We start from the raw sequence: 230686 nt of genomic DNA, 5'->3' as shown, positions 1-230686 counted from the left end.
GAGGTCCATGACCAGCGCCTGGGCCAGGTCACGCATTTTCGGCTCGGCGCTGCGGGCTATCTGCGACAGCAGCGAGTACTGAGTGGCTTTCAGGCCGCAAGGCGTGAAGGCGTCGTCGTAGATCTGGCCCAGACGGCGAGAGGCGCGACGCACAGAGCCATTGGCACAACTGCTGGCCGCGACGGTGTCTGAGCAGGATGTCGCACGTTTCAAAAGCGGGTTACTCGCAATGTTCATAGACAAGCCGTGATTATGCCTGTGTCGACACCGCGGACAAGCCTTTTTCAGGCATCCGGTCGGTGACACGCTGACGCAGGGTCACCGACCGGCCTGCAACATCACGCCCGATTGGAAGCTTCGGCGGCGAACGTGCTGTCGTTGCGGCGGGCGTCGGTGATCGCCCAGTACCACATGCCAAGGCCGCCGACGGTCAGTGCCGCTGCCGCATAGCCGGTGGCCGGCAGGCCGAAGCCGGCAGCGATGACCATGCCGCCGACCCACGGGCCGATGGCGTTGGCGAGGTTGAAGGCGCTTTGCACCAGCGCTCCGGCCAGTGACTGGGCGTGGGGTGCGACGTCCATCAGGCGGGTCTGCAGAATGGCCGCCAGGCCGACGCCGCAGCCGATGAAGAACACCAATGGCACCAGCAGCCAGAGGTTCTCGGTGGCCGATGGATACAGTGCCAGCACCAGCGCCGTGAAACCCAGCGAGATACCGGCGGCGCGCATGGTGGCGCGGTCCGCCGCCCAGCCGCAGATCAGATTGCCCACCGTGGTGCCCAGGCCGAACACCGCCATTACCAGCGGAATGGTGATGCCCGTGGCGTGGGTGACTTCGATCAACGTAGCCGCCAGATAGGTGTAGACGCAAAACACGCCGCCAAAGCCGATCCCGGCGATGCCCAGTGTCAGCCAGACCTGCCGTGAGCGCAGTGCGCCCAGCTCACGCAACGGGCTGGCGTCGGCATGGGCTTGTACAGCGGGCGCCAACGTGCGAATGAGCAGGGCGGTCAGGGCTGCCAGCACGGCAACGATGGCCATGCCCCAGCGCCAGCCGACGGTCTGGCCGATCCAGGTGGCGAACGGCACGCCGATGATGGTGGCGATGGTCAGGCCGAGAAACACCCTCGACACCGCCTGCGCACGCTGGTTTTTCGGCACCAGCGAGGCGGCCAGCAACATGGCGACGCCGAAGTAGGCACCGTGGGGGAAACCGCTGAGAAAGCGGAAAAACACCAGCCACGGCAGTGAGGGTGCGATGGCGCTCAAGGCGTTGGCAATGCCGATGAAGGCGGCCAGCGACACCAGCAGAGCCCGCCGTGGCCATCTGACGCAGAGCACCATGATCACCGGCGAACCGACCACCACACCCAGTGCGTAGGCGCTGATGGCATGGCCGGCCAGTGGCTGGGTGCTGTTGAAATCGCTGGCGATGAAGGGCAGCAGGGTCATGGAGGCGAACTCGGTCGTACCGATGGCGAACGCGCCCATGGCCAGGGCAAAGAGCAGCCAGCCCATGTGGAAGTCGTGTGGGGTGTCGGAATGAGTCATCGAGAACAGGCGCTAGGGCGAAGTGAGGAAACATCCTGTTATACCTGAAACCGGTTTCAGATCAACCCAAAACCGGCATTCGCCCCGGATAAAGTCCAGTAGATGGCTCAAGCGTTGCGGGACAGCTTCTCCAGCAGCATGGCTTTTACCTGTGGCCATTCGTCATCGATGATGCTGAAGCGCACCGAGTTGCGCTTGCGACCGTCAGGCATGATCCGCTCATGGCGAACGATGCCTTCCTGTGTCGCGCCGATACGCAGGATGGCGGCGCGGGACTTCTCGTTGAGCTCGTCGGTGGTGAACTGCACGCGCACGCATTGCAGCTCTTCGAAGGCGTATTGCAACATCAGGTACTTCATTTCGATGTTCAGGCCCGAACGCTGCACAGACTGGCTCAGCCAGGTGTGGCCGATCTCCAGCTTGCGGTTCTTGCGGTCGACCTTCCAGAAGCGCGTGCTGCCGACCACTTGCCCGCTGTCGCGGCGCACGATGGTAAACGGCATCACCGTACCTGACTCGCGCCCGGCCAGCGCCGTGGCGATGTACTGATCGACAGTGGTCGGGCCGGGGATCACCGTGACTTTCATGTTCCACAATTCGCCATCCGCTGCGGCCTGCAGCAGCGCCGGTCCGTGGTCGCCCTGCAATGGCAACAGTTCAACGGTATCGCCGCTCAACACCACCTGTTCGGCGGCCGTCACCTCATGACTCATCTTCTTCATCCCTTGGGTTTGGCGTCAGGGAGCGCGGCGCCCTTGGGCCACAGCATCCAGATCTGTCCTTGTTGCTTCATGTTGCCGGCCAGCTCGCCAGCCGCGTCGCCGGTGCCCCAGAACATGTCTGCACGCACTTCGCCGGCGATGGCGCCGCCGGTGTCTTGAGCTGCCACCGGGCGTACCAGCGGGCTGCCGTCGGGACGGGTCGAGGACAGCCAGAGCAGGCTGCCCAGCGGAATCACTTTGCGGTCGATGGCCACGCTGTAGCCGGCGGTCAGCGGCACGTTGAGCGAGCCGCGCGGGCCTTCGTTGCTGTCCGGGCGCAGGGTGAAGAACACGTAGCTGGGGTTGCTGCCGAGCAGTTCGTGGACGCGGTCCGGGTGGGCGATGGCCCAGTCGCGGATGCGGCCCATGGACACTTCGTCCTTGGTCAGCTGGCCTTGTTCCACCAGCCAACGGCCGACCGGCTTGTACGGATGGCCGTTCTGATCGGCATAGGCGATGCGCAATTGACGACCGTTTTCCAGCTGTACGCGGCCCGAACCCTGAATCTGCAGGAATTGCAGATCGATCGGGTTTTCCAGCCAGGCGAGGGCCGGGGCGTTGACACCTTTTTCGCCGATGGTGGCGGCGTCGTCATAAGGGCGCAGTACGCGGCCATCGAGGCGGCCACGCAGGCGTTTGCCTTTCAGTTCCGGGTAGATGCTGTCCAGATTGACGATGATCAAGTCATCCGGCACCCCGTACACCGCCACCGGATGCTGATCGTTGCGCTGTTCGCTGCCTTTATAGATGGGCTCGTAATAGCCGGTGATCAGGCCGTTGGCGCCATGCTCGGATGAGCGCAGGCTGTAGACCTGCAACTGGTTCTTGAGGAAATCGCGAACCGCCGCAGGGTCCTGTGGCACCTGTGCCGCCAGCGCGCAGGTACTGCCCCAGACCGGATCCTTCGCCAGGCGCTTGCAAGCCGAAAACCAGCTGTTGTAGCCGGCCATCAGGTCGACGTCGTTGACCGCTGGCAGCTTGTCCCACTCGACGCTGACGTAAGTGGTGGCTTCCGATGGCTTGGTTTTGGGCGCGCCACCGTCACAGGCGGCAAGCAGGGCGATCAGCGGAGCGAGGCAGAACAGAAAGCGGCGCCAGTGCAGGCTTGGGGTCATCACGCGGGGTGTTTCCTGAAAAGCAGAGTGAAGGTGGCTAGCTTGGGGAAAGGCACGGGCGACGTCAAATCGGCGAGAGGGCCGGATCGCAATGTCGCGGCGGTGATCGCACTTTTTTGCCATTTGCCGCTCTATGCATTGCCGGACGCCACGATTCACGCGGTGTCCCGATTGTCGAAGCTTGTGATAGATGGTGCCAACCGATTCCTTTTGCCGTGCGCGTCCGCGTCCACGCGCTCTGCTTGCCGTGTGCCTGCTGACGCTCTGCGTCGCCGGCTGTACGCGTCAGGACGGGCGCGATGCCGCCACCCAGTTCAGCGAAGCCAACCCGCGAGAGTTTTTCCAGACCAGCGTTGATCGCATGGCCACCCTGGCGATGCGCGACAACCTGGACAGCCTGTACCTGCTGATGAACAAGCTGTACCTGCGCAACCCCGCCGAATGGCGCAAGTCCGGGTTCGTCGATGCGGCCTCGGCCGAGCGCAACGTGCGCGAGGCGATCGAGCAGCGCAAGCCGCTGGCGCAGTTGGGCAATCGCCGGGATCTGGCGGCCTTGAGTTATGCCTTGAGCCCGGCGTTTCTCGGCGACCGCGTCGGTGCCTTCATTTACGCCATCGGCAGCATGCTGGTCACCGCCCATGGCGGACGGCTGGAGTTTTACATGACCGACCAGATCAACCCTCGGTTTGTCAGCAACGCTGCGCGCAACATCGAAAAGGCCACCTGGCTGTTGAGTCAGCGGCAGAATGCCAATGGTGAGCTGATGCTGTTTTCCAACGAGATTTCCGAGGAGGGCAGCAACCTGAGCTTTGCCACCGAGTTCGGCAAGATCGTCGCGCGCCTGGATCTGCTGACGCAGATGCTCGATGAGCGCTATAGACGGATCGGTCTGAATTATGCGCAGAGCCTGCTGTTTCTGAATTTCCTGCCGGTGCAGTGATGCGACCAGGGGCGGCACCTGTGGGAGCGAATTCATTCGCGATGGGCAGCCCGGTCGACACAGGAGTGTGCCTTTGAAATCCCATCGCGAATAAATTCGCTCCCACCGTCTTATTCGCTGTGGGCCTTGTGTTTAGGGCTCAATAACTCTCCCCGCGAATGTATTCCTGCATCTTGTCGATCAGCCGTTTCTGTTCGGCAATCGCCGCCTTGACCAGGTCGCCGATCGACAGCAGGCCCACCAGCCGGCCTTCCTCGACCACCGGCAGATGGCGCAGGCGATGGTCGGTCATGATGTTCATGCAATGGTCGACGGTCTGGTGCGGGTCCACGGTCCTGACTTCGTGGGTCATGATTTCGCTGATCGGCGTGCCCACCGAGGCGCGTCCGGCCAGTTCCATCTTGCGGGCGTAATCGCGTTCGCTGACGATGCCGACGACGCGGCCCGCGCGGACCACCGGCACGGCGCCGATGTTTTTCTCGGCCATCAGCTTGATCGCGTCGATGACCATCTGCTCCGGTCCGACGGTATGCACTTCACCCTGGTGCCTGTCTTTGAGTTTCAGTAATTCGGCTACGGTCGTCATGCTGGGCCTCTGCGGCGCGTTTTTGTCTGAGAGCGGCCGCTGTCTGCAAGCCGTGCTTACAGAATCGTAGAGAGAAGGCTATCCGGCAAGTTTGAAAGCGCCGTACAGATGGTAAAAAGCGTCATCCCGTGCGGCGCCTCACGCTTCGTTGCGTCCGGCTCAGTCCGGACGCTTGCGCCGTGGCCGCGACACCACCGATTCGATGTTCTTGCGGCCGATCAGCAACGGGCTCTTGGCTTTGCGCGACGCCGGCATGTCGGCCAGCCATTTGTACATCACCAGGCAATCGACCAGTCCATGGCGGGCATGGCGATAGGCGCGGGGCAGGCGGCCGACCGTGTCGAAACCGAGCTTCTGCCACAGGGACACGGCGACGTCGTTGGTCGACACCACCGAATTGAACTGCATGGCGGAAAAACCGCTGTCCAGCGCCAGCTGCTGCGAGTGCTCGCACATCAGGCGAGCCACGCCACGGCCACGGGCGGCGGGGGTGACCATGTAGCCGCAGTTGCTGACATGGCTGCCGGGGCCGGCGGCATTGGCCTTGAGGTAATAGCTGCCGAGCAACACACCGTCTTCTTCGGCGATCAGCGTGTGCAGCGGCAACTCCAGCCACAGGTGCAGAGCCTGCTCGAAAGTCAGGTCGGGGGCATAGGCGTAGGTTTCCTGCGCTTGCACCACGGCCTGGAAAGTGGGCCAGAACGCCTCGAAATCGGCGGCGGTCATGGGGCGGATCTGAATCATGGGGGTTCCTGAACGGAAATATTGGGGACTTACAGGTGTTGCAGAGGCTCCGCTGGTCTATGTGGGAGGGAGCTCTGTTCGCGAAAGCGGTGGGTCAGTCAACGCGCAGGTGTCAGACCAGACGCATTCGCGAGCAGAGCTCCCTCCCACAGGTCACGTGCAGGACCAGGCGGGGCGGTGTTGCATTATCGACATAAGCGGTTTACGACACCACGCGATAGCACGGCACATACGCCGCGCCACCCGGCAGTTTCATCCGGTGCTGCTCAACGAACGCCTGCAGCAGTTTGTCCAGCGGCTGCATGATTTCCGCGTCGCCGTGGATTTCGTATGGGCCGTGTTCCTCGATCAGGCGGATGCCCTTGTCCTTGACGTTGCCGGCAACGATACCGGAGAACGCCCGACGCAGGTTGGCGGCCAGTTCATGGGGCGGCAGCTCACGACGCAGTTGCAGGCTGGCCATGTTGGCGTGGGTCGGATCGAAGGGGCGCTGGAAGCTCTCTTCGATCTTCAGCAGCCAGTTGAAGTGGAAGGCGTCGGCGCGCTCGCGACGGAACTGACGGACCGCCGCCAGGCCTTCGGTCATGTGCCGGGCCACTTCGGCCGGGTCGTCGATGATGATGGTGTAGTGCTTGTGCGCCTCTTCGCCGAGGGTCGCGCTGACGAACGCGTGCAACTGTTGCAGGTACGGCGCGGTGCTCTGTGGCCCGGTCAGTACCACCGGGAACGGCAGGCCCTGGTTGTCCGGATGCATCAGGATGCCCAGCAGATACAGGAACTCCTCGGCGGTACCGGCGCCGCCCGGGAAGATGATGATGCCGTGGCCGACACGGACGAAGGCTTCCAGGCGCTTCTCGATGTCCGGCAGGATCACCAGTTCGTTGACGATCGGGTTCGGCGCTTCGGCGGCGATGATGCCGGGCTCCGTCAGCCCCAGATAACGCCCGCCATGGATGCGTTGCTTGGCGTGGGCGATGGTCGCGCCTTTCATCGGCCCCTTCATCACGCCGGGACCGCAGCCGGTGCAGATGTCCAGCTTGCGCAGGCCCAGTTCGTGGCCGACTTTCTTGGTGTACTTGTATTCTTCGGTGTTGATCGAGTGGCCGCCCCAGCACACCACCATCTTCGGCTCGACGCCGGCGCGCAGGGTGCGGGCGTTGCGCAGCAGGTGGAAGACGTAATCGGTGATGCCCTGGGAGTTGCTCAGGTCGATGCGCTGGCTGTCCAGCTCGCTTTCGGTGTAGACGATGTCGCGCAGGGCGCTGAACAGCATTTCCCGGGTGCTGGCGATCATCTCGCCATCGACGAAGGCATCGGCCGGTGCGTTCAAGAGCTCCAGGCGGACGCCGCGATCCTGTTGATGAATGCGGACTTCGAAGTCCTTGTAGGCTTCGAGAATGGTTTTGGCGTTGTCGACATGGGCGCCGGTGTTGAGGATGGCCAGGGCGCACTGGCGGAAGAGGTTGTAGGTGCTGCCCGAGCCTGCGGCGCTGAGCTGTTGGACTTCGCGTTGTGAAAGCGTCTCCAGGCTACCTTTTGGACTGACCGAAGCGTTGATTACCTGTCTTGTAGCCATTCTGAATTCCTTGAAAGCATTGCCACCCGGTCAGACCGACCTGTGGCATGGGTACAGTGACTGCCGGAATCGGCCCGCCACGCAGCCATTTTTTACATCGCTGGCGACGGAAAGCAAACCTCTGTGATGACATCTGCCCGGCGGCTTTGGATTTTCCCGCCTGCGCCGGTATGCTGCACCCCGACGTCCCGACTCCACCGGCCCCTTCACGCTTATGATGTTCAACTTCGCGGTTTTCCTCTGCACGCTGGTGGCCATGGAAGGTGTCGGCTTTCTCGCGCACAAGTATGTGATGCACGGCTGGGGCTGGTTCCTCCATCGTTCGCACCACGAAGAACAGCTGGGCGCCTTTGAAACCAACGACCTCTACCTGCTGGTGCTCGGCGCGGTCGCCATCGGCCTGATCGTGCTGGGCAACAGCGGCCATGATCCGCTGCAATGGGTCGGCGCCGGGGTGGCGGCGTTCGGGCTGATCTACATGTTCATCCACGACGGCATCGTCCATCGCCACTGGCCGATGCGCCCGCAGCCACGCAATCGCTATCTCAAACGCCTGTACCACGCGCACCTGATGCACCATGGGGTGAAGGGTCGGCGCAACAGCGTGTCGTTCGGTTTCCTCTATGCGCCGCCGGTGGCGACCCTGCAAAAGCAGCTGCGGGACATGCGCGAAGCCGAGCGCAATCGCGTAGTGGATACACCAGAAGGCTCCGATCTGGCCAACAGTTGATCCCTCGACCTGCCACTTGATGCTAAGTTGGGCGCCTGTGTTGTCATCACTGAACCAACAGGAGTCGAACCATGGATCTTGGATTGTCGGGGCGCTGGGCGATCGTGTGTGCGGCCAGCAAAGGCCTGGGGCTGGGTTGCGCGCGAGCGCTGGCCAAAGAGGGCGTCAATCTGGTGATCAATGCCCGCGGTGACGAGGCTCTGCAAGCCGCTGCCGCCGAACTGCGGCAACTGGCGCCGGGTATCGAAGTGCGCACCGTGACCGGCGACATCAGCGAGCCTGCGGTGCGCGAGCAGGTGCTGGCGGCCTGTCCGCAGGCCGACATTCTGGTCAACAACGCAGGCGGCCCACCGCCCGGCGACTTCCGCGACTGGCAGCGCGACGACTGGATCAAGGCGCTGGACGCCAACATGCTGACCCCCATCGAACTGATCAAGGCCTGTGTCGACGGCATGGCCGCGCGCGGTTTTGGCCGGGTGATCAACATCACCTCCGGTGCGGTCAAGGCGCCGATCGACGTGCTGGGCCTGTCCAACGGCGCCCGCAGCGGCCTGACCGGGTTCATCGCCGGCCTTGCCCGTCAGCCGCAACTGGCGGGCAACAACGTCACCATCAACAACCTGCTGCCGGGGCCGTTCGACACCGAACGTCTGCAAAAGAACATCAGCCTGGCGGCGGACAAGAACGGCGTCAGCGTCGATGCCCTGGCCGAACAACGGCGCAATGCGGTGCCGGCCCAGCGTTTCGGTACCGCCGACGAGTTTGGCGCGTTCTGCGCGTTTCTGTGCAGCGAGCATGCCGGCTTCATGACCGGCCAGAACCTGTTGCTGGACGGTGGCGGCTACCCTGGTACGTTCTGAGACGCGGCGCGTCATCGGAACCTGTTCAGGCTGGCCGGCAGCGGTGTTGGCCAGCTTTCACTTTTTCGGATTCGGGAGAACCCTGTGACTCAATCAGCAGCGGGAACAATGATTACCTACAAGCGCCCGGACGGTCAGGATGTCAGCGGCTATCTGGCGACCCCGGCCAAGGCTGAAGGCGCGCCGGCAGTGGTGGTGATCCAGGAATGGTGGGGTCTCAACGATCAGATTCGCGGTGTTGCCGACCGTCTCGCGGCGTCCGGTTACCTGGCGCTGGTGCCGGATCTGTATCGCGGTGAAATGACGGTGGAAGAGGAGGAGGCCCATCACCTGATGAGCAAACTCGACTTCGCCGATGCCGCCACTCAGGACATCCGGGGTGCAGTGCAGTTTCTCAAGGGCAAGACGCAGAATGTCGGCGTCACCGGCTTCTGCATGGGTGGCGCGTTGACCTTGCTGGCGCTGAACTTCATTCCCGAGGTGACCTCGGGCGTGGTGTTCTACGGCATGCCACCGCTGGAGTACCTGGACGCCAAGGCGATCAAGGTGCCGGTGCAGGCGCACTGGGCGACACAGGACGAGTTCTTCCCGGCGGAGAACGTCGACAAGCTGGAAGAGAAACTCAAGGAAGGCGGCGTCGATCTGGAGTTCCACCGCTACCTGGCGCACCACGCCTTCGCCAACGAAACCGCCGTGGGTACCGGGCGCATTCCCGGCACACAATACGATCCGGTGTGGGCGCAACTGGCCTGGGACCGGGCGCTGACGTTCTTCGGCCGGACGTTGTGGGGTTGAGCTGAGTCGCTCTTGGAAATTGTCTTGCGCCGATAAAGGCGCTGTTTCTGTAGGAGCTGGCTTGTCCTGCGAGCGGCTGCGAAGCAGTCGTAAATCCATGCGCATTGATTGTGTCAGGCAAAACGCATGCACAGGTTTTACGACGACTGCGTCGCCGCTCGCAGGACAAGCCAGCTCCTACAGGTCGTGCTATGCCACCCGGGCTATAAGCCTTCAGCGCAACGCCTGTGGCGGAATGGCGTAGGTGCCGACCACGTGGGCGACCGGTTCTTCCAGCCCTTCCGAGTACAACGACACCTCGCCGATGGCCAGGGTCTTGCCGACTTTCAGCAACTGGCATTCGCCGATGATGCGTCGGCCGGCTTCGGGTTTGCGCAGGAAGTTGATGGTCAGGCTGGTGGTCACGGTCAGCGGCACGATGCCGATCACGCCCAGCACTGCCACATACAGCGCGACATCGGCCACTGCCATCAGCGTCGGCCCGGACACCGTGCCGCCTGGGCGCAAATCGGAATGGTCGACCACCTGTGAGATCGTGGCCCGGCGCTCGCCGACCGCTTCGACGACAATGCGGGTCTGCGGAAACTCACGGGCGATGAATGCGGCAATCTCTTCCTTGCTGGCCATCGTATTTTCCTTGTTATGGGCGATGGGCAAGACTTGATGAGCCGACGGCGCTTGTCAATCTGCGAGGCTCGATCTGCAGCGCACCCCGCAAACCTGTTGGAGGGAGCTCTGCTCGCGATGGCGGTGTGTCAGACAACGTCGATGCGACTGAACGTACGCTATCGCGAGCAAGCTCACTCCTACATGGCGTCAGTTCAGACACAGCAGCGTTGCCTGACACGACACCATCGCAAGCAGAGCTCCCACCCACACGTCCTGTGCATGACGCAAAATCCAGACATGGCAGCAGACCTTTCGTACCATCCTCGGCTAGTCTTGGCGCTTCCATGGCAGGAGCAGGGCACGCATGCGCAAACTTGTGATCGGTATCGACCTGAGCACCACCACCTGCAAGGCCATCGCCTGGGATGCCCGAGGGGAACTGGTGGCGCAAGCGCGGGCGCCGCTGGGGTTGTCGCGGCCGGCGGCCAATGCCTATGAGCAGGACCCGCAGGACTGGTGGCGAGCCACGCAGCAGGCGCTCAAGGCCTTGCTGGCGCTGCTCGACGGCGCGGCCATTGCCGCGGTGTCAGTGGTCAATCAACGGGAAACCGTGGCGGTCACCGATGCCCAGGACCGCTTGCTGCGCCCGGCGATGCTCTGGCTCGACGAGCGCCGCAAGGATGAAGTCGCCGCGCTGACCGCCCGGGTCGGTGACGAACGCCTGCACGCCATCACCGGCAAACCTCATGACTGGGCGCCGGCCATTTACAGCCTGGCGTGGATGGCCGACGCCGAGCCGGAACTGTTCAAACGCATCCGCCACGTCTACGAACCCCACGCTTGGCTGGTGCGCCAGCTGACCGGTGCATTCGCCACCAGTTGGGCCAGCGCCGATCCGTTCGGGGCGTTCGATATTCACCGCCATGACTGGGCGGATGAGGTGCTGCAGGCGCTGCCGATCCCGCTGCGCGCCGACTGTTTTCCTGTTGCCTCGGCACCCGGCTCGGTGCTGGGCACCGTCACCGCCGCCGCCGAAGCTCTGACCGGTTTGCCCGCCGGCACCCCGGTTGTCGCCGGTGGCGGCGACGGTCAGGCTGGAGGGCTGGGCATCGGCGTGGTCAGCACCGGCACGGCGTATTTGAATCTGGGCACGGCCATCGTTTCCGGGGTGTACGCCGACACGCCGATGATCGATCAGGCCTTTCGCACCCTGTGCGCGGTCGACCGTCAGGGTTACGTGCTGGAGACGTCGCTGCGTTCCGGCACGCTGCTGATCAATAGCCTGCTGCGGCAGTTTTTCGATATCGACGTGGTGGCCCAGCCCGACAGCCTGCTGCGCCTGGAAATCGAGGCGTCGCGGGTGGCGCCGGGCAGTGACGGGTTGATTCTGTTGCCGTACTGGAACGGCGTGATGAACCCGTATTGGGACCAGGATGCGCGGGGCTGTCTGCTCGGCCTCTCGCCGGACCATGGCCGGGCGCAGATCTATCGTGCCGTGCTGGAAGGCATCGCGCTGGAACAGGCGGTCGCTACCGAGCGCATGGTCGAGGCCACCGGTGAGCCGGTGAACACCTTTGTCGCCATCGGTGGCGGCGCGGCCAGTCGCCTGTGGTGCCAGATCATCGCCGACATCACCGAGCGCCCGGTGATCCGCGCCTCGACCCAGGAAGCTTCAAGTCTGGGCGCCGGTATTGCGGCCGCAGTGGGGGCGGGCTGGTACGCAAGCTTTGCCGAGGCCGCGCAGGTGATGACCCAGGACGGCGAAACCTTCTTGCCCAATCCGGCCTTGCGCGAGTTTCATCAGGAGCTGCTGGCGCTGTACCGCGAGCTGTACCCGCGTCTGCGCGATCTCTATCCGCGGCTGGCGCGGCTCAACCGGCGCTGAAGCCGCCGTCCACGGTCAGCGTGGTGCCGTTGATCATGCCGGCGTCATCGCTGAGCAGAAAGGCGATGGTCGCGGCGATTTCGCCGGGTTGCACAAAGCGGCCGAGGGGAATGCGCGACAACATCGCCCCGGCCTTGACCGGATCACTCCAGGCCTTGTCGGCCATCGGCGTCAGGGTCACCACCGGGTTGACGCTGTTGACCCGGATGCCATGAGGCCCCAGCTCCACGGCCATGACCCGGGTCATCGCATCCAGCGCCGCCTTCGACGCGCAATAGGCCAGGTGATCACGGGTGCCGACCGCTGCCGCCAGGCTCGACACGTTGACGATGGCCCCCGGCACGCCACGGGTGATCAGGTCGCGAGCCACCACCTGAGCAACCAGCATCGGCGCGCGGGTGTTGACCGCCATCAGGTGATCGAAAGTTTCCACGGTGGTCTCCAGCACCGATTGCAGTTCGACCACCCCGGCGCAGTTGACCAGCAGATCGATGGGCAGCATCGATGCCACGGCGGCCTGGGTCGCCTCGGCGTCGGCCAGGTCCACCACCAGCGTCTGTTCGCAGTAGGCAAGGTCGGCGGCGTTGCGACCCAGGGCGATGACGTCGGCGCCGCACTCGCTCAGCCACTGCACGGTTTCCCGGCCGATGCCCTTGCCAGCGCCGGTGACCAGAATGCGTTTGCCGATGAAGTCGTAGCGGGCCATGACGGGGTTCCTTGCAGAAAGGGTTTCAGTTGTCCTGTTCAAGCAATTGCGTGGCGGCGTCTTCGTCGATCACCAGTTCGTGGACGACGTTGCGCAGCAGCACCGCACGGATGATCTCGGCCTTGTACGGGCCACCGGAGACCAGCACGACTTTCTTGATCCGCCGCAGGTCTTCCGGGTCCAGCGAGATGGCCCGGCGGTTCAGCGGATGGTTGACCTCGATACCGTCGCGGTCCAGCCAGCGCCCGAGCAGGTCGCCCACCGCACCGGCAGCCCGCAGCGAACGGGCGTCTTCCGGGCTGACCAACCCCAGTTCCAGCATCAGCGAACGCTCACTCAGGTCGCCGACGGTCAGCAGCGCCAGATCAGCCTGCCGGGCCTTGCCCAGCACATCCTGCACCGAGGCTTCGGCCAGGATCATGTCGCGGTACGGCTCGGACGGCGCGAACACCGGCGCCGCCAGGTAGTAATAGGAGCCGCCGAACAGCCCGGCGAGGCTGGAGGCGATTTCCACGGTGTTGTTGGCTGAGCCGTAATGCAGACCGCCGAGCAGCGACAGTACGGTCATGTCCGGAATGGATCGCCCTTGCAGCTCGCGCACCGCCTGGCGCAGGGTACGGCCCCAGCCGACGGCGACGATGCAACCGTCGACCAGATACTCCTGAATGCTCGGCGCCACGCCGACGCCGAGCACGCGGAAGATCGTCGCCGGATCGTCGGGCGAAGGCACCACAGTGACTCGCTCCAGACCGAAACGCTCCTGCAGTCGGTGTTCCAGTTCGATGCAGGAGGCCAGCGGTGAGTTGATGCGGATTTGCACCACGCCGGTCTCCCGGCAGGTCGCCAGCGCCTTGTTGACCCGCACGCGGGTGATGCCGAAACGGTCGGCGATCTGCTGCTGGGTCATGTTGCTGACGTAGTAGTGCCAGGCGATCCGGATGTTCAGCTGATCGTCGGCGTTCACCGGGTCGGCGTCGGGGATGAATTCGGGATAACGGTTCTGCACGGCATAGTCCTTGGCGCGAAAAGCGGGGCGCCTACTTCACGGCGCCCATGGTCAGCCCTTGTACCAGATGCTTGGAGACCATCAACGCGAAAATGATCACTGGAAACACAATCAGCGTGCCGGTGGCCATGATCTCCCCCCAGGGCAGGTCGTATCCGCTCATGAAGCTGGTGGCGGTGACCGGCGCCGTGCGGGCGGCGTTGCGGGTCAGCACCAGCGCATAGAGCAGCTCGTTCCAGGAAAAAATGAACGAGAAGATCGCCGACACCGCCACCCCTGGCATCGCCAGCGGCAGGGCGATGCGCCAGAAGATGGTGAAACGCGAGGCGCCCGACAGCCGCGCCGCTTCGTCCAGATCCTTGGGCACGCCACGGAACTGGTCGGTGCAGATCCACACCACGATCGGCAGGTTGAAGGTCAGGTAGATCAGGATCAGCACCAGATGGGTGTCGATCAGGCCCATGTTGCGCGCCATCAGGAAAATCGGCAACGCCACCACGATCGGGCTGAGCATGCGGTTGGTGATGAACCAGAACCACAGGTCTTCCTTGCCCTTGAACTCGAAACGCGCCAGCGCATAGGCGGCCGGCGTGCCGAGGCCGACTGCCAGCACCGTGGTGCAGACGGCGACGATCAGCGAGTTGCCGAGGCTGTGCAGCACGTCGCGCTCGAACAGCACCTTGATGTAGTTGTCCAGGTGCGGGGTGAAGGCCCACACCGGCGGCGAAGCGAGCGCTTCGGCCTGGGTCTTGAGGCTGGTGGCGACCATCCAGTAGAAGGGGAACACGGCGAACAGAAAGATCGCCAGCAGCCCGACCAGGTGCCAGGGGCTGACCTTGATGCCGGGGCGCGGAATGCTTGGGGTGGCAACGGTCTTGCCGGCAGAAACGGTGGCCATGTCAGATCTCCCGGTAAACGAATTTGATGTACAGACGGGCCAGCACGATGGTCAGGATCAGCAGCAGAATCGCCTGCGCCGACGCCACGCCCTGATCGAACACGCGAAAGCCGATGCGCTGGATATAGACGCTGACCAGTTCGGTGGCCGCGCCCGGGCCGCCGCGGGTCATGGTGAACACGGTGTCGAACATCTTGAGGATGTCGGCGGTGCGCAGGATCAGGATCACCGTGGCGCTGGGCAGCAGAAACGGCAGTTGCACGTAACGCACGATCTGCCAGCGGCTGCGGGTTTCCAGGCGCGCGGCTTCTTCGATCTCGTGGGGCACCATGGTCAGCCCGGCCAGCAACACCAGCGCGCAGAACGGCGTCCATTGCCAGATGTCCATCAGCGCCACGGCGATGAAGGCGTTGGTGGTGTCGCCCAGCCATTCCACGGGGCCGGCATTGACCATCGCCAGCAGGGCGTTGGCGACGCCGAAATCGCGGTTGAAGATCAACCGGCCGATCAGGCCCGCCACGGCGGGTGCGGTGGCCAGCGGAATCACCAGACTCATCCGCGCCAGCAGCTTGAAGCCGGACAGACCGGGCTTGTGCAGCAGCAGGGCGATGATCAGGCCCAGCGCCAGCTGGATCGGCACCACGGTGATCAGAAACAGCCCGGAGCGCCCCAGCGCCGCCCAGAACGAGGCGTCGTTGAGCACGCTCAGGTAGTTGTCGAAACCGATGAAAGGGGTCGCATCCTTGGGACGCGCCAGGTTGTACTGGCGAAACGAATTGACCAGTGCAAACACGGTCGGAAAAATGCCGATCAGCGCCAGGGCCACAGTGGCCGGCGCAAGAAAGGCGAAAGCGGCCCGGGTGTTGTTCCACAGGGTCGGGAACACCGGTTTTTTGTTGTTGGACATGGTCGTGATTCTCGAGTGATACGGACATCTTGCGGTGTTGCGCTGATTACCCTGTAGGAGCCGGCTTGCTGGCGAATGCGGTGGGTCATTCACCGTTGAAGCGTCTGATCTGCCCCATTCGCCAGCAAGCCGGCTCCCACAGTTTTCGTACGCGTATTACTTCAGCAACTTGACCTTGCCGTCGTAATAACCGGCCTTGTTCAGGATGTCCTCCATCTTGCTGCCGATGGCCTTGGCGCCGGCTTCGACGCTGGACTTGCCGAGCATGATCGCGGTGCCGTTTTCACCGACCACTTCGGAGATTTCCGGCCACTGCGGGAAGCGTGGACGGTAGTCCGGCACGCCGCCTTCCCACGAGGTCACCATCGGCTGCACGAACGGGTATTTCTTCTGCACGTCGGCGTCCTTGTACACCGACATCCGCCCGCTGACACCACCGGCTTCCAGGTACGGCTTGGCCATGGCTTCGGAGGTGACCCACTGAATGAACAGCCAGGCCGCCGCTTTCTGCTTGTCACCCGAGTTGGCGTTGACCCCCAGCGAGAAACCACCCAGCGCAGGCTTCAGACCCGCCGGGCCTTTCGGTTCGGTGGCCACGGCCAGGCAATCGGTGATCTTCGATTTCGCCGGGTCGGCGAGGGTGCTGTAGAACGCCGACCACTCGGTGATCATCGCCACTTTGCCTTGGGCCAGGGCGTTGACCGCTTCGTTGTGGTCGTAGTCGACGATGCCCGGCGGCATGAACTTCATCAGGTCCTGACGGAACTGCAGGCCCTTCTGAGAGGCTTCGGAATTGAGGTTGGACTTGAAGTTGGCGTCCAGCAGCGAGCCGCCGAATGGCCAGAGGAAACGCATGAAACTGTCCGCCGACTGGGTTTCGCCGCGACGCGATTGCAGGGCGTAGGCGTAGCGGTCCTTGCTCTTGTCGGTCAGCTTCGGCGCATAGGTGTGCAGCAGTTCGTCCCAGGTCGCTGGCGGCTTGTCGAAACCGGCGTCCTTGAGCATGCACTTGTTGTAGAACAGCAGGCCCGAATAGTTATCGAACGGCAGGCCGTAGGTCTGCTTGTCCCAGCCACCGAACGACTCCAGCAGGATCGGGAAGAAACCGTCCAGCTTCAGCTCAGGGTCGGCCAGCTTGGGATCGTTGGTGAACGTGGTGATCGGCTCCAGCCAGCCGTTGCCGGCAAATTCGCCGATCCACACCACGTCGGTCAGCACCACATCCAGCGGTTCGGTGCTGCTGAAGCGCAGGACTTCCTGCTCGCGGGTGTTCTCGTAGGGGATGGTTTCGTAGCTGACCTTGATCCCGGTCTTTTTCTCGAATTCCGGCAGCAGCTTGATGGCGGCGGCATAGCCCGGACGGTCGAGGAAAATCGCCTTGATCTCGGTGCCCTTGTAAGGCGCGGCGGCCTCTTCAAGCGTCCAGGCGTGAGCGCCCGCCGAACCGAGGGCGACCGACAGGGCCAGGGCGTTCCATACCAGCTTCTTCATTACGTGACCTCTTTGTTCTTGTTGGTGAGGGTGACGTGGTGTCTGCGCCTGCGCGCGTTTTTGATCTACAGCGGTTAAGTCAATCCGGGTGGGGCAGGATGACGGTCTTCAGGGCGCCGTCGAGAAACTCCGAAGGGTAGCTGAACGCCTGGCTGGCCTGAGCCAGGTCGAAGCGGTGGGTGACCAGACAGTCGACATCCACCGCGCCCTGGGCCACCAGTTGAATGGCCCGGTCGTAGACATGGCCCATGCGCCGCGACAGGCGGACGTCGAGGCCCTTGCGCCGCAGCAGCGAGGCACTGAGCGGGGCGTACTGATCGCCGTCGGGAATGCCGACCAGCACCACCCGGCCACCGATGCGCGCCGATTGCGCGGCGATCTGGAAACCTTCCGGCGAGTTGGTCGCCTCCAGCACCAGATCGACGCCGCGGCCCTGGGTCCATTCGGCGATGGCAGCGTGGTCGGCAGCGACCTCGTCGGCGCCCAGTTGCCGGGCCTTTTCCGTGCGGTAGTGGATCGGGTCGATGGCGTAGACGGCTTTCTTGCAGAGCATTTTCGCCAGTTGCAGCAGGCACAGGCCGATGGGGCCACAGCCGATGATGGCGACGGTTTCAAAGAGTTTTTTGCTGCCGGCAAGATCCATGGCATGGATCGCCACGCCCAGCGGTTCAAGCATCACTGCCTGCACCGGGGTGAAGTGGTCGGGCACGGCATAGATCTGGCTGGGGGCGACGACGATGTATTCGGTCATCGCGCCGTGGGTGTGGGGCGGCGAGCCGAGGAACTGCACATGGGGGCAGAGGTTCACATGACCACGGCCGCACCATTCGCACTGGCCGCAAGGTTTCGCCGGATCGACCGCCACCAGTTGCCCGGCTTTCAGGCCCAGTTCGGGCCGGTCGTCGGTCAGGCGGGCGGCGAACTCATGGCCGGCGATGAAAGGCTGGGTGATGCGGGCATGGCCGATGGCGCCTTCCTTGTAGTAATGCAGGTCGCTGCCACAGACGCCGACCGCGCTGACCCGCAGCAGCACCTCGTCGCCGACCGGTGTCGGCACGGGCTTGTCGCCGATGCGGATGTCGCGAATGCCATGGATGTATGCAGCCCGCATTCAGTGCGCTCCTTGACATTTGTATTTTTAGAATTACAAATGATCGTAGAGCGAAACTTTTTGCTGTCAAGCCCATGATGAAGTTTGTCTTTGTAGGAGTGAGCTTGCTCGCGATCGCTGTTTGTCTTTGACGCCATCGTTGGCTGATCCAATCGCGAGCAAGCTCACTCCTACAAGGAATCTGCGCGGCAGCACCCACACAACAATAATTCAGGGGACACGATTTTGACTGAGCTCAGTCTGACGGGCGTCGAGAAAGCCTATGGCGACATCAAGGTGTTGCATGACATCCACCTGAGCATCGAAAGCCGCGAATTCGTGGTGTTCGTCGGGCCGTCCGGGTGTGGCAAGTCCACCTTGCTGCGCTGCATTGCCGGGCTGGAAAGCATCACCCAGGGGCAGATCCGCATCGGCAGCCGCGACGTGACCTACCTGGAACCGGCCGACCGAGGCGTGGCCATGGTGTTTCAGTCCTACGCGCTGTACCCGCACATGTCGGTCTACGACAACATCGCCTTCGGCCTGAAGATGCAGAAAACGCCCAAGGGCCAGATCGAAGCCAAGGTGCGCAACGCCGCGCGCATTCTGCAACTGGAGCCGTTGCTGGAGCGCAAGCCCAAGGCGCTGTCCGGCGGTCAGCGTCAGCGCGTCGCCATCGGTCGCGCCATCGTCCATGAGCCGGAAGTGTTTCTGTTCGACGAACCACTGTCCAACCTCGACGCCTCGCTACGGGTGCAGATGCGCATCGAGATCGCCAAGCTGCACGCCGATCTGCAGGCAACCATGATCTACGTGACCCACGACCAGGTGGAAGCCATGACCCTGGCCGACAAGATCGTGGTGCTCAACAAGGGCTGCATCGAGCAGGTCGGCTCGCCGCTGGAGCTGTATCACCACCCGCGCAACCGTTTCGTCGCCGGTTTCATCGGTTCGCCGCAGATGAGTTTTCTGCCGGTGCAGACCGTGGCCGTCAGTGGCGAAGGCGTGCAGGTCAGCCTGCCCGGCGGTGGTCGGCTGTGGGTGCCGGTCAAGGGCGACAACCTGCGCGCTGGTGATGCGCTGACATTGGGATTGCGTCCGGAGCATTTGTCCGAGCGCGGCGAAGGCGATGCACAGATCAGTGTGACGGCGCGGGTGGTCGAGCATCTGGGCGGGGAGACCTTCACCCATGCCGAAACCACCGAGGGCGACCCCTTGATGATCAAGGGCGACGGGCTGTCGGCGGTCAAGGCCGGCCAGACCCTGGCGGTCGGCGTGTCCGGGGTGAATTGCCACCTGTTCAACGAACACGGACAAGCGTTCGTGCACCGCGTGCATTACAGCGAACGGATGCCCGACGAAATCCGGCATCGGCCCGGTTCTGCGGCGGTGGTGGGGTAACTCATCCCAGGGTAGGGCCACCGCACATTCCTGTGGGAGGGAGCTCTGCTCGCGATGGCGTCAGCTCAGACATTGCAGTGTTGATTGACCCACCGCCATCGCGAGCAGAGCTCCCTCCCACAGTAGTTATGCGGAATTCACTCACTTTTTCAACGCCACATCGTCGTAGGAGCGCGCTTGCCCGCGATGGGCATATCAGTTGCCATCGTGGTACCTGACCCGACGCCTCGCGGGCAAGCGCGCTCCTACAGAGGGTCTCAGAGCAATTCACTCGTGCTCCGACGCCTCCAGATGATCGATATGCTTGAAACGCTCCACCAGAAAATCGATCAGGCTGCGCACCCGTGCTGACAGGTGCAATTGTTGCGGGTACACCGCGTAGACGTCGGCGCGGGTCGGGGTCTGGTCTTCGAGCACCAGGCGCAAACGCCCGCTGCGTACGTACCGGGCGATGTCCCATTCGGCGCGCAGCAGGATGCCGAAACCCTCCAGCGCCCAATTCAGCGCCACTTCACCATCGTTGCAGCCCAGCGCGCCACGGACCTTGACGTTCTGCGTCTTGCCGCCATTGGTGAAGCTCCACACGCCATACGGCGTCTCGTTCTGGCGCAGGAAAATGCAGTTGTGCTCCTGCAAGTCAGCCAGCCGCGTCGGCACGCCGTGCTTCTCCAGATACAACGGCGAGGCGCACAGCAAGCGACGGTTGGACGCGATCTTGCGCGCATGAAACGCCGCGTCCGGCAGGGTGCCGAAACGGATCCCCAGATCGAAACCGTGGGTCGCCAGATCCAGCGGGTGGTCGCTGATTTCCAGCTGGATCTCGACCTCCGGGTAACGGGCGAAGAACGCCGCCAGCGCCGGGCCGATATAGCGCCGACCAAAGCCCAGCGAGGCGTTGACGCGGATCAGGCCCTTGGGCGTGGCGCGGCTGCTGCTGACCAGCTGTTCCACCTCGTCGATCTGCGTGAGGATCCGCGCCGCGTGGGAAAAATACAGCTCGCCTTCGGCGGTCAGGCTCATCGAGCGAGTGGTGCGGTTGACCAGGCGGATCCCCAGCCGCGCCTCCAGCGCACTCAGGCGTTTACTGACAGCAGGCGGCGTCACGCCCAGTTCGCGGGCGGTGGCAGCAAGGCTGCCTTGCTTGGCCAGCAGGTGGAAAAACTGCAAATCCAGGGTCTGGTTCATTCGTAACTCAAAGTTATTGATGTAGTGATTTTGAGGAACTCACTGCTTTGGGTTCACTACATATACTCCGCTCACACCCCGCTTGAACAGCCCGGTTCAAGGGGCACAACAAGAACATCAAGAGAGTGGAATCGATCATGAGTGCATACAAGATTGCGGCAGTCCCAGGTGATGGCATCGGCGTCGAAGTGATCGCCGCCGGCGTGGAAGTGCTGCAGGCGCTGTCGAAAAAATCCGGCTTCAGCCTCGACTTCAAGCATTTCGACTGGAACTCCGACAACTACCTGAAAAACGGCCACTACATTCCGGAAGGCGGCCTGGCCGAACTGAAGACTTTCGACGCGATCTTCTTCGGCGCCGTGGGTGCCCTCAATGTGCCGGACCACATCTCGCTGTGGGGCCTGCGTCTGCCGATCTGCCAGGGCTTCGACCAGTACGCCAACGTGCGTCCGGCCCGTGTGCTGCCCGGGGTGAAAAGCCCGCTGCACAACGGCGAGCTGATCGACTGGGTGGTGGTGCGCGAAAACTCCGAAGGCGAATACTCCGGCAACGGCGGTCGCGTCCACCGTGGTCTGCCGGAGGAGGTAGCGACCGAGGTGTCGGTGTTCACCCGTGCCGGCGTCGAGCGTATTCACCGCTTCGCCTTCGAGCTGGCCCGCAGCCGTCCGCGCAAGCACCTGACCATGGTCACCAAGTCCAATGCCCAGCGTCACGGCATGGTGCTGTGGGACGAGATTTTCTACGAAGTGGCCAAGGACTTCCCGGACGTGAAGATCGACAAGGAACTGGTCGATGCCGTGACCACGCGCATGGTCCTCAAGCCGGGCACCCTGGACGTGATCGTCGCCACCAACCTGCACGCCGACATTCTTTCCGACCTCGCTGCCGCGCTGTCGGGCAGCCTGGGCATCGCGCCGACCGCCAACCTCAATCCGTCGCGCAACTTCCCGTCGATGTTCGAACCGATCCACGGCTCGGCCTTCGACATCACCGGCAAAGGCGTGGCGAACCCGATCGCGACCTTCTGGACCGCCGCGATGATGCTCGAACACCTGGGTGAAGCGGCGGCGGCCAAGCAGCTGATGTCGGCCATCGAAGCGGTCACCGAAAGTGGCCTGCACACCCCGGATCTGGGCGGCACAGCCACCACGCGCCAGGTCACCGACGCGGTGCTGGCGCTGATCAATCGCTGAGGCGCGGCGACCGGCTCTGCACCCTGTGGGAGTGAATTCATTGGCGATGCGATGGTCCAGGCGACGACCTGCTGCGCCTGGGCTGGCCTCTGGCGAATGAATTCGCTCCCGCAAAAAAGCCCGTCGCTCGGTGCGACGACATACTGCGGCACATCGCCAGGGGCGGGCTTTGGTCCGACCCTCTGGTATTTCCTGACAACAATAAAAAATCAGGGCCCTGTCATGAAAAGAATTCTCTCCAAGCTCTACGTGCAAGTGCTGATCGCGGTGATTCTTGGCGCCATCGTCGGCGTGCTGGTTCCGGACACGGCGGCATCGCTCAAGCCGCTCGGTGACGCGTTCATCAAACTGATCAAAATGCTCCTCGCGCCAGTGATTTTCCTCACCGTGGTGTCCGGCATCGCGCGCATGGAAAGCATGAAAGAACTGGGCCGCGTCGGTTTTCGCGCGCTGCTGTATTTCGAGGTGGTGTCGACCCTGGCGCTGGTGGTGGGTCTGATCGTGGTCGACGTGTTCAAGCCCGGTGCCGGCATGAACATCAACCCGGCCACCCTCGACACCTCAAGCCTTGCGACCTACACCGCAGCGGTCAAACATGACTCGTTCATGGACTTCGTCATGAACATCATCCCCGACACCATCGTCGACGCCTTCGCCAAGGGCAACGTCCTGCAGATCCTGCTGTTCTCGATCCTGCTCGGCGTGGCGCTGGCTCAGGTCGGGCCACGCGGCAAGGTCTTCGTCGACGCGCTGGACAGCCTGATGCAGGGCATGTTTCGCATCGTCAACATGGTCATGCGCCTGGCGCCCATCGGTGCCTTCGGCGCCATCGCCTTCACCATAGGCAAATACGGTTTCGGCTCGCTGTTCTCGCTGGGCAAGCTGATGGCCTGCGTGTACCTGACCTGCGCGCTGTTCGTGATCTTCGTGCTCGGGCCGATCTGCCGTTACAGCGGCTTCAGCCTATGGAAGTTCCTGCGCTTCATCAAGGAAGAGCTGTTCACCGTGCTCGGCACCAGCTCTTCGGAGTCGGTGCTGCCGCAGATGATTTCCAAGATGGAAAAGGCCGGGGTATCCAAGCCGGTGGCCGGGATGATCATTCCATCAGGATTGACCTTCAACCCGGACGGGCAGGCGATCTACTACACCATCGCCGCGATCTTCATTGCCCAGGCCACCAACACGCCGCTGACCCTGACCGATCAACTGATCGTGCTGGCGGTGCTGATGTTCACCTCCAAAGGCTCGGCGGGCGTCACCGGTTCCGGATTCATCATCCTCGCCGCGACCCTCGCGTCGCTGGGCACCATTCCGGTGGCGGGCATGGTGCTGCTGCTCGGCGTCGACCGCTTCATGTCCGAGGCGCGGGCCATCACCAACACCATCGGCAACGGCGTCGGCACCATGGCCATCGCCAAGTGGGTGGGGGCGCTGGACACGGCGAAAATGAACCGCGCGCTCAATGGCGAGGCCGAGCCGGAAAAGGCCGAAGCGCAGGCAGTCGAGAAAGCGCCGCGCGGCGACACGATCCTGCCGGCACTGGGCCGCGTGTCTCAGGGCTGACGGGTGGTGGCGGCCGACGGGCAGTGGAGGAAGGTCGAAGTTTTCAGCCACTGCGCGTCGGGGTAATACACGAACAGCAATTGGCCCTGCTTGAGGGTGTCGATCAGCGGCTGCGCAACCGCGGTCGGCACCGCAGGACAACCATGGCTGCGACCGAGTCGCCCGTTTGCGCGGGCGAAGTCGTCACTGACGTACGCAGCGCCATGGATCACCACATCGCGGGCGAACGCCTGATCGTTGATCCCCGGTTCCAGCCCGTCCATGCGCAACGAATAACCGTTCTTGCCGGTGTATGCCTCGCGGGTGCTGAACAGGCCCAGGCTCGACGCCAGGCTGTCCGGGGTGTTGGAGAACGAGGTCGCGAGGTTGTCGCCGCTGCTGCGGCCATGGGCGACCAGTTCGCGGAACAACAGCGTGCGCCGAGGCAGATCGAACACCCACAACCGCCGCTCGGTGGACGGCCGCGAATAGTCGATCACCGCCAGCCGCTCGGCCTGCACCTCGCTTTGCGCCATGCGGCACTGCGCGGCCTGCACGGCCAGGGCAATCACCTCGGGGTTGGCATCCGGCGCCGCCTGGGCCAGAGCCTGCGGCAGCGATTGACTGGCGGCCAGCGCCGGAGCGCCGCTGAGCAGGGCAAACGGCAGCAGACACGGCATGATAGCGGATCGAAAAAAAGAGCGGCGCATCGCTGTCCTGTCTGCTTCGGGTAGTGGCCTCGCAGCTTATCCCGCGGGCTGCTGGATGAACACCGTCTGCGCCGGCATCGGGGCAGGAAAACCGGCTTCGCTCAGCGCGTCCTTGATCACCCGGTTGGTGTCGAAATACACCTGCCCGTAATGCGCGTTGTGGCAATAGGGTCGCACTGCCAGCACCGGGCCGACCAGATTGAAATCCAGAATCTCCACGTCTACCGGCGGCTCCGCGAGCACGTTGGGCAGGCTTGCGATCTGCTGCTTGAGCAGGGCCGCTGCGGCCTTCCAGTCTGCCGAACCCGACAACTGCGCCTTGAGGTCGACACGCCGGAACGGGTTATGGGTGAAGTTCTGGATGTTGTCGCTGAAGATCTTGTTATTGCCCACCAGCGTCAGCACGTTATCCGCGGTATTGATCGCCGTGGCGAACAGACCGATTTCGCTGACCGTGCCGGCGACCCCGCCGGCACAGATGGCATCGCCGACCTTGAACGGCCTCAGCACGATGATGAACGCGCCGGCCGCCAAATTCGCCAGCAGCCCCGACCAGGCCATGCCGATCGCCAGACCGACAGCGGCGAGCAGGGCGGCGAAGGTCGTGGTCTGCATCCCCAGGTAACCGAGGATGGCAATGACTAGGATGATGTTCAGGGTGACCGTGATGGCCGAGCCGACGTAGCGCAGCAGGGTGGGATCGACTTTCTGTCGGGCCAGTGCCCGCTGGACCATGCTGACGGCAAATCCGATCAGCCAACGGCCGACGATCCAGAAGGCGATGGCGCAAATGATTTTTACCGCAAAGGCAGCACCGAACTCCTGCACGACAACTAACAGTGCATCAAACTTCTCGGTCATCAAGTTAACGATTGATTCGTCCATGGCAACAACTCGCAAACAAGAGAGACACCTGAAAAACGCTAGCACAGCCAGCCCGGACCGCAGTCAGCTTTCTGACGCCGTTCGTCAGACGCGGCATGCCTCTGAGTGTGCTGCATAAATTTAAAATGCCACTACGCTGCCAGCCGCAGCTATTCTTCATTCGCTGCCGTGTTTAGGCGTCTCCTGCAAAGCCTCCCCATAACCTGTCGACGACAGCTTGCGATGTTCCGGTTCGTTTCGCGGGTGCCTGTTCCAGGCGCACCGATGTGACTCCGGTGCAGGACCGATCGGCCTCAAAAAGAAGGTTCGACGATGCGTCATTTTGTCTTTTTCATCTGCCTGCTGACGATGTTCGGCGTTGGCCGCGCCGTTGCCGCCGACGCCACGCCGGATCCGCAGGCCGTGGTCAGCAAGGCTCAGGTGCTGGAAGAAAAAGCCGCTGAAAAGGACGGGCCTGCGCCCGCCGTGCCCACGAGCGAAAAGATCACCAAATCCGAAGCCCAGGCGGTTGACCCGGCCGGCGCGCAACCGGTGGACGACGCGATGGTCTGCCTGTCGCGCACCATCTACTGGGAAGCCAAGGGCGGCACCGACGCCGACATGGAGGGCGTTGCCAGCGTGGTGCTCAACCGGCTCGGCCATGAAGGCTACCCGGACACCATCTGCGGCGTGGTCAAACAGGGCGTCGAGAAGAAGGCTTGCCAGTTTTCCTGGTGGTGCGACGGCCGCTCTGATCAGGTCAAGGAAGATGACCGATATGCCGCTTCCAAGGAAATCGCCCGCAAAGCGCTCAACCAGCAACTGACCGACCGTACCCAGGGTGCCATGTACTTCCACGACCGCAACGTCAAGCCGGACTGGGCCGCGGAGTACATCAAGACCACCGAAACCGAGAAGTTCCTGTTCTACAAGCCGAAGGGCGGCAAGGCGAAATAGCGGGTTGTGTGAGGCACATGTGGGAGCGAATTCATTCGCGATGGTCCGATTCGGACGACACAGATGCGTCGCCTGGAGTGCCGCCTCGCGAATGAATTCGCTCCCACAATGTTTACTGCTGCACCCCGCACATCGCCTGTTGTCCTGGCCAATGTAGCCCGACTGTCGTTCCAGTTTGACGGCGAAGTTGTAGCCAGTTTTTATCGTGCGTGACATTAGATTGCTACACGACGAGATATGTAGGCTGAATAAAGAAATAGGATAAAACAGGATGTTAAGTAAGAGGCGAAATATGCCTCTAAGAGTAATGTCGTCGAAAGTTTTTCAGGTGAGTATAGAAAGGCTGTGCCTCCATATGAAAAAAGTAGCGAAAAATTTATGATTGTTTGAGTTTTTGTGGATACTCCAAAGTTTCTAAGTTGGGCGTTAATGAGCATTAAGAAGGCCGAAACCCCTATTGCAAGAGTCAGTATTTCAGGCAGGAGAGGAGCAGAGAGCAGAACGGCATCGGACATGCCGTAAAACTTCAAAACATCGGTGCCAAAAAAAAATATCAGAAGTAGAATGGGAGTGTAAGTTAGCAGAAGAAAGGCTGTGCCAACGTGAAAGCCTTTACGCCTACCAACGGTCGATGCCGAGATGCTATGAATTTGGGCAAGAGCAGCAGCCGGCAACAATAATAAGGAAGAGATGTTGGTGAATACTGTGAAGATAACAACATAGCTCTTGTCTAAAAACAGCATGTGAGCATTTACTGAGTAGAAAATCATGCGTTGGAAAGTTAGCCCAATACCGATGGGAGCTCCAAGGGTGAGAATTTTGCGGATTTGATATTCTATTCTTGAATGTTCAAAGTCCGCCAAAAAATAGGGCGTTTTTGATTTCAAACTATCTACGGTCAAAAAATTTCCAGATCATTATTCTAAGCGAGCTTTCCAGCGGGGAAGGTTCATGCAGCTTACTTACTGAGCTTGGTCGGCAGGGGTACACAGTTTACTGGAGTCGTCCTGCTGCACGGTGCTACTCGGTTGCTGTTGCGGTTAGATGGGTAAGACATAGGCATATGAACTGGGTTGAACATGAAGGTGATGGCCGTTATCAAGTTTTGCGATTTGTGTTGGGTGAGCAAGAATTTGTTTTGTTGGGCGCTTATTTTCCTGCTCTAAATAAAAAAAATCTAAGCTCGCGCCGTGAGCATGCGGCGCTAATTGAAGCATTTATCCGTCATACGGGGAGTAACGAGAATCGCTGCGTATTGTTCGGCGGTGACATAAATGAAATTCCTCCTTGGCATGTGCCTCGAATATTTGATTACACAGTGGAGGGTTTCCCTATTCATGGTGTAGTTACTAGATCTGATTTGTCAGATCTGGCGCGTGATTTTTTACCGGAGAATTCTTATTCGTGGTTCGATCGCCACGGGAATGGGCAGTTGTTGGATGGGATGTTCATCTCGGCTAGATACAAGTCGTATGTAGATAAATACTATTTATTGCGGGAGACCCTTGACCTTAATTTGTCAGACCATTCGGGACTGGTTGTGCGTCTGAGCTACAGCATATCTGATAGCTAAATATTAGCCAAAATCAGCTTAGGCCATCGTATCGTATTAAATTTATCTCGCGCTCTATTGGAGAAATCATTAAAGCTTGCTCTTTTTGAATTCCATCGCACCTTGAAATTAAATAAGTCGTCCAGTCCATAGGGTGCAAGTATGGATAGATGGTCGTTGGAGTCTAGGTGGACTGCTACGGCTGTACAATATTCAGGCCATGTTGAAATTCCCTCCAGGATGCTGTTTAGCGGAGGGAATTCTTGGCCTAGGTCATTACAGTACCAGAGGTGGACTGTCGCTTGATTCGTGACGTCCCATTTTATGTTTGGGGATAGGCGGGAGATTTTTTCGGCTAATTCAGCTTGCCTGTCTTTTGTTTTATTCAGCGATTCAAAATAGATCAGGTCAATGTCGTCAGGGGGCTGAAAAGAGTTTCCTTGAAGCGTATCCCATACCAGGTTTCTGATCAGGCCTGCCCCAATGCACCATTCATTCAAATTCAACTGCTGAGCGTCGCGTAGCCAGCCCATGACCTGGGGGTTGCTGGCAACAATGGCCTTCAGCTGATCTTCATAAGCGTATTCAGTGTGCATGTGTTGTTTGATCCGTGGATGGGTATGACCAAATGGATTTCAGAATACATTCAGCGATTGCGACATAAAAGTGAGTAAAGCATGCGGCATGCATTCTTGGCGGCATACGGATTGAGCGGTGTAGGTCGATTGAACGGTATACACCGCGTTACCCGGGGGGCCATGTACTTCCACGACCGCAACGTCAAACCGGACTGGGCCGCGGAATACATCAAGACCGCGGAAACCGAGAAGTTTCTGTTCTACAAGCCCAAGGGCGGCAAGGCGAAGTAGCGGGTCGTGTGAAGCACATGTGGGAGCGAATTCATTCGCGATGGGCCGGTTCGGACGACACAGATGCGTCGCCTGGAATACCGCCTCGCGAATGAATTCGCTCCCACAGTGTTTACGATGTACCGCCTTCTTCGCGGGCGAGCCCGCTCCCACAGTGTTTGTGATGTGCAGGGCTTACTGCTGCACTCCGAACATTGCTGTCCAGTAGATCCCCGCGTCGCTTTTCGGGTCGACTGCGTAGGCGGCGCCGAGGTCGTGGAAGGCCGGGTTCATCAGGTTGGCGCAATGGCCGGGGCTGGCCAGCCAGCCTTCGACCACCTTGCGCGCGCTGTCCTGGCCGGCGGCGATGTTTTCGCCGATCTGCTGGCCGATGTAACCCGCCAGCTCGGCACGGTCGCCGGGGGTGCCGCCGTTGCGGCCCTTGTGGTCGAAATAGTTGTTGTTGGCCATCGACCGGGTATGGCTCTCGGCCGCCGTGGCAAGGGTGTCGTTCCAGCTCAATGGCGAGGCTGCGGCATACGGCTGACCGCCACATTGATGCGGCACCGAGCGCGCGGCGTTGATCAGGCCGAGGATTTTCTGCCCTTCGGCCTGGGAATTGCCCAGCCCGCCGGCCAGCAGCGGCCGGGCCAGCACGATGCGCCAGTCGCGGTCGGCACGGCTGACACCGATGTCGACAAACTGCGGATTGAGCACTACCTGACAGAAACTTTCCTGGATCGCCGTCATCGCCGACTGTGCATCACGCGGGCCCGACAGGGTGATCGCCTGCACGGTGACCATCGGGTACGACGCCTTCGCCAGCATCGGCTGCAGGTCCACCGTGCCGCTGGCCGGCAGGTTCAGGCGTGCGTCGGCCGTCAGCGGCGGCAGCTCCTGAGAGGCCAGGTTGGCGCACGGCTGGGCCTGGCTGCGATAGCTGTTGATCGACTGGATCAGTTGCGTTTCTTCGCTGGCCATTGCATTGCCCGCCAGCAGCAGAGCCCATGACAGCGCGGCGATGCGCGTCGCTGAAGATGTGAAACGCATGGATATCTCCCTTGTACTGAATGCCGCCATGATGCGCGATTTTGCCCGTTTCGAAATAGTCTGAGCAGAACATTCCGAGGAGGTTGCACTTCGATATCAGTTTTTTTGCGGTTTCGGGACAAAAAAATGCCGGAAATCCCACGCCCCGCAGCATCGACGCCTGGTCAGAGCATGGAGGAGCAAGCGCTGAATGCAAGGGCATTCCCGCAAGGAATGGCTGTTATCACCCCGGCCTGTCTTCTGACGGGGTGGGGGGATTGAGAGGATGGGCTCACCGAAACATCCATCCCACCGCACAAGGAATACCGTCATGACGCTGCAAGCAAAACTCGATGCCTTCAAAGCCGACTTCGTTGCCGGTAAACCACCCTACAACGCACCGGCACCGGTTCACGCGATCATGAAACGCGCCACCGACGAGCTGATTGCCTCCGGCCAGGCCGAACGCACCCTGAAAGTCGGTGACAAGGCCCCGGTGTTCACCCTCAACGACCCGGACGGCAATCCCGTTTCGTCTGCCGAGCTGCTGGCCAAGGGGCCGCTGGTGATCAGCTTTTACCGTGGCGTCTGGTGCCCGTACTGCAACATGGAGCTGCAAGCCCTGGAAGAAACCCTGCCGCAGTACCGCGAGCTGGGTGCCAGCCTGGTGGCGATCTCGCCGCAGACCCGAGTCAACAGCCGCAAATCGGTGCGCCAGAACGGCCTGAGCTTCCCGATCCTCAGCGACAGCAAAAGCCAGGTTGCCGAAGCGTTCGGTCTGCGCTTCAAGCTGCCGGACTACCTGATCGACCTGTACAAGGGCTTCGGCAACGACCTGCCGGTGTTCAACGATGACGACGCCTGGGTGCTGCCGATGCCGGGCCGCTTCGTGATCGGTCAGGACGGCCTGATCAAGTACGCCGAGGTCAACCCGGATTACACCCTGCGTCCTGAGCCGACCGATCTGTTGCCAGCGTTGCGCGGCTAAGCCCGTCGAGCACATACGTTCACCCTGTGGGAGCGAATTCATTCGCGATACGGTATTGCGGACGACACATCCGCATCGTCCGCAATGGCGCTTCGCGAATGAATTCGCTCCCACAGGGTGTTCGTATCGACAGGGATCTTTGCGTCACACCCACAATCAGCGATGCTGCGCCATGCCCGATCACCGACCGAGGAACCCTGATGGACCGTCTGGCTGCGATGGAAACCTTTGTCTGTGCTGTGGAAACCGGCTCGTTTTCGGCGGCGGCCAAGCGGCTGGGTGTCGGTCAGCCAGCGGTGTCGAAAACCATCGCCGCCCTGGAAGACAGCCTCGGCACCCGGCTGCTGTTGCGTACCACCCGTGGCCTGACCCCGACCGAAGCCGGGCAGACCTATTACGAAGCGGCCCGCCGCGCCATCGATCAGGCCGATGAAGCCGACGCCGCCGTGCGTGGTATCGGCGCCGGTTTCAGCGGGCGGCTGCGGGTCAGCGCCGCCGTGACCTTTGCCAGCCTGCACGTGGTGCCGTACTTGGGGCCGCTGCTCAAGCAACACCCGCAACTGAACATCGAGGTGATCCTCGACGACCGCAGTGTCGATCTGGTGGAAGAGGGCATCGATATCTCGCTGCGCATGGGCGTGCTGGAGGATTCATCAATGACGGCGCGCAAGATCGCCCAGGGTCGTCGACGCATCATCGCCACCCCGGCGTATTTCCAGTGCCACGGCGTGCCGCAACATCCCCGCGATCTGCAGCAGCACGAGGCGGTGATCTATAACCGCAACGGTGGCGGCGACACCTGGCAACTGCGCCAGGGCGACGAGGTGTTCACAGCGGCCACCACGGGACGTTTGAAGGTCTCGGCTGCCGAAGGCATGCGCGCGGCGGTGAAAGCCAATCTCGGCCTGGCGATGGCCTCGGAGTGGATGTTCGCCCCTGAGCTTGCCAGCGGCGAAGTGATCACGGTGCTGGACGACTGGCAGTTGCCGCCCATCGACCTGTGGGCGGTGTTTCCGGCCGGGCGCATGGTCAGCAGCAAGGCGCGGATGTTTGTCGATTATGTGGCGGCCCTGCTCAACGCCGGCCAGCACCCTGCGGATCAGTCGTCGAAGCCGTAAAGCTGCGCCGGGTTGTCGACCAGAATCGCCTGCCGCGCGGCGTCGCTGCCGGTCCAGTCCAGCAACAGGTCGAGCAGGTCGGCGGCGTCGGGCTTGTGGGTTTCGGTGACGTGGGGCCAGTCGCTGCCCCAGACCATCCGCTGCGGGGCGAGGGTGGCGAAGTCCCGGGCCAGGGTGCGCACATCGTTGAAGCGCGGGCCGCCTTCGACGGTGTTCAGGTAGGGGCCGCTGAGCTTGACCCAGGCCCTGTCGGCGTCGATCAGCCGGGCGATGAAACGGAACGCCGGGTGACTGGCGTTGGCCCCGGCCGGCAGCCGGCCCATGTGGTCGAACACCACCGGTACCGGAAGGTTCGCCAGCAGCGTCTGCTGTTCGAGAATCTGCTCGGCGCCCATGTGGATCTGCAGGTGCCAGCCGAATTCGGCGATGCGCGCCGCCAATGGCGCGATCATGTCGGCGCTGACCACCTGATTGCCGGCATTCCACAGACTGAAGCGCAAGCCGCGAATGCCGCCTTCGTGCAGCGCGATCAACTCACGTTCACTGACCGTGTCGTCGACCACCGCGATGCCCCGCGCTTGGCCTTGCATCTGCGCGATGGCGTCGAGGGTGCAGCGATTGTCGGTGGCGTAGTACTTGGCCTGAACGATGACCGCCCGGCGCAGGCCCAGGTGCTCGCGAACCTTGCGGTACTCGGCCATGGACTGACCGGCCGCGACCGCAGTCGCCGGGTCCGCCGGCGCGAAGCGCGGGTCGATGATGTGGATATGCGCGTCGCAGCTGTTGGCGGGGAGTTGCAGGTGGGGGTGTTTCATGGCTTACCCTTCATTCATTGCACGAGCCCCTTGTAGGAGCTGGCTTGCCCTGCGACCTGGCGCGAAGCGGCAGTAAAACCGATAAATGTGGTGTATCAGACAGACCGCATTCGCAGTTTTTACGACGACTTCTTCGCCGGTCGCGGGACAAGCCACGCTCCTACAAGGGATCGCGAACAGACCTCCCGTCTGCGGGATCGGTCCACATGTCTTTTATACCAACAGCAACAACGCCGCACCGTACGCCACTGCCGCGACCAGAAAGGTCACGAAGGTGAAGCCCAGCACGCGCTGTACGCCGACGCCGGCCATGGCTACCACGGGCGCGGCCCAGAACGGTTGCATCATGTTAGACACCTGCTCGCCCATGGCCACCGCCATGGTGGTCGCCGACAGTGATGCATGCAGCTCCACCGCCGCCGGGATCGCGAACGGTCCTTGCACCGCCCAGTGACCGCCGCCGCTGGGGATCAGAAAGGTCACCAGCAGCGAACACACGTAGCTCCAGAACGGCAGGGTGTGGGTGGTGGAAATCGCCACGAACACCTTGGCGATCACCCCCGGCAGGCCGGTGGCTTCCATCATGCCCATGATCCCGCCGTACAGCGGGTATTGCAGCATCATCGAGCCGCTCTGCTTGGCCGCATTCTTCACGGCGTTGGCGTACGCCAGCGGGTAGCCGTGCAAGAGGATACCGGTGGTGAACATGATCACGATCACGCCGTTGACCCCGGACAATTGCAGGTTACCGACAAAGGAATACGCCACCACCGCGATGCCCAGGCCGCCCATGATCAGGCTGCCCAGCGGCGAGTATTCAAGAAACTGCGCAAAGCTGCGCGGGCCCTGGGGGCGTCTGGCCGGTTCCGGATCGGGGTGTTTGCCGATGTCCAGGCACACCGCGTCTTCATCCTTGGGCCGCAGCAACGCCAGCACGAACGGCATGATCACCAGCAGCGCCAGGGTCGGCACCATGTTGTAGGGCACGAAGACCATGTCGCCGAGGCTGAGCACCTGACCGGTGAGTTTCTGCACCACGTTCATCGGGTTGCCCGGTGTGGTCTGGGCCAGCACGATGGAGCTGGACAGACCGCCGGCCCAGACCACCCAGCCGGAGAAACCGGCAGCGACGATCCAGGCGAAATCGACGCGCATGCGCTTGGCGATTTCGCGGGCGAGCAGGGCGCTGAGCACAAGGCCAAAGCCCCAGTTGAAGAACGAGGTGACCGCCACGCAGAGGAAAATCATCGCCCCGGCCTGGGCCGGCGTACGTGCCAGCGCCACCAGGCGGGTGAAGAAACGCTGCACCACCGGCGCATGGGCCAGGGCGTGGCCGAGCACCAGCACCAGGGTGATTTGCAGGGCGAAGGTGAAGATGTTGCAGAAGCCTTTGTACCAGCCACTGAGCAGCGCATCGACCGAGGCATTCGGCGCCACCAGCCAGGCAGCCGCAGCGACCACCACGGTGATGAAGATCGCCAGCACGAACGGGTCGGGAATGGTCCGCTCGAACAGGCTGATGGTGCTGTCGGTGAAGCGGGTACGCAGAGTTCTGGGGACGGCTACGGACGTGTTCATGCGCCGAACCCTCCCAGGTCGTGGAGTGTGTTGTGCATCGGGTGATCCCTTTTATTGTGTTTGTGGGAAGTCGGTCTTGTTGGTGGATGCTGTGCTACGGCTGGCATCTTGTGGGAGCGGGCTTGCCCGCGAAGGGGGCGTATCAGACCCTGAGAGGGTTTCTGACTTGCCGTATTCGCGGGCAAGCCCGCTCCCACACGTTGTTTTGTGTTTCAGCGCCCACAGGGTGTTTTGTGTTTCAGCTCAGAGCAGCGCACCACTGGCACGCAGCTCGGCGATCTGTTGTTCGCTGAAGCCATGTTCGGCCATCACCCGGTCCGAGTCGGCGCCGAACACCGGCGCGGCGAAGGGCTCTGGGCCTGGTGTGCGGCCGAAGGCGATGGCGCGGGTGAAGCCCTGATAGCGACCGACCACCGGGTGGTCGAACTCGGCGATCAGCGCCTCGGCCTCGCACTGCGGGTGATCGAACATGTCTTCGACCCGGCGTGCGGCGGCGCAGGGCACTGCCTCGCCGAAGATGGCTTCCCACTCCAGCGCGCTGTGCTGCTGCAGGGCTTCGTGCAGTTGCGGCACGATGATTTCGTGGTGCTGTGCGCGCTTGCGCACCGTGTCGAAACGCTCGTCGGCGACCAGATGGGCCAGGCCGGTTTTTTCGCACAGCGCCTGCCAGAAATGCGGGGTGTTGGCCGACAGATAAAGATGGCCTTCGCGGGTCGGGTGAATGCCGGTGATGCCGCCGGAACGCATGTCGCGATCCAGCGCGCGGGGCTCGCTGTCGGCCCATACCAGCCGCGCTGACTGCATCGCCAGGGCGCTGCGCAACAGCGACACGCCGACTTCCTGGCCTTCACCTGTGCGCTCGCGCTCGAACAGCGCCGACGCCACGCCACCGGCCACCAGCGAGGCGGCGTAATAGTCGACCACCGAGCCGTAAAGCACTTCCGGCGGGCCATCGGCCTTGCTCTGGGCGGCGCACATGCCGGTCATGGTTTGCAGCACCTGGTCGTAGCCGGCCTTGGCTTTCAGCGGGCCTTGCTCACCGTAGCCAGTCACCGCGCAATAGATCAGCCGCGGATTGACCTCGCGCAATTGTGCATAACTGATGCCCAGCCGCGCCGGCACTCCCGGACGAAAGTTGTGCACCAGCACGTCGGCCTCGCGCACCAGCGTCAGCAGCGCCTCCAGGCCGCCGGGGGATTTGAGGTCCAGGGCCACGCCGGACTTGCTGCGGTTGACGCCGAGAAAGGCACGGCTCTCCGACGCCAGGGTCGAGGGGTACTTGCGCAGGTTGTCGCCGGTCGGCGGCTCGATCTTGATCACCCTGGCGCCCTGATCGGCCAGCAGCGAGCAGCCGTAGGGGCCGGCGATGTAGGCGCTCAGATCGAGAACGGTGATACCGGACAGCGGGCCGCGCAGGGTGGCCGTTGCCGGTGAGGCGGAATGGGGCATGGACTGTTTCTCCGATCTTGTTATTGCAGACCGGCATCGCCTGAAGCGGGTGCCGGTCCTGTGCATGGCCCCATTCTGGTCAGCAGGATCGAGAAATAAAATGCGTTTTCGCTAGGTTTAGAATCCAAAAAAAATGGATTCAGTGTGGCTGCAATTGCGCGAACAGCACCTTGCAGAACACCTCGATCAAACGCTCCTTGGCCGAGTTGCGTTTCCATAACAGACCGATCGGTCTATGCAGGCCGGCGCCCGGCAATGGGATCTGTGCCAATTCGCCGAGCTGGGCATGCATGGGCCGCCATTGCGGCACCAGCGACACGCCGAGGTTGCCCTTGACCATGGCGGCGATGGCATCCAGCGCGTCCATTTCGAAACGCTCCTGAGGCTGAATGCCGACCTGCAACAGGTAGCGGTCGGCGAGCACACCGCCCCAGGAACGCCGGTGATAGCGAATGAACGGCTGGCTGCGCAGCACTTCGTGGGGATGCTCGTCGGCCAGATGCCGTGGCGCCAGCACCACGAACGGCTCGTCCCGCACCGGGCGCCAGATGAACTCCTTGGGCAGCTCGAATTGCGGGGCAACCATCATCGCGATGTCGGTCTCGCCGGACAGCACCTTGCGGTACAGATCGGTGGAAAACGCCGGCTCGACATGGGGGCGCAGGTGCTCGTAATTGTTGATCAGCGCTGCCAGCACGTCGGGCACCAGATAGGCCAGAGCGGTGGTGATGCAGCCGATGCGCAACTCGCCGGCCACCGCATCCAGCGCGGCGATGGCGCGCAGTTCGCGGGTGCGCACCAGCAGCTCGCTGGCCGGGCCGAGCAGGGCGGAACCGGCGGCCGTCAGCTGCATGTTGCGCCCGGCGCGACTGAGCAGCGGCTGGCCGATTTCGTGTTCCAGCGCCTTGATCCGCTGCGCCACGGCGGTGGGGGTCAGGTTGAGTTTGCGTGCGGCGGCAGCGGTGGAACCGAGCTGGGCGACCTGCAGAAAGCTGTCGAGATAGCGTGTGTCCATAGTCTAAAAATTCTGGATTCTAAACGTAGAAATACGCACTTTAGTTAGCTTCTGCGCTTTTGCAATATGGGCCTGGCTTTCAACACCGATGCCGGGCCACGCCCCCGGCCTTCCAACAACAATGCCGGGTATGGGGCCTGACCCTGTCGTCCGGTGCGACGCCGCAGCGATTTTCGTGCCGGCGTCTTCAGCGAGTGAGTCGCCCATGCGCAGCAAACTGTTCGTCCCCGGATCCCGCCCCGAACTCTTCGAAAAAGCCCTGGCGTCCCGCGCCGATGGTTTGAGTTTCGACCTTGAAGACGCCGTGGCCGAAAGTGCCAAGGCGGCTGCGCGCAGTGCGCTGGCCAAATTTCTGGGCGGCCTTGGTGGTCTGGCTGCGACCGACAAGACCCTGGTGGTGCGCATCAACGCCCAGGATTCGCTGCATTACCACGCCGATCTGCAAGCGCTGGTCGGCACCCGGCTGGACATCATCAACCTGCCCAAGGTCGAAGGCCCCGAACAGGTCCTGCAGTTGGTCACCGACCTGGAGCGCCTGGAACGCCAGCAACCGTCTGCGGCGAATATCCGCATCCTCGCCAACATCGAATCGCCCCGTGGCCTGCGTCGCGCTGCCGAAATCGCCTGCGCTCACCCACGGGTGATGGGCCTGCAGCTGGGCTTCGCCGATCTGCTCGAACCGCTGGGCATCAATCGCCGCGAAACCGCCGTGATCCGCCAGTTGCAACTGAGCGTTCGCATGGCTGCGGGGGAGGCGGGGATTGCCGCCTACGACGCCGCGTTCGCCGCGATCAAGGACGCCGACGCCTATGCCGAAGAGGCGCGCTATGCCCGCAGCCTGGGCTTCACCGGCAAATCGTGCATCCACCCGAGTCAGATCGACATGGCCAACCAGGCCTTCCTGCCGGCAGCGGAAGAAATCGATCGCGCGCAACGGGTGATCGCTGCTGCCGTGGAGGCCGAAGCCAATGGTGTCGGCGTCTATCAAGTGGACGGGCAGATGGTCGATGCGCCGTTCGTGCATCGCGCTCGCGTCGTTCTGGAACAGGCCCGTCAGGCCGGCTTGCTGGCGCTCTGAGCGCAGGCAATCAGCATTCGTTTCACAACCCGATCTACAAAAACAACACAGACGAGGTTCCCATGCCCAACGCCGAAACGTTGACCCGGCCCATTGCGGCTGCGCCACAGGTGCAGCACGACAGGCTGTTCTGGCGCCTGATGGACATCCGCATCAGCTTTATCCCAGTGCCCGTGTACCTGCTGTTGCTGGCGCTGGTCGCCGGGCTGTTGCTGTGCAAGGAGCTCAAGGCCGACCTGCCGACCATGGTCGCGATCATCGGCCTGGGCGGCGCCACCTGCGCGGAAATCGGCAAGCGTCTGCCGTTCTTCGGCAAGATCGGTGGCGCGGCGATTGTCTCGGCGTTGCTGCCGTCGTATCTGGTCAGCCTGGGCTGGGTGCCGCAGGAAATCATTGCGCCGGTGACCACGTTCACCAAGTCGAGCAACTTCATTTATCTGTTCGTGTCATCGGTGGTGGTCGGCAGCATTTTCACCATGGACCGCAACCTGATCATCAAGGGCTTCGCCAAGATTTTCGTGCCGTTGCTGGTGGGTTCGCTGCTGGCGTTATTGGCCGGAGTGACGGTGGGCATGCTCTGCGGGCTGGAGCTGCGTCAGGTGCTGTTCTTCGTCATCGTGCCGGTGATGGGCGGGGGTCTGGGCGAGGGCGCGATTCCGCTGTCGGTGGGCTACGGCGAAATCCTCGGCATGGACTCAGGCAAGATCCTCGCCCAATTGCTGCCGATCATTCTGCTGGGCAACCTGTGCGCGATTCTCGCCTGTGGTGCGCTGGACCTGCTGGGCAAGCGCTTTCCGCAACTGACCGGCAATGGCCGCCTGCAAATGCTGGAGTTGCCGCAGGACGAGAGCAAGGCAGGGCTGGAGGCGGAAACCCGTTTCGATGCGCAGACGGTCAATCAGGCGATTGCCGCCGGCATGTGTGCGATCACTTTGTATCTCGCCGGGGTGCTGCTGCACGCGCTGTTCGGTCTGCCGGGGCCGGTGTGCATGCTGTTTCTCGCGGTGCTGCTGAAGCTGTGCAACGCAGTGCCGGAGCGGCTGGAAAACGGTGCGCGGGTGCTGTTCAAGTTCTTCACCACCTGCGTGACCTATCCGCTGCTGTTCGCCAATTCCATCGCGGTGACCCACTGGAGCGAACTGACGGCGGCCTTCCATATCGGCAATGTGCTGACCATCGTCACCACCGTGCTGACCCTGGTGCTGACCGGCCTGGTGATAGCTCGGCGCATGGGCATGTACCCGATCGAAACCGCTATCGTCAACGGCTGCCACAGCGGCCTGGGCGGCACCGGCGACATCGCCATCCTCACCGCCGCCAACCGCATGCAACTGCTGCCGTTCGCCCAGATTTCCACCCGCATCGGCGGCGCGATCACGGTGATGGGCGCGTTGTTGATCCTGGCGAATCTGCCGCCGGCTTAGCGTCGAAAGTTCACATTGTGGGAGCGTGGCTTGCCCGCGAAAGCGCCATATCAGACGCCGCGGGAGTGACTGTTGCACCGCCTTCGCGGGCAAGCCCGCTCCCACAGGTGACGCATTGACTGCATACCCAGCGGGTATTACAGCGTCGCCTTGACCTGCAGACCAAGGATCAGGGTGTTGTCGATGTTCTCACCATAAAATGCACCCGGTTCGATGATGTACTGCACCGACGGGCGAATGGTCAGCCATGGCGCGACCTGGGCGCCGTAGGTCATTTCCACCAGGCCCTCGCCGCTGGCCAGATCCGGGAAGTCATCACCACGGGCCAGGGCTGCGGCTTCCTGCACATCGCGGCTACGCGAGTTGAACACCGCGCGGCCGTAACCGATGGCGATGGTGTCGTTCGGGCGCGACACGAACGGCTTCTTCAGCGCCATGCCCACCGAATACCAGCGACGGAACGGCGACGCGGCGGCGCTGGCGTTGGAGAACTGGCCGAACACGTGGACGTTGCGGCCGCTGACTTCACTGGAGTTCCAAACGTCCTGGTCCATCAGGAAATACGAGCCTTCGCGGCCGGCGACTTCCTTGCGGGTGCCGATGCGTGGCGCGTCGGAGGTGTCGTAGTAATAGCCGACGCGGTATTCGCCGGGCATGTCGCCGAGCACGTTGTAGATCGCTTCGATCGGCAGGATGTTGCCAGTGCTGTCCTTCGGCGTGACGTGCCAGGCGCGGCTGGAATTGCCGTTGCTGGCGGCGTCGACCTTGAACGCCGCGACCTGGACGGCGAAGTTCGGGTTGAAGCGGTATTTGGCCATGCCGCCCAGGTGCGCATTGGGGTAGTTGCTCCAGCCGCTGCCGCCGGACATCGCCAGCGGGTGGCCGCAGAAACCGGCGTTCATGAAGTTGCACAGAATGCCGCTGCTCAGGCCGCCGAGGTCGTTGCCCATGGCCATGTAGCCGAGTTTGACGTTGAGCGCCGGGGTGAACAGGGTGTTCTCGTAGCTCAGCTCGGTCAGGCGGGTGTACAGGCCACCGTAGTTTTCCTGCACCGGCAGGCGGTTGCCGACCAGATCGCCGGAGCCGTCGTTGCCACGGCGGTCGTTGATGGTCAGTTGCACCTTGCCGCCGCTTTCCAGGTCCAGCAGCTTGCCCAGGTCGAACTGCGCGCCGAGTTTGACGTTCTGCGAATAACGCGTGCCGCGCTGCTTGCCGCCGTGGGCGTTGTAGACGGTTTCGCCGCTGTAGTCGCCGGTGATCTTCACCCCTTGATCCGCCAGCCGGCTGCGGGTGCCATTCCAGTCACCGGTCATGGTCGAGCGGTCGAGGAAATCATCGGCCATCGACGGCGTGCAGACGCCGATTGCCAGAACCGAACCGACCACCAGGGCCGTGGAGAAGCCGCGGCGCGAGCCGGAATCAGCGGGGAATTGCGAAGAATTGCTCATCAAAAAACCTGAAATGCGAAAGACCGTCCCCACGGGCGAGGGCGGCAGGAGGAGGCGGGCGCGCAGGCGCGCTCAAAAGCGGGCGACATGAAAACATATTTATGTACTGACTGGTTAATTCATTTTGACGATTGCGACTATTGTCGTACGTGTGTGGACGCTGTTGGCGCGGGACGACCCGTAGGAGCGCGACTGGTCATGTAGGAGCTGGCTTGCCCTGCGAGCGGCGGGGAACCCGTCGTAAAACCAGACGACTATGCAGTCCTGAAACACCGTGTTTATCGGTTTTACGACTGTTTCGCAGCCGCTCGCAGGGCAAGCCAGCTCCTACATGGACGGCATAGACCCGACCAGCCCCTTGAACGCCGGCAACGCCGGATTGTCGTTGTCCTGTCGCGAGACCATGTACAACTCCGCGTGCAGCGTGGCGTCACGCAAGGGCCGGAACAGCAGACCGTCGCTGTGCAACTGTTGCGCCGACGCCGGCACGATGGCCACGCCCAGCCCGGCGCGGACCATGCTCACCACGCTGTGGGTCTGGCCCAAGTGATAGACGTAATGCGGCGTGACGCCGGTCATGGCGAACAGCCCGGCGATGCAGTCGTAGAAGTAGCGACCCTCGTCGGCGGCGTACATGACGAACGCCAGCCGGTCGAGATCGCGCACGGCGATGCTGTCGTGGCACGCCAGCGGGTGGGCATGGGGCAGGGCAACGAGCAACGGCTCCCGGCTGATCAGTTGCGCGTCCAGCGTGTCGCGGTCATTCACCTGTCGGACGAAACCGACGTCGATGCGCTGGGCGGCGAGGGCGTCCAGTTGCGCACTGGAGACCATCTCCTTGAGGGTGAACTGCAAACCCGGCAACTCGACGGCGGCCCGCGCCAGCAGTTGCGGAATCATCTGATAGGCGCTGACCGCGGTGAAACCCAGGGTCAGGCTGCCGGCTTCACCGCGCGCCAGACGCCGTGCGGCATCGGCGGCCTGATCGGAAAACGCCAGGATATGCCGCGCATCACGCAGAAAACCCTGGCCGGCGGCCGTGAGTTTCACCGAGCGGTTGGTGCGCTCCAGCAACTGGATGCCGAGGCCGCGTTCGAGCAACTGCACCTGTCGGCTCAGCGGCGGTTGGGTCATGTACATCCGCGTGGCGGCGCGGCCGAAATGCAGTTCTTCGGCGACGGCCACGAAACAGCGCAACTGGTGCAATTCCACGATTCAATATCCGCATCAATCAATCCAGTCTCTATGTTAGACGTATATCGTTGTGCGCTCCTATGATCGCGGTGAGGTTGTCTGACAACTTAACAAAAACAACAGGCCCGCCCACGAGCGCGGGCGGGAGACACACCATGCTCACCAAGTCCCTCCCCGCGGACTACGCCGACGCGCAAGCGAAGGTTGGCCGCCACCGCTTTCTGATTCTCTCGATGATCTTCATCGTCACCGTGATCAACTACGCCGACCGCGCGACCATGTCCATCGCCGGCACCGGGGTGGTCAAGGATCTCGGCCTCGATCCGATGATGCTCGGCATGATCTTCTCCGCCTTCGCCTGGGCCTACGCGCTGGGGCAGATTCCCGGCGGCTGGCTGCTTGACCGGTTCGGCGCCCGTCGGGTGTACGGCGCAAGTCTGGTGTTGTGGTCGGTATTCACCATGGCTCAGGGCACGGTCGGCTGGTTCGGCCTGATGGGCGCTTCGGCGGCGATGAGCCTGTTCGCCATGCGCTTCATGCTCGGGCTAGTGGAATCGCCGGCGTTCCCGGCGAACAACCGCATCGTGTCCTGCTGGTTCCCGACGGCGGAACGCGGCACCGCCTCGGCGCTGTTCAACTCGGCGCAATACATGGCGGTGGTGCTGTTCACCCCGTTGATGGCCTGGCTGACCCACGCGCTGGGCTGGGAGCATGTATTCCTGTGGATGGGCGGTCTGGGGCTGGTGCTCAGCGTGTTCTGGTTCGCCCTGTACCGCGAGCCTCACAGCGACAAGCGCCTGAGCCAGAAGGAGCTGGATTACATGCGCGAGGGTGGGGCGCTGGTGGACCTGGAGCTCAACCGTACACAACAGAAGACCAAGACCAACTGGGCCGAAGTCCGTCAGCTGTTCACCAGCCGCACGCTGTGGGCGGTGTACATGGGCCAGTACTGCATCACCGCGCTGACCTACTTCTTTATTACCTGGTTCCCGATCTACCTGATCAAGGGCCGTGGCATGACCATCATGGAAGCCGGCTGGGTCGCGGCGCTGCCGGCGATCTGCGGGTTCTCCGGCGGTGTGCTGGGCGGCATGCTGTCGGACCTGTTGATCCGTCGCAACGTGCACCCGTCGATTGCGCGCAAGACGCCGTTCCTGATAGGCATGTTGATGTCCACCGTGCTGGTGCTGGCCAACTTCACCGACGCCAACTGGATCGTCATCGCCCTGATGGCCATCGCCTTCTTCGGCAAGGGGCTGGCGGCGGTGGGCTGGGCGGTGTTGTCCGACACTGCGCCGAAAAACATGGTCGGTCTGAGCGGCGGCGTGTTCAACGGCATCGGCAACATCGCCGGGATCGTCACACCGCTGGTGATCGGCTACATCGTCGCCACCACTGGCTCGTTCAACACCGCCCTGTGGTTCGTGGCGGCCCATGGTTTGTTGGGCGTGTTCGCCTACGGCGTACTGGCCGGGCGATTCGAACGGGTGGTGCTGCGCTGAGGCTTGCTGCGCATGCACCCCTGTAGGAGCGCGCTTGCCCGCGATGGCGTCAAGTCAGACCCTGCGAAGGCGACTGATCCGGCGCCATCGCGAATGAATTCGCTCCCACAGGAAGCTCAACAAGGTTGGACTTATCGCAAATCCCCGTGGGAGGGAGCCCTGCTCGCGAATGCGGTGGGTCAGGCAGTACAGCATTGTCAGTACTGACGTATTCGCGAGCAGAGCTCCCTCCCACGGCCTTCGGCCAGAAGCCGGGCGGCAATCATTGCAGGATGTATCAAAACGCGCTGTTTCTCTGCCGTCTGGCGATGTAAATGAAGGGTGATTTGATCGACACGCCCCAGCCCTGAACCGCAGCAGCATCCTCGCTATCCGCACAACACTCTCCCGCCTGAAACCCTTTGATTTCAGGCCCTCCAGCACCTCTCTTCTCATTTCCCCGCCACGCCAAAACCACGCCCTCTGGCGACCATTTTTACGCCGTGGCACTCACATATCGCCCCTCTACCCGCCGATTGATGAATCCCGCTCATGAGGCTATGTGATTTTCGCTACGTAGTCACAAACCCGGTGCCTCGTTAAGTTCGCCTTCAGCAAGTCGACCGCCCTTGAACCCGCGGATTGGCGCAAGGAAGGAGGGAGTTCGTATGCAGATCGATGCCATCAACACGCTGGAAATCAGGTTCGTCGAAGCGCCGGACGTGTTCTTCGAGCGCCGTTTGCGGGTCTATCGCGCCAGGTTCGAAGCGGAGCAGGGCTGCGTGAGTTTTGTCGTCAGCCGGGCCAGCGGCGCAGAGCATGTGTGGATCCTCAGCGGCCACTGGACGGACAACACGCACATGACCGCGCATTTCGCCGGGGCCAACATGGCCGAACTGGTGAATTTCCTGATCGGCCTGCGTGCGCATCTGAGCTTTGCCAGTTTCGGCAAGGTGCAGCCGGGGACGTCGGCGGATGTGCGTTGACGAACGGGTGTTCAGCGACATCGACCTCAACAGCCTGCTGACGCTGTTGGTGGTCTATCGCGAACGCTGCGTGACCCGCGCCGCCGTGTGTCTGCAAGTCAAGCAGCCGGCCGTGAGCAATACCCTGGCCAAGCTGCGCAGCCAGTTCGGCGATCCGCTGTTCATCCGCCATTGCCGGGGTGTGACGCCAACGCCCAAGGCGGTGGAGATTGTCGAGCGCCTGGGCCCGGCGTTCGGCCAGATCGAAAGCATCCTCTCGGCGGCAGTGCCGTAACCGAACGTCGCCGAGGGCCTGTGTTCTACCAGAAACAACCGTCACACCCCGATCCGAGAACGCTGCAAGGCGCAGCCCATTGCTCGCAGTCGAAGCGACCCCAAGGTGATCCTGATGAACGACCCCAAGACACTGCAACAGACAGTGCAAGAACCCGACGCAACGCCGTCGCTGACCCAGCCGTCACGGCGCAATTTCCTCAAGTTCGGTGCCTCCGGCATCGCTGCGGCGACGGTCTCCACGTGGATTCCGGCGGCGCTGGCGCAGGCCGAAATCGCCGCGCCGGTGCCGGTCGATGATCCGGACGCGCCGGCTGCCGGCGAGCAGCGCATTCGGCTGGAGGTCAACGGCCAGGTGCATCAACTCAACGTGCCGACCAACGCGGTGCTGCTGGACGTGCTGCGTGACCGCCTGCAACTGACCGGTACCAAAAAGGGCTGCGACCACGGCCAGTGCGGCGCCTGCACATTGCTGGTCAACGGCGTGGCGATCAATGCCTGCCTGTCGATTGCCGTGCAGCATGACGGCGACCGCATCACCACCATCGAAGGCCTGGCCGAAAACGGCAAGCTGCACCCGGTGCAGGAAGCCTTCTGGGAACACGACGCCTATCAATGCGGTTACTGCACCTCGGGGCAGATCATGAGCGCGGTGGCGATCCTCAACGACCCGAACATCGCCAGCGACGACCACAGCGTGCGCGAAGCCATGAGCGGCAATATCTGCCGTTGCGGTGCGTACAAGAACATCCTCGCGGCGGTGCAGTCCGCCCGGACGAAAATGGGAGGAACGGTCTGATGCGTACCTTCGACTATGCCCGTGCCGACTCCGCCGCCCACGCGGTGAATGCCGCCAGCGGTGACGGCCAGCGTTTCTATCTGGCCGGCGGCACCACGCTGCTGGATCTGGTCAAGCTGGACGTCATGCAGCCCGAACGGCTGGTGGACATCAATCGTCTGGCGCTCAAGCAGATCGAGCCGCTGGCCGACGGGCGCCTGCGCATCGGCGCCTTGGTCAGCAACACCGAACTGGCCAACCATGCGCAGGTGCGCGAGCACTATGCGCTGCTGTCCCAGGCGATTCTGGCCGGCGCCTCGACCCAGTTGCGCAACAAGGCGACCACCGCCGGCAACCTCATGCAGCGGGTGCGTTGCAATTACTTCCGCGACGGTGTGTCGGCCTGCAACAAGCGCCAGCCGGGTTCGGGCTGCGCCGCCATTGGCGGGCTCAATCGCAGTGTGCATGCGGTACTGGGCACCAGCGAGCACTGTATTGCCACCCATCCGTCTGACATGTGTGTGGCGATGGCGGCGATCGGCGCCACCGTCACCGTGCAGGGCGCAGGCGGCAGCCGCGAGATCGACTTTGCCGACTTCCATCTGTTGCCCGGCGACACGCCGTGGCGCGAGCACGCCTTGCAGCCCCACGAGCTGATCACCCACGTCACCCTCGATGCGCCACTGGCGGGCAGCCGCTCGGCGTACTTGAAGCTGCGCGACCGCACTTCCTACCAGTTCGCCTTGGCGTCCAGCGCGGTGATCGTGGTGCTCAAGGGCGAGCGCATCAGCGATGCGCGGATCGCCCTCGGCGGTGTTGCCAGCAAACCGTGGCGGGCGCTCGAAGCCGAGCGTGCGCTGATCGGCCAGCGCGCCAGCCTGGAGACGTTCAGCCGGGTCGCCGAGCTGGCGATGAAGGACGCCCGGCCGTTCGAGCACAACGCGTTCAAGATTCCCCTCGGTCAGCAGGTGATCGTCCGCAACCTGCGTGACCTCACGGCGCAGGAGGCCCGCGCATGAATTCGCCCATCATCGGTACCTCGCAACGGCGCATCGATGGCCGTCAGAAAGTCACCGGCGGCGCCCGCTATGCCGCCGATCATCATCTGCCGAACATGCTCTACGCCTATGGCGTCTACAGCACCATCGCCAAGGGTCGTGTCCGCGCCCTCCATGTCGAGCAGGCGCAGCGCATGCCGGGGGTGGTGACCATTCTTCATCACGGTAATTTCCCGGTGCTGCACCGCACGCCGAGCCTGTTCAACTTCGGCGCGATTCTCAGCTCCAACCGGGTCGATGAAAAACGCCTGCCGTTCGAGGATGCGCAGGTGCATTACCCCGGCCAGTTCGTCGCCCTGGTGCTTGCGGACAGTTTCGAGCAGGCCCGCGCTGCGGCGCTGGCGGTCACGGTCGATTACGACGAGCAGACGGCGGTCAAAAGCCTGGCCGACGCCTTGCGTAGCCACGGTGCCCGCGACGGTGGGCGCGGGCACACACGGGGCGATCCGGACGCGGCGTATCAGTCCGCCGCACGGCGCATCGACGCCACCTACACCACGCCGGTGGAAACCCACAGCCCGATGGAAATGCACGCCAGCACCGCCTGGTGGCAGGACGGCAAGCTGTACGTCTATGAAAGCACTCAAGGGGTGATCAACCACCGCAACGTGCTGGCCGAGGTGTTCGACCTGTCGCCGGACCGCGTCGAAGTGCGCGCACCGTTCATTGGCTCGGGATTCGGCAGCAAGCTGTTCCCCTGGCCGCATTCGATTGCCGCCTGCGCCGCCGCGAAAGTCAGCGGTCGCCCGGTGCAACTGGTGGTGCCCCGCGCGCAGATGTTCACCACCACCGGCCACCGCCCGGAAACCCTGCAACGCCTGCGCCTGGCCACCGACGCTGTCGGCAAGCTGGTGTCGATCCGTCACGAGTCGTACAACAGCACCTCGACCACCGACGCCTATACCGAGTCCTGCGGTGGTGTGACCCGCAGTCTGTATGGCTGCGCCAACGTGCTGGTCAGCCACAAGAACAGCCCGGTCAATCGCGGCACGCCGACCTCGATGCGTGCGCCCGGGGCGGCGCCGGGGCTGTTTGCGCTGGAGTCGGCCATCGATGAAATGGCTCTGGTCAACGGCATGGACCCGCTGGATTTTCGCCAGCTCAATCTCGCCACGCTGGACGAAAGCGTGGGCCTGCCGTGGTCGAGCAATCACCTGCCGGAAGCCATCGAAATCGCCGCCCAGCGCATCGGCTGGCGCCAGCGCAATCCGCAGATCGGCTCGATGCGTGATGGTGACGAAGTCATCGGCTACGGCATGGGCGCCTGTAACTGGGAGGCCTACCGGGTGGCGACCGATGCGCGGGTGGTCCTGCGTGCCGACGGCACGGCGCTGGTGCAGTGCGGCCTGCAGGACATCGGCACCGGCACCTACACCATCGTCGCGCAGACAGTGAGCGAGCTGACCGGCTTGCCGCTGGAGCGCATCGAGGTCGAACTCGGCAGCTCGGCGTTTCCGCCGGGGGCGTTGTCGGGCGGCTCGTGGGTCACCGCCAGCGTGATGCCGGCCGTGGCCGGTGCCACGCGCAAGGCACTGGAGGTGCTGCGCGGCTACGCGGTCATGGATGGCGGTGCGTTCTCCGGCACGGCGGCCGATGCACTGACGGTCAAGGACGGCGCGCTGATCAGCGGCGAACAGCGCATCGGTTTTGCCGACGTGCTCGGCCGTCAGCGCCTGTCCCGCGCCGAGGGGCATTTTCAGAGCGGTGGCACAGAAGACAAGCAGCATTCTTTCCGCTCCTTCGGCGCGCATTTCGTCGAGGTGCGTTGGGATCCGGGCATCTCGCGGCTGCGCGTGGCGCGGGTGGTCAGCGCCATCGACGTCGGCAAGGTGGTCAACCCGCTGGCCGCACGCAATCAGGTGGAAGGGGCGATCGTGATGGGCATCGGCATGGCCCTGTTCGAGGCGTCGGAAAACGATCCACGGGATGGCCTGCCGGCCAACAACAACTTCGCCGAATACGTGGTGCCGGTGCATGCCGATCAGCCGGACATCGACATCACCCTGCTGGATTACCCGGACTACAAACTCAGCGAGTTCGGCGCCCGGGGCATCGGCGAAATCGGCGTGACCGGGCTGGCGGCGGCCGTCGCCAACGCGGTGTACCACGCCACCGGCAAGCGCATCCGCAGCCTGCCGATCACCAAGGAAAAACTGATGCAGGCGTGAGCCGCTTCAGGATCGCAGATTGGCGTCGCACCCCCTCGGGTGCGGCGCTCCTTCGTTGTCTTGCAGGTACGCCTTTCGATGAAACAACTGGATCTACAAGTCATTCAGAAAGCCCGTGAATGGCTGGCGGCCGGCAAACCGGTGTGGCTGTGTACGGTGCTCTCGACATTCGGTTCGGCACCGCGTGGGCCGGGGGCCATGCTGGTGGCGCAGGCGAGCGGCGAACATCGCGGTTCGTTGTCTGGCGGTTGCGTCGAGGACGATTTTCTCCAGCGTCTGGCAGACGATGCCTTCGCCCGTTGCAATCAGGTGGTGCGCTACGGCGAGGGCGGCCTGGCGCCCAGCGTGAAACTGCCCTGCGGCGGGGTGCTTGATGTGCTGCTGGAGTATGTCGAACCGGGGGTTGAGGCCGACGCGCACCTGGCGGCAGTTCAGCAGGCGCTGACCGGTGGCGAACTGGTCAGGCGTGACATCGTGCTGGGTTCGAACGAGCGCCGGCATCATCCGGCGAGCATGGACGATCCCCGAGTGCTGCGTGACGGCGAGCGGGTTTCCCTGCGCGTCGGCGCGGCGCAACGCCTGCTGCTGGCGGGTTTGTCGCCGGTGGCCGAGTACTGCGCCAGCTTTGCCTTGTCCCTGGGTTATGAAGTGATTCTTTGCGACCCGCGCGAGGAGGTGACCGCCGGGTTCGCCATGCCCGGTGTCGAACTGGTGCCGGTGCTGCCGGCGGTGTTCATTTCCGCCGGTGGCTGCCATGGTTCGACCGCCGTGGTGGCGCTGACCCATGACCCTCGGCTGGACGATCTGACCTTGCTGGAAGCGGTCCGCACCCGCGCGTTCTACATCGGTGCCATGGGCTCGCAGCGCACCAGCGCCAGTCGCCGGGAGCGGCTGGCGCGGATCGGTGGGCTGAAGGAGGCGGCACTCGCGAGAATCCACGCGCCCATCGGCTTGCAGCTGGGCAGCAAGACCCCGGCGGAAATCGCCGTTGCGGTGATGGCCGATATCATCCGCGTGGCCAGCGGGGTGGACCGTCGGGCGCTGTGAGCGCCCGCGGCGTGTCAGCCTGCCGTGCGTGAATCGAACACCGCCTTGAGCACTGGCACTGCCGACATCGCTTTCGGCCAGCCGACATAGAACGCCAGGTGGGTGACCACTTCTGCCGCCTGTTCGCGGGTCAGGCCGTTGTCCATGGCGCGGTTGAGGTGGAAGGTCAGTTGCGCCGACTGATTCTGGCTGATCAGCGCTGCCACCGTGACCAGGCTGCGGTCCCTCGGGCTCAGGTCGGTCTGGCGCCAGAGATCGCCGAACAACACATCGTTGGTATAGCGCGCCAGCTCCGGCGCCGTGGCGCCCACCGAGGCTTGAACCGATTCCCGACGTTTGGCTTCGCTTTGCGGATCGAGGGTCAGCGGCTCGCCGGGTGGTGGGGCGATCTGCTCGGGCGACAGCCCGCGATCGCTGAACACCTGCCGCGCCACGGCCACCGCCGACATCGCATTGGGCCAGCCGCTGTAGAACGCCAGATGAGTGATCAGCGCGGTGATTTCCTGCGGCTTGACGCCGTTGTCCAGGGCCAGCTTGATGTGCCCGGTCATCTGCGCGGTCTGACCGCTGGCGAGCAGCGCGGCGAGGGTGATCAGACTGCGGTCGCGGGGTGGCAGGTCAGGGCGCTTCCACACCTCGCCGAACAGCAGTTCGGTGGTGTAGGCATACAACTGCGGCGTGACCTCCAGCACCTCCGGCGACGGCTTCGGATCAGGGCGCGGCCTGCCTTCCTCGGCACCGACCAACGCCGAAAAAAACACCGTGGCCAGGGTTGTGGTGATGCGATTCATGAGGGTTCCTTGAAAACGAATGGTTGGGGGGAGCACAGCAGGTGAACCTGTAGGAGCCGGCTTGCTGGCGAAGGGGGCAGACCAGGCGCTCTCTGGTTGACAGACCTGTCGCATTCGCCAGCAAGCCGGCTCCCACGGCCTGCGGCCAGAATCAAAAACATTGCTGCATGTGCATCTGTAGCCGTCTGGCTTGCCGGCGGCAGCGATCTCCCTCCCACAGCACGCGCGCCGCACCCGAAAACCTGTACCGATGATAAGCAACACCACCCCGGCGATTAAGCTACTCAGGCGGGATGTAGTCATGAATGACACTCACAAATACCCGCCGCACGCCCCTTACTGCGGCGCGAGGTCGCCGTACCAGTAGGCCGCTGTCACGCCGCCGTCCATGAGGAAATCGCTGCCGGTAATGAAGGTGCCTTCCGGGCCCATCAACAGGGCGGCGACGGCGGCGACTTCATCGGCTGTACCGCCGCGTCCGGCCGCACTCGCGTCGATCATGCGCCGATAGCCTTCGCCCCTTGGACCGCTCAATTCATCCCGGGCCAGCGGGGTGAAAATGATCCCCGGACTGATGGTGTTGACCCGGGCGCCGCGCTTGCCCCAGCGCACGGCTTCGGCCATGACCCGCAGCGAATTGCCGCGTTTGGAAATCTGGTAGGCATTCAACGGATCGGTGACGCGCTCGGGCTGCAACATTGGCAAAGCCAGCAATTGCTCAACCGGGGTGGTCGCCAGGGCCTTGTTCTGGTCGGTGCTCAGCGCTGGCAGACGATGGCCGGACTGCGACGCGATGACGATTCCCGAGCCACCTTCGGCGATGACCTCGCCAAACGCTTCCAGCACCAGTGCGGTGCCGTAGAGGTCGACCCGCAGAATGGTCGCGGGCGGCGCCTGGGACGGTGATACCCCGGCGGCGTGGATCACCCCGGTGATCTCACCGAGGGCCGTGGCCGTGCGCACCAGCGCCTGCACCGATTCGCGGGACGACACGTCGACCACCGTGGTGCTGACGCTGAAGCCGGCGTCCAGCAGCACATTCGCTGCTGCATCGGCATTCTCCTGGCGCAGGTCGGCGAGCAGCACATGCTTGCCGGCACTGACCCGCCGGGCAATCGCCAGGCCGATGGCGCCGGCACCGATGACCACGGTAACTCTGGAAGGGGTGTTCATGGGCATTCCTCGGATGAAAACGGGTGGGGAGTCAGATGTCCTGGCGGGTCGGACGGAACAGGATTTCGTTGATGTCCATGTCCTCCGGCTGGCTGATGGCGAATGCCACGGCGCGGGCGAAGGCGTCGGCGGGCAGGGCGATTTCGTAGAACTGCCGGACGCTGGCGGCGATGTCCTGCTCGGTGATGCTGTCGGGCAGTTCGCTGCTCACGGCACCCGGCGAAATCACCGTGGTGCGGATGTTGTACGGCTTGACCTCCTGACGCAGCCCTTCGGACAGCGCCAGCACCGCGTGTTTGGTGGCGGCGTACACCGCGCTGCCCGGACGCACCTTGTGCCCGGCCACGGAGGAGACGTTGATGAACTGCCCGGATTTCTGCGCCTGCATGAACGGCAGCGCGGCGGCGATCCCGTACAGCACGCCCTTGAGGTTGACGTCGATCATGCGGTCCCAGTCGTCGATCTTCAGCCGTTCCAGCGGCGAGTGCGGCATCAGCCCGGCGTTGTTGATCATCACGTCGATGCGACCGAACGCCTGAACGGCGGCCTCCACCAGCGCGCGGACCTGTTCGGCACGGGTGACGTCGGTTTGCACGGCGAGGGTTTGGACACCCTTGGCACTCAGCTCGGCGGCCAGCGCTTCGATGCGTTCCACGCGGCGTGCCGCCAGCACCACCCTGGCGCCCTGTTGGCCGAGCAGCCGTGCGGCGGCTTCACCCAGCCCGCTGCTGGCGCCGGTGATGACGATGACCTTGCCTTGAATGTTGTCGTTCATGGTGTCTCCAAAAGTGTGCGGATATACGTGTGAAAGGTGTTCAAACCGTGGTGGCCGAGGGCAGGGGCGAGGCGTGCGCCGGCACCAGCCATTTCGCGCACAGCAGGCTGGCGATGCCGAACAACAGGATCACCGCCGCCATGGGCCGGGGTGTGCCGTCGGCGAATGCCCCGACCAGCCCCGACCCGAGAATGCCGGTGCCGTACTGCAACGAGCCGACCAACGCGGATGTGGCGCCGGCGATTTCGGGAAAGGCACCCATGGCGCCGACGATGGAGTTGGCGACGATAAAACCGGTCGCGGCGACAAACAGGAACAGCGGAATCACCAGCCCGGCGAGCCCGGCCCAGTCGGTCCAGGCGTCGACGCTCAGCCATGCGGCGGACAGCGCCGCAGCGAGGGTGCCGAAGCGCATCAGCCGGTCGCTGCCCAGCCGTGCCACCCAGCGCGAGTTGAGTTGGTTGGTCAGCATGATGCCGACGATACCGAGAGCGAACAGCACGCCGTATTGCTGCGGCGAAGCGTGGTGATAGCTGATGTAGGCGAACGGCGTGCCGGCGATGTAGGCGTACATTGCGCCGTAGAAAAAACCGCCGGCGCCGATGTAACCGAGGATGCGCCGGTCGCCAAGCAATTGCAGATAGCGCCTGAACGCATGGCTCAGGGGCACATGCTGACGGCGGCTGGCCGGCAGGGTTTCCGGCAACACGTAGAGCATCGCCAACGTACCGACACCGACCAGCACCAGTGCCCAGAAGATCGCCCGCCACGACGCCAGATGGAGGATCACGCCACCCAGGCTGGGACCGATCAACGGGGCGATAGCCATGACCGTCATCAAGGTCGAGAGCATCTGCGCGGCGCGATGACCGCTGTACAGGTCGCGCACCATCGCTCGCGCCAACACCACGCTGGCACAAGCACCGACGGCCTGCACCGCACGCCAGGCGATCATCACCGCCGCACTGTCGGACAGTGCGCAGCCGGCGGAGCCGATGATGAACAGCACCAGGCCCAGGGCGATGGGCAGGCGCCGACCGTAACGGTCGCCCACCGGGCCCCAGAGCAATTGCCCGAGGCTGAAGCCGATCAGGTAGCCGGAAATGGTCAGTTCGACCTGACCGGCGTTGGCGTGCAAGGCCCCGGCCATGGCGGGCAGGGCAGGTAGATACAGGTCGGTGGAAATCGAGGCAAAGGCCATCAAAGTACTGAGAATCGCCAGGGTCCACAGACTCTGGCGGTCGGAAGGCGGGGCGTCGGCGACAGGCCGGTCGTGCATGTTGGGTCTCCTGCATGAGCGCCAGAGCCACCTTATATTGCTGTACTATCCTCAACAATCCGTCCACTGGTTAATGGGTAGTTGAGGGTTTTTCACTAATGATCCGTGCCGACCTGCCAGAGCTGACCGCGTTCATCGCCATCGCCGAGCACCAGAGCTTCAGCGGCGCCGCCCGTGTGTTGGGCGTTTCACCTTCGGCCCTGAGCCATTCCATGCGCAATCTGGAAGCGCGTCTGGAAATGCGCCTGTTCAACCGCACCACCCGCTCGGTGGCGTTGACCGAAGCGGGTGAGCAGTTGCTGCACGGTGTGCGGCCGCTGCTCAATGACCTGACCAACGTGGTCAACGAAGTCACCTCGGCGCGCAATTCGCCGTCGGGCTCGATCCGCATCAGCGCCTCGGAGTCGTCGTTCCGCCAGTTGATCCAGCATGTGGTGCCGGGCTTCCTCGCCAAATACCCGCAGATCCATCTGGAGTTCATCGCCGACAGCAAACTGCTGGACATCGTCGGCGACGGCTTCGATGCCGGCATCCGGATTTTCGACGACGTGCCGCGCGACATGATCGCCGTGCGTTTCGGCCCGGACATTCGCTTCGCCGCGGTCGCGTCGCCCGCTTATCTGCAGGACCATCCGCCGCCGCAGACGCCCCACGACCTCAAGTCCCATCGCTGCATCCGCTTCCGCTTCGCCAGCGGCGCGCTGTTCCGCTGGGACCTGCAATACCTCGAACAGAGCGCCAGCGTCGACGTCGAGGGGCCGATGACCATGGACAACATCAACCTGATGATCGAGGCCGCGCTGGCCGGGATCGGCATCGGCTGGGTGCCGCTGGCGCAGGTCGAGGAGCATCTGCGCGAAGGGCGTCTGGTGCATCTGCTGCCGGAGTGGAGCCCGGTGTATCCGGGGGTGTGCCTGTATTACCCGGCCAACCGCCATCCGCCGACGGCCCTGCGCCTGTTCGCCGAAGCGGTGCGCGAATGGGCGCAGAGCCGGGAGAATCTGTAGCCGCTACGGCGGATTGATGAGCCGTACTCATAACGGCATCCTCGTTCAGGCCCTTAATCGTCGGTGGCCCCGTCGCTAGGATGGTGCGCAGTGGCCGGTCAGCGTTGACCGGCCTGTGTTTCTATCGAACGGGAAAACCTGCATGGATTACCGCTACCTGGGCCGCAGTGCCCTGAAAGTCTCGCCGCTGTGTCTGGGCGCCATGATGTTTGGCGGCGAGGCCGACGAAGCGACGGCCACACGCATCATCGACAAAGCCTTCGAGCAGGGCGTCAACTTCATCGACAGCGCCGACGTCTACCACGGCGGGCGCTCCGAGCAGGTGGTGGGACGCGCCATTGCCGCCCGGCGTGATCACTGGGTGCTGGCGACCAAGTTCGGCTATCCGGGCGGTCAGGGGCCGAACGAGCAGGGCCAGTCCCGCAAATGGATCATGCAGACCGTGGAAGCCAGTCTGCGGCGGCTGGGCACCGATTACATCGACGTGCTGTATTTCCACCGTGCGCTGGCCGATGCGCCGCTGGAAGAGGCGGTGCGAACCGTCGGCGACCTGATTTGTCAGGGCAAGGTGCGTTACTACGGGGTGTCGAATTTCCGTGGCTGGCGTATCGCCGAAATGGTGCGGATTGCCGATCAACTGGGTATCGAGCGGCCGGTGGTCAGCCAGCCGCTGTACAACATCGTCGACCGCAGTGCCGAGGTGGAGCAACTGCCGTCCGCCGACCATTACGGTCTGGGTGTGGTGCCTTACAGCCCCCTGGCCCGTGGCGTGCTCAGCGGCAAATATGCGGTCGGCGCAGCGCCTGCGCCGGACACCCGGGCCGGGCGTGGCGACAAGCGCATTCAGCAGACGGAATGGCGTGCGGAGTCGTTGCAGATCGCCCAGACCATCGCCGCCCATGCGGCCGAACGCGGCACCACCTCGGTCGCGTTTGCCCTGGCCTGGGTGTTGAAAAACCGCCTGATCAGCTCGGCCATCGCCGGCCCCAGAACCGAAGCGCAGTGGGACAGTTACCAGGCGGCGTTGAGCCTTGAACTGGGGCCGGACGATGAACGACTGGTCGACAGCCTGGTCGTCCCCGGCCACACCTCGACCCCCGGATACACCGACCCCGGCTACCCGGTGGAAGGACGCCGGACTGCTACGGCGGGAACGCTGAGGTTTGCTTTTGTGGGAGGGAGCTCTGCTCGCGATAGCGATAGATCAGTTGATGCAGCGTTGTCTGGGCGGACGCTATCGCGAGCAGAGCTCCCTCCCACGGATGTGTGTTGTTTGCCGGATTTCGGCAGAGCAGCACAGCCAGCACAATCGCCGCAAACCCTGTGGGAGGGATCCGAGTTTGCGAGGGTCGCGAAAGCGGCTTACCTGACACACCGCATTCGTCAGCATTCGCCAGCAAGCCGGCTCCTACGGCCTGCGGCCAGAGGCAAAAGCAGCGGTGTTCACAGATCTGTAGCAGTCCGGCTTGCCGGCGGTGGGGTCCTTGAGATCACCACCGCCGGCAAGCCGGACTGCTACGGCGGGAACGCTGAGGTTTGCTTTTGTGGGAGGGAGCTCTGCTCGCGATAGCGATAGATCAGTTGATGCAGCGTTGTCTGGGCGGACGCTATCGCGAGCAGAGCTCCCTCCCACGGATGTGTGTTGTTTGCCGGATTTCGGCAGAGCAGCACAGCCAGCACAATCGCCGCAAACCCTGTGGGAGGGATCCGAGTTTGCGAGGGTCGCGAAAGCGATCTGTCTGACACACCGCATCCGTCAGCATTCGCCAGCAAGCCGGCTCCCACGAGAAGCAAATGCACCTGCGGGGACTGCGTGAATCAACGCCGCAGGTAGTTCTGTTCCATCACGTAGCGCAACGACGCCGGCAGGGTTTCGCCGTGGCTCATGCCGTCGAAGCTGTGGTATTCGAGCTTCAGCCCTTGCACCTGTTTCAACTGCTCGACCATCCGCTTCGCCAGCCGGTCCGGTTCGGCTACGGGCGGACCTTGCGGGGTGGCGGGTTCGGCGCTGCCGCGCATCAGCAGCAGGCTGGCGTGGGGCGAGTGCAACTGCCGGCTTTCTTCGAACACGCGCTGTTCATCCCACCACAACGACGGACTCGCCGCCGCGTAATGGTTGAACAACTGCGGGCGGGTGAACAGGGTGTGCAGCACCAGCAGCCCGCCGTAGGAGTGGCCCCACAGCGTCTGCTCGGCCGGGTCCAGCGGCACTTGCGCGGCGACTTGCGGACGGATGCGATCACGCAACAGATCAAGAAACGCATCGGCGCCGCCACTGGGCACGTTGGTCAACGGGTCGTGCTGTACGTCGCCTGCGGAACGCCTGGGGGTGTAATCCAGCGTGCGCGCATTGCGCTCGATGCGCAGCGGCGTCTGGTAACCGATGGCGACCAACAGCGGCGCACGGCCCTCGGCCAGGCGCTTGAGCAGCTCGACATCGAGCACCCCGACGGCGGCATTGCCGTCGAGCATCCACAGCGACGGATAGCCTTGCGCCGGAGCGCTCTGCCGTGGCCGGGCGATCCAGATGCGGTAATGGCGCTGGCCGTCAGCCGAATCCAGATCCAGGGTGTTGAAGGCGTAGGGCAAGTCCTGACGTTGCAGGATCTGCGTGTCCATCGGCTGGTCCGGGGCCGGTCGCGCCAGGGTGGTCAGCCCCGGCGCGAGCAGCAGGGTGACCAGCGCCAGCGGTCTAATAACGGTTCTCATCAGGCGGTCTCGTCAGGCTCAGAACGATGCGGTCAGGCTGGTGTACAGCGTGCGGCCCGGTTCGTTGTAGGTCGCAGCGCCGGCCCCCTCGATATTCGCCACGCCCTGAGCGTTGCCCTCACGGAACAGGCGCTTGTCGAACAGGTTGTCGATGCCGGTGGTCAGGCTCAGGTTGCGGGTGATGGCGTAGGTGCCGCTGACGCCGACGATGGCGTAAGGCGACAGTTGGTTGTTGCCGCTGCCGGTCACGCGGTCGCCGTGGTAGTCGTACTTTTTCGGCTTCTGCTTGCCGTACCAGGCCACGCTGGCCTGCAGCGACAGATCCTGGGTCGCCTGCCAGTCGAGCATCGAGTTGAGGGTGTACTTCGGCGTGACCGACAGCACGTCGCCGGTTTCCTTGTTTTTCGATTGCAGCATGTAGGTGAAGTTGTTGTTCCAGGTCAGCGCATCGGCCAGCGGAATGGTCAGGGTGCCTTCCAGACCTTCGACCAGCGCCTTGGGCACGTTTTCCCACTGGTACACCGCCGCGTTGGCGTAGGTACCCGTGCCGCCGGTGGCGCTGCCGATCGGCGACAGGCCGGACTCGATCTTGTTCTTGTAGTCGTTGCGGAAATACGTCAACCCGGCGACCCAGCCGTTGGCCTTGTACTCGATGCCCAGCTCCTTGTTGATACTGGTCTCGGCCTTGAGGCTGTCGTTGCCTTGCAGATAGCAACTGGTGGTCTGCCCGTAGCAACCCTGACCACGGCTGTAGAGCAGATAGTTGGGGTTGAGCTGATACAGGTTCGGCGCCTTGTAGGCACGGGCGATACCGGCTTTCAGGGTCAGGCTGTCGGTCAGCGCGTGGGACAGGTTCAGTGACGGGCTCCAGTTGTCGCCGACGATGTCGTGATGGTCGAAACGCAGGCCCGGCGTGAGCATGGTGCCGGGGAACAGCTCGATGTTGTCTTCGGCGAACAGCGAGAAGATGTGCGCTTCGGAACTGGTATCGCGGCCACTGCTGGCCAGGCCGCTGACCGCACCGCCTTCGCTGGTGGTCTGGGTGTTGGCGCTCGGGTCGTCGAGTTTCTGTTCGACCCACTCGGTGCCCAGGGTCAGGGTCTGGTCGAAACCGGCGTGCAGCGGCAGGTTGACCTCGCCGTGGGCGGTCAGGTCGCGCAGGGTCGCGGTGTAGAAATCGCTGTTGCTGAAGATGCCTTCGGTGCCGCCGGCCAGGCCTTCGTTGATCCGCCGGTTGCGGGTCTTTTCGTATTGCAGGTAGGCCAGAGTGCTGCCGAAATCCCAGTCGCCGCGATGGGTCACCGAATACGTCTCACGGTAGCTGCGGTTGGTTTCATGGCCCAGCAGGCTTTTCACCGTGGCGTTGCTGTTGGTGTTCTGGGTGTCGCCGGTGTAGATGTTGCCCTGGCGGCTGAAGCCGGTTTCGAATTCCAGGCTTTGCTCCGGGGTCAGTTGCCAACTGATCTGGGCGTTGACGTCCTTGTTGCGCACGCCTTCGCGGCCGGCGGGCAGGGTGCCGATCTGGTTGCCGGTGCGCAGCGATTCGTGGCCCTCGTTGATGTCCGCGTCGTCGGCGTCGGTCTTGGCGACGTTGCCATAGACGCGGTAGCTGAGGGTGTCTGTCAGCGGGCCGCTGAGGCCGAAGTCCATGCGCTTGGTCGCGCCCTCGTCGCCGTGGGTCGGGAACGAGCTGTACACCGTGGCATGGCCGTGGGTTTCTGCACCGGCCTTCTTGGTGATGATGTTGATCACGCCACCGGCTGCACCGTTGCCGTACCGGGCTGCGGCCGGGCCACGAATGACTTCGATGCGCTCGACCATGTCGGCCGGTACCCAGTTGCTGTCGCCCCGGGTGTCACGCTCGCCGCGCCAGCCATAACGCACCGAGTTGCGGCTGCCGACCGGCTTGCCGTCGATCAGGATCAGGGTGTTTTCCGGGCCCATGCCTCGGATGTCGATCTGCCGGTTGTTGCCGCGCTGGCCGCTGCTGGAGTTACCGGTCAGGTTGACGCCGGGCATGGTGCGGATGATCTGCGACAGGTCGTTGGCCGGCGGACGCTTCTTGATGTCTTCGGCGGTGATTACCGATACGCCCGGTGCCTGCTTGATTTCTTCCTCGGCGGTGGCGACCACGTTCTGTTCGGGCAGTTGCAGGGCGGCCGGGTTGTCCGGCTGGGTCGCGGCGTGGACAGCGGTCGCCAGCAGGCAGCTGGACAGCAGCACGAACGGGGTGAGGGTGGGCAGGGGACGAAACGACATCGATGATCTCCGAGGGCACGACATGACGCGAGAAGATCACGGATGATAATGACTGCTAATTGCGAGTAAAGAACATTAACTTTCTAAACACTTTGATCAACACCGCCCCCTGTAGGAGCTGGTTTGTCCTGCGAGCGGCTGCGAAGCAGTCGTAAATCCAGCAAATGCGGTGTTTCAGACAAACCGCATTTACTGGTTTTACTGCCGCTTCGCGCCAGGTCGCAGGGCAAGCCAGCTCCTACAGAGGGAAGCGCGTCAATCCGAAAGTGCAGGTCCAACTGGCAGGGTCATGTGCATGATCAGCCCCGGCTGGCCGTTGCTGGCCCAAAGCCGCCCGCCTTGCAACTCGATGGCGCTGCGGGCGATGGCCAGGCCGAGGCCGAAGCCTTCGTCGGTGGCGCCCAAGCGTTGATAGGGCAGGAAAATCCGTTCCAGATCCGCTTCGGCGACACCCGGTCCGTCGTCTTGCAGGCACAGGTGCCATTGCCTGTCCTCGCGCCAGCCGGTGAGGGTGATCTTGCCGTTGGGCGGGGAAAAGCGAATGGCGTTGCGCAGCAGGTTTTCCAACGCCTGCGCGACGCTGTCCAGGTGCACCTGCACGCAACAATCGGTGCCCAGCAAACAGATCAGCCGCTGCGGCGACCAGCCACTTTCAAAGCAGGCGTCATCACGCAGCGCTTCCCAGACCGACAGCATCAGCACCGGTTCGGTCGGCAATTGCGGACGCTCGGTGTCCATCCACGCAAGGTCCAGCGTGTCCTCCAGCAGCCGCTGCATGTCGCCGATCTCGCGGTCCAGCCGTTGGCGCAGTTGCTCCGGTGGCAACGGGCTGTCGTGGGCGATGCGCAAGCGGGCCAGCGGCGTGCGCAATTCATGGGACAGGGTGCGCAGCAACAAGCGCTGCTGGTTGAGGCTCTGGCGCAAACGTTCGGCCATGTGCTCGAAGGCGCCGGCCAGTTCGCCCAGTTCGTCGCGGCGATTCATCAAGGGCAGGCCGGGGCCGTCGCTGTCTAGATTATCGGCGCGCAGGCTGTCGGCGCGGTCGCGCAGGCGATTGAGCGGCACCACCAGGTGGCGATAGATCAACAGACCCAGCGAGGCCGCCAGCAGGGTCGGCATCACCCCGTGGCTGAGCACGTGGGTCCATGGCGTCAGGCCACCGGGCAACAGGCGTTCCGGCAACTGCATGACCAGCCGGCCCTGTTCCGGCTGGTCGGGAAACTCGATGCTGACGAAAGGCAATTCATCCTGCAGACGCCGGCTCATCGGCCAGTCGAGCTTGCGCATGAAGGTCAGGTGACTGGATTCCAGCGCACTCAACGGCGTGCTGCCAAGGCTTTGCAAATGCGCGCCGATGATCGCCACCCAGGTGTCTTCTTCGTGGGACAGCCGCTGGCGGAATCGCTCGACCCCGGCGCTGCCTTCGCTGCGCCAGATCAGTTCGGCCTGTTGCGCATAGCGGGCCAGGTACGCGCGGTCGGCGGGGTCGAGGAAATAGGTGCTGCGCTCGGCCGACAGGCCCCAGGTCCAGATCACCCAGGTCAGTAGCAGGCAGAAGGAGATCTGCAGAAGCGCCAGCTTCCACAGCAACGGATGACGGCGCATCAGGACGGGTTCGCTTCCAGCAGGATATAGCCCTGACCACGCACGGCCTGGATCTGTAGATGCTGCACGCCGATGGCCGCCAGTTTGCGCCGCAGGTTGCACACATGGACGTCCAGCCCGCGATCCAGCCGGGTGTAGATGCGGTGCAGCACGTGCTGGTACAGAAACGGCTTGCTCAGGGCTTCGCCGGGCTGTTCGCGCAGGGTCAGCAGCAGGCGGTATTCGGAAACGGTGAGGCCGGCGCGCTGTTGCTGGTGGATGACGTCCTGCAATTCGTCGTCGAAGCGCAGCGTGCCGTCGTCGTTGGCCGGCGCGGAAGGTTGCGTCTGCATCCGTGCGACCCGACGTAGCAGGGCGTTGGCGCGGGCATCGAGTTCGGCGAGGCTGAACGGCTTGGGCAGGTAATCGTCGGCGCCACGGGTGAAACCGGTGATGCGGTCCTGTTCGGCGCCGAGCGCCGACATCAGCATCACCGGTGTATCGCGGCCTTCACGCAGGGCTTCGAGCAGGGCCAGGCCATCTATGCCGGGCAGCATGATGTCCAGCAGCACCAGATCGAAATGCCCGGCACGGACGGCGGCCAGGCCCTGGGTGCCGCAAGGGCAGGCGGTGACGGCAAAGCCACGGTTTTGAAAATGCAGATCGAGGTCGCGGCGCAGGCGCGCGTCGTCCTCGACCAGCAGCAGAGTAGGGGTCATGGGGTAGATGCTTTGTGAGAATCGTTCGCGATTGCGAATATCTCATTGTTGAGCGACTGGCGCAAATGCCCGGTGATGTCGAATGGCTTGTATTTGCAGAATCGATGATACGTCGAGGCGTGTCGCGATCCTTGTAGGAGCTGGCTTGCCCTGCGACCGGCTGCGCAGCAGTCGTAAATCCAGCAAATGCGGTGTTTCAGACAAACCGCATTTACTGGTTTTACTGCCGCTTCGCGCCAGGTCGCAGGGCAAGCCAGCTCCTACAGATAGGGCGGGGCGACACCTCAAGCCGGCTGACCCGCATCACACGGATGATTGCGCTGGCCGCGTTGCAAGGCCACCAGTGCCACTACCGCCAGGCTGGCGATCAGGCAGGCCAGGACACTGATCGCGACATGGATGCCGAACAGGTCGATCAGGTAACCGGTCGCCACCGGCAGGATACCCGCCGGCACATAGCCGCCCATGTTGAAGATTGCGTTGGCCTCGGCCCGGCGCTGCGGGGCGACGTTACGGGCGATCAGGGTCAGGCCGCCCAGTTGGCCAAGGCCTTGCCCGGCACCGGCAAGCAGCGCGGCGACGATCAGCAGCACTGGCGAGCCCAATTGCAACGCCGCCCACAGGCTTGCCATCGACAGGATCGACGCCACGCCGCTGAGCACGAACACCTGATGCATGCTGCGTTTCTTGGCCGCGAACTGCACGCCGACAGCGGTCAGGAACATGACGAACGCCATGGAGCCGGCGATCAGCGGGCTGTTGGCGTGGAGCAGGGTCGCCAGCAGTTTCGGGCCCAGCGCCAGCACGAAGCAGGTCGAGGTCAGGCCGGGGCCGAAGAAGGAAATGCCACGGGCGACGACGCCGACGTGCTCGCGGGCCACCGACGGCAGTTTCGGCCGGAAGCGACCGTTGCCCAGTTTGCGGTTCGGCTGACGCAGCACCACCAGCAACGCCAGCGCCAGCAGGGCGATTTCGACGTTGAACACCAGGTCGATCGGTTCTGCGACGTATTGAGCGATGATCCCGGCCAGCAGAGGGCCGGTGCCCGCGCCCAGCACCATCGACACCGAGGCGATCAGCGAGGCGAAGGATTTGCGCTGTTCGCTGGCATGTTCGACCACGTTGGCCATGCCGGCGGAGACCACGATGCCCACCGAAATACCGCTGAGCAGCCGCGCCAGCATCAGCATCGCCACGCTGTCGGCGTGCTCGAACAACAGCGCGGAAAGGATCGCGATGCTCACCCCCGGCACCAGCAGCGCCTTGCGTCCGTAGTGGTCGGCCAGTTGCCCGGCGACGGTCAGGGTCAGCAGCAGGCCGAGGATGTAGCCGGCGAAAATCAGCGTCAGCGTGCCGGAGGTGAAGCCCAGCGCCTGTTGCCAGTGGGGGTACAGCGGCGTGGCGGCGTTGGACAGGATGAAGATCGCGGTGACGATCCATGCCGCTCGGAAGATGGGCAGCGTGCCTTGGGGTTGCGCAGGGGTGTTCATGGGCAGAAGCCTCTCGTGAATGTCTCTATTGCCGCCGAGGATAGAGAGCCGGACGAAAGGGGAGAATTGGCCGGACGCGCATACGCCATGTGAAAAAATTCACAGTTCGTCGGGCGACTCCAGGCACTCGATCAGAAAATCCAGGACCACGCGGATCTTGCCGGCGCTGCGCAAGTCTTCATGGTAGGCCAGCCACACTGGCAGGCTCAGCGCGGTGTCGATGCCCGGCGCACGCTTGAGCCGGTACTCCCGGGCCAGAAACGCCGGCAGCAAGACCAGCCCGCCATCACCGGCCGCAGCTTGGGCCTGCACGCGCAGGTCGTTGCTGGAAATCGCCAGCGGGCGCCCGGCCAGGTGCTCGCGCAGCCATTGCTGTTGCTCGGAGTGCTCCATGCTCTGGTCGTAGCCGATGAAGGCGTAGGCGTCGGGCTGATGATCGGCCAGATAGCGTTCGCTGGCGTAGAGCGCGAAGGGCAGGTCGGCCAGGTGCTTTGCCACCACCTGCGCTTCCTCCGGGCGGGCGTAGAGGATCGCCACGTCGGTTTCCTTGCGTGCCAGTGAAGCGATGGATTTCGAGCCGACCATGCGCACCTGCAAGCCCGGGTAGCGCTCGCGCAGCTTGCCGATGTTGGGGGCGATCAGGGTCGCCAGAAAGGCTGGCGGCGAGGCGATCACCACTTCACCTTCGATGCGGTCATGTTCGCCGCCGGCAAAGCGTTGCAGGGCGAACGAGGCGCTGGACATCTGTTCGGCGAACTCGCTGACCCGCAGGCCGTCGGTGGTCAGTTCGTAGACCCGGCCGCGCCGGTCGACCAGCTTGAGGGCCAGCGCCGCTTCCAGCGAGGCGATGCGTCGCGCCACGGTGGCGTGCTCGACGCCGAGGCTGCGCGCGGCAGCGGCCAGGCTGCCTTCGCGGGCAAAGGTGGCGAAAAAGCGCAGATCGTCCCAGTCGAACATGCTTGGGGTCCGGTGTCCTGAAAGTCGGGCGGGCGCGGCGTGTGCAGGCCCGGCGTGGATGGCGGCGAATACCTTAGCCTAAAACGGCCGCCGGGAACGGAGTATGATGCGCGGCTTCGGTCATTGCCGTGCAGCCTTCACCCGTCATCAGGATCGCCATGTTCACCGTTACCCGCCTCGAAAATACCCCGCCGGAATCGATCGCCAGCCAGATCATGCAGATGGTCATCGACTACGTGACCGACATCAGCATGGTCGGCATCGTGCCGAGCAACCCGCTGTATCAGCTGTATCAGTACGGCGTCGGGCATGAGGTGCATCAGTACCTGCAGGCGATGGACGGCTCGCGGGGCCTGCCGGTGGAACTGATCGTCGCACTCGATGCGGACGATCCGTCCATCGTCGTGGGTTTTGTGCTGTACCTGCCGGTGCAGGACGACCCCGAAGCCTGTGCCGTGGCCTACATGGCGGTGCAGGCGGGTCGGCGTCGGCAGGGCATCGCCCGGGCCATGTTGCAGCGGATGATCGAGCGCTACCCCCATGCCGAGCTGGCCTGTTTTGTCGGCAAGGTCGCGTATTTCGAGGCCATGGGCTTTCAGGTGCTCGGCTCGCGCGGCCCGCAGGTGCTGATGAACACCCGCGACCACCAGACCGATGGCTTGCTGGCCGTGCTCGACATCGCCCCGATTTACGCCTCGGTGGAAGTGCGGCAGATCCACGCCTACCTGCTCAACCAGAACGGCAAACGGGCGATGGTCGACGCGGAAAAACAGCGCGATTACCAGCTCGACCAGATGACCCGCCAGGCCCGTTTGTTCGTGCTGGAACGGCTCGGCGTCAACGCCGACCAGACCGTCAACGTGCCACGTCCCATATAAGCCGCACCGCTAAACCCTGTAGGAGCTGGCTTGCCCTGCGAGCGGCGACGAAGTCGTCGTAAAACCGCTGCATGCGGTCTTTCTGTCTCACCCGACAACCGCTGCCGCCGGCAAGCCGGACTGCTACGGGTGGGCGCGCTGCTCTCCTGTAGGAGCTGGCTTGTCCTGCGACCGGCTGCGAAGCAGTCGTAAATCCTGCACACGCGATCTGTCTGACACTACCAATGTGTATGGATTTACGACGACTTCGGTCGAGCGCGACCCCGGTCCGCTCGCAGGACAAGCCAGCTCCTACAGGAAATACAATCGAGCCTGAGCTGTTGTTGGAAATGATTTGACTTATTTGATTTGTGATCACATATTTCAACCATAACAACGACAACACAGGCTGTGCTCCCCATGACAGATCGTCCCGTCCCCTTGCCGACCATGCGCCAGGTGTCCCGCGACACCCTGCAGGACCAGGTCTACCGGCAGATCCGCGAAGCGCTGATGAGCGGCCGTTTCCAGCCCGGACAGAAACTCACCATCCGCGGTCTGGCCGATGCGCTGGGCTCCAGCCCCATGCCGGTGCGCGAAGCGCTGCATCGGCTGAGCGCCGAAAACGCCTTTGAAGTGACTGAAACCGCACGTCTGCGGGTGCGCCTCATGACCCCCGAACGGTTGCGCGAGATTCGCGATGCCCGGGTGGCGCTGGAAGGGTTGCTGGCCGAAAAGGCCGTGGCACGTCTGACCGACGCCGATCTCGCCGACATCAGCGAACTGTGCCGACAGATGCAGGAAGCCGCCGACACCATCGACGTGTCGCGCTACCTGTGGACCAACTTCGCCTTTCACCGGCGCATCTACGCCGTGGCCCAGGCCGAGCTGACCGTGGCTGCCGTCGAGAACTTCTGGCTGCACATGGGCCCGTGTTTCGCCCTGGTCGCGCCGGACAAGGCGCACCTGCAGCGCTCGATGGAAGCCCACGACCGCATCGTCGAAGCCCTGGCCGCGCGGGATGGCGCGGCGGCGCGGGCGGCGGTCACCGACGACATCATGCAGGCCGCCGATTCGCTGGCGCGTCTGCTCGTCAACAACGACCGCGCGCGGTCGTCCTCGCAAGGAGTGAAGCAAGCATGAGTATTCTTGACCGGTTGCTGCCGTACCGTGGCCTGCGTGTGCTGATTTCCGGCGGTGCCGCCGGGATCGGTGAAGTGCTGGCGGCGGCCTATATCGAAGCGGGCGCCAGAGTGCATGTCTGCGATGTCAGCGAATCGGCGCTGGCGGCGTTTCGCGACCGTTTTCCCGACGCCGTGGTGACCCGCGCCGACGTCGGCGATGCGGCGCAGATCGAAGCGGTGTTCAAGGTCCAGCGCGAACAGTTCGGTGGCCTCGACGTGCTGGTCAACAACGCCGGTATCGCAGGGCCCACCGCCGGCATCGATGCGATCACCGATGAAGACTGGCAACGCACCATCGACATCAACCTCACCGCGCAATACCGCTTCGCCCACCACGCGGTGCCGCTGCTCAAACAGTCGCCCAACGCGCACCTGCTGCACATCGCTTCGGTGGCCGGTCGCTTGGGTTACGCCTGGCGCACGCCGTATGCGGCGACCAAATGGGCCATCGTCGGCCTGATGAAATCCCTGGCCTCGGAGCTGGGCGAAAGCGACATCCGCGTCAACGCGCTGCTGCCGGGCATCGTCGAAGGGCCGCGCATGGACGGGGTGATTCGTGCCCGCGCCGAGCAGCTCAACGTCCCGGAAGCCGAGATGCGTCAGGAGTACCTGAAGAAGATCTCGCTCAAACGCATGGTCACCGCCGAGGACGTCGCCGCGATGGCGCTGTTCCTCTGCTCGCCGGCCGCCCGCAACGTGACGGGGCAGGCCATCAGCGTCGATGGCAACGTCGAATACCTCTGACGGCCACAACGCTGCAGCAACGGCTCGCCTCATGCCTTGAGCCGGATTCAACCGAACAAATTCTCGCCAAGAACAAGAATGGAGAACACGCATGTCAAAAAAACGCCCGGTCATCATCACCTGCGCCGTCACCGGGGCCATCCATACGCCGTCGATGTCGCCGCACCTGCCGATCACCCCGCAGGAAATCGCCGATGCCGCCATCGGTGCCGCCGAAGCCGGCGCCGCCATCGTCCACCTGCATGCCCGTGATCCGTATGACGGCCGGCCCAGCCAGGACGTCGACCTGTTCCGCCAGTTCCTGCCGCAGATCAAGGCGCAGAGCGACGTGGTGATCAACATCACCACCGGTGGCGCGCCGACCATGGGCGTGGAAGAGCGCCTGCAACCGGTGGCGCAACTCAAGCCGGAACTGGCCTCGCTGAACATGGGTTCGATGAACTTCGGCCTGTACGAAATGCTCGACCGTTTCACCGAGTTCAAACACGACTGGGAGCGGCCGTACCTGGAAGAAAGCGACGACCGCATCTTCCGCAACACTTTCCGCGACATTGCCCACATCCTCAGCGCCTGCGCCGAGAACCGCACCCGCTTCGAGATCGAGTGCTACGACATCGGCCATCTGTACACCGCCGCGCACTTCCTGCAGCGCGGGCTGCTCAAGGCGCCGATCTTCATCCAGTCGGTGTTCGGCCTGCGTGGCGGCATCGGCGGCCACCCGGAAGACCTCGCGCACATGCGCCGCACTGCCGACCGCCTGTTCGGCGACGCCTACGAATGGTCGATCCTTGGCGCCGGCCGCAACCAGATCCCGCTGGGCACCATGGGCCTGGCGATGGGCAGTAACGTGCGCGTCGGCCTGGAGGATTCGCTGTGGGACGGTCCGGGCAAGCTGGCAGCCTCCAACGCCGATCAGGTCAAGCGCATCCGCACCGTGATCGAGGCACTGGGCGGACGCGTGGCGACGCCGGATGAGGCGCGGGAAATGCTCAGCCTCAAGGGCAAGCACGAGGTGGATTTCTGATTCCCGCCCGGAACTGACAAGGTGCGCGCCTGCCGGCGAGGGCGCACCTTCCACTATCGCCGTCTGACTGACGAGGTTCGTGCAATGACAATGACAAAAACGCTCGAAACGCCTTCTTCACCCCGTGATGCCGCGACCCTGAACAAGCTGCTGTTCATCAAGCTGATGCCGCTGCTGATCGCCGCCTACGTGTTGAGCTTTCTCGACCGTACCAACATCGCCCTGGCCAAACATCATCTGGATGTTGACCTGGGTATCTCCGCGGCGGCCTATGGGCTGGGCGCGGGGCTGTTTTTTCTGACGTACGCGCTGTCGGAAGTGCCGAGCAACCTGATCATGCACAAGGTCGGCGCGCGTTTCTGGATCGCCCGGATCATGGTGACCTGGGGCCTGATCTCCGCTGCCATGGCCTTTGTTCAGGGCGAGACGTCGTTCTATGTGTTGCGTCTGCTGCTGGGTATCGCCGAGGCGGGTCTTTTTCCCGGGGTGATGCTGTACCTGACCTATTGGTTCGGCCGTGAGCAGCGGGCTCGGGCCACCGGTTATTTCCTGTTGGGCGTGTGCCTGGCCAACATCATCGGCGGGCCGCTGGGTGCCGCATTGATGCAGCTCGACGGCCTGTTCGGTTGGCGTGGCTGGCAGTGGATGTTCATGCTCGAAGGCCTGCCGGCGGTGTTCTTCGCCATCGTGGTGTGGAAAAAACTGCCGGACCGTCCGAGTCAGGCACCGTGGCTGAGCAGCGCCGAAGCGCAGCAGATCGAGCGTCAACTGGCCAGCGAAGCCGAGGAGGGCGCGGGGCACGGCGGGCACTCGCTCAAGCAATGCCTGACCCCGCAGATCCTGCTGGCGATCTTTGTCTACTTCTGCCATCAGATCACCATCTACACGGTGATCTTCTTCCTGCCCGGCATCATCGGCAAATACGGCGACCTGAGCGCCTTGCAGGTCGGCTTCCTGACCTCGTTGCCGTGGCTGGCGGCAGCGGTGGGGGCGATCACGTTGCCGAAACTGGCCAACACCCCGCAGCGCTCGCGGCGCATGTTGGTAACCGGGTTGCTGATCATGGCCGCAGGGCTGGGCATCGCCTCGCTGGCCGGGCCGGTGATCAGCCTGCTGGGCTTCTGTATTTCGGCGCTGATGTTCTTCGTCGTGCAGTCGATCATCTTCCTGTATCCGGCCTCGCGGCTTAAGGGCGCGGCACTGGCCGGCGGCCTGGGCTTCGTCAACTGCTGTGGGCTGCTGGGCGGATTTGTCGGGCCGTCGGTGATGGGCTTGATCGAACAGAGCACCGGCAACGCGATGAACGGCATGAAAGTCATTGCCGTGGTGCTCGTGGTGGCGGCCATCGCCGCACTGCGCCTGCGCCAGGGCCATGAGCGCGAAGCGCGGGAAGAAGCGGTCAAGGGCGTCAGGCAGTCGGTTTGAAGGAAGGCCCGAATCATCGGCCAGACGCGTATTCCTGTGGGAGGGAGCCCTGCTCGCGATGGCGTCAGGTCAGCTGATGGTGTTGGCTGAACCACCGCTTTCGCGAGCAGGACTCTCTCCCACAGATTTTGAGGTGCCCGGTCTATTTGCCCCTGCGCGGTTTTGTCGCACCCGGCAGTCCGGCGTCTGTCCGTGCTGGCGGGTGCGACGTTGTAGAATGCCGCCCCATGAAATTCGTCCGAATCCACCAACCGCTCATCGCCTGGTTGCTCTACGGCGCCGTCCTGTTTACCGGGCTGGTGTGCAGTCTCAGCCACGGGCAGATGTTGCGGGCATTCAATCAGGCCGGCGACAGCGAGGTCTGTGGTGTGATGCAGAACGCCGCTAGCCAGATGGACATGGCGGCAATGGGCGATCACGCCTTGCTGATGAAGTGGTCCATGACCGATTGCGCCTTTGCCGGCAGCCTGGCGCTGTCGCTGGTGTTTTTCATCGGCCTGGGCTGGCTGGCGCGCACGGCCCGCAAGCGGGTGCCGCGTTCCGACTACCTGCTGCGCAAACCACCCCGACATCTCTCCCCCGGACTGGCACCGCAGGCGCCCTGAACGCCGCCGCGATGACCCGCCTGCTGTCTAGCGTCGCTCCCACAGATCCCGCACGGGGTGTGGGGCGGAAAAAGGCCTGCATCATTGCTGGCCGCTGCTTCAGAGAGTTCGTCACATGAATGATTTACTGACCCGCCGCCAGGTGGTCACCGGACTGGGCCTGCTGGGCCTTGGCCTGCTCGCCGGTTGCGACGGTTCGACCACCGCGCTGGATTTCAAATACGGCAAGGACCTCAGCAACGAGATCCGTGGCCGTACCTTCAAGCTCACCGATACCGACGGCGAGGTGAAAACCCTGTCGAGCTACCGCGGCCTGATGCCGATGGTGTTCTTCGGCTTCACCCAGTGCCCGGCGGTGTGCCCGACCGCGTTGGCCCGTGCCGCCCAGATCAAGAAGATCATGGGCGAAGACGGCAAGACCCTGCAGGTGATCTTCATCACCGTCGACCCCGAGCGCGATACACTGCAGATCCTCGACGCCTACGTCAAACAGTTCGACCCGAGCTTTGTCGCCCTGCGCGGTACGCTGGAACAGACGAAGCTGGTGGCCAAGGAGTTCGGCGTGTTCTACGAGAAAGTCCCGATCGGCGACACGTACACCATGTCCCACACCGCCACCAGTTTCGTCTTCGACTCGCGCGGCAACCTGCGTCTGGGTCTGTCGCCATCGCTGTCCGCCAAGCAATGCGCGGAAGATCTGCTCACTGTCATGGAGGTCTGCTGATGACCGTTCTGTTTTCTCGCGCCGTTACCCGTCTGCTGACCGCCTCCGTGCTGGCGGCTGCCAGTTTCTCCGCCATGGCGCAGACCACCGTTGAAGGCGCCTGGGTGCGCACGACGGTGCCCGGCCAGCCTTCGTCCGGCGCCTTCATGCGCATCACTGCCGACAGTGACAGCAAGTTGCTCGGCGTCAGCTCGCCGGTGGCAAGGGATGTACAGGTTCACCAAATGACCATGACCAACGATGTCATGCACATGGGCCCGGTGGATTCGGTGGCGCTGCCGGCCGGCAAGACCGTGTCGCTGGACCCGGACGGCTATCACGTGATGCTCATGGGCCTGAACGGGCAGATCAAGGAAGGCGACCAGGTGCCGCTGACCTTGACGGTGGAAAACGCCAAGGGCGTGCGTGAAAGCATCACCGTCAGCGCGCCGGCCAAAGCGTCGATGGACGACATGGACATGGGGCACGATCACGGGATGAAGCATTAAACCTCACCCGTAGGCACGCACCCCTGTTCCCCGCGGGGCGCAGGACTTGTAGGAGCTGGCTTGTCCTGCGACCTGCCGGGAACCGGCAGTAAATCCCGACGACCATGCGGTCCTGACACACCGCGTTTATCGGATTTACGACGGGTTCCCGGCAGGTCGCGGGACAAGCCACGCTCCTACAGGTGATCGATAAGCCTCAGTCGCTCACCATTCCCAGCAGCAACACCATGTTCAGCCCAATGATCAACAGCGCAATCGCCCAGGCCAGCAGGGTCAGGGCGCGGCCGGTGACGAAAGCGCCCATCAGCTGACGGTCAGAGACGAAACGCACCAGCGGCACGATGGCGAACGGCAGTTGCATCGACAGGATCACCTGGCTGAGCACCAGCAATCTCGCCGTGCCTTCGGCGCCATACAGGCTGGTCACCACGATCACCGGAATGATCGCCAGCCCGCGGGTCAGCAGGCGGCGGATCCAGCCCGGCAGTCTCAACCGCAGAAACCCCTCCATGACGATCTGCCCGGCCAGGGTCGCGGTCACCGTCGAATTGATCCCCGAGGCCAGCAACGCCACCGCAAACAATAAAGACGCGATGCCGACACCGAGCATCGGCGACAGCAGGTGATAAGCCTGCTCGATTTCCACCACGTCGGTCTTGCCGGCCTTGTGAAACACCGTGGCGGCAGTGATCAGGATCGCCGCGTTGACAAACAGCGCCAGAGTCAGCGCGATGCTGCTGTCGGTCACTGCCCAGCGCAGGCCGATGCGCCGGCCTTCTTCGGTGCGCGGGTAGGCGCGGGTCTGCACGATGGACGAGTGCAGATAAAGGTTATGCGGCATCACCGTGGCGCCGATGATGCCGATGGCCAGATACAGCGCGGCCGGGTTGGTGACGACTTCGGCTTTTGGGATGAAGCCGGCGAGCAGCTCGGCCATGTCCGGGCGAGCCAGGACCATCTGGATCGCGAAGCAGGCAAAGATGATCAGCAGAAGGGCGATGACGAAGGCTTCCAGCGCCCGAAAGCCCTTGCCCATCAGCAACAGGATCAGAAACACGTCGATGGCTGAAATCACCGCGCCCCACACCAGCGGAATGCCGAACAGCAGATTGAGGGCGATCGCGGTGCCGATCACCTCAGCCAGGTCGCAGGCGATGATGGCGATTTCGCAGGCCAGCCACAGGGCGATGCACACCGGGCGGCTGTAACGTTCACGACACGCCCGCGCCAGATCCCAACCGGTGACGATGCCCAGCCGCGCCGACAGCGCCTGCAGGACGATGGCCATCAGGTTCGACAGCAGGATCACCGACAGCAGCAGGTAGCCGAACTGCGAACCGCCGGCCAGGTCCGTCGCCCAGTTGCCGGGGTCCATGTAACCCACGGCGACCATGTAGCCGGGGCCGGTGAAGGCAAGCAGGCGCTTGAGCCAGTGGCCGGTGTTGGGCAAGGCGACGCTGGCGCCGGGTATGCCGCCGCCGAGGGTGTCGTCACCCGGGCTGGCGCGGTTTTTTAACGGTTGCATCGCGGAGTGTCCGGCTGGTGAAAAGAGCGCGAGCGAAGGCGTCGCATGGGTAGGGGGAGGTCAATTCACTATAGCGGGATCGGCGAATGTGCTCGGCGATCGAGATGCCGCTGAAACAGGAACGTTTGAAGAGGCTTGAGAATTAGTCTTCAGAGGGGCGGGATGATGCAGCGTTGCGCCGCATCATCCGCCAGGCCTGCGCCAGACGGGCAGGTTGCAGGCTTACAGGCAGTCGCGTGCGGCCTTTTCCAGGCTGCTCGGGCCGAAGGCCGACGACAGCGGGGCACGTTGATAAAGGAAGACGCGGGTGTTGGGGTTGCCCTTGAACACTTCGAGAATCGAGTCCTGTGACACCTTGCCGGAAACCAGCAGCTTGTAGTGACCCTTGGTTTCGCTCAGGGTCGCTTCCGGCTTGATGGCCTGCCATTTGGGGAATACGCACTCTGCGTACTCGGAGGCCGATTTCGGGGTTTCCAGCTTCAGGGACGGGTTGTTCGGCGTGGACGCGCAGCCGGCCAGGGCCAGTGCCAGCACGCTTGTCAGCAGTGGAAGACGCATGGGTTCATCCTGAAAACAAATTTTGATTGGCACTTTGAGGCGTGCCACACGGTTTTAGTATTAATACGACATCATTGCCAGGTTTTTTAGGAAGTTCGGCAAAGTGTCTGTTTTATCACGATTTAAATCGCGTGAAGATGGGAAGCAAAATCATTTAGCTTGATAGTGCCAGCCCCTTTTATTGTTGGACGCGTATGTTGAACAGCAAACGCCTAAATGAAAAGAGCGGCGCCGGGTTTTGTTTGCTGACGAAGGGACAAAAGAAAAAACGAATTTAATTCGCGGCGCGCGTGTTCACCTCATGAATACCGTCGACACGGGATGATCCTGACGTCGGGTCTCGCTGTACATGTGTGCACAAGCCCTCGCGGGGACTGCGCTGTTTTCTGTGCTCAAGGGAGATGTGCTGAAGTTTTGAGGGCGGTTTCCAAACTGGCCTTCGATTTGCACCGGCTCTGTTTGCGGTTTGATAACCAGAACAAGAAGGTGGAGGTAATTATGCGATTCCAACAGGCATTACTGGCACTGGCCATCGGGGGGGTGCTCTCGGCATCCACAGTCCTGATTCCTGATTACATCTCCCACAGCGGCAGCGCGTACGCCAAGGACGGTGGCGGCGGCGGGGGAGGTGGCGGCGGTGGCGGAGGCGGTGGCGGCGGTGGTGGTAATGGCGGTGGTGGAGGCGGTAACGGTGGTGGCGGCAACGGAGGCGGCGGTGGCGGCCATGGTGGCAACGGAGGCGGCGGCTCGGGCGGTTCGGGCGGCGGTGGATCCGGAGGCGGCGGCAACGGCGGCGGTGGTAGCGGTGGTAGTGGTGGCGGTAGCGGTGGTGGCCACGGCGGCGGTTCCAGCGGCGGCTCTGGTGGCGGTTCAGGTGGTTCTGGAAGCGGCTCCGGTGGCGGCAACAGTGGCGGCCACGCAGGTAACGACGGTGGCAACCATGATCGCGGCGATGACCACGGCAACGACGCCGGCAACCATGATCGTGGTGACGATCACGGCAACCACGCACAAGCCGGTGACGACCACGGCGTTCACAATGGCGGCCAGGCCCAAGCGGGCGATGACCACGGCGTACATCGTGCTGGCGAGATCGGTGATGACCACGGCGTACACCGCGCCGGTGAAGTAGGCGACGATCATGGCGTACATCGCGCCGGTGAAGTGGGCGACGATCATGGCGTACATCGCGCCGGTGAAGTGGGCGACGACCACGGCGTACATCGCGCCGGTGAGGTAGGCGACGACCACGGCGTACACAGGGGCGATCAGGCTCGCGCCGGTGACGACCATGGCAGGGATCGCGGCAACCACGATCGCGGCGACGATCATGGCGGCCGTCGTGGCGGGCATGCACAACCTGGCGACGATCACGGTGCCCAGGCCCGTGCTGGCGATGACCATGGCCGGGATCGTGGCAATCATGATCGCGGTGATGATCATGGCGGCCGTCGTGGCGGGCATGCACAGCCTGGCGACGATCACGGTGCCCAGGCCCGTGCTGGCGATGACCATGGCCGGGATCGTGGCAATCATGATCGCGGTGATGATCATGGCGGCCGTCGTGGCGGGCATGCACAGCCTGGCGACGATCACGGTGCCCAGGCTCGCGCCGGAGATGACCATGGCCGGGATCGTGGCAATCATGACCGTGGCGATGACCACGGTGGCCGTCGCGGCGCCCATGCCGAGGCGGGCGACGACAGTCGCGCCTGATGAGCAAAAGTGGACCGGGTCAAGCCGCGTGAAGCGGCTTCCCGGACCCACCGCAAACCCCACTCAACCCCCAATATCTCGTAAATTTCCCCAATGTCTGCGGGGCCTGGTCCCCGCAGATATCACGAGTCGTGCCATCTCCCCAAATTAAATTGTTACTCAATCTTTCGCTGAAAGCCCCGGCCTGTCTGCGTCGGCTGGCCACTGTTTTAATGTCATGGATCCATTTCTCAACTCTGGCAAGGGAATTGCCACTCTCCTCATACCTGCAAGCGAAAGGCGCAAGACGGCTGACTACACAGGCCTCATGGCGATGGACGCTTTATCAGGGCAGTTGGATGAAAACATGTGTCCCTGTGCACGAGTTGAAGGTGAACCACCATGAAACAACCTGCGCGATTAAAGTTTCCCCTCATCAACAGGCTTCAGCTTTTGCGCGGTTCTTCCGCCGTATTGATTGCTCTGAGCATGGGGTTTGCGGCGGTCCATGCCGGACCGATCGACAACGAAGATCAACCGCCCCCCACCGACCCATCGGCCTACAGCGATCCACCGGCCGATCCGGCCGCGGCGCTGAATAACCTGCTGACCCTGCCTGAAGCCAACGAAGGCGCTCTGGACCTGCCCAACGGCGTGGAAGGCACCCGTGCCAGCACCCGGGTAGAGAACGTCCTGCCACCGTCGGCACAGACCAGTTTCAATTACCCCACCAACGGCAACCCCAGCCCGTTGTTCGGGGCGCAGCCCTTTACCCAGCCGGTGCTGCTGTTTGAGGAATTCGGGCCAACCAGACTCGATCCGTCCCAGACCTCCAGCGTGCCGTTTCCACCGCCGACCCTCGGCCCAGGGCCCGCTCAGGACCCGAACAACGTCGCTCGCAGTGGTCCGTCCCCCGACGCCCTGGCGGCTTTCCTGGCCGCACCCGGCCTGACACCGTTTCCGACCCAGTATGCCAACTCGCTGGACCGCAACCCCTGGCAGTCCCAGATCGAAGCGTTCCTCAACCGTCGCGTCGACGCGCCGGCCGAAGGTCGTCCGCCAGGAAAGGGCTGGTCACACCAGCGCTGGAACGAGTTTTACCCGCAGATCGCCTACAAGACCGTGCAGACCGGCGCGCACAGCAACAGCGGTATCCGCGACCATCTGCAACTGCATGATTACAAGGGCGGCGAGTGGGGGCCGGGCGGGCTCAATTACTACCCTGACGGCAGCACCAACCATGGTGGTACCACCAGCGGTATCGGTGTGCGTCTTCACCCGCTGATGCCGGTACAGGAGCACAACTCGATCTGGACCTTCGACGGCACGCTCCCGCCGAAACTGCTGATGGTGCGCTACGGCCAGCCGGTGTTGATGCGTCACTACAATGGCCTGCCGATCGACCCGTCCGCCAACAAGGGCTTCGGTCTGCACACCATTTCGACCCACGAACACAACGGTCACAACCCGGCCGAAAGCGACGGCTACGCCAACGCATTCTTCTTCCCGGGTCAGTACTACGACTATCGCTGGCCGATGCAACTGGCCGGCTACGACACCATCAACACCAGTGCCAAGGATCCGCGTGCGGCATTCCCTTGTGCGCCGGGTGAAACCCTGTGGGTCAACGACGACTCGCCGGGCCTGAAAACCTGCGACCACGGCACCATCAAGATTCGTGGCGACTGGCGCGAAACCATGAGTACCCACTGGTTCCACGACCACATGATGGATTTCACCGCCCAGAACGTCTACAAGGGCAACGCGGCGATGATGAACTACTACAGCGCCCTGGACCGCGGCAACGAAGCCATCGACGATGGCGTAAACCTGCGCTTCCCCAGCGGCTCGTACCTGGCCTGGGGCAACCGCGACTACGACGTCAACCTGACCGTCGCCGACAAGGCCTGGGATCAGAACGGCCAGCTGTGGTTCAACCCGTTCAACACCGACGGCTTCCTCGGTGACGAGATGGTGGTGAACTGGGGCTACAAACCCTACCTGGATGTGCGGGCACGCAGCTATCGCTTCCGCATCCTCAACGGTTCGGTGTCGCGTTACGTGAAAATCGCCATGGTCCGTGAAATCGCCGGCAACGGCGGTGAGTTCCCTGGCCCGCAAGGCTCCGGCGTGTCCTATGCACGCGTGCCGTTCCACATGATCGCCAACGACGGCAACATCATGGAACACGCCGTACCGTTCGACGGCACCATGGACCTGGACGGCGACGGCGACCTGAAAAACAACTTCGGCATCCTGCCGACCCAAGGCATCGCCGAACGCTACGACATCATCGTCAACTTCGGCAAAAACGGGATCAAGGCCGGCGACAAGATCTACATGGTCAACGTCCTGGAACATGAAACCGGCAAAGGGCCGAAAGGCGAAGTACCGCTGGCCGACGTGTTGTCCGGCAAGTACCAGGCGGTGATCAAGCAGGGCAGCAAGGGGCCGCAGTGGGACAAGGGCGACCCGGTCGTCGGCAAGTTCATGCAGATCAACGTCAAGCCTTACACCGGTCAAGACCTGGCCATGGACCCGACTCAGTACGAACCGGCGAAACCCGGCAAGGCTGAAGGCAAGGTGATGATCCCGCTGACCATTCACCGCGACAACGCAGCCGACATCGCCATGCTCAACCAGGCCCGTCACCGCACGTTCATCTTCGGACGCTCGGACGGCACCGACAGCACCCCATGGACGATCAAGACCGACGGTGGTCTGGGCTTCAACATGGACCCACGGCGTCTGTCTGCGGCGACTCATCTGAGTACGGGCCCAACCTCGGCCGGTTATCAAGGTACGGGGACACTGGAAATCTGGAAGATCCAGAACGGCGGCAACGGCTGGACCCACCCGGTGCATGTGCACTTCGAGGAAGGGATCATCCTCAGCCGTGGCGGCAAGGCACCGCCTGAGTGGGAAAAATGGGCGCGTAAAGACGTCTATCGCATCGGTACCGACAGTGGCGACAACGTAGAAATGGCGATCCATTTCCGCGAATTCGCCGGGACCTACATGGAGCACTGCCACAACACCCAGCATGAGGACAACTCCATGCTGCTGCGGTGGGACATCGAGCACCCTGGGCAATTCCAGCTGATGCCGAACCCGATGCCGACCTGGGATGGCGTGGGCTACATGAACTCGGCAGCACTGCCTACCTATGCCACCGGCGACACCACCGGTCCAACCGTGAAGCTGACCGCAGCGTCTTCGAGCAGCAGTTCCGGTTCGGGTTCTTCGGGTGGTTCCGGCTCGTCAGGCGGTTCAGGTTCATCGGGTGGCTCGGGTTCGTCCGGCTCCGGTAAAGGCAAATAGCGATCCGCAGAGATCGGGGAGGGTACAGTGATGTACAGCATGCTTCGCAGCGCGGCCATTGCAGTGACCGTATGGGTGATGACCGCCATCGGGAGCAGCCTCCCCAGCGTGGCCGGCGATACGCCGTCCACGCCCTGGGGGCAGGACTTCTTCCCCAATACCGTGCTGATCAACCAGGACGAGAAACCCGTGCATTTCTTCGACGACATGATCAAGGGCAAGGTGGTGGTGATCAATTTCATCTTCACCTCTTGCTCTGACTCCTGCCCGCTGGAGACCGCACGCTTGCGTCAGGTGCAGAAGCTACTGGGTGATCGCGTCGGCAAGGACGTGTTCTTCTACTCGGTCAGCATCGATCCGGAAACCGACACCCCGGCGGTACTCAAGCAGTACATGGAAAAGTTCAAGGTGGCGCCGGGCTGGCAGTTCCTGACGGGCAACAAGGACGACATCATCGAACTGCGGCGCAAGCTCGGGCTGTTCATCGAGGGCGTCGACAACGGGCGCACCACCGATCACAACCTCAGCCTGATCGTCGGCAACCAGGCGACAGGGCGCTGGATGAAGGCCTCGCCGTTCGAGAACCCGTACGTCCTCGCCGACCAGTTGGGTAACAGCCTGCAGAACTGGAAAAACGCCGACCCCAACCAGGACAGCTACGCCAACGCACCGCAAGTGCGGCCACCGAGCCTGGGCGAGCAGATCTTCCGCACCCGCTGCAGTGCCTGTCACACGCTGGGTAATGAAGGCGAGGCCACCACCGGCATCCGCGGTGTCGGCCCCGACCTGATAGGCGTCACGCGCAACCGTGACGGCATGTGGCTGGGTCGCTGGCTCAAGGAACCGGACGTCATGCTGGCGGAAAAGGACCCGATCGCCATGAGCCTGTTCGAGACCTACAACAAAGTGGCAATGCCCAACCTGCGCATGGAAGACAACGACATCGCGCAAGTCATCGCCTACCTGCAGGAAGAAACCGACCGGCAGAAACCGGAAGTCCACATGCACATGGCCGGCGACGATCCCCACGCCGGGCACGACATGCATGCCGGGCATGAAGGGCATCACATGGAGTAGCGCCTGGATTTTGGGGTGTTGCACAGCAACGGCTGCCAGCGATGGCAGCCGTTTTTTTGCGCGCGCGTGATGTCGGCATGGCCGGCGTAAATCCTGTGGGTGGGAGTCCTGCTCGCGAAATACGAGGAGCACGCTGACGCTTTGTTTTTGTGGGAGGGAGCCCTGCTCGCGACAGCGGTGTGTCAGTCGGCACGGCATTGTCTGGATGGACGCCTTCGCGAGCAGAGCTCCCTCCCACGGCCTGCGGCCAGAAGCAAAGGCGGCGGTGTTCATGGATCCGTAGCAGTCCGGCTTGCCGGCGGCAGTGATTTCAAGGGCATCACAGCCGACAAGCCATGCAGCTACGGGGGGCCTGCTTGTCTGCCAAATGGGTGACATACGCAGAACCTGTGGGAGCGGGCTTGCCCGCGATGGCGTTGTATCAGGCGATCTTGCAGCGTCTGAATAAACGCATTCGCGGGCAAGCCACGCTCCCACAGAAGTGCGCACTGAATCCTTATGTTTTTGTGGGAGGGAGCCCTGCTCGCGACAGCGGTGTGTCAGTCGGTACGGCATGGTCTGAATGGACGCCTTCGCGAGCAGAGCTCCCTCCCACGGCCTGCGGCCAGAAGCAAAGGCGGCGGTGTTCATAGATCCGTAGCCGTCCGGCTTGCCGGCGGCAGTGATTTCAAGGGCATCACCGCCGACAAGCCATGCTCCCACAGAGGCGCACACTGAATCCTTATGTTTTTGTGGGAGGGGGCTCTGCTCGCGAAAGCGGTGTGTCAGTCGGTACGGCATGGTCTGGATGGATGCTTTCGCGAGCAGAGCTCCCTCCCACGGCCTGCGGCCAGAAGCAAAAGCGGCGGTGTTCATAGATCCGTAGCCGTCCGGCTGCCGGCGGCAGTGATTTCAAGGGCATCACCGCCGGTAAGCCACGCTCCCACAGAGGCGCACACTGAATCCTTATGTTTTTGTGGGAGGGAGCCCTGCTCGCGATAGCGGTGTGTCAGTCGGTACGGCATGGTCTGAATGGACGCCTTCGCGAGCAGAGCTCCCTCCCACGGCCTGCGGCCAGAAGCAAAAGCGGCGGTGTTCATAGATCCGTAGCCGTCCGGCTTGCCGGCGGTAGCGATTTCAAGGGCATCATCGCCAGCAAGCCATGCAGCTACGGGGGGCCTGCTTGTCTGCCAAATGGGTGACATACGCAGAACCTGTGGGAGCGGGCTTGCCCGCGAAAGCGGTGAGTCAGGCGATCTTGCGGCGTCTGAATAAACGCATTCGCGGGCAAGCCACGCTTCCACAGAGGCGCGCACTGAATTCTTATGTTTTTTGTGGGAGGGAGCTCTGCTCGCGATTGCGTCAATTCAGTCAATGCTGTGCCGTCTGACCCGCCCCCTTTGTCCGGATGCTGCTTCAACCCGCCTGGTACTCCGGCAATACCAGGTGAAACGTGGCCCCCAGCCCGGTTTCGCTGGTGGCCCAGATTTCGCCGCCGTGGTGTTCGACGATGGAGCGGCAGATGGACAGGCCCATGCCGATGCCTTCGGATTTGGTGGTGAAGAAGGGTTCGAACAGGTTGGGCAGGACGTCGGGGGCGATGCCGGGGCCGGAGTCGGTGATGGTCAGTTTCAGGCGGTGGAGTTCCACGCGGGTCAGTGTCAGCAGGATGTGGCCCTGTCTGGCTCGGGTCTGGGTGATGGCCTGCATCGCGTTCATCACCAGATTGATCACCACTTGCTGCAACTGAACGCGGTCGCCGTTGAGCGCCAGGGGGGCGTCGTTGACGGCGGCGCTGAGGGTGATGCGGTTGCGGGTGACTTCGCGCTGGATCAGTGCCAGCGATTCTTCGACCACCTCCCACAGGTCCAGCGGCGTGTGCTCCAGGGTGGCCTTTTTCGACAGGGCGCGGATGCGCTGGATCACTTCGCTGGCGCGGCAGGTGGCACTCAATGTGCGCTGGATGCCGTTGCGCACTTCCAGATGGTCCGGCTCGTCACGGTCGAGCCAGCGCAGGCTTGCTTCGGCGCTGGTGCGGATCGCCGACAGCGGTTGGTTGACCTCGTGGGCGATGGAGGCGGCCAGTTCGTTCAGGGTGACCATCCGGGTGATGTGCGCCAGTTCGGCCTGGGAACGCAGCAGCGCTTCTTCAGCGCATTTCTTGGCCGACACGTCCATCAGCGCGCCGACGTATTCGCAGTTGCCATGCTGGTCCCGAATGGCGTGGGCCAGCAGATGCACGTACTTGATGCGGCCGTCCGGCATCCGCAAACGGTGCTCGATGGTGAGGTTGTCCTGCTGCGCCACGGCATCGCGGAAAAAACTGCGTACCGCCGACAGGTCGTCGGGATGGGCGCGCTGGATGATCCGCTCGAAAGAAGGCGGCTCGCCGGCATCGAGTTCGAAGATCCGTCGCGCCTCGTCGGACAGGTAAATGGTCGTGCCCGAAGGCGTGAAGCCGATGCTGCTGGTATGACTGATGCGTTGTGCGCCGGCCAGGTAGGCTTCGCTGCGGCGCAGCTCGTCGTTCTTGGTCTTGGCGTCGAAGGCGAACAGGCTGGCGGTGACCAGGCAGATGAAATCGGCCAGCGCCCGCAGCGCAGAAACGGCATGGGGGGCCTTGAGGTTGGAGACGACCAGGCCGATCAGGGTCAGGCTGAAGCACAGCCATGACATCAGCACGATGCCGGTGCTGCCGTAGACCCGCGCGCTGAGCAGGATGACCGGGATGTAGAATACCGGCATCGACAGGCTTTCACACAGCAGCAGATCGCCGATGAAAATGGCGCCGATCAGCAGCAGACAAGTCGCTTTGGTCATGACCTCGCGCAGGATGGCGCGGCGGTTGCGCAGGCCGGCAACAGCAAACGGCTGACCCGATGCGGCGTTCTGCATGCTTTTCTCCGGTGATCGTCGTTCAACACGAGGGGTGTCCTTGCCCGCAGGGTGTCTGGGCCGGCAGCAGCATACGAAGGGGGCAAAGGGGTCGAAACTATACTTAGGTGTACTTTCGAGGGGGCCGGTTCAGGCGCCGTGATGGCGTTGCCATCCGCGCGGTGCAAAGCGGCAGATCATGAATTTGTGGAATGATCCGGCGCCTTAATTTCGCTTGTTCAACGCCGCCCGGGGTCGCTTAGATACGCGCTCATTTCATTGTGCGCAGGACGACACGCCATGGCTTACACCGCTGTCAGCAATTCCATCAACGTGGTCCATCCGGTCAGCCTCAGCCACGGCAAGAACGCCGAAGTCTGGGACGTGCAGGGCAAGCGCTACATCGACTTCGTCGGCGGCATCGGCGTGCTCAATCTCGGGCATTGCCACCCGGCCATCGTCGCGGCGATCAGCGAGCAGGCTCAGCGTCTGACTCACTATGCTTTCAACGCGGCGCCGCACCAGCCGTACCAGCAGTTCATCGCGCGGCTGGCCGAGTTTGTGCCGGTCGGATATCCGCTCAGCGGCATGCTCACCAACAGCGGCGCGGAGGCTGCGGAAAACGCCCTGAAAGCGGTGCGCGCCCACACCGGCAAATCGGCGGTGATCGCCTTTGACGGCGCCTTCCACGGCCGCACCCTGGCGACCCTGAACCTCAACGGCAAGGTCGCACCGTACAAACAGAAAGTCGGCGTGCTGCCGGGGCCGGTGTATCACCTGCCGTATCCGAGTGCCGACAACGGCGTCAGCTGTGCCGAGGCGTTGAAGGCCATGGACCGTCTGTTCAGCGTCGAAATCGACATCGACGAAGTGGCCTGTTTCATCATCGAACCGGTGCAGGGCGAGGGCGGCTTCCTGGCGCTGGACGTCGAGTTTGCCAAGGCCCTGCGCACCCTGTGCGACGACAAGGGCATCGTCTTGATCGTCGATGAAATCCAGTCCGGCTTCGGTCGTACCGGGCAGCGCTTCGCCTTCAGTCGGCTGGGGATCGAACCGGACCTGTTGTTGCTCGGCAAGAGCATCGCCGGCGGTGTGCCGCTGGGTGCGGTGATGGGCCGCGCGGCGATCATGGACAGTCTGCCCAAGGGCGGCTTGGGTGGTACCTATTCCGGCAACCCGATTGCCTGCGCTGCCGGGCTGGCGACGCTGACCGAAATGAGCGACGTCAATCTCGCGCAGTGGGGCGAATATCAGGCGCAGACCCTGCTGACCCGCCACCAGCGCTGGCAGGCTCAAGGGCTCACGCCGTTTCTGGGCCGCCTCACCGGGGTCGGCGCCATGCGCGGCATCGAGTTGCTGACCCCCGAGGGCAAGCCGGCCACCGCGCAGATGGCGCAACTGCTGGAGCTGGCGAGGGATCGCGGCCTGTTGCTGATGCCCAGCGGCAAGGCCCGGCACATCGTGCGCCTGCTGGCGCCGCTGACGATTGAACCTGCGGTGCTGGACGAGGGTCTGGATATTCTCGAAGCGTGCCTGGCGCAGCTACGCTGACACAGGCTTGGAAAATGACCGGGAACGCGAAAGAATGCGCCATTCTTTCGCGCACTCTCACCACGCTGTAACCGTTCAGCGGAGGACAGGTATTTTGAATCAGCTAAAACGCCTTCAGAGCGGCATTGAAGGGCTGGATGAGCTGTTGAAGGGCGGTTTTGTCGCCGGGTCCTCTTACATCATTCAGGGGCGTCCGGGGTCGGGCAAGACCATCCTCGCCAACCAGATCGGCTTCAACCATGCCCGCCATGGCGGGCGGGTGCTGTTCGCGACCCTGCTGGCCGAGCCCCACGAGCGGCTGTTCCAGTTTCTCTCGACCTTGAGCTTTTTCGACCGCAGCAAGATCGGCGACCAAGTGCAGTTCGTCAGCGCCTTCGACACCATGGAAAACGACGGCCTCGATGAGGTGGTGAAGCTGCTGCGGCGCGAGATCGTGCGGCAGAAGTCCACGGTGATGATCCTCGACGGTCTGCTCAATGCCCGCTCGAAGGCCGACTCGCCGCTCAACACCAAACGCTTCATTTCCGAGTTGCAGGGCCACGCCGCATTCGCCGGTTGCACGGTGTTTTTCCTCACCAGCTCGCAACTGGACGACGGCAGCCCCGAGCACACCATGGTCGACGGTGTGCTGGAACTGGGCGAGGAGCGGGTCGGCAACCGTTCGGTGCGGCGCATCAAGATGCGCAAGACCCGCGGCAGCGGTGCCATTTCCGGCGCCCATGAATGTGAGATCACTGAAAACGGCCTGGTGGTCTATCCGCGTCTGGAAAGCATCGTCACCGATTGGGCGATGCGTGACAGCGATCATTTTTCCGTGGTGCCGAGCGGTCTTCCCAGCCTCGATCCGTTGATTGGCGGCGGGCTGGTCGAGTCCTCGGTGACGCTGGTGCTGGGCCCGTCGGGCTCGGGCAAGACCTCGCTGGGCCTGAGTTTTCTGGGACAGTGCAGCGCCGAGGCGCCGGGACTGCTGCTCGGTTTTTACGAGTCGCCGCAACGAGTGAGGCTGAAAGCGGCCGCGCTGGGCCTGGACTTCCCCGCCATGGAGCAGGCCGGTGCGCTGCACCTGATGTGGAAGTCGATCACCACGGAAATGATCGACCGGCTGGCCATCGACCTGCTGCGCACCGTCGAAGAAAAATCGATCAAACGCCTGTTCATCGACAGCCTGGTCGGCATGGCACGCACGGCGGCGGACAAACAGCGCGTGCTTGATCTCTTCACCGCGCTGATGGGCGAGTTGCGTGCGCGTAACGTGACGGTCTTCGCGTCGTGGGAAGTGACGACGTTGCTCGGTGGCGAGATCGATGCGCCGGCGCCCGATCTGTCGGGCATCGTCGACAATCTGCTGCTGCTCCGGTTTGTCCAGGAACCGGCTGAACTAAAGCGGCAGTTGTCCATTCTTAAAGTCAGGGATAACCCGTACGACCCGGCGCTGCTGGAGGTCTCCATTGGTGACCGGGGTCTAGACGTGAAAAAGGTCCGTTTCCATGCCTCTGGCGATGCAAGCAATCCGTAGCTGTCGCGCTCGCCATGATGCCCGCTGCCGGGCACACAGGCGGGAAGCGTCATGACCACCATCCTGATCGTCGACGATGAATACCTGATCGCCGACATCCTCAGCTTCGCCCTTGAGGACGAGGGTTACCTGACCGTGACCGCCGGCAGCGGTCGCAGAGCGCTGGACATCCTGAAACGGGAAACCCCGCAACTGATCATCACCGACTACATGATGCCGGGCATGAACGGTATCGAACTGGCCGAGGCGATCCGTGGGCAGAACGCCCTGGCGCAGGTGCCGATCCTGCTCATGAGCGGCGCCCAGGCGCACTTGGGGCTGGCGCGGCCCGATCTGTTCGTCGAAGTCTTCGACAAGCCGTTCGACATTCAGGCGGTGCTGACGAGCGTCAAAAGCCTTCTGGCGGATCATTGATTCGCCAAGGTTCAGCGCGCTGAGTCTTCGCTGCGGTTGACGCTGAATCGCCGCCGGTATTCACCCGGGGTCAGCCCGGTGATGCGGCTGAAGATCTTGCGAAAGGCACTGGCGTCGCCATACCCCACCTGCCAGGCAATCGCGTCGGCGGTCAGCGTGCTGAATTGCAGCATTTCGCAGGCCTTGCCGACCCGCAGGCGCTGGCAGTAATCGACAGCGGTCAGGCCAGTGGCCTTGCGAAAACGGCGCAGGAACGTGCGCTCCTCCAGACCGGCCATGGCCGCGAGCGTCGCCAGATTCACATCTTTCGCCCCGCTGGCCTGCAAGCCGTGCTGCACCTTGAGCACAGCGGCGTCGCCGTGGCTCAGGTTCGGCGAAAAGGTGCTGTAGTAGCGCTGCTCGCGGCCCGGCGGATCGACCAGCATGTAATGCGCGGTTTCGGCCATCACCGTCGGCCCGAGAAAACGGTCGACCAGCTTCAGGCCCAGATCGACCCAGGCCATCAGGCCGCCGGCGCTGAGGATGTCGCCGTCGTCGATGAGCAAGCGGTCGATATCCAGGCGGACCTGAGGGAAGCGCTGCCGAAAGATCTCGGCATGGTCCCAGTGGGTGGTCATGCAGCGGCCGTCGACCAGCCCGGTTTCCGCCAGCAGAAATGCGCCGCCACAGGCCGAGGCGATGACCGTGCCGGCCTGATGGCAGGCCTTCAGCCAGCTCACGAACGGTTCGCTATCTGCCGCAGGCATCGGCCCGCCCAGACGCGGTGGCAGGATCAGCACGTCCGGTCGAGCATCGCTGTGAATGGCCTGACCGGCCACATCGCTGATGCCCGTCGGCAGTTGCTGGCTGACCCGTAAAAACGCCGATGAGCCGCCGTCGTGGCGGATGGCAAAACCGTCGGCAATCCTGAACAGATCGATCAGCCCGAAGATGGCGGCCAGTTGTGCGCCGGGAAACGGCACGATGCCGATGTTGAATGTCTTGTGTGCCGTCATGGTGTCGATATTGACCTGTTAAATGTCGATCCAGCCACTGCCGATCCTCCCGCGTTCTGCCCATGATGTCCAGCTCAACCCCCGACCTTGAAGTCGGACCTTCAAAGGAGCAGGCAATGACTGAAACGGCAGCGCAACCACAAAGCATCCCACCGTGGCACATCGCCGGAGATTGGCTGGACGTGTGTTCCTGCAACTCGCCGTGCCCGTGTACCTACGCTCAGCCGCCGACCGGCAACCATTGTGAAGTGCTGTGGGCTTACCGGATCAACGAAGGCCATTACGGCGACACACCGATGGCCGGGCTCAAGGTGGTGCTGCTGGCCAACTTCACCGGCAACCTGTGGGACGGCGCCTGGCTCGATTGCGGGTTCTTCTTCGATTCGGCTGCCGACGACGCCCAGCGCGCCGCCATGGTGGCGATCTTCACCGGGCAGGTCGGCGGCTGGATGAGCCAGTTCGTGCCGACCCATGTGCGTGAGGTCAGGGGCGTGGAGTTCGCGCAGATCAGCGTGGACATCGAACACACCCTGGAGCACTGGCGGGTGACGGTGGAAGACAAGGTCGAGGCCAGCGGCAAGGCCATGAGCGGCCCGACCTCCGACCCGAGTCGCCGCCTGCAGAGCTTCAACCCGCCGGGCAGTGAAGTCGGCCCGACCAGTGCGGCGGTGACCTGGGGCAAAAGCGTGGCCGGGCGCTGGAAGGCTTTCGGCTTCGAGCAGAACATTCCTGCCGGCCAGGCCAGCAAGCACATTCCGTTCGATTGGCAGGGACCGGACGCCCCATGAAAACCGCCTCGACCGTTTCACCGCCCGCTGCCGGGCGCAGGCTTTCGGTGTCCGGCTGGACGCTGATCGTGGTGGTCCTGAGCATTGCCGCCTGGCTCGCCACGCTGGTGTGGATGGGCGGCATGGATCAGGGGCCGGGCACGCCGCTGCATCATTTGCCGGTGTTTCTCGGCGGTTGGGTGCTGATGCTCACCGCGATGATGCTGCCGTCGGAACTCAACTACATCGCCGCGTTCGCCGGCATGTTGCGCGGGCGCGCCGTGCCAGGTCCAGTACGCGCCCGGCGGGTGCTGAGTTTCATCGGCGGTTATGCCATCGCCTGGCTGGCCTACGGGCTTCTGGCGTTCGCGCTGGATGCACTGGTGCGCGGCCTCAGCCCGGCGTTTCTGGCCTGGAATCGCGGCGGTCCGGCGCTGGCCGGTGCGGTGCTGATTCTGGCTGGGCTGTTTCAGTTGTCGTCGCTCAAGCATGTCTGTCTCAAGGGCTGCCGCTCGCCGTTTTCCTTCTTTCAGCAGTACTGGAAACAGGACAATGGCGGTGCCGTGGTCATGGGCTTTCGCCACGGGCTGGTCTGCGTCGGCTGTTGCTGGGCGCTGATGGCGGTGATGTTTGCCGTGGGCGCGATGAGCCTGACCTGGATGGCCTTGCTGACGCTGTTCATGTTCGCCGAGAAAATGCTGCCTGGCGGCCATCGACTGGCGACGCCGATTGCCGGTTTTCTGTGGCTCATGGGGTTATGGATCGCGCTGTCGCCGGAGACCGCGCCACTGCTCCAGGACCCCATGATGTTCGACGGCTATTGCCACAGCCTGTGAAGCGTCAGCTGTCGAACGGCGCGTTGTCGATCAGGTCACAGACGTTCGGGCAGTCGAAGCCGTGGATGTGTCGGCGGGCGACGTCACCCAGGCCGGTGCCGATGGCGGTGTGCGGTTTCTTGCGCGCCACTTCGGCCACCGCCTGGGTGAACGCCGCCTTCATGCCCAGGCGCGGATACAGCGCCAGGGTGTCGTCGATCAACGAGGGGGTGATTTCCTCGATGAACAGGCCCATGACGTCGACGTGGGCGCCCATGAAAATCAGCGCGATTTCCGGCTGCTTGCGTTCGGCAATGCCGGCGCTGGAGTGCAGGGCAATGCCGTCCCAGACCAGTTGCGCCTGGGCATCGGAAGCGCCGTTGTCGAGCAACAGGCGGCTGGCCGCGTCGGCGCCGTCGACCTCGAAACGGTTGTCGCCGGCGAACTCCTCGGTCAGCCCCAGGTCGTGGAGCAGCGAGGCCAGATACACCGTTTCGCGGTCGTACTTGAGGCCGCGGGTCCTGCCGAGAAACTCGGCGAACCACCAGGTGCGGTGGACGTGATTGAGCAACGCCTGATTGTGGACGCGTTGTACGAGCGCATTGGCCTTGCGGGTCAGGATCGAATCGGGGGCGATGATGCCGCCGACGGTGACAGGAGTGTTCATGAGGGGCTTCCTGAAGTGGATGTTGTCCTGTCTCAAGGTAAGGATCTGGCGCTGGCCCATTTGACTAATTTCAGTCGATTCGTGCCAACATGCGCGTTAGCCCGTCACAGGAAACCACCATGAAATCAGCGGCCAGCAAGCGTCATTCACTCAGCGGTGCCCGCTCCAGACGCATCGTGATCCTCGGCCTGCCCCCGGTGGATGCGCTGGACGTGACCGGCCCGGCCGAGGTGTTCGCCTTCGCCAATCTGTTGTACGGCGGCGATGTACCGCCCTATGTGCTGGAGCTGGTGTCGCCGGGCGCTGACCTGCATCTGCAAAGCAGCGCGGGCATCGGCCTCACCGCCCATCATTCGCTGGAACAGGAGCGTCAGGCCGGCAAGCCGATCGACACGCTGATCGTGGCGTCGGGCTGGAAGGCGACCGGGCAACTGGACGAGGGCGCCATCGCCTGGATCAACGAGCGTTCCTCCCGCGTGCGGCGCTTGTGTTCGATCTGTGTTGCCGCATTCGCCCTGGCACGGGCCGGCGTGCTGGAAGGGCGGCGGGCGGCGACGCACTGGCGCATGGCGCGGGAGCTGGCGGACCGTTACCCGGCGGTGCAGGTCGATCCCAACCCGATCTGGATCAAGGACGGCCATGTCTACACCTCGGCGGGGATTTCCGCCGGCATCGACCTGGCGCTCGCGCTGGTCAGCGAAGACCTCGGTGACGAGATCGCCATGGACATCGCGAAAAACATGGTGCTGTTCCTGCGTCGCCCCGGCGGGCAGGCGCAGTTCAGCGTCACGTTGCAATCGCAGCGTGTGTCCGGCTCCAGCCTCGACGAACTGTGCGTATGGATCAGCGAGCACCTGCATACCGACCTGACGGTCGAAATTCTGGCCGACCAGTTGTCGACCAGTGTCAGGACGCTGATCCGCACCTTCCAGCGCGACCTGAAAATCACCCCGGCGCGGTATGTCGAGGACGTGCGGCTGGAGGCGGCCTGTCGGGCGTTCGAGATGGGCACGCGATCGGCCGAAGAAATCGCCCGGCGCTGTGGCTATCGCAGCGTCGACGTGCTGCGCAAGGCCTTCGTCCGCCGCCTGGGCGTCACCCCGAAGGAATACGCCCAGCGCTTCGCACCGCAGCGGATGGCGGTGGTGTAAGCAGAGAATGACCCCTTGTAGGAGCCGGCTTGCTGGCGAACGCGGTGGGTCATTCGACTTTCATGGGACTGACCCGACGCTTTCGCGAGCAGGGCTCCCTCCCACGGATGTGTGGTGTTTGGCAGATTTCGGCATGGCAACACCATCTGTGAAACCACCACAAAAACCTGTGGGAGTGGGCTTGCCCGCGAGGGCGGAATGTCAGCCAACCTTGTAGCGTCTGATCCAACGCCTTCGCGGGCAAGCCGTGCTCCCACGGATCGTGCATGGCTGCTACGGGTTGCGGGCTCGAACCGAAGACCCATGAACACCACAAAAACCTGTGGGAGCGGGCTTGCCCGCGAAGGCGGAATGCCAGCCAACTTTGTAGCGTCTGATCCAACGCCTTCGCGGGCAAGCTGCGCTCCCACGGATGGTGCATGGGTGCTACAGGTTGCGGGCTTGAACTGAAGATCCATGGACACCACAAAACCTGTGGGAGGGAGCCCTGCTCGCGAAAGCGGTGGGTCAGGCGATAGCGGACCAGCAGGGCCGGCAAGCCGGACTGCTACGGATTCAGTGTCGCCTGCTGCATTTCTGGCACAAATCATCCGTAAACCGTCAATTTGCGCCATGGTCCGGACCATAGACTCCGTCGCAACCACGCCGAAACCCCAAGCCTTGAAGCGTGGACCCCTTATGCCTTACCTGCGACAGGAGCCCGACCATGGCCAGATTCGATGAATACGCCTTCAGCGCCCAACCCGGTTTCGACGAACCCACCATGCGCGAGGCCTTTGCCAAAGCCGTGCCGCTGAAAACCGTGCTGATCTACTGCTACGACCCGCGGGTGCGCAACATCCCCGAGGCCGTGGCCAGGCACTTTGGCGAGGTCTATCCCGGTGAAGTGCTGAAAGACGCGCAAGGTCACAGCGTCGGTTCCACCACCACCCTGGCGACGGTGTCGGTCGCAGCAGGCCGTGCGGTCGATGGTCTGCGTTCGATCACCGTGGCCGAGTACCTGTTCGGCATCCAGAACATCGTCATCGTCCACCATTCCAACTGTGGCGCGACCTCGTTCTCCAAAGACGGCTTCGTCAACAACTTCGGCCATGAGCACGGCACCGATATCTCGACGTGCTACGACCAGGGCAGCGTGTGCATCACCGACTACGAGAAGTCGCTGCAATACGACGTGGACCTGGTGCGTGCCAGCGTCGGCGTGCCAAAGCATGTCGATGTGTTCGGCCTGTTCTACGACACCGACACCGGTGCGCTGACCGAAGTCGTTCGCGATCTGCATCAGCCAGCCTGATTGCCTGCCGGTCGTTCCATCGACGCCGCCCCCGGCTTTCGGGCGCGGCGTTTTTCCGTTTTTTCGTGTGATCGCTCAGCAAGGATTACCCATGATTTCCGTCTGGCTCTCGGCTGTACTGGCCCGTCGTAACGTCCACTACGGTTGGGCGATGATTGCCGTCACCTTTCTTACCGCGCTGATCAGCGCCGCCTCGGTGGGCGCACCCAGCGTGTTTATCGTGCCGATGCAACTGGAATTCGGCTGGAACATCGCCGAGATTTCCTCTGCGCTGTCACTGCGCTTCGTCCTGTTCGGCCTGATGGCGCCGTTCGCCGCCGCGCTGATGAACCGTTACGGCCTGCGCAACGTGACCCTGACCGCCTTGTCGACGGTGCTGGTCAGCCTGGTGCTGTCGTTGAACATGACCGAAGTCTGGCAGTTGATGCTGCTGTGGGGCGTTGCGGTGGGCATCGGTGCCGGCATGACCGCGCTGACGTTGAGCGCGACGGTGGCTTCGCGCTGGTTCAGCGCCCGTCGCGGTCTGGTGGTGGGCATCCTGACCGCCAGCACCGCCACCGGCCAACTGGTGTTCATGCCGATCCTCGCCAGCATCACCGAGCATGCCGGCTGGCGCTGGGCGCTGGCATTGATGTGCCTGATGCTGCTGATCGCGGCGCTGGCGGTGTTGCTGATCATGCGCGACCGGCCCGAGGATCTGGGCCTGCGTCCCTTTGGCGATAACGGCACGGCGCCCATCGCCAAGCCGCCACAGGCCGGCGCCTCGATCATCGCGGCGTCCCTGGGTGCGTTGCGCGAAGCCGCCGGAACACGAGTGTTCTGGATTCTGTTCGGCACGTTTTTCATCTGTGGCGCGACCACCAACGGTCTGGTGCAGGTTCACCTGATCCCCCTGTGCGGCGATTTCGGCATCTCCCAGGTCAAGGCGGCGGGGCTGCTCGCGGCCATGGGCGTGTTCGATCTGATCGGCACGATCGCCTCGGGCTGGTTGTCGGACCGATTCGACAACCGTCATTTGCTGTTCTGGTATTACGGGCTGCGTGGCCTGGCGCTGATTGCGTTGCCGTTTTCCGATTTTTCGATCTACGGGCTGTCACTGTTTGCGGTGTTCTACGGCCTGGACTGGATCGCCACCGTACCGCCGACCGTGCGCCTGGCCGCCTCGCGTTTCGGGCCTGAACGGGCAGGGCTGGTGTTTGGCTGGATCTTCGCCGGTCACCAGATCGGCGCGGCCGCCGCAGCGTTCGGTGCCGGCTGGTCACGCCTGGCGCTGCAAAGCTACCTGCCGGCGTTCTCCACCGGCGGCGTGCTGTGCCTGATCGCCGCCATCGCAATCCTGTGGGGCAAGAGCCGGCCAAAGGCAGCAACTAATCTATAAGCGCCGGAAAGCATCTGTAGCCGTCCGGCTTGCCGGCGATGGGGCCCTTGGGATCGCTGACGCTGGGAAGCCAGGCTGCTACAGGTTTAGTGGCATTCGTGGGATGGACGGTAAATGCAAATCCTGTGGAAGCGGGCTTGCCCGCGAATGCGTCCGCTCAGCAAATACCGCGTCGCCTGACACTCCGCCATCGCGAGCAGAGCTCCCTCCCACGGCCTTCGGCCAGAAGCAAAAGCAGCCAGTTCTCGCAGACCCGTAGCAGTCCGGCTTGCCGGCGGCGCCCTTGGGGTCGCTAGCGCTGGCAAGCCAGGCTGCTACAGGACTGGGGGGAGAACCGAAAACCCATGGACACCACAAAACCTGTGGGAGGGAGCTCTGCTCGCGATGGCGGCGTGTCAGGCAATGATGCATTGGCAGGATGGACGCATTCGCGGGCAAGCGCACTCCTACGGGCGATTGGCGTCAACTGCCCTGTGACAACCCTGTGTTAGCATCCACACCTGCCCGCGGCGGCCACGCCTGGGCTTTTTGCTGGAGCCTGCCCCATGACGCCACTGATCGATATCCGCACCTATCACGGTGAGTGCGCCGCGCACGATCACGGTTTCGCTCAGATCGTGCTACCGGCCCAGGGCTGCATGGACATCGAGGTGGAGGGGCAGGGCGCTCGGCTGGATCTGTTCACCGCCGCGCTGGTCAACCCCGGCGCCCGGCACGCGCAATCTGCGCAAGCGGCCAGCCGCTTTCTGGTGTTGGACTGCCCGGTCGAATGGTTCGAGCAGGCCGGGCTCGGTCAGCGCAGTTATGTGCCGATCTCGGCCAGCACGCGTAAGTTGATCGAGTACGCCGACCTGCTCGGCAAGCCGGCGCTGGCGACCAGCACCGCGCAATTGACGCCCTTGCTGCTGGGCGGCCTGGCCCGGGATCTGGGCCAGCGGCTGGTAGGCATGGATGTTTTGCTGGCGCAGGTCGCAGCCAACCCCGGCGGCCACTGGAGCAACGACACCATGGCCCGCATCGCCGGCATGAGCCTGAGCCGTTTCAACATACGCTTCGCCGAGCGTTTCCAGCAGACCCCGCAAGCCTGGCTGACCGACCTGCGCATGCAGCAGGCGCGCCAGTGGCTGGCCCACAGCAACCTGCCGCTGGCGGACATCGCCCTGAAGGTGGGTTTTTCCGATCAGGCCGCGCTGACCCGCGCCATGAGCCGCCTGTGCAACACCACGCCAGTGGCATACCGCCGTCACACGCGAGCGTCCCGGTAAAGAAAACAGGCTTCCGGGACAATACGCCGCTTCCCCCTCGCGCCACACTGCTGCTCATTTTTCAGAGGCGCGGCGGGATGACAGGCAATCGGCAATTGATCAAAGGGGCGATTTGCGGCGTGGCGGCAGGCAGCTGCTGGGGCGTGATCTTTCTCGGCCCGGTGCTTGCACCCGGCGTGTCCGGCACCGGTTTCGCGGTGCTGCGCTTTCTTTGCTACGGCCTGTTTTCCCTGATTCTGCTGCTGCCGCGCGGGCGCAAGGTCTGGGCGCAATTGAACCGTACCGACTGGGTGGCGCTGTTCTGGCTGAGCCTGATCGGCAACCTGCTGTATTACTCGCTGGTGGGCATCGGCGTGCAGCAGGTTGGCGTCGGCACCACCTCGTTGATCGTCGGCCTGATCCCGGTACTGGTGACGCTGGCTGGACGCCGCGACGCCAACGCCGTGGCGCTGTCACGGCTGTTGCCGTCACTGTGCTGCGCCAGCGCCGGGGTGGTGCTGATCAGCCTGCATGCCATGACCGGCGACCCTGCCGGCGGTGACAGCCGCGTCGGGCTGCTCTGTGCGTTCGGCGCGTTGATCAGTTGGAGCTGGTACGCGGTGCGCAATGCCCGGCATCTGGCGTTGACGCAGGTGTCGTCCCATGACTGGGCGCTGTTGAGCGGAGTCATGACCGGCGCGCAATCGCTGCTGCTGGTGCTGCCGGTGTTTGGTACGCAACTGAACAGCGAAGGCCTGCGACTGCTGCTCGATCCCTTGTTGGTAGCAGCAGGCGTGGCCGCGCTGGCGTCGGTGATCGGTGGCGCCTTGTGGAATCAGGCCAGCCGCTTGCTACCGCTGGCCCTGAGCGGGCAGGTGCTGGTAATCGAGACGTTGATGGCGCTGCTCCTCGGGTTTCTCTGGGAGCAGCGTTTGCCGACATTGCAGGAGTCGGTCGCCATCGGCCTGCTGCTGGTCGGCGTGATGTGGTGTCTGCGCTGTCATCAGCCTGCCCGGACGGGCGCGGTTCACGAGCACGCCTGAGCGGCTGTCCTGTCAGAGGGTCATGATCATTTCATGCCAGGCCATGCCGCCGTGGTCCGATGGCGAAGGCTGCACGTAGGTGTAGCCCATGCGGCGGTACAGCTCGACATGGCGCTCCTTGCACATCAGGTGAATGGTCGCCTTGCCCGCCGCGCGCATGCGCTGGACGAACTCGCGCATCAGCAGGCTGGCGTGGCCGCGGCCTTGATGCGCCGGGTCGAGCACCACCGACATGATCACCACGTTGGGCGCGGCTGCGTCGTGACCCACCAGTTCCTTGAACGCCTCGTCGGACATCACCACTTCATGGGCGCAGCCGCTGTTGATGAAACCGATGATCTGCCCGGCGTCCTCCAGGATCAGAAAACCTTCGGGGTACTGCGCGATGCGCGTGGCGATCTTTTCCAGGGTGGCGGCTTCATCGCCTTCATAGGCGGACGATTCGATGTCGAAGCAGCGGGCGGCGTCCGAAGACACGGGGTTGCGGAAGGCGAGGGTGGACATGGTGATTCCTGACGGGGTGGTTCTTGGGTGGCTCCTGGGTCGCTCGGCAGATTCGGGCAAAGCCGACTGGCAAGCGCAGGCAGGATGTCAGATCCGCGCCCCGGTGCAAACCCGCAGCGCCGCCGGATCGGCGACAGGTACGGAGCGCTCTTTAGAGCAATGTCGAATAACGCCAACTAACGCTTGTTTCTGAATCGGCAATAGTCCATTACTGGAAGTGATGTAATGCCCGGCAATATCAACGCCCGTGATGAATGTTATTGGCTGGAAACATTTATCAGCGGCGATGTTTTTAGGAAGAATGAACTCCAGAAGCAAACAACAAGACAGTTTGCTCAGATACCCCATCGAACTTTCTGGAGATACAAACATGAAATACTTAGCCTTCGCCGCCCTCTCGTTCGCCAGCATCTATGCCACCGCCAGCCAGGCCGCCGACGTTGATGCAGCCGCCAAGCCACTGTCGCACGTCGAGCAGTACAACCAGCACAAAGGCCTGGACATCGCCAAGGTCATCAGCGTGAAAAGCGCCCAGGACCCAGAGAAAACCGACGGTCCAGTGCGCAACACCATGGTCTACGTCGATGGTTCGGGCGTGACCCACAGCCTCGAATACACCACCCAGGGCTACGGTCGTCAAAATGGTTGATGGCGGCTGTTACAACAGTCTTCCATTGTCCCGCCTTGAATGAAAACGCTGCAGTTTCTGCAGCGTTTTCGTTTGTCCGGCCAATTAAACTTTCGTTTATTTAATCGGCCTATCGACGCTATTTAATTATTTGGCTTGTTCCAGTGGCGGTGTTCTCGGCGGCACACGGCGTTTATTGCCGAGCGCTTCAAAACCGGCAGCAAAGCTCAACAACGCGGAGTCGTCATAGGCTTTACCGGCAAAGGTCAGACCGACCGGCATGCCGATATCGGCCATCACACCCATCGGCACGGTCACCGTAGGCACACCCAGGTGACGGATCGCGAGGTTGCCGTTGGCGACCCACACGCCGTTGCTCCAGGCGATGTCCGCCGACGCCGGGTCAACATCGGCATTGGCCGGACCGACATCGGCCACGGTCGGAAACAGCACCGCGTCGAGTCCCAGACGGTCCATCCACTCTTCCAGGTCGATGCGGCGGGTCTGCTCAAGCCCCTTGAGGCCGGCTTCCAGCGTGGCGATCTCGTTCCACGGCGTGATGCCGTTTTTGGCCATTTCCACGTATTTGTCCATGCCCGCGGCCAGATCGTCTTCGCGGTTGGGCAGGGTGCCGGGGTCGTGGGGGAAAATCTTCGGCCCATCGACGTCGGCCAGCCGGTTCAGCGCCGGGTCGCCGTTGGCCCTGAGGAAATCGTCGAAGCCCCAGGCGCTCAGCGCCCACAGTTCGTCGTGGAGAAATGCCTTCGACACCAGACCGCGATTGAACACGGTTGGCGCGCCGGGGCGATCGCCTTCGCAGTTCGACACCAGCGGGAAATCCACCTCGATCACTTCGGCACCGGCCGCTTCCAGCGCCTGACGCGCCGCCTGCCACAGGTCGATCACCGAATCACGGGTGACGATGCGCTGGCCGGTCGGCCCGCCGATGCCCGGTGCTTCGGACGTACCGGCTTCGGCGTCGGCGTTGATGTACATGCGCGGCACGCCGAAACGCTTGCCGGCCAGCGCAGCAGAACCTGCGGCCAGTGCCTGATAGGCGGCCGGGCGCACCGACGCCACCGACGGAATCGGCACCCACGGCTGCAACCGCCACAGGTCGCCACGGGTGTCGGTGTCTTCCGCCACCACCACGTCGAGCACTTCCAGCAGGTCGGCCATGGTCCGCGCGTAGGGCACGACCACGTCCATGGTCGGCGTCAGCGGCCAGTTGCCGCGCACGGAAATCACTCCGCGCGATGGCGTGTAGGCGCACAGGCCATTATTCGATGCCGGCCCGCGACCGCTGGACCAGGTTTCCTCGGCCACGCCGAACGCCGCGAAGCTGGCCGCCGTGGCGGTGCCGGCACCGTTGGACGAGCCCGAGGCGAAGGGCGCTGTCAGGTAGTCGGCGTTGTACGGGCTTTCGGCGCGACCGTAGACGCCACGCTGCATGCCGCCGTTGGCCATGGGCGGCATGTTGGTCTTGCCCAGGCAGATTGCACCGGCGGCGCGCAACCGCTCGATGGTGAACGCATCGCGGCAGGCAAGCAGGTTGGCGAACGCCGGGCTGCCGGAGGCGGCCGTCAGGCCCTTGACCAGATAGCTGTCCTTGGCCGTGTAGGGAATGCCGTCCAGCGGGCCGAGGGTCTGGCCCTTGGCGCGGCGAGCGTCGGACGCTTCGGCTTCTTGCAGGGCTTCAGGGTTGCGCACCACCACGGCATTGAGCGCGGTCGGCGTGTCGGCGCCGTCGTAGGCGTCGATACGGGCCAGGTAGGCCTTGACCAGTTCGACGGCGGTGGTGCGGCCGGATTCGAGTGCGGCGCGCAACTCGGCGATGGAAACTTCGGTGACTTCGATCATGGGCTTACCGTGGGCTGCCAGGAAGAGAAGGGGCGATGGCGCTGGCCATCGAAACGAAAGGGTGCATAAGGGCGTCAGGCTCTTGGGCGGGGTGTCGCGGCAGGCTGCTCGGGTGCGCTGGATGCTCAGGGCAAGTACGCGGATGGCAGCGGGGCACGCACCCCGTCATTTTTATGAAAGCCGGGATTGCACCTCAATCGGCCAGCGGCGTCAATTGCCGCGCTCACTCATAACCTGCATTAAAGTCGTGATGCCTATTCATAAAAGTCGGGTTACTCCAATTGAGGTATATCGATGATTAAACATCGTACAACTTCAATTGGATCCCGGCATTGCGTGGCGATGCACTCCGTGTATATGATGGCAAACAGATATCAAGTCTTTTATTGTTGGTCACAACTGCGTATTCCCGTGAATACCGCAGCGCTGGCTGACGTGCCCTGTTTTGTTCTTGAGAACATATATGTCGAATCGCTCTTTGCACTTCAAACTGTTCTGGACCGCATTGACCGGTGCCGTGGCAATCATGCTGCTGTTATTGGCCGCTATTGCTTACATTGCCTATGGCTCGGCGGTAAAAGAAAACGCGACACTGGTTGAAACCGTCGTCAAGGGCAATGCCAAGGCGGTCGAAGTCGAACTGGGCGTGGGTTATTCGGTAGCCGAGTCGCTGGCCAGCGTGGCCGCTGCCTTGCAGCGTCAGCATGTCGAGCGCAAGACCGCCGATGCAACGACGCGCCAGTTGCTCGAAGCCAATCCGCAGTTGCTGGGGCTCGGCCAATACTGGGAAGCCAACGCCTTCGATGGCCGCGACAGCGAATTCGCCAACCAGCCCAATCACGACGCCAGCGGCCGTTACCTGACCTACTGGAACCGGGCCGACGGCTCGATCAAGTCCGAAGCACTGAGCGGCTACGCCCCGGAAACCGCCGACAACCAGTATTACTACCGACCGTTGCACACAGGTCGGGCCTGGGCATCGGAGCCGTACATCTACCGCACGGCCAGCGGTCAACAGTTGATGCTGGCCTCGATCATGGTGCCGCTGATGCAGAACGGCCGGGCCTTGGGCGTGGCCGGCGTGGACATCCCGCTGCAAGGGATCAGCGCGCAACTGGCGAAGATCGATGTGTTCAAGGGCTACGCCGCGCTGATTTCCAGCGACGGCCTGTACGCCAGTCACCCCAATGCCGCCCGCCTGAGCCAGCCCGCTGATGACTTGCCCGCCGCCGCGCGCGAGGCAATCAAGGCCGGCAAGTCCGCGAGCTTCGAGAACGACGGCTGGAACTACGTTCTGCAGCCGGTGCAGATCGGCAAGGCGCCGAATCAGTGGGCGCTGATGATCGCCTATCCGCAGGCCGAGGCGATGGCCGGCATCAACCGCTTTCTCTACACCGCCGTGGGCGTCGGCCTGGCCGGCCTGTTGGTGCTGGCGATCGTGCTGTGGCAACTGCTGGGCTGGCAGATTCGTCCGCTGTCGGGTCTGACCGTTGGGATTCAGGGCTGGAGCGGCGAGTTGGGTCTGCGCTTCGAACAGCGTAGTGGCGACGAAACCGGCAAGCTGGCCGGGGCGTTCAACCAGTTCATCCACCGGCTGGGCGAACTGGTCGGCACCATCCGTCACAGCAGCGGTGCGCTGATGCAGGTGTCGAGTCACTTGAGCGACACCACCCAGGCAGTCGCCGAGCGCGCCACCACGCAACACACCGCGACCGAGGAAATGGCCAGTGGCGTGACGGCCCTGGCGCACTCGGTCACCGAGATGGCCCAGCAGGCCGAGGATGTCGAGCAACTGGCGCGCAGCACCGAAGCGTTGACCACCCACATCTCCGACGACATGAGCCAGACCCTGGCCGGCATCACCCACATCGACCAGACCATGGACGTGGTGGCCGGTGCTGTGGGCGATCTGGAGAAACGTTCGCAGCAGATTGCCGGCATTATCGCGGTGATTCGCAGCATTGCCGACCAGACCAACCTGCTGGCGCTCAACGCTGCCATCGAGGCGGCACGGGCCGGCGAGCAGGGGCGCGGCTTTGCGGTGGTGGCCGACGAGGTCCGGCAGCTGGCCGAACGCACCAGCCGCTCCACCGGGGAAATCGGCGAGATGATCGGCGCCATCGGTTCGGACGTGCGCAACACTGTGGCCAATGTGCAGCAGGTCGGCGAGGCGGTGCGGACCGGCGTGGTGCAGTTGACCAGTTCGGCCGAAGGGGTCGGGCAGATTCGTCAGAACGCCCGCGACATCCTCACGCGGATCAGCGAAGTGGCGCGCCAGACCCAGAGCCAGGCCGCCACCGGTGAGCAGTTGTCCGTGGCGATCCAGGGTGTCAGCCGGATCTCGGAACAGAACGATCAGGCGATTCGTACCTTGCTGGATCAGTCCATCGAATTGCGCGATCAGGCCGGGCATTTGAGTCAGCAGTTGACCCAGTTCAAACAATAAACGTGTCGTTGTTTGATCAACCGTAAAAAGCGAAATACACCTGCGAATAAACCGTGGTGTATTTCGCAACCTGTTTAAATTAGACGGTTGAATAAATACGGTTGTGCCTTGAACGCTGTTCACACTTGCGGGTTTGTTTGATCGAGCCGTATGCGCACGTTGCGTGACGGACAATGTTTTTTTCTGCCCCCTGTTTCCGGGGCAACGCCATGCCGATATAAAGGCGTTGTAAAACAGCCGTTATATCGGCGTGGCTGCCGGAACATGCCTCACCAATCGTGAGCGCGCAGCCAGTCGACAATCAGCGTATTCAACCTTTCCCCGGAAAAGCTCGGGAAATGCCCGCCATGCACGGTACGAACCGGCAGGGTCAGCAAGCGTTCCAGGCTGCTGCGGTACTGGGTCAGATCGCTGTGGTAGGCGTCTTCGATCAACGGCCCGTCGTAGATCACATCGCCGCTGAACAGCGTCTGCGTGGCGCGTTCCCACAGGCTGATGCCGCCTGGTGAATGGCCCGGGGTGTGGATCACTTCCAGCACGCGGTCGCCCAGGTCGATGACATCGCCGTCCTCGACCAACCGCGTTGCCGGTGCCGCCTTGACCCGGTACTCGGCGTAGCACAGCGGGCAATCAGGGTGGGCGTCGAACATCGGGTCGGCCATGCACATCGTCGCCAGGGTGTTGTCGCCATCGGGGTTGGCAAGGATGTCGGCTTCGGCGCTGTGCACCAACCGCTCGGGGAATTCGTGGTGGCCGGCCATGTGGTCGAAGTGGGTGTGGCTGGCCACGGCGCACAGCGGTTTCTCGATAAGAAAGGGCAGCTGCTCGCGCAGGCTGACCAGCCCCGAGCCGCTGTCGATCAGCACGCTCTTGTCACGTCCGGCGACGTACCACAGGTTGCAGCGGTAGAACGGACGAATGTACGGCTCATGGATCAGGCTGATGCCGTCGGCCTTGTGCTGAACCTCGAACCATTGATCGCGGGTGACGATTTTCATGTTGCCTTCCTGATGGGCCTGGCCGTCATGTGACGAATAGGGTGGGAGCGAATTTATTCGCGATTGGCCGGTCCGGTCGACTGATATTTGTCGCCTGGAACACCGCATCGCGAATGAATTCGCTCCCACCAGGACGGCGGGGTGACGCGATCAGTCCATCAATCCGCCGTCTGCGCAGCCACGGTCTGCGGCTGGTCGGGCTTGCGCTGCAGGAGGATGCCGATGAAGGAAATCACCAGCGCCAGGCCGATGGTCGAGGTGACTTCGGGGCGGTGTTCCGGGGTGACCAGCATGTAACCCAGCGCCGCGGTGATGAACACGATCACCAGCCAGGTCAGCCAGGGAAACAGCCACATCTTGAAGCTCAGTTCGATGCCCTGTTGCCGGAACAGGCGACGCATGCGCAGCTGCGAAATGGCGATCACCAGATACACCAGCAGGGCGATGGCACCCGAGCTGGCGAGCAGAAATTGAAACAGGCTGGGCGGTGCAACGCAGCTGAGGATGGTCACGCCTGCGCCGATCACCGTACTGGCCAGCACCGCGCCGCGCGGCACGCCGTTGCGCGAGGTGGCTTTCATGGACTTCGGTGCCTCGCCGCGTCGCCCCAGCGAATAGAGCATGCGCGAGGCAATGTAGATCGACGAGTTCATGCAGCTGGCGACCGCCACCAGCACCACGATGTCGACCATGAAGTCGGCATGGGGAATGTTCATCAGCTCCAGCGCGCGCTGGTAGGAGCCGACCGACGCCAGCAGCGGGTCGTTCCACGGCACGATGGAAATCACCACCAGGATCGACAGCAGGTAGAACACGCTGATGCGCCAGATCACCGAGCGGGTGGCCTTGGCGATGTTGCCGGCCGGGTTGCTCGATTCGGCGGCGGCGATGGTCACCGCTTCAGTGCCGATGAAGCTGAACATCACGGTGATGAAGGCGCCGGCAAGCCCCGACAGGCCGGTCGGGGCGAAACCGCCGTAGTCGTTCATCAAGCGGTTCAGGCCGCTGACCGAATGCTCCGGCAACCAGCCCATCAGCACGACGCCGCCAAGGGCGATGAAACCGATGATCGCCACCACCTTGAACAGTGCGAACCAGAACTCGAACTCGCCGTATTTGGCCACGCTGAACAGGTTGGTGGCGGACAGGGCGACGATCGACAGCAGGGCGAACAGCCAGGTGTCGACCTGTGGAAACCAGGCGTTGAGCACATGCCCGGCGGCCAGTGCTTCGATGGGGATCACCAGCACCCAGAACCACCAGTACAACCAGCCGATGGTGAAGCCGGCCCAGTGTCCGATGGCCTGGTCGGCGTAGGTGGAGAACGAACCGGTGTCGGGGTTGGCGACGGCCATCTCGCCAAGCATGCGCATCACCAGCACCACCAGCAGGCCGGACAGCAGATAAGCGACGATGGTGGCGGGGCCGGCGGCGGCGATGGCGTGGCCGGAGCCGACGAACAGACCGGCACCGATGATGCCGGCGATGGAAAGCATGGTGACGTGGCGCGGCTTGAAGCCTTGCGCCAGCTGGGTGTTCGAATCCTCGAAACCGGGGCTGATCATTATGTTCTTTCTCTTATGTCTGAGAATGGACGCGCACAAACGCGCCGCCACCATACCCGTACGGATCGACCGGCGAATTACTCGGGCACGCCCTGTGAACATCCGTTTGCGACATGACTGCTGTCGCCTGGTGAGCTCCTATAATGGCCTTTTAGTCATTGTCGGGGACGCGCAGTCCCGTCTGCTGGAGAGCCGATTTCCGATGGAAGCCAATCGTTTCGGCGATATCACCGCCTTCGTCGCCTCAGTCAAGGCCGGTAGCTTTACCTCGGCTGCCGACACCCTGGGCCTGACCCGCTCGGCGGTGGGCAAGAGCATCGTGCGCCTGGAAAGCCGCATGGGCGTGCGCCTGCTCAACCGCACCACGCGCAAGCTCAGCCTGACCGATGAAGGCCGGGTGGCCTATGAGCGCTGGCGGCAGATTCTCGAAGACCTCGACGAGGTCGAATCGACCATGGCCCGGCGCCGGGAAAAGCCCACCGGCACGCTGAAACTCACCGCGCCGCTGTCGTTCGGTCAGCGCCATATCCTGCCGCTGCTGGAGGTCTACCTGAAGCAATGGCCGGAACTGCGCGCCAATATCTGGTTCACCGACCGGTTTGTCGATCTGGTCGAGGAGGGCGTGGACATCGCCCTGCGCATCGGCCAGATCAATGACAACTCGCAACTGCTGACCCGCACTGTCGGCTGGCAGCAGTATTGCGTGTGTGCCTCGCCCGACTACCTGGCCCGGCGTGGCGTGCCGGTGACCCCCGAGGATCTGACGGGGCACGACACCATCGCCTTGCTCAGTGGCGAACACAGCATCGCCTGGCAGTTCCACAGCGCCGCTGGTGCCTTCACCCACGACCAGCCGGGGCGGCTGAACATCGACAGTTCCGAAGCGGCGCGCGAGGCGGCGCTGTCCGGTTTCGGCCTGATCCGCCTGCCGACCTACATCACCGGCAACGACCTGCGCGCTGGCACCCTGGTAGAAGTACTGGAAGACTTCCGCGCGCCGGCAGACCCGATCCGCATCGTCTACCCCAGCAAACGCCACCTGTCGCCGCGGGTGCGGATCTTCATCGATTTGCTGGTGCAGCGCTGGCAGGACGGGGTGCCGTGGGGAGAGGGCCGTGTCTGAAAAAACGTGACTTATGCGCCAATTCTCCGAGCGACTGATGACCTGTGGGAGGGAGCTCTGCTCGCGATAGCGGTGGGTCATTCAGCAGTGTGTTTTCAGACCTACCGCCATCGCGAGCAGAGCTCCCTCCCACAGGGGTATGCGTGCGGCATGGCGAGGATGTGATTGGGGAATGTCAGGCCCGAGTCACGGTCGCCAACCCATATTTATCCATCGCCGGGAATCAATAAAACTGCAGCCATCGTTAACCAACGGGACTGCCACCATGACCCTCGCCACGCCCACCTCTGCCACGTCGACCCGCCTGCCGCTGCCGCATCCGGCCCTTGAGCGGCATCCCGGCTTCCAGCGCCTGTTTCAACCCAATGCGCTGACCATCGGCCTGATTCTGCCGCTGGAAACCCATTTCGGCCGTGCCGCGCCGACCATGCAGGGGCATGTGCAGATGGCCCAGCGTGCAGAAGAACTGGGTTTTGGCGCGCTGTGGATGCGCGACATTCCGTTCTACGACCCGCACTACAACGACGTCGCGCAGATGTTCGATCCGCTGGTGTACATCGGCTTTCTCGCGGCGGCGACCCAGCGCATCGTGCTGGGCACCACTGGCATCGTCCTGCCGACCCACGAGCCGATGTACCTGGCCAAACAGGCGACTTCGCTCGATCAACTCAGCGGCGGGCGGCTGGTGCTGGGGCTGTCCTCGGGTGACCGTTTCAGCGATTACCCGATGCTCGGCATCGACTTCGACAGCCGTGGCGAACGTTACCGCGATGCCTTCGCCGTGATGCGCACCCTGATCGAACAGCGCTTTCCGACCTTTCAGTCCGAACGCTTCGGCGGCTCGACCGGCAACCTCGACCTGGTGCCCCGTGCGCCGTTCGGGCGGATCCCGTCGATTGCCGTCGGTCAGGCCCAACAAAGCATCGAGTGGCTGGCGGCGAACCTGGACGGCTATCTGGCCGGCGCCGCCTCTCCAGACCATCTGGCCATGCTCGGTGAGAGCTGGCACGGCCAGGTCCGCGCCGCCGAAGGCGAGAACGTGTTCAAACCGTTGGGCCTGGGCGGCTATTTCGACCTGAGCCGCAACCCCGATCAGCCGTTCCAGCGCATTCAGGGCGGCTTCCGTGCCGGGCGCAACGGCCTGCGCAACTACCTGGAGCAGGCGCAGGCCGCCGGGGTGTCGCACATCGCCCTGAACCCGAAAGTCAGCCGCCAGCCGTACAACGAGATCCTCGACGAGCTCGGTGAATACGTGCTGCCGCACTTTCCGTCTCACGCATGACCCTTGTGGAGGACGCGCCATGTCAGCTCTTTTTCAACCCTACGATCTGGCCGGCCTGCCACTGCCCAACCGGGTGGTGATGGCGCCCATGACCCGGGCCCGTACACCTGACACGGTGCCTTCGGCGGACATGGCCACCTATTATGCGCAGCGCGCCGGGGCCGGTCTGATCATTACCGAAAGCGCCCAGGTGTCGGCGCTGGGACGAGGTTATCTGGCGACACCGGGCATCCACACCCCGGCGCAAGTCGCCGGCTGGCAAAAGGTGACCGACGCCGTGCACCGGGCAGGCGGGCGGATTTTTCTGCAGCTGTGGCATGTCGGGCGGGTGTCCCATGTGTCGTTGCTGGCGCCCGGTCAACGGCCGGTGGCGCCGGTCGCGGTCACGGCGGCGCAGACCCGGGTGCGGGCCTACGATGAGCACGGCGAACCGGCGCAGGTCCAGGCCAGTACGCCCGCCGCGCTGGATGCTGCCGGCATTCGTCAGGTGATCGACGAGTTCCGACGCGCCGCCAGCAATGCCATTGCCGCCGGTTTCGATGGTGTGGAGATCCATGCCGGTAACGGCTTTCTGTTCGAGCAGTTCATCAATGCCGGCCTGAACACCCGGGAAGACCGTTACGGCGGCGCGCCCATTGCCAACCGCCTGCGGCTACTGCTGGAAACCCTCGATGCGGTGGTCGCCGAGATCGGCGCCTCGCGCATCGGTGTGCGGGTCACGCCGTTCGCCCATCTTGCCGACCTGCACGGCTTCGACGGTGAAGAGGCGACCTGGATCGCCCTGGCCGGGGCATTGTCGCAGCGGCGTCTGGCTTACCTGCATGCCAGTCATCTGGGTGAGGCCGCGTTTCAGAAGTCGTTCCGGGCCGCCTACCACGGCACCTTGATGGTGTCCGGCGGGTTTACCGCTGAGTCGGCGCAGCAGGCCATCCACGACGGTCTGGCCGATCTGACGGTGTTCGGTCGCCCGTTCATTGCCAACCCCGATCTGGTCGAACGCCTGCGCCACGACTGGCCGCTGGCCGAGGCGGGCGAGGAGGCGTTTTACGGCGGTGGTGCGCGGGGGTATATCGACTATCCGGTGTGGGTGGCGTGACGCGTAAGCTCTGTGGGAGGGAGCCCTGCTCGCGAAAGCGTCGTGTCAGTCGCTATCATCGTGTCTGACCTGACGCCTTCGCGAGCAGGGCTCCCTCCCACAGGTGAACGGCGCAAGTCCAGCCGACTCCAGCGGGTCGAACTCTCACCACCCGCCGCCCTCAAAGGGCAACCACTCTCTGGAAACGATCATGACCACGCCCCGCATCGGTTTCGCCTGCCAGTACCGCCACGCGGTGCGCGAGCTGTCGGCCAAAGACCTCAAGGCCCTGGAAGGCGATTTCAATCCGCGCACCACCACCTTGCGCTGGATGGACAGCGTCAGCGTGGCAGTGGCGCAGGAAAAGCTGCTGGAGATCGTTCGCCACAACCTGGTCGCGCAACTGCGTCTGCTGGCGTACGTGGCGCAGTTGCCACCGACCCTGAAAATGTTGCGCCTGAGCAGCGACCTGTTGCCGTTCTACAGCCATCCGAAAGTCGCCGATTTCTACCGCACGCCGTCGGTGGCGAGCCTGTTGCAGGCGCAGTTCGCGGCGATTGGCGACATGGCCCGTGGCGCCGACATCCGCCTGTCGTTTCATCCGGGCCAGTATTGCGTGCTGGGTTCGGACCGGCCGGAGGTGGTGGAAAACAGTCTGGCCGAATTCGAGTACCACGCCGACATGATCCGCATGATGGGCTACGGCCAGCGCTTTCAGGATTTCAAATGCAACCTGCACATCGCCGGCCGTCTCGGTGCCGAAGGTGTTCGGGCGGTGTGGCCGAGGTTGTCGCAGGTGGCGCAGCGCTGCATCACCTTTGAAAACGACGAAAAGACCTATGGCGTCGACGACTGCCTGCAACTGGCCGATCTGGCGCCGGTGGTGCTCGACATTCACCACTGCTGGATCCACGAGAACCGCTACATTGCCCCTGACGATCCACGGGTTGCCCGCATCATCGACAGCTGGCGCGGCGTGCGCCCGGTCATGCACTACTCGCAACCGCCGGAAAGCCTGCAGGCGCTGGGGTTCGACGCCGAACACAAACTGGAAATGGAGGCGCTGCTGCAGGTGGTCAACAAGCGCGACCTGTACCTGCACAGCGCACAGATGTGGAACCAGTGGACCAACGCCTACGCGCTGCAGTTTCTCGACCGCTTCGACATCATGTTTGAGGCCAAGGACAAGAACGTTGCGGTCGAAGCGTTCTATGCCCGCTATCTGGCTGCTGCCGACACCTCACTTTCCCGTGGGAGCGAATTCATTCGCGAAGGGTGAGAACAGGTGATGAAGATGTGTCGGCTTTACCGGCCAATCGCGAATGAATTCGCTCCCACAGGTACTGCATGCCGGGCACACCACCATACAAAGTGGGAGGGAGCCCTGCTCGCGAAGGCGGTGGGTCAGTCAACACAAGGCTGTCTGGACTGACGCCTTCGCGACCCTCGTAAACTCGGATCCCTCCCACGGCCTTTGGCCAGAATCAGAAGCAACTGGCACACCACAAAACCTGTGGGAGGGAGCTCTGCTCGCGATTGCAGAGTGTCAGTCGCCACATGGATCACAGACCCACCGCCATCTCGAGCAGAGCTCTCTCCCACGGCCTGCGGCCAGAATCAAAAGCACCCGGCATTCACCGATCCGTAGCCGTCCAGCCAGGTCGGAGAGGATGGCTGTTACGCATCATCAATGCGGATCACTTCATCGGTGACTTCTTCCAACTGACGCACCACCTGGTAGATATGTGCCACGGCCAGCAGGGTCGGGCGGGGGATGTGGCGGCCGGCTTTGACCTTGTACAGCGTGCGCGCCAGCCAGATGCTTTGCACCACCGGGATGCCGGCCTTTTTCGCTCGGGCGATCAGCGCCAGTGCGTCGTCGTCTTCGCCCTTGCAGTGGATCAGCGGCAGCGGTGTCTGCCCCGGTCGGTAATACAGCGCCACCGCGTAGTGGGTCGGGTTGACCACCAGCATGTCGGCGTCTTCCACCGGTTTGGGCGGAGCGCTCGGGGCCTGGTTGAGCAGTTCGTGAGCCAGTTGCCGGCGATGGCCCTTGATGTGCGGATCGCCTTCGGCCTGTTTGTATTCCTTCTTGATGTCCTCGTGGCTCATGCGCAGTTTTTTCGCATGGAAGTACTTTTGCAGGGCGAAGTCGGCCATGCCGATCACCAGCAGCAACCCCAGCGTGGCGCGGAGGATGTGGCGGAACAGCTCCAGCAGCGAATGCCAGTAGGTGGTGAGGTCGGTATTGGCCAACAGAATCAGCGCCCCCAGCGACGGTTTCACCACCGCGTACAGGGTCGCCGAGATCGCCACCGCCTTGAGCACGCTGAGCAGCAGGTTCGACAGGTTCTGCCCGGAAAACATCTGCTTGGCGTGGGCAAACGGGTTGAGCTTGTTGATATCGATCTTCAATGCTTTGGGCGCGAACAGAAAGCCGATCTGCATCCAGCTACCGATCAGGCGCATGAGCATGGCCATGCCGACGCTGCTGAGGATGAAGCCGATCAGTACGGTCAGGCCTTCGCTGCCGACCTGTTCGATGGTGTGCAGAAACGGCTGGCCGACGCCCTGAAACGACAGCGACATCAGGTGCTGCAAGCGGGCCACGCTCTCATCGGCCAGGCTCAGGGTGGTTTCGCTGACCACCAGCAACACTAGCAGCTTGCTCAGGTCCTGACTCTGGCCGACCTGACCCTTTTCACGGGCGTCGCGCAGGGCTTTGGGCGTGGCTTTTTCTGTTTTTTCGCTCATGGCTGCGTCTTTTCGCTCACGGCTGTGTTTTCCCGCTTATGGCTGCATGTTCTCGCTCACGGCAACTGCACCAGCTGGCTGAGCAGATGCCTGAGATCGGCCAGTTGCTGGATCTGGCCGTTGCCCAATTCCAGCAGGGTCGGCAGGTACAACAGCAGGAAGGCAATACCGGCCATGCTCTTGGCCGGCATCGCCAGAATCGACACGTTCAGTTGCTGCGCATACAGGCCGATGATCGCCAGCGCCGCTTCGATCAGCAGCAACAGACCAATGAACGGTGCGGCGTAGAGCATCATGTGTTGCAGGGTCTGGTTGAGCTGTTCGAGAAACACGTTCAGGCCATCGACGGTCATGCCCGGCAACCATGCCGTGGGCGGCCAGATCTGATAACTGTCCCAGATCACCTGGGTGATCAGCGACAGCCCGCCGGAAACGATCACCAGCATGATCAGGGTTTCCTGAAACAGCTCGCCCAGGGGCGTGGCGTCCGGGCCCAGCGCCGGGTTGATCTGGCCGCCGCTGAGGGCGCCGCGCTGGCTGTCGAGGAGGGCACCGACCGAGGCGAACATCCAGAACGGCGCATACAGCAGCAGGCCGAGGAGGGTGCCGAGCACGGCTTCTTTGAGCAGCAGCGCGCCGATGGAAAACCAGTCGTCCTGCATCGACGACAGCGCGCGACTGATGGTCGGTGCCGGGATCATCGACACCACCAGTACCACCGCATAGCGCAACGGGCCCTTGAGGTATTTGAAGCAGAACGCCGGCACCAGAATCATGCACGGCAGCAGGCGGGCGCTGGCCAGGCCCATGCCCAGCATCAGCTCGAACAGGCCCTGCGCATCGAATGGCATCTAGTGGGCGCCTCCGGAGCGGGCGATCAGGTCGAAGGCCATGTTGATGAACTGGATCAGCTCGACGCCGATCCAGCGCCCGGTCATGGCCAGCGTCAGGCCGACCGCCGCCAGTTTGATGCCGAAGGGCAGGGTCTGGTCCTGGATCTGCATCAGGGCCTGCAGCAGCGAGGTGATCACCCCGACCAGCACGGCCACGCCCAATGGCGGTGCGGTGAGGATGACCACCAGAAACATGCCCTGTTTGAATAACGCCAACGCTTCCATGGCCGCCTCACATGTAGGAATAGAACAGGCTGTCGAGCAGGCGCGTCCAGCCTTGTACCAGCACGAACAGCAGCAGCTTGAGCGGCAGGGAAATGGTCTGCGGCGAGACCATCTGCATGCCCAGCGCCAGCAACAGGTTGGAGACGATCAGGTCGATGACGATGAACGGGATGTAAATCAGAAAGCCGATCTGAAACCCGGCCTGCAATTCCGACAGCACGAACGCCGGCACCGCCAGCAGCAGGTCGTTCTTGTTGGCCTGGTCGGCCATCTCCTTGGGCCACATGCGCTGGGTGTTATCGAGCAGGTGGGCGAGCACGTCGGGGTCTGTGTTGCGGGTCATGAAGCGTTGCAGCGGTTCGATCACCGTGTTGGCGCTGGCTTGCAGCTTGTCGGTGCTGCCCAGTTCCAGCGGATGGTCATGCACCCGCTGCTGGATTTCGTGGGCGACCGGCGCCATGACGAACATGGTCGCCGCCAGGGCGATGCCATACATCGCCATGTTCGGCGGCACCTGCTGCACACCGATGGCGTTGCGGGTGATCAGCAGGGTCATGGCGATCTTCAGAAAGGCGGTGCAGACGATCAGCAAAAACGGTATCAGCGACAGCGCGCCGAGAAACAGCGCCAGCAGGACCGGGTTCATCCCGTCCATGATCATGGGTGCGACGCCACACGGGTGATCTGCAGGCCGAGGCGGCCGTCGACGTCGACCAGTTCGCCTTCGGCCACCACGCGCTCGCCGTGGCACAGGGTGGCATGACCGGGGGCGATGCCGCTGACTTCGAGCACGCTGCCGGCGGCGATCCGGCGCAGGTCGCCGAGGGTCAATTGCAACTGGCCGCAGCGCAGGGTCAGGGCCATGGGCAGTTGATCGAGAGGGTCCAGGGGCGGAGCGTCTGAGTACGCGGAGGGTGTGTCAGAGGAAAAGTCAGGGTCGGTCGGCAATGAATCTGCCAGGTCTTCGGCGTTCAGTTCCTCGTCATGATCGTCATAGCCGTGCTCGTCCTCGGCGTAGGCGTCCTGCGCCAAAGTCTGCGGTTCGTCTTCGTACAGCGCTTCATCGATCATCTTCCAGGGCTTCCTCATGACTGAACTGCACGAACAGCCGCTCTGCGTGGCTGTCGGTGTGCACTGCCCATTGGCGCCCGGCCAGACGAAGGCGGCCGTTGCCGTCGCTGTCGAAGTGACAGAGCGGCGGCAACAGCACATCGCCGGGTTGCAGCGAGGCCAGTTGCGCCAGACTCAGCGACACCTCGCCCAGCTCCAGCGCCTGGCTGAACGGCATGTCCTCGGCGAGCGGCTGTTGCCACAGGTGCCAGCCGCGTCCGTCGAGCAGGCGGGCCAGCACCGGTGCCTCGGCGCAGATCCGGCCATGCAGGCGTTGTTCGCCCAGATGCACCTCGATCCGCCAGCTCACCGTGTCCACAGGCAGTGCAGTGATGTCGCTGAGTGGCTCGAGGGGGCCAAGCAGTTCCGCGACCGGCGCACTGAATTGCTGATTGATCACCTGCCAGTACCAGGGCTGATGCGTGCCGGCCAGCGTCACCGGCAGTTCGCCAAGCAGGCTGAGCAGGGCCTCGGCGTCGCTGAGGCCGATCAGGCCGATGGCGCTGCTGAACCAGATGTACTTTGGCGGGCGGTTATCCAGCAGCGGCTGCAGGCTCAGTTCACCGGCCATGGCCTGGGCGCTGAAATGGAGGCTCGCACCTGCACCCAGTCGACGGCTGAGTGCTGCGGTGGCGGTATCGACGTGACGCAGCGACAGTGTCTTCATGCGGCGTCCTCTTCCTGAAAGGACAGGTCGACGTCATGCCCCAAGGCGTCGGTCAGCGCTTGCTGACAGGCCCGTTGATGGGGCTGCAGACGTTTCAGCACGCCGCGTCGGGCAAAGCCCAGCTCGACCGTCCACTGGTTGTCGCGCTTGCTGGCGTTGACCTGCACCTTGCCCAGACTGGGCATCAGCAGAGTCACGTTGAGCGGACCTTCAAGGTGATCGGGCAGGCGTTCGGCCAGTTCGTCGATCAGCTGTGTGGGCACGCCGTCTGCGGGTGGCAACAGGCTGAGGCCGCTGCCGCCGAACCCGGACTGATCCGGCTCGGCGCTGACCGGTGTGATCAGCAATTGCGAAAAGAACAGACCATCGGCGTTCAAGGCGTCGTGCTGATCGCCCTGGGGCCAGGCCGAGCGCAGGCGGTCCGGTTCGGCACGGCGCGAGGTCGTCAATGGTCGATTGTCCGGGCGCGGTTCGGCTGTCGCTGGCTGAGGACGGGCCTGGGGGCGCGGCTGGGGATGTGGTTGCGGGCGGGATGTGGTCTTGATCGGTGTGTTCATCGGGGCTCAACCTTGCTCATTGAGGGCTTCGGCCAGACAGCCGAGTTTTTCCACGGCACGCTGGGCGGCGCGGGCTTCGTTGCCGGCCTGTTCCAGGCGCTGCTGTTGTTCGTCGATGTGCAGGCGCTGTTGCGCGACGTCCTGGCGGATGTAGGCCAGGCGGTCGAGCATGCGCTGTTCCTTTTTCTGCCAGCGCTCCAGATCGTTCAGCGCCATGCTCTTGTTCAGGTGCGCGCTGCTCAGGGTCTGTCGGCGTTCACGCTGATTGTCGCGCTCACGGGTGAAGGAGTCGCGGGTCTGCTGCAATTGCGTCTGCATGTCCTGCAACTGCTGCTGAGCCTGCCGCTGCGCCCGCTCGGCGCTGGCCTGACGGTGCTGGCGCAACGGCGTCAGTACGCTGATTACCTGCTCCAGCGCCAGGCGCTGCGGATCGGGTTCGAGTTCGTCTTCCATAGTGGTGGGGCCCGGTGTGTGGAGAGGGTGTGATCGCCTGCGATCGGTAGGAGCGCGCTTGCCCGCGATGGCGATTCGTCGGATGAAGCTGGGGTGACTGACACGATGCATTCGCGGGCAAGCGCGCTCCCACAGGGTTTGCGCCGTGCCGAGCGGGTGTGATCGCCTGCGATCGGTAGGAGCGCGCTTGCCCGCGATGGCGATCTGTCTGATGAACCTGGGGCGACTGACCCAACGCATTCGCGGGCAAGCGCGCTCTTACGAGACGCGGGGCGTATGTTGGTTTTGACATGCTCATTCCGGCAGCTGGGAGGTCAGTTGCATCAGGGCGGTGAGGGTGTCTTGCAGGGGCACCGGTTCGCGCAGATCCTGGCGCAGGAAGGCGTTGATCGGTTCGTTCAGTTGCACCGCGCAGTCGGTCACCGGGTCGCCGCCGGGCTGGTATTCGCCCAGGCGCAGGAGCATTTCCACCTGTTTGTACGCCGCCATCAGCCGGCGCAGGCGGTTGTTGGCCTGCTGGTGTTCGCGGCCGGTGACGTTGCTGAGGATCCGGCTGATGCTGGCCTGCACGTCGATGGCCGGGTAATGGCCGCGTTCGGCCAGCTTGCGCGACAGCACGATGTGGCCATCGAGCAGCGAGCGCACTTCGTCGGCCACCGGGTCGTTCATCGAGTCCTGTTCGATCAGCACGGTGTACAGCGCGGTGATCGAGCCTTCCTCACTCATGCCGGCGCGCTCCACCAGCCGCGGCAGCAGGGTGTACACCGACGGCGGCAGGCCACCGCGGCCCAGCGGCTCACCGGCAGCAATGCCGATTTCCCGTTGGGCACGGGCGAAACGGGTCAGCGAGTCGAGCAGCAACAGCACTTTGAGGCCGCGTTGGCGATAGGCCTCGGCAATGGCCGTGGCGGTGAATGCAGCGCGGGCACGCTCCATGCTGGAGCGGTCGGAGGTGGCGCAGACCAGCACCGAACGACTGCGCAGGGTCGCGTCCAGTTCATGGTCGAGAAATTCACGCAGCTCGCGGCCTCGTTCGCCGATCAGGCCGAAGACAATCACGTCGCAGGCCATGTTGCGCGCCAGCTCCGCCATCAGCGTGGTCTTGCCGCAACCAGCGCCGGCAAACAAGCCGACGCGCTGGCCTTCGCCGAGCAGAATCGCGCTGTCGATGGCGCGCACGCCGGTGGGCAAGGCGTTGGTGATCCGTGGCCGTTGCGTTGGTGGCAAGGCATCGGCGATCACCGGCAAGGTCACGCGCGGATCACCGGGCCCGGCGAATGCGCCCTGGGAGTCCGCCAACAGCGGCCTGCCGAAACCGTCGAGCACGCTGCCCAGCAGGCTGTCGTCGACACCGATGCGATGGGCCATGCCCAGCGGCCTGATCTGCGCGCCGACCTGAATGCCGTCCGGGGTGCCGAGGGCGCTGAGCAGGGTGCAGTCACGGGTGAAACCGACGATCTCGGCGAGCATGCTGCTGCCGTCGGCCTTGCTCACTTCGCAGAGGTCGCCGACCTTGGCCGCCGGCACCTGGCATTCCAGCAGAATGCCGCTGACCGCCGTGACCCGGCCGCTGACCCGCACCGCCGAGAGATGGCCGAGGCGCTGTTGCTGGGCGCTTTTCCAGCGGGCGAGGGCGGCGTTCACCAGCTCACCTCGTAATGCCGGTCGCCGTCGAACTGGATGCGGCTGTCGTCGATGCGGGTCAGGCGCAGGCCGGCCAGTTCGTCACCGACATACAGCCGATGGCCGTCGGCGGTGACCAGATGCGCGTTGGGCCCGGACATGATCTGCACGATGGTGAACGGCAGGCCGTTGCTCGACGCGCTGACGTTGTCGATCAACGGCACAGGCGAGTCGTAGCGATCTCTGAAGCGTTGCAGCATGCGCTGGTAGACCAGCTGCGATTCGGCCTTGAGATTGCCGCTGAGCACCAGACCTTCCTCGGTCTGTTGCAGATTGACGTCGCTGAGCAGGCGTTCGCTGAGCATGGTGTTGAGCTGGCGGCGGGCGTCGTCGACGCTGGCCAGGTGAATGCGTTTGTGTGCCGGCGCCGGTGTGGCGCGCACGTGCTCCGCTGGTGCGGGCGCGGCACTGACGGCGGCCAGTTCTACGCCCGATGTGCTGCTGCGGGTCAGGCTCCAGGCGCTGCCGGCAATGCCGAGCAGCACGCCGATGACGATGCCGGTGGTGCGATTGAGCAGGCGCGAGCGTGACTCGACTTTCTCCAGAGGCGGCGCGGCGGCAGGTTCCGGCGTGGCTTCGGCAGCGGGCGCAGCGATCAGCACCGGCACCGAGGGCCAGGCGTCCTCGGCGGGTGACAGGCACAGCCACACCGAGCCGAGGGTGAAAGCGTTGTTGGGCGTCAGGAGGGTGCTCTGGTGATGGTGGCCTTCCTGGTCGCCGATGCTGCCGTCGGCGGCATTCAGCAGCCAGCTGTCGCCCTGGCGTTGCAGCCGGCAGTGCAGCGCGGCCACGCCCGGATCGTGCAGCGCCAGGTCCTGCTCTGCATCGGCACCGATCAGCCATTGCTCGCCGATCAGCGGCAGTGCAGCGCCCTGGTGCAGGCCGGTCAATACCCGTAACTCAAACATGCGAGGCTCTCCAGCCGGTCAGGCGGCGTAGTCGTTATCCAGTTCGGCCAGTTCGTCTTCCAGATCGAAACGGCCGAGCACCTTGACCTGGGCGGCGTTGCTGATCTCGGCGAACGACAGCACCGGCACGTGGTAGAACTCTTCCTGCAACAGCGTGCGCAGCGGGCTGCGCAGGTCCTGAGCCACCAACAGCACGGCCTGCTGGGCGCTGCGCAGGGGGAAGGCGATGTGCAGTTGCTGCACCAGCAACTGGCTGGTCTGGCTGTCGAGGGCGAAGAAGGTTTCGGTCTGGGTCTGGCGCAGGGCATCGCGCAGGATGCCTTCGCTTTCCGGGGTCAGCACCCAGACCAGCAGGCCGTCGACGCCGCAGTACTGGTGATAGATCTGCGACTTCAGGGCGATGCGCACATAGTCGGCCAGCACCGTCACTTCGCGTTCGTGCTGGCCGTGTTCGATCAGGGTTTCGGCGATCACGCGGATCGCCCGCAGCGGCACGCATTCCGACGCTAGCCGTTGTAGCACCGCCGAGAAGCGCGCCAGCGGCAGCACCCGTTGCATCTCCTGAGCGAGTTCCGGCTGTTCGCTTTCCAGCCAGCCGAGAATCGCCTTGGTTTCCTGCAGTCCGATGAACTGCGGGCCGCAGGACTGCAAGGCGCGCTCCATGCGCTCGATGATCAGGGTCATGGCGTCGACGTGTTCGACTTCCTGCTCAAGCAACTGCGGCGCGTCTGCCGGCAGCCACAGCCAATGACCCTCGTCGCGCTCGACGCTGCCTGGCACGGCGGCCTCCGGCGATGCGTCGAGCAGGCGCGCATCCACCGCGACATGGCTGTGGGTGAGGGTGGCCCGCAGCAGCGGCACCTCGTACACCGAGAAACGGAATTCGTCCGGCGGTAAATGCTCGGCCGGTTCGATGATGAACGACGGCAGGGTCAGGCCGTACTGCACCACCAGACGGTTGCGGCGCTGGCGGATCTCGCTGACCAGCGCCTCGACCCGCGCCGGGTCCTGGCTGGGGTGAAACTGCAGGACGAACTGGCGGCTCGGCGAAAACGTGCGCAGGTCTTCCCGGCCATTCATCTCCGGAGCCACCACCGTCGCCTGCGCCTGCTCGGCCTGGGGCACGCGGGCCCGGTGCAACTGCAGCAGGCCGCCGCAACCGCAGATGATGGCGATGACGATGAACACCGCAGTCGGCATGCCGGGCAGGGCGGCGAAGCCGAGCATTGCCACGGCAGCGATGATCCAGGCCTTGGGCTGGCTGGTGATCTGCTCGGCGATCTGTCGGCCGATGTTGGCGTTGGCGCCGCTGTCTTCATCGGGCACGCGGGTGATGATCATGCCGCAGGTGACCGAAATCAGCAGCGCCGGAATCTGCGCGATCAGGCCGTCGCCGATGGTCAGCACGGTGTAGACCTGCAAGGCGTCGCCGGCGCTCATGCCGTGTTGCACCACGCCGATGGCGATGCCGCCGATCATGTTGATGGCGACGATGATCAGGCTGGCGATGGCGTCGCCGTTGACGAACTTCATCGCACCGTCCATGGCACCGAACAGCTGGCTTTCCTTGCCCAGTTCGGCACGCCTGCGCCGGGCTTCATGGACGCTGATCAGGTTGGCGCGCAGGTCGCTGTCGATGGACATCTGCTTGCCGGGCATGGCGTCCAGGGTGAAGCGCGCACCGACCTCGGCGACCCGCTCGGAACCCTTCGTGATCACCAGAAAGTTGACCACGGTGAGGATCATGAAAATCACCATGCCCACCGCCAGGTTGCCGCCGACCACGAACTGGCCGAAGGCTTCGACGATGTGCCCGGCGTCCTGGTAGAGCAGGATCAGGCGCGTGGTGGAGATCGACAGCGCCAGGCGGAACATGGTGGTCAGCAACAGCACGGCCGGAAAGGTCGAAAACGCCAGCGGCCGTGGCAGGTGCATCGCCAGCATGATCAGCAGGCATGAAATACAGATGTTGATGGCGATCAGCACGTCCACCAGTCCGGTGGGCAGCGGCGTGATCATCATGAACACGATGGCGATGACCACGAAGGCGCCGACGATTTCCGAGCGGCGCATGGCCGCCAGGGCGAGCTGGTTGAGCAGGTTGATGACGCGATCCATCAGGCGAGGCCCCCCTGGAGCTGGTTCTGTTCCTGCCGAGTCAGCTCGGCCATGAGAATGAGCAGATTGCCCAGTGCGGTCTGGCGGCTTTTCATGTCACGCCAGAGCAGGATCGGCAGCTGTTGCAGCATCGGTCGCAGGCCGTTGAGAAACGCCAGTTGATGCTTGAGCTGCGAGCCGCCGATGTGTTGGGTCAGTTGCAGGGTTTCGCTGAGGTTCATGCCCTTGCCGGACAGTGCCAGCAAGTGCTTGAGAAAGGCCGCGGCGTTGACCTGCAGGCCGGGGTTCTTGTTGCGCATGCGCCCCAGCAGGTGCTCGCAACCTTGCAGCAGAGTCGCGACATGCCGCGCGGTATTGAGGCCGTGCATCAGCGTGCGCAACTGCTGCGCCGAGGTGGATGGGGTGGTCGCCGACAGGTCGTCGGCAATCGCGCTGCGCATGTCGCTGAGGTTGAGCTCGAAATCGCCGTGTTCTTCCTGCTCGCTGAGCAGCGCATCGATCAGGCCAGTGATGTTCTGCTGGCCGGCCACCGCCACCCCGTAGAGGTTGCGCAGGGTATTGCGCCGACGGTTGTCGACGCTGGGGCGGGAAAAGGCCTTGGCGCTGTTGATGCCGGCGCGGGCGCGCTGGCCGTATTGCTGACGCAGCTGTTTGAGCTGCTGGCTGAGGACCACATGCTCGCCGCTGGCACCGTCGGTCTGCGCCTGCTTACGCGCCGCCTGCAACAACACCTGAGCCTTGGCCGGATCGCCATCGGTCATGCGCAGGACCTGGGCGAGGCTGGCGAGCTGCTGTTTCTGCAATTGCTTGCGCAGGTTGCGCGCCGCGTCGTCCAGACCGCTGACCTGTGCGCCCATCAGCATCTGATACAGCTCGCCGAGTTTCACTGCCCGCGATTGCAGAGCGTTGCTGCTGGCGATCAGGTCGCGCTGACCGAGGCTGCGGCTCTGCTGCACCAGTGCGGCGGCAAACCGGGCGACCTGTTGCGGCGAGGTGCCGTTGATACTCGGCGGGCTGTTGCGCAGCAACGCAGCGCTGGTCGCGGCGGCATTGGCCGGCAGGGCGGCAGGGCTGCGCAAGGGGGGTGTGACAGGCGGGGCGGCGATCTTCATGGCGTGACTCTGCGCGTGGTCATGGGCCGTGAGTGGGCCGTGGGCGCGGTCTGGTTCCATCCGCCCTGCAGACAAGGACGGTTGTGCCAAAAGCCGTTGGAGATTCAGTGTGTTCGTGCAGGTTTTTGCACAAACAAAACTTGGTGCGATTTTTTAATTGTTATAAAACAATTAGTTACACGTGATTTTTGACTGGCACGCATATCGCTATAGGGCTATCACACTTCAAAACAAGGAAGCTCTGTGATGTTGTCCAGCCTCGCTATTCTCGATATTCATCATCCCGCCTTGCCACGCCTGCAACCGGGCATCCGCCAGCTCACCAGCGATCAGGTGAAGATGTTGCGTGCGTTCATTCAGAAGCGGGTGATGAACCCGGAAGATGTCGATGACATTCTGCAAAGCACGTTTCTGGAAGCTCTGCGCAGCGAGCACAAATTCCAGAACGCCAGCAAACCGCAGACCTGGCTGTGCGGGATTGCGCTGAACCTGATCCGCAATCACTTTCGCAAGATGTATCGCCAGCCGTATCAGGAAAGCTGGGAGGACCACACCCATTCCGAGCCCGACAACCACGGCGACATCGGCCATCAGGTCGACGGTCATCGTCAGTTGGTGCGCGCGGTCAAAGCCATTGGCACGCTGCCATCGAACATGCAGCGGGTGATCGAAGTCACGCTGGAAATGGACGGCAACTACCAGGAAACCGCCAGCTCGCTGGGGGTGCCGATCGGCACGGTACGTTCACGTCTGTCGCGGGCCCGGGAGCAACTGAAACGGCAGATGGACCCGTTTGCCTGAAGCCTGTTGCGGTTGAATCGTGTAGCGGCTGAATCGTCGAGCACAGCCAGAAGGCTGTGCCGCGATCAGATGTGCTCGGAAACGGTCGCGGCGTTGACCAGGTCGTAGAACGCGAAAGCGCGGTTGACCAGGAAAATGGTGGCGGCGGTGAGAGCGACGGCGTTGACGATGTGGAGAGTGATCATGGTCGGTAGTCCGTGTCAGGTTGGGGATGGAGGCGATGTTACGTGAGCCCCGGAAAACCTGAAGACAATCGCCTTCATGGTGGACATCAACGGGAATGATGCAAGTGGGCGAGGGCTCTGGGATGCTGGTTTTGGCGGTGTCAGGTTGGTGTTTTGACAGAATCGGACCTGTGGTGGGCACCCAGATGCACAAAGACAACACATGACCAGTGGGAGGGCTCCCTCCCACGGAAGATCAGGCTCACCCCGGCACACAGGCACTACATAACCTGTGGGAGGGAGCTCTGCTCGCGAAGGCGGTGTATCAGTGCCAGTGATATTGACTGACCCACTGCTTTCGCCAGCAAGCCGGCTCCTACAGGAAATGTGTTGGCGTCTGATGTTTGGGGCTATCTGGATTTCCCTTGTGGGAGCGAATTCATTCGCGATAGGGCATTCCGGTCGATAGAGATCTGTCTTCCGGACCATCGCATCGCGAATGAATTCGCTCCCACAGAGTCAGGTGTTGCCCGATCATCAGCGGTGTGTCAGTGCCGGTGATGTCGACTGACACACTGCTTTCGCCAGCAAGCCGGCTCCTACAGGAAATGTGTTGGCGTCTGATGTTTGGGGGCTAATCTGGATTTCCCTTGTGGGAGCGAATTCATTCGCGATAGGGCATTCCGGTCGATAGAGATATGTCTTCCGGACCATCGCATCGCGAATGAATTCGCTCCCACAGAGCCATTTGTTGCCCAATTGCCACATTCCCCGGAACCGACTGCCGTTTCGGACCACACAGGTGCCATCCTTCAACTTCCGATGGCGACTCTCATGCGAATTTCCGGCAGTCCGTTCAGTGGTATCGCACCTCAACCCGGCAATGGTGAATCGATCGAAGCGCCACCGACGAATATCCCCAAATCACTGTTGGCAGTGAACAACCCCAATGTGCAGTTCGGCGCCGCTACGCCACAGTCACAAGCGCAATCGGCCGTGGCCCAGGACAGCCCGGAAAAACAGTTGCTGTCGTTGCTGAGCCAATTGGTGCAGATGTTCAAAGGGCAGGGCCAGACGCCGCCAGCCAACGGTCAGGCGAACAATATGCTGCTGGCGCCGGCACAGGGTAATGCGACACCTGCTGCGGCGCCCGCCACACCAACTGCTCCGGTCAAGGACGTTGCTGCCACCGCACTGGGGCCCACCCAGGATGCACCGAAAGCCGACGAAGCGAAGTTTCTCGATGACTCGAAATACTCCTCGCCCAAAGAGCTGGAACGCTGGGCGCCGATGGTCGCCAATCTGCCGCCGGAGCAGCGTGAGCAAGCGGCCAAGGAGCTCAACCGACCGATTGCTGCCGCGCGCATGGCGGCGGACGGCGGCGAAGACGGCAAGAAAGCCATGGATTTCATCAATGCCAACCCGGCGTTGAAAACTGCGGTGGACGTCGGCAAACACGGTGGCAAAGCCGACGGAAAAATCACCGATGGCGACCTCAAGGCGTTCGCCAAGAACATGCAGAAGGCCGCCGACAGCGCCGACAAGGACGTCGCCAACTACCAGAAAGACCATCCCGACGCCGATCCGCAGTCTCTGGAACTGGTGCGCAGCGCCGCCATGCTGCGGGCCAACGAGCCGTTGACCAAAGCGGCGGATCCGAAGCACGCACTGGGCGCCGACGGTAAGACCAAGGTCGACGGCAACACCAGCGCCGACGGTCTGAAAGCGATCATGAACGACAACCCCGGTCTGGCCGGGCCGCTCAAGCAGGCATCGAAAACCTTCTCGCAGCCGGGGTTCCTCACCCAGATCGACCAGGGTGGCCTGGAAGGGCGCTCGCTGGCAGCGCACAGCCCGGACAAGCTGTTCAACGCTGGCAATATCGACAACTGGATCAAGAAACAGGCGCCCACCAACGGCGGTGAATTCGCCAGCCTGCTCAGCGACGCCGCCACCCTCAATTCGGTGGCCGATGTCGATATCAGCAAGCTGGGCAAGGACGTGTTCGAACACCCGGAAAACTACAGCGGCGAGCAGAAGGCTGCGGTGATGGTCAAGCTGCAACAGACCCAGCAAAGCGTGGTGGCCGGGCGCGATCTGCACAAGACCGAAAAGACCGAAGAGGCGCTGGCGGACAAGATCGGCCAGTTGCAGGCCGATCCCGATGTCCAGGCGTTTCTCGACAAGCAGGTGCCGCAACAGTCGAAGGCGCTGGTCAACAGCACGCCGGCGTTGCAGAAGGCCGTCACCGAACAGATGCAGCGGGTCAACAGCGGCCAGGCGCTGGAAACCGATCTGGCCACCGCCGACAAGGCCATCGACAAGAAAAAGCCCAATGCCGATTACAGCAGTGCGATCGGCGGGCTGTCGGCGCAGTTGCAGATGCAGAAAGACCTGCTCGGCGACGATGCCAACGTGCCGACCGCGCAGCAGGTCCTCGGCCAGCGCCCGGATCTGCAAGGCCGGATTCAGGATTCGTACGTGCGCAACTTCAGCGAAGGCGGTGCGGTGAAGCAGTTGCTCGGCCAGAAAAAGGCCGACGCCGAACAGTCTCTCAACAGCGCCGACGCACAGAAAGCCGCCTACGACAGCGTGTTGTCGCCGGACTTCGTGCAGGGCCAGCAGGGCAGTTACGTGCAGTCGACCTTCGCCCAGCTGCAGGACTCCAAGAGCGGTCGCAAGCTGCTTGAAGGCAGTCAGGGCGACAAAGACCACGCACCGTCGCTGGCGATGCAGATGGCCGCCGAGGGTGGGCCGAAAGCGCTGCAGTCACTGGCCGGTTTCGCGTCGGTGTCGGACATGCTCGCCCGCGGCGACAAGACCGGTGCCGCACAGACCATTTACGACAGCACCAAGCAAGGCCTGTCCGCAGCGAAAAACGGTTATGACGCGATTGCCAAGTCTGCCGGCCGTGCCGGGCTCGGCGAAGTGGCGGCCAAAGTCGGCGGACGCGTGGCCGGGATGGTCGCCGGGGAGGCGGTCGGCATGGCGGCAGGCGCGGCCATCGGTGCGTCGATTCCGGTGGTGGGCTGGGTCGTCGATGCGGCCATGAGCCTGGGTTTCGGCATTTCCGCGATCATCGAAGCGGTGAAGAAACACAAGGCGCAGAAGGCCTTCGACCACAACGTCGATCCGGTCCTCGATCAGTTCGGCATTCCCAAGGCCCATTGACGGGGCCTGCACAACGACCAGGAGGCTTCTGCCATGCAACCCACCACACTCAGTCACCCCTTCAACCACCCGGCGATCACGCCGCAGGCCAGTGTTCATGACGACGCCAGTGTGCGCGGCAGCGACGAGGTCGTCAGTGTGCAGGATGTCGCCGCCGGGCAGGTCCGGGCGATTGCCGACTACCTGAAACAGCAGGTGTTCGCTGCGCACTATCAGACACCGACAGCCGTGCCCCGGGATGTCAGCCGTGAGCAACTGGCCGACATCAATGCGCACAATGACAAGGTACACAGCCAGAACCACGATCTCGATCTGATCGTCGACAGCCGCGCCCGTGCCTTGCAAGGCCTCGGCGAAACCCCGGCGAGCATTGCCGACACCCTGGCCAAGGGCGAGAGCTATGACCGTGGGGCGACACGGATGTCCAGCGCGTTTCGCGGCATTCCCTTCGCTTCGGCGACGCTGTTGCAGGCGAAATACCCGGAACTTGGCGGCGCCGGTATCAGCGGCTTTCTCAAACCGGTGGCGCCGTTGATCGCCGGGACCTTTGCCGGCACCCTCGATGCCGTCGGCACCGGGGTGATGAACCGCGCCACCGCCGATATTCACTTCCTCAAGGCGCCGGCAGAACAGTTGCATGAGGCCATGGCCGATTCGCTGGCGCGACACACACCGGGGCTGGCGCAGACCGCCGTTGATCAGGGCCTGGCGATCCAGAGCTACACCGCGCGCAACCTGGCGCGAACCGTGATCGCGACAGCCCTGTCGGCCCATCCGCACACCCGCGATTCGGTGGACAGCAAAGTGTCGGCGTTTGGCGGGCTGGCAGCCAATGCGCTGTTCGCCAACCGCTTGCAGACCGTGGAGAACAACAACCACCTGCGCGGTGGCGCCTATGTCTTCGGGCGCAAGGATGCCGAGGCCAAGCCGCTGGCCGAGGAGACCGAATGGCTGGATGCCTACCGGGCGATCAAGGACGCTTCCATTCCCCGGGCGACCTACAACGGCATCAAGCGCGGCCTGAGTGTGATCCCGGACGCCGCCACGCAGCTTGGCAAGTCGGTGCGCAACGCCTCGACCCTGACCGGTGCGGTGCAGACCCTGGGCGCATTGGGCGGTGGCTTCGCGGCGGTCGGCAAACTGCAGGAAGCGGCCACTCGCGGCATCAGCAATCCCTATCTGAAAACCGCTGCCAGCCAGTTGACCAACGCCGCCGGTTCGGCTGCGGTGTTCGCCGGCTGGACCACGGCGGGCCTGGTGACCGACCCGGCGAGCAAGGCGGTGGAGCAGGTGGTCGACAAGGTCACGCAAGGCATCGGCGGGGGCTTCGACCAGATGTATGACGCCAGCGCGCCCCATGCGTCAGCGGGTATCGCCAAGGCCAAGGCGGGGCTGGGTCAGCTCAAGGACGCGGCCGTCGACAAGGCCAATACCACCGGGGCGGCGGTCCGCCAGCAGGTCGACAACCTGACCCGTCGCCAGCCTCGCGCGCCTGACCAGAGCTATCTGGACATGGCCTAGGATCAGGCAAGCGCCGTTTTGCCACCGGTCGGGCACGTTTGCCTGATCGGTAAACATCCGCTCCGGACATTCGTGCGGTCGTTCCAGCCGGACGAATTCCGCCTGTAGATAAATCAACTACTTGGCGGCGTTAATCAATAATCGGTAGTTGAATAGTCCGCTGAGTTATATGACGGTCGAGCGGGATTATTGCGAAAAGCATGGTGAATGGCGCTGTTCACGGAATCGCCAACTTTTCGTGAACTTGTACAATTGTGCTTTTATTCAAAACAGTCGAACTCCTGACTGACGGTTTGATCCAAACTGTCGACGCCATCAGGACTGCCATCGAGCGGATCGCTGCCGGATTTACGGCACGGGCCGCACGAAAGGGTCTATTCTGTGCGAATGCGGACAGTCGCGGGTTCAATTAACCGTTCGGTTAAAACGCGGTCCGCGGGTTGTTTTTCGGTCATGTACGCAAGCCAGGAAGTAAAAGCCGCCGTTGTTCGATGTGCCGCTTTTATATTGTCGAGGAAGGCAACTATCCGAGCATCTTGCTCACATCAACCGGTATTGACACTTGGAGCAATCGGTTATGAAGAGACAATTGATTTGGGGCCTGACGGTTTCCGTACTGGCCTTGGGTGTGTCGGCTGCGTATGCGGCCACGGATGTGAATGAAGGCAAGACAGTCGCTGAATACGGCTCGGATAAAGTTGGCCCCAACAAAACCGCTTCCGACGGCAGCGACAAGGTCGGCGCCGGCAAACTGGCTGCGGATGGTGCGGATCGTGTGGGTGCCAATCGTGTGGCTGCGGATGGTGCCGATCATGTTGGTGCCAATTCCGTAGCTGCGGATGGTGCGGACCGTGTGGGTGCCAATCGCGTAGCTGCGGATGGCGCAGATCACGTCGGTGCCAACGCTGTTGCGGCTGACGGCGCAGACCGTGTGGGTGCCAATCGTGTTGCTTCCGATGGTGCAGATCATGTCGGCGCCAATTCCGTAGCTGCGGATGGTGCAGATCGTGTGGGTGCCAACCGTGTCGCCGCTGATGGCGCAGACCGTGTCGGTGCCAATCGCGTTGCCTCTGACGGTGCAGACCGTGTGGGTGCCAATCGCGTTGCTTCGGATGGAGCAGATCGTGTGGGTGCCAACCGTGTCGCCGCTGATGGCGCAGATCGTGTCGGTGCCAATCGCGTTGCCTCTGACGGTGCAGACCGTGTGGGTGCCAATCGCGTTGCTTCGGATGGAGCAGATCATGTCGGCGCCAACGCTGTTGCGGCCGACGGTGCAGACCGTGTGGGTGCCAATCGTGTTGCTTCGGATGGCGCAGATCATGTCGGCGCCAATGCTGTTGCGGCCGACGGTGCAGACCGAGTAGGTGCTAATCGTGTCGCTTCTGACGGTGCAGATCGCGTAGGTGCCAACCGCGTTGCTTCTGACGGTGCAGATCGCGTAGGTGCCAACCGCGTTGCTTCTGACGGTGCAGATCGCGTAGGTGCCAACCGCGTTGCATCTGACGGTGCAGATCGCGTAGGTGCCAATCGCGTTGCTTCCGACGGTGCAGACCGCGTGGGTGCCAACCGTGTCGCTGCTGATGGCGCAGATCGTGTAGGTGCTAATCGCGTTGCATCTGATGGCGCTGACCGCGTAGGTGCTAACCGCGTTGCGTCGGACGGTGCTGATCGTGTCGGCGCTAACCGCGTTGCATCTGACGGTGCTGACCATGTCGGTGCCAACTCGGTGGCTGCCAATGGTCAGCCAGAGCGTGGCCTGGCCGCTGATGGTGCCGACAAGGTAGGTGCATCGAGGGTGGCTGAGGGCAAATGGGATCGCATGAAATTTCGCGAAGTGGCCGGGGAAGCCGACTACGACCGTCTGACCAGATAACCCCTGTAGCCGCCTGGCTTGCCAGCGGTGGCGCCCTTGAGTGCGCCGACGCCGGTGAGCCGGACTGCTACGGATAGCGGGTTGAACCGAAGGTCTGCGGACACCACAAAACCTGTGGGAGGGAGCTCTGCTCGCGATAGCGCAGAGTCAGACAACACAGCACCGACTGACCCACCGCCATCGCGAGCAGAGCTCCCTCCCACGGCCTTCGGCCAGAAGCAAAAAGCAAACGATTCGATCGCTAGATTCAGTTCCTCGCCATCCCTACCAGCGGCATAATCGATCCTCATCCATGAACCCACGGTTCTCTATCGGATAAGGACAACCCATGCCCGCCAACCCCGCTGACACTGACCTCGCATCCCCCGCACGCCCGGTCCACTTGCCCGGCCTGATTGCCTTTGAATGCGTTGCCCGGCACCTGAATTTCGCCCGCGCCGCCACCGAGCTGGAGGTTACGGCCACGGCCATGTCCAAGACCATCAAGCAACTGGAATTGCAGATGGGCGTGCGCCTGTTTAACCGCACCACGCGCAGCGTCGGGCTGACCGAATCCGGCGCGCAGTTGCTGGAAACCCTGGCGCCGGCACTGGAGCAGATTCGCAGTTCGGTGCAGCGGGTTCACGACACCGCCAGTCGCCCCTATGGCGCGCTGAAGATCAACACGTCCTATGTGGCCTACGCCGTGCTCATCGAGCCGCACCTGCCAGCGTTCATGCAGCGCTACCCGGACGTGACGCTGGACATCACGCTGGACAACGGCCTCAGCGACATCGTCGGCGAAGGCTTCGATGTCGGCATCCGCCTCGGCGAAGCGTTGCAGCGGGACATGGTGGCCGTGCCGGTGGGCACCGCGCAGCCGTTGGTGGTGGTGGCGTCACCGGACTATCTGGCGCGCTCGGCGCCGCTGAATACCCCGCAAGACCTGCTGGCTCACGATTGCATCCGCCAGCGTTTGAGCAGCCGCTCGCGCTTTCTGGACTGGACCTTCCTCAGCGGCACTGGCAAAAGCCGCCACACCGTGGAAATCGACGTCAAGGGCCGGCTGATTCTCGACGAAATGCGCACCACGCTGTCTGCCGCGAAGCAGGGCAACGGGCTGGCGCTGGTGTTTCGCCGTTTTGCTGCCGAGGAACTGGCCAGCGGTGAGCTGCTGCCGGTGCTGGACCGCTTTCAGCCGCCGGGAGAGACCTTCTACCTGTATTACCCCAACCGCGCGCAGATGCCCGGGAAACTGCGGGTGTTCATCGACTTCCTGCAGGCGGCTCACCGTCCGGGCGGTTGAATCCCGTCGCGCTGCCTGCGGTCTACGCTATGTGCCATGAAGCCCGACACCCCGATCGGGCTGCACCATGTTGCTCGGCAACAGGAGGCAAGCAATGACCCACAAAAATACGATCTGTCTCTGGTTCGAAGGCGCGGCGCTGGACGCGGCGACTTTCTATGCGAAAACCTTTCCCGACAGTGCGGTGGTGGCCGTACACAAGGCGCCGGGGGATTACCCCTCGGGCAAGGAAGGCGATGTCCTGACCGTGGAGTTCACGGTGATGGGCATTCCCTGCCTGGGCCTGAACGGCGGGCCTATCTTCAAGCACAACGAGGCGTTCTCGTTTCAGGTAGCGACCGACGATCAAGAGGAAACCGACCGCTTCTGGCAGGCCATCGTCGGCAACGGCGGCGAAGAGAGCGTGTGCGGCTGGTGCAAGGATAAATGGGGCATTTCCTGGCAGATCACCCCGCGCATCCTGACTCAAGCCATCAGCAGCCCCGATCGGGAGGCGGCCAAACGCGCGTTCGACGCGATGATGGGCATGGTCAAGATCGACATCGCCGCCATCGAGGCGGCGTTGAAGGAGTAAGCCTGGCCGCTACGTGATCACGCCGCCGCGGGTGCTTCGCTCACGGCGTTCTGCACCAGATCGATGAACGCATTCAGCGCCGGCGAGCGGCCGCCCCGGCGCCAGGTCAGCCAGATGTTCAGGTAACGGAATTCCTCGCTGAGCGGGTAGGCGTTGACGTTGCGGCTGCCGGGCATGCTCTCCAGCATGCTGCGCGGCACCATGGCCACGCCGGCCCCGGCGGTGACGCAGGCGAGCATGCCGTGGTAGGACTCCATCTCGAAGATCTTGCCGGGCGTCGCCATGTCGGCCTTGAACCACGCCTCGAAGTGGCGGCGGTACGAGCAGTTCTGGCGAAAGGCATAGACGGTCTTGCTGACCACGTCCTGGGCGCGGGTCACCGGCTCGTGGCTGGCGGCGGTGATCAGCAGCATTTCCTCCTCGAACAGCTCGATGCCTTCCAGCTCCGGATGGCGCAGCGGGCCGTCGACGAAGGCGGCGCTCAAGCGGCCCGACAACACGCCGTCGATCATGTCGCCGGAGGGCCCGGTGCTCAGGTCCAGCTCGACCTTGGGGTAGCGCTGGTGAAAATCGGCGAGCAGGGAAGGGATGCGCACGGCGGCGGTGCTTTCCATCGAGCCCAGGGAAAACACCCCTTGTGGCTCAGAACCCGAGGTGGCCTGGCGGGCTTCTTCGACCAGTTCGAGGATGCGCCGGGTGTAGTCGAGAAAGGTCCAGCCGGTGGCCGACAGACGCAGGCGCAGTTTCTCGCGGATAAACAGATCGACCCCCAGTTCCTGCTCCAGCTGCTTGATCCGCGTGGTCAGGTTCGACGGTACGCGGTGCAGGCGCTGGGCGGCGGCGGTGATGCTGCCTTCTTCGGCAATGGCCTTGAACAGTTCGAGTTGGGTCAGGTCCATAGGGCTCTCGCAGTCTTTCTCTTTTGGAGAATGTTTTTTTGATAATTATTCATTATCGGAAATTTTGTGCAGAGCCTATCGTGGCGCCAGGACTTCAGCAACGGGCGCCTGCCCGGTGGTGAACGTCAAACCACAACAGGAGGCATTCCGTCATGTCGAAACACGTATCCCCGTCGCACGCCATTTCGCTGAACCCTGCAACCGGCCAGGTGTTCGCCGAGTATCCCTTCGAGCAGGCCGCCGATCTGGAGCGCGCACTGAGCCGCGCCGCCACCGGCTTCAAGGCCTGGCGCAAAGAGCCCGTGAGCGTACGCGCCGAACAGCTGCGCAAGATGGCCAGGGCCCTGCGCAACAACGCCGAAGCCATGGCGCAGATGATGACCGCCGAAATGGGCAAGCCGATCGCCCAGGCCCGTGCCGAAGTGGAAAAAAGCGCGGTGACCTGCGAGTGGTACGCAGAAAACGGCCCGGCCATGCTGGCCCCGGAAAAGACCCCGGTGGAAAACGACAAGGCCTATATCGACTACCTGCCACTGGGTTCGATTCTGGCGGTAATGCCGTGGAACTTCCCGATCTGGCAAGTAATGCGCGGTGCGATCCCGATGATCCTCGCCGGTAACACTTACGTGCTCAAGCACGCGCCGAACGTCATGGGCAGCGCCTACCTGCTGCGCGACGCCTGGGCTGAAGCGGGCCTGCCTGAAGGCGTGTTCGAAGTGATCAACGTCACCAACGAAGGCGTGTCCAGCGCCATTGCTGACTCGCGCATCGCCGCTGTGGCGGTGACTGGCAGTGTGCGTGCCGGTTCGGCCATCGCTGCTCAGGCCGGCGCAGCACTGAAGAAATGCGTGCTGGAGCTGGGCGGTTCCGACCCGTTCATCGTGCTGGCCGATGCCGACCTCGATGAAGCGGTGAAAGCCGCCATGGTCGGCCGTTACCAGAACAGCGGGCAGATCTGCGTGGCGGCCAAGCGCATCATCGTCGAAGAAGCCGTGTTGCCAGCGTTCACCGAAAAATTCGTGGCGGCGGTCAAGGCGCTGAAAATCGGCGATCCGCTGGCCGAAGAGAACTACATCGGCCCGATGGCGCGCTACGACCTGCGCGACGAGCTGGACGGCCAGGTGCAGGCGACCCTCAAGGAAGGCGCCAGCCTGTTGCTGGGCGGCCACAAGCTGGAAGGCGAGGGCAACTACTATGCGCCGACCATTCTCGGTGACGTGCGTCCGGGCATGACCTCGTTCAAGGACGAGCTGTTCGGCCCTGTGGCTTCGCTGATCATTGCCCGCGACGCCGAGCATGCCGTGGAACTGGCCAACGACAGTGAATTCGGCCTGGCCGGCAGTGTCTGGACCGCCGATGTCGCCAAAGCCCGCGACATCGCTGCGCGCCTGGAAACCGGTGGCGTGTTCATCAACGGCTACACCGCCTCCGACGCCCGTGTACCGATTGGTGGCGTGAAGAAAAGCGGTTTCGGCCGTGAACTGTCGCACTTCGGCATCCGCGAATTCTGCAACGCGCAGACCGTGTGGCTGGATCGTCGCTGAGTGGTGGTGATCGGGTGAGAAAAAAAGGCCGGCATTTGCCGGCTTTTTTTTGCTATTCGGGTGCTCATACAGGGCACGACGAAGCTTTTGATTCTGGCCGAAGGCCGTGGGAGGGAGCCCTGCTCGCGAAAGCGTTGGGTCAGTCGATGTTGTAGCGTCTGACCTGACGTCTTCGCGAGCAGGGCTCCCTCCCACAGGTTGTCATTCGTGCATCACACCGTCTGAGCTGGCCATCGAGATGATCGAACGGCGCTTGACACCTGTGCAATTACACATATGATGGCCGTCATGAAAACACTTCAAGGCGTCAACCTTTGTCATTGTCTTGCGGCCAGACGCCATGCGCGCCTGCTGACGCGGCTGTACGACCGGCATTTGGCGGCGGTGAACCTGTCGGTTTCGCAGTTTTCGATCCTGGCGTTGATTCATCAACAGCCGGGCATCCTGATCGCCGAGCTGGCGGACCTGATGGCCATGGAACGCACCACCTTGCTCCGCGCGCTCAAGCCGTTGCAGAGCGAGGGCTTGCTGATCAGTGAAGCGGAGGGCGCACGCGCTGCCATTCGCCTGACACTGTCGGCGCAGGGCCGGGTCAAGCACGATCAGGCCGAGGTGTTCTGGGAGGCGGCACAGCAGGAGCACGAACAGACGACCGGAGTCGAGGCAGCAACCTCCTTGCGTTGCGCGCTTTTCGAGCAGGACTTCGGCGGCTGATTTTTATTTGGCTGTAGATTGTGCAATTACACACTTGAGCGCTAATCCTGCGTTTCTTAACTGCTGAGGGCTATACGATGAATGTCAAAGGATCCGTTGTTTTTGTAACTGGCGCCAACCGTGGCCTGGGCCTGGCGTTCGCCCGCATCGCCCAGGCGCAGGGCGCCGCCAAGGTCTACGCCGGTATGCGCAACACCGCAGGTTTTGATGTCCCCGGCATCATTCCGGTACAGATGGACGTTACCGATCAGGCCTCTATCGACGCCGCGGCCGCCCTGTGCGCCGACACCACGCTGCTGATCAACAACGCGGGCATTGCCACGCTGATGAACGGCCCGCTGGATCAGAACATGATCGAGCTGTCGGAGCATTTGATGAACACCAACTTCTACGGCGTGATTCGCGTCAGCCAGGCCTTTGCGCCGGTTCTGCAAAGCAACGGCGGCGGGGCGATCATCAACGTACTGTCCGACGTGACCTGGTTCAGCGTGCCAATGCTGGCGGCCTACGCGGCGACCAAATCCGCCACATGGAGCTTCACCAACGCCCTGCGCCTGCAACTGCGCCCCGACAACGTGGCTGTGCTGGGGCTGCACGTCGGCTTCATCGACACCGACCTGACTCAAGGCTTCGACGTACCGAAATCCAGCCCGCAAGCGGTGGTAGAAGCCACGTTCTCGGCGCTGGAAGCCGGCAAGGAAGAAGTGCTGGCCGACGAAGGCACGCGCGCTATCAAGTCGACACTGTCGTCGGACGAAGCGATGTACTTCAACCCGCCGGTTGCGGGGTGAGGTTTGCGTGGTGATTCGGTTTGTTGGCGGTGGCTATCTTGAGAACGTCACCGCCGGCAAGCCGGACTGCTACAGGGGTTGTGGACACCAACGGGGTTGGAGTCACCGCAGGACTTTGTGGGCGGGGGCTCTGCTCGCGATAGTGTCCTTTCAGCCATTAATGCACTGACTGACCCACCGCCTTCGCGAGCAGAGCTCCCTCCCACGGCCTTCGGCCAGAGTCAAAAGCAGATAGCACGTATTTATCCGTAGCAGCCCGTCTTGCCGGCGGTGGCGATCTTAAGGCCGCCTTCGCGGGCAAGCCCGCTCCCACAGGGAATGCGCTCGCTTGGCTTTTGCTTTTCAGCTTTTGATCTTGGGGCCCCGTCCCAGAAGGCCAAACGCAGGCGATGTGGAGTGGGTTGAGCGACAGGATGTCGCGAGAGCCGCGTGGGCCATGGATGGCCCATTTGCGGCGGGCCCACGGAGCATTGCCGGAGTGAGGGCATGCCGAGCCTAGGCGAGGCACCGTATGGCGGGGTAAAGAGCCCTTGGTTACTTGGGGCTTTTCCAAGTAACTCGCCGTCAGGGGAAACAAGGCTGCGTTAGCAGCTACAGCGTCAGGCCAGACACACCGAGTGCACAGGTTTTACGACGACTTCGTCGCCGGTCGCAGGGCAAGCCAGCTCCTACAGGGAGTGTGTGTGTCGCCGGCTTTTGATCTGGCTTTGGATTTTGATCTGGGGCCCCGTCCCAGAAGGCCGAACGCAGGCGATGTGGAGTGGCGCCGAGCGGCATGGATGCCGCGAGAGCCGCGTGGGCCATGGATGGCCCATTTGCGGCGGGCCCACGGAGCGTCGCCGGAGTGAGGGCATGCCGAGCCTAGGCGAGGCACCGTATGGCGGGGATAAGAGCCCTTGGTTACTTGGGGCTTTTCCAAGTAACTCGCCGCCAGGCGAAACCAAGCTGCGTTAGCAGCTAAAGGCGTCAGACCAGACAAACCGAGGACACAGGATTTACGACGACTGCGTCGCCGGTCGCAGGACAAGCCAGCTCCTACAAGGTCTGCGTAACTCGCCGTCAGGCGAAATAAGGCTGCGTTAGCAGACTCGGCGGAGTAACTGACACACCGCACACACAGGATTTACGACGACTTCGTCGCCGATCGCGGGCAAGCGCGCTCCTACAGCCGGTCGCAGGACAAGCCAGCTCCTACAAGAGTCGCGTCACTCAGGAAAAAGCACCTGAAACTGATCGGCCAGCGCATTCCCCACCTGCTGCTTCAGCACCTCGATGAACCGCTTGATCTTCGCATCGACAAACTGACGCGACGTATACACCGCATACACATTGCGCTCATCCGTGTGATAGTCCGGCAACACCCGCACCAGCGTGCCTGCACGTAAATCATCGATGGCCGAGAAACCGGCCAGCAAACCGATGCCCGCACCGGCGCGCAGCGCCACCGCCATCGACTCCATGTCATTGACACTCAAATACGGCCCGCTCGGGCTGAACGTTGCGCTGTCGTTGCGGCTGCTGAGTTGCCACGCGTCCGGCGCGTAATCCACAGTGCTCAAACGCACGCAGGCGTGATCCGCCAAGTCTTCCGGGTTCAACGGCGCCGGGTGCTTTGCCAGATAATCCGGCGATGCCGCCAGCACGCAACGACTGACGCCGATCTTCTGGCTGACATACGCCGAATCCGGCAATGTCCGCGCAATCAGTACCGAAATATCGAGCTGATCCTCCAGCAGATTGGGCATGCGCTGCGACAGCAACAACTCCACCGTCACCTCGGGAAACTGTTCACGAAACGCCAGCACCGCGTCGGTCACCAGATGGCGCGCGAGGCCGGGCACGCAATGCACGCGCAGTTTGCCGCGCGGCGCCTGCAGCAGATCCCGCGCTTCGGCTTCGGCGTTTTCCAGGTCGGTGAGGATGGCCGTGCAACGCTCATAAAAGCGCCGCCCGGCATCGGTCACGCTTAGGCGCCGGGTGCTGCGCTGCAACAGTTTGGTGTTGAGCGACTCTTCCAGGCTCGACACCGCCCGGGAAACGTTGCCCACGGTGGAATCCAGATGGTTGGCCACGGCGGTGAAACTGCCCATTTCCACGACCTTCGCGAACACCGCCATATTTGAAAACTTGTCCATTGCGCCTTCCTGGTCGGGCCTGCTGTCGGTTTTCGGCATGATCCACGCAGGCCCGCAAGCGGGCAAGAACGGACGTGCTCAATTCTGCTGTTCCACACAACATTGATTCCCGCCGCCACGGCTAAATCAACGCCGGGCACCTCCATAGACTGCACAGCAACCGGCGCCCCCGCGCTTTGAAGCCAAGCTCTAGTGAAGGTGACTCATGAACGCGCTCTACGACTCGTTGTACTTGTTCATCGGCGGTGAATGGATTGCTGCCGAAGACCGGCAGACCGCTGCCGTCATCAACCCGGCCACGCAAGAAGAGATCGGCCGCGTGCCGCTGGCGACCACGGCGGACCTCGATCACGCTCTGGCCGTCACCGGTCACGCCTTCGATGTCTGGCGCCAGACCGTGCCAGCCGAGCGGGCCCGCGTGCTCAAGCGTGCCAGCGAGCTGATTCGCGAACGGGCAGAGCATATTGCCCGGCTGATGACCCTCGAAGAAGGCAAACCACTGGCCGAAAGCCGCGATGAAGTGCAGCGCGCCGCCGAGTATTTCGAATGGTTCGGCGAGAGCGCGCGGCGTATCGACGGCCGTGTGGTGCCGGCCAACCGCCCGGGCGTGTTGCAATTGGTCAAGCGCCAGGCCATCGGCCCGGTGGCCGCGTTCACACCCTGGAATTTTCCGGCCATTACCCCGGCACGCAAGCTCTCGGCGGCGCTGGCGGCGGGTTGCAGCGTGATCATCAAGCCCGGTGAGGAAAGCCCGGCCACCGCGCTGGCGCTGGCCCGTGCCCTGGATGACGCCGGCCTGCCCAAGGGCGTGCTGCAAGTGGTGTTCGGCGTGCCGGACGAGGTGTCGAAGCACCTGATTGCCGCGCCGGTCATTCGCAAAGTGACGTTCACCGGCTCGGTGCCGATTGGCCGACTGTTGTCGGCGCGGGCTGCCGAAGGGGTCAAGCCGATCACCCTTGAACTCGGTGGGCACGGTCCGGTGCTGGTGTTCAACGACGCCGATATCGAAAAGGCGGCGGTCGAAGGCGCGGCGAACCGTTTTCGCGGCACTGGCCAGGTCTGTATTTCTTCCACGCGCTTTCTGATCCAGCGCAACGCTTACGAGGTTTTTGCTGAGCAGTTCGTGGCAGCGACCCGGGCCTTGAAGATCGGCGACGGCCTGCAACCTGGCGTTCAGGTCGGGCCGCTGGCCAACGCCCGGCAACTGCACAAGATGGAAGCGTTGATCGCCGATGCGCTGGCCTGTGGCGCGCGGTTGCTGACTGGCGGCAAGCGCATTGCCGGTGCCGGGTTTTTCTTCGAACCGACCGTGCTGGCGGACGTGCCGATGACCGCGCGGATCATGCACGAAGAACCGTTCGGGCCGATTGCCGTGCTGATGCCGTTCGACACCCTGGCTGGCGGTCTGGCCGAAGCCAACCGTCTGCCGTATGGCCTTTCGGCGTATGCCTTTACGAGCAATGCGCGCACCGCCATTGATGTCGCCGACGGTCTGGAGGCCGGGATGATCGGCATCAACCAGTACCGCATCGTCGCCACCGAACTGCCGTTTGGCGGCATGAAGGAAAGCGGCCACGGCTCCGAAGGCGGCGTGGAAGGCATCGAGCATTACCTGACGCACAAATTCATCAGCCAGGTCTGAGCTGCATCGACCCGCGCTTCCCTCACCCACACAGCAAGCGCGTTGCCGGCCGAGCGGCAACGCCGACGAATTTCCGAGCGGAGAACACCTTTATGAAAGCCATCACCTTCGACACCTTTGGCGACGCCGATGTCTTGACCCTCAACGACGCGCCGACGCCCCAGGTGCGGCCTGCCGACCTGCTGGTGCGGGTCTACGCCGCTGGCGTCAATCGCGCCGACCTGACGCACCGCACCGGTGGTTATGGCTGGCCGGACTTTGGCGACTCCACGATCATGGGCCTGGAGATCTCCGGCGAGGTGGTCGAAACCGGTAGCGAAGTCAGCGGGTTCAAGGTCGGCGACCGGGTCATGGGCGTGGTCGGTGGCGGCGCCTATGCGCAATTCGCCCGCATCGACTACCGCATGGCGATGCCGATCCCCGAACAGCTGGATTACGTTCACGCGGCGGCGATTCCGGAAGTGTTCGTGACGGCCCACGAAGCGATGATCCATCTGGGCCGCTTGCAGGCGAGTGATTCGGTGCTGGTCCATGCCGCTGCCGGCGGCGTCGGTTCGGCGGCCGTGCAGTTGGCCCGAGCGACTGGCGCCAGAGTGTTCGCCACCACCGACGCCAGCAAGCGCCAAGCCGTCGAGCAATTGGGCGCGGATGTCGTCATCGACTACAAGTCCGAAGACTTTGCCGAGGTGATTGCCCGTGAAACCGACGGGCGAGGGGTGGACGTGATCATCGATTTCATCGGCGCACCGTACTTCGCCCGCAACTTCGCCTCGCTGGCCCATGGCGGTCGGCTGGTGCAAGTGGGGATTCTCGGTGGCGGCGGGCAGGTGACGGTGGCGCTGGAGCAGATTCTCTACCGGCATGTGCAGATCATGGGCACGGTGATGAAATCCCGCCCACAGGCGGAAAAGCACGCGATGATCCGGCGTTTTCGCGATCACTGGCTGGAACATTTCGACGGTGCCGCGAGTCTGTTGCCAGTAGTCGACAGCACCTTTGCGCTGTCCCGTGCTGCCGATGCACACCGCCGGATGGAATCGTCGGCCAACGTCGGCAAAATCATCCTGACCATGAAGGATGAGGATTTGCGTTGAGGTGACGATCGTCGCCGAACCACGGGCTGCGTCGCGCCTTCGGGCGTTTGCTGATAGGCTTCTTACAGCTCAATTCAGGCTCCCCAGGAGCAATCATGAACGTACTGCACGCCGTCTGTCCCGTGGAGTTGCCGCCTGGCACCCAGCTCTCTTCCCGAACTTCCGCCCAGGATGATCTTTCCGACATCGATCTGTTGCACAGCATTAGCGTGGCGCTGATCGGCGAACAGGATCTGGAAGCGCTCTACGGCAAGATCATCGACGCGGCGGTGTCCATCACCGGTTCGCAGTTCGGCACCATGCAACTGCTGTGTCCGCACGACCACGCGTCGGGGCATGGCGGCGAGCTGCAGCTGCTGAGCTCACGAGGGCTGCCGCCGGAGGCGGTGGGCTTCTGGCAGTGGGTCAACCCGACGGCGTACAGCAGTTGCACGATGGCGCTCAAGCTGGGGCAGCGGGCGATCATTCCCGATTTTGAAGAATGGGCAGACATTGCCGGCACCGAAGACTTGCAGGCTTTCCGTCGCGCCGGCATCCGCTCGGCGCAGACCACGCCGCTGCGTTCACGCAGCGGCAACCTGCTGGGCATGATTTCGACCCACTGGCGCCAGCCTCATCAGCCGTCCGAGCGCGACTTGCGCCTGCTCGACATTCTCGCGCGACAGGCCGCCGACCTGCTGGAACGGACCATGGCCGAAGAGGCCTTGCGAGCCCGTGAACAGGAACTGGCGCGCAGCTGCGCCAGCCTGCGCGAGATCGAAGAACAGCAACGGCAGACCGCTGCCAAACTGCGCAGGCTCAACGAAACGCTGGAGCAGCGTGTCGCCGAGCGCACGGCCAAGTTGATGCATGCCGAAGAAAAGCTGCGTCAGTCGCAGAAAATGGAGGCGGTCGGCCAGTTGACCGGGGGGCTTGCCCACGACTTCAACAACCTGCTGGCAGGCATTTCCGGCGCCCTTGAGCTGATGGGCCGGCGCATCGCCCAGGGTCGCCTGAGCGACATCGACAAATACATGGTCACCGCACAGGGCGCGGCCCGTCGTGCGGCGGCACTGACCCATCGCCTGCTGGCGTTCTCCCGGCGGCAGACGCTGGAGCCGCGGCCGACCAACGTCAACACGCTGATGTACGGCATGACCGAGCTGATCCAGCGCACAGCCGGACCGGGCATCGTGGTCGAGACACTGGGGGATGCCGAGCTGTGGCCGGCCTTCGTCGATGTCAGTCAGCTGGAAAACGCGTTGCTCAACCTCTGCCTCAACGCCCGTGACGCCATGCCGGACGGCGGGCGCATCAGCCTCAGAACTGCCAACCGGCAGCTCAATCGTGACGCGGCGCGCGCGTACGACGTGGCCGAAGGGCAATACCTGTGCCTGAGCGTGAGCGACACCGGCACCGGCATGCCGCCGGAAGTCATCGCCCATGTCTTCGAGCCGTTTTTCACCACCAAACCGATTGGTCAGGGCACCGGCCTGGGACTTTCGATGATCTACGGTTTCGCTCAGCAATCCGGCGGGCAGGTGCGCATCGAGTCGACCGTGGGTGAGGGCACGACGGTGTCGATCTACCTGCCCCGGCACCACGGCGCTGCCCCCGATGACGAGCACGCGCCGGACAAGACCGCTGTGGCCGTCGCCCGACACGGCGAGACGGTGTTGCTGGTGGACGACGAACCCACCGTGCGCATGCTGCTGGCCGATGTGCTCGGCGAACTTGGCTATACCGTGATCGAAGCCGCCGACAGCGCCGCCGGCCTCAAACTGCTGCGTTCCGATGTCCATATCGACTTGCTGGTGACCGACGTCGGCCTGCCCGGCGGCATGAACGGCCGGCAGATGGCCGAAGCCGGCGTGGAAGTGCGGCCCGGCCTCAAGACCCTGTTCATCACCGGTTACGCGGAGCATGCAGTTATCGGCAACGATCAGCTTCAGCCAGGCATGCAGGTGCTGACCAAGCCTTTCGCCGTCGATTCGCTGGGCGTCCGCGTCCGTGAGCTGCTGGCGCTGTAAGCCGTTCCTAGCTGCGTCCGGCCATTACACCGCCGTCGACGGGTAATACGGTGCCGGTGATCCACGACGCCTGATCGGACGCCATGAACAGAATCGCTTCGGCGACATCGGCGGGCTGGCCATTGCGGCCCAGCGGGTGGAATGCGTTGAACGTCGGCAGCACCGCCTTGACCTGTGCATCGTCCATGAATGTGTTGTAGACCGGCGTTTCGACGACTGCCGGTGCGACGGTGTTGATACGGATGTTGGAGGACGCCAGCTCGATAGCCAGATTGCGGGTCAGTGCATGCACCCCGGCATTGGCCGCCGAGTACGCCGCCGAAGGGGTCGCGCCGATGGCTTGCAGCGCCCAGAGCGAACCGGTCTGCACGATGGCACCGCCACCACGTTTCTGCATGGCGTTGGCGGCGGCCTGGGCCATGAAAAATTTGCCCTTGAGAATGATGTCGAGGAAGTCGTCGTAATCCTGTTCGTTCAGTTCCAGAAACGGCTTCGGATTAAAGACTCCTGCGTTGTTGATCAGAATGTCCACACCGCCGAATTCGTCGGTCGCCAGCGCCACGAGTCTGCGGGCCGTTGCCGGGGCGGCGATGTCGGCCGCCAGCGTGCGAACGTGCAGCCCCGTAGGGTCGATTTGTGTCGCGGCGCTTTCGAGCTTTGCTGCATCACGGCCGCTGATCACCACGCTGGCGCCTTCAGCCACCAGACGCCTGGCGACCTCTTTGCCGATACCTGAACCACCGCCGGTGACGATGGCGACTCTGGAAGAAAATCTTTTCATGCTGACAGTATCCTGTGCTCGTTGAGTGAGAAGCGCCGGTGGTGGCGGGTCGAAGGCGTGTTTGCCATGCTGACGTTCGTCACGGTGCTGGCTGCTATTCTTGGCGGCGAGCGCGAGGCTCACAAATCAGATCTTTTTTCCTGCCACTAAAGAAAATATTTAACGCATGAACACGCCGATGTACCTCAACGCCCTCAGGGCATTCGAAGCGGCTGCCCGGCATCAGAGCTTCTCGGCGGCGGCCGCCGAGTTGCATGTGACGTCTGCAGCAGTGGGGCAGCAAGTTCGTTCGCTGGAGTCATGGCTGGGGGTGCAGTTGTTCGTGCGTGCCCAGAGCGGTAATGCACGATTGGTGGCAACGGATGTCGCCCGTGAAGCGCTGCCAGATATCAGGGAAGGCCTTGACCGTCTGCGCATCGGCCTTGCGCGATTGAAGGAGGGGGCACTCGGCACGGGGCTGACAGTGACTGTCAGCCCGGCGTTCGCGGCCAAATGGCTGTTGCCGCGTATCGAGGATTTTCAGCGCGCACATCCGCGGATCGATGTGCTGCTGGATACCAATCTCAGGCCGGTGGATTTCCTCGCCGAAGGGATGGATATCGGCGTGCGCTATGGCACCGGTCACTGGCCGGGGCTGACGGCGACCCGGCTGATGGATGAGGAGATGTATCCGGTCTGCGCGCCCACGTACCCGCTGCTCAGGCAGGGTCGGCTGCCAGTGGAGAAGCTCGCGGAAGCGACCTTGATCCATGACCTGTCGATGGCAGGCGACCCCGCTTACCCGACCTGGAGAACCTGGCTCGATGCCTCCGGGTATGGCGATATCCACGCCGGGCACGGGCTGCGTATCAACAATTCGGCGGCGGTGTTGCAAGCGGCAATCGACGGTCAAGGGCTGGCACTGGGGCGTAGCGTGATGCTGCACGACGACCTGGCGGCCGGACGGCTGATTCGCCCCTTCGGTGAAACCCGTTGCCCGCTGGCGTTCGCCTACTACATCGTGCACCGGCCCGAGGTGGCCGAACTGGCAAAGGTCAAGGCGTTCCGCCAATGGTTGCTCGATCAGGCCGCGCCCCGGCAAGACAGTCAACGCTGAGGCCTGCCGATCAGGCGATTGATGAGTGTCATCAATCTGTATATTGAGCAAGGCTCATCAGTGGCGGAATGGATGCGAAGTAGAATGATGGCGCCCGTGGCGGTCAGTCTGCGGGCTTGTCCATTCGTTTGCGGAACCTCCGACATGAATCTCGACCGCGCCAACCTCGCTGATTTCGTCTATTTCCTCGCCATTGCCCGCCATCAGAGTTTCAGCCGCGCCGGCAAGGAGGTCGGCATCAGTGCGTCTGCACTTAGCCATGCCATCAAGGGGCTGGAATCGCGCCTCGGCGTGCGGCTGCTCAATCGCACCACGCGCAGCGTCACGCTGACGGCGGCGGGTGAGGAGTTGCACGACACCATCAGCAAACCCATGGACGAAATCGGCCAGGCGGCGGAGGCGCTCAACCGTTTTCGCGACGAACCCACCGGGCGTATTCGTCTGAATACTCTCAGCGACGCCGCCGACCTGCTGCTGGGGCCGGTGCTGCCGGTGTTCAACGATCGTTACCCGGAAATGCAGGTCGACCTGACCGTGACCAACCTCATCGTCGACGTGATCGGCAGCGGCCACGATGCGGGCATCCGTTACGGCGGCACGGTGCCCGAGGACATGATCGCGCAGCGCCTTTCGCCGGACATTCGCTGGGTGGTGGCGGGCAGTCCCGCTTATCTGGAGCGCTTCGGTGTGCCGCAGCACCCGAACGACCTGCTGCAGCACCGCTGCCTGCGCATTCGTCTGGGCAACGGCGCCATGTACGACTGGGAGTTCGAGAAGGACGGCGAGCAACTGGCCGTGGCCGTACCGGGCTGCATCACCATCGACGAGACCCGCGTCGGCTTCTCACTGACTCGTCAGGGCGCCGGGCTGATGTATGCGCCTGAACCGGCCATGGCGCCGCTGGTTGCGCGGGGTGAGGTGGTACGGGTGCTCGATGACTGGGCCAGCGTGGCGCCGGGCTTTCACATGTATTTTTCCAGCCATCGACAAGTGCCGATGGGGCTGACGCTGTTGATCGACCTGATTCGCGAGCTACAACCCATGGGCGCGTAAGCGGTTCCGAAAGCCTTTGGACGCCTTATCGCGAGGCCTCGTATTGTGCTTCGCTCACCGGCTCCAGCCATTCCACGCTTTTGCCGTCGCGGGACTCTTGAATCGCGATATGGCTCATGCCGGTGGTGGCCGTCGCGCCGTGCCAGTGTTTGACGCCAGGCGGAGTCCAGATCACGTCGCCGGGTTTGATCACGATCTTCTCGCCTCCGTCCTGTTGTACCCAGCCCGTGCCGGAGGTCACCACCAGCGTCTGCCCCAACGGGTGGGTATGCCACGCCGAGCGGGCGCCGGGCTGAAAAGTGACGGCACCAGCCGACACGGTTGACGGGGCGCGCGGCGCAAACAGCGGATCGACGCGCACGTTGCCGACGAAGTTGGCCGGCGCACCCATGATGGATGCCTGCTCGCCGTTGCGGACCACGCTCATGGTTTTCCCGGCCGGCGCGTCGGCGGCGCCAATGGAGGTGGCGACCATCCACGTCGTGGCCAGTGCAGACATTGCAGCGGCTGCTCTCATCGATGACTCCTGCTGACAAAGCGAAAGAACCCACACGCTAGTGGAGGGCGAGGGGCGCAACTACCCCGAAAATCCTGCATGAGGCGTTGAGCGTTGCTCACAAATCCATGGGTCGGGGGCCGGCCATTGATGAGCGATGCTCAGCGGCACATCCCGTTTGCGCCCGGTACTCCGTTCAGTCCGGGTTGATTACCGTGGTTTGCCCACACAATGGCTGTGCGGCCTCGCGCAGCTGCAACCGAGGAATCCACTCATGAGTTTTTCATTCGAACATCAGGTCGCGCTGGTGACTGGCGCAGCTTCCGGTATTGGCCTGGCCACTGCGCAGGCCTTTGCACGGGCCGGAGCGGCGGTGGCACTGGCGGACGTCAACGGCGACGCCGCACGGGCGGCCGCGCAAGCGTTGATCGCTGAAGGCTGTCGGGCCATCGCCATTCGCTGTGACGTGGCGGATGTGAATCAGGTTCAGGCCATGGTCGAGGAAACGGTCGCGACGTTTGGCCGTCTGGACGCTGCATTCAACAATGCCGGTGTCCAGAACGTGCTGGCCGAAACCGCCGATGCGACGGTGGAGGATTACGACAAGGTGATGGCGGTCAACCTGCGGGGTGTCTGGAGCTGCATGAAGTTCGAACTTGAACACATGCGTCGGCAGGGCAGCGGCACCATCGTCAACTGTTCTTCCCTGGGAGGGCTGGTCGGTGGCGCCGAACGTGGCAACTATCACGCTGCCAAGCACGGCGTCATCGGCCTGACCAAGAGCGCGGCACTGGAATACGCCGCCCGCAACATCCGTATCAACGCGGTGTGCCCCGGCCTGATCTGGACGCCGATGGCCGACCAGATGGTCGCGGCGGGGCAGGGTGAAGCGCTGGCAGGCATGACCCGGATGATCCCGATGGGACGTCATGGCCAACCGCAAGAGATCGCCGACACCGTACTCTGGCTCAGCAGCTCGACCTCAAGCTACGTCACCGGGCAGTCGATCTCGGTGGATGGCGGTTTCATCATGCGCTGAACCGCCAACACCGCCTGCCTGCGCAGGGCGCCTCACACCATGGCTTCAAGCACCTTGGTGGTGTCCGTGTACATCAGGAAGCTGGTGATCTTTCCGTGCTCCACCGACCACAGGTGGGCAAAGTCGGACGACATGGATTTGCCGGTGCTTTTGTAGGTGCCGGCATAGGTCCCGAACGATGTCACGCGGTTGCCCTCGACCATGAAATCGTGGGCCTTGGCGCTGAAACCGTCCCAGTCGGTCGCCAGGCGCACCAGCAGGTTATCGATCACCGCCTGCGGGCCGGTCCAGGTGCCGCTGTAATAAGGGAAGCGCTCGGCTTCGGTCCACTTCACCTGCTCGTCCAGCAGTGCCACGACCCCCGGCACATCACCGCGCCCGAGTGCGGCATAGAACTGACGAATGACATCCACGACGGCTTGTTGTTCGGTAGTGCGATTGGCGTTCGACATGATCGGTTCTCCAGTGATGAACGATCCTTCGGATGGGCGCGGCGGCTGGGCATTGTGCTCGTTCGCCGCGTGTCCTGATGGTGGGTAAACGTGTTCAGTCGGCCTGCGTGGGCAGGGTGTGCAGGAAAGCGCTGACCAGTCCGGCGATTTCATCGGGTGCGTCCTGCAAGGCGAAGTGCCCGGCGTCGAGAATGTGCGTCTCGGCTTTCGGCACGTCGCGCTGGAATGCCGCGACCTCATCGACCTGGAATGACGGGTCATAACGGCCCCAGATGATCAGCGTGCGCGGCTGGTGCGCGCGGAGCCATGCGCCCCAGGCCGGGTAGCTGGCGACGTTGTTCCGGTAGTCGTAGAACAGATCGGTCTGGATGTCCGGCTCGCCGGGGCGGGTCAGGAACGCGTACTCGTCTGTCCAGCGGTCGGGATCGATCAGTTCGGGGTGCGGGTTCGAACCGATATGGCGCTGTTTGGTGGTCTCCAGCGACAGAAAGACTGCGCGCAGTGACTGTTCATTGGCCGCGCGATTCGCCCAGAATTCGCGGCGCTTGGCCCACAGCGGGCCGAGCCCTTCCTCGTGGGACACCGCGTTCTGCACGATGAACGCCTGCACCCGTTCAGGATGCGCAACCGCCAGACGCATCCCCACCGGTCCACCGTAGTCCTGCATATACAAAGCGTAGTGCTTCAGCCCAAGGGTATCGGTGAAATGCTCGATGACATTCGCCAGGTGATCGAAGGTGTAGGCAAACGTGCTGGCCGCTGGTGCATCACTGTGGCCGAAACCCGGATAGTCGGGCGCGATGACGTGATACTGAGATGAAAGACGGGTCAACAGCGGTTCATACATCCGCGAAGACGAGGGGAAACCATGTAACAGCAACAGCGTGGGCGCGTCTGCCGGGCCGGACTCCCGATAGAAGATCGACAGCCCGTCCACTTGTACCGAGCGATAGTGCACGGCAGATGTTTGAGTGGCGGCAGAACCGCTTTCTGCAAACAGGGCACCCGTCAGCAAGAACAGCCCGGCGAGCAATGGTCTTGAGCGCTGTTTGAATCGTTCGAAAAACCCTCTGTTCATTGATGATTCAGCCAGTGTCTGTCCATTGGGTTCAGCAGCGCTGTCAACATTCAACATGGTCAAGTCCTCGGCGGAAGGGGTAACCGGTATGGGGTTGTGTTTGAGGTTATTGCTGGTTTAGTAACTTGTCAAATGTATTTTTGCCGGTTACTTTTGCTTGACCCCGGGACCTGCCGGAAATCTCTGAAAAACCAAGGACTGACCGATGCTCGAATTACGCCCCAACTGTGAGTGCTGCGACAAAGACCTGCCCGCCGCATCACCCGATGCCCTGATCTGTTCGTTCGAATGCACCTATTGCCAGCAGTGCAACGACAGCGTGCTGCATGGCATCTGTCCCAACTGCGGCGGTGAATTGGTGAAAAGGCCGGTGCGCCCGGCGAACAAGCTGGAGAAATTTCCCGCCTCCACCAGGCGGATAGGCAAGTGGTACGTCTGACGCCTGTGGTTGATCCGGCCGTCCGTTTGGGCGAGCCGGCATCAGGCGACAAGTGGCTGGGTTTTAGGTACTGATTCAGTAGTCAGTACTGATTTAGTAGTTGACCTTGTCGAGCTTAGTCACTACGGTATCAGTACTCACTAACGCTTCTCGCCCGACAGGCCGGAGACTTCCATGAATTGCGATATCAATGATGTCCGTTGCTCCATCGGCCGTGCCATGTGCCTGGTGGGGGAATCCTGGAGCATTCTGATCCTCCGCGATCTGGCTCAGGGCCTGTCGCAGTACGACGAATTTCGCAAAAGCCTGGGGATTTCCCCGAGCATGTTGAGCAAGCGGCTGAACCAGTTGATGGAAGCCTGCCTGGTCAAGAAAAGCCTTTATCAGGACAACCCGCCTCGCTATGCCTACTCGCTGACCGAGAAAGGCGAGGACTTTCTGCCGGTGATCGCGACGTTGTTGGCGTTCGGCAACAAGCACGCATCGCCCAACGGTATCGACACCCAGTTGATGGACAGCGCCACATTGCGCCGGATCGATCCGGTGGTCGTGGATGAACGCACCGGCGAAGCGCTGGACTTCAAGAAGATCGTTTTCGGCGGTGGCCCGGCCAACCCCGAGCAGAAAATCAAGACGCTGACCCGACGTGGGCTGCCACTCGACGCATCGGGCTGATCGACCCGCAATCAACCTCTGAAAAGTAAAAGCTCTGGCTGGCTGCTCGCGTTCGTTTGAGCACGGCAGGCGGGGCATTCTGCGCGCGTTAAAAGGTGCCGCAGGCTTCGTTGTGCGTGGTGGTACAGGATCTTAAAAAAACATTAGTAACCTATCAAAATATAATTGACAGGTTATTTGCGTCTGATAGTGTTTTCACCATCAAGTTGTTTGTCTGTCGTTGTTGTCATGCAGTTTCGTGCGGTTTGCCTTTGAACATCTGTTCTGAAAATCAAGTGTCCACTGGAACTTGTTATTTGGATGCAGGGGCTTGTTGCACCTGAATATCCGGCTACGGGTATTCGATTGATTCTTACGGTTAAACACACTCGCCGCTTGTTTCCTGAAGCGAAGTGAGCGCAGTCGTGCGCGCCATTACTCAAACTCTGTCGTGCTTCTCCAGGAGGCATCATGCAAATCAGTAATGAAACGGTCGCTCAGACCCCTCGTGTTCCTGTCCTGTTGTTCGCGGTGGCGGTGGGGGTGATCATCACCAACCTGTTCGCGCCACAGACGCTGGTCAGCCTGATGACCGGCGCGTTCAATCTGGATGCGTCCTACGGTGGCCTGATGGCGATGATCTCGCCCATCGGCTACGCCCTCGGTCTGCTGTTCATCGTGCCGCTGGCCGATCTGGTGGAAAACCGCCGTCTGGTGCTGACGATGCTCACCGTCGCCGGACTGTCGGCCGCAGGGGTGCTGCTCGCACCGAACTTCGTGTCGTTGCTGATCCTGCTGTTCGTGCTGGGTGCCGCGTGTTCGACCATCCAGGTGCTGGTGCCGTCGGCGGCATCGATGGCGGCGCCCGAAGAGCGTGGCCGGATCATCGGCGACATCATGAGCGGCCTGATGATCGGCATCCTGCTGTCGCGCCCCATTGCCAGCTTCCTCGCCGGTATCTGGGGCTGGAAAGCCTTCTACGTATTCAGTGCTGCGTCCATTGCCTTGCTGGGTCTGACACTGTCGATTCGCCTGCCGCAACGCCGGCCCGGACAGGTCATCACCTATCGTCAACTGATTGCGTCGATGTGGCACCTGTTCCGTGACGAAACCGTGCTGCGCAACCGCTCCATTTCTGCGGCCATCGTGATGGCAGCGTTCAACTTCTTCTGGACCACGATCGCTTTCGTGCTGGAAGGCGCGCCGTTTGAAATGGGCCAGAAGGGCATCGCCGTGTTCGCCCTGGTCGGTGCCGGTGGCGCTATTGTCACGCCGATGGTGGGGCGCTGGTCGGATCAGGGCCATGGTCGCCGCGTCACCAACATCGCGCATGTGGTGTTGATGGGCGGTTTCGTGCTCGCTGCCGTCTCCGGCGTCATCACCTCGGTGCCGGCGTTCGTCATGCTGATCGGCCTGGGCCTCAGCGCGGTATTGCTGGATGTCGGCGTGCTGGGCAACCACACCGTCGGCCGCTACATGATCAACCTGCTCAACCCGGCAGCCCGTGGGCGGATCAACGCGATCTTCGTGGCGGTGTTCTTCGTCGGTGGCGCCATCGGCTCGGCGCTGTCGGGCTTCCTCTGGGCCTCGGGTGGCTGGATGGCCGTCTGTGCCGGCGGCGTGGTACTGGGCCTGATCGCTGCAGTGGCGCCGAAGTGATCGTGTTGGCCAGAAAGCGTTCGCTGAACCGTGTCTACCACCTGCTCGACATCCGGAATTGGGCGTCGGTGCAGGCCCATGGACTGCTCAGCACGGCAAGACTCGCGCAATTGAGCGACAACCAGGCCCCTCACCAGCTGTCGATTCAGCGGCTGGTGGAGGAGAGGTTTTCCTGTGGCGCCTACGTACGCGACCAGCGCCCGATGCCGCCCCGGGCACTGATGCGCTGCCTGACTTCGGGCGTGCGCCCGGAAGACTGGTACCGCCTGCTGAATTCCAGAGTGTTTTTCTGGATCGATGCCAAGCGCTTGAGCCGTCAGCACCTGGCCTGTGGCGACCGGGACCAGATGGTGCTGGTCATCGACGCGCAACGCCTGCTTGAAGTGCATGCCGAGCGTGCAGCGGTCAGCCCGATCAACACCGGCAACGCCTTGCGGGCGGCCGCGCCGCGCAATCTTTCGACCTTCGTGCCTTACGCATCCTGGGTAGATGACGGCTGGGCCCACGAACGCATCCCGCACGCGGCGCCCAGATCGGCCACCCACAAACCGGTTGAACTGACCGTCGCGGAGGCCGTGCCGGATGTTTGTGATTACGTCATTGAAGTGGTGTCACTGAAGGCGGGGCAGGCGTTTGCGTGAGGCGCAGCGTTGTCTGGGGTGACGCCATCGCGAGCAGAGCTCCCTCCCACAGGATTGATGTTGTCCGGACTGCTACGGGTTTGGTCACCCATTGGAGATGCGGCAAACACAAACTCTGTGGGAGCGGGCTTGCCCGCGAAGACGGTGGGTCAGTCGGCACAGCGTTGTCTGGGCTGACGCCTTCGCGAGCAGAGCTCCCTCCCATGGGATTGATGTTGTCCGGACTGCTTGGGTTTGGTCACCCATTGGAGATGCGGCAAACGCAAACTCTGTGGGAGCGGGCTTGCCCGCGAAGACGGTGGGGCGTCAACACAGGATTGTCTGGACTGACGCCTTCGCGACCCTCGCAAGCTCGGATCCCTCCCACGGCCTTCGGCCAGAAGCAACAGCATTCGGTGTTCACCGATCCGTAGCAGTCCGGCTTGCCGGCGGTGGCAATCTCAAGGAATTCACCGCCGGCAAGCCGGACTGCTACAGGTTGTGATGTCGGCTCAAAACCTGGCAGGCACCACAAAACCTGTGGGAGGGAGCTCTGCTCGCGAAAGCGGTGGATCAGTCAACACAGGATTGTCTGGACTGACGCCTTCGCGACCCTCGCAAGCTCGGATCCCTCCCACGGCCTTCGGCCAGAGGCAGCGGTGTTCGCTGGCCCGTAGCAGTCCGGCTTGCCGGCGTAGCGGTCTTGCGGGCAAGGCAGGCGATTGTTCAGGAATGCCCTTGCGGTTGCCGGTCCGCCAAATCTTCCAGCAGATCTGCCGATGGAACAAAAAACAGTCCGCCGGTCACTGCCGTGCTGTAGTCGAGCAACCGGTCGTAATTGCCGGCAGGTCGGCCGACGAACATGTTCTCCAGCATGATTTCCAGGGTTTCCGGCGTGCGGGAGTAGCCCACGAAATAGGTGCCGAACTCGCCAGAACCTGGCTTGCCGAAGGGCATGTTGTCGCGGACGATTTTCAGTTCTTTGCCGTCTTTGGTCACGGTGGTCAGTGCGCTGTGGGAGCAGGTGGGTTTCACTGCGTCATCGAGTTCGATGTCGGACAGTTTCGTGCGGCCAATGACGTTTTGCTGAGCTTCGACGGTCAGGCTGTTCCAGGCATTCATGTCATGAAGGTACTTTTGCGTCATGACATAACTGCCGCCGGCAAAGGCCGGGTCTTCGTCGCCGATGATCGCGGATTCGACCATCTTTCTTCCAGTTGGATTTTCCGTGCCGTCGACAAAGCCGATGATGCTGCGCATGTCGAAAAACCTGAAGCTCTGCACCTCATCGACCACGGTTGCGGCATCGCCCAGTGCTGCGCACAGCTGCGTGGCCAGCTCGAAGCAGGCGTCCATCCGTTCTGCCCGGATGTGCAGAAGAATATCGCCGGGTGTGGCCGGCGCACGCCGCTGCGGCGGGCCGAATTCCTTGAAGGGATGCAGCAATGCAGGGCGGGGCAGACCGAACAGCTTGTCCCAAGCGTCGGACGCGAACCCGCAGACGCAAGACAGGTTCCCATCGGGCGCTCGCTTGCCGACGGATCGGGTCAGTGCCGCCACATCCCCACACCAGGCTCTCACCCTGTCCAGCGAGCCGCCGGGCGTGAGGGTGGCAACCATGAAAATGGCGTACCGGGTGATCGGCGTGCAGACGTTTTGGGGTTCACCGGTCGTATCAGTCATAGCGAAATAGCCCTTGAACGCTTTCAGCGCAAAGCGGATGAATGAGGGCGCGTGCGGCGCTGCGTGAGCTTAGATAATTCGCAAGGCTTTTCAAATCAGCCTGCCCGGCCTTCACAGGCTCAGGAAGCAGGGGCTCGGTTGACTCACTTGGCGCAGGCCGTGTCCGGCCAGGTAGCCATCCGATATTGGCTGTCGGATAATGCGCCACAGGTTCATATCTGACGTCAGGTCAGCTACCAAGGAGTCATTGATGGTCAAGACGCGTCCACGCCCTGCGGTCAACGGCGTTGCCTCAGCAGACCGGGTGCTTACGGTCCTCTCCGCCTTTCGTCTGGGAGATACGGCGCTGAGCCTTGTCGAGCTCGTCGAGCGAACGGATCTCATCAAGAGCACCATCATGCGACTGATGGTTTCGCTGGAAACCTATGGCTTCGTCAATCGTCTTGCGGACGGTCGCTATATGCTCGCCAGTGAAGTCATGCGCCTGAATGCCGTTTATCAGGATGCACTGGATCTTGAGCGACATGTTCTCCCCAGGCTGCACAAGCTGACGGACGAAACGGGGGAAACGGCCTCGTTCTACGTTCGTCACGGTGCCTATCGTCTGTGCCAGTACAGGGTCAATTCCCCCCATCGTCTGCGGCTTCATTTGCAGCCCGGTGATATGCGTCCGATGGACGGTGCGGCCAGTGCCGAAGCGCTGCGCACGCCGTACAGCAGCGCGAAAGAGGGGCTGGAGCCTTTCTACTCCAGTGGCGCCACCGACCCGCACGCGGCGTCGATGGCGCTGCCCATCTATGGCCCGCTGCATGAAATCGTCGGTGCCATCGTGTTGTCGGGCCCGGCTATGCGCCTTACCAGCGATTACGCGAAATCGATCCGGAACGTGTTCGTGGAAGTGGCGGAGGACCTGACGCGCAGCCTGGGTGGCAGCAGCGCGCGGGAAGACAAGGGCGCCAGCCGCGCCCCTGCATTGGAAGATATCAACTGAAACCGTACAGACTCACCGGGTTGTCCAGCAGGATCCGCTTGCGGTCCTGCGCCGAGGGCGCCCACTGCGAGAGCAGGTCGAGTATTCCCGCATCGTTGGGCTTCTCGGCGGTGATGGTGGGATGAGGCCAGTCGCTGCCCCACAGCATCCGTTCCGGGTTGATCCGCACCAGTTCCGCCGCCACGTTGCCGGCGTCTTTGTAGGCAGGCGCACCTTCTTTCGAGCGAATGTAGGGCCCTGACAGTTTCACCCATGTCCGCTGTTTATCCAGCAGTCTCGTCAGAGTGGCAAATGCTGCCGATGTGACGCCCTCCGGTTGCGGCACGTGGCCCATGTGATCGATCACCAGTCTGGAAGGCAGTTTCGCCAGGCGGTCTTCGAGGTCCACCAGCTGCGTGCCGGGTGCCACGACCTGCACGTTCCAGCCCAGATCGTTGACCCGTGCCGCCAGCCGCTCAAGGTCTTCAAGGCTGGCCCCGCCATAACTCAAGTTGAAGCGAATGCCGCGTACGCCGGCGGCATGCAACGCTTGCAGTTCGCTGTTCGGAATCGAGCCATCGACCACGGCGACCCCACGAGCATCACCATTGGCCCTGCGCAGACCTTCGAGCATGACCCGGTTGTCGGTGCCATAAGTAGACGGCGTCACGATGACCATGCGTTTGAGGTGCAGGCGCTGTTGCAACTGTCGATAGTCTTCCAGCGAGGCATTGGGTGGCAGCAGCGTGGCCCCGGGGGCCGATGGATAATGATCGTCGTAGAGGTGCATGTGGCAGTCCACGCTGCCGGGCGGTGGTATCAGCGTCGAGCTGTTTTCGCCGCTGGAATAGCGGAATCCTGCGAACGCATCGAGTGACAGCAAAGCGCCGAGTGAAACGCTGCCTTGAACGAACTGGCGTCGAGTCATTGCCATGGGACATTCTCATTGTTGTTTAAGTAAGGGCAGGCACCCGCCCACGGTGTCTCAGGCAGGGCCGAAGCGCTGTGCGCTGGTCATGCCTGAGCCCGACGGGCTGATGATGAAAAAGGGGAGAAGCGCTCTGATGCGTGCCTGGGCGACGCATCAGAACGGGGAGTACGACAGCGCTCAGCCGGCCTTGACCGGGCTGGCTTCCCGGATGGCGACAGGCTGACGCCCGCGTCCCATGACCATCACGGCGATGGCGCCAGCGGCACACAGCGCGGCCAGTGGCAGCATGGCCAGGGCATAGCTGCCGGTGGCATCGTGGATGGTGCCGTAGACATTGACCATCACGCCGCCACCGATCAGGTTGGCGAGCGCGCCGATGGCCGCAAGGCCGGCAGCGGCGGTGCTGCTGGAGAGCCAGGTGGACACCAGCGCCCAGAACGGTCCTTTCATCGAGTAGGCGCCGATCAGCACCATCGTGAGCAATACCACGGTGGCGACCAGCGAGGACGTGACCAGGGCCAGCAGCAGACCGGCCGCGATCAACAGCAATGTGGCGCAGGTATGCCAGCGTCGCTCGTTGGTGCGGTCCGAACTACGGCCCCAGGCGATCATGGCCACCGAGGCGATCCCGTACGGAATGGCGTTGGTCAGGCCGATCTCAAGGTTGGTCAACCCGAAGGTCTTGAGCAGTTGCGGCGCCCAGACGCTCATGGTGCTGCCAGCGGCGGAAGCACCCGAGTAGATGAGCGCCATCACCCAGATGTCCTTGTGCTTGAGCAGTTTCCACAGCGACATATGACCGATGTTGGTTTTGCGTTGCTGTTCCTCGGCCAGTTTGCCAACCAGCCAGTGGCGTTGCTCGTCACTGAGCCATTTGGCCTGCTCCGGACGGTCGGTCAGGACGAACAGGCAGGCAATCCCCAGCAGCACGGCAGGAATGCCTTCGAGGATGAACAGCCAGTGCCAACCGCGCATGCCCATCCAGCCATCCAGTGTCAGCAGGAAACCGGACAGGGGCGAGCCGAGGAAGTTGGCGCCGGGAATGGCGACCATGAAGATGGCAACCATGCGCGCGCGATAGGCGGAGGGCAGCCAGTAGGTCATGTAAAGCAGTACGCCGGGGAAGAAACCCGCTTCGGCGGCACCCAGCAAAAAGCGCATGACGTACAGCGAGTTGGTGCCCTGGACGAACGCGGTGCCGGCCGAAATCAGGCCCCAGGTGATCATGATCCGGGCGATCCAGATCCTCGCGCCGAATCTTTGCAGGGCGAGGTTGCTGGGCACCTCGACCAGAAAATAGGACACGAAAAACAGACTGCTGGCGAACCCGAAGATGGCGGGCGTCAGCCCCAGGTCGTGGTTCATCTGCAGTGAGGCCATGCCGATGTTGCCCCGATCGATGATTGCGATCAGGTAGCAAACGATCAGAAACGGCAGCAGCCGCCATGCGACGCGGTGCATGGTCGCGCGTTCGAGTTCGCTGACCGGGGAGGTGCCGGGAAGTGCGGCCATGATGCTCTCCTGTGCTTGTTTTTTTGGAGAAACGGTTGAGACGGCCCGTACCTGCAACGGGTTACGGGCTTTTCGGATCTGTCAGTGCCCCAGCAACTGCCGGTTCACCACGCAGCGCGGGTCCAGCGGCTCGCCTTCCCAGACTTTGACGATTTGCTGTACGGCTACGAGGCCGACCCGATCGCGGGATTCGCTGGTATTGGCGCCCACATGGGGTGTGGCAACCAGGTTGGGCAGGCTCCACAGCTCGCTGTCGGCGGCAGGTGGCTCCGGGTTGAAGGTGTCGAGACCCGCGCCGGCAATGCGCTGGTGCTTCAGTGCGTCGATCAGGGCCTGGGTGTCGATCAGTTCGCCTCGCGCCGTGTTGATCAGAATGCTATTGGGTCGCATCCGGTTGAACTGCCCGGCACCGAACAGATTACGGTTCTGCTCGGTCAACGGACAGTGCAGGCTGATGATATCGCTGCTTTCGACCAGTCGGTCGAAATCGGTTTCGCGTTCAACGTACGAACGCTCTGGCAGCGTCTTCAGATAAGGATCGAAGACCTTCACCTTCATCTGCAGTGGCGCCACCAGATCCATCAGGATCCCGCCGATGGAACCCAGTCCGACCAGGCCCAGGGTCTTGCCGAACAGCTCGATGCCGTTGGCGGTCGCCTTGTCCCAATGGCCGCCGCGCATTCTGCTATCCAGCAGTGCGGTCTGGCGCGCCACGCTGAACATCAGCGCAAACGCATGCTCGGCGACTGATTGTGCATTCGCTCCCACCGCGATCGTGACGGGTACGCCTTTATCGGCGGCGGCCTGAATGTCGATGGTGTCGTAACCCACGCCGTGTTTGGCAATGGCTTTGAGATTGGAAGACGCCTGGATCATTTCGCGGGTCAGCTTGCCCTGGCGAACGATGATGGCGTCCGGCTGCTCGTCGCTGATGATCTTCACCAGCGCGTCGGCAGGCAGGTAAGGCGTGGTGGGGATGATCTGAATATCCAGATTGGCCGCGTGGCTCATGGCGTCAGGCGCGAGTGCAGGGCCTGTCAGCAGGATCTTGCGAGTCATGGGTATGTACCTTGTTTTTATGGCAACGAAACGGCTCGGGCGAGCCCGGAGTTTGGCGTTGGCTAAACCCTATCACAATGAAACGACATTTCAATAATGAAAAATATCAAACGATAAACTGCGTTTTTTTAGGGTGTTGTGGGTATTGAATCTTTAAAAATGAAATGCAATTCTAAATACAGCAGCGGATTTATCCGCCGGCAGAACACAATTTCAAGAGAGAAATGCCATGACGATTGGATTCCGGGTCCTGAACGCCGCACGTAAGGTCAGCGATGAATGGGTGTCGCGTTACCGCGAAGTGCCGGTTGCGAACGTGAGCGATTCGATGAACCGCATGACGGCGGGCGGTGCGCGCCTGCGTCCCATGCACCGCGAAGGCGTGCTGGCCGGGCCGGCCCTGACGGTCAAGGCGCGTCCGGGCGACAACCTGATGCTCCATTACGCGATCGATATCGCCCAACCGGGTGACGTCATCGTGGTGGACGCCGGTGGCGATCTGAGCAACGCCTTGATCGGTGAAATGATGGTCGCTTACGCCGTCAAGCGCGGCGTGGCCGGTATCGTCATCAATGGCGCGATCCGCGACGCCGGCAGCATCGGCGCGGGGACCTTCCCGATGTTCGCCGCTGGCGTTTCCCATCGTGGCCCGTACAAGGATGGCCCCGGTGAAATCAACGTGCCGATTGCCATTGACGGCATGGTGATCGAGCCGGGTGACCTGGTCATCGGCGATGAAGACGGCCTGTTGTGCGTGCCCTACGAGCAGGTCGCCGAGGTCTATGACCGCGCAGCGGCGAAGCACCATGCCGAACAGAAGCAGCTGGACCAGATCGCCTGCGGTCAGAATGATCGCTCCTGGGTGATCGAGTCGTTGAAGAAGAAGGGCTGTCAGTTGCCGGCGTGATGCCTGGCGATGGCGGAAGGGGCTGACAAGGGCGAATAGACCATCCAGTATCGCGCAGCACCGCCGCTTTAGCGGACCTGATGATGAAAGACCCGGCCATGTTGCCGGGTTTTTTATGGCGGTGACCTGAGCTACCTGATGATTCCATTAAGGAATGAATAAGGTTTCTTATTTATCGCTTTTTCTACCCTTGCAGAATGTCGACCATGGCCGCTCCAATAAGGATAAGAAACGGAGGGCCCATGACTGCAATCGCCACTACTGACACCGCTGTCCAGGCGGCAAGGTCAAAATATCGCTGGGTAGTTTTGTCGGTCATCGTGGTTGTCTACATGCTGGCCGCTGCTGATCGGGCCAACATCGGCATCGCGCTGCCCTACATTCAGAAAGAGTTCGAGGTCACCAACTCGCAGGCGGGCTTGCTGGTCAGTGCGTTCTTTCTGTTTTATTCCCTGGGGCAGATCCCGGCGGGGTTTCTGCTCAGCCGCGTTGGCGTGCGTCTGGTGGCGCCGGTGTCCATCGGGCTGACTTCGCTGGTCACCTTGCTCATCGGCACCGCGCACAACTTCGGTTTGCTCAAGCTTTACCGCTCGGCGCTGGGGGTTGCCGAAGCAGCGCTGCCGTTGTCGATGCTCAGCACCATCAACCGCTGGTTCCCGGCACGGGAAAAAGGTCTGGCCACCGGCGCCTTTCTGTCTGCGGCGAAGATGGGGGCGGTCATCGCGCCACCTGTTGGCGCGGCGCTGATCATGCTCGATGGCTGGCGCACGATGTTTTTCGCCTTTGCCATTCCCGGGCTGTTGATGGCGTTGATCTGGTGGTGGCTGGTGCCCAACGATCCGCGTTCGGCACAGCGGGTCAATGATGCGGAAGCCCTCCACATCGAGGATCAGACGAAGGCCGATAGCGGCGCGGTGCGCAAGCATAAAAGCTTCGCGAAACTGGACAGGGTGCTGCGCTATCGACACACCACGCCACTGGCAAACTCGCGTTCGGTATTCGCCTCCTGGAACGTCTGGGGCTGCGGGCTGGGTTATCTGCTGATGACCGGAGTGGTCAACGTGCTGCTCGCCTGGTTGCCGAAGTACCTGGGAGAGGTGAAGCATTTCGAGTTGATGCAGATCGGTTTCGTGGCGTCGCTGCCGTTTGCCGGAGGCGTTCTGGGCAACATCGTGGGCGGCTGGCTGTCGGACACCGTGCTGGATCGCCGCAGAAAGCCGACGATGATGATCAGCGCCGTCGCCACGTGCCTGATGATGATCGCGCTGGTTTATGCGCCCAACGATCTGCTCTCCGTCAGCCTGTTGCTGTTTGGCACCGGCTTTCTGTTGAACATCGGCTACTCATCGTTTTCCGTGTACTCCATGGGCCTGACCACGCGCACGACCTATCCGGTGGCAGCGTCGCTGGTCAACAGTGCCGGTCAGGCGGGCGGGGCGATGGCGCCGCTGATTACCGGCATGCTTCTGGACAGTTACAGCTGGACAGCAGTGTTCATTTTTCTGGGTGTCTGTTCGCTGGCTGCGCTGATATTCGTGCTGTCCATTCACGAGCCTGCCGAGCTCAGCGAGCCACCCGCGACGGCAGGCTGATCAACCCGGTCTGACCGTTCGCACAAGGAGCACGGGGCCTTCCCGTGCTCCTTTTTCAGCTTTGCAGTTGCCGCGAAAAATCACACAGTTCCACGGCCCGCGCCGCCACTTCGGTGACGAAGGCGAAAGGCCGGTCATTTCGATACATTGCCATGTAGGGCACCGGTGGCAGTTCGGGGTCTGTCTTGATGATGGTCAGCTTGCCCTCGTCGACCAGCGGACGAAAGCACTCCAGCGGCAGATAGGTCACGCCCAGTCCGGCTGCCGTCAACCCGAGCATCGCTGTCAGGCTGTCCGACGACAGGGTCTTGGGCAGTTCGATACCCAGCGCGCCCAGCCATTTGTTCACGAACAAGCCCGATCCCGAGCGTTTTCCCTGCACCAGTACGGGGTACTTGGCGAGTTCGGCCAGCCCCACGACGCCCGCATGTCCGATCAGGCCGGGTGCTGCCATCCAGGCGTTCTCAACGATGGCCAGCGGCACGGAGGTCACCTCCGGAGCAGTGAACGTATCGGGAATGATGATGAGGTCGACCAGGTCATCCATGAGCTTTTCATGGAGGTTGCGGCTCATGTCCACTTCGGGCTCCACGGTCAGCCCGGGAAAATCCTTGACCAGCCGGGCGATCAGGCGTGGCAGCCAGGTCAGCGCCGTCAGCTCGGTCACGCCCAGTCTCAGCCGGCGAGTCACCACGTGAGTCCCGTCTTTCAGCGAGGTGATCCGGTCGGCCAGGCTGAGCATTTCCCGGGCGATGACCAGCAGTTCCTCACCGGTGGCCGTGAGGCGCGCGCCACGCTGCGAGCGATCGAACAGCTGCAGGCCCGTCGATGCCTCAAGCTCCTGCATCCGTTTGGAGATGGCCGATTGCGTGGTGTGCAGGTGTTCCGCCGCGCGTTCGAATGTGCCCAGGCGTTCGATCCAGTGCAGCGCGGTGAGCTGTCTCAGGGTAATCACATTCATTCCTTATCAGCATGTATGTGCATAGAATAATATCGCTTTTTCTATTTAGCAGCGTCTTTATCCTCGTAGACACATGCCATCCGAGGAACACACATGAACGCTATCGCCTCAACGTCAGAAGTCAGCGCCCTGTTGGCGGCGTATACCCGCACCTCCACTTCAATCATCAGCGATTGCCTGGATCGCCTTCCCGGCGCGCCGCTCAAACCGTTTCACCGCATCGAAGGGACGATGGCCGGCATTGCGCTGACCGTGAAGGTGCCCTGCGGCGATAACCGCGCGATTCATCAGGCGCTGGAAATCCTGCAACCGGGTCAGGTGCTGGTAGTGGACGGCGGGGGAGATATCAGCCGGGCACTGATGGGCGACATCATGGCGGCGATCGCGGAAAAGCGCGGAGCGGCCGGCGTCGTCGTGGACGGTGCCATCCGTGATCTGGCGACGATAGGCAAAGGGGTATTCCCGGTCTTTGCCCGTGCTGGATTCCACCGTGGCCCGTACAAAAACGGCCCCGGAGAAATCAACGTGCCGGTCAGCATCGGCGGCATGCTGGTGTCGCCGGGCGACATCGTCGTGGGTGATCACGACGGCATCGTGGCGTTCCCCGCCGCACAGGCCGAAAACCTGCTGCAACGCTGCCATGCCACCGAGCAAAAAGAAGCAGAGATGATGGCGCAAATCGCCGCCGGAACGTACAAAGGCGCCTACGCGGCCCACTGAAGCGGAAACCACAACAATGAAAATCGGAATTATCGGAGCGGGTGAAGTTGGTCTCACGTATGCACGGCCATGGTCGGCGGCGGAGCATGACATCGTCTTGTGTGACTTGAAGCCCTCCCCAAGAGCCCAGGCCTTCGCGGCAGAAATCGGCCTGGAGGTCAGCTCCTCGATTGCCGACATCGCACCGGGCTGCGATGTCGTGGTGTCCTGTGTCTTCGGCACGGTGTCGCTGAGCGTCGCCGAACAGGCGTTCGCCCACATGCAAAAGGGCGCGCTGTACGTCGACATGACCACCGCCGATCCGGCACAGATCAGAACCGCCGCCGCGCGCGCTGCCGAACTCGACATTGCGTACGTCGATGTGGCGATCCTCGGTGCCATCGCGCTGACCCACGAGAAAACCAACCTGCTCGGCGCAGGTGCCGGGATCGACCGCGCGATCGCACTGTTCGCCTCTGCAGGAGCCCCCCTCAAACCCGTGGAGGACGGCGCTGCAGGCGATGCGGCGGCACTGAAAATCCTGCGCAGCGTGTTCACCAAGGGGCTGGAAGCGTTGACCATCGAATGCTTCATGGCCGCGGAAAAGCAGGGCGTGACCGATAAACTGCATGACGCCTTGAGCGACATCGATCAAGCCAGTCTGCGCGACTTCCTCGGCGCGCTGATCCGCACCCACGTCGTGCATGCGCCGCGCCGTCTGAAAGAAGTCGAAGAAGCCGAACGGCAACTGCGTGCCGCCGACCTGCCGGTCTCGGTGCTGCCGGGGGTAAGGGATCTGTTTCAGCGCACCGCCGAACAGATCGATTCGAGCCCGCTGGACACCGCCACACCGACCTTGCAACAGGCGTTTGACTGGCTGTTCAAGGCCAACGACATTGGCAAATAACGCCTGAAAGCGGCGGAGTGGCTTGGCTCAGGGGCCGAGCTGCTCTGTTGTCGACCCAACGCCAGTCATCAGCCAATCCGCCTCAACGTTGCTGAAACGCCACCCTCACACCCAGAGTGACAAACAGCGTGCCGATCAGCTTTCCTTCCCAGCGACGCAACCCGGAAAGGCCCTTGATCAAACGGCTCAAGGGACGAATGGCGAGGGAGATGACGCTGGTGTAGGCCGCGCTCAGTGCCGAGAACACCAGGCCAAGTACCGCGAACTGGCTCAAGGACGAGCCGGACTCCGGGTGGATGAACTGCGGCAGAAATGCCAGGAAAAACAGCGCGGTCTTCGGGTTCAGCACTTCCGCGCCGACCGCCTGGACAAACGCCTGGGGCAAGGTCACGTCGGCCAGCCGGGCTCGTGCAGTGCCGCCGGGTTCGGCAAAAAATGCACGCACGCCCAGATAGATCAGATAACAGGCCCCCGCCAGCTTGACGATGTCGAAGGCGAGCGCTGAGGTCATCAGAATCGCCGACAAGCCTAACGCGGCGCTCAGGGTGTGGATCAGATCCCCCGTGGCAATGCCCAACCCCGTGGCGATGCCGGCTTTGCGACCACCTTGAAGCGTGCGGGTAATGACCAGCAATACCGCCGGACCCGGGATCAGAAAAAGCCCGATGACCACTGCGACGTAGGTCACGAGAGTGGGGAGATCAAACATTGCCGGCGCCTCCAGACAGGACAAGGGGCCAGTTATCCCGATCTGCGGGGTGAAAGCAACAAGGGATGTATATCCGGTTTCTCAGCGACTCGGGCCCCCATGCACCCTCAACTCAAAACCTCCCGCCGATACTGCCCCGGCGATTTTCCGTGAACGCGGCGAAAGGCAACGCCAAAGGCGGCATCGGACAGGTAACCCAGTGACGCTGCAATGGTTGCGACGCTGTGGGCGGTGTCGCGCAATCTCGCGGCGGCGATTTGCATGCGCCAGCGGCTGGCGTATTCGACGGGGGCCTGGCCGGTTCTGGCCTTGAACAGCGCGGCGAAGCTGGAGCGTGACATGCAGGCGATGTCTGCCAGTTGCGCGAGTTTCCAGGGTCTTTCCGGGGAACTGTGGATGGCGCGCATCACGTTGGCGATTGCGGGGTCTCGCAAGCCGCCGAGCCACTCCAGGTCGGCGGGATCGGCATGGGTGACGTGATGGCGCAGGGTATGAACGAAGATCAGCCGCAGCAGGTCGTTGCACATGCTGTACGCGCCGGCCTGGGTCGATTGCCATTCCCGGTCCAGTTCGTCCAGGAGCCAGGCAAAGGACGAGGCGCCAGTGCTCTGGGCGTGGATGATGATCGCCGATGGCAGCAGTGCGAGCAGTTCCCGTGCGCTGCTGCTGACCAGCGAAACGCTGCCGCCCAACAGTTCCACGTCGTTGCCGGCCCCGAGTGTCGCCAGCGACGTGGAGTCCGCGAAAACGTCGGCAGCGTTGAGCGCTTCGAGGTCGGGATCGCTGGAAAGCACGAACGGGGTGCGAGACACCACAAAACAGTCGCCCGGACGCAGGTGGCGTGGAGGCATGTTTTCGACCCGCAGCCAGCACTCGCCACGGCGCACCACATTGAACTTCAATTCGATAGGGCGAAAACGCAACGCCCATGCGCCGCCGGCCAGCAGGCGTACCGAGCAGGCGGCACGAAGCCCGGCCAGCGCGAGGACGTCGGACAGAGGGTCAATGACAGAATTCTGGATGATCACGATAGAAAGCCGGATGATTTGAACTGGTTCGTCCTGTCAGGTTAAAGAAGAATTCTGTTTTCCGATACCTGAGGACATGAGCATGGCAACGCTTCAGCAACCGATTTTCTCGCCCTTCGACGCGGCGAGTAGCGTCGATGAGGTCATGGCAGGGGTGGACCTGACCGGGCAACTGGCTGTCGTCACGGGCGGCTATTCGGGGTTGGGGCTGGTGACTGTGAAAAGCCTGGCCCGGGCCGGTGCGCGGGTCATCGTTCCGGCCAGGGACCTGCAACGGGCGAGTGAAGCGCTGGCGGGCGTGGAGGGCGTCGAACTGCTGCCAATGGATCTGATCGATCCCGATTCGGTTCGGGCCTTCAGCGCGCAGGTTGTCAAACGCGGCCAGCCGCTTTCGCTGCTGATCAATTGTGCCGGGGTCATGGCATCACCTTTGGCGCGTGACGCTGACGGGCATGAAAGCCAGTTCGCGATCAATCACCTTGGGCACTTCCGCCTGACCTGTGGGCTCTGGCCGGCACTGGTCGCCGCCAAGGCTGCGCGAGTGGTTGCGGTGTCGTCGCGCGGCCATCAGATTGCCGGCGTGGACTTCGACGACATCGACTTCATGCGCCGTCCCTACGATAAATGGGTGGCGTATGGTCAATCGAAAAGCGCCAACGTGCTGTTCGCACGGGCCCTTGACCAGCGCGGCCAGCGCCATGGTGTGCGGGCATTTTCGCTGCACCCGGGGCAGATACTGACGAATCTCGGGCGTCACTTGAGCAGTGCCGAGATCGCCGCTTTCGATGTCTTCGATGAGCACGGTCGGCAAAAAATCGCGCCGCAGATGGGACTCAAGACTCTGGAGCAGGGCGCGGCAACGGGGCTGTGGTGTGCGACCAGCGCGGCGCTGGAGGGCAAGGGTGGGGTCTATTGCGAGGACTGCAATATTGCACCGATCAACGACGCCGAATCCGGCCGCAAGGGCGTGGCGCCGTGGGCCGTCGATGGCGATCAGGCCGAGCGTCTCTGGCAACTGTCCGAGCAGTGGACGGGCATGACGCTTTGACGGATCGGGTCGGGCACTTGAGCCCGGCGTTCGGCTGAGCCGCCAGCGACGGTCAGGTTCAGACCGTCGCTGGCCTTGAGCTTTCCTTCCGTGGTGGCGGTTGGAAAACTCAAGAGCGCTCACCGTCAATGGTGGCTCATTACAACCGACTGCTCATCGGCATTCGCCGCCAGGCTATTGCTGACGTTACGCCCCAGCACCAGCACTGTAACCAGACCGCAACCCACCAGACCCGTGGCCAGGCTCATCAGCACCGAACTACCCATCTGGTCGACGATCTGCCCACCGAAGAACGAGCCCAGGGCAATGATCACCTGGAACATGGCGACGAACAGCGGCATGCCGCGTTCGACATCCTTGGGCGCCACGACAAACATCCAGATGCTGGCGCAGGCCGGGAAGGCACCGAAGGCGAAGCCCCACAGTGCGATCAGCATCGCGGCGCCGGTCAAGCCGGTGGCGAACCAGGGGAACAGCGCGGTGCTGACACCGATCATCAGCGCGACCAGCATCAGCGTGTGACGCACGCTGCGGTTGGCGGCGAAACCGGCAAAAATGTTGCCCAATACCCCGGCCACGCCGTAGAGCAGCAGCAATGAGCCAATGGTCGGGCCGTCAAAACCGGCACTGTGTTTGAAGAAGGGTGCGACATAGGTGTACGCGGCAAAGTGCGCCAGGCCGATCAGCAAGACCGCGATCAAGCCGACACGCGCCTGCGGATTGATGAACAGGGCTGGAAGATCACTTACGCGAATGGCCTTGTCCGGGTTCAGTCGCGGCAGCAGGAAAATCTGCGCCAACAGCACCGGTACGCCCAGCAGCGCGGTGACCATGAAGGTCATGCGCCAGCCCATCAGTTCACTCAGCCAGGTGCCCACGGGTACGCCGAGTACGGTGGCGAGGGTCACGCCGACCATGATGATCGAGGTCGCCTGAGCGACGCTCACCCCCCGGGGGGCAAGCCGGCCGCTGAGGCCGATGGCCGTGGCCCAGAAGCCGCCGATGCTGACGCCCAACAGCACGCGCCCTAACAGCAGCAGATTGAAATCGCTGGCCTGGGACACCACCAGGTTGGCGATGATCATGAGCAGCGTCAGGCCAACCAGCAGATAGCGACGGTCGAGGGCACCAATGCCCACCGACAGCAACGGCGCGGCGAGGGCGGCCATGATGCCCGGCAGGGTTACCATCAAGCCGGCGTGACCTGCGCTGATACCGAGGTCACGGGCCACATCATTGAGCACGCCCACCGGCAGAAACTCGCTGGTGACCAGGGCAAAGGCGCCGACGGCAACGGAGAGAATCGCCAGCCACTGTTGCTTGACGTTCTGTTGATCATGTTCGGGGAGGCCATGAGAGGCCTGGCTGACGCTTGGCATAATGCTGGATTCCAAGGAGAGAGTGTCGCCTGTAGCAGGCGGGGGAGCGGGGAGAAAGCAAGGGGCGATTGTAAGAGTCGGTTTTGACGAGCCGACAGGCGGGCCGTTCGATAGTAATTATCAGCAGGAATGATAAAACACGCTGAATAGAGCGGTTGGCGCGGGTTTCTCATGATCGGCGGGGGATGACTGACCACCCGTGCCGAACCTGTGAGCGGAACCCGTTCAGCCTTCGGCACGTTACGCGGACTCTCGTAGGCGCTGGCTTGTCCTGCGAGCGGCGGGGAGCCTGTCGTAAACCTGCGAATGCGATACGCCTGACTTACCGCGTATACCGAACTTACGACTGCTGCGCAGCCGCTCGCAGGGCAAGCCAGCTCCTACATGAAATGGCGGTGCTCGCCCCGTAGCAGTCCGGCTTGCCGGCGGTGGGGGCTTTGAAATCACCACCAGCGAGGGGCAAGCCTTGAGTCGTTGTATTTTCATCACTTAAACATCACTGGCTATTTGACTTAAATGATATTCGATTCTTAAGGTCGCGATAAGCGTGCTCACAACGACAGTAATCATCCATAGAATTAACTTCGGTTTCGTAGCCTACATAGTATCTACAAAAATCAACCGCATACTGGCGCTCTTGCTTTTCCAGATACCCATTCCAGTTATCCTCATGATCACTTGAGAAAATGTTTACAAACGACACTTTAAAGGTTGGGCTCTTTTTCCAAAAAAAGACAATTTGATCATCTTCAACCCAGCGCGTCTCGTAGTAGCCGATATTCAGGAATAGTACGCTTGTGGCTATCGCAGATGTAGCAATGACTATGTGCTTCGCTCTTGCTTTCATAGTGCTCACGACTTCTAACCCTCGTTGCTCTAAAACGATACCAGCGGCAGCGAAATAACTGCCGCTGGTATGTTCCTCACCTAGCGATACGCCTTGCAGCTTTCAAGGTCATCTTGGGTTTCCAACGTGGTGATAATACCCAGCCGATATTTGCAATAATCTATGATTTTTTGGCGTTCCTTCGGGGTGAGCTCGGCAAGTGCTTTATGGTCTTTATAATTGGCAAACAAATTCTCAAACTCAACTTGAAAAGTTGGATATTTTTTTATGAAAAAATTCATGTGCCCTCCTATTTCTCCACTTGACCTGTAAAAGCCAACGACAAGTGTCAACGCTACTATGGCAGTCAGTGCAGCTATTCGCCTAATCATGGCAGTTTAGGCTTTGGTAAGTTTGTCTCGGCGCGAATCGCTTCGACAAGTTCCATGCCAATATTTCCTGGGCAGATTTTTCCTTCACCTTCACCCTCCATTTGAAATGGAAATTCTTTATGGCCGCCAAAGTGCTCTATGTCAAATATATTTCTTAAAGCTGCAGTAAGAGCAGTAGCAGCGTTTTTTTGCAGGTCAGGCACCTGATTCGTAGTGTCAGCCCCTATAGCATCCAGCGCCGTTCGGAATACTGCATATTTGTCATCGCCCTCTTCTGGTGTGGTGTAATTATTTATAAGCAAAACTCCTATGGCGTTTGAGTTGTACAATCTTAGATGCTCTCCTTTATAGCGAATGTCTCGCCCCTCATAGACAGTGCCGGAGCAATCTATAGCGAAGTGATAGCCAACATCATCAAAAATTTCTTGATTGAACTCACCTTGTTGAAGTATTTGAATTTCGGCCATCTGCGTATGCCCAACACTACATGAATAACTTCTCCCCGCATGATGCAGCGCAATCATTGTGTAATCCCAATCGCGGTCTAGCGGCCTCTTCGGCGGCCTTGCCCTCCACTCCGAACGCTCAACAAACTCACACCCCAACTCCCTTACTTTGCGAATAATCGCTTCGCGCGTTGCAGCGCGGTCATTGACGCTGATCGCAACCGGCTTGAGGGTTTGCCCGTGCAGCACTTCTTCAACGCGGGTTGTGGTGGTCACCGTGCGGGTGGTCATGCCCGCCAGTTCGGGCAGTTCGCGGGCCGGGGAGCGGAAGGTGATGTGAATGGAAACAGTGGAATCCGCAGACGCTGCTTCAACATGGGCAATGCCGTTGCTGTCCGTTACGCCTGTGATCTGTTGCCCGTCGACCGTTGCGGTGTACTTGCGGTTCGCCAGCGGCTGGCCGTTTTCGCTGTCGCTGACGATGAAGCGACGAGCGAAGGTTTTGTCCTTTGCTTTTTCCTCGGTATGCGAGCGGGTGTTGAGGGGGGAAGGCGTAGGGGACGGCGCGGGGATATACCCTGTATGGCTAGTGGTGGCCGCGATGTGATGGGTCAAGGTGATGCCGCGATAACGGAGGCCAAGGAGTTCCGTCATCTCCTGGCCATCACGCCCAAAACTCTCCGCCATGTTGGGGATCAGGGCTGACACCACAGCGCCCTTGAGTTCAACCGTGTAGTACTTTTCTCGCCCTGTGCTCGATGCCCGGTAGAAACCGATCACGCAGTCGAGAGTTTCGCCACTGTCCAGCGCCAAGGCCAGCAGAGGGCTGGATTTATCCAGGTACTTGCAGATGTGTACCGGTTCAAAGAGGGCGTGTTTGCCAAAGCCGGACTGTCTCATGCCGTGGTTGTAGGAGAGCACCATGATCTGATCGATATGGTCGGTCTGGCATTGGTTGCCGATGGAGTTCTGGTGAGAGCAGTTTTCGGAAATGAAGCCCTGTCGCGCGCCTCTGATGGTCATGTAGGCCTGATGTGCCATGCCCGGTCGTCCTTGGGAAGAATTGGACGGCCAGTGTATTCAGCGGGGTTGCAGTGGTTCTGTAGGGCGTTTCTGAAAATGCTTCAAATGGGTGAAGAGTTATCTTTGTAAGCACTTTCTGTCAGAGTTTTCTGGTACTCGGGACGCTACACCTGCATCGATCAAGAAGGCGGAAAGTGAGCGGTAAACCATGTTTTACTGACGCACGTCTTTCTAATGTGATGCCACATGACCGATCTCGATATTTGCGCCGCTCAATATTGTTCGGCGGCAGGCGATCTCGCTGCCAACATTGACCGCCATATCCGTTTCATGGAATTCGCCGCGAGTAACGGCGCAGGGTTCCTGTTGTTTCCGGAGCTGTCACTGACAGGCTATGAGCCGTCGCGGGCTCATGACCTTGCTCAAACACCTGATACGGAGGTCTTGCAACCGCTGCGTGAATTAGCGGAGCGGTTGGCAATGACAACCGTCGTCGGGTTGCTACTGCGCCAGTCTGGCAGTGAGGCAATCATGATTGGCGCATGGGTTTTCGGTGCCGACGGGTCGCAGGCTGTCTACACCAAGCAGCACCTTCACCCTGGCGAGGAAGTCGTGTTCAGTGCGGGGTGGGGCGGCGCAATGTTGAACATCGGATCCGAGCGTGTCGCGCTATCGGTCTGCGCTGACTTTACCCACGCAAGCCACGTGCGCACCGCCGCAATTGAAGGTGCCGGCGTGTATGCGACTGGCGTGTTGATCAGCGAGAGCGGTTATGCCCGTGACAGCGATTTGCTACGGCGCCATGCCAAAGAGCATTCGCTGGGAGTGCTGATGGCAAACCACGGTGGGCCTTCTGGCGGCTGGGCTTGTGCGGGCCGCAGTGCGTTCTGGTCGCCAGGCGGGAGCCTTGTTGCGAGTGCAACCGGGACGGGGGACTGCCTGGTCATTGCGCGGCGGCGCCAGGGTGAATGGCAGGGCCTGATTGTGGATTGCCCTGTCACGGAATGAATCCTTTCAAACCCGGATATTGATCCCGGTCAATGCAGACGAGGTGTTGCCGGTGGCCTGAGCGCCGAGGGTTTGTGTAACGCTTGGGCTTTGTCGTGCCATTGGCGATGCGCTGAGCCAGCATCTGGGAGGGTAAAGGGGCTGAGGGTTAGAACGCTCGACCTTCAGGCCGCATCGTGCAGCAACCAGCGCACCATCTTGCCCAGATCCGAGGCCGGGTCGGGCTCGGTGGCGGTCAGCAGGTAAAACCCGGCGTCCGTTTCCAGGCACTCTTCAGAGTCGAGCGCCCGCACCAGCGCTCCCGTCTCCAGCGCGTCGGCCACCAGCACCTCCGGTGCCAGGGCGACACCCAGGCCCCGTTCCGCGGCCTCGATGGCCAAGCTGGTCTGGGAAAACATCTGCGACGTCGAGGTCATGGGCAGCTTACGCAGGGCGAACCAGCGGACCCAATTGTCGTGGGAGTCTGACACCAGCGGCGCGCCGTCAGCCAGGTCATTCAGGGTTTGCCAGCGATGTGCCTTTTTCACCGCCGGTGCGCAGACGGCGATGGCGGTGCCGATGTGCAGCAGATGGGCATGGCAACCGGGGAAGGGCGGCGCTCCCCAGCGGATCGCCATGTTGACGGCATCGGCGCCATGCAGGGGGCGGGCGGCGTTGGACGCATCGATCATGACCGACAGCCCCGGCTCCGCTTCGCTCAGTCGGGCCAGCTTGGGAATCAGCCAGCGACTGGCGAACGCGCCTGTAGTACTCAGGGTCAGGGGGCGACCCACCTTGGGCGAACGCAGCGCGGTGAGTTCGCGGGTGGCGTCATTGACCAGGTCGAGCGCCAGTTGAACCTTGCTCAGAAAACCTTCCGCCTCGGGCAGCACACGGGTGCCGCGCGGCAAGCGCTTGAAGACCTCCATGCCCAGTTTCTGCTCCATCAACCGGACTTGCTGAGCCACCGCGCCGGTGGTGATGTGCAACTCGTCCGCCGCCGCTCGGAAGCTGCCGAGTCGGGCCGTTGCTTCAAACGCCACCAACTGCCCGAGCAGGGAGTGCCCCAGGCGCGCGGGGTTTGATGTGTCCGTCATAGAGTGGTCTCGGTTCATCGCGCACAACGCAAGGTTCATAAAGGGAAGCGAGCGCCTGAGTATGTAGTTTTTCTACAGGCTTGCGCAAAAACTATGAGTGGTAGACCCCGCCGAAGACGCCTAGATTGAGCACCTCACCCTGAGCTTCTCAAGAGGATTCATCGCATGACTGAGCATAAAGTTGCCCTCGTGATTGCCGGCGGCAGTGGCATGGGCGCCGCCGCCGCACGTCGTCTGGCCGCTGACGGTTTCAAGGTCGGTATCCTGTCCTCGTCCGGCAAGGGCGAAGCGCTTGCGCAGGAGCTGGGCGGTATCGGTGTGACGGGCTCGAACCAGTCGACCGAAGACATCGCCCGTCTGGTGAACGCGGCGCACGTGCAATGGGGGCGCATCGACGTGCTGGTCAACAGCGCAGGCCACGGTCCGCGCGCGCCGATCCTCGACATCACTGACGAAGACTGGCATCGCGGCATGGAGGTGTACCTGCTCAACGTCATCCGCGCGACCCGCCTGGTCACGCCCTTCATGCAGAAGCAGAAAGGCGGCGCGATCATCAACATTTCCTCGGCCTGGACCTTTGAGCCCAGCGACATGTTTCCGACATCCGCCGTGTTTCGCGCAGGGCTTGCCTCGTTCACCAAAATCTTCACGCAGACCTATGCCGGCGACAACATCCGCATGAACAACGTGCTGCCGGGCTGGATCGACAGCCTGCCGGGCACGGACGAGCGTCGCGACAGCGTGCCGCTCAAGCGTTATGGCACCAGCGAGGAAGTGGCCGCGACCATCGCGTTTCTCGCCTCGGAAGGCGCCGCCTACATCACCGGCCAGAACCTGCGGGTGGACGGCGGTGTGACGCGTTCGGTGTAGCCGGCGCTTTTTTATCGGTAATGGTTCAGGTTGTTCAGTCGGCGATGACCCTGGCCGAGTACAATGCACCGCTGCTGTACGGTGTGCCTCGGCCAGTAGCAGCATTGGCGTAACCCCATGAAACGACCTGACTCACCCGGATAACAAAGCCATGAACCGCCGCAAGAAGATTAACCAGCTGCTCAAAGCCCACGCCAAAAAGGCCAGTGCCAAGCTGGCGCCACGGAAAAAGTCGACCTACATCAGCAAGGCCGATCGGCTGAAACTCGATGCTGAAGCCAGTCAGGCATCGAGTGCGCCGTCCGAAGGCTAAACCCGCCGTTCTTCGATCAACCGCGTCCACAGCGCTTGAGCCGCCGGATTGCGGTTGTCTCGCCAGCGCACCAGGATGATCTCCAGGTGGTCGGCTTCCATTTCCGGATACAGACGAATCAGTTCGCCGCGCTCGATCTGCAGCGCTACCATGCTGTGCGGCATGCACGCCACACCCTGGCCGCTGGCAACCATCGGCTTGAGGGCTTCGGATACGGTTGCTTCAAACACCTGACGCAATCGGTGGGGCTGCGGATGACGACTTATCTGCAGGCGGGACATCTCGTGCAATTGTGCGCTGCGGGCGTAGGTCAGCAACGGAATGAAGCCTTCGGACGAGGCACAGCGGGCCGCCAGTTCCGGTGTGGCGACCCAGTAGAGTTCGTCGTTGCCCAGCGACAGCACCTCGAAGTCACCCTGGCGCGAATAAGATTCGAGCTTCGCGTCGCGGTAGAACAGCACGAAGTCGCAACGCCCTGACATCAATGCCATGTAGTAGTCGTCGGTGCTGCGGTAGCCGGTGTCGATGCGGGTGAACATCGGTGACTCGGCCGAGTTGAGTCGGCTGATCCATTGCGGAAAAAAGTTGCAGGCCAGGGTGTGCAACGAGGCAAAAGTCAGCGGCCGATCCAGCGCCTTGACGCTCTGCTCACAGTCCCGCGCCAGACGCACCAGTTCGACGACGTTGGGCAGCAACGCCTGGCCGGCGGGGGTCAGCCGCACCGGGTTCTTGCTGCGGTCAATCAGCGTTGCGCCCAAGTGGCTTTCCAATAGCTGGATGCGGCGACTCAGGGCCGATTGGGATGAGCGGCGCATGCTCGCCGCTGCCGTGAATTTGCCGGTATCGACCAGTGCCAGAAAGTCTTCGTACCACTCAATGTCCATACCATTATTCCAAAATTCGATAGCCGAGCCCGGATAGTGCATCAATCGCCGCTATCTCCAGAGTGGTCCACCGTTTATGGTGACGTCAATCTGAGGCTGCCGTTACGGTGGTTCCCTTAAATATAACAAGAGAACTCTGGGGTAAAGCTATGCGGAAATTGAATGGAATGCGGCATCTGTTGAGCGCCTCGCTGTTGGCGTTGGGGGTCATGGCGGCGGGCGCGACACAGGCGGCGATACTGGAGAAGGTCAAGGCACACGGTGCGGTACGTTGTGGCGTGGCATCGGACAAGCCCGGCTTCTCGCTGATCGACGACAAAGGTCAATGGACGGGGATGGACGTCGATCTGTGTCGTGCGGTGGCCGCTGCCGTGCTGGGCGACGCCAGCAAGGTCGAATACATCGCCACCACCGGCAAGAACCGCTTCACCGCTCTGGCGGCCGGCGAGATCGACGTGTTGTCGCGTGCCACGTCGTGGACCGCCGAGCGGGTCGCCAACTTGGGCGTGGACTTCACCACCGTGTGGTTCTACGACGGTCAGGGCTTCATGGTGCGCGCCAAAGACGGCATCGAGAAGCTGACCGATCTGGACGGCGCGACCTTCTGCCTGTCGCCGGGCACCACCTCGGAACAGAACCTCGAAGACTACTTCGGCCAGCGCGGCCTCACCTACAAGACGGTGATCATCGAGAAGAGCCCCGAGCTGTTTGCCGCCTTCCAGAAAGGTCGCTGCGACGTGATCTCCAACGATCAGTCCGGTCTGGCGTCGCGCCTGGCGCTGATGAGCAACCCGCAGGATTACGCCCTGTTGCCGGAGATGATTTCCAAGGAGCCGCTGGGTGCCTATGTGGCGCAGGGCGACACCGTATGGCGCAACATCGTGACCTGGACGGCCTATGCGCTGATGACCGCCGAAGAGCTGGGCGTGACCTCGGCCAACGCCGACGAACTGGCTGCCCGCAAAGGTGGATCGGCGGACGTGGCCCGGCTGCTCGGTAGCGAAGGCAGCGTGGGCAAGTCGTTCGGCCTGGATAACGCCTGGGCGTTGCGGGCGATCAAGTCGGTGGGCAACTACGCCCAGGTCTACGAGCGCAACCTGGGCGAGAACAGCGGCATGCACTTCCCGCGTGGGGTCAACCGCCTGTGGAAAGACCAGGGCCTGCTTTACGCACCGCCTATCCGCTGATGGCTGCCGACTCGTTCATTTGTTGACGGAACACACTCATGTTGACCCCTTACCTGCAAAAGGCTCGGGTGGCGAGTGCGTTGCAGCAGGCTCTGGTGCTGGGCGTTGTCGCGCTCGCCCTTTACCTGCTGGCGCACAATGCCCAACTGAACCTCAAGGCGCTGAACATAGCCTCCGGCTTCGACTTTCTGTCGAAGCGCGCCGGTTATGACATCAGCTTCAAACTGATCGATTACACCCCTGACGACACCTACCAGCGCGCTTATGTGGTGGGCTTGCTCAACACTTTGCTGGTGTCGGTGATGAGCATCGCGCTGGCGACTGCCCTCGGTCTCGCACTGGGCCTGGCCAGGGTTTCCGAGAACTGGCTGGTCAACCGCCTGGGCGGCGCCTGCATCGAGTTTCTGCGCAACGTGCCGCTGGTCGTTCACGTGGTCTGGTGGTACGGCCTGGCGCTGGCGCTGCCGACCGTCAAACAGTCGGTGTCGATCTTCGGCGTGGCATTCCTCAATAACAGCGGATTGATCCTGCCGTGGCCGAAGCACGGCGCACTGGTCGGCTGGGGTTTGCTGGCGATGGTCGGCGGCATGCTGATTGCCTGGCTGTGGCGCCGGGCGCGTGAAAACCGCGCACCGTACAAGGGATTTGCCGCCAGACGCTGGCCGTTCATGCTGGCCGGCGCGGTGCTGGTGCCTGTGCTGGTGTTCCTGTGCAGCGGCGTGCAGTGGCAGTGGGAAGTCCCGGTACAGCGCGGCTTCGGTTTCCGCGGCGGCGTGGTGCTGGTTCCCGAGCTACTCGCGCTGTGGCTGGCGTTGTCGTTCTACAGTGCCAGCTACATTGCCGAAACCGTGCGCAGTGCCATTCAGTCCGTGCATCGTGGCCAGTACGAAGCGGCCCAGGCACTGGGTTTCGAGTACGGCAAGAGCATGCGTCAACTGATCGTGCCGCAAGCCATCTACCCGATGATTCCGCAGATCACCAACACCTACCTGAACATCGTCAAGAACTCCTCCCTTGGCGTGGTGATCGGCTTCATGGAGCTGGTGTCGTCCACCGGTGGCACCACGCTCAATCAGACCGGCCAGGCCATCGAGTGCATCATTCTGGTGATGGGCACTTACTGTGTGATCAGCCTGCTGATCTCGGTGTTGATGAACATCTACAACCACCGTATCGGTCAGAGAGGGCATTGATCATGACCATGATGCATCCATCCCTGACTCACCGATTGCCGCCGCGGCAGAATGCGAAGCAACGGTGGATTCACTGGGCCCGCAGCCAGCTGTTTCCCACCCCGGCGCATGGCGTGCTGACCCTCGTTGTTCTCGGCCTGCTGCTGTGGCTGGTGCCAATGGCGCTGAACTGGCTGGTGTTCAACGCCACGTTCGTCGGCACCTCCGCCGCCGACTGCAACCCGCACGGTGCTTGCTGGCTGCCGATCACGCAACGCTGGAGCCTGTTCGTCTATGGCTTCTATCCCGAGGCCGAGCGCTGGCGTGTGACCCTGGCCATGGTGCTGGCGGTGATGGCGTTCGTGCTGCTGTTCTTCAAAAGCCTGGATCGTCGGTTGCTGATCGGCTATCTGGCGCTGCTGCCGGTCGTCATGTGGTGGCTGCTCAAGGGCGGCGCGGGGCTGCCGGAAATCTCTTCGACCAAATTCGCCGGCATGATGGTCACGGTCTTTCTGGGCACGGTCGGCATGGTGTTCGCCTTGCCGCTGGGCATCCTGCTGGCGTTGGGGCGTCGCTCGAAAAAACCGGTCATCCGCATGCTCAGCGTTTCCTATATCGAGCTGGTGCGCTCGGTGCCGGTGATCTCGCTGCTGTTCATGGCCTCGCTGATGATCCAGCTGTTCCTGCCGCCAGGCTCGGCGTTCGACATCCTCTTGCGCGTGCAACTGGTGCTGATCCTGTTCACCGCCGCCTACATGGCCGAGACCCTGCGCGGCGGCCTGCAGAACCTGCCCAAGGGGCAGTACGAAGCGGCGCAGGCGCTGGGTTTCAGCTACTGGAAAACCATGGGGCAGATCGTCCTGCCGCAAGTGCTCAAGCAATCCATCGCACCGTTGCTGACGCAGTTCATCGGCCTGTTCAAGGAAACCACGCTGGTGATGATCGTCGGCGTACTGGACATCGTCGGCATTGCCATGAGCACCGTGGCGGCCCCCGAGTGGGTGGCGTTCGGTCATGAGGTCTATCTGTTTCTGGCGATCTACTTCTTCGTCATCTGTTTCGCGCTGTCGCGATATGCGCGTCATCTTGAACAAAAACTGGAGCAAAAACGCTCATGATCAATGCACACGAGGCCGGTGGCGCCTCCATCGTGACGATTGACCGACTCAACAAGTGGTTCGGCAATACCCACGTCTTGCGCGACATATCGCTGGCGGTCAAACCGGGAGAAAAAGTGGTGATCTGTGGCCCGTCGGGCTCCGGCAAATCCACCCTGATTCGTTGCATCAACCAGCTTGAACAGCATCAGGAAGGCACGCTGACGGTGCTGGGCGAAGTGCTGGATGGCAGCGTCAGGAAACTGGAGCGCGTCCGTCGTCAGGTCGGCATGTGCTTCCAGCACTTCAATCTGTTTCCGCATCTGACCGTCTTGAAGAACTGCACGCTGCCACAGACCTCCAATCTCGGCGTGCCGGAAAAAGAAGCCATCGAGCGTGCTCTTGGGCTGCTGGCAAAGGTCAAGATGAGTGACCACGTCAACAAGTTTCCCTCGCAGCTGTCCGGCGGCCAGCAGCAACGTATAGCGATTGCCCGGGCGCTGTGCATGCAGCCCAAGGTGATGCTGTTCGACGAACCGACGTCGGCGCTGGACCCGGAGATGATCTCCGAAGTGCTGGACGTGATGACCGGCCTGGCCCAAGAGGGCATGACCATGATCTGCGTCACCCACGAAATGGGCTTTGCCCGCCGCGTGGCCGACCGGGTGATCTTCATGGATCGCGGCGAAATCGTCGAACAGGCACCTCCCGAGCAGTTTTTTTCCGCCCCTCAATCCGACCGTACACGCCTGTTTCTCGGGCAGATTCTTGACCATGGAGTACACCCGCAATGACCCGTCCTATCGCTATGGCCTTGCACGGCGGTGCAGGTGTGTTGACCCCGGGCATGATCAGCGCACAAGACGAAGACGCCATCCATCAGGCGCTGTTGCGCGCCTTGAAGGCCGGCCTGGCCGTGCTTGAAGCCGACGGCGCAAGCCTGGATGCGGTGCAGGCCAGCGTCGTCGAACTGGAAGAGTGCCCGTGGTTCAACGCCGGCAAAGGCGCTGTATTCACCCATTCTGGCGATCATGAACTGGATGCGGCGATCATGAGCGGGATTGACCTCGACGCCGGCGCGATTGCCGGGGTGCGCCATGTGCGCAACCCGATTCGTGGTGCCCGTGCGGTCATGGAAAAGAGCGAGCATGTGTTGCTGGCCGGTGTCGGCGCGGATGCGTTCCTTGCCGAGCAGGATCTGGAACTGGTAGCCAACGACTGGTTCAGCACACCGCTGCGCCGTCGGCAGTTGGAGGCGCAGCAACAACAACCCGACGTGGTGTCGCTGGAACCGGGCGGAATCGAGAAAAAGTTCGGCACCGTCGGCGCCGTCGCGCTGGACCGACACGGCCATGTGGCGGCAGCGACCTCCACCGGCGGGATCACCAACAAGCGTTACGGACGGGTAGGCGACTCGCCGCTGATCGGCGCCGGCACCTGGGCCGACGACCGCAGCGCAGCGATTTCCGCCACCGGCCACGGTGAATACTTCATCCGCACCGTCGTGGCCCACAACATCGCATCGCGCGTGCGCCTGACCCAGTGCGACCTGAACACGGCCTGCACCCAGGTGGTTCAGGGTGAGCTGAAAGACATCGGCGGCAACGGTGGTGTCGTCGCGGTTGCCCCGACCGGCGAGACCGTCCTGAGCTTCAACACACCGGGCATGTACCGCGCCTGGCGGGACGAGAACGGCGGCCTGCACACGGCCATCTATGCCGCGGATGATCGCTTGCACGGTTGAGGTTGATGCCAGCCGGAGGAGGGCAAGCGTGCGCCGTTCAGCTACAGCAGCGCCGTCCACCAGCAGCCATCTGATAGAAACCCGCTCAGGCGGGTTTTTATTGCAGCGCATTTTCGCTCACTGACCACGCGACCGCTTCACCATCTGCCGTCCTTGGCTCGGTTGAATGGCCAGGGGCGGTCAGACGCCCGCCAGCCCAGCCGTTACGCGCTGGCGGGCAGTTCCTCGACAAAGGGATAGTCGATGTAACCCTCGGCGTCGCCACCGTAGAAGGTGTCCCGATCGTAGGCGTTCAACGACGCTCCTTCACGCAGTCGTCTTGGCAGATCGGGGTTGGCGATGAAGGCGCGACCGAAGGCGACCAGGTCCGCATCCCCGCGTGACAGCACGCTCTGTGCGCTTTCCAGATGAAAGCCTCCGGCAGCGATGATCGGGCCCTTGAACTCTGTGCGCAGGTACTGGACCGCGACCGGTTCCGCGTTCTCGTCCACGGTCTCCGTGCCTTTGATACGTGGCTCCACAACGTGCAGGTAAGCCAGCCCCAGTTTATCGAGCTGCCGGGCCACGTAGCCGAAGGTCGCCTTCGGGTTGCCGTCATGCATCGAGCCGTAGCTGCTCGATGGGCTCAGCCTGACGCCCACCCGCCCATGACCCCACACCGAGATGGCCGCCGCAGTGATTTCAAGCAGGAAGCGCGCGCGGTTTTCAATCGGGCCACCGTAAGCGTCGGTGCGTTTGTTGGTGCCATCCTGCAGGAACTGATCTGGCAGATAACCGTTGGCCCCGTGGATTTCGACGCCGTCGAATCCCGCCTCTTTGGCGAGCTGCGCGCCGTGGCGGAACGACTCGATGATTGCCGGTATTTCGTCGAGATGAAGCGCTCGTGGCCGGCTGAACGGCACCGGGCCGGTCGGCGCGTAGGCTTCGCCCTCTGCCTGGATCGCCGAGGGCGCCACCGGGTCGACACCGCCTGGCTGAAGCAGTGGGTGTGACTGGCGGCCGACGTGCCACAGCTGGAGAAAGACTACGCCGCCCTTGTCGTGTACGGCCTTGACCACTTTGCGCCAGCCGTCCACCTGGGCCTGGGTGAAAATGCCCGGCGCGCCGGCGTATCCGAACCCATAAGGTGAAACCGGAGTCGCCTCGGCGATGATCAGTCCGCCGCGGGTTGTGCGCTGTGCGTAGTACTCGGCCATCAGCGCATTCGGCACGTTGCCCTCGCTGGAGCGCATTCTCGTCAACGGCGCCATGACAACGCGGTGTTCGAGGGTAAAAGGGCCAATCGCAGTGGCCGTGAACAGTGGTTGATCGTTCATGGTTGGCACTCCTTCATTTATCAGGCTTGGGGAACAAGGGCGTTGGTGCGTTGAATGGCGCGCAACACGGCAGGCCGTTGGCCCACGGTGTCGTACCAGCGCGCGACGTTGGGGCTTGCGGAAAAATCGACACCGGCAAACTCCCTGCGCCACAACCAGCCAAAGTGCGCAATGTCGGCGATGGAAAACTCGTCGCCCGCCACGAAAGCGTTGTTCGCCAGCACACCATCCAGCACCGCCAATGTGCGCCGGGCTTCACCGTGGAAGCGGGCAACGGCTGCCGGATTCGGCTCGCTGGCCAGCTTCTGGAAATAACCGGACTGACCGAACGCCGGGCTCAATCCGCTGGCGTGGAAAAACAGCTGCTCGAAGACCCTGGCGCGTTTGGCGCCATCGGACGGCAACAGCCTGCCGTGCTGCTCGGCGAGGTAAACCATGATGGCGGCGGACTCGGTGAGCACCAGCCCCTCGCCATTTCTCGCTTCGGTGTCGACCAGCACGGGCACCTTGGCGTTGGCATTCAAAGCGACGAACGCCTCGTGTTTCTGCTCGCCCTGGCGAATGTTGACCGGGACCAACTGATAATCGAGCCCCAGCTCTTCCAGAACGACAGGCACCTTGATGCTGTTGGGAGTGGCAAACGCATGAACGATCAACATGATGGATTTCTCATTGGCGAGAGGATCGGGTCGCTGCCGTTTCAACGACTCAACGGAGATGAAAAGCGGCAGCCCGTCGGTAAGTCATTCCGGCTTGGTCCACTCGTTGCCCTTCATGAAGGGATCCAGCTGTGTGTGCACCAGATGGTTGGTGTAATTGCTCATCACCTTGGTCGCGACACCCAACACCACTTCAAGCACGTTGCGGCGGGTGAAGCCGGCGGCCAGAAACGCTTCGATCCCGGCATCGCTGACAAAGCCGCGATCACGCACCACAGCGGTGGCGAACACATGCAGGGCTTCCAGCCGGGCGTCAGGAATGGCGCTGCCGGCCCGCAGCGCGGCGATGACCTCGGGGGACATGCCGATCATCTTGCCGAGGGTGGAATGACCAGCCATGCAGTAGTGGCAGTCGTTCTCGAAATTGGAGGTCAGGTACACGACCTGCTGTTCATGGGGCGTCAACGTGCTCTTGCCGAACAGATCCCACAGCTGGCTGTAGCCGGCCAGCAACTCAGGCGATTCCGCCATGTGGCCCTGAAGATTCGGTAAAAAGCCGAACGCGTTTTTCACGTCTTCCAGAATGGGTTTGGAGGCAGCAGGGGCAGTGTCGAGGGTGTAGCGGGTGAATGTGGTCATCGCAGTATTCCTTCAGAGAGTCAGCAAGAGTGCTGGAGCCATAGTGCTGCTCTCGATCGGAGTGCGGAACGCAGGGGGCGGGCATATCAGCCATGCCTGTGAGGAATGGAGGGGGGCGCCTTCCGAGGCGGATGTCGCGTTCGATCCATGGCGGACGGTGAATGGACGGCGGTTGCTTCGGTGCTTTTCCATGAGCATCATCAGGATTCGACAAGGAGGCGTCCCTCATGCCCACAGCAGTCCTTCATCTCATGTCAGGCAAGATTGCATCCGGCAAATCAACGCTTGCCAGAAGCCTGGCCGCCGAACGCTCGGCGATTCTGCTCAGCGAGGATCAATGGCTCTCACGGCTTTATTCTGATCAGATCAAGTCGGTAACCGATTACGTGCGCCTTGCACGCCAGATTCGCGAGGTGGTCGGTCCACTCGTCATTGATCTACTGAACGCCGGCGTGACGGTGGTCCTGGATTTCCCTGCCAACACTCCCCAAGATCGACAATGGCTGCGCGGCCTGGCCGACGCAGCCGGGGTTTCTCACCGTGTTCACTATGTCGAGGTGGACGATGACACCTGCCGAGCCCGGTTGCACCTTCGCAACCGCCGCGCGGAACATGAGTTTGCAGCGACCGACGCGGAGTTCGATCTGATCACCCGCTATTTTCGGGCCCCGGATGAAGATGAAGGGCTTCAGATTGAAATTCACCGGCTTTGACGGGCGATAACTTCAAGAGAGTGAGTTATTTGGAGGGGCCGTTGTTAGATCTCGGGATACGACCAAGCTGTTTTGCTCTTGCGACGGTGAGTGTGTTGCGATGCTACGGCTCGAGGTAGAGAGTACACACTTGATGCATGCCCTGGACGACATTGTGGATAGCCACGCTAATGCCGTGGACGCCCGCCAAGTCGCCGTTAACTCTCGAAGCAAGCAAAGCCTTGGTTTGAGTAACCTTTCCAGATAGCCACCATCGGAGATTACGCCACGTGTTACCAGGCGCGAGTGACCCGGCAATCACCTGAGCTGCAGTCCAGGTGTTCTCATCGGCACGGAAATCCTAGTTAAGCAATCTACCAATAACCTCCTGAAGGAGTGGACCTACAGCGACATCGCTGTTCGCGTTTGGAGTCCCTGTCTGCTAGAGGCTGCAAAAAGTCGGAGCGGTATGGATTTCTGGAGCCGCTGCGTTGAGCTTTCGCCATAAATCGTCTTGCTGACGTACTCGACCGCTTGCCTTTTCCTATAGGTAGAAGTGCTTATCAATGAGAAACCAATATCTCGTTCACGATGAGTTGGTATGGCCATCTGGTGAGCTGTCGGCTGCCGTTGTGCATATGCGTTCTCCAGGCGCTCTCTGGAAAGCTTCAAGCCGCTCTGTGCACGTTACAGCTGGGCAGAGCGCTCACAAAAAAACCAGGTCTTTTTTTAAGGGTTTTTTGTCCTAGCGAATCCCCATGTCGATTATTACTCTCAACAGGCAAGTTTTGTCTTGTGATTGCTATAACTCGGGGTCCGAGCGTCAATGGTGAATTGGCAGCAGATGCAAATGTTGTGGGACGACGGCGAACGTACTTTGACCCGCATGACGCGGTGTGGAGATGAGAAGCCGTGCTTGATTGTTCGCTCAGTTTTTCCTCAGTCGTCGTATGCCAGTGCCTATCGCCTAAGCCACGAATATGGCCTGAAGGATGAATTATCCACCGATTGGGCGCTGCAGCCATTGGAGCTCGTGCGCGAAGCTGGTGAGATGGCTCTGGTATTGGGGGATTCAGGCGGAGAGCCTTTGCTGGCGGTGTTAAACCGCCCCTTGGAAATTCAGATTTTTTTACCTCTCGCTATTGAAATAGCGGCCTCGCTGGCCAAGCTGCATCAATCTGGGCTTATCCATAAAGATGTGAAACCAGCCCATGTCATAATCAACTGTAATGACGGCAGAGCAAGGTTTACAGGGTTCGGTTTGGCAAGCCGCCTCCCAAGAGAGCGCCAACTACCTGAGCCCCCGGAAACCATTGCTGGAACACTGGCTTACATGGCGCCAGAGCAAACTGGCAGGATGAATCGCTCGATAGACTCGCGCTGCGATCTGTATGCATGTGGGGTACTTTATTACCAGATGCTCACAGGGGGGTTGCCGTTCACCGCTCAAGACCCGATGGGTTGGGTGCACTGTCATATCGCCAAAAGGCCAGCACCTTTTGAGCAAAAAGTCGGAGGAGTACCAGGCACTATTGCCCGCATCGTGATGAGGCTGTTGGCCAAAACTCCAGAGGAGCGATATCAGACGGCAAAAGGGCTCGAGTGCGATTTACGCCGTTGTTGGAGCGAATGGCAGGCAGATGGATCGATCAGCAACTTCGGCCTGGACAAGCACCGCAGCATCGGGCGTTTGATGATCCCCGAAAAATTGTATGGCCGTGAGGGTGATGTCGATAAGCTCGTCGCTGCTTTCGATCGCGTGGTGAGTGGTGGCACGCCAGAGTTGGTCTTGGTGAGTGGCTATTCGGGAGTCGGAAAGTCATCGGTGGTTGGGGAGTTGCACAAGGTATTGGTCCCTCCGCGAGGGTTGTTTGCTGCGGGGAAGTTTGACCAGTACAAGCGCAACATACCGTACTCGACACTGATTCAGGCTTTTCAGGCGCTCATTCACTCTTTGCTGGGCAAAAGCGATATTGAACTGGCCGGCTGGCGAGCGTTGTTAGTCGATGCGTTAACGCCCAATGCTCGGCTTCTCACTGACTTGATTCCTGAACTGAAGCTGATCATTGGCGAGCCCTCGCCTGTGGCAGCGCTTGAGCCGCAGCAAGCCCAGCGCAGATTCATGCAGGTCTTCCGCCGCTTCATCGGCGTCTTTGCTCGCGCTGAGCATCCCCTGGCACTCTTCCTTGATGATCTTCAGTGGTTGGACGTGGCGACGCTCGATTTGCTGGAAGATCTGCTCACTACAGACGACGTGCGTCATTTGCTTCTGATCGGCGCTTACCGCAACAACGAGGTGAACTACCTGCACCCCCTGCCACGCAAACTGGTCAAGATTCGCGAAGCGGGTGCGAGGATCGATGAGATCACGCTGGCGCCACTGAATCTCAATCAGACCGAACAACTGATAGCTGAGACGTTGCACAGCTCGAGACCGCAAGTAAGACCACTGGCCAGACTTGTGCACGGAAAGACCGACGGCAACCCATTTTTCACCATTCAGTTCCTTTATTCCTTAGCTGAAGAGGATCTGTTGACGTTCGATCACGGCGCTCGGCAGTGGCACTGGATGACCGAAGGAATACACGCTAAAGGGTACACCGATAATGTCGCGGACCTGATGCTCAGCAAGCTGACTCGTCTGCCGCGGCCAACCCAAGATGCGTTGCAGCAGCTTGCTTGTCTTGGACACCACGCCAGTGCGACCGCCTTGGCGCTTGTACTCGAAATGGAAGAGGAGCGCGTTCATACGTTGCTGTGGGATGCTTTTCGTGAAGGGTTTGTGGAGCGGTCAGGCACTGATTACGTGTTCATGCATGACCGCGTCCATGAAGCAGCCTACCTACTGATGGCGCAGGACAAGAGAGCGTCGGCGCATCTTCGAATCGGCCGCTTGATCGCTGCTTCGAATCAGGGCGGCAGCGAGGACTCGATTTTCGACATCGTGAGTCAGCTTAATCGCGCAAGCGAATTAATCATTGGCGCCGAAGAACGTGAGCAGCTGGCAAATTTCAATTTGATGGCAGGGCTCCGTGCCAAAGCATCGACGGCCTATATTTCGGCTTCGGCTTACTTTGCAAGCGGTTTGAAAATGCTCGGGGAGACCAGCTCACAGGATGTGCGATTTGCCCTGGAACTGAACCAGGCTGAATGTGAAATGCTCACCGGCCGCTTATCTGAGTCCGAAGCACGGCTTGAGCTGCTTTCCCAGCACGCGCGCAACATGGTCGAGCGAGCCAGCGTCACCTGCTTACAGGTTGATGTCTATCTGCTGATAGATGATAGCGCCCGTGCGGTGCGGGTATCGCTCGACTATCTGCGACAGGCGGGCGTCAACTGGTCGGAGCATCCAGACAATAAGCAGGTCGAGCTTGAATATCGTCTTATTTGGACCCACTTGGGTGACCGAACTATTGAGTCCCTGCTTGATCAGCCGATCATGCGCAACGCCGATATTCTGGCAACGCTCGAGGTTCTGAGTCGAATGTTTGCTCCGGCAGTGCAGGCGGATGCGAACCTTGCCGCATTGACGATTTGCAAAGCGGTAAGTTTGAGCCTGGAATGGGGCAATTGTGACGCTTCTTCCATGCTCTATGCCAATGTTGGGCGAGTCTCTGGTCCCCGCTTTGGTGACTGGGAGCGAGGCCTGAGGTTCGGCCAGTTGGGATGCGATCTTGTCGACCATCGTGAGTTGAAAAGATTTGAGGCCAGCACACGTCTGTGTTTCTCGAATTTTGTTGTGCGATGGATGAAGCCGGTCCGAGAGTGCCGCCCTTTGTTGGATAAGGCCTTCGAGGCCGCCAATAGTATCGGTGATCTCGCATACGGATCCTTCACGCGTAACGCATTGATATCGGACCTGCTATATGCAGGCGATCCTCTTGCGGCAGTACAGGCAGACGCCGAACAGGGCCTGGAATATGTCCGGGGGGTGGGCTTCGGGTTGATTACGGACGTGATCAAAACTCAGCTGATGCTTATTCGTATGCTCAGAGGTCAATCCCCTGAATTCGGCCGGCTGGCTGATGATCTGTTCGATGAGCGGACAGTGGAAGCCAAGCTGGAGGCCAGTCCAGGCTTGATCCAGGCTTTCTGCTGGTTTCAAGTACGCCTGTTACAGGCGCGATTTCTTGCAGGTGACTTTGAAGGTGCTTTGACCGCCGGGCTGAAAGCAAAGCAGTCCCTATGGTCATCGGCTTCGTTTTACGAAGAGGCCGAGTATCATTTTTTTGATGCGCTCGCTCGAGCAGCGCTTTGCGAAGATCGTCTGTGTGAAGTCCCTTCGTCGCATATTTCCGTGATGAAAGCTCATTATCTGCAACTGCAGATTTGGGCCGAGCAATGTCCGGAGAATTTCGCAAGCCGGCATCAGTTGCTGGGAGCTGAAATTGCGAGGGTTGAAGGAAGGTTTCTAGCGGCTGAGCACGGTTATGAGCTCGCCATCCGACGCTCGCAGGAAAGCCAGTTCTTGCACATAGAGGCGCTGGCTAATGAACTGGCAGCACGCTTCTATTCAGCACGCGGTATGGAAAAAGTTGCCGGTGTTTACATGCGAGATGCGCGCTACGCCTATGTAAGGTGGGGGGCGGAGGGTAAGGCGCGCCAGCTGGACAGTCAGTTCCCGCTTCTTAATAGAGTACATCCTCCATTGACGCCCGAGATGACAATTACAGCGCCTGTGGAACATCTTGATCTTGCAACAGTGCTGAAGATTGCGCAGACAGTGTCGAGTGAAATCATCCTGGAAAAACTGATCGACAAGATCATGCGGTTGGCGATCGAACAAGCCGGCGCAGAGCGTGGGGTGCTGATCCTTTCCACTGGGGAGACCAATCGGGTTGTAGGGGAAGTGAGCGTCGGGTTTGAAGAAACGCGGTTGCAGGATGTCCCTGTCACTTCAGCATTTTTGCCCGAGTCTGTGCTCTATCGCGTGTTACGTAGCGGGGAACATCTGATCTTGGACGACGCTGTTAGTGCTCAAACATTCGCGACAGACCCCTATATCCAACGTCGGCGTCCTCGCTCACTGCTCTGCATGCCGCTGATGCACCAGGCTCGGCTGACCGGAGCGCTGTACCTGGAAAACACTATGGTACCTCATGTGTTTAGTCCTTCGCGGGTAGCGGTCCTGAAATTGATTGCGGCTCAGGCGGCCGTTTCTTTGGAAAATGCCCGCTTGTATCGCGTTATAGAGGCCCGCGAAAGCAAGATTCGCCGCTTGGTCGAGGCCAACATCATCGGGATCGTGGTCTGGAATACGGCGGGGGAGATCGTTGAGGCCAACGATGCGTTCCTGCGTTTGCTCGGTTACGAGCGCGACGAAATCGAGCGCGGATTGGTACGGTGGCGGGATATGACACCTCAGGAGTTCAAAGAGATCAGCGAGTGGTCGATGAGCGAAGCGGTTCGAACAGGTACCGCGCGGCCTTTTGAAAAAGCCTACCTGCACAAAAATGGACTTTCGGTGCCCGTCATCGTTGGTTTGGCCATGTTCGAGGCTAGTCGGCAGGAGGGAGTTGCGTTCGTGGTCGACCTAAGCGAGCGCAAAAGGGCAGAGGAGCAGATGCGCGACAGTGAGCGTCGTTACCGAGAGATGCAGACAGAGTTAGCGCATGCTAATCGCGTAGCCACGATGGGGCAGCTTGTTGCTTCGATCGTCCATGAAGTTAGCCAACCTATTGCTGCAACGCTCACCGGGGTAGGGGCTGCTCAACGTTGGCTTGAGATTGGCGATACCGCGGAAGTGAAATCAGCCTTGGGTCAAGTTGTCCAAAACGGCCATCGCGCCGCAGACGTCATCACTCGCATACGTGGACTGATCACCAAACAACCTCATCGCAAAGAATGCGTCGATCTTGATGCGGCTATACGCGAGGTCATCGAAATTACTCGTGGTCAGGCGGTTAAGAACCGTTGCAGTATCAACGTCAGCTTGCAGAAAGGCGTGCCGCCGATCAAAGCTGACCGGGTGGAGCTGCAGCAGGTATTGATCAATCTGGTCATCAACGCGCTGGAAGCCATGGCTAGTTTGGATGACGATCAACGTGAGCTTTCGATAAGCACTAATGCAGGTGATGATGGGAATGTATCTGTCACTGTAAGTGATACGGGACCAGGTTTCAGTTCTCTAGACCACGATCAGATTTTTGCGCCATTTTATACAACCAAAACCACTGGCTTGGGTATGGGGCTCTCTATCTGTCGCTCGATCATCGAGGGTTTGGGAGGGCAACTTGGAGCCCGAGTAAATGTACCGCGCGGGGCGGTCATTCACTTTGTGGTCCCCGGAGCCCAGTGAAGGTTATGCGTATCTGATACCCCAGTGCAACGTTGGAAGCTTTTGCTATAGGCGCTTGTGCAATAGGTAGATCATCTGCAGTGGCTGCCGGGCCTCCCAGGGCGTGACGGAAGCTAGTAAAGATTTCCTTCACGCTGATTCCTGTCCGCTGATCGGGCACGTGCATCCTAGGCCTTGGGAAAAACTTCGCGCGGTCGCCTGCGCTTATTAACTAGCTAAACAGTGCAAGAGTGTGGATCAATACAGCATTGCTAAACGCAAGATTGGCCTCAGAGTCAATATCTGAGGCCGGATTGGGCAGTGGGGTTATGACAAGTGTCTTGTCACGAATACGCTCTTTTCAAATCTCAATCCGCTTGATTTTACCAAGTCCCACATTTGTCCCATCTGCAAGGTTCAGGCTCATTGCCTGACCTGCGGACCCCATGCTGACGCTGGAGACTTTGTCTGGCAGATAGGTGCTTAGTTTCGTGGATTTACCATTCAAGCTGCCAGTGGCAGTGAAAGTGTAGTTTCCGGATGGAACGGGTTCACCTTCAGCATTTTTACCATCCCAGGTAAATGCCCTTTCCCCTGCTTTTTGCTCGCCAAGCTCAACTGTCCGTACAAGGTGTTTCTCGCTGTCATAAATTTTAACGGTAGTCAGCGTGCTCGTAGTGGGTAGGTCGATCTGACCGGTGAATGTTTTGGTGGTATCGACATTGGTGGAGTCGCTGTTCACTATTACTGTACGTCCAACCAATGACGCCGCCTGGACAGCGGAAGTGGCTTGATACATTCCACCAATTGCATCCACGCTAGTACTCAGGTTCTGCATGGTTTCGAGACTGCTAAATTGCGCCAGTTGTGCAACGAACTGCGTATTGTCCTGTGGATCGAGTGGATTTTGATTCTGCATTTGGGTGACTAGCAGCGTGAGAAACGAATCTTTGCCTAATGCGCTACCACCGGTCACGCTGTTCCCGGTTTTCCCGGATGTGCCTTGCTGCAGAGATTTTACGTAGTCGGATGAGGCGTTGTTGCTGACTGAGTTTGTCATATCAGATCCTTCTATAATCAATATTGAATTTGTAATCAATTGCTCAGAATTCGTCGGGTCTCCACACGACACTGCCTACCGAGGCTGATTCTCATATGGAGGTGGATGACGAAACCTGAGTAGAGCAAATGATGTGCCACTCACTGAAATGTCAGTGTTTACTGGACATTTCATTTTGATAGTGCCGAAAATTGAACCGGTGCGGCAAATTAATTCCGCTCTTAATGAGTTAGGGTGGCAAGTATTTACCGCAGCCAGGGTTCGCATGCTCATGGTGGACGGTCAGTTAACGAGAGATATTTCTAATCATGGCTTAATACATGGATTATTTGTCTTAAATACAGGGTTTGCTACTTTTGTATGTTCTGCAATAAAATCGGCTGTTCCTAGCGTCTGATTCCTGGCCACATGACGCTCATGAGCCTGTGATCGCAGTGCCTAAGTTAAAATACAAACGCACTTCGCCGATTTTCACCGTAATCTTGAAGCTTGATCCAAGGCGCGATGCGCGAGCATGGTCGGCCCCTTTGCCAGAGGCTGAAAATCGACGTAGATCAGGCCCGGTGCTCTACAGTGGCCGATTCGGACGCGATGATAAGGGAGGGTATGCGCCAATGGTGAGGCATGATTCGCCGCTTTTTTCACGAATATATACTGGCGTTCACCTTACACATTAAGGCGCTTAGGCAACCCTAGCGCTCGAAGCGGGATCTATATTCACGAGGGGAGACCGCCAGATGGCGCTGAAATGTGACGCGCATCCGCTCTTCATCGCCAAACCCACATGCCAAGGCGACTTGCCCAACGTTCCTGTCAGAGTCTTCAAGTAATCGGCGTGCCGCCTCAAGGCGGAAAAGCTCAAGGGCCTTCCCGGGAGATTGGCCGGTCTTCTTCTTGTAGACGCGACTAAAGTTTCGAGTACTCATAGATGCTTGTTCAGCCATTACTTCTACGTCTAGATCCTCACGCTCCAAGTTCTCCGCCAGCCATAGGTGAAAGTCCGCAAATACGTCGGCGTCATTCATTTGCGCCTTGAGCATTTCGCTGAACTGGGCCTGCCCCCCTGGCCGTTTCATGAAGACCACGAGTTCCCGCGCGACCGTCATTGCCACATCGCGCCCACAATCTGCCTCGACTAACGCTAGGGCCAGGTCAATGCCCGCTGTTACGCCGGCTGATGTCCATATACTGCCCTGCTGCACAAAAATCGCATCCTTATCGACCTCGACAGACGGAAAGAGTGAGGCGAGCAGGTCGCACATCCCCCAATGCGTAGCTGCTTTCTTTTGAAATAGCAAACCTGCCTGGGCTAGGAGAAATGAGCCAGTGCAGACTGAGGCTACGCGACGCGCTCTCGGCCCCATCCACGATAGCCAGTCGATGAGATCCCTGTTATGCGTCAGCGCGGCCAGGATCTCTGGCGACCCAGGAACGATAATTGTATCGATCTCATCATTCTCAACTGAAGCAAGCTGCATGGTCCCAACAGAGAGCCCTTCAACCGTGGGCATCGCGTGGCCTTGAATACTCGCAGTGAGTCGTTGATACCCTGGTAGCCCTCGCTCTTTCATAGCTTTGTCAGCTGCATAAAACACGGTTTGTGCACCGGTCAGATCCAGCAGGCCCATCTGAGGGTAAGCGACAAAAAGCACTGTGCGTGGAGAATGGATCGAATCGGCATGAGTTGTGACTGTCATGTAGAAATATCTCCTCAAATTGCTGATTGTTGGCGCTGTCAAGCAACCCAGACCAGTATCCTTTGATTTGGAAGTTTATCCCGATTGCCATCCCTCCATCTTTTAAGCAATTCAAGCTGTGCGACATTCGCCAATTTTTTTCTCTATACAGCGCTCGCCTGCCACCTCCCTGAATTAGGGTAAGCATACCTGTCAAAACCGTTCGTTGGATAGGCGCTATTTTATTGCATAGCAAGATCTCTTAAGTCAGGGGCATGATCTTTTCAGTGCTTGGTTGTGAGCATGTCAATCTTGAGTAAAATCCACTATACCTATGTATGTAAATTGCAGCCTTTTTGGTTACCAAATTCAACCTAATTAATGGTGATCGAAATTTGTTTGCGCACTAAGTTGTTGCGAGTGGTTTAGGTGTATTACGATCTTTTTGGAAAGGTTAAGCAGATACGGATCTCATCTCTCTTTATACAGATTTTTAGTGGCGGTAGTTTTGAGCGGAGGGGCGGTTCAAGTCATCGCCAATTCCCCCTAAGGCGCCTGGATGATCAGTAAGATGCTTATTTCTGATGCCTGGCTACGCTGTGTTACCGTTTTGCTTCACGGACTACCACCTGGCTCATAGATGATGATAAAAGAGTGTATATCAATGTTTGCATCGCTCCGTCAGCTTCGCTCGCTACTTGACTACCGTCGTAGTGGATCGTTGAGGCCTCGTCCCTTCATAGCTAGACGCCAAAGTCGGTACGAGGTTTGGATCATCTGGGGAATTGGTTTAGCCATTACCGCTGGCATCATTTTAATTGACACTGTTCCAAATCACCGCGACATTGCAGCGACTGGAATATACCTTTCTGTACTGTTGCTGGCGGCTAACATATTAACTATCAGAATGGTGGGTGGGGTGTCTTTGGTATGCATGGTCACCATTATTCTCAAGTTTTTTATTGATGCAGGCTATGAGGACTGGAATTCGATCACCGCTTTCGTCAGGTGCTTAACGGCCTTGTCTGCAATCGGATTCCTAGCCACCCGGGCCAAGCAGGCTGCTGATAATCTGCATCTTCATCAAATCTACCTAACAGGTGCGCAGCGCCTGAGTCACACCGGAAGTGTGAACTTCAGCGCGGTGACAGACTTGATGTCTTGGTCGGTGGAAAGTGCCCGTATATTTGAATACCCCCCGGAGATGCCGGTGTCGAAATCTATGGTATTGGCACGTATTCCTCAAGAGGACCATCCTCAAGTACACGATGCCTTTGAACGAGCGTCACGGAAGGAAGCGCAAATCGAGGTCCGCCATAAACTGCTCATGTCGGATGGACGGATCAAACATGTGCACATGATCGCTACCCCCTTATTCCCACTGGACGACCGATGCGAGTACCTAGGAGCGGTCATGGATATAACCGAGCGTGTGCAGGCCGAGGAGAAGTTATACCGCACCCAGGCTCAACTGACACACATTTGTCGAGTGACCACGCTTGGAGAGCTCACAGCGTCTATTGCCCATGAAGTCAAACAACCGCTCACATCCATTGCAAGTAGTGCGCATGCATGTCGTCGGTGGCTCGATTTACCACACCCTAACTTGTTTGAAATTAGAGCTGGGCTGGACAACATTACCGGCAACGCACTCCGAGCTGATGAAGTCATAAAGCGGATCAGGGCTTTGGCGCGTAAGAACAACCCCGATCATCGACCGGAGCGCATGAATGAGCTGATCAGAGAGACGCTTACTGTTATGCAGTACGAACTCAATCATCATAACATCAGTCTTAGTCTAGCGCTCGATGCGGGAAACCCACAGGTACGAGTTGACCGGGTTCAGATGCAGCAAGTTCTCATCAACCTTATCATGAATGCCTGCCAGGCTATGAGCAGTGTGGATCATCATCGTCGGCTACTGCAGATGCGAACGAGTTGCGACCACGAGAAAGTCATTGTTGAAATAGCTGACGCAGGCCCTGGCATTGACGCTATGACCTTCCCATCCCTGTTCACCCCATTCGTGACTACCCGCGAGACCGGAATGGGAATGGGGTTAGCGATTTGCCGATCGATAGTGGAGTTTCATCTAGGAGCGATATGGGCGCGGAACCTGATTAATGGCTCAGCATTTTATTTCTCTCTACCCAAATTTGAACCGTGATCAGAGGTCGCCATTCTCCCCGGAATAGATGTCTTGAAACGCGCCTTCGAGCATTAGAGAAATGTTCAAACGTGTCTCTCTATCTGAGGAGCTCAGAAGAGGTGGTGTCCCGAATTACAGGTGGTCAATATTTCACCCGAAACGTGGGGGAGTCCTCTGGCCGGTTCTGGCGGCGATCATAGATCCGCGTCGTGCTGATATTGGCGTGGCCCAGCCAGGCCTGCACGTGGGCCCGGTTCACCGCTTTGAATTCTTCCGCCGCCGCCAGGCCGACAAAACTGCAGAAGTCTACTAGGTCGCCCTGATACGCCCGCCGGGTGCGCGGGTTATCAATATTGGCGAATCATTCGACAGCTGCCGGTACCGGCGCTCGTTGGCAATGATCAGGTCAGATACCTTAAAGCCCTCTCTGATGCTTGCGATGGATCTCTTGGCAGCGTCCTATCGCCTCACGCACACCAGAATGACGCGGATAATCATTAAAGATGTCCATTTGGTAGAAAGGGAATATGCCGTGCATGCTATTTGGCAGAGCTTCCAGCTCCAGCGAGAGCAGCACGAGGGTCTTGAAGGCGTTGGGCACTTGGTGATTTTCAAACTCGGTCCAGCGCTTCATCATCTTCCGAGCAGATTCGCCCGCGTCATCATCGGGTTTCGACTTGTGATGCATCAGGTCATTACGGGCTTTCACCAAGCCCTTGAGGCCATTGATGGCCGACCCCGTAGCGTTGAACGACTGGCCGCAGATCAGGCGAGTCCCAATCATCCATTTCCCCTCGATCTCCATCCTATCCATGCTCCGGGCGACTTGATCACCTAGACCCCAAGCTGTGAATTCATAAGCCGCCGCTTCGATGGCTATGGCGGCGAACACGATCGTTTTGATGCCATTAATTCGTCTTCCTTCATATTGGTCCAAGCGCCCCCCGGATCGTCGAATGGGCTAGATAGCTCAACGGTCGCGGGATCGATGGCCTCGTCCATGAACTTTCCGAAGGTCTGCTCCGCGATGGTCGCGTACGTCTCAATCAGAGAGTCAACCCCGCTGGTTTGATCGTTTCGGCTCAAGTCGGAACAGCGTCCTGAGAGCCCCAATTAATTAACGGTAACCTAATTTTGTCGTTAGTTTTGGATGTGCCATATGCATCGTGGGATGCGGTCATAGGACGCGGTTACGATGACTGCTTTCGACCCAAAGCGGACGTTGTCGTTACATCAGCTCCTGGTCTCCGCCCGATCCGCTCCATTCTGGGTATTCAGCGGCGCCAGGATCCATCGGGCAGCTCGATTTCCCTGCGAGCCGCAGCCAGAGCAACCTTCAGCCCCTGTTTATCCAGCGGTATACAGTAGGCGGGTTTGGCCCGTTCGAATCGCCAGCTTTCATCAAGAGTCCCCGCATCTACTGCATCAAATCCAATCTCGTCCAGCAACTTGATCACCCGCGCTTTTGCCGCCGCATCATCCGCCGCTATCGGCAGTGCGCGTCGGTCGGGCGCTGCTTTCGGACGCGAATCCTGCGTGAGGTCCTGGGCGAGGATTGCATTGAACACCTTGACCACGCTTGAGTAGCGCAGATGCTCGGCCAGCAGGCGACTGGTGGTGGTTTCGAATCGGTCGAGAGCGGCAATGCGACCGTCGCGTTCGGGGTAGTAATTGTTGGCATCCAATACGATTTTTCCCTTTAGGTACATCGCCGGCACGCTTGGGTAGTACTTGAAAGGAATCGCCACGAGTACAACCTCGCCAAAGTCTGTTACCTCCTCGACCGTCCCGACCTTACTGCCTGCAATACCACTGAGTACGCTACTCATGGATTGTGGACCACGCGAATTGCTGAGCATCGCCTCGTGTCCCGCTGCGATGACCAATTGCGCGACTGCACGCCCGATGAAACCTGCCCCAATAATGCCTATGCGCATGCCTTTGCTCCGCTGGTTGGTCAGAGGAACTTATGATCATTGCCAACAAACTGAAGATAAATAACCATCGGTTACTTAGACTCGTTACTGGGAGTGTTGAATGATGGACCGTTTGACTAGCATGGGGGCATTTGTAGTCGCGGCAGAGTCGGGCTCCTACGCCAGCGCCGCCGAGCGATTGGGCCTATCGCCACAGATGGTGGCCAAGCATGTCTCCGCACTTGAGCAGCGACTAGGTGCGCGGCTACTGAACCGTACCACTCGACAACAGAGCCTGACTGAGCTGGGCAGCGCATATTACGAGCGTTGCAAGCACATTCTGAGCGAGGCTCAGGCTGCGGACTCGCTTGCACAGATCATGAACGACACCCCGCGCGGCAAGTTGAGAATCAGCGCTCCCGTAACATTTGGTTCCCATTGCCTCATGCCTTTTATGACGGAGTTCTTGCGTCAACACCCGGAGGTCGAAATCGACCTGCACCTGACCGACCGCTTTGTCGATCTGGTGGAAGAAGGGTATGAAGTGGCTTTCAGGATTGGCCCATTGACCGCCTCCAGTTTGACCGCCAGGCCGTTGGCGCCTTATCGGTTGATAGTCTGTGCGGCGCCGAGCTATCTGAATGAACGAGGAGTGCCGCAAATACCGAACGACTTGAAGAACCATGAATGTCTGGGGTATGCGTATTGGTCCCAGCCGGCCGACCGCGAATGGGTATTTTGCAAAGGTTCGGCAGTTGAACGGGTACAGGTCTCCAGCCGATTGCGGGTCAACGAGAGCAAAGCACTGCTGTCAGCAGCACTGGATGGCTTCGGGATTGTTCTGGGCCCCAATGATTTACTTGAGCCCATATTGTGCAGCGGCAAGTTGGTCCGACTGTTAACTGATTATGAAGCCCCGAGCCGACCTATGCATTTGCTCTACACCGCCAACCGCCAGAGAACAGCCAAGCTCCGGTTATTTATCGATGCTGCGCTCGCCCGCTTTGGTGATCGTTGAGCGGAGGTTGAGTTGTCTCAGCCGCATGGATGGTTCATTTCGGTCCAGGGCAGGGCTTGGTTGACTGTCTGTTTCTGGCCGAAATAAAACACTGAAGGCAGATTCTGAGCCAGCACCGCACGCCGCTCCCCCTTAAAAAAAGGAAATCGATATATCGCCGAACGCTTGTAATCAGGCGTCATTCAAAACCATCAGCGCAATCCCTTCGCTTCAAACAACTCGACGAGCCAATCCACGAAAACCCTCACGCGGGCACTCAGGTGTCGATTGGGTGAGTAGACGATGTAGATCGGGTTCGGCTCCAGTGACCAGTCCTCCAGCAACTGAACCAGGGCGCCGGACTTGAAATGCGGTTCGGCCATGAACATCAACGTTTGTAACACGCCCATGCCGGCGAGGGCGGCAGCGAGTAGGGCGTTGGAATCGTTCACCGAGACGAAGTAGTTCGCGTCTACGGATACGCGCTCGCCGTCTTTGACGAATTCCACTGGCAGGCGCCGGTTGGTACCCGCAAAAAAGTAGCGAACCATCTGATGGTCCGTTTCCAGATCGGTGGGGTGCAACGGCGTGCCGTGAGTGGCGAGGTATCCCGGCGTCGCGCAAGTAACGAACTTCAGGCTGCCCAGACGCCTGGCGATCAGTGACGGATCACTCAAGGTGCCGCCGCGAATGACGCAGTCGACCCGATCACCGAGCAGGTCGACCGGCCTGTCGCTCACGCCAATGTCCAACTGCAATTCGGGATAGCGTTTCTGAAAATCCGGCAACGCAGGCAAGACCAGCATGGTCGCCATCGTCGAGCCCATGTCGACTCGCAGTCGCCCATGTGGACGCGCCTGGGCGCTGACCAGGTCCGACTCGGCCTCCAGCCACTGATCCACCACCCGGACCATACGTTCGTAGTACGCGGTTCCGTCGTTGGTGAGCGAGATGCGCCGCGTGGTGCGGTTGAGCAATTTCACCCGCAGGTGACTTTCCAGCGACTGGATGTGCTTGGTGACGGTGTTGCGTGGAAGGTTCAGTGTTTGCGCCGCCTTGACGAAACTCCCGGCTTCCACCACCTGGATAAACGCTTTGACTGCCGAGAAGTAGTCCACGTGATGACGCATCCATGATGATCAGGGGTTTGAGCCATTAGCCCGTATTAAGGAACAGTGGTGTCATTTTTAGCCAATTTATCCCGCATTGGCTATCTCATACATTGATCTCACCGAAACGAAGCCAGCCATTCCGGTTGGCTCCTAGTGGAGATCAGACAGATGACTCAGCAACTCCAAGGCAAGGTGGCACTGGTAACCGGCGGCTCTCGCGGCATCGGCGCCGCCATCGCCAAACGTCTCGCGGCAGACGGCGCGCACGTCGCGTTCAGCTACGCGAAATCCCCTGAACAGGCGCAAAAGGTAGTCGCCGAGATTGAGCGCCACGGTGTGCAGGCTTTGGCCATTCAGGCCGATCAGGGTGACACGACGCAGGTGATCGCTCTGGTCAAACAGGTGCATCAACACTTCGGCCAGCTGGACATTCTGGTCAACAGCGCCGGCGTTTTCGTCACCGGCCCTGTCGGTGCGCCTGATGCCGACATCGAGGCGTTCGATCGCCAGCAAGCGGTCAATGTCGGTGGTGTCGTGACCGCTGTGCGCACTGCGGTTGGCCTGATGAACGACGGTGGACGCATCATTTCTCTGGGCACGACCGGCGCCGACCACGTGCCTTTCCCCGGTGCTGCCGATTATGTCGCGACCAAAGCCGCCGTCGCTGCTTACACCCGCGGTTGGGCCCGCGATCTGGGACCTCGCAACATCACCGTCAATGTCATCCAGCCGGGTGCGATCAACACCGAGATGAATCCTGAAACCGCCGACCACGCCCCGTTTCTTGCGGGCCTGGCAGCACTGGGGCGGTACGGTCAACCAGAAGACATCGCCGCCGCCGTGTCTTTCCTGGCCGGCCCTGAGGCGTCGTACATCACCGGCGCCACGCTCAACGTCGACGGCGGCCAGAGCGCCTGATCGATCTCACCTCCAGCGATCCGATCGGCAGTGCCGTCCGCCAACCGCACGGCACTGCTGACCTCAAGGATTCAGGTTTTCGCCAATCACGTTTTAAATCGCCGAGGCAGTCATGACTCAACGCATCCGGATTTACCAGCAAGGCACTCCCGCAGTGCTTCACCACGAAACCTTCGATCTGGAGTCACCCGCCCGTGACCAGGTGCTGATACGCCACGAAGCCATCGGCGTGAATTTCGTCGACACGATGTTCAGGGATGGCACCTTCCAGGTTCCGCTGCCATTCAGCATGGGCGTGGAAGCGGCGGGCGTCGTCGAGGCTGTCGGCCCTCGTGTGCGGCACCTGAAGGTCGGTGATCGCGTGGGCTATTTCTTCGCGTTCGGTGCGTATGCGGATCGTCGAGTGATCGATTCCAGCGCGCTGATCAAACTTCCCGACGACATCTCCAGCGAGCAGGCCGCCGGGCTTCTGTCGAAAGGGCTTACGGCGTGGATGCTCGTCAGGCAGGTACACGCAGTTCAAGCCGGTCAAACCGTTGTTGTGCAGGGGGCATCCGGTGGGGTCGGAAGCCTGCTTGCACGGTGGGCTAAATCCCTGGGCGCTACCGTCATCGTTACGGTCGGGTCAGCCGGCAAAGCCCGAATCGTTGAAGGCTGGGGGCTCGATCACGTGATGCGCTCCGATGAGCCAGATCTGGCCGGACGGATCAAAACCGTGAACGGGGGGGATGGTGTCGACGTGGTGTACGACCTGGTCGGTCGGCAGACGCTGGACGCTTCGATCAGCGCGCTGCGTGACGGTGGCGATCTCGTTCACGTTGGCAACGCCTCGGGCGCCGTCACTGCGGACCCCGTGCTGCTGAATGCGCGCGGCATTCAATATGTACAACCGTCGACTCCCCAATACGTCAACGCGCAAAACCAGGACATGGCCGCATCGGAATTGTTCGAGCGCTTTCGCGAGGGGGCTCTGGGGCGCCTGGAACTCACTCGCTATCGACTGGAAGAGGCGGCCGTGGCTCATGGCGCCATTGCCGCACGCAAACACACTGGATCGATCCTGCTGATCCCCTGATGTGTTGAGCGGCACCGAAAGCGCCTTGATACGCACGGGCCTCTCATCAAACAGTGCGTTGATCAATGTCAGGCCGTCCCGGGTCAAGGCATCGGCTCAGGTGTCCACTTGGAAACCGGTCAGGGAGCTACCCTTCAGCCAGCAGAACGTGGCATTGATATATCCCCCCCAGGGGGATACGATCACGCTTCATCTTTTGAGTCGCGCCCCGGACGCCAACAGGCCCATGAGCTGGCTGATCACCAAATACGTCATCACTTCCGCCATTGTCGTCCTGGTCTCGGAGTTCGCCAAACGAAGCGACAAGTTGGGCGGTCTGATCGCCTCTCTTCCGTTGGTGACTGTGCTCACTCTGATCTGGCTGCATTACGAACAGCAGAGCACGGAGAAGATCGCCAACCACGCCTGGTACACGTTCTGGTATGTCGTGCCCACCTTGCCCATGTTTCTGATTTTTCCGAAGCTCATGACGCGAATGGGATTCTGGCCAGCGCTCTTCATCGCGATGGTTTCCAGCATGCTCGTCTTTGTGGTGTTTGCCGCAGGGCTGCGGCGCTTCGGAATAGATCTGTTATGAGTGTGCGAACAACCTCGGGTAGGGGATACTGCGCGCTTATTTTCGCTGGATCAGATCATGACCAAGAATACGCCTGCGCCCAAGCACGAACACACGCATCAGTCTCACGCCGCCATCGTGAAGCGGCTCAAGCGCGCCGAGGGTCATCTGCGCAGTATTGTGACAATGATCGAGGATGGCAGGGCGTGCGTTGATATCGCGCAACAACTGCATGCCGTTGAAAAGGCCGTCTGCCAGGCCAAGCGCACGCTGATCCAGGATCACATCGATCACTGTCTGGAGGATGCAGTCGGTGCATTGACCAGCAGCGAAGGTGCATCACTTGAGGAGTTCAAGCAGATCACCAAGTATCTGTAGGTACTGGTGATCGCCGCGCGCGCCCAGCACTGCTCAATTCGACTCACGCTCTGCCAATGGCATTTCCGAAGAACGAGGCGGCTTTTCAATCACTGGATCCGGCGCCGTTGCCCCCAGCTGGGCGCGGTGGTCGAACAGGCTGATCAGGGTGCCCAACACAGCGATCACTACCAGCATCAACAATCCCACATCTGAAGCTTGCATCGTTCACTCCTGCGAAACACGCACGTTAGGAAATCGAAGAGAGGAGGGGCATCAGGCCATTCGTCGCAGGCCAACGACCATCACGGCGCCAAGCAAGGCCATGCCCACGATCAGGGCCGGAAACGACAACCACCACGGCGTCCCGGCGGTCATCATGCTGAACTCGGACATCCCGCCGATGCCGGCAATCAGGTTCAGCGGCAGAAAGACCACGTTGATCAACGTGAGCTTGCGCAGGGCCAGGTTCATGCCGTTGTTGGCGAGGTTGCCGCGAGACTCGATGAGGTTGGCGAAGACCTGGGCGTGAATTCGGGCCTGCTGGTAGCTCTGTTCGTTTTCGATGATCAGGTCGTTCAGCGCATCGAGCTGGCCCGCGCTGAAACCATGCCGCTGCCCATGGCTGCGCAGCAGGGTCAGCACCGTGCCGTTGCTCTGGATCGCGTTGACGTAGTACACGAGGCTTTCGCTCAGGTTGTACATCTGCGCCAGCTGCTGGTTGTCCAGGGTCCGGGTGAATTGCTGCTGAAGTTCGCGAGCCACCTGTTTGACCACTCTCAGGTGGCCGAGGTAGTGATGAACGCTTTCTGCCAGCAGGGCCATCAACACGTCCAGCGGCCCCTGCAGGTTCGATTCAGCGGCCAGGCTGGACAGTAATGAATTGCTCGCGCAAATCACCACCAGACGTTGCTCGCTCAACATCACGCCAAACGACGATACGTTGAATGCCCGGCCGTCGAAGCTCTCCGGGCGCTTCCAGATCAGGAACAGGTGATCGGGGTTGATTTCGATCCGGGCGACTTCGTCCGGGTCCAGCGATGACTCCAACGCCTGGGCGCCGATGCCCAGACGTCCCTGCAATAGCTGTTGTTCCTCTGCGTCCGGTGCCACGCACAGCCATACACAGGCCTTGTCTTGCAGCGTCTCGCGCAGCGCGCCGGACTGAATGCCGTAACCTTCGATCATCGGTCACCACGCCTGGCCGCGATGCTTGAGTTCGAGCCGTTGCGTGAACGCTTGCAGCACGCGGCGGTACAGTTCGTCGCCCAGCACCGCGTCCTCGATACCCGCATCCAGGTTGGGGTTGTCGTTGACCTCGATGACCAGCACGCGATCACCGGCCTGCTTCAGATCGACGCCGTAGAGGCCGTCACCGATCAGGCGAGCGGTGTCCACCGCAAGCTTCACCACGTCGGGCGGGGCCTGATCGACGGGCACGGCCTGGCACATGCCGTTGACTTCACCTGCTACGGCCTTGTGGTTGTAGATTTGCCAGTGTCCCTTGGACATGAAGTACTGGCAGGCATACAGCGCCTCGCCGTTGAGTACACCCACGCGCCAGTCGTATTCGGTGTAGCAATATTCCTGAGCAAGCAGCAGCACAGAGTGCTCGAACAATTCCTGCGCCGCGGTTGACAGGGCCTGGGCATCGGCGACCTTGATCACGCCGCGCGAGAAGCAGCCGTCGGGGATTTTCAGCACCAGAGGAAAGCCCAGGCGACGGCCTGCCTGCTCCAGCTCTTGAGGCCGATCCTTGTACAGAATCTCCGTGGCCGGCATGCCCAGGCCACGCCGCTTCAAGAGGTCGGCCAAGTAAACCTTGTTGGTGCAGCGCAGAATGGAGGAGGGGTCGTCGATGACCACCAGCCCCTCGCTTTCCGCCTTTTTGGCGAAGCGATAGGTGTGGTCATCGACCCGCGTGGTTTCGCGGATGAACAGCGCGTCGAATTCGGCCAGGCGCGCGTAATCCTTTTTCTCGATCAGCTCGACATCGATGCCCAGTTGTTTGCCTGCCTCGATAAAGCGCTCCAGCGCCAGCGGGTTGGACGGCGGCAGGGCTTCCTGCGGATCGTGCAGGATCGCCAGATCGTATCGGGCCACCCGTTTGGACGCGGGCTGGCGCCAGGTGCGACGGTTGAAGGCATCGAGCGCGTCGGCGAAGACGTGCTGCTGTTCATCGCGCAGTTTGTGCAAGGCGCCGGCCTTGATCCCGGCGATCTGCCAGGTGTCGCCACGACGAAATTCCACCAGCAGGATCGGGCAGGGGAAGGCTTCGAACAGCTGGCGGCCGATCTCTTGCAGCGAGGCAATGGACGCCTTGCCGAAATACAACGACAGCGTGAACGCTTCGGTTTCGCCATAGGGGTGGTTGGCCAGCGCCCGTTCCAGTGTGCGTTCGAGGTCGTCCAGGCCAACCCCGTACAGCGCTTTGCGGGCCAGCTCGCTGACGGTGCGCACCGACGGGAAAACCTTGTGCCCGCGGGCTTCGGCGAGCAACGAGCAGTAGTAGCCCTGGCCGAGGTATTTGTAGTGGCGGCACAGGTTGATGACTTGTGTGCGATGGGGGAAATCGTCGCTGTGCTCCAGGTAGTCCTGAGCGAGCATCAGGCTCTCGCTGGGCAGGTAATCGGCCCAGTCTTCCTTGCGCTCGACGAGGATCAGCAAGCGGCTGCCGGAGGGCTTGCTGCTGGGAGGTTCCTCGCTGAGGGTGATTGTGGAACGTTCGGATTTATCCAATACTTCGTTCACGTTGGCTTGCACCGCTGACATGAGTAATCGATCCCTGTTGAAGAAGACGCCGCTTCAATAAATCACGGGCCATTCGGCCTGTCCCGGCTCGTTACTCATTCTTTACGGTGGTGCCATGCTTTTTGATTTCCGCTTTGCGTCGGTGGACGATATCGACGATCTGGTCGCGCTTGAGCAGGAATGTTTCACCCTCGACCGCTTGAGCCAGCGCAACTTTCACTGGATGGTCAGCCGGGCCAATGCCTGCCTGATGGTCGCCACGTCCGCCGGAAAACTCGCCGGCTATGCCCTGTTGCTGTTTCATCGGGGCACTTCGCTGGCGCGTCTGTATTCGATTGCTGTCAGCCGCTCGTTTCGCGGCCATGGCCTGGGGCAGAGGTTGCTGGACGAAGCCCGGAACTGTGCCCTTGCGCGCAATTGCGCATGGCTGCGGCTGGAAGTGCGCGCGGATAACCCGGCGGCCATCAGCCTGTACGAGGCCAACGGTTATCAGCGCTTCGCCATCGTCGAGGACTACTACGAAGATCACGCCGAAGCGCTGCGTTACGAGAAACGCATTCTGCGCAACGCGCCACCGCCTGCCCGGCAGGTGCCGTATTACCCGCAGACCACCGAGTTCACCTGCGGCGCTGCCTGCCTGCTGATGGCCATGGCCGCAATAGACCCGAATCGCTCGATGAGCCGCTTTGAAGAGATCCAGTTGTGGCGTGAGGCGACCACGATTTTCATGACCGCCGGACACGGCGGCTGCAGTCCGCAAGGCTTGGCGTTGGCCGCGTGGCGACGAGGTTTTGCGGTGCGTCTGGAGGTCAGTCAGGCAGGTTCGCTTTTTCTGGACGGTGTCCGCAATCCGGAGAAGAAAGCCGTCATGACGCTGGTCGAGGAGGGCTTCGCTCAGGACCTGGCAGCCACCGGTGTGGAGCAGGTTCAGGCGCCCGCGCTGGACATTCGCGCCGCACTGGCCGCTGGTTTCAAACCGGTGGTGCTGATCAGCAGCTACCGCTTCACCCGCCTCAAAGCGCCGCACTGGGTGCTGATCACCGGCTGCGACGAAGACTTTGTCTACCTGCACGATCCCGATGTCGATCACAGCCGGCACAAGCGCAGCCTCGACTGTCAGCACCTGCCGGTGAGCCATGCCGAGTTTCTGCGCATGACGGTGTTCGGCCGCCAGCGGGTTCGCGCGGCGGTCATGTTGCGGGCTCGCTGAACAGTGGTGAGCCATGCGCAGAGCCATGCGTCAGACGGTGCCCAGGGCAGAGCGGCGTCAGGCCAGCTCGATCTTGGGCATCCAGATACGCATCAGGGAGAACAGCCGCTCCAGATCGACGGGTTTGGCGAGGTAGTCATTCGCCCCGGCCGCGAGGCAGCGCTCCTGATCGTTCTTCATCGCCTTGGCGGTCACGGCAATGACCGGCAACTTGCGCCAGAGGGCGTTCTGGCGGATTTGCCGGGTCGCCTCATAGCCGTCCATACCGGGCATCATGATGTCCATCAGCACAAGGTCGATGTCCGGTTTGGCTCCGAGTTTTTCGAGCGCCTCAAGCCCGTTCCGGGCGACTTCAACCAGAGCGCCCTTGTGTTCAAGCGCACTGGTCAGGGCGAAGATATTGCGAATGTCGTCATCGACCACCAAGATGGTGCGCCCCTCGAAAATACGGTCCCGATTGCGCGCGGCGCTGAGCATTTTCTGCCGTTCGCTGGACAGGTTTTTTTCCACCTTGTGCAGGAACAGCGTCACTTCGTCGAGCAGGCGTTCGGGCGAGCGGGCGCCTTTGATGATGATGGTGCGAGAATACTTCAGCAGGTCCGCTTCTTCGTCGCGGGTCAGGTTGCGACCTGTGTACACAATGACCGGCGGATAAGACGAAATCTCCTCGGTGGCCATGATTTTAAGCAGCTCATTGCCGGTCATGTCCGGGAGCCTGAGGTCAATGATCATGCAATCGAACAGGCATTCGCGCAGCAGCGCAAGCGCCTCCTGACCGCTTTCCACCGCCGTGATATCGACGTCGTCGTCGCTGATCAGACGCACCACGCTTTCGCGTTGGCGGGCATCGTCCTCCACCAGCAGTATGCGTTTGACCTTTTGCGCGAGCCGTTCTTCAAGGCTGGCAAACACCTCCCGAAGCTGAACCAGTGAAGCGGGTTTGACGGCGTAGCCCACCGCGCCCATGTGCATCGCTGTTTCCTGCCGTTCCTCGACGGAAATCACATGGACCGGAATGTGCCGGGTGGAAGACATGTCCTTGAGCCGCTGCAAAACGGTCAGACCGGAATGATCCGGCAAGTGCATGTCCAACAGGATGGCGTGTGGGGTGAAGCGGCATGCCAGTTCGAATCCTTCGTCTGCGCCATGGGCGACCAGGCATCCGTAACCCTGTTCGTGAGCCAGATCGAACAGTACGCGGGCAAACGCCGGGTCATCTTCGATGATCAGAATGACCCGGTCACCCAGAGAGGCCAGGTGGCGATCATCATCGAAGTCGGGGATGACAGGGATGACCTGCACGGCGGCAGGTATTGGCGCGACGGACAACGAAGGCAACGCCATCGGCAGGGGTTCCAGCGTCTGCGTTCCCTCACTGAAAACAGCCGGTATTTCCAGCGTGAACGTACTGCCATGGCCCGGCGAACTCGTCACCGAGATGTTGCCGCCCAGCAGATTGGCCAGACGCCGGGAGATCGACAAGCCCAGGCCGGTGCCGCCATAGCGTCGACTGATGGAGCCATCGGCTTGGTGGAACGCTTCGAATATGCTCTCGATCTGGTCAGCTTCGATGCCGATCCCCGAATCGGTTACGCGGAACACCATCTTGTCGCCGGGCGCATTGGCGACGCTCAGTTGAACACTGCCCGCTTCGGTGAACTTGATGGCGTTGGCCAGCAGATTCTTGAGGACTTGTTCCAGGCGTTGCCGGTCAGTGTGAAGTGACAACGCCGTGCCTTCCTGCACGTCGATGGAGAATTGCAGCTGCTTTTCCAGTGCAACGGGCTGGAAGGTGTTTTTCAGGTTATCCAGCAAGCGCTCGACGCTGAAACCTTCGGGAAACAGCTCGAATCTTCCGGCTTCGACCTTGGCGATATCAAGGACATCATTGATGAGGCGCAAGAGGTCGTTGCCCGCCGAATAAATCGATTCGGCAAAACTGACTTGTTCGGTCGTCAGGTTGTGCCCCGAGTTTTCGGCCAGCAGCTTTGAAAGAATCAGGGCGCTGTTCAGCGGGGTGCGCAGTTCGTGCGACATGTTGGCGAGAAATTCGGATTTGTACCGGCTGGCGCTCTGCAATTCCAGAGCCCGGGCCTCAAGCTCCACCTGAGCCAGTTTCAGATCCGCATTGTTCTTGTCCAGCGTGTCGCGTTGGCGGGACAGCTCACTGCTTTGATCGGTGAGCTGCTTATTGACCTGTTCAAGTTCGACCTGCTGGATTTCCAGCGAGGCTTGCGACTCCTTGAGTACCCGTGACTGTTCCTCCAGCTCTTCGTTGGAGGTGCGCAGTTCTTCCTGCTGGACTTGCAACTCCTCATTGAGCTGCTGTGTTTCTGCGAGGATTTCCTGAATCCTTTGCCGGTATCGTGCAGCCTCTATCGAGATGCCGATGTCGTGGCTGACGGCATTCAACAATTCCATGTCCCGGGGCGTCAGCGGCCGCAGAAAGCCCAACTCGACCACACCGTTGACGCCGTCGTCGTTCACGATGGGGGCGATCAGCACGCTGGCGGGTTTGCCGTCGCCCAGCCCCGAGTTGACCTTCAGATAGTCGTCGGGGAGGTCATCGAGTGCGATCGGGCTGTTGTTTCCGGCCACCTGGCCCACCAGTCCTTCTTCAGGCTTGAAGTGCTGATCAAGCGCCTCCTGCTCCTGGGAAAACCCGTAAGAAGCCACGCGGGTAAAGCCGCCATGCGCCTGGCGTACATAGAAGGCCGCCACCACCGCACCCAGAAACTCGGCAAAGAATTGCAGCGTATTGCGCCCCACGGCTTCAAGTGACAGCTCGCCCAGCACGCGTTGCGCCGCATTGCTCTGGCCTTCCTTGAGCCAGGCAGCGTGCTCCAGCCTGGCCGTGCTCTGGATTTGTGCATTGAGAATGGTCGTGTACGAGTTGGACAATCGCGTCAGTTCGCGTCGACCCAACAGCGCCAGCAGGATATTGGCTGCCAGCGTGAACAGGATGAACACGCTCATGGTGATGATGGTGGTGCGTTGAACCATTTCGGTTCGCTGAATTCGCAGACTCTGCTCCATATAGATGAATTCAGCGAATTCGGTGCGCATTTCATCGCTCAGTCGCTTGCCTTTGCCCTGGCGCATGATGCTTTCGAAATCGCCGTTATTTCGCTTTATTTCGATGATCCGCTGGGCTCGCTCGGCCCAGGCCGATTGCAATGCCGAGATACGTGCCAGCCGGTCAGCCTGTATGGGGTTGTCCGCTACCAGCGCCTGCAGCCCTTTGATACCGGCCGGCACCTTGACCCGCGCCAGTTCGTAGATATCCAGATAACGGTCGTCACCCGAGAGTAAATAACCACGAACGCCGGCTTCCATATCGACGGCCAGTTTCTGCGTTTCGTGGGAATTGTTGATGACGCGATCGGTGTGCTCGACCCATTCGATACGGTTCAGCAGATAAGTGACCAGCGTCACAAACAGTGCAGCGGCGACCACGCCAAGCAGCAATGGAGTGATGACATTTCGGCGCAATATCTTGCGAAAGCTGCGTTCATCAATGGCACTTGAAATCATCATTGAAGTCCTGGACGAGGAGACGGCCACATGGCAACCATCGCCTCTTCTGGCGTTAAGGGGTATGAGATCCTGAAGGCATCAATCGACAGCCACAGCCACTCCGACCTCGGCATGCGTACCGTGGTCAGTCATTGGCAGCGATCAGGATGTATCAGCGGGTGCTGTTCAAGGCGCTGACCCTGGCAGGCTGTTGAGGCGTCCATTTCTTGCCCGTCGGATAGGCAACGGACTGAAGGAGAGTGTGTGCATAGCGTTGAGACTTCATTCAACTGACCTCCATGACGGTTAGCAGATCTTCAACACATTCGCGTGCGTTGCGCAGGCGCTGCACGCCAGGGCGCGGGGGCCGTGGTGTCATAAAGATAGCTCATGGCCGCGCTTGGCAAGGTTTGCGTTGAGCCATCCACAACGCCGTCAGTCATGTGCGCAGTGGCCGGCTGATACCGCTGTTGCGCGAGCACATCCACGAGCACTACGGCGTGTTCATGTATTACGCGTCACGGGACATGCCCAGGCGGGCGAGGAAGTTCATCGACTTCGTGCTGGAGCAGGTGGGCGATGCCTCGGAGTTTCGCTTGAGCGCCGAGGAAATCCGCCAGTTGAGCCCGTCATAGGCTCCACCCCGTTCACCCCTGTTGAAACAACAGCGGATGGCCGCTGGCACGAAACGCCTCGACGATGTATTCCACGAACACCTTCACCTTGGCCGGCACCAGTTTGCGGCTGGTGTAATAGATCGACAGCGGCAGCGCGTAGGCCGACCAGTCAGGCAGCACGCGCACCAGCTCCCCGCGCTGCAGAAACGGCAGGACATGGGGCAGCGGAAGAAAGGCGATGCCCATGCCGCTGGCGGCGGCGCGGGCAATCGCTTCCGGGTCGTCGAGCACCATGACCGGGCGTACGCCGGCCACCACTTCCTCTCCTGCGTCGTTTTTCAGGGCCCAGGGCGCCAGTCGCCCGGAACTCAGCAAGCGCCGCAGCAGCCCACGGTGACGCGTCAACTCCGAGGGATGTGTCGGGGCGGGGTACTGCTGCAGGTAGGCCGGCGACGCGACCAGCACAATGCGCAAGCGCGCCAGCTCACGGGCGATCAGCGCGTTGGTCAACTCAATACCGCCGCCGATGGCAACGTCGAAACCGTCGGCGATCAGGTCGACCTGACGGTTATCGAAATGCAGATCGGGCACCACGTCCGGATAACGGCGCACGAACTCGGCCATCATCGGCACGAAATATTCGCGACCGAGGGTGTAGGCCAGCGACACCTTCAGCGTTCCGGCCGGTTTGCCTGCGCCCTGGCGCAAGTCGGTCAGGGCATCGCCGATCTCGCCCCAGGGCAGGCGCACCTGTGCGTACAGGCGCTCGCCATCGGAGGTCAGCGCCAGCCTGCGCGTGCTGCGCTGAAACAGACGCACACCCACCCGCGCTTCCAGTTGCCCCACGCTTTTGCTCACGGCGGCCGGCGTCAGCCCCATGCGGCGTGCGGCGGCCGAAAAACTGCCCTCGTCGGCAGCGGAAATGAATGCATCCAGGTAACTGCTCAGTTCAGTCAGCATGGCTCACCTTTTACCTTTGGTTGAAACTGAATGCTCAGTTTAACGACTACCGCGACCAGATGCAGGCGACGAAGATGGGCTCACCAACTCCACACACCGCATCACACACCGAAAGGAAAACATCATGAGCACTCCACTCAACGGTAAAGTCGCTTTCATCAACGGTGGTTCCCGCGGCATCGGCGCCGCCACCGCGCGCCGCCTGGCCCGTGAAGGCGCAACGGTCGCCATCGGCTACTTCGCATCGGCCATCGCCGCCGAAGCGTTGGTCGAAGACATCAACGCCAGCGGCGGTCAGGCCATCGCGATCAAGGCCGATGCTGCCGACGCGACCAGCCTGACCCAGGCGATCGACAGCGTCGCCGAGCGTTTTGGCCGTCTGGACATCCTGGTCAACAGCGCTGGCGTGTTGATCGTCGGTCACTTGCAGGATTACACGCTGGAAAACTTCGACCACACCCTGGCGGTCAACGTCCGCTCGGTGTTCGTGGCCTCGAAAGCGGCAGCCCGGCACATGCAGGAAGGCGGGCGCATCATCAACATCGGCAGCACCAACGGCCAGCGCATGCCGTTTGCCGGCGGTGCGACCTACGCGATGAGCAAATCGGCGCTGATCGGTCTGGCCAAAGGCCTGGCCCGCGACCTGGGCCCACGCGGCATCACCGTCAACAACGTCGCTCCCGGCCCTGTCGACACCGACATGAACCCGGAAAACAGCGAGTTCGGTGCCAGCCTGCACGATCTGATGGCCCTGCGTCGCCACGCCAAGGCCGATGAAATCGCGGCCATGGTGGCCTACCTGGCAGGCCCTGAAGCGGCCTTCGTGACCGGCGCCGATCTGTTGATCGACGGTGGCTTCGCCGCCTGATACCGCGGGTTTGCAGACCACTCTCTGCGCTGTAAACGATGGGGACTCCAGCGTGGCTGGCGTCCCCATTGTCCATTTTGGCGGTCAGCGCTCAGCGCGAGGCGAGCGAATTTCGTCAGCAATCAGGGCGTCAAAATAGGGTCGTCGAAAGAGTGTCACTGAACCTGCGGCAGCGATAAAACTTTCATCGCCAGGCCTGTCATCGGGTTGTCCATACTTCGTAGCAATCTGCATCGACAGCAGGGAATGGCTGGACTTCTTTTGACCATCGGCAGGGATAGAACATGATGGCAACTCACCGTTTTTGTATGTTTGGTCGGTCAGTACTGATCCCGATAATGCTGAGTGGCTGCGCGGCGTTCAACCAGACGCACGACGAGGTGGTCGTTCGGGAAGCGGGGGAGCGAGTGTTAGGCACCCCGTTTCCTGCCGCCGGGGAAGCGGTAAAGCATTGGGAATATGCCTGGCTGGCCGATGTGGCCTACGCTCACGCCGCCGACGGCGAATCGAAGGACATTTGCACCGCCACCAGTGCCGACAAGGTGCTGGCAGCCCACAAGTGGCAACGCTGGAAAAACTTCCCGGCTCCCGGTGGCGAACTGGACAGACAGATGCGGGAAATCCACCTGCGCGCCGAGGTCTGGGAGCAGGTGGAGTCGAAGCGGGTCGTCGTGACCTTTGGCGGCACTGACTTCACCAATAACTATGACTGGCGATCCAATCTTCGCTGGGTAACGTTCAAGATCGACGACGAATACACCCGTCTGGTCAAGGACTTTGCCCCGGGTTTCGTCAAAGAACTTGCAGACCGCTCGCGATCAGAGCATGGGCAGTGGTTGAAGGGCGCCCGCTTGATCTCCACCGGGCATTCGCTCGGTGGTGGACTGGCGCAGCAATTCGCTTATGCGCTGCCCTTGTCGACGCCGTTGAAACTGACGCATGTCTACGCCTTCGATCCGTCGCCGGTCACCGGGTATTACAGTGTGGATGCCGATATCCGAAAGGAAAACGTCAAAGGGTTGTCCATCGACAGGATTTACGAGCGTGGCGAGATCCTTGCACTCCTGCGCTCGTTCACCAGCCTGTTTGTCAAACCGTCGTCAATCGACCCTACGATCAGAGGCGTGCGTTACAGCCTGCTGAGCGGAGGAACTGCCGTGGCCAACCATTCGATGCATAACTTCGCGTGTGCGATACAGAAGGTGTCGGGCGAGGGTGTCGCGGAACTCGAACAGGCAAGCAGGTAACCGCGCCCATGCTGAGGTACGGCGACTATTTCTCGACCGTCACCAGCGGCAGGTCTTTCTGCACGATGTACCTCGCGAGCTCAGAACCTGTGGTCGTGCCGATGTTTGTGGCGACATGCGAATCACCGGCCTTGAGCGTGACAGTTGGCTGACCCTCAAGCGGGTACTGGAAGGTGCCGCTGTTCACATGAGCCACTTCGACGCCGGCGTGGGAGTGTTTGAGCGAGGCCACGCCGGGTTTGAAGTCGACACGGACGATGTATCTGCCCGGTGTCGAGGCACCCCCTTTTTTGTACTGAGTGCCGTTATGCAGGGATTGTTTCGGAATGTGCGGCGAACAACGCTGCCTCTTCTTTCAGCGCTTTTTGAACCGATGGCAATGCATCGAGACGCGCCTTATAGGCCATCAGGTGTTGCAGGTGCTCGATCTTTGCGCCGGAGCGTTCATGCCACCAGGTACCGAACACGTAAGCGTCGGCGACGGTGAAGGTGTCGCCGGTCAGGTAGGCGCGGCCGTCGGCCAGGCGGGCGTCCAGCGCGGCGTAGGCATTGACCAGCTTGGCGCGGGTCCATGCGGTGCCGTCTTCGGTCAGCAGTTTGCGCATCAGCGGGATGTGCTTCTGGGCGATTTCGGTGGCGATGAAGGTCAGCAATTGATCGAACTTCACACGATCCAGCGTGCCGTGCGCAGGGATCAGACCGGCCTGTGGGTGTTGGTCCGCCAGGTACGACGTAACGACGATGGTCTCGGAGAGGATGTCTTGCCGATCGTTGTCCAGCACCAGCGCCGGGACGTAGAGCAGCGGGTTGATCTGCGCGAAGTTGTCGCCGTTGGATGTGCTTTTGCCGAACACGTCGAAATGCACCAGTTCGAGGTCGAGGCCGAGTTCGTTGGCGATGATCTGAACGGCTTGAGAACAGGTCTGGTTGGCAATGTAGAGTTTCATGGCTGGGCTACCTCGAAGTGGGTGTGTTCAGACCCGTGTATCGGGTCGGTGAGCACAGTCTGTTCTCGGCATGAAAAACAATAAACATCGCAAAAATCTACTATCTGTAGCCCATGAGGCGACAATAAGGCGGCTTCCAAGCCCATCTTCTGAATCCATCAATCGGCCGGTCCATAGCGGTTGCCGCTGCAAATTGTCGCCTTTAAAGCGACTAACCGTCTCACGTTGCGCTGTTTATCCGCTTTGATGCGCAGGTCATCATTCGCTCACGGACCGCATCCCGAATCTGTCACCCCAGGGGTGAATCGAAACAGAGGCGAATGGCAATGCTGACAAAGCAATTGATTACTTCCGGCGACTATCTGATGAACTTCGGCCACGTACCGGACGGCATCTTGTGGACGCTGGAGCGAATTGAACAGTCCATGCACGACACCCTTAAACAACGACCCCATCAGGGCGATTTCTGGGTCTTCGGTTATGGCTCGCTGCTCTGGAACCCGTTGTTGAGTTTTGTCGGGCAGCAGCGTGCCACGCTCCATGGCTGGCATCGCAGTTTTTGTCTGCGGATGATTGCCGGCCGCGCATCGCTGGAGGTTCCAGGTCGGATGCTTGCACTTGAACCGGGTGGGTCGACGCAAGGCCTCGCGTATCGCCTGACCGAAGAAGTGGCCGACGAGGAGTTGATCCTGCTGTGGGTTCGCGAAATGCCCACGGGTGCCTATCGGCCGGTCTGGACCGAGGTCGAGCTGGCGGACGGACGTAAAGTGATGGCGCTGGTCTTTGTCGCTGAGCCGGCCCACCCGCTTTATGAACGCGATTCAACCGTCGCAGCCATTGCCCGTTGCATTGCGCGGGCAGAGGGGCCGATGGGCAGTAATGCGGACTACGTACACCGGCTATGCGCTGCACTGCATGAGCGTGAAATGGCCGACGGGTACATCACGGCATTGTCTGCAGAAATCATGTTTTAAACGTTGTTTGTAATGGTGGATTACAAGGCCGAAGTACCCGGCCCTTATTTATCTCCACCCCTTTGACGATGTGTTGATCGACATTTTCAGAAATGGCCGAGCGGCACCGTTGCGCCCGCAGTTTGTGGTTTTTCGAGTGATATTCATGAGCAGGAGAGAGTCAATGATCGCCAACCGTAAACGGCTATCCGTCGTGTTCAGTGCGCTCTTGGTGGCCGGCACCGCCGGTATCGTCGTGAAGTATGGCGATCACCTTGAGCCTGTCAGTTCGGCCCACGCAGCCTCCGACGTTGCGCCGCCGACAACCGAAGTGGATGTGGCCACCGTGGTCTTCAAGACCATCAGTGAATGGCAGAGCTATTCCGGCCGCCTGGAGGCAGTGGACAGGGTCGACATTCGTCCGCTGGTGCCCGGCACGATTGTCGCCGTGCACTTCAGGGACGGTGCGCTGGTGAAGAAGGGGGATCTGCTGTTCACCCTCGATCAGCGTCCTTATCTGGCCGAAGTGGACCGTGCCGCAGGTCAACTCGCCGCCGCCGAATCCCGCGCGGCCTATACCGCCACGGATGCGGCGCGCGCCCAGCGCCTGATCGAACAGAACGCCATCGCCCGGCGTGACTTCGATGAGAAGCAGAATGCGTCGCGCGAAGCCGTTGCCAACGTCAAGGTGGCGAGGGCTGCACTCGACGCGGCCAGGGTCAACCTGTCGTACACCCAGATCACTGCGCCGGTCGCCGGCCGTGTGTCCCGTGCCGAACTGACGGTGGGCAATATCGTCGCTGCCGGCACCTCGCCGTTGCTGACCACGCTGGTGTCGGTGTCGCCGATCTATGCCGCGTTCGATGTCGACGAACAGACCTACCTGCGCTACCTGAATCAGGGCTTCGGCAGTGCCGCGCCCGTGTCGCTGGGGCTTGCGGACGAAGACGGTTATTCGCGCAAGGGCGCTGTCGACTCCATCGACAATCAGCTCGACACCCAGTCGGGAACCATCCGCGTACGTGCACGTTTCGACAACGCCAACGGTGCGCTGCTACCGGGGTTGTATGCGCGGATCAAGGTCGGTGGCGGCAAGCCGTTCGAAGCCGTGCTGGTCAACGATTCGGCCATCGGTACCGATCAGGCGAAGAAATTCGTGCTGGTGGTCGGTGTCGGGGATCGGGTCGAGTACCGCGAAGTGTCCCTGGGCAACCTGCACGAAGGCCTGCGCGTGGTGACGTCGGGCCTCAAGGCCGGTGACCGCGTCATCGTCAACGGCATGCAGCGCGCCCGGCCCAACGACACGGTGCGCGTCAACAGCGTGGACATGGCCGACGTCAGCCGCGCTGCCAAGCCTGCGGCCTAACGAGAACTGATCATGAATATTTCAAAATTCTTTATCGACCGGCCGATCTTCGCGGGTGTGCTGTCGATGCTGGTGCTGCTCGCCGGCCTGATTGCGCTGACCCGATTGCCGACCGCCGAATACCCTGAAGTCGTGCCGCCGTCGGTGGTGGTGCGCGCCGAATATCCCGGTGCCAACCCGAAGGTCATCGCCGAAACCGTGGCCTCGCCCATCGAGGAACAGATCAACGGTGTGGAGGACATGCTGTACATGCAGTCGCTGGCCAACAGCGACGGCAAGCTGACCACCACCGTGACCTTCAAGCTCGGCACCGACCCGGACAAGGCACAGCAGTTCGTGCAGAACCGCGTGGCGCAGGCGCTGCCACGTTTGCCTGAAGACGTGCAGCGTCTGGGCGTGACCACGGTCAAGTCGTCGCCGACCCTGACCATGGGCGTGAGCATTCTGTCGCCGGATCAACGCTACGACCTGACCTACCTGCGCAACTACGCGCTGATTAACGTCAAGGATCGCCTGGCGCGTATTCCCGGTGTCGGCGAAGTGGTGATGTGGGGCGCGGGTGACTACTCGATGCGCATCTGGCTCGACCCGCAGAAAGTCGCGCGCCTGAACCTGACCGCTACCGACGTGGTGAAAGCGATTCGCGAGCAGAACGTGCAGGTCGCGGCGGGTATCGTCGGCGGCGCACCGATGCTGACCGACGTGCCGTTGCAATTGAGCGTGAACGCCCAGGGTCGTCTGAAAACCGAGCAGGAATTTCGCGACATCATCCTCAAGACCTCTGGCGGGGCAGTGACCCGGCTGTCGGATGTCGCGCGGGTGGAAATGGCGGCGTCCGAGTACACCTTGCGTGCGATGCTCAACAACAAGCCGGCTGTACAGATGATCATCTTCCAGCAGCCGAACGCCAACTCGCTGCAGATCTCCGATGACGTGCGCAAGGTCATGGAAGAGATCAAGCAGGACATGCCGGATGGTGTCGACTACGGCATCAAGTACGACCCGACCCAGTTCGTGCGCGACAGCATTCACGCGGTGATCCAGACCCTGCTGGAAGCCATTGCCCTGGTGGTGCTGGTGGTCATCGTGTTCCTGCAGACCTGGCGCGCGTCGCTGATTCCGTTGCTGGCGGTGCCGGTGTCGATCGTCGGCACCTTCGCGCTGCTGCTGGGCTTCGGTTACACCATCAACGCGCTGTCGTTGTTCGGCATGGTGCTGGCCATCGGTATCGTGGTGGACGATGCCATCGTCGTGGTGGAAAACGTCGAGCGCAACATCGCCGACGGCCTGTCGCCGCGCGACGCCACCTACAAGGCCATGCAGGAAGTCAGCGGGCCGATCATCGCCATCGCCCTGACGCTGGTTGCGGTGTTCGTGCCGCTGGCATTCATGTCCGGCCTGACCGGGCAGTTTTATCAGCAGTTCGCGATGACGATTGCCATCTCGACGGTGATCTCGGCGTTCAACTCGCTGACCCTGTCGCCGGCGCTGTCGGCCATTCTGCTCAAGGGCCACGATGCGCCGAAAGATGCGCTGACGCGCTTCATGGACGCGCTGTTCGGCGGTTTCTTCCGCGCGTTCAACCGGGTGTTCCATCGCGGCTCCGAGCGTTATGGCAGCGGTGTGCGCGGCGTGGTCAACCGCAAGCTGGCGATGCTGGTGATCTACGGCATTCTGCTCGGCGCTGCGGTGTGGATGGGCAAGATCGTGCCAGGTGGTTTCGTGCCGGCGCAGGACAAGGACTATGTGGTAGCCATCGCACAATTGCCGAGCGGCGCGACCCTGGATCGCACCGACAAGGTGGTGCATGAAATGGGCGACATCGCCATGGCGATTCCAGGCGTGAGGGACTTGCCGCAGTTTCCGGGGTTGTCGGTCAGCCTGGCCAACTCACCGAGCAGCGCGCTGGTGTTCCCGGTGCTGGAGCCATCCAAGTTCCGTTCAAAAGAGCAATCTGCGGCTGCGATCGTCGGGCAACTGAACGGGAAATACGCCGGCATCAAGAACGCCGCCATCGCCGTGTTCCCGCCACCGCCTGTGGCCGGCCTCGGCACCGTCGGCGGCTTCAAGCTGATGATCGAGGACCGCGGTGCGCTGGGCTATGAAGCGCTGAACAAGGTCACCCAGGATTTCCTCGCCGCAGCTGCCAGGGCACCTGAACTGGGCCCGTCGTTCTCGACGTTCCAGATCAACATGCCGCAGCTCAACGTCGAGCTGGACCGGGTCAAGGCCAAGCAACTGGGTGTGTCGGTGACTGACGTGTTCGACACCTTGCAGATCTATCTGGGCTCGATGTACGTCAACGACTTCAACGCCTTTGGCCGGGTCTATCAGGTGCGCGCCCAGGCTGATGCGCCGTTCCGCGCCACTGCCGACAACATCGGCCTGCTGAAAACCCGCAACGACAAGGGCGAGATGGTGCCGCTGTCGTCGCTGGTGAAAGTCAGCACCACCTACGGGCCGGAAATGGTCGTGCGTTACAACGGCTACACCGCCGCCGACATCAACGGTGGCCCGGCACCGGGCTATTCGTCCGGGCAGGCTCAGGCGGCGGTCGACCGCATTGCCAAAGAAGTGTTTCCGCGCGGCATCAAGTACGAGTGGACCGACCTGACCTATCAGCAAGTGCTGGCGGGCAACTCGGCGCTGTGGGTGTTTCCGATCAGTGTGCTGCTGGTGTTCCTGGTGTTGGCTGCGTTGTACGAGAGCCTGACCCTGCCGCTGGCGATCATTCTGATCGTGCCGATGAGCATCCTGTCGGCGCTGGTGGGCGTGTGGCTGACCAATGGCGACAACAACATCTTCACTCAGATCGGTTTGATGGTGCTGGTGGGGCTGTCGGCGAAGAACGCGATTTTGATCGTCGAGTTCGCTCGTGAACTGGAAATGCAAGGGCGGACCATCGTGCAGGCAGCCATCGAGGCCAGTCGTCTGCGCCTGCGGCCAATTCTGATGACGTCCATCGCGTTCATCATGGGCGTTGTGCCGCTGGTGTTCTCCACCGGGGCGGGGGCCGAGATGCGCCATGCCATGGGGGTTGCGGTGTTCTTCGGCATGCTCGGCGTGACCCTGTTCGGCCTGCTGTTGACCCCGGTGTTCTACTTGCTGCTGCGCAAGCTGTCGGGGGTGGAGCACCTGGTCGACAAGCACGGCAAGCATCCGCATCTGGCAGCGGATCTCGACAGCCATGACGCCGCTGATTACGCCGCCTTTGTTGCCGGTCACAGCACTCATTCCACGGCTCGCGCGCCTGAAACCGCACTCGAGAAGTAAGGAGAATCACATGAAAACCTTTGCTCTGAGCCGGATGTTTTTCGGCTCGGTATGGCTGGCTGCGGTGTTGACCACGGCAGGTTGTTCACTGGCCCCGACGTATCTGAAGCCGAACGTTTCGATGCCGCCAGCCTACAAGGAAGAGAAGCTCCAGGAACCGCGCACGGCGTTGTCGGCGGCCGAAGCCGGCTCGTGGAAAACCGCCGAACCGTCCGAAGAAATCGCCCGCGGCGACTGGTGGACGGTGTTCAAGGACCCGACCCTGAACTATCTGCAGGCACAGGCCGCCAGCGCCAACCAGAACCTCGCCGCTGCCACCGCCCGCCTGAAAGAGGCGAGGGCGCTGAACGTGGCGGCGCGGGCCGGGTTGTTCCCGACCCTGGACGCGGGCATCGGCCCAAGCCGGCAGAAGGTTTCCGGTGCGTCGCAAGGGCTGTCGAACAGTGCCAACGTGCCTGCGCAAACGCTGTGGCGTGCGCAGGCCGGGATTTCTTACGAGGTCGACATGTTCGGGCGTGTCGCCAATACGGTGGAAGCGGCCAAAGACGACATGCAGCAAAGCGAAGCGTTGCTGCGTTCGGTGCATCTGGCGTTGCAGGCCGACGTCGCGCAGAACTACTTTGCGCTGCGTGAGTACGACGCCGAAGCCGGAGTGTTCGCGGACGCCGTGGCGCTGCGTGAGCAGGCGCTGAAGCTGGTGCAGCAACGCTATGACCTGGGCGAAATCAGCCAGCTGGACCTGGCCCGGGCCCAGGCCGAACTGGCGACGGCGCGCTCCGACAGCATGACCGTGCAGCGCCTGCGGGCAACCTCCGAGCACAGTCTGGCGGTGTTGCTGGGCAAGGCGCCGGCGGAGTTTGCCATCGCGCCGAATCCATTGGTGGCTATCAACCTGCGTATCCCTGCCGGCTTGCCGTCATCGCTGCTGGAACGTCGCCCGGACATTGCTGCGGCGGAGCGGGCGATGGCCGCGGCTAACGCGCGGATCGGGGTCGCCAAGGCAGCGTTCTTCCCGTCGCTGACGCTGACCGGTGCGGCCGGGTTCGAGTCGGATTCGCTGGGCAGTCTGTTCAAGTGGAGCAGCAGGACTTTCCTGCTGGGGCCATTGACAGGCACTGCGCTGAACCTGCCGATCTTCGACGGAGGCAAGCGCAAGGGCGACCTGGCCAATGCCCGTGCGGTGTACGAGGAGCAAGTGGCAACCTACCGCCAGCAAGTGCTGGTGGCGTTTCAGGAGGTCGAGGATGGCTTATCCGACCTGCGCATCTTTGAAGAACAGACCCGCACCCAGGCCGAAGCTGTCGACGCCTCGGCCCGTGCCGCGCAGTTGTCGCGTGCGCAATACAACGAAGGCGCGGTGACGTACCTGGACGTGATCGACGCCGAGCGCACCGTACTGCAAGCCCGCCGCGCAGCGGTGCAGATGCAGGGCCTGCAGATGGCCTCGACGGTCAACCTGATTCGCGCGCTCGGTGGCGGCTGGGCGCCGAAGTCATCGTAAGCACGTCCTGCAACAGCCCAGCTTGCCAGCGGTGGCAACCTCACGGACACCGACACGGACAAACCGGGCAAATGACCAAATGTGGGAGGGAGCCCTGCTCGCGAAAGCGGTGTGCCAGCCAGCACAACATTGACTGGAGTGACGCCATCGCGAGCAGAGCTCCCTCCCACAGGTCTTGTGGTGTCTGGCGAATATTGGCGTGACGCTAAATCCGTAGCAGTCCCGCTTGCCGGCGGAGGCAATCTTACGAACGCCGACACTGACAAGCCGGACAAATGACCAAAAGTGGGAGGGAGCTCTGCTCGCGAAGGCGGTGGGTTCGCCAGCACAGTATTGGCAGGACTGACGCCATCGCGAGCAGGGCTCCCTCCCACAGGTCTTGTGGTGTCTGGCGAATATTGGCGTGACGCTAAATCCGTAGCAGTCCGGCTTGCCGGCGGTGGCGATCTTACGAACGCCGACACTGACAAGCCGGGCAAATGAGCGAAAGTGGGAGGGAGCCCTGCTCGCGACGGCGGTGGGTCAGGCAGCACAGGATTGACTGGGCTGACGCCATCGCGAGCAGGGCTCCCTCCCACAGTTGTTGTGGTGTCTGGTGAATATTGACGTGACGCTAAATCCGTAGCAGTCCGGCTTGCCGGCGGTGGCGATCTTACGAACGCCGACACTGACAAGCCGGGCAAATGAGCGAAAGTGGGAGGGAGCCCTGCTCGCGACGGCGGTGGGCCAGGCAGCACAGGATTGACTGGGCTGACGCCATCGCGAGCAGGGCTCCCTCCCACAGATCCTGTGGTGTCAGGTGAATACTGGCATGACGCTAAATCCGTAACAGCCCGGCTTGCCAGCGAATGCGATCTTGCAGACGCCACCGTTGACAAGTCGAGCCCTCTGCTGTCGCTCAGGAGACGTAAAACACATCCTCACCGGAAGTGTAAATAACATACGTTTTTACTTCCCCGCGCACCGGCTTCTGCACCTCGAGTCGGAATCGGTCATTAGGCCCCGCAGCGTTTCTGACGAATATCGTCCAGACGTTGCCCTCACCCCGGGAGGCGTTTATCGCCTTGCCCATTTTCATTTCCCCGGTCGTATGCGTGTAATCCTCTTTCTCCAGAACGAACTGATAATGATATCGACCCCAGTCCCGCTCCGCGTCAGCGCTGAACCTCACGACCACCTGATTTTCCGATGCCACGCTGACGCTTTCCGGGAGAGGAAGCAGCGTTTCCTTCAGCAGCAGCAATTGCGCAGCATCAAGCATTTCCTCACATTCAAGCCTTTTCCCCAGGCCCGACACCGTTTCGGAAAGCGCCTCCTCAAGCGCATCAATCGTTTCCTGCGTAACACCAGCCGCAAGCGTCGTATGCGCCTTATCGGCGAACAGGGCAGCAATCCCGGCTTCAGGGCTGGTATCGGGCACTGTCTCAAACCTCAGCGCCGTGAGCGGCCAGGCGCAGTAGGCCCACCGGGGTTTTAAAAAAGCGTTCATATGGACGCTGACCGTATGGTTAAGGTGTGCGCCGAGCGGGGCGGTCCATACGTGGCCGCTCAGTAAGGAGGGCTCGCTAGCCTGGCCTTTATTTAAATGGGCCAGGAGGATCTGTGAATGCGCGTCATTCATGACAATCTCATAGTTGTAACGCTTGAAGCTCCGCTTCGCATTCTGGCTGAACGTCACCACAATGGCGCCTGATGCGTCCGGGGCGACGAACTCAATCGTCGATGCCACCAGCATCTGGCGCGCCCGGTGAAGCAGCGGCATCAGGACGGTATCCTTCTCGGGGCAGGACAGGATGGAATTTATCTCACGCGCAAGCACGCCCATTTTTTGTGTCGACAGGTCCTTCTTCACCGCTGTCAGGTCGTCATCAGTGAAAACCTCCCTCAACCTGTCCTCGAGTGTCGGGCGACCCTTGAGGCCGGTCACGTCCAGCCCCTCTTTATCCCGGATGGTCAGTTTGACGTGCATAGAGGAGCCCACAGGCACCCAGAGCCGGTTCAGCCTGTCGCTGTAAAGCGGGGTAATCAGCCCCTTGGCCGGCGACGCGCCCGGTGGATTGATCACGCCCGCCCTCAAGTAGCGGCTGTGGCTGTTGATATAGCTGCACAGGTGAAAGGGCCAGTGGTACTGGGTGTATTTGACTTTTTTATCGCTGGGGCCAAGGCTCAGGCTCTCATAAAGGTAGCCTTCAGCGCCCCTCACCTCGACCTGAAGGTGCTCATCCGGGAGAAGGTCACCTGGTGAGAGCAGGGCGGCCTCACCCGGCAGGCCATTTTCCCAGTTGTTCGCCGACAGGCTGGTCGTGAAAACGTCGATGCTCTCGTTGCCATGTCCGGTGTAACGCCACAGCGAAATGCCGTTATCTGCGTAACCGGTGTTGAACGTGTTGTCGTCATCCCCGTTCGGGGTGCCGGCCGCGAGGTACTGGCTGCACTCGTTGATTTCATCGGCAAACAGCGCCGGCCACTGCGTCCGCCCGGCCTGCTCCTGCCCGAGCCTGAGCGAGACCTGCTCCAGAACGGCGCCGGAGGCCTGGTCGCAGACCACCGCGGTAACGGTGTCGCCGTCCGGCGCGTCCCGATCCGACAGGATCTTCACATTGGGCAACAGCATCCATTCGCTTTGCGTTTCCATGGTCAGTCTCTTTGGTCAGATAGGGTAAATCAGCGCAGGCGGTGTTTCACGGTGCGTGAAAAGCACGTAAGCCGTGGAGTGCGTGTGAACCTGAAGCCTGAATGTAAAACTGTCAGCGGACTTAAACGTATAGACTCGCGGCGGCGGCTGGGCTGTGCTGATCTCGCTGGCGGGGTATCTGAAGCCGTCATGAAATTTGCCGTTACCATAAGCCGCAAAATAATAGTTACTGAATTCTCGCCCGTCGGCCCTGTTGAAGTGGACAGTGACGGTATTGCCTTCAACGCTGACGCTGACCGCCTCCTTCAGCATCAGCATCTGCGCCTCATCAAACTGCTTCTGCAGCTCGGCTTTGCGCTGCGGCCCGAGCTTCATGTTCAGCAGTTCAGCCCGCAGCGCCTGCAAGGTGGGCTCCGTGACCCCAGGGGCCAGCACTTTTCCGCTGTAGAGTGCCGACACGCGGCCCTCAAACTGCTTCTGCCCTGCAGCCGAGGTATAAAAGGCGTTGAGTTCAGATGTATAAATGATGCGGGTTTTATCCGCCCGCTGGACTTCAATATGGAAGACGTCCTTCGGCCCCGCGTCCTCAAGGCGGGTCTCCCAGGTGCCGGGGGCCGGTGCCCTTGAATAGGCGAGCTTGCCGCGTCTGATTCCAGAGCGGTACTTTCCGTTGAGCATCAGGATATAGTCGTACTCCCTGAAGTCCCGCCCGGCTTTATCGCTGAAGGTGACGGTGACGTAATTCAGCTCGCTGATCGTGACGTCTTTCAGCGTTTCCTTCAGCAGCAGGGTCTGCGCGTCAGCCAGCAGCCCGCCGAGCTTTTTCGCCGGCCCCGGCCCCAGCCGCAGGGTGGCGAGGGTGATGACCAGTGCGTCAATGCCTGACTGTGTCGCCTTTTCGACGAGTACGGTCTGACCGACGCCGCTGAACAAGGCGCCGAGCTGCTGCTCAAGTACGCGCCGTTTGGCAACCGGCGCGTAAAACGCCGGGCTGTCGGACGTGTGCACGATGTGTTTCTTTTCCACGCCCTGAAGCTTGCGGCTCACCTCTATGTGGAAGGTGTCCTCCGGCCCCGCGTCCTCAAGGCGGGTCTTCCAGGTGCCGGGGGCCGGCGCCGTTGAATAGGCGAGTTTGCCGCGTCTGATTTCAGAGCGGTACTTTCCGTTGAGCATCAGGTAATAGTCGTACTCCCTGAAGTCCCGTCCGGCTTTATCGCTGAAGGTGACGGTGACGTCGTTCAGCTCGCTGACCGTGACGTCTTTCAGGGTTTCTTTCAGCAGCAGCATTTGCGCGTCAGCCAGCTGTCCGGACAGTTCGCCGTAGGGTGACGCGGTGCTGTTCTTGCTGGTCAGCAGGGTCGACAGGCTGTCCATTTCCTCCTGCCGCGCGCCGGCGCGCAGGGCTTTGCGGGTGCTGTCGGTAAACAGGGCATCCGTGCGCTTTTTCAGGTCTGCCTGCTCTTTTTTCAGCAGAGTCTCCGCCTGGCTCAGTCGCGCGGTGAGCTGCGACAGAAACGCATCGTCAAACCTGTTATTGCTCAGACTGTTGCGCAGTGACTCGATATCGCTCAGCACCACGCCGCCGCTCAGGGCGGTAAAGCCAGCGCCGGTAAACAGCGCGTTAACCCGGCGTTCAGCGTCAGCCCGCGCGTCCTGGGACGCGTAAAAGACGTCCGTCCCGGACTGGTGCAGGATGCACGTCTGGTCCCGGGTGCCGGCATGGCGCACCTCCAGCCGGAAGGTGTCTTGCAGCGACGGCGAGAGCAGCACCGTCCACGCAGCGCCGTCAAGCGTCGAGGGGTAGGCCGCTTCGCCGGCCCGCAACTCCGACTGGTCCGCTTCGCCGAGCAGCAGGAAGTAGTGGTAGTCCCCGAAGCGGCGGTTCTCCGCGTCCGTGAACGTCACGATGACCCGGTTGTTCGCATCGACCCGGCAGCCTTGCAGCGTGTCACGCAGCAGGAGTACCTGCGCGTCCGAGAGCCGCTGGGACAGTGCCGGGTGCATCTCATGATCGGAGAAAAGGTCATCCAGCTCTTCGGTCAGGGCATCAATCTCCTCCTGTGTGGCGTCGGGGGATAATGCTTCGCTCTGCGCGCCGGAGAACAACGCCTGTACGCGTCGGCGCATCTCGTCTGCGCGCGCGTCCAGCATCCGCTGCGCGCCATCAAGCAGGGCGAGCATCTCGGCTTTCTCGGTGCTGGTCAGGCTGGATGCCTGCACCTCCTCTGACAGCTGACGGACATCTTCCGGCACGATTTCCGGCTTCAGCGTGGTCAGGGCGACGTCGGTAAATAGCCCCTGAATGCTTTCCAGAATCGCCAGCAGGGCGGGTGAGGGGATAGGGAGGTGATACTCGCTGCCCTTGTGACCCATGATGACGTGCAGCCCCGCGAGGTCATCCGTAATGTCGTCAATCACCCAGGTGCGGCTGAACCGCTCAAAGTGAGAGCTGTGCGAGGTTATCCCGCCCGTCAGCCGGCAGATTAGGGGCGCTTGCGATGAGCGCAGGGTGAATGCGGCGTTCAGAAGGTAGTCATCTATCCTGTCGCTGAAGCGCAGGGTGACGCTCTGACTGCCGGGCACCCGTGCGTTGGCGTCGGCGGAGGTGCTGAATGACGTGATGAACCACCTGAGTTGCCCCGTGTCAAGCTTGGTGGGGGGCTGCTGCTCTTTGTCAGCGTCAGCAGCCAGTCGTTCCTTTTCTGCCTCGGTCAGTAACCGTTCTGCGTTATCAAGCAGGGCGTCGAGCTGCTGTATGAGCGTTTCGTCCAGCGCAACCTGAACGCCCCCGGTCACCGCATTGACCTGCGCCAGTTCACCGAGTTCGCACCGGAGCGTCTCCACGCCGGCCCGGGTCACGTTATCCTCCAGCCGTTCTCCCAGCCCGTCCCTGAACAGCCCGGTTATTCTCGACTCAAGGCTGCGGAAGCCTTTTGGCACGGGCACGCTGGCCATGCCTTTGACCTGCGGCCTGGCACCTTCTTTCTCGATATCGTTATAGTCCAGCACCGTGATGGTGTGGGCGTCATCCTGCTCCTCACCGGACACTTCCAGCACCGGGCCGCGGTCGCCGTAGTGCCAGGTGCGCGTGGTGAGGACGCCGTCCCGCGCAGTGTGGGTCGCGGTGCGTCGGCTGCCCACGCGCGCCTTCAGGCTGACCGGGCCGCTGAACGACCAGTCCTCGAACATGGCCGACTGCCCGGCGCCTGGCAGCGTAGTGACGCGGCTGACCTGCGGCAGGCGCCAGTCACGGCCAGCATCGAGCACGGCCCCGGGCGCCCAGGTAATCAGGTCGGTCGACCCGCCCTCTTCAACGTTCCAGAGCAGGCGGTCAAACAACGGATCCGGGCAGTAGTCGAAGCTGACGCGCTGCTCCTCTTCACCCTTTTCAGTTTCACCTTTCCTGCGGATCAGGCGCCGCAGCAGGCACGTTGTGATATCAAGGCGCACCGTGAACGATTCGTCCGTGCCCGGCCAGAAGCTGAATACGGGGTTGTATGCATCGGCAACCGACGGCAGGGGGTGCTCCACCTTCAGCAAAGTACGCTCGCCATCCTTCACCGACAGCAGGCGAACGTGTCCTTTCTGCCCGTCCCACGCCAGGTCCAGAGCGCCGCCTGCTTTACGTCCGATGCGAAGAGGTACCAGCACCGGGGCGTTGATTTCATAAAGTTTAATTTGACGCTGGTTGTCGGTTATCGTCCGGTTCAGCTCTTTTTTTCGTTTTTCGTCGGTTTCTTTGTCGGCCCAGTAGCGCAGGTTGTCATTTACCTTCTTGTAGCTTTCCACGATGCGGCTTTTGTGGTCTTTGCCGGGTTCTTCAGCGTTGGCGGGCATGCCCAGCGTGATGAACTCATCGTCAGGCAGCGTTACATCGAGGCGCTCCAGTACCGGCAGCTCCGCTGAACCTCCCTTTCGGAGGAGGCCTTTGAGGGTCAGATCGTCACGCACCAACTCTCCGAGCGCGAGCGTTTCAATGTCCTTCTCGGTCAGCGTAAAGGCGCGCCCGGTGTGAAGGGTAAAGCGGCGCAGCCGATTATCAAAGGAGGCCATCCGCAGCGCCCAGCCGTCACCCAGCGCGGCTTCGTTGGCGCGGGTGGCGGCATAATGCAGGGTGAGATCAAGGCGCACCCGCGGGTCGTACAGTGACTGCAATCCGGCGAGGGGGTAATGGCAGTGGTACAGGCCGGTGAGGGGAGAGACGCCGCTCTGCGCCTCGCCGGAGGTATCAAACACTTCGGAGCCTGCCGTAAAAGCGCTGTCCTGACACAGAGTGTCGGAGGGCTTGGCATTGCTGGCCTCTGCGAAACGATAAGGGTAAGCAACCTTGAACTGGTCAAGACGTTTGCTGATAAGCGAGCGCGATACTTCAGCAATAACCATATTAAAAGCGTCATCTGGTTTCAGCTGACGCCCGGACGAAGGAAAGGCAACGATAGGGTAGTATTGATATATTGGTATGTCGTCGTGTTCAATGTAGTAATCAAAATCCTCCCTGAGCATTTCAGAAGGAAGCTGGGGCATGTCCTCGCCAGCGTATGAGCGGGTACGCTTTATTTTTTCAACTTCCTCGGCTGTGAAATTAGTATGCGGACGACTATAATACTCACCCCGTGTATCCCTAGCGTTCTGAACGCCGTTCGAGCCGTCAGGATCAGGAAGACAAGTTGTCATCCACCTGAAGCGGTCGAAATCAACCTCCATAAGCAAATGAGCAAAGTCGATCTGAGTGGTCCGAAGTCTGCGCACCACTCCGCCATCCTGCTTGTCACCCAGGCCGGCAAGGAAAAGTTCGCTCTCCGGCAGACGGCCCGCCATAGAAAAGCAGACCACTTTCAATTCATACGTTTCATCTATAAAGTGCCTTTCAAAATTATTGAAGTAGTCTACGACTGAACGTGTGGACACGGGATTTTCATTGCTGAGAAGATAAATGTTGTTATCCCTGCAGATAAAATAGGCGTTTCGTTCAAGGGCGCTATACACCTTCAGTGGGTTCATCCTGCTCAGGTCGCTGCCGAACTGTTCACGATATGGCAGAAATAAGGCAGAACCCTCCGTGAACGTAACAGCAGGGGCGCCATCCTCCCGGCGCGGCCCCGGCACATTCTCGACGTTGTCAAAAATACTGTACGCCGCCTTCTCGTCAAAACCTGCCGGCGTGAGTGTGACGTCCATGTTGGAGAGCTGCGGCACCCACAACGCAGCGCCGGTTTCAGTCGGCACCACGGACAGCGCGCTCGGCTGCAGCGTGCCCGCCCGGACCAGCCGGCTGTTCTTATTAAGCTGCTGCTGCCAGTCGCTGTCCGCCGGGTGAACAAGGTGGCGCTCATACAGCGTTTGCGACAGCCTGTCGCGGACTTCAATGATCAGTGTGGCGACGCCGGCGTCAGCCAGCGACGGCAGGACGAGAGCCATCGCCATACTGCCCGTGAAGGGCGCGTTGCAGAACACCCGCGCCTCCTCACTCCAGCCCCACAGCCGCACGATGCCGTCCGCCGGCGCGCCGTGAAAGTCGCCCTGTTCATCGATCATGCCCAGCTTCACCCAGGCATCGGGTCCGGACACGTTAACGGCGTCGGCGAGGGCGGCAGGCCACCCGGCCCGGCTCCGGTTGTCCTTGCTGGCGGAAAAGTCCCGGTGCGCCAGCAATGAGCCATTCTCGCGGCTCACCGCCACCACTGTAATGCGTTCACCTTCCGCCAGGTCTCGCTCCGCGAAAAACCAGAGCGGGCTCTTCCAGACGATGCCAAACGCCCCAATGCTTCGTGGGGTGAATTGGCTCATGTCAGGCAGGATGCCTGCATTGTCCCCGCTTAGCGATGCCTGCGCGAGAGCGAGGGCGTCGGCAAACGCAAAAATGCCCGGGACGGTACTGTTCGCGGCGTTCTCGGATTCGGATTGGGGGGCTGCCATGATCATGTCCTTATGAGCAGAAAGGTGGGCGGCTGCAGTGGTCCTTCTGGCAGCGGGGGGGTCATAAAAAGATAGTTGAGACGCCGGAGTGATTTAAAACTTCCGTTAGTACTTTTCTGAATTACCCGCACGACCCTGCATTCAAGTTGGCAACTTCCGCGTGGCCGCCCGTATCGGCAAATCTCACGTCATCGTGCCGCCGGTCCGTCGTCCCTGCGCAACGGCTCTTTCAGCCTTGCTTTTAACCTATGTTGAATAGTACTGACGCGCGAACGACCGAGGCGCACACGGCGTTCGCCGGGTGGCCGACATACATCTCACGGACAGCTTCAGGCATAAGGAAATCCACATGACAGACATCAGTGCTTCCTCACCGGAACAAACGCAGTTTGAATACGACGCCGACGGCCAGCCGTCACGTACGGTAGCGCCCGACGGGCTTGAGACGCTCACGCTCTGGTACCCGCGCGATGGCAGCAGCATCGCAGCGCCAGATGTCCGCGCGCTGATAGCGGGGCTCACGCTGGCGGACGGCAGAAAGCTGGCAACTCTGAACGTCACGACGTGTCCGGCACTGCCGGCGTTCTCCCACGCGCGGCTGCTGGCGCAGTTCCGCCGCCTGCCGTTCCCCGATGGCTCTGCGTCTGAGGGGGAGCTGGCCCTGTACGGCTACGGCGGTGACGGCGAGAAAGAAGAGCGGCGCGTACAGCTGGAGCTGACCGGCGTGGACGTCATCGCCGGTGACGGCGGCACTTGGACTGTCCAGCTTTCGCCGGGCCGGCAGGCCCCGGAGGTCAGCCTGACGGAGGAGACGGTATTCAGGCAGACGGAGGATGCGTCGGTCAGCCGTGCAGCCGGCCTGGGCATCACGACTACCCGGACAGCGACGCGCTGGTATAAAAGCGACGACGCTCGTCAGACCCAGACCCTGACGGAGAAACAGTCCGTTCTGCCGGGCGGCCTGGCGCGGCTGTCAGTCACCACCTCACCGCTTCCCGGCGGCGGTGAGGCCATTATCCGTCAGCACGTCACCTCTGCCTTCAGCGGGGTTCTGCTGCGCGAATCGAAACAGGACGGTAACGGACTGCCCGTCACGTTCACCGTGATCAACAGCAACAGCCGCGGGCAGGTGCGCAGTCAGACGCTGTACGCCTGGGACGAGTCGCGCTTCAGGAGTGGGGATGTCGTAGGGCTGACGCCGCTGGAAACCACTGACGAATCAGTGTGCGAAAGTCTGCCGACCGGTACGTGGGAGCGAACCTGCGGAGATGACGGACGCTGGGCCTACATCTGTTACGACGGGCTCCGGCGGCCGGTCAGCCAGTGGCTGCAGCGTATGCCCGGCGAAGTCCATTCAGAAGCAAACCGGCTGTGCGTGGAGCGCCGGACCTACGGCCCTGACGGGCAGATCGCCGAAGAAGAGGTGTATGACTGGCTGCCGGGCGGGCGGTGCGTGTGGGTAGAGGGCGGACGTGCGCCTGACGCTGCCGACGCGGGGGCGTGGTTCTGGGTCGCAGAGCAGCGTCAGAGCATGCAGAGTGAGGACGGGAGGACGCGGGCGCTCAGTATCACGAGCCTTCAGGGAGAGGCTGCGTCAGGGCGGGTGACCGGCAGCGTGGTGACAGTGCAGACCAACCGGGCGGACGGCAGCGTGGCGGTGAATGAAACCGCGCGTGCCGGAGAGCTGGATACCGGCAGGGTGCTGAGCGCGTCGCAGCAGGACACGAACGTGAAGGGGCAGGTGACCGCAGTCACAGAGACGGTCACGACCGGAAAGGGCGACGTGGCGCGCCGCTGGAAGATGAACTATGACGACCTTGGGCGGTGTACAACCATTACGGCGCCAGACGGGAGGGTCGTCACGCGGTCCTATCAAGGACTGAGCGAGATGCCGCTGCGCGTGACGTTGACGCATAAGGGAAAGACCTGGACGCTCGGCAGCCGCGAGCTGTCAGGCGACGGTAACGGCGCCGACGGTTCGAGGGTGTTCGCGCAGGAAGAGGCGGGCGGTAGCGTCGTCGGGGTATATAAGCAGTTTTCAGACGGCACGAAGACCAGGTTTGCGTCTTTCCGCATAAATCCCGTTACCCGGATAATGCGCAGTGAGCGCGCTGCCGGGCCGGACGGGCACATGGTGGTCATTAATGAAAGCTTCTTACCGAAGCTGTACGGTGAATCCTGGCTGCGGCGGCGGATAGGCGGTTTCACCGAGCGCACGCAACTGATGACGTCGCTGCGCGGGCGCGTGACGAGCGGACGCAGCGCTGCCGGCGTAAGCCCCGTTCACCGCCGCAACGCGCGGGGTATGCCGCAGAGCGTACGCCGGGGTGAGCTGGATTACGGGTACGACTGGACGGCAAAAGGGCAGCTGGCAGGCGTGTCGGTGCGAGATCTGCGCAACGGTCGAATGCTTGAGGTGAACTACGGCTACGACGACGCGGGTAATGAAATCACCCGTGAGCAGCGCCTGGACGGCTTGTTGAAGGCCCGCTGGGTGCAGACGTGGACCGCCCAGAGCCAGGTGCAGACGCGCACGCTGTACCGGGACGGCGCGGAGGTGCCCGCGCGCACAGAAACCTACACCTATGAAACCCAGCGGAGCGGGCTGCGTGACGAGTTGATGACGTGGTCGGTGGAGGCGATTGACAGTCAGGACGCGGTTCTGGACCGCGACGGTAAGGCTATACGGTCACAGGCTTATACCTATGACGCGCTGGGCAACATGCTGACGTGCAGCACCACGTTCGCGGACGGCACCCTGCAGCGACGCACGTACGCCTATGACGACGCTGAACAGCCCTCGCGCCGGACGGCAGAGTCGGTGGAGGGCAAGACGCTGACGCTGACGTACGATGCGGCAGGCAACCTGCAGTCGGACGCAGAGAGCGCTTACCGCTACACACCCGAAGGGCAACTCGCGTCGGTCAGCGACCTCAAGAACGGCACCCTCCGGACCCGCTACGAATACGATGCGGAAGGGGTACTGGTCGCCGTCTGGGATGAAGCGACGAACACGCGGCAGATTTGTTTGTCTGGTGCGGTCACGCGTGTCGGGGCGGATGACACGGTGCGCGAACGCATCATCCGCGACGTCGACGGGCTGGTCAGTGTGGTGCAGACCTTTCCGGGCGAAAGCGTCTTCTTCCTGCTGGCCGGACCGGGCGCGGGGGGCGGTGACGCCTGGTGCGCTGATGTGAAGGGAAACTGGACGTGCACCGCGACGTCAGCCTTCACGCCCTGGGGGGAATCACCGCAGCAGCACGTGGCCACGCCGGGTTGGAACGGTCTGCACGCGGACCCCGCGGGCCTGTACCACTTGGGTGAAGGTTACCGCGCCTACAGCCCGGCCCTGCGCACGTTTTGCCAACCGGACAGTCTGAGCCCGTTCGGTAGCGGTGGGCTCAACGAGCGCGCCTACTGCGCAGGTCGTGACCCGGTGAACTGGCATGACCCGTCAGGCCACATCATGCTGAACCGCACGGCGGCGGGCGAGCAACTGGCGTCGCTGGACCAGTGGGTAACCGACACCAACCCCCCACCGCCACAGGCGGCGGCCTGGTGGGAGTGGCTACTGCTGGGGGTGGGCGCGGTCGTGGCGCTGGCGGTCATTGTCATGAGCGGCGGTGCGCTCCTGTTTGTCGTGGGAGGGATACTTATGCTGGCGGGCAGCGTCATCATGGGCGTTGGCATGGGCATACGGCAGAGGGACCCGGAACTGGCGGCCAAGCTTGAGCTGGCGGGCGGCATAGTATCCGGCGTGGGAGGACTTCTGATACCGACAGGGGCGGGTTTCATTGCGGCTGCCATTATTCGGACAGCGGCGGCGGCATCCATTGCTCTGTCGATTGCCTCGTACGCGGTGCGTGAGAGCAACCCGGAACTGGCGGAAAAACTGGGCTGGGCGTCAATGGGGCTCGGGATGGTGGACGCGGCTCACGGCATTGCGAAGGGGGCCGCGAAGCGCGGACGCAAAGGGCTTGAGAGGCTGCGAAGCCTGAGGAGCAGGATCGTCATAAACCGTAAGCTTGAGAGGATTGCATCTGATTTCAGACTTAACGCACTGCCGGCTTATACCGAGAGCCGATTGCCGTCTTTTGGAGACCTGTCGCGTCAGGTCAGACAATCGCATGGCCAGAAGGACTTTGGGGGGGCTGCACGGTGGAAGTCTATTTCTACCCAGGCCGATGGGCATACAGTCAATCACCATGTCACCACGACGGAGTTACAGGGAAACGAGATAGTACCGCAGATAACGAAGATTAATAGTAGCGGCCTGAAACCCGGTGACAATATAACGGTTGTCACTGGGGGGCATGGTGCTTTTGATGGAGATAACTGGATAAAATCGGGCTCGGACATTCTCAGGAAGCCCGGGTTGAGAGATTCGAAGTTCCTGGTTTCTGACACTGAGCTCATGCATCAGGTGCAGGGTGTCTTTCCTGCGAACCCGATTGATGTCATCAACATGCATTTTCCTAAAGCGATGGACAGGATAAAAGAGGCCCAGACCAAGGCAGGTCACATTATTTACGCATACTGTTATTCGGCAAATGACGAGTTTCTTCGGTGGCGATATAACTGGGACGTGTCAACTTCGTATGTCCGTAATCAGACAACATGGGACATGATCATGATATAGATGCGCCCCTTTTTCAGTCGTGTGTTCTTTTGATATGCGCGCTGCTTGCCGGCGGTGGCAATCCCACGGACACCGACACTGACAAGCCGGGCAAGTGACCAAAAGTGGGAGGGAGCCCTGCTCGCGAAGGCGGAGGGTCAGCTACATCATTTGCTGAATGACACACCGCATTCGCCAGCAAGCCGGCTCCCACGGCCTTCGGCCAGAATCAAAAGCAGAAGTTGCCGGTTGTTCCGTAGCAGCCCGGCTTGCCGGCGGTGGCAATCCCACGGACACCGACACTGACAAGCCGGGCAAATGACCAAAAGTGGGAGGGAGCCCTGCTCGCGAAGGCGGTGGGTCAGCTACATCATTGCTGAATGACACACTGCATTCGCCAGCAAGCCGGCTCCCACGGCCTTCGGCCAGAATCAAAAGCAGAAGTTGCCGGTTGTTCCGTAGCAGTCCGGCTTGCCGGCGGTGGCAATTTCACGGGCACCGACACTGACAAGCCGGGCAAATGAGCGAAAGTGGGAGGGAGCCCTGCTCGCGAAAGCGGTGGGTCAGCTACATCATTTGCTGAATGACACACCGCATTCGCCAGCAAGCCGGCTCCCACGGCCTTCGGCCAGAATCAAAAGCAGAAGTTGCCGGTTGTTCCGTAGCAGTCCGGCTTGCCGGCGGTGGCAATCTCACGGACACCGACACTGACAAGCCGGGCAAATGAGCGAAAGTGGGAGGGAGCCCTGCTCGCGAAAGCGGTGGGTCAGCTACATCATTTGCTGAATGACACACCGCATTCGCCAGCAAGCCGGCTCCCACGGCCTTCGGCCAGAATCAAAAGCAGAAGTTGCC

Annotated in this window: 192 protein-coding genes and 5 pseudogenes (1 of these 197 running past the window's edge); 100 read left to right on the top strand and 97 right to left on the bottom strand. The window is 61.8% G+C overall.

Annotation, left to right across the window (positions count from 1 at the left end; translation table 11 throughout):
• The 4 genes from ACIPL0_RS09495 to ACIPL0_RS09480 all read right to left on the bottom strand — a co-directional run.
• Positions 1 to 153, bottom strand: partial view of a MarR family winged helix-turn-helix transcriptional regulator gene (locus ACIPL0_RS09495; RefSeq protein ID WP_400600583.1) — the 5' end (the start) only. It extends 276 nt beyond the left edge of the window; the window shows 153 of its 429 coding nt (coding positions 1–153); it begins with the start codon at positions 151 to 153; the stop codon falls past the left edge of the window.
• 185 nt (positions 154 to 338) lie between these two features.
• Positions 339 to 1517 carry an MFS transporter gene (locus ACIPL0_RS09490; protein ID WP_400600581.1) on the bottom strand — a complete coding sequence of 393 codons (1179 nt, stop codon included), beginning with the start codon at positions 1515 to 1517 and terminating at the stop codon, positions 339 to 341.
• Between the two features lie 140 nt (positions 1518 to 1657).
• Positions 1658 to 2263 carry a GNAT family N-acetyltransferase gene (locus ACIPL0_RS09485; RefSeq protein ID WP_400600579.1) on the bottom strand — a complete coding sequence of 202 codons (606 nt, stop codon included), beginning with the start codon at positions 2261 to 2263 and terminating at the stop codon, positions 1658 to 1660.
• 5 nt (positions 2264 to 2268) lie between these two features.
• On the bottom strand, positions 2269 to 3426 hold the full coding sequence (locus tag ACIPL0_RS09480) for a murein transglycosylase A (protein ID WP_400600768.1): 1158 nt from the start codon (positions 3424 to 3426) through the stop codon (positions 2269 to 2271).
• A 190-nt stretch (positions 3427 to 3616) separates the two neighbouring features.
• Between ACIPL0_RS09480 and ACIPL0_RS09475 the strand changes: the two genes are divergently transcribed.
• Positions 3617 to 4366: a hypothetical protein gene (locus ACIPL0_RS09475; protein WP_400600577.1), complete on the top strand. Its 750-nt coding sequence runs from the start codon at positions 3617 to 3619 to the stop codon at positions 4364 to 4366.
• A 139-nt stretch (positions 4367 to 4505) separates the two neighbouring features.
• Here the strand turns inward: ACIPL0_RS09475 and ACIPL0_RS09470 are convergent, their stop codons facing one another.
• The 3 genes from ACIPL0_RS09470 to ppnN form a co-directional block, all read right to left on the bottom strand.
• Positions 4506 to 4952, bottom strand: a complete 447-nt coding sequence (locus ACIPL0_RS09470; RefSeq protein ID WP_400600575.1) for a CBS domain-containing protein — start codon at positions 4950 to 4952, stop codon at positions 4506 to 4508.
• 159 nt (positions 4953 to 5111) lie between these two features.
• A complete protein-coding gene (locus tag ACIPL0_RS09465; RefSeq protein ID WP_400600573.1) occupies positions 5112 to 5696 on the bottom strand; it encodes a GNAT family N-acetyltransferase in 585 nt (194 codons plus the stop codon).
• Between the two features lie 202 nt (positions 5697 to 5898).
• Complete coding sequence (gene ppnN, locus ACIPL0_RS09460; RefSeq protein ID WP_400600571.1) at positions 5899 to 7272, bottom strand: nucleotide 5'-monophosphate nucleosidase PpnN; 1374 nt, start codon at positions 7270 to 7272, stop codon at positions 5899 to 5901.
• 214 nt (positions 7273 to 7486) lie between these two features.
• On the opposite strand from ppnN, the gene ACIPL0_RS09455 reads away from it, so the two are divergent.
• From ACIPL0_RS09455 to ACIPL0_RS09445, 3 genes are all read left to right on the top strand, one after another.
• A complete protein-coding gene (locus ACIPL0_RS09455; protein ID WP_400600570.1) occupies positions 7487 to 8002 on the top strand; it encodes a sterol desaturase family protein in 516 nt (171 codons plus the stop codon).
• 71 nt (positions 8003 to 8073) lie between these two features.
• Positions 8074 to 8862: an SDR family oxidoreductase gene (locus ACIPL0_RS09450; RefSeq protein ID WP_400600568.1), complete on the top strand. Its 789-nt coding sequence runs from the start codon at positions 8074 to 8076 to the stop codon at positions 8860 to 8862.
• A gap of 108 nt (positions 8863 to 8970) precedes the next feature.
• Entirely contained in the window at positions 8971 to 9657 is a 687-nt protein-coding gene (locus ACIPL0_RS09445) for a dienelactone hydrolase family protein (RefSeq protein WP_400600566.1), read from the top strand.
• Positions 9658 to 9870: 213 nt separating this feature from the next.
• Here the strand turns inward: ACIPL0_RS09445 and ACIPL0_RS09440 are convergent, their stop codons facing one another.
• The gene (locus ACIPL0_RS09440) at positions 9871 to 10284 is read right to left on the bottom strand and encodes a PaaI family thioesterase (RefSeq protein WP_400600565.1); all 414 of its coding nucleotides are present in this window, start codon (positions 10282 to 10284) and stop codon (positions 9871 to 9873) included.
• Between the two features lie 346 nt (positions 10285 to 10630).
• On the opposite strand from ACIPL0_RS09440, the gene ACIPL0_RS09435 reads away from it, so the two are divergent.
• Positions 10631 to 12151: an FGGY-family carbohydrate kinase gene (locus tag ACIPL0_RS09435; RefSeq protein WP_400600563.1), complete on the top strand. Its 1521-nt coding sequence runs from the start codon at positions 10631 to 10633 to the stop codon at positions 12149 to 12151.
• Here ACIPL0_RS09435 and ACIPL0_RS09430 read toward each other — a convergent pair.
• The 6 genes from ACIPL0_RS09430 to ACIPL0_RS09405 all read right to left on the bottom strand — a co-directional run bounded on the left by ACIPL0_RS09430 (position 12138) and on the right by ACIPL0_RS09405 (position 18270).
• On the bottom strand, positions 12138 to 12857 hold the full coding sequence (locus tag ACIPL0_RS09430; RefSeq protein ID WP_400600562.1) for an SDR family oxidoreductase: 720 nt from the start codon (positions 12855 to 12857) through the stop codon (positions 12138 to 12140). The two genes, ACIPL0_RS09435 and ACIPL0_RS09430, sit on opposite strands and share 14 nt — an antisense overlap.
• 25 nt (positions 12858 to 12882) lie before the next feature.
• Positions 12883 to 13863 carry a sugar-binding transcriptional regulator gene (locus tag ACIPL0_RS09425; protein ID WP_400600560.1) on the bottom strand — a complete coding sequence of 327 codons (981 nt, stop codon included), beginning with the start codon at positions 13861 to 13863 and terminating at the stop codon, positions 12883 to 12885.
• A 31-nt stretch (positions 13864 to 13894) separates the two neighbouring features.
• Complete coding sequence (locus tag ACIPL0_RS09420) at positions 13895 to 14761, bottom strand: carbohydrate ABC transporter permease (protein WP_400600558.1); 867 nt, start codon at positions 14759 to 14761, stop codon at positions 13895 to 13897.
• A 1-nt stretch (position 14762) separates the two neighbouring features.
• Entirely contained in the window at positions 14763 to 15668 is a 906-nt protein-coding gene (locus ACIPL0_RS09415; RefSeq protein WP_400600556.1) for a carbohydrate ABC transporter permease, read from the bottom strand.
• 156 nt (positions 15669 to 15824) lie between these two features.
• Positions 15825 to 17159, bottom strand: coding sequence for an ABC transporter substrate-binding protein (locus ACIPL0_RS09410; protein ID WP_400600554.1), 1335 nt, complete (start codon positions 17157 to 17159; stop codon positions 15825 to 15827).
• 79 nt (positions 17160 to 17238) lie between these two features.
• Positions 17239 to 18270, bottom strand: a complete 1032-nt coding sequence (locus ACIPL0_RS09405) for a zinc-binding dehydrogenase (protein WP_400600552.1) — start codon at positions 18268 to 18270, stop codon at positions 17239 to 17241.
• Between the two features lie 225 nt (positions 18271 to 18495).
• Here ACIPL0_RS09405 and ACIPL0_RS09400 point away from each other — a divergent pair, with 225 nt between their 5' ends.
• Entirely contained in the window at positions 18496 to 19650 is a 1155-nt protein-coding gene (locus ACIPL0_RS09400; RefSeq protein ID WP_400600551.1) for an ABC transporter ATP-binding protein, read from the top strand.
• A gap of 267 nt (positions 19651 to 19917) precedes the next feature.
• Here ACIPL0_RS09400 and ACIPL0_RS09395 read toward each other — a convergent pair whose 3' ends face one another.
• Entirely contained in the window at positions 19918 to 20835 is a 918-nt protein-coding gene (locus ACIPL0_RS09395; RefSeq protein ID WP_400600550.1) for a LysR family transcriptional regulator, read from the bottom strand.
• Positions 20836 to 20972: 137 nt separating this feature from the next.
• Between ACIPL0_RS09395 and ACIPL0_RS09390 the strand changes: the two genes are divergently transcribed.
• On the top strand, positions 20973 to 22028 hold the full coding sequence (locus tag ACIPL0_RS09390; RefSeq protein ID WP_400600549.1) for a tartrate dehydrogenase: 1056 nt from the start codon (positions 20973 to 20975) through the stop codon (positions 22026 to 22028).
• A 222-nt stretch (positions 22029 to 22250) separates the two neighbouring features.
• Positions 22251 to 23591 (top strand): dicarboxylate/amino acid:cation symporter, encoded by a 1341-nt coding sequence (locus tag ACIPL0_RS09385; protein ID WP_400600547.1) that lies wholly within the window; start codon positions 22251 to 22253, stop codon positions 23589 to 23591.
• On the opposite strand, the gene ACIPL0_RS09380 is transcribed toward ACIPL0_RS09385, so the two are convergent.
• Both ACIPL0_RS09380 and ACIPL0_RS09375 read right to left on the bottom strand, forming a co-directional pair.
• Positions 23582 to 24250, bottom strand: a complete 669-nt coding sequence (locus ACIPL0_RS09380; protein WP_400600545.1) for a murein L,D-transpeptidase catalytic domain family protein — start codon at positions 24248 to 24250, stop codon at positions 23582 to 23584. The genes ACIPL0_RS09385 and ACIPL0_RS09380 overlap by 10 nt on opposite strands.
• A gap of 66 nt (positions 24251 to 24316) precedes the next feature.
• The gene (locus ACIPL0_RS09375; RefSeq protein ID WP_400600543.1) at positions 24317 to 25165 is read right to left on the bottom strand and encodes a mechanosensitive ion channel family protein; all 849 of its coding nucleotides are present in this window, start codon (positions 25163 to 25165) and stop codon (positions 24317 to 24319) included.
• Positions 25166 to 25513: 348 nt separating this feature from the next.
• On the opposite strand from ACIPL0_RS09375, the gene ACIPL0_RS09370 reads away from it, so the two are divergent.
• Entirely contained in the window at positions 25514 to 26101 is a 588-nt protein-coding gene (locus ACIPL0_RS09370) for a cell wall hydrolase (RefSeq protein WP_400600767.1), read from the top strand.
• 215 nt (positions 26102 to 26316) lie between these two features.
• Here ACIPL0_RS09370 and ACIPL0_RS09365 read toward each other — a convergent pair whose 3' ends face one another.
• Positions 26317 to 27003, bottom strand: a complete 687-nt coding sequence (locus ACIPL0_RS09365) for a hypothetical protein (protein WP_400600541.1) — start codon at positions 27001 to 27003, stop codon at positions 26317 to 26319.
• A 161-nt stretch (positions 27004 to 27164) separates the two neighbouring features.
• On the opposite strand from ACIPL0_RS09365, the gene ACIPL0_RS09360 reads away from it, so the two are divergent.
• Positions 27165 to 27674: a hypothetical protein gene (locus ACIPL0_RS09360; protein ID WP_400600539.1), complete on the top strand. Its 510-nt coding sequence runs from the start codon at positions 27165 to 27167 to the stop codon at positions 27672 to 27674.
• Here the strand turns inward: ACIPL0_RS09360 and ACIPL0_RS09355 are convergent.
• Positions 27671 to 28249 carry a nucleotidyltransferase family protein gene (locus tag ACIPL0_RS09355; protein WP_400600538.1) on the bottom strand — a complete coding sequence of 193 codons (579 nt, stop codon included), beginning with the start codon at positions 28247 to 28249 and terminating at the stop codon, positions 27671 to 27673. The two genes, ACIPL0_RS09360 and ACIPL0_RS09355, sit on opposite strands and share 4 nt — an antisense overlap.
• Before the next feature lie 150 nt (positions 28250 to 28399).
• Between ACIPL0_RS09355 and ACIPL0_RS09350 the strand changes: the two are divergent.
• Positions 28400 to 28522, top strand: a pseudogene (locus ACIPL0_RS09350) (cell wall hydrolase); the annotation flags it as partial.
• Between the two features lie 174 nt (positions 28523 to 28696).
• Here ACIPL0_RS09350 and ACIPL0_RS09345 read toward each other — a convergent pair.
• Positions 28697 to 29551, bottom strand: coding sequence for a CAP domain-containing protein (locus ACIPL0_RS09345; RefSeq protein ID WP_400600536.1), 855 nt, complete (start codon positions 29549 to 29551; stop codon positions 28697 to 28699).
• A 310-nt stretch (positions 29552 to 29861) separates the two neighbouring features.
• Between ACIPL0_RS09345 and ACIPL0_RS09340 the strand changes: the two genes are divergently transcribed.
• Both ACIPL0_RS09340 and ACIPL0_RS09335 read left to right on the top strand, forming a co-directional pair.
• On the top strand, positions 29862 to 30518 hold the full coding sequence (locus tag ACIPL0_RS09340) for a peroxiredoxin-like family protein (protein WP_400600534.1): 657 nt from the start codon (positions 29862 to 29864) through the stop codon (positions 30516 to 30518).
• A gap of 200 nt (positions 30519 to 30718) precedes the next feature.
• Complete coding sequence (locus ACIPL0_RS09335) at positions 30719 to 31636, top strand: LysR family transcriptional regulator (RefSeq protein ID WP_400600533.1); 918 nt, start codon at positions 30719 to 30721, stop codon at positions 31634 to 31636.
• On the opposite strand, the gene ACIPL0_RS09330 is transcribed toward ACIPL0_RS09335, so the two are convergent.
• The 4 genes from ACIPL0_RS09330 to ACIPL0_RS09315 form a co-directional block, all read right to left on the bottom strand.
• The gene (locus ACIPL0_RS09330) at positions 31618 to 32451 is read right to left on the bottom strand and encodes an amidohydrolase family protein (RefSeq protein ID WP_400600531.1); all 834 of its coding nucleotides are present in this window, start codon (positions 32449 to 32451) and stop codon (positions 31618 to 31620) included. The two genes, ACIPL0_RS09335 and ACIPL0_RS09330, sit on opposite strands and share 19 nt — an antisense overlap.
• A gap of 213 nt (positions 32452 to 32664) precedes the next feature.
• A complete protein-coding gene (locus tag ACIPL0_RS09325; RefSeq protein ID WP_400600529.1) occupies positions 32665 to 34029 on the bottom strand; it encodes a TIGR00366 family protein in 1365 nt (454 codons plus the stop codon).
• A 243-nt stretch (positions 34030 to 34272) separates the two neighbouring features.
• Positions 34273 to 35478, bottom strand: coding sequence for a CaiB/BaiF CoA transferase family protein (locus tag ACIPL0_RS09320; protein ID WP_400600527.1), 1206 nt, complete (start codon positions 35476 to 35478; stop codon positions 34273 to 34275).
• Between the two features lie 139 nt (positions 35479 to 35617).
• Positions 35618 to 36493, bottom strand: a complete 876-nt coding sequence (locus ACIPL0_RS09315; protein WP_400600525.1) for a LysR substrate-binding domain-containing protein — start codon at positions 36491 to 36493, stop codon at positions 35618 to 35620.
• Between the two features lie 205 nt (positions 36494 to 36698).
• Between ACIPL0_RS09315 and ACIPL0_RS09310 the strand changes: the two genes are divergently transcribed.
• Together ACIPL0_RS09310 and ACIPL0_RS09305 are read left to right on the top strand one after the other, a co-directional pair.
• Positions 36699 to 37571 carry an HpcH/HpaI aldolase/citrate lyase family protein gene (locus tag ACIPL0_RS09310; protein WP_400600523.1) on the top strand — a complete coding sequence of 291 codons (873 nt, stop codon included), beginning with the start codon at positions 36699 to 36701 and terminating at the stop codon, positions 37569 to 37571.
• A gap of 62 nt (positions 37572 to 37633) precedes the next feature.
• Positions 37634 to 38995, top strand: a complete 1362-nt coding sequence (locus ACIPL0_RS09305) for a 2-hydroxycarboxylate transporter family protein (protein WP_400600522.1) — start codon at positions 37634 to 37636, stop codon at positions 38993 to 38995.
• A 137-nt stretch (positions 38996 to 39132) separates the two neighbouring features.
• On the opposite strand, the gene ACIPL0_RS09300 is transcribed toward ACIPL0_RS09305, so the two are convergent.
• Entirely contained in the window at positions 39133 to 40338 is a 1206-nt protein-coding gene (locus ACIPL0_RS09300) for a carbohydrate porin (protein WP_400600765.1), read from the bottom strand.
• A gap of 432 nt (positions 40339 to 40770) precedes the next feature.
• A complete protein-coding gene (locus ACIPL0_RS09295) occupies positions 40771 to 41655 on the bottom strand; it encodes a LysR family transcriptional regulator (protein WP_400600520.1) in 885 nt (294 codons plus the stop codon).
• Positions 41656 to 41792: 137 nt separating this feature from the next.
• Here ACIPL0_RS09295 and ACIPL0_RS09290 point away from each other — a divergent pair, with 137 nt between their 5' ends.
• The 7 genes from ACIPL0_RS09290 (at position 41793) to ACIPL0_RS09260 (ending at position 49428) form a co-directional block, all read left to right on the top strand.
• Entirely contained in the window at positions 41793 to 43139 is a 1347-nt protein-coding gene (locus ACIPL0_RS09290) for an MFS transporter (protein ID WP_400600519.1), read from the top strand.
• A gap of 647 nt (positions 43140 to 43786) precedes the next feature.
• Positions 43787 to 44104, top strand: coding sequence for a putative quinol monooxygenase (locus ACIPL0_RS09285; protein ID WP_400600517.1), 318 nt, complete (start codon positions 43787 to 43789; stop codon positions 44102 to 44104).
• Positions 44094 to 44378 (top strand): LysR family transcriptional regulator, encoded by a 285-nt coding sequence (locus ACIPL0_RS09280; protein WP_400600515.1) that lies wholly within the window; start codon positions 44094 to 44096, stop codon positions 44376 to 44378. The genes ACIPL0_RS09285 and ACIPL0_RS09280 overlap by 11 nt, the downstream gene beginning before the upstream one ends.
• Before the next feature lie 114 nt (positions 44379 to 44492).
• On the top strand, positions 44493 to 45176 hold the full coding sequence (locus ACIPL0_RS09275) for a (2Fe-2S)-binding protein (protein WP_400600513.1): 684 nt from the start codon (positions 44493 to 44495) through the stop codon (positions 45174 to 45176).
• Positions 45176 to 46174 (top strand): FAD binding domain-containing protein, encoded by a 999-nt coding sequence (locus tag ACIPL0_RS09270; RefSeq protein ID WP_400600511.1) that lies wholly within the window; start codon positions 45176 to 45178, stop codon positions 46172 to 46174. Before ACIPL0_RS09275 ends, ACIPL0_RS09270 begins: the two co-directional genes overlap by 1 nt.
• The gene (locus ACIPL0_RS09265) at positions 46171 to 48381 is read left to right on the top strand and encodes a xanthine dehydrogenase family protein molybdopterin-binding subunit (protein ID WP_400600509.1); all 2211 of its coding nucleotides are present in this window, start codon (positions 46171 to 46173) and stop codon (positions 48379 to 48381) included. The genes ACIPL0_RS09270 and ACIPL0_RS09265 overlap by 4 nt, the downstream gene beginning before the upstream one ends.
• Positions 48382 to 48459: 78 nt before the next feature.
• The gene (locus ACIPL0_RS09260; protein WP_400600507.1) at positions 48460 to 49428 is read left to right on the top strand and encodes an XdhC family protein; all 969 of its coding nucleotides are present in this window, start codon (positions 48460 to 48462) and stop codon (positions 49426 to 49428) included.
• A 14-nt stretch (positions 49429 to 49442) separates the two neighbouring features.
• Here the strand turns inward: ACIPL0_RS09260 and ACIPL0_RS09255 are convergent, their stop codons facing one another.
• The 4 genes from ACIPL0_RS09255 to ACIPL0_RS09240 form a co-directional block, all read right to left on the bottom strand.
• A complete protein-coding gene (locus ACIPL0_RS09255) occupies positions 49443 to 50219 on the bottom strand; it encodes a carboxymuconolactone decarboxylase family protein (protein ID WP_400600505.1) in 777 nt (258 codons plus the stop codon).
• A 336-nt stretch (positions 50220 to 50555) separates the two neighbouring features.
• A complete protein-coding gene (locus ACIPL0_RS09250) occupies positions 50556 to 51392 on the bottom strand; it encodes an SDR family oxidoreductase (RefSeq protein ID WP_400600503.1) in 837 nt (278 codons plus the stop codon).
• 31 nt (positions 51393 to 51423) lie between these two features.
• A complete protein-coding gene (locus tag ACIPL0_RS09245; RefSeq protein ID WP_400600501.1) occupies positions 51424 to 52167 on the bottom strand; it encodes an SDR family oxidoreductase in 744 nt (247 codons plus the stop codon).
• A gap of 40 nt (positions 52168 to 52207) precedes the next feature.
• Positions 52208 to 53446, bottom strand: coding sequence for a multidrug effflux MFS transporter (locus tag ACIPL0_RS09240; protein WP_400600499.1), 1239 nt, complete (start codon positions 53444 to 53446; stop codon positions 52208 to 52210).
• A 98-nt stretch (positions 53447 to 53544) separates the two neighbouring features.
• On the opposite strand from ACIPL0_RS09240, the gene ACIPL0_RS09235 reads away from it, so the two are divergent.
• Entirely contained in the window at positions 53545 to 54453 is a 909-nt protein-coding gene (locus ACIPL0_RS09235) for a LysR family transcriptional regulator (RefSeq protein ID WP_400600497.1), read from the top strand.
• Between the two features lie 142 nt (positions 54454 to 54595).
• Positions 54596 to 55591: pseudogene (locus ACIPL0_RS09230) on the top strand (aldo/keto reductase); the annotation flags it as partial.
• Between the two features lie 680 nt (positions 55592 to 56271).
• On the opposite strand, the gene ACIPL0_RS09225 reads toward ACIPL0_RS09230, so the two are convergent.
• The 6 genes from ACIPL0_RS09225 to ACIPL0_RS09200 form a co-directional block, all read right to left on the bottom strand.
• Entirely contained in the window at positions 56272 to 57162 is an 891-nt protein-coding gene (locus tag ACIPL0_RS09225) for an alpha/beta hydrolase (RefSeq protein WP_400599208.1), read from the bottom strand.
• Between the two features lie 18 nt (positions 57163 to 57180).
• Entirely contained in the window at positions 57181 to 59421 is a 2241-nt protein-coding gene (locus tag ACIPL0_RS09220) for a TonB-dependent siderophore receptor (protein WP_400599207.1), read from the bottom strand.
• Between the two features lie 255 nt (positions 59422 to 59676).
• Positions 59677 to 61026: a histidine kinase sensor domain-containing protein gene (locus tag ACIPL0_RS09215; RefSeq protein WP_400599206.1), complete on the bottom strand. Its 1350-nt coding sequence runs from the start codon at positions 61024 to 61026 to the stop codon at positions 59677 to 59679.
• On the bottom strand, positions 61026 to 61724 hold the full coding sequence (locus ACIPL0_RS09210; protein ID WP_400599205.1) for a response regulator transcription factor: 699 nt from the start codon (positions 61722 to 61724) through the stop codon (positions 61026 to 61028). Before ACIPL0_RS09210 ends, ACIPL0_RS09215 begins: the two co-directional genes overlap by 1 nt.
• Positions 61725 to 62008: 284 nt before the next feature.
• A complete protein-coding gene (locus ACIPL0_RS09205) occupies positions 62009 to 63214 on the bottom strand; it encodes an MFS transporter (RefSeq protein WP_400599204.1) in 1206 nt (401 codons plus the stop codon).
• A gap of 99 nt (positions 63215 to 63313) precedes the next feature.
• On the bottom strand, positions 63314 to 64171 hold the full coding sequence (locus tag ACIPL0_RS09200) for a LysR family transcriptional regulator (protein ID WP_400599203.1): 858 nt from the start codon (positions 64169 to 64171) through the stop codon (positions 63314 to 63316).
• Between the two features lie 158 nt (positions 64172 to 64329).
• Here ACIPL0_RS09200 and ACIPL0_RS09195 point away from each other — a divergent pair, with 158 nt between their 5' ends.
• From ACIPL0_RS09195 to ACIPL0_RS09160, 8 genes are all read left to right on the top strand, one after another.
• Positions 64330 to 65049: a GNAT family N-acetyltransferase gene (locus ACIPL0_RS09195; RefSeq protein WP_400599202.1), complete on the top strand. Its 720-nt coding sequence runs from the start codon at positions 64330 to 64332 to the stop codon at positions 65047 to 65049.
• Positions 65050 to 65448: 399 nt separating this feature from the next.
• Positions 65449 to 66171: a GntR family transcriptional regulator gene (locus ACIPL0_RS09190; RefSeq protein ID WP_400599201.1), complete on the top strand. Its 723-nt coding sequence runs from the start codon at positions 65449 to 65451 to the stop codon at positions 66169 to 66171.
• A complete protein-coding gene (locus tag ACIPL0_RS09185; RefSeq protein WP_400599200.1) occupies positions 66168 to 66956 on the top strand; it encodes an SDR family oxidoreductase in 789 nt (262 codons plus the stop codon). Before ACIPL0_RS09190 ends, ACIPL0_RS09185 begins: the two co-directional genes overlap by 4 nt.
• A gap of 91 nt (positions 66957 to 67047) precedes the next feature.
• Positions 67048 to 67980, top strand: a complete 933-nt coding sequence (locus tag ACIPL0_RS09180; protein WP_400599199.1) for a 3-keto-5-aminohexanoate cleavage protein — start codon at positions 67048 to 67050, stop codon at positions 67978 to 67980.
• A gap of 90 nt (positions 67981 to 68070) precedes the next feature.
• Entirely contained in the window at positions 68071 to 69405 is a 1335-nt protein-coding gene (locus ACIPL0_RS09175) for an MFS transporter (protein ID WP_400599213.1), read from the top strand.
• 227 nt (positions 69406 to 69632) lie between these two features.
• A complete protein-coding gene (locus tag ACIPL0_RS09170) occupies positions 69633 to 70010 on the top strand; it encodes a DUF2946 family protein (protein ID WP_400599198.1) in 378 nt (125 codons plus the stop codon).
• Between the two features lie 115 nt (positions 70011 to 70125).
• On the top strand, positions 70126 to 70734 hold the full coding sequence (locus ACIPL0_RS09165; RefSeq protein ID WP_400599197.1) for an SCO family protein: 609 nt from the start codon (positions 70126 to 70128) through the stop codon (positions 70732 to 70734).
• Positions 70734 to 71222 (top strand): copper chaperone PCu(A)C, encoded by a 489-nt coding sequence (locus ACIPL0_RS09160; protein WP_400599196.1) that lies wholly within the window; start codon positions 70734 to 70736, stop codon positions 71220 to 71222. The genes ACIPL0_RS09165 and ACIPL0_RS09160 overlap by 1 nt, the downstream gene beginning before the upstream one ends.
• 196 nt (positions 71223 to 71418) lie before the next feature.
• On the opposite strand, the gene ACIPL0_RS09155 is transcribed toward ACIPL0_RS09160, so the two are convergent.
• The 3 genes from ACIPL0_RS09155 to ACIPL0_RS09145 form a co-directional block, all read right to left on the bottom strand.
• Positions 71419 to 72747 carry an Nramp family divalent metal transporter gene (locus ACIPL0_RS09155; protein ID WP_400599195.1) on the bottom strand — a complete coding sequence of 443 codons (1329 nt, stop codon included), beginning with the start codon at positions 72745 to 72747 and terminating at the stop codon, positions 71419 to 71421.
• 222 nt (positions 72748 to 72969) lie between these two features.
• Positions 72970 to 73305 (bottom strand): hypothetical protein, encoded by a 336-nt coding sequence (locus ACIPL0_RS09150; protein ID WP_400599193.1) that lies wholly within the window; start codon positions 73303 to 73305, stop codon positions 72970 to 72972.
• Between the two features lie 870 nt (positions 73306 to 74175).
• A complete protein-coding gene (locus tag ACIPL0_RS09145) occupies positions 74176 to 75072 on the bottom strand; it encodes a hypothetical protein (RefSeq protein ID WP_400731521.1) in 897 nt (298 codons plus the stop codon).
• A gap of 330 nt (positions 75073 to 75402) precedes the next feature.
• Here ACIPL0_RS09145 and ACIPL0_RS09140 point away from each other — a divergent pair, with 330 nt between their 5' ends.
• Entirely contained in the window at positions 75403 to 78321 is a 2919-nt protein-coding gene (locus tag ACIPL0_RS09140) for a multicopper oxidase domain-containing protein (RefSeq protein ID WP_400599190.1), read from the top strand.
• 78 nt (positions 78322 to 78399) lie between these two features.
• Positions 78400 to 79398 (top strand): SCO family protein, encoded by a 999-nt coding sequence (locus tag ACIPL0_RS09135; RefSeq protein ID WP_400599212.1) that lies wholly within the window; start codon positions 78400 to 78402, stop codon positions 79396 to 79398.
• A gap of 1395 nt (positions 79399 to 80793) precedes the next feature.
• Here the strand turns inward: ACIPL0_RS09135 and ACIPL0_RS09130 are convergent.
• Positions 80794 to 82272, bottom strand: coding sequence for a sensor histidine kinase (locus ACIPL0_RS09130; protein ID WP_400599189.1), 1479 nt, complete (start codon positions 82270 to 82272; stop codon positions 80794 to 80796).
• A gap of 279 nt (positions 82273 to 82551) precedes the next feature.
• Between ACIPL0_RS09130 and ACIPL0_RS09125 the strand changes: the two genes are divergently transcribed.
• From ACIPL0_RS09125 to ACIPL0_RS09115, 3 genes are all read left to right on the top strand, one after another.
• Positions 82552 to 83802, top strand: a complete 1251-nt coding sequence (locus ACIPL0_RS09125; RefSeq protein WP_400599188.1) for an aspartate aminotransferase family protein — start codon at positions 82552 to 82554, stop codon at positions 83800 to 83802.
• Positions 83803 to 83896: 94 nt separating this feature from the next.
• Positions 83897 to 85318 (top strand): ATPase domain-containing protein, encoded by a 1422-nt coding sequence (locus tag ACIPL0_RS09120; protein ID WP_400599187.1) that lies wholly within the window; start codon positions 83897 to 83899, stop codon positions 85316 to 85318.
• Positions 85319 to 85369: 51 nt separating this feature from the next.
• A complete protein-coding gene (locus ACIPL0_RS09115; RefSeq protein ID WP_400599185.1) occupies positions 85370 to 85732 on the top strand; it encodes a response regulator in 363 nt (120 codons plus the stop codon).
• A gap of 11 nt (positions 85733 to 85743) precedes the next feature.
• Here the strand turns inward: ACIPL0_RS09115 and ACIPL0_RS09110 are convergent, their stop codons facing one another.
• Positions 85744 to 86727, bottom strand: a complete 984-nt coding sequence (locus tag ACIPL0_RS09110; RefSeq protein ID WP_400599183.1) for a GlxA family transcriptional regulator — start codon at positions 86725 to 86727, stop codon at positions 85744 to 85746.
• A 116-nt stretch (positions 86728 to 86843) separates the two neighbouring features.
• Here ACIPL0_RS09110 and ACIPL0_RS09105 point away from each other — a divergent pair, with 116 nt between their 5' ends.
• Positions 86844 to 87515, top strand: a complete 672-nt coding sequence (locus tag ACIPL0_RS09105; RefSeq protein ID WP_400599181.1) for a DUF1326 domain-containing protein — start codon at positions 86844 to 86846, stop codon at positions 87513 to 87515.
• On the top strand, positions 87512 to 88330 hold the full coding sequence (locus ACIPL0_RS09100) for a DUF2182 domain-containing protein (RefSeq protein WP_400599180.1): 819 nt from the start codon (positions 87512 to 87514) through the stop codon (positions 88328 to 88330). Before ACIPL0_RS09105 ends, ACIPL0_RS09100 begins: the two co-directional genes overlap by 4 nt.
• 4 nt (positions 88331 to 88334) lie before the next feature.
• On the opposite strand, the gene ACIPL0_RS09095 is transcribed toward ACIPL0_RS09100, so the two are convergent.
• Positions 88335 to 88976 carry an HD domain-containing protein gene (locus tag ACIPL0_RS09095; RefSeq protein ID WP_400599179.1) on the bottom strand — a complete coding sequence of 214 codons (642 nt, stop codon included), beginning with the start codon at positions 88974 to 88976 and terminating at the stop codon, positions 88335 to 88337.
• Positions 88977 to 89095: 119 nt separating this feature from the next.
• Here ACIPL0_RS09095 and ACIPL0_RS09090 point away from each other — a divergent pair, with 119 nt between their 5' ends.
• From ACIPL0_RS09090 to ACIPL0_RS09070, 5 genes are all read left to right on the top strand, one after another.
• The gene (locus tag ACIPL0_RS09090; protein WP_400599178.1) at positions 89096 to 90127 is read left to right on the top strand and encodes a GlxA family transcriptional regulator; all 1032 of its coding nucleotides are present in this window, start codon (positions 89096 to 89098) and stop codon (positions 90125 to 90127) included.
• Positions 90128 to 90833: 706 nt separating this feature from the next.
• Positions 90834 to 91421 carry a carbonic anhydrase gene (locus ACIPL0_RS09085; RefSeq protein WP_400599177.1) on the top strand — a complete coding sequence of 196 codons (588 nt, stop codon included), beginning with the start codon at positions 90834 to 90836 and terminating at the stop codon, positions 91419 to 91421.
• 91 nt (positions 91422 to 91512) lie between these two features.
• Positions 91513 to 92799, top strand: a complete 1287-nt coding sequence (locus tag ACIPL0_RS09080) for an MFS transporter (RefSeq protein ID WP_400599176.1) — start codon at positions 91513 to 91515, stop codon at positions 92797 to 92799.
• A 545-nt stretch (positions 92800 to 93344) separates the two neighbouring features.
• On the top strand, positions 93345 to 94064 hold the full coding sequence (locus ACIPL0_RS09075; RefSeq protein WP_400599175.1) for an AraC family transcriptional regulator: 720 nt from the start codon (positions 93345 to 93347) through the stop codon (positions 94062 to 94064).
• Positions 94065 to 94141: 77 nt separating this feature from the next.
• Positions 94142 to 95086 carry a DMT family transporter gene (locus ACIPL0_RS09070; protein WP_400599174.1) on the top strand — a complete coding sequence of 315 codons (945 nt, stop codon included), beginning with the start codon at positions 94142 to 94144 and terminating at the stop codon, positions 95084 to 95086.
• 12 nt (positions 95087 to 95098) lie between these two features.
• Here ACIPL0_RS09070 and ACIPL0_RS09065 read toward each other — a convergent pair whose 3' ends face one another.
• Both ACIPL0_RS09065 and ACIPL0_RS09060 read right to left on the bottom strand, forming a co-directional pair.
• Positions 95099 to 95590 carry a GNAT family N-acetyltransferase gene (locus ACIPL0_RS09065; protein WP_400599173.1) on the bottom strand — a complete coding sequence of 164 codons (492 nt, stop codon included), beginning with the start codon at positions 95588 to 95590 and terminating at the stop codon, positions 95099 to 95101.
• Between the two features lie 87 nt (positions 95591 to 95677).
• Positions 95678 to 95962 carry a hypothetical protein gene (locus ACIPL0_RS09060; protein WP_400599171.1) on the bottom strand — a complete coding sequence of 95 codons (285 nt, stop codon included), beginning with the start codon at positions 95960 to 95962 and terminating at the stop codon, positions 95678 to 95680.
• Between ACIPL0_RS09060 and ACIPL0_RS09055 the strand changes: the two genes are divergently transcribed.
• Entirely contained in the window at positions 95961 to 96239 is a 279-nt protein-coding gene (locus tag ACIPL0_RS09055; RefSeq protein WP_400599170.1) for a DUF2790 domain-containing protein, read from the top strand. The genes ACIPL0_RS09060 and ACIPL0_RS09055 overlap by 2 nt on opposite strands.
• A gap of 126 nt (positions 96240 to 96365) precedes the next feature.
• On the opposite strand, the gene ACIPL0_RS09050 is transcribed toward ACIPL0_RS09055, so the two are convergent.
• A complete protein-coding gene (locus ACIPL0_RS09050; protein WP_400731520.1) occupies positions 96366 to 98078 on the bottom strand; it encodes an amidase in 1713 nt (570 codons plus the stop codon).
• A gap of 463 nt (positions 98079 to 98541) precedes the next feature.
• Here ACIPL0_RS09050 and ACIPL0_RS09045 point away from each other — a divergent pair.
• Together ACIPL0_RS09045 and ACIPL0_RS09040 are read left to right on the top strand one after the other, a co-directional pair.
• Positions 98542 to 99348, top strand: a pseudogene (locus ACIPL0_RS09045) (cache domain-containing protein); the annotation flags it as partial.
• A gap of 639 nt (positions 99349 to 99987) precedes the next feature.
• Positions 99988 to 100524 (top strand): annotated as a pseudogene (locus tag ACIPL0_RS09040) (methyl-accepting chemotaxis protein); the annotation flags it as partial.
• A gap of 269 nt (positions 100525 to 100793) precedes the next feature.
• On the opposite strand, the gene ACIPL0_RS09035 reads toward ACIPL0_RS09040, so the two are convergent.
• Both ACIPL0_RS09035 and ACIPL0_RS09030 read right to left on the bottom strand, forming a co-directional pair.
• Positions 100794 to 101522, bottom strand: coding sequence for an MBL fold metallo-hydrolase (locus ACIPL0_RS09035; RefSeq protein WP_400599167.1), 729 nt, complete (start codon positions 101520 to 101522; stop codon positions 100794 to 100796).
• Positions 101523 to 101680: 158 nt separating this feature from the next.
• Entirely contained in the window at positions 101681 to 103087 is a 1407-nt protein-coding gene (locus ACIPL0_RS09030) for an amino acid permease (protein WP_400599166.1), read from the bottom strand.
• A gap of 202 nt (positions 103088 to 103289) precedes the next feature.
• On the opposite strand from ACIPL0_RS09030, the gene ACIPL0_RS09025 reads away from it, so the two are divergent.
• From ACIPL0_RS09025 to uvsE, 4 genes are all read left to right on the top strand, one after another.
• Positions 103290 to 104210 carry a LysR substrate-binding domain-containing protein gene (locus ACIPL0_RS09025; protein ID WP_400599164.1) on the top strand — a complete coding sequence of 307 codons (921 nt, stop codon included), beginning with the start codon at positions 103290 to 103292 and terminating at the stop codon, positions 104208 to 104210.
• 265 nt (positions 104211 to 104475) lie between these two features.
• Positions 104476 to 105492, top strand: a complete 1017-nt coding sequence (locus ACIPL0_RS09020) for an LLM class oxidoreductase (RefSeq protein ID WP_400599163.1) — start codon at positions 104476 to 104478, stop codon at positions 105490 to 105492.
• A 19-nt stretch (positions 105493 to 105511) separates the two neighbouring features.
• A complete protein-coding gene (locus ACIPL0_RS09015; RefSeq protein ID WP_400599161.1) occupies positions 105512 to 106588 on the top strand; it encodes an alkene reductase in 1077 nt (358 codons plus the stop codon).
• A gap of 190 nt (positions 106589 to 106778) precedes the next feature.
• The gene (gene uvsE, locus ACIPL0_RS09010) at positions 106779 to 107846 is read left to right on the top strand and encodes a UV DNA damage repair endonuclease UvsE (protein WP_400599159.1); all 1068 of its coding nucleotides are present in this window, start codon (positions 106779 to 106781) and stop codon (positions 107844 to 107846) included.
• A 398-nt stretch (positions 107847 to 108244) separates the two neighbouring features.
• On the opposite strand, the gene sctU is transcribed toward uvsE, so the two are convergent.
• From sctU to sctW, 12 genes are all read right to left on the bottom strand, one after another.
• Positions 108245 to 109321: a type III secretion system export apparatus subunit SctU gene (gene sctU / locus ACIPL0_RS09005; RefSeq protein WP_400599157.1), complete on the bottom strand. Its 1077-nt coding sequence runs from the start codon at positions 109319 to 109321 to the stop codon at positions 108245 to 108247.
• A 56-nt stretch (positions 109322 to 109377) separates the two neighbouring features.
• Positions 109378 to 110172 carry a type III secretion system export apparatus subunit SctT gene (gene sctT, locus ACIPL0_RS09000; protein ID WP_400599156.1) on the bottom strand — a complete coding sequence of 265 codons (795 nt, stop codon included), beginning with the start codon at positions 110170 to 110172 and terminating at the stop codon, positions 109378 to 109380.
• Entirely contained in the window at positions 110173 to 110439 is a 267-nt protein-coding gene (gene sctS / locus ACIPL0_RS08995; protein WP_093458684.1) for a type III secretion system export apparatus subunit SctS, read from the bottom strand.
• A gap of 7 nt (positions 110440 to 110446) precedes the next feature.
• Positions 110447 to 111100, bottom strand: coding sequence for a type III secretion system export apparatus subunit SctR (gene sctR / locus ACIPL0_RS08990; protein ID WP_400599154.1), 654 nt, complete (start codon positions 111098 to 111100; stop codon positions 110447 to 110449).
• Positions 111097 to 111510 carry a FliM/FliN family flagellar motor switch protein gene (locus tag ACIPL0_RS08985; protein ID WP_400599153.1) on the bottom strand — a complete coding sequence of 138 codons (414 nt, stop codon included), beginning with the start codon at positions 111508 to 111510 and terminating at the stop codon, positions 111097 to 111099. The genes sctR and ACIPL0_RS08985 overlap by 4 nt, the downstream gene beginning before the upstream one ends.
• Positions 111500 to 112216 carry a type III secretion system protein gene (locus ACIPL0_RS08980; RefSeq protein ID WP_400599151.1) on the bottom strand — a complete coding sequence of 239 codons (717 nt, stop codon included), beginning with the start codon at positions 112214 to 112216 and terminating at the stop codon, positions 111500 to 111502. The genes ACIPL0_RS08985 and ACIPL0_RS08980 overlap by 11 nt, the downstream gene beginning before the upstream one ends.
• On the bottom strand, positions 112213 to 112665 hold the full coding sequence (locus ACIPL0_RS08975; protein WP_400599150.1) for a type III secretion system HrpP C-terminal domain-containing protein: 453 nt from the start codon (positions 112663 to 112665) through the stop codon (positions 112213 to 112215). The genes ACIPL0_RS08980 and ACIPL0_RS08975 overlap by 4 nt, the downstream gene beginning before the upstream one ends.
• Positions 112666 to 112779: 114 nt before the next feature.
• On the bottom strand, positions 112780 to 113226 hold the full coding sequence (locus ACIPL0_RS08970; RefSeq protein WP_400599148.1) for a YscO family type III secretion system apparatus protein: 447 nt from the start codon (positions 113224 to 113226) through the stop codon (positions 112780 to 112782).
• Positions 113227 to 113520: 294 nt separating this feature from the next.
• Positions 113521 to 114870 (bottom strand): FliI/YscN family ATPase, encoded by a 1350-nt coding sequence (locus tag ACIPL0_RS08965; protein ID WP_400599146.1) that lies wholly within the window; start codon positions 114868 to 114870, stop codon positions 113521 to 113523.
• A complete protein-coding gene (sctD, locus tag ACIPL0_RS08960) occupies positions 114867 to 115817 on the bottom strand; it encodes a type III secretion system inner membrane ring subunit SctD (RefSeq protein ID WP_400599144.1) in 951 nt (316 codons plus the stop codon). Before sctD ends, ACIPL0_RS08965 begins: the two co-directional genes overlap by 4 nt.
• 18 nt (positions 115818 to 115835) lie before the next feature.
• Positions 115836 to 117935, bottom strand: a complete 2100-nt coding sequence (gene sctV, locus ACIPL0_RS08955) for a type III secretion system export apparatus subunit SctV (protein ID WP_400599143.1) — start codon at positions 117933 to 117935, stop codon at positions 115836 to 115838.
• Positions 117935 to 119047 (bottom strand): type III secretion system gatekeeper subunit SctW, encoded by a 1113-nt coding sequence (gene sctW, locus ACIPL0_RS08950; RefSeq protein WP_400599141.1) that lies wholly within the window; start codon positions 119045 to 119047, stop codon positions 117935 to 117937. The genes sctV and sctW overlap by 1 nt, the downstream gene beginning before the upstream one ends.
• Positions 119048 to 119293: 246 nt before the next feature.
• Here sctW and ACIPL0_RS08945 point away from each other — a divergent pair, with 246 nt between their 5' ends.
• The 3 genes from ACIPL0_RS08945 to ACIPL0_RS08935 all read left to right on the top strand — a co-directional run bounded on the left by ACIPL0_RS08945 (position 119294) and on the right by ACIPL0_RS08935 (position 124704).
• The gene (locus tag ACIPL0_RS08945) at positions 119294 to 119848 is read left to right on the top strand and encodes an RNA polymerase sigma factor (protein ID WP_400599140.1); all 555 of its coding nucleotides are present in this window, start codon (positions 119294 to 119296) and stop codon (positions 119846 to 119848) included.
• 998 nt (positions 119849 to 120846) lie between these two features.
• Complete coding sequence (locus ACIPL0_RS08940) at positions 120847 to 123183, top strand: type III effector HrpK domain-containing protein (RefSeq protein ID WP_400599139.1); 2337 nt, start codon at positions 120847 to 120849, stop codon at positions 123181 to 123183.
• 33 nt (positions 123184 to 123216) lie between these two features.
• Positions 123217 to 124704, top strand: coding sequence for a type III effector (locus ACIPL0_RS08935; protein WP_400599137.1), 1488 nt, complete (start codon positions 123217 to 123219; stop codon positions 124702 to 124704).
• 523 nt (positions 124705 to 125227) lie between these two features.
• Here ACIPL0_RS08935 and ACIPL0_RS08930 read toward each other — a convergent pair.
• On the bottom strand, positions 125228 to 126415 hold the full coding sequence (locus tag ACIPL0_RS08930; RefSeq protein WP_400599136.1) for a hypothetical protein: 1188 nt from the start codon (positions 126413 to 126415) through the stop codon (positions 125228 to 125230).
• 490 nt (positions 126416 to 126905) lie between these two features.
• Between ACIPL0_RS08930 and ACIPL0_RS08925 the strand changes: the two genes are divergently transcribed.
• Complete coding sequence (locus tag ACIPL0_RS08925; protein ID WP_400599135.1) at positions 126906 to 127862, top strand: LysR family transcriptional regulator; 957 nt, start codon at positions 126906 to 126908, stop codon at positions 127860 to 127862.
• A gap of 94 nt (positions 127863 to 127956) precedes the next feature.
• Complete coding sequence (locus ACIPL0_RS08920; RefSeq protein WP_400599134.1) at positions 127957 to 128436, top strand: VOC family protein; 480 nt, start codon at positions 127957 to 127959, stop codon at positions 128434 to 128436.
• 17 nt (positions 128437 to 128453) lie between these two features.
• Here ACIPL0_RS08920 and ACIPL0_RS08915 read toward each other — a convergent pair whose 3' ends face one another.
• Positions 128454 to 129335 carry a LysR substrate-binding domain-containing protein gene (locus ACIPL0_RS08915; protein ID WP_400731519.1) on the bottom strand — a complete coding sequence of 294 codons (882 nt, stop codon included), beginning with the start codon at positions 129333 to 129335 and terminating at the stop codon, positions 128454 to 128456.
• Between the two features lie 152 nt (positions 129336 to 129487).
• Between ACIPL0_RS08915 and ACIPL0_RS08910 the strand changes: the two genes are divergently transcribed.
• From ACIPL0_RS08910 to ACIPL0_RS08900, 3 genes are all read left to right on the top strand, one after another.
• Complete coding sequence (locus ACIPL0_RS08910) at positions 129488 to 130879, top strand: aldehyde dehydrogenase family protein (RefSeq protein ID WP_400599133.1); 1392 nt, start codon at positions 129488 to 129490, stop codon at positions 130877 to 130879.
• A 276-nt stretch (positions 130880 to 131155) separates the two neighbouring features.
• Positions 131156 to 131593, top strand: a complete 438-nt coding sequence (locus tag ACIPL0_RS08905) for a MarR family winged helix-turn-helix transcriptional regulator (RefSeq protein ID WP_400599131.1) — start codon at positions 131156 to 131158, stop codon at positions 131591 to 131593.
• A 77-nt stretch (positions 131594 to 131670) separates the two neighbouring features.
• Entirely contained in the window at positions 131671 to 132384 is a 714-nt protein-coding gene (locus ACIPL0_RS08900; protein ID WP_400599129.1) for an SDR family oxidoreductase, read from the top strand.
• A 1205-nt stretch (positions 132385 to 133589) separates the two neighbouring features.
• On the opposite strand, the gene ACIPL0_RS08895 is transcribed toward ACIPL0_RS08900, so the two are convergent.
• Positions 133590 to 134519 (bottom strand): LysR family transcriptional regulator, encoded by a 930-nt coding sequence (locus ACIPL0_RS08895; protein WP_400599127.1) that lies wholly within the window; start codon positions 134517 to 134519, stop codon positions 133590 to 133592.
• 205 nt (positions 134520 to 134724) lie between these two features.
• On the opposite strand from ACIPL0_RS08895, the gene ACIPL0_RS08890 reads away from it, so the two are divergent.
• The 3 genes from ACIPL0_RS08890 (at position 134725) to ACIPL0_RS08880 (ending at position 139264) form a co-directional block, all read left to right on the top strand.
• A complete protein-coding gene (locus ACIPL0_RS08890; RefSeq protein ID WP_400599126.1) occupies positions 134725 to 136161 on the top strand; it encodes an NAD-dependent succinate-semialdehyde dehydrogenase in 1437 nt (478 codons plus the stop codon).
• Positions 136162 to 136253: 92 nt separating this feature from the next.
• The gene (locus ACIPL0_RS08885) at positions 136254 to 137255 is read left to right on the top strand and encodes an NAD(P)H-quinone oxidoreductase (protein ID WP_400599124.1); all 1002 of its coding nucleotides are present in this window, start codon (positions 136254 to 136256) and stop codon (positions 137253 to 137255) included.
• A gap of 95 nt (positions 137256 to 137350) precedes the next feature.
• On the top strand, positions 137351 to 139264 hold the full coding sequence (locus ACIPL0_RS08880) for an ATP-binding protein (RefSeq protein ID WP_400599123.1): 1914 nt from the start codon (positions 137351 to 137353) through the stop codon (positions 139262 to 139264).
• Between the two features lie 7 nt (positions 139265 to 139271).
• Here ACIPL0_RS08880 and ACIPL0_RS08875 read toward each other — a convergent pair whose 3' ends face one another.
• Positions 139272 to 140045: an SDR family NAD(P)-dependent oxidoreductase gene (locus ACIPL0_RS08875; RefSeq protein ID WP_400599121.1), complete on the bottom strand. Its 774-nt coding sequence runs from the start codon at positions 140043 to 140045 to the stop codon at positions 139272 to 139274.
• A 166-nt stretch (positions 140046 to 140211) separates the two neighbouring features.
• Here ACIPL0_RS08875 and gcvA point away from each other — a divergent pair, with 166 nt between their 5' ends.
• Positions 140212 to 141141 carry a transcriptional regulator GcvA gene (gene gcvA, locus ACIPL0_RS08870; protein ID WP_400599119.1) on the top strand — a complete coding sequence of 310 codons (930 nt, stop codon included), beginning with the start codon at positions 140212 to 140214 and terminating at the stop codon, positions 141139 to 141141.
• A gap of 144 nt (positions 141142 to 141285) precedes the next feature.
• Complete coding sequence (locus ACIPL0_RS08865) at positions 141286 to 142194, top strand: LysR family transcriptional regulator (RefSeq protein ID WP_400599117.1); 909 nt, start codon at positions 141286 to 141288, stop codon at positions 142192 to 142194.
• Positions 142195 to 142219: 25 nt separating this feature from the next.
• Here the strand turns inward: ACIPL0_RS08865 and ACIPL0_RS08860 are convergent, their stop codons facing one another.
• Positions 142220 to 142693: a cupin domain-containing protein gene (locus ACIPL0_RS08860; RefSeq protein WP_400599116.1), complete on the bottom strand. Its 474-nt coding sequence runs from the start codon at positions 142691 to 142693 to the stop codon at positions 142220 to 142222.
• A gap of 271 nt (positions 142694 to 142964) precedes the next feature.
• On the opposite strand from ACIPL0_RS08860, the gene ACIPL0_RS08855 reads away from it, so the two are divergent.
• The gene (locus tag ACIPL0_RS08855; protein ID WP_400599114.1) at positions 142965 to 143729 is read left to right on the top strand and encodes an SDR family NAD(P)-dependent oxidoreductase; all 765 of its coding nucleotides are present in this window, start codon (positions 142965 to 142967) and stop codon (positions 143727 to 143729) included.
• 32 nt (positions 143730 to 143761) lie between these two features.
• On the opposite strand, the gene ACIPL0_RS08850 is transcribed toward ACIPL0_RS08855, so the two are convergent.
• Both ACIPL0_RS08850 and ACIPL0_RS08845 read right to left on the bottom strand, forming a co-directional pair.
• A complete protein-coding gene (locus ACIPL0_RS08850) occupies positions 143762 to 144181 on the bottom strand; it encodes a nuclear transport factor 2 family protein (protein ID WP_400599112.1) in 420 nt (139 codons plus the stop codon).
• Between the two features lie 94 nt (positions 144182 to 144275).
• Positions 144276 to 145316, bottom strand: a complete 1041-nt coding sequence (locus ACIPL0_RS08845; RefSeq protein WP_400731527.1) for an alpha/beta fold hydrolase — start codon at positions 145314 to 145316, stop codon at positions 144276 to 144278.
• A 148-nt stretch (positions 145317 to 145464) separates the two neighbouring features.
• Between ACIPL0_RS08845 and ACIPL0_RS08840 the strand changes: the two genes are divergently transcribed.
• The 4 genes from ACIPL0_RS08840 (at position 145465) to ACIPL0_RS08825 (ending at position 148652) form a co-directional block, all read left to right on the top strand.
• Entirely contained in the window at positions 145465 to 145698 is a 234-nt protein-coding gene (locus ACIPL0_RS08840; RefSeq protein ID WP_400599109.1) for a DUF1272 domain-containing protein, read from the top strand.
• Positions 145699 to 145872: 174 nt separating this feature from the next.
• Positions 145873 to 146373 carry a winged helix-turn-helix transcriptional regulator gene (locus tag ACIPL0_RS08835; protein WP_400599108.1) on the top strand — a complete coding sequence of 167 codons (501 nt, stop codon included), beginning with the start codon at positions 145873 to 145875 and terminating at the stop codon, positions 146371 to 146373.
• Positions 146374 to 146823: 450 nt separating this feature from the next.
• Positions 146824 to 148011, top strand: coding sequence for an MFS transporter (locus ACIPL0_RS08830; protein WP_400599107.1), 1188 nt, complete (start codon positions 146824 to 146826; stop codon positions 148009 to 148011).
• Between the two features lie 2 nt (positions 148012 to 148013).
• Entirely contained in the window at positions 148014 to 148652 is a 639-nt protein-coding gene (locus ACIPL0_RS08825; protein WP_400599105.1) for a DUF7002 family protein, read from the top strand.
• A 705-nt stretch (positions 148653 to 149357) separates the two neighbouring features.
• Here ACIPL0_RS08825 and ACIPL0_RS08820 read toward each other — a convergent pair.
• Positions 149358 to 150314, bottom strand: a complete 957-nt coding sequence (locus ACIPL0_RS08820) for a Dyp-type peroxidase (RefSeq protein WP_400599103.1) — start codon at positions 150312 to 150314, stop codon at positions 149358 to 149360.
• A 250-nt stretch (positions 150315 to 150564) separates the two neighbouring features.
• On the opposite strand from ACIPL0_RS08820, the gene ACIPL0_RS08815 reads away from it, so the two are divergent.
• A complete protein-coding gene (locus ACIPL0_RS08815; RefSeq protein WP_400599100.1) occupies positions 150565 to 151305 on the top strand; it encodes an IclR family transcriptional regulator in 741 nt (246 codons plus the stop codon).
• Here the strand turns inward: ACIPL0_RS08815 and ACIPL0_RS08810 are convergent.
• From ACIPL0_RS08810 to ACIPL0_RS08800, 3 genes are all read right to left on the bottom strand, one after another.
• Positions 151298 to 152218, bottom strand: a complete 921-nt coding sequence (locus ACIPL0_RS08810) for an amidohydrolase family protein (RefSeq protein ID WP_400599098.1) — start codon at positions 152216 to 152218, stop codon at positions 151298 to 151300. The two genes, ACIPL0_RS08815 and ACIPL0_RS08810, sit on opposite strands and share 8 nt — an antisense overlap.
• Before the next feature lie 174 nt (positions 152219 to 152392).
• Complete coding sequence (locus tag ACIPL0_RS08805) at positions 152393 to 153727, bottom strand: MFS transporter (RefSeq protein WP_400599096.1); 1335 nt, start codon at positions 153725 to 153727, stop codon at positions 152393 to 152395.
• A gap of 81 nt (positions 153728 to 153808) precedes the next feature.
• Complete coding sequence (locus ACIPL0_RS08800; RefSeq protein ID WP_400599094.1) at positions 153809 to 154786, bottom strand: hydroxyacid dehydrogenase; 978 nt, start codon at positions 154784 to 154786, stop codon at positions 153809 to 153811.
• 229 nt (positions 154787 to 155015) lie between these two features.
• On the opposite strand from ACIPL0_RS08800, the gene ACIPL0_RS08795 reads away from it, so the two are divergent.
• Entirely contained in the window at positions 155016 to 155693 is a 678-nt protein-coding gene (locus ACIPL0_RS08795) for an RraA family protein (RefSeq protein ID WP_400599091.1), read from the top strand.
• Positions 155694 to 155935: 242 nt separating this feature from the next.
• Entirely contained in the window at positions 155936 to 157285 is a 1350-nt protein-coding gene (locus ACIPL0_RS08790; protein WP_400599090.1) for an MFS transporter, read from the top strand.
• A 55-nt stretch (positions 157286 to 157340) separates the two neighbouring features.
• On the opposite strand, the gene ACIPL0_RS08785 is transcribed toward ACIPL0_RS08790, so the two are convergent.
• Complete coding sequence (locus ACIPL0_RS08785; RefSeq protein WP_400599088.1) at positions 157341 to 158246, bottom strand: LysR family transcriptional regulator; 906 nt, start codon at positions 158244 to 158246, stop codon at positions 157341 to 157343.
• A gap of 93 nt (positions 158247 to 158339) precedes the next feature.
• Here ACIPL0_RS08785 and ACIPL0_RS08780 point away from each other — a divergent pair, with 93 nt between their 5' ends.
• Positions 158340 to 158966: an RraA family protein gene (locus ACIPL0_RS08780; RefSeq protein ID WP_400599085.1), complete on the top strand. Its 627-nt coding sequence runs from the start codon at positions 158340 to 158342 to the stop codon at positions 158964 to 158966.
• A 16-nt stretch (positions 158967 to 158982) separates the two neighbouring features.
• Positions 158983 to 159852, top strand: coding sequence for an NAD(P)-binding domain-containing protein (locus ACIPL0_RS08775; RefSeq protein WP_400599083.1), 870 nt, complete (start codon positions 158983 to 158985; stop codon positions 159850 to 159852).
• A gap of 82 nt (positions 159853 to 159934) precedes the next feature.
• On the opposite strand, the gene ACIPL0_RS08770 is transcribed toward ACIPL0_RS08775, so the two are convergent.
• Complete coding sequence (locus ACIPL0_RS08770; RefSeq protein ID WP_400599081.1) at positions 159935 to 160561, bottom strand: LysE family translocator; 627 nt, start codon at positions 160559 to 160561, stop codon at positions 159935 to 159937.
• Between the two features lie 107 nt (positions 160562 to 160668).
• Positions 160669 to 161589, bottom strand: a complete 921-nt coding sequence (locus tag ACIPL0_RS08765) for an AraC family transcriptional regulator (RefSeq protein WP_400599079.1) — start codon at positions 161587 to 161589, stop codon at positions 160669 to 160671.
• Positions 161590 to 161671: 82 nt separating this feature from the next.
• Here ACIPL0_RS08765 and ACIPL0_RS08760 point away from each other — a divergent pair, with 82 nt between their 5' ends.
• Complete coding sequence (locus ACIPL0_RS08760) at positions 161672 to 162637, top strand: oxidoreductase (protein WP_400599077.1); 966 nt, start codon at positions 161672 to 161674, stop codon at positions 162635 to 162637.
• A gap of 125 nt (positions 162638 to 162762) precedes the next feature.
• Here the strand turns inward: ACIPL0_RS08760 and ACIPL0_RS08755 are convergent, their stop codons facing one another.
• From ACIPL0_RS08755 to tssD, 4 genes are all read right to left on the bottom strand, one after another.
• Complete coding sequence (locus tag ACIPL0_RS08755; RefSeq protein WP_400599076.1) at positions 162763 to 164016, bottom strand: MFS transporter; 1254 nt, start codon at positions 164014 to 164016, stop codon at positions 162763 to 162765.
• 496 nt (positions 164017 to 164512) lie between these two features.
• Positions 164513 to 164872: a hypothetical protein gene (locus ACIPL0_RS08750; protein WP_400599074.1), complete on the bottom strand. Its 360-nt coding sequence runs from the start codon at positions 164870 to 164872 to the stop codon at positions 164513 to 164515.
• 71 nt (positions 164873 to 164943) lie between these two features.
• Entirely contained in the window at positions 164944 to 165144 is a 201-nt protein-coding gene (locus ACIPL0_RS08745; protein ID WP_400599072.1) for a hypothetical protein, read from the bottom strand.
• 86 nt (positions 165145 to 165230) lie between these two features.
• Positions 165231 to 166721, bottom strand: coding sequence for a type VI secretion system tube protein TssD (gene tssD / locus ACIPL0_RS08740; RefSeq protein WP_400599069.1), 1491 nt, complete (start codon positions 166719 to 166721; stop codon positions 165231 to 165233).
• A gap of 228 nt (positions 166722 to 166949) precedes the next feature.
• Between tssD and ACIPL0_RS08735 the strand changes: the two genes are divergently transcribed.
• Positions 166950 to 167711 carry a carbon-nitrogen hydrolase family protein gene (locus ACIPL0_RS08735; protein ID WP_400599067.1) on the top strand — a complete coding sequence of 254 codons (762 nt, stop codon included), beginning with the start codon at positions 166950 to 166952 and terminating at the stop codon, positions 167709 to 167711.
• 164 nt (positions 167712 to 167875) lie between these two features.
• Here ACIPL0_RS08735 and ACIPL0_RS08730 read toward each other — a convergent pair whose 3' ends face one another.
• On the bottom strand, positions 167876 to 168787 hold the full coding sequence (locus ACIPL0_RS08730; protein WP_400599065.1) for a LysR substrate-binding domain-containing protein: 912 nt from the start codon (positions 168785 to 168787) through the stop codon (positions 167876 to 167878).
• A gap of 165 nt (positions 168788 to 168952) precedes the next feature.
• Here ACIPL0_RS08730 and ACIPL0_RS08725 point away from each other — a divergent pair, with 165 nt between their 5' ends.
• Both ACIPL0_RS08725 and ACIPL0_RS08720 read left to right on the top strand, forming a co-directional pair.
• Positions 168953 to 169657, top strand: coding sequence for an SDR family oxidoreductase (locus ACIPL0_RS08725; RefSeq protein ID WP_400599064.1), 705 nt, complete (start codon positions 168953 to 168955; stop codon positions 169655 to 169657).
• 151 nt (positions 169658 to 169808) lie between these two features.
• On the top strand, positions 169809 to 169970 hold the full coding sequence (locus ACIPL0_RS08720; RefSeq protein ID WP_400599062.1) for a DUF2986 domain-containing protein: 162 nt from the start codon (positions 169809 to 169811) through the stop codon (positions 169968 to 169970).
• Here ACIPL0_RS08720 and ACIPL0_RS08715 read toward each other — a convergent pair.
• Positions 169967 to 170854, bottom strand: coding sequence for a LysR family transcriptional regulator (locus tag ACIPL0_RS08715; protein WP_400599060.1), 888 nt, complete (start codon positions 170852 to 170854; stop codon positions 169967 to 169969). The two genes, ACIPL0_RS08720 and ACIPL0_RS08715, sit on opposite strands and share 4 nt — an antisense overlap.
• A gap of 149 nt (positions 170855 to 171003) precedes the next feature.
• Here ACIPL0_RS08715 and ACIPL0_RS08710 point away from each other — a divergent pair, with 149 nt between their 5' ends.
• Genes ACIPL0_RS08710 through ACIPL0_RS08690 form a run of 5 tightly spaced genes read left to right on the top strand, consistent with a single transcriptional unit; the run spans position 171004 to position 176054 of the window.
• Positions 171004 to 172041, top strand: a complete 1038-nt coding sequence (locus ACIPL0_RS08710) for an amino acid ABC transporter substrate-binding protein (RefSeq protein ID WP_400599058.1) — start codon at positions 171004 to 171006, stop codon at positions 172039 to 172041.
• Positions 172042 to 172079: 38 nt separating this feature from the next.
• Complete coding sequence (locus ACIPL0_RS08705) at positions 172080 to 173234, top strand: amino acid ABC transporter permease (protein ID WP_400599056.1); 1155 nt, start codon at positions 172080 to 172082, stop codon at positions 173232 to 173234.
• Positions 173235 to 173242: 8 nt separating this feature from the next.
• Positions 173243 to 174331, top strand: a complete 1089-nt coding sequence (locus ACIPL0_RS08700; protein WP_400599055.1) for an amino acid ABC transporter permease — start codon at positions 173243 to 173245, stop codon at positions 174329 to 174331.
• Complete coding sequence (locus ACIPL0_RS08695) at positions 174328 to 175104, top strand: amino acid ABC transporter ATP-binding protein (protein WP_400599053.1); 777 nt, start codon at positions 174328 to 174330, stop codon at positions 175102 to 175104. Before ACIPL0_RS08700 ends, ACIPL0_RS08695 begins: the two co-directional genes overlap by 4 nt.
• Complete coding sequence (locus tag ACIPL0_RS08690) at positions 175101 to 176054, top strand: isoaspartyl peptidase/L-asparaginase family protein (RefSeq protein ID WP_400599051.1); 954 nt, start codon at positions 175101 to 175103, stop codon at positions 176052 to 176054. The genes ACIPL0_RS08695 and ACIPL0_RS08690 overlap by 4 nt, the downstream gene beginning before the upstream one ends.
• Positions 176055 to 176257: 203 nt before the next feature.
• On the opposite strand, the gene ACIPL0_RS08685 is transcribed toward ACIPL0_RS08690, so the two are convergent.
• The 3 genes from ACIPL0_RS08685 to ACIPL0_RS08675 form a co-directional block, all read right to left on the bottom strand.
• A complete protein-coding gene (locus ACIPL0_RS08685) occupies positions 176258 to 177370 on the bottom strand; it encodes an alkene reductase (protein WP_400599049.1) in 1113 nt (370 codons plus the stop codon).
• A 20-nt stretch (positions 177371 to 177390) separates the two neighbouring features.
• On the bottom strand, positions 177391 to 178029 hold the full coding sequence (locus ACIPL0_RS08680) for a glutathione S-transferase family protein (RefSeq protein WP_400599047.1): 639 nt from the start codon (positions 178027 to 178029) through the stop codon (positions 177391 to 177393).
• Between the two features lie 84 nt (positions 178030 to 178113).
• A complete protein-coding gene (locus ACIPL0_RS08675) occupies positions 178114 to 178668 on the bottom strand; it encodes a carboxymuconolactone decarboxylase family protein (RefSeq protein WP_400599045.1) in 555 nt (184 codons plus the stop codon).
• 227 nt (positions 178669 to 178895) lie between these two features.
• Here ACIPL0_RS08675 and ACIPL0_RS08670 point away from each other — a divergent pair, with 227 nt between their 5' ends.
• Together ACIPL0_RS08670 and ACIPL0_RS08665 are read left to right on the top strand one after the other, a co-directional pair.
• On the top strand, positions 178896 to 179381 hold the full coding sequence (locus ACIPL0_RS08670; protein WP_400599044.1) for an AAA family ATPase: 486 nt from the start codon (positions 178896 to 178898) through the stop codon (positions 179379 to 179381).
• An 823-nt stretch (positions 179382 to 180204) separates the two neighbouring features.
• A complete protein-coding gene (locus ACIPL0_RS08665; RefSeq protein WP_400731526.1) occupies positions 180205 to 185658 on the top strand; it encodes an AAA family ATPase in 5454 nt (1817 codons plus the stop codon).
• A gap of 340 nt (positions 185659 to 185998) precedes the next feature.
• Here the strand turns inward: ACIPL0_RS08665 and ACIPL0_RS08660 are convergent, their stop codons facing one another.
• Together ACIPL0_RS08660 and ACIPL0_RS08655 are read right to left on the bottom strand one after the other, a co-directional pair.
• Complete coding sequence (locus tag ACIPL0_RS08660) at positions 185999 to 186697, bottom strand: flagellar hook assembly protein FlgD (protein WP_400599042.1); 699 nt, start codon at positions 186695 to 186697, stop codon at positions 185999 to 186001.
• A 692-nt stretch (positions 186698 to 187389) separates the two neighbouring features.
• On the bottom strand, positions 187390 to 188394 hold the full coding sequence (locus ACIPL0_RS08655; protein WP_400599040.1) for a GlxA family transcriptional regulator: 1005 nt from the start codon (positions 188392 to 188394) through the stop codon (positions 187390 to 187392).
• A gap of 643 nt (positions 188395 to 189037) precedes the next feature.
• Between ACIPL0_RS08655 and ACIPL0_RS08650 the strand changes: the two genes are divergently transcribed.
• Positions 189038 to 190540, top strand: coding sequence for a sensor histidine kinase (locus ACIPL0_RS08650; protein WP_400599038.1), 1503 nt, complete (start codon positions 189038 to 189040; stop codon positions 190538 to 190540).
• Positions 190541 to 190664: 124 nt separating this feature from the next.
• Here ACIPL0_RS08650 and ACIPL0_RS08645 read toward each other — a convergent pair.
• The 3 genes and pseudogenes from ACIPL0_RS08645 to ACIPL0_RS08635 all read right to left on the bottom strand — a co-directional run.
• A pseudogene (locus ACIPL0_RS08645) lies at positions 190665 to 190772 on the bottom strand (integrase); the annotation flags it as partial.
• 165 nt (positions 190773 to 190937) lie between these two features.
• Entirely contained in the window at positions 190938 to 191459 is a 522-nt protein-coding gene (locus tag ACIPL0_RS08640; protein ID WP_400599036.1) for a hypothetical protein, read from the bottom strand.
• Positions 191460 to 191796: 337 nt separating this feature from the next.
• Positions 191797 to 192459: an NADPH-dependent F420 reductase gene (locus tag ACIPL0_RS08635; protein WP_400599034.1), complete on the bottom strand. Its 663-nt coding sequence runs from the start codon at positions 192457 to 192459 to the stop codon at positions 191797 to 191799.
• 103 nt (positions 192460 to 192562) lie between these two features.
• Between ACIPL0_RS08635 and ACIPL0_RS08630 the strand changes: the two genes are divergently transcribed.
• Entirely contained in the window at positions 192563 to 193456 is an 894-nt protein-coding gene (locus tag ACIPL0_RS08630; protein ID WP_400599210.1) for a LysR family transcriptional regulator, read from the top strand.
• 191 nt (positions 193457 to 193647) lie between these two features.
• Here ACIPL0_RS08630 and ACIPL0_RS08625 read toward each other — a convergent pair whose 3' ends face one another.
• Positions 193648 to 194553 (bottom strand): LysR substrate-binding domain-containing protein, encoded by a 906-nt coding sequence (locus ACIPL0_RS08625; RefSeq protein WP_400599033.1) that lies wholly within the window; start codon positions 194551 to 194553, stop codon positions 193648 to 193650.
• A gap of 162 nt (positions 194554 to 194715) precedes the next feature.
• On the opposite strand from ACIPL0_RS08625, the gene ACIPL0_RS08620 reads away from it, so the two are divergent.
• The 4 genes from ACIPL0_RS08620 to ACIPL0_RS08605 all read left to right on the top strand — a co-directional run bounded on the left by ACIPL0_RS08620 (position 194716) and on the right by ACIPL0_RS08605 (position 197474).
• A complete protein-coding gene (locus ACIPL0_RS08620) occupies positions 194716 to 195465 on the top strand; it encodes an SDR family NAD(P)-dependent oxidoreductase (RefSeq protein WP_400599031.1) in 750 nt (249 codons plus the stop codon).
• Positions 195466 to 195577: 112 nt separating this feature from the next.
• The gene (locus tag ACIPL0_RS08615; RefSeq protein ID WP_400599029.1) at positions 195578 to 196540 is read left to right on the top strand and encodes a quinone oxidoreductase family protein; all 963 of its coding nucleotides are present in this window, start codon (positions 195578 to 195580) and stop codon (positions 196538 to 196540) included.
• A 226-nt stretch (positions 196541 to 196766) separates the two neighbouring features.
• Positions 196767 to 197117, top strand: a complete 351-nt coding sequence (locus tag ACIPL0_RS08610; protein ID WP_400599027.1) for a DUF3147 family protein — start codon at positions 196767 to 196769, stop codon at positions 197115 to 197117.
• A 57-nt stretch (positions 197118 to 197174) separates the two neighbouring features.
• On the top strand, positions 197175 to 197474 hold the full coding sequence (locus ACIPL0_RS08605; protein ID WP_400599025.1) for a metal-sensing transcriptional repressor: 300 nt from the start codon (positions 197175 to 197177) through the stop codon (positions 197472 to 197474).
• A 33-nt stretch (positions 197475 to 197507) separates the two neighbouring features.
• Here ACIPL0_RS08605 and ACIPL0_RS08600 read toward each other — a convergent pair whose 3' ends face one another.
• Genes ACIPL0_RS08600 through ACIPL0_RS08590 form a run of 3 tightly spaced genes read right to left on the bottom strand, consistent with a single transcriptional unit; the run spans position 197508 to position 200225 of the window.
• A complete protein-coding gene (locus ACIPL0_RS08600; protein ID WP_400599023.1) occupies positions 197508 to 197678 on the bottom strand; it encodes a hypothetical protein in 171 nt (56 codons plus the stop codon).
• Between the two features lie 51 nt (positions 197679 to 197729).
• Complete coding sequence (locus tag ACIPL0_RS08595) at positions 197730 to 198641, bottom strand: magnesium transporter CorA family protein (RefSeq protein WP_400599021.1); 912 nt, start codon at positions 198639 to 198641, stop codon at positions 197730 to 197732.
• Between the two features lie 3 nt (positions 198642 to 198644).
• A complete protein-coding gene (locus tag ACIPL0_RS08590) occupies positions 198645 to 200225 on the bottom strand; it encodes a RimK family protein (protein WP_400599019.1) in 1581 nt (526 codons plus the stop codon).
• A 94-nt stretch (positions 200226 to 200319) separates the two neighbouring features.
• Here ACIPL0_RS08590 and ACIPL0_RS08585 point away from each other — a divergent pair, with 94 nt between their 5' ends.
• On the top strand, positions 200320 to 201414 hold the full coding sequence (locus tag ACIPL0_RS08585; protein WP_400599017.1) for a GNAT family N-acetyltransferase/peptidase C39 family protein: 1095 nt from the start codon (positions 200320 to 200322) through the stop codon (positions 201412 to 201414).
• Positions 201415 to 201471: 57 nt separating this feature from the next.
• Here the strand turns inward: ACIPL0_RS08585 and ACIPL0_RS08580 are convergent, their stop codons facing one another.
• A complete protein-coding gene (locus ACIPL0_RS08580; protein WP_400599016.1) occupies positions 201472 to 204951 on the bottom strand; it encodes a response regulator in 3480 nt (1159 codons plus the stop codon).
• A gap of 449 nt (positions 204952 to 205400) precedes the next feature.
• Between ACIPL0_RS08580 and ACIPL0_RS08575 the strand changes: the two genes are divergently transcribed.
• Positions 205401 to 205565, top strand: a complete 165-nt coding sequence (locus tag ACIPL0_RS08575) for a hypothetical protein (RefSeq protein ID WP_400599014.1) — start codon at positions 205401 to 205403, stop codon at positions 205563 to 205565.
• 12 nt (positions 205566 to 205577) lie between these two features.
• On the opposite strand, the gene ACIPL0_RS08570 is transcribed toward ACIPL0_RS08575, so the two are convergent.
• Complete coding sequence (locus ACIPL0_RS08570; protein WP_400599012.1) at positions 205578 to 206507, bottom strand: LysR substrate-binding domain-containing protein; 930 nt, start codon at positions 206505 to 206507, stop codon at positions 205578 to 205580.
• Between the two features lie 124 nt (positions 206508 to 206631).
• Here ACIPL0_RS08570 and ACIPL0_RS08565 point away from each other — a divergent pair, with 124 nt between their 5' ends.
• Both ACIPL0_RS08565 and ACIPL0_RS08560 read left to right on the top strand, forming a co-directional pair.
• Positions 206632 to 207375: an SDR family oxidoreductase gene (locus tag ACIPL0_RS08565; RefSeq protein WP_400599010.1), complete on the top strand. Its 744-nt coding sequence runs from the start codon at positions 206632 to 206634 to the stop codon at positions 207373 to 207375.
• Positions 207376 to 207659: 284 nt separating this feature from the next.
• A complete protein-coding gene (locus ACIPL0_RS08560; RefSeq protein ID WP_400599008.1) occupies positions 207660 to 208622 on the top strand; it encodes a hypothetical protein in 963 nt (320 codons plus the stop codon).
• Positions 208623 to 208647: 25 nt separating this feature from the next.
• Here the strand turns inward: ACIPL0_RS08560 and ACIPL0_RS08555 are convergent, their stop codons facing one another.
• Both ACIPL0_RS08555 and ACIPL0_RS08550 read right to left on the bottom strand, forming a co-directional pair.
• Positions 208648 to 208809: a hypothetical protein gene (locus tag ACIPL0_RS08555; RefSeq protein WP_400599006.1), complete on the bottom strand. Its 162-nt coding sequence runs from the start codon at positions 208807 to 208809 to the stop codon at positions 208648 to 208650.
• Positions 208810 to 208927: 118 nt separating this feature from the next.
• Complete coding sequence (locus tag ACIPL0_RS08550) at positions 208928 to 209569, bottom strand: glutathione S-transferase family protein (RefSeq protein ID WP_400599004.1); 642 nt, start codon at positions 209567 to 209569, stop codon at positions 208928 to 208930.
• 326 nt (positions 209570 to 209895) lie between these two features.
• On the opposite strand from ACIPL0_RS08550, the gene ACIPL0_RS08545 reads away from it, so the two are divergent.
• The 4 genes from ACIPL0_RS08545 (at position 209896) to ACIPL0_RS08530 (ending at position 216662) form a co-directional block, all read left to right on the top strand.
• Positions 209896 to 210543, top strand: a complete 648-nt coding sequence (locus tag ACIPL0_RS08545; protein WP_400599002.1) for a gamma-glutamylcyclotransferase — start codon at positions 209896 to 209898, stop codon at positions 210541 to 210543.
• A gap of 163 nt (positions 210544 to 210706) precedes the next feature.
• Complete coding sequence (locus ACIPL0_RS08540) at positions 210707 to 211888, top strand: efflux RND transporter periplasmic adaptor subunit (protein ID WP_400599000.1); 1182 nt, start codon at positions 210707 to 210709, stop codon at positions 211886 to 211888.
• A gap of 12 nt (positions 211889 to 211900) precedes the next feature.
• Positions 211901 to 215161: an efflux RND transporter permease subunit gene (locus ACIPL0_RS08535; protein WP_400598998.1), complete on the top strand. Its 3261-nt coding sequence runs from the start codon at positions 211901 to 211903 to the stop codon at positions 215159 to 215161.
• Positions 215162 to 215171: 10 nt separating this feature from the next.
• A complete protein-coding gene (locus tag ACIPL0_RS08530) occupies positions 215172 to 216662 on the top strand; it encodes an efflux transporter outer membrane subunit (protein ID WP_400598996.1) in 1491 nt (496 codons plus the stop codon).
• An 898-nt stretch (positions 216663 to 217560) separates the two neighbouring features.
• Here ACIPL0_RS08530 and ACIPL0_RS08525 read toward each other — a convergent pair.
• Complete coding sequence (locus tag ACIPL0_RS08525) at positions 217561 to 219297, bottom strand: hypothetical protein (protein ID WP_400598994.1); 1737 nt, start codon at positions 219295 to 219297, stop codon at positions 217561 to 217563.
• Positions 219298 to 219312: 15 nt separating this feature from the next.
• Positions 219313 to 225213: a hypothetical protein gene (locus ACIPL0_RS08520; protein WP_400598992.1), complete on the bottom strand. Its 5901-nt coding sequence runs from the start codon at positions 225211 to 225213 to the stop codon at positions 219313 to 219315.
• A 349-nt stretch (positions 225214 to 225562) separates the two neighbouring features.
• Between ACIPL0_RS08520 and ACIPL0_RS08515 the strand changes: the two genes are divergently transcribed.
• Positions 225563 to 229852, top strand: a complete 4290-nt coding sequence (locus ACIPL0_RS08515) for an RHS repeat-associated core domain-containing protein (RefSeq protein WP_400598989.1) — start codon at positions 225563 to 225565, stop codon at positions 229850 to 229852.
• The last annotated feature ends 834 nt before the right edge of the window (positions 229853 to 230686 follow it).

The sequence above is a fragment of the Pseudomonas sp. NPDC090208 genome, assembly GCF_044746785.1.
In the GTDB taxonomy this organism is placed as follows: Bacteria; Pseudomonadota; Gammaproteobacteria; order Pseudomonadales; family Pseudomonadaceae; genus Aquipseudomonas.
This window is presented reverse-complemented; position numbering and strand designations above follow the sequence as displayed.

Excerpts from the sequence above, each read along its gene's own strand:
- ACIPL0_RS09190 (WP_400599201.1), top strand. The coding sequence starts at position 65,449 with ATGACAGATCGTCCCGTCCCCTTGCCGACCATGCGCCAGGTGTCCCGC.
- ACIPL0_RS09470 (WP_400600575.1), bottom strand. The coding sequence starts at position 4,952 with ATGACGACCGTAGCCGAATTACTGAAACTCAAAGACAGGCACCAGGGT.
- ACIPL0_RS09300 (WP_400600765.1), bottom strand. The coding sequence starts at position 40,338 with ATGGCCGATGATTTCCTCGACCGCTCGACCATGACCGGTGACTGGAAT.
- ACIPL0_RS08665 (WP_400731526.1), top strand. The coding sequence starts at position 180,205 with ATGCAAATGTTGTGGGACGACGGCGAACGTACTTTGACCCGCATGACG.
- ACIPL0_RS09245 (WP_400600501.1), bottom strand. The coding sequence starts at position 52,167 with ATGAACGACAACATTCAAGGCAAGGTCATCGTCATCACCGGCGCCAGC.
- ACIPL0_RS08685 (WP_400599049.1), bottom strand. The coding sequence starts at position 177,370 with ATGAACGATCAACCACTGTTCACGGCCACTGCGATTGGCCCTTTTACC.
- ACIPL0_RS09180 (WP_400599199.1), top strand. The coding sequence starts at position 67,048 with ATGTCAAAAAAACGCCCGGTCATCATCACCTGCGCCGTCACCGGGGCC.
- ACIPL0_RS09290 (WP_400600519.1), top strand. The coding sequence starts at position 41,793 with ATGCTCACCAAGTCCCTCCCCGCGGACTACGCCGACGCGCAAGCGAAG.
- ACIPL0_RS08805 (WP_400599096.1), bottom strand. The coding sequence starts at position 153,727 with ATGGCCGCACTTCCCGGCACCTCCCCGGTCAGCGAACTCGAACGCGCG.
- ACIPL0_RS08620 (WP_400599031.1), top strand. The coding sequence starts at position 194,716 with ATGACTCAGCAACTCCAAGGCAAGGTGGCACTGGTAACCGGCGGCTCT.
- ACIPL0_RS08595 (WP_400599021.1), bottom strand. The coding sequence starts at position 198,641 with ATGATCGAAGGTTACGGCATTCAGTCCGGCGCGCTGCGCGAGACGCTG.
- ACIPL0_RS09080 (WP_400599176.1), top strand. The coding sequence starts at position 91,513 with ATGATTTCCGTCTGGCTCTCGGCTGTACTGGCCCGTCGTAACGTCCAC.
- ACIPL0_RS08735 (WP_400599067.1), top strand. The coding sequence starts at position 166,950 with ATGACCGATCTCGATATTTGCGCCGCTCAATATTGTTCGGCGGCAGGC.
- ACIPL0_RS08690 (WP_400599051.1), top strand. The coding sequence starts at position 175,101 with ATGACCCGTCCTATCGCTATGGCCTTGCACGGCGGTGCAGGTGTGTTG.
- ACIPL0_RS08930 (WP_400599136.1), bottom strand. The coding sequence starts at position 126,415 with ATGGTCAGCACCGTCAGATGCAACGCGGTTAGCGCCGACACGATCAGC.
- tssD (WP_400599069.1), bottom strand. The coding sequence starts at position 166,721 with ATGGCACATCAGGCCTACATGACCATCAGAGGCGCGCGACAGGGCTTC.
- ACIPL0_RS09075 (WP_400599175.1), top strand. The coding sequence starts at position 93,345 with ATGACGCCACTGATCGATATCCGCACCTATCACGGTGAGTGCGCCGCG.
- ACIPL0_RS08570 (WP_400599012.1), bottom strand. The coding sequence starts at position 206,507 with ATGCTGACTGAACTGAGCAGTTACCTGGATGCATTCATTTCCGCTGCC.
- ACIPL0_RS08695 (WP_400599053.1), top strand. The coding sequence starts at position 174,328 with ATGATCAATGCACACGAGGCCGGTGGCGCCTCCATCGTGACGATTGAC.
- ACIPL0_RS08785 (WP_400599088.1), bottom strand. The coding sequence starts at position 158,246 with ATGAATGTGATTACCCTGAGACAGCTCACCGCGCTGCACTGGATCGAA.
- ACIPL0_RS09375 (WP_400600543.1), bottom strand. The coding sequence starts at position 25,165 with ATGGACGAATCAATCGTTAACTTGATGACCGAGAAGTTTGATGCACTG.
- ACIPL0_RS08535 (WP_400598998.1), top strand. The coding sequence starts at position 211,901 with ATGAATATTTCAAAATTCTTTATCGACCGGCCGATCTTCGCGGGTGTG.
- ACIPL0_RS09195 (WP_400599202.1), top strand. The coding sequence starts at position 64,330 with ATGTTCACCGTTACCCGCCTCGAAAATACCCCGCCGGAATCGATCGCC.
- ACIPL0_RS08910 (WP_400599133.1), top strand. The coding sequence starts at position 129,488 with ATGTCGAAACACGTATCCCCGTCGCACGCCATTTCGCTGAACCCTGCA.
- ACIPL0_RS08780 (WP_400599085.1), top strand. The coding sequence starts at position 158,340 with ATGAACGCTATCGCCTCAACGTCAGAAGTCAGCGCCCTGTTGGCGGCG.
- ACIPL0_RS09050 (WP_400731520.1), bottom strand. The coding sequence starts at position 98,078 with ATGATCGAAGTCACCGAAGTTTCCATCGCCGAGTTGCGCGCCGCACTC.
- ACIPL0_RS08815 (WP_400599100.1), top strand. The coding sequence starts at position 150,565 with ATGGTCAAGACGCGTCCACGCCCTGCGGTCAACGGCGTTGCCTCAGCA.
- ACIPL0_RS08605 (WP_400599025.1), top strand. The coding sequence starts at position 197,175 with ATGACCAAGAATACGCCTGCGCCCAAGCACGAACACACGCATCAGTCT.
- ACIPL0_RS09320 (WP_400600527.1), bottom strand. The coding sequence starts at position 35,478 with ATGCCCCATTCCGCCTCACCGGCAACGGCCACCCTGCGCGGCCCGCTG.
- ACIPL0_RS08895 (WP_400599127.1), bottom strand. The coding sequence starts at position 134,519 with ATGGACAAGTTTTCAAATATGGCGGTGTTCGCGAAGGTCGTGGAAATG.
- ACIPL0_RS09115 (WP_400599185.1), top strand. The coding sequence starts at position 85,370 with ATGACCACCATCCTGATCGTCGACGATGAATACCTGATCGCCGACATC.
- ACIPL0_RS08925 (WP_400599135.1), top strand. The coding sequence starts at position 126,906 with ATGCCCGCCAACCCCGCTGACACTGACCTCGCATCCCCCGCACGCCCG.
- ACIPL0_RS09110 (WP_400599183.1), bottom strand. The coding sequence starts at position 86,727 with ATGACGGCACACAAGACATTCAACATCGGCATCGTGCCGTTTCCCGGC.
- ACIPL0_RS08970 (WP_400599148.1), bottom strand. The coding sequence starts at position 113,226 with ATGGAAGACGAACTCGAACCCGATCCGCAGCGCCTGGCGCTGGAGCAG.
- ACIPL0_RS08875 (WP_400599121.1), bottom strand. The coding sequence starts at position 140,045 with ATGAAAAGATTTTCTTCCAGAGTCGCCATCGTCACCGGCGGTGGTTCA.
- ACIPL0_RS08885 (WP_400599124.1), top strand. The coding sequence starts at position 136,254 with ATGAAAGCCATCACCTTCGACACCTTTGGCGACGCCGATGTCTTGACC.
- ACIPL0_RS09090 (WP_400599178.1), top strand. The coding sequence starts at position 89,096 with ATGAAATCAGCGGCCAGCAAGCGTCATTCACTCAGCGGTGCCCGCTCC.
- ACIPL0_RS08660 (WP_400599042.1), bottom strand. The coding sequence starts at position 186,697 with ATGACAAACTCAGTCAGCAACAACGCCTCATCCGACTACGTAAAATCT.
- ACIPL0_RS08810 (WP_400599098.1), bottom strand. The coding sequence starts at position 152,218 with ATGGCAATGACTCGACGCCAGTTCGTTCAAGGCAGCGTTTCACTCGGC.
- ACIPL0_RS08905 (WP_400599131.1), top strand. The coding sequence starts at position 131,156 with ATGATGGCCGTCATGAAAACACTTCAAGGCGTCAACCTTTGTCATTGT.
- ACIPL0_RS08840 (WP_400599109.1), top strand. The coding sequence starts at position 145,465 with ATGCTCGAATTACGCCCCAACTGTGAGTGCTGCGACAAAGACCTGCCC.
- ACIPL0_RS08630 (WP_400599210.1), top strand. The coding sequence starts at position 192,563 with ATGGACCGTTTGACTAGCATGGGGGCATTTGTAGTCGCGGCAGAGTCG.
- ACIPL0_RS09205 (WP_400599204.1), bottom strand. The coding sequence starts at position 63,214 with ATGAACACCCCTGCGCAACCCCAAGGCACGCTGCCCATCTTCCGAGCG.
- ACIPL0_RS09265 (WP_400600509.1), top strand. The coding sequence starts at position 46,171 with ATGAATTCGCCCATCATCGGTACCTCGCAACGGCGCATCGATGGCCGT.
- ACIPL0_RS08865 (WP_400599117.1), top strand. The coding sequence starts at position 141,286 with ATGAATCTCGACCGCGCCAACCTCGCTGATTTCGTCTATTTCCTCGCC.
- ACIPL0_RS08745 (WP_400599072.1), bottom strand. The coding sequence starts at position 165,144 with ATGAATTTTTTCATAAAAAAATATCCAACTTTTCAAGTTGAGTTTGAG.
- ACIPL0_RS09155 (WP_400599195.1), bottom strand. The coding sequence starts at position 72,747 with ATGCAACCGTTAAAAAACCGCGCCAGCCCGGGTGACGACACCCTCGGC.
- ACIPL0_RS09410 (WP_400600554.1), bottom strand. The coding sequence starts at position 17,159 with ATGAAGAAGCTGGTATGGAACGCCCTGGCCCTGTCGGTCGCCCTCGGT.
- ACIPL0_RS09480 (WP_400600768.1), bottom strand. The coding sequence starts at position 3,426 with ATGACCCCAAGCCTGCACTGGCGCCGCTTTCTGTTCTGCCTCGCTCCG.
- ACIPL0_RS09255 (WP_400600505.1), bottom strand. The coding sequence starts at position 50,219 with ATGAATCGCATCACCACAACCCTGGCCACGGTGTTTTTTTCGGCGTTG.
- ACIPL0_RS08830 (WP_400599107.1), top strand. The coding sequence starts at position 146,824 with ATGCAAATCAGTAATGAAACGGTCGCTCAGACCCCTCGTGTTCCTGTC.
- ACIPL0_RS08525 (WP_400598994.1), bottom strand. The coding sequence starts at position 219,297 with ATGGAAACGCAAAGCGAATGGATGCTGTTGCCCAATGTGAAGATCCTG.
- ACIPL0_RS08770 (WP_400599081.1), bottom strand. The coding sequence starts at position 160,561 with ATGTTTGATCTCCCCACTCTCGTGACCTACGTCGCAGTGGTCATCGGG.
- sctU (WP_400599157.1), bottom strand. The coding sequence starts at position 109,321 with ATGAGCGAAAAAACAGAAAAAGCCACGCCCAAAGCCCTGCGCGACGCC.
- ACIPL0_RS09070 (WP_400599174.1), top strand. The coding sequence starts at position 94,142 with ATGACAGGCAATCGGCAATTGATCAAAGGGGCGATTTGCGGCGTGGCG.
- ACIPL0_RS08755 (WP_400599076.1), bottom strand. The coding sequence starts at position 164,016 with ATGCCAAGCGTCAGCCAGGCCTCTCATGGCCTCCCCGAACATGATCAA.
- ACIPL0_RS08795 (WP_400599091.1), top strand. The coding sequence starts at position 155,016 with ATGACGATTGGATTCCGGGTCCTGAACGCCGCACGTAAGGTCAGCGAT.
- ACIPL0_RS09135 (WP_400599212.1), top strand. The coding sequence starts at position 78,400 with ATGACCGCCATCGGGAGCAGCCTCCCCAGCGTGGCCGGCGATACGCCG.
- ACIPL0_RS08530 (WP_400598996.1), top strand. The coding sequence starts at position 215,172 with ATGAAAACCTTTGCTCTGAGCCGGATGTTTTTCGGCTCGGTATGGCTG.
- ACIPL0_RS09380 (WP_400600545.1), bottom strand. The coding sequence starts at position 24,250 with ATGCCGTGTCTGCTGCCGTTTGCCCTGCTCAGCGGCGCTCCGGCGCTG.
- ACIPL0_RS08650 (WP_400599038.1), top strand. The coding sequence starts at position 189,038 with ATGTTTGCATCGCTCCGTCAGCTTCGCTCGCTACTTGACTACCGTCGT.
- ACIPL0_RS08710 (WP_400599058.1), top strand. The coding sequence starts at position 171,004 with ATGCGGAAATTGAATGGAATGCGGCATCTGTTGAGCGCCTCGCTGTTG.
- ACIPL0_RS09285 (WP_400600517.1), top strand. The coding sequence starts at position 43,787 with ATGCAGATCGATGCCATCAACACGCTGGAAATCAGGTTCGTCGAAGCG.
- ACIPL0_RS08615 (WP_400599029.1), top strand. The coding sequence starts at position 195,578 with ATGACTCAACGCATCCGGATTTACCAGCAAGGCACTCCCGCAGTGCTT.
- ACIPL0_RS08655 (WP_400599040.1), bottom strand. The coding sequence starts at position 188,394 with ATGACAGTCACAACTCATGCCGATTCGATCCATTCTCCACGCACAGTG.
- ACIPL0_RS09035 (WP_400599167.1), bottom strand. The coding sequence starts at position 101,522 with ATGAAAATCGTCACCCGCGATCAATGGTTCGAGGTTCAGCACAAGGCC.
- ACIPL0_RS09065 (WP_400599173.1), bottom strand. The coding sequence starts at position 95,590 with ATGTCCACCCTCGCCTTCCGCAACCCCGTGTCTTCGGACGCCGCCCGC.
- ACIPL0_RS08635 (WP_400599034.1), bottom strand. The coding sequence starts at position 192,459 with ATGCGCATAGGCATTATTGGGGCAGGTTTCATCGGGCGTGCAGTCGCG.
- ACIPL0_RS09175 (WP_400599213.1), top strand. The coding sequence starts at position 68,071 with ATGACAAAAACGCTCGAAACGCCTTCTTCACCCCGTGATGCCGCGACC.
- ACIPL0_RS08915 (WP_400731519.1), bottom strand. The coding sequence starts at position 129,335 with ATGGACCTGACCCAACTCGAACTGTTCAAGGCCATTGCCGAAGAAGGC.
- ACIPL0_RS08515 (WP_400598989.1), top strand. The coding sequence starts at position 225,563 with ATGACAGACATCAGTGCTTCCTCACCGGAACAAACGCAGTTTGAATAC.
- ACIPL0_RS09105 (WP_400599181.1), top strand. The coding sequence starts at position 86,844 with ATGACTGAAACGGCAGCGCAACCACAAAGCATCCCACCGTGGCACATC.
- ACIPL0_RS08820 (WP_400599103.1), bottom strand. The coding sequence starts at position 150,314 with ATGACTGATACGACCGGTGAACCCCAAAACGTCTGCACGCCGATCACC.
- ACIPL0_RS09260 (WP_400600507.1), top strand. The coding sequence starts at position 48,460 with ATGAAACAACTGGATCTACAAGTCATTCAGAAAGCCCGTGAATGGCTG.
- ACIPL0_RS09325 (WP_400600529.1), bottom strand. The coding sequence starts at position 34,029 with ATGAACACGTCCGTAGCCGTCCCCAGAACTCTGCGTACCCGCTTCACC.
- ACIPL0_RS09185 (WP_400599200.1), top strand. The coding sequence starts at position 66,168 with ATGAGTATTCTTGACCGGTTGCTGCCGTACCGTGGCCTGCGTGTGCTG.
- ACIPL0_RS08585 (WP_400599017.1), top strand. The coding sequence starts at position 200,320 with ATGCTTTTTGATTTCCGCTTTGCGTCGGTGGACGATATCGACGATCTG.
- ACIPL0_RS08670 (WP_400599044.1), top strand. The coding sequence starts at position 178,896 with ATGCCCACAGCAGTCCTTCATCTCATGTCAGGCAAGATTGCATCCGGC.
- sctT (WP_400599156.1), bottom strand. The coding sequence starts at position 110,172 with ATGCCATTCGATGCGCAGGGCCTGTTCGAGCTGATGCTGGGCATGGGC.
- ACIPL0_RS09210 (WP_400599205.1), bottom strand. The coding sequence starts at position 61,724 with ATGACCCCTACTCTGCTGCTGGTCGAGGACGACGCGCGCCTGCGCCGC.
- ACIPL0_RS09095 (WP_400599179.1), bottom strand. The coding sequence starts at position 88,976 with ATGAACACTCCTGTCACCGTCGGCGGCATCATCGCCCCCGATTCGATC.
- ACIPL0_RS09150 (WP_400599193.1), bottom strand. The coding sequence starts at position 73,305 with ATGCGTCTTCCACTGCTGACAAGCGTGCTGGCACTGGCCCTGGCCGGC.
- ACIPL0_RS09140 (WP_400599190.1), top strand. The coding sequence starts at position 75,403 with ATGAAACAACCTGCGCGATTAAAGTTTCCCCTCATCAACAGGCTTCAG.
- ACIPL0_RS08600 (WP_400599023.1), bottom strand. The coding sequence starts at position 197,678 with ATGCAAGCTTCAGATGTGGGATTGTTGATGCTGGTAGTGATCGCTGTG.
- ACIPL0_RS08715 (WP_400599060.1), bottom strand. The coding sequence starts at position 170,854 with ATGGACATTGAGTGGTACGAAGACTTTCTGGCACTGGTCGATACCGGC.
- ACIPL0_RS08520 (WP_400598992.1), bottom strand. The coding sequence starts at position 225,213 with ATGGCAGCCCCCCAATCCGAATCCGAGAACGCCGCGAACAGTACCGTC.
- ACIPL0_RS08920 (WP_400599134.1), top strand. The coding sequence starts at position 127,957 with ATGACCCACAAAAATACGATCTGTCTCTGGTTCGAAGGCGCGGCGCTG.
- ACIPL0_RS08550 (WP_400599004.1), bottom strand. The coding sequence starts at position 209,569 with ATGAAACTCTACATTGCCAACCAGACCTGTTCTCAAGCCGTTCAGATC.
- ACIPL0_RS08580 (WP_400599016.1), bottom strand. The coding sequence starts at position 204,951 with ATGATGATTTCAAGTGCCATTGATGAACGCAGCTTTCGCAAGATATTG.
- ACIPL0_RS09220 (WP_400599207.1), bottom strand. The coding sequence starts at position 59,421 with ATGTCGTTTCGTCCCCTGCCCACCCTCACCCCGTTCGTGCTGCTGTCC.
- ACIPL0_RS09475 (WP_400600577.1), top strand. The coding sequence starts at position 3,617 with ATGGTGCCAACCGATTCCTTTTGCCGTGCGCGTCCGCGTCCACGCGCT.
- ACIPL0_RS09455 (WP_400600570.1), top strand. The coding sequence starts at position 7,487 with ATGATGTTCAACTTCGCGGTTTTCCTCTGCACGCTGGTGGCCATGGAA.
- ACIPL0_RS08945 (WP_400599140.1), top strand. The coding sequence starts at position 119,294 with ATGTTGTCCAGCCTCGCTATTCTCGATATTCATCATCCCGCCTTGCCA.
- ACIPL0_RS09420 (WP_400600558.1), bottom strand. The coding sequence starts at position 14,761 with ATGGCCACCGTTTCTGCCGGCAAGACCGTTGCCACCCCAAGCATTCCG.
- ACIPL0_RS09465 (WP_400600573.1), bottom strand. The coding sequence starts at position 5,696 with ATGATTCAGATCCGCCCCATGACCGCCGCCGATTTCGAGGCGTTCTGG.
- ACIPL0_RS09305 (WP_400600522.1), top strand. The coding sequence starts at position 37,634 with ATGCCCAACGCCGAAACGTTGACCCGGCCCATTGCGGCTGCGCCACAG.
- ACIPL0_RS09170 (WP_400599198.1), top strand. The coding sequence starts at position 69,633 with ATGAAATTCGTCCGAATCCACCAACCGCTCATCGCCTGGTTGCTCTAC.
- ACIPL0_RS09235 (WP_400600497.1), top strand. The coding sequence starts at position 53,545 with ATGATCCGTGCCGACCTGCCAGAGCTGACCGCGTTCATCGCCATCGCC.
- ACIPL0_RS08835 (WP_400599108.1), top strand. The coding sequence starts at position 145,873 with ATGAATTGCGATATCAATGATGTCCGTTGCTCCATCGGCCGTGCCATG.
- ACIPL0_RS08850 (WP_400599112.1), bottom strand. The coding sequence starts at position 144,181 with ATGTCGAACGCCAATCGCACTACCGAACAACAAGCCGTCGTGGATGTC.
- ACIPL0_RS08705 (WP_400599056.1), top strand. The coding sequence starts at position 172,080 with ATGTTGACCCCTTACCTGCAAAAGGCTCGGGTGGCGAGTGCGTTGCAG.
- ACIPL0_RS09345 (WP_400600536.1), bottom strand. The coding sequence starts at position 29,551 with ATGCGTTTCACATCTTCAGCGACGCGCATCGCCGCGCTGTCATGGGCT.
- ACIPL0_RS09055 (WP_400599170.1), top strand. The coding sequence starts at position 95,961 with ATGAAATACTTAGCCTTCGCCGCCCTCTCGTTCGCCAGCATCTATGCC.
- ACIPL0_RS08545 (WP_400599002.1), top strand. The coding sequence starts at position 209,896 with ATGCTGACAAAGCAATTGATTACTTCCGGCGACTATCTGATGAACTTC.
- ACIPL0_RS09250 (WP_400600503.1), bottom strand. The coding sequence starts at position 51,392 with ATGAACACCCCTTCCAGAGTTACCGTGGTCATCGGTGCCGGCGCCATC.
- ACIPL0_RS09085 (WP_400599177.1), top strand. The coding sequence starts at position 90,834 with ATGGCCAGATTCGATGAATACGCCTTCAGCGCCCAACCCGGTTTCGAC.
- ACIPL0_RS08845 (WP_400731527.1), bottom strand. The coding sequence starts at position 145,316 with ATGTTGAATGTTGACAGCGCTGCTGAACCCAATGGACAGACACTGGCT.
- ACIPL0_RS09125 (WP_400599188.1), top strand. The coding sequence starts at position 82,552 with ATGGCTTACACCGCTGTCAGCAATTCCATCAACGTGGTCCATCCGGTC.
- ACIPL0_RS09395 (WP_400600550.1), bottom strand. The coding sequence starts at position 20,835 with ATGAACCAGACCCTGGATTTGCAGTTTTTCCACCTGCTGGCCAAGCAA.
- ACIPL0_RS08680 (WP_400599047.1), bottom strand. The coding sequence starts at position 178,029 with ATGTTGATCGTTCATGCGTTTGCCACTCCCAACAGCATCAAGGTGCCT.
- ACIPL0_RS08890 (WP_400599126.1), top strand. The coding sequence starts at position 134,725 with ATGAACGCGCTCTACGACTCGTTGTACTTGTTCATCGGCGGTGAATGG.
- ACIPL0_RS09405 (WP_400600552.1), bottom strand. The coding sequence starts at position 18,270 with ATGCGGGCTGCATACATCCATGGCATTCGCGACATCCGCATCGGCGAC.
- ACIPL0_RS09330 (WP_400600531.1), bottom strand. The coding sequence starts at position 32,451 with ATGAAACACCCCCACCTGCAACTCCCCGCCAACAGCTGCGACGCGCAT.
- ACIPL0_RS09030 (WP_400599166.1), bottom strand. The coding sequence starts at position 103,087 with ATGATCAGCCCCGGTTTCGAGGATTCGAACACCCAGCTGGCGCAAGGC.
- ACIPL0_RS09445 (WP_400600566.1), top strand. The coding sequence starts at position 8,971 with ATGATTACCTACAAGCGCCCGGACGGTCAGGATGTCAGCGGCTATCTG.
- ACIPL0_RS09060 (WP_400599171.1), bottom strand. The coding sequence starts at position 95,962 with ATGTTTGTATCTCCAGAAAGTTCGATGGGGTATCTGAGCAAACTGTCT.
- ACIPL0_RS09440 (WP_400600565.1), bottom strand. The coding sequence starts at position 10,284 with ATGGCCAGCAAGGAAGAGATTGCCGCATTCATCGCCCGTGAGTTTCCG.
- sctW (WP_400599141.1), bottom strand. The coding sequence starts at position 119,047 with ATGAAGATCGCCGCCCCGCCTGTCACACCCCCCTTGCGCAGCCCTGCC.
- ACIPL0_RS09355 (WP_400600538.1), bottom strand. The coding sequence starts at position 28,249 with ATGCACACTGAATACGCTTATGAAGATCAGCTGAAGGCCATTGTTGCC.
- ACIPL0_RS09020 (WP_400599163.1), top strand. The coding sequence starts at position 104,476 with ATGACCCTCGCCACGCCCACCTCTGCCACGTCGACCCGCCTGCCGCTG.
- ACIPL0_RS08610 (WP_400599027.1), top strand. The coding sequence starts at position 196,767 with ATGAGCTGGCTGATCACCAAATACGTCATCACTTCCGCCATTGTCGTC.
- ACIPL0_RS09100 (WP_400599180.1), top strand. The coding sequence starts at position 87,512 with ATGAAAACCGCCTCGACCGTTTCACCGCCCGCTGCCGGGCGCAGGCTT.
- ACIPL0_RS09335 (WP_400600533.1), top strand. The coding sequence starts at position 30,719 with ATGGACCGTCTGGCTGCGATGGAAACCTTTGTCTGTGCTGTGGAAACC.
- ACIPL0_RS08980 (WP_400599151.1), bottom strand. The coding sequence starts at position 112,216 with ATGAAGACACTGTCGCTGCGTCACGTCGATACCGCCACCGCAGCACTC.
- ACIPL0_RS09340 (WP_400600534.1), top strand. The coding sequence starts at position 29,862 with ATGACGCTGCAAGCAAAACTCGATGCCTTCAAAGCCGACTTCGTTGCC.
- ACIPL0_RS09485 (WP_400600579.1), bottom strand. The coding sequence starts at position 2,263 with ATGAGTCATGAGGTGACGGCCGCCGAACAGGTGGTGTTGAGCGGCGAT.
- ACIPL0_RS09130 (WP_400599189.1), bottom strand. The coding sequence starts at position 82,272 with ATGCAGAACGCCGCATCGGGTCAGCCGTTTGCTGTTGCCGGCCTGCGC.
- ACIPL0_RS09430 (WP_400600562.1), bottom strand. The coding sequence starts at position 12,857 with ATGGCCCGCTACGACTTCATCGGCAAACGCATTCTGGTCACCGGCGCT.
- ACIPL0_RS08900 (WP_400599129.1), top strand. The coding sequence starts at position 131,671 with ATGAATGTCAAAGGATCCGTTGTTTTTGTAACTGGCGCCAACCGTGGC.
- sctR (WP_400599154.1), bottom strand. The coding sequence starts at position 111,100 with ATGATCATGGACGGGATGAACCCGGTCCTGCTGGCGCTGTTTCTCGGC.
- ACIPL0_RS09415 (WP_400600556.1), bottom strand. The coding sequence starts at position 15,668 with ATGTCCAACAACAAAAAACCGGTGTTCCCGACCCTGTGGAACAACACC.
- ACIPL0_RS08790 (WP_400599090.1), top strand. The coding sequence starts at position 155,936 with ATGACTGCAATCGCCACTACTGACACCGCTGTCCAGGCGGCAAGGTCA.
- ACIPL0_RS08700 (WP_400599055.1), top strand. The coding sequence starts at position 173,243 with ATGATGCATCCATCCCTGACTCACCGATTGCCGCCGCGGCAGAATGCG.
- ACIPL0_RS08590 (WP_400599019.1), bottom strand. The coding sequence starts at position 200,225 with ATGTCAGCGGTGCAAGCCAACGTGAACGAAGTATTGGATAAATCCGAA.
- ACIPL0_RS09280 (WP_400600515.1), top strand. The coding sequence starts at position 44,094 with ATGTGCGTTGACGAACGGGTGTTCAGCGACATCGACCTCAACAGCCTG.
- ACIPL0_RS09490 (WP_400600581.1), bottom strand. The coding sequence starts at position 1,517 with ATGGGCTGGCTGCTCTTTGCCCTGGCCATGGGCGCGTTCGCCATCGGT.
- ACIPL0_RS08935 (WP_400599137.1), top strand. The coding sequence starts at position 123,217 with ATGCAACCCACCACACTCAGTCACCCCTTCAACCACCCGGCGATCACG.
- ACIPL0_RS08565 (WP_400599010.1), top strand. The coding sequence starts at position 206,632 with ATGAGCACTCCACTCAACGGTAAAGTCGCTTTCATCAACGGTGGTTCC.
- uvsE (WP_400599159.1), top strand. The coding sequence starts at position 106,779 with ATGACCACGCCCCGCATCGGTTTCGCCTGCCAGTACCGCCACGCGGTG.
- ACIPL0_RS08940 (WP_400599139.1), top strand. The coding sequence starts at position 120,847 with ATGCGAATTTCCGGCAGTCCGTTCAGTGGTATCGCACCTCAACCCGGC.
- ACIPL0_RS08855 (WP_400599114.1), top strand. The coding sequence starts at position 142,965 with ATGAGTTTTTCATTCGAACATCAGGTCGCGCTGGTGACTGGCGCAGCT.
- ACIPL0_RS08860 (WP_400599116.1), bottom strand. The coding sequence starts at position 142,693 with ATGTCTGCACTGGCCACGACGTGGATGGTCGCCACCTCCATTGGCGCC.
- ACIPL0_RS08800 (WP_400599094.1), bottom strand. The coding sequence starts at position 154,786 with ATGACTCGCAAGATCCTGCTGACAGGCCCTGCACTCGCGCCTGACGCC.
- ACIPL0_RS09315 (WP_400600525.1), bottom strand. The coding sequence starts at position 36,493 with ATGGACACACGCTATCTCGACAGCTTTCTGCAGGTCGCCCAGCTCGGT.
- gcvA (WP_400599119.1), top strand. The coding sequence starts at position 140,212 with ATGAACACGCCGATGTACCTCAACGCCCTCAGGGCATTCGAAGCGGCT.
- ACIPL0_RS09310 (WP_400600523.1), top strand. The coding sequence starts at position 36,699 with ATGCGCAGCAAACTGTTCGTCCCCGGATCCCGCCCCGAACTCTTCGAA.
- ACIPL0_RS08880 (WP_400599123.1), top strand. The coding sequence starts at position 137,351 with ATGAACGTACTGCACGCCGTCTGTCCCGTGGAGTTGCCGCCTGGCACC.
- sctD (WP_400599144.1), bottom strand. The coding sequence starts at position 115,817 with ATGTTTGAGTTACGGGTATTGACCGGCCTGCACCAGGGCGCTGCACTG.
- ACIPL0_RS08725 (WP_400599064.1), top strand. The coding sequence starts at position 168,953 with ATGACTGAGCATAAAGTTGCCCTCGTGATTGCCGGCGGCAGTGGCATG.
- ACIPL0_RS08720 (WP_400599062.1), top strand. The coding sequence starts at position 169,809 with ATGAACCGCCGCAAGAAGATTAACCAGCTGCTCAAAGCCCACGCCAAA.
- ACIPL0_RS08675 (WP_400599045.1), bottom strand. The coding sequence starts at position 178,668 with ATGACCACATTCACCCGCTACACCCTCGACACTGCCCCTGCTGCCTCC.
- ACIPL0_RS08730 (WP_400599065.1), bottom strand. The coding sequence starts at position 168,787 with ATGACGGACACATCAAACCCCGCGCGCCTGGGGCACTCCCTGCTCGGG.
- ACIPL0_RS09160 (WP_400599196.1), top strand. The coding sequence starts at position 70,734 with ATGACCGTTCTGTTTTCTCGCGCCGTTACCCGTCTGCTGACCGCCTCC.
- ACIPL0_RS09015 (WP_400599161.1), top strand. The coding sequence starts at position 105,512 with ATGTCAGCTCTTTTTCAACCCTACGATCTGGCCGGCCTGCCACTGCCC.
- ACIPL0_RS09360 (WP_400600539.1), top strand. The coding sequence starts at position 27,165 with ATGAACTGGGTTGAACATGAAGGTGATGGCCGTTATCAAGTTTTGCGA.
- ACIPL0_RS08540 (WP_400599000.1), top strand. The coding sequence starts at position 210,707 with ATGATCGCCAACCGTAAACGGCTATCCGTCGTGTTCAGTGCGCTCTTG.
- sctS (WP_093458684.1), bottom strand. The coding sequence starts at position 110,439 with ATGGAAGCGTTGGCGTTATTCAAACAGGGCATGTTTCTGGTGGTCATC.
- ACIPL0_RS09435 (WP_400600563.1), top strand. The coding sequence starts at position 10,631 with ATGCGCAAACTTGTGATCGGTATCGACCTGAGCACCACCACCTGCAAG.
- sctV (WP_400599143.1), bottom strand. The coding sequence starts at position 117,935 with ATGGATCGCGTCATCAACCTGCTCAACCAGCTCGCCCTGGCGGCCATG.
- ACIPL0_RS09390 (WP_400600549.1), top strand. The coding sequence starts at position 20,973 with ATGAGTGCATACAAGATTGCGGCAGTCCCAGGTGATGGCATCGGCGTC.
- ACIPL0_RS09385 (WP_400600547.1), top strand. The coding sequence starts at position 22,251 with ATGAAAAGAATTCTCTCCAAGCTCTACGTGCAAGTGCTGATCGCGGTG.
- ACIPL0_RS09370 (WP_400600767.1), top strand. The coding sequence starts at position 25,514 with ATGTTCGGCGTTGGCCGCGCCGTTGCCGCCGACGCCACGCCGGATCCG.
- ACIPL0_RS09215 (WP_400599206.1), bottom strand. The coding sequence starts at position 61,026 with ATGCGCCGTCATCCGTTGCTGTGGAAGCTGGCGCTTCTGCAGATCTCC.
- ACIPL0_RS08760 (WP_400599077.1), top strand. The coding sequence starts at position 161,672 with ATGGCAACGCTTCAGCAACCGATTTTCTCGCCCTTCGACGCGGCGAGT.
- ACIPL0_RS09275 (WP_400600513.1), top strand. The coding sequence starts at position 44,493 with ATGAACGACCCCAAGACACTGCAACAGACAGTGCAAGAACCCGACGCA.
- ppnN (WP_400600571.1), bottom strand. The coding sequence starts at position 7,272 with ATGGCTACAAGACAGGTAATCAACGCTTCGGTCAGTCCAAAAGGTAGC.
- ACIPL0_RS09240 (WP_400600499.1), bottom strand. The coding sequence starts at position 53,446 with ATGCACGACCGGCCTGTCGCCGACGCCCCGCCTTCCGACCGCCAGAGT.
- ACIPL0_RS09450 (WP_400600568.1), top strand. The coding sequence starts at position 8,074 with ATGGATCTTGGATTGTCGGGGCGCTGGGCGATCGTGTGTGCGGCCAGC.
- ACIPL0_RS08985 (WP_400599153.1), bottom strand. The coding sequence starts at position 111,510 with ATGATCGATGAAGCGCTGTACGAAGACGAACCGCAGACTTTGGCGCAG.
- ACIPL0_RS08775 (WP_400599083.1), top strand. The coding sequence starts at position 158,983 with ATGAAAATCGGAATTATCGGAGCGGGTGAAGTTGGTCTCACGTATGCA.
- ACIPL0_RS09270 (WP_400600511.1), top strand. The coding sequence starts at position 45,176 with ATGCGTACCTTCGACTATGCCCGTGCCGACTCCGCCGCCCACGCGGTG.
- ACIPL0_RS09200 (WP_400599203.1), bottom strand. The coding sequence starts at position 64,171 with ATGTTCGACTGGGACGATCTGCGCTTTTTCGCCACCTTTGCCCGCGAA.
- ACIPL0_RS09025 (WP_400599164.1), top strand. The coding sequence starts at position 103,290 with ATGGAAGCCAATCGTTTCGGCGATATCACCGCCTTCGTCGCCTCAGTC.
- ACIPL0_RS08560 (WP_400599008.1), top strand. The coding sequence starts at position 207,660 with ATGATGGCAACTCACCGTTTTTGTATGTTTGGTCGGTCAGTACTGATC.
- ACIPL0_RS09165 (WP_400599197.1), top strand. The coding sequence starts at position 70,126 with ATGAATGATTTACTGACCCGCCGCCAGGTGGTCACCGGACTGGGCCTG.
- ACIPL0_RS09225 (WP_400599208.1), bottom strand. The coding sequence starts at position 57,162 with ATGAGAACCGTTATTAGACCGCTGGCGCTGGTCACCCTGCTGCTCGCG.